Annotated in this window: 203 protein-coding genes and 6 pseudogenes (2 of these 209 only partly in view); 106 read left to right on the top strand and 103 right to left on the bottom strand. The window is 72.0% G+C overall.

The genetic code is table 11. The features are described from left to right. Together ACZ5VD_RS10405 and ACZ5VD_RS10400 are read left to right on the top strand one after the other, a co-directional pair. A protein-coding gene (locus tag ACZ5VD_RS10405; RefSeq protein WP_468551861.1) for a glutamate racemase crosses the window boundary here: on the top strand, positions 1-256 show its final stretch. 530 nt of this gene lie to the left of the window's left edge; the window shows 256 of its 786 coding nt (coding positions 531-786); the start codon falls outside the window, past its left edge; it ends in the stop codon at positions 254-256. Positions 257-394: 138 nt separating this feature from the next. Beyond that, on the top strand, positions 395-934 hold the full coding sequence (locus ACZ5VD_RS10400; RefSeq protein WP_468551862.1) for a hypothetical protein: 540 nt from the start codon (positions 395-397) through the stop codon (positions 932-934). 39 nt (positions 935-973) lie between these two features. On the opposite strand, the gene ACZ5VD_RS10395 is transcribed toward ACZ5VD_RS10400, so the two are convergent. Beyond that, positions 974-2,041: an O-antigen ligase family protein gene (locus ACZ5VD_RS10395; RefSeq protein WP_468551863.1), complete on the bottom strand. Its 1,068-nt coding sequence runs from the start codon at positions 2,039-2,041 to the stop codon at positions 974-976. 244 nt (positions 2,042-2,285) lie between these two features. Here ACZ5VD_RS10395 and lnt point away from each other — a divergent pair, with 244 nt between their 5' ends. From lnt to ACZ5VD_RS10375, 4 genes are all read left to right on the top strand, one after another. Then, positions 2,286-3,899 carry an apolipoprotein N-acyltransferase gene (gene lnt, locus ACZ5VD_RS10390; protein WP_468551864.1) on the top strand — a complete coding sequence of 538 codons (1,614 nt, stop codon included), beginning with the start codon at positions 2,286-2,288 and terminating at the stop codon, positions 3,897-3,899. Positions 3,900-3,966: 67 nt separating this feature from the next. Continuing rightward, complete coding sequence (locus ACZ5VD_RS10385) at positions 3,967-4,446, top strand: NUDIX hydrolase (protein ID WP_468551865.1); 480 nt, start codon at positions 3,967-3,969, stop codon at positions 4,444-4,446. Positions 4,447-4,500: 54 nt separating this feature from the next. Then, the gene (locus ACZ5VD_RS10380; protein WP_468551866.1) at positions 4,501-5,301 is read left to right on the top strand and encodes a 3-hydroxybutyrate dehydrogenase; all 801 of its coding nucleotides are present in this window, start codon (positions 4,501-4,503) and stop codon (positions 5,299-5,301) included. Between the two features lie 76 nt (positions 5,302-5,377). Next, positions 5,378-7,315, top strand: coding sequence for a helix-turn-helix domain-containing protein (locus tag ACZ5VD_RS10375; protein WP_468681881.1), 1,938 nt, complete (start codon positions 5,378-5,380; stop codon positions 7,313-7,315). 40 nt (positions 7,316-7,355) lie between these two features. Here the strand turns inward: ACZ5VD_RS10375 and ACZ5VD_RS10370 are convergent, their stop codons facing one another. Beyond that, positions 7,356-8,741, bottom strand: coding sequence for an MFS transporter (locus tag ACZ5VD_RS10370; RefSeq protein WP_468551868.1), 1,386 nt, complete (start codon positions 8,739-8,741; stop codon positions 7,356-7,358). 373 nt (positions 8,742-9,114) lie between these two features. Between ACZ5VD_RS10370 and ACZ5VD_RS10365 the strand changes: the two genes are divergently transcribed. The 4 genes from ACZ5VD_RS10365 (at position 9,115) to ACZ5VD_RS10350 (ending at position 17,950) form a co-directional block, all read left to right on the top strand. Then, entirely contained in the window at positions 9,115-9,978 is an 864-nt protein-coding gene (locus tag ACZ5VD_RS10365; RefSeq protein ID WP_468551869.1) for a DUF4132 domain-containing protein, read from the top strand. Then, complete coding sequence (locus ACZ5VD_RS10360) at positions 9,975-15,116, top strand: hypothetical protein (protein ID WP_468681879.1); 5,142 nt, start codon at positions 9,975-9,977, stop codon at positions 15,114-15,116. Before ACZ5VD_RS10365 ends, ACZ5VD_RS10360 begins: the two co-directional genes overlap by 4 nt. A gap of 339 nt (positions 15,117-15,455) precedes the next feature. Beyond that, on the top strand, positions 15,456-16,553 hold the full coding sequence (locus ACZ5VD_RS10355; protein ID WP_468551871.1) for an LLM class flavin-dependent oxidoreductase: 1,098 nt from the start codon (positions 15,456-15,458) through the stop codon (positions 16,551-16,553). Further along, on the top strand, positions 16,550-17,950 hold the full coding sequence (locus ACZ5VD_RS10350; protein ID WP_468681877.1) for an NtaA/DmoA family FMN-dependent monooxygenase: 1,401 nt from the start codon (positions 16,550-16,552) through the stop codon (positions 17,948-17,950). The genes ACZ5VD_RS10355 and ACZ5VD_RS10350 overlap by 4 nt, the downstream gene beginning before the upstream one ends. 316 nt (positions 17,951-18,266) lie before the next feature. Here the strand turns inward: ACZ5VD_RS10350 and ACZ5VD_RS10345 are convergent, their stop codons facing one another. Together ACZ5VD_RS10345 and ACZ5VD_RS10340 are read right to left on the bottom strand one after the other, a co-directional pair. Next, a complete protein-coding gene (locus ACZ5VD_RS10345) occupies positions 18,267-19,271 on the bottom strand; it encodes an NADP-dependent oxidoreductase (RefSeq protein WP_468551873.1) in 1,005 nt (334 codons plus the stop codon). Between the two features lie 104 nt (positions 19,272-19,375). Then, a complete protein-coding gene (locus ACZ5VD_RS10340) occupies positions 19,376-20,011 on the bottom strand; it encodes a TetR/AcrR family transcriptional regulator (RefSeq protein WP_468681876.1) in 636 nt (211 codons plus the stop codon). A gap of 459 nt (positions 20,012-20,470) precedes the next feature. Between ACZ5VD_RS10340 and ACZ5VD_RS10335 the strand changes: the two genes are divergently transcribed. Next, complete coding sequence (locus tag ACZ5VD_RS10335) at positions 20,471-21,337, top strand: alpha/beta fold hydrolase (RefSeq protein WP_468681874.1); 867 nt, start codon at positions 20,471-20,473, stop codon at positions 21,335-21,337. Positions 21,338-21,355: 18 nt separating this feature from the next. On the opposite strand, the gene ACZ5VD_RS10330 is transcribed toward ACZ5VD_RS10335, so the two are convergent. Together ACZ5VD_RS10330 and ACZ5VD_RS10325 are read right to left on the bottom strand one after the other, a co-directional pair. Next, on the bottom strand, positions 21,356-21,928 hold the full coding sequence (locus ACZ5VD_RS10330; RefSeq protein WP_468551876.1) for a TetR/AcrR family transcriptional regulator: 573 nt from the start codon (positions 21,926-21,928) through the stop codon (positions 21,356-21,358). A gap of 99 nt (positions 21,929-22,027) precedes the next feature. Then, positions 22,028-22,495, bottom strand: coding sequence for a winged helix-turn-helix transcriptional regulator (locus ACZ5VD_RS10325; RefSeq protein ID WP_468681871.1), 468 nt, complete (start codon positions 22,493-22,495; stop codon positions 22,028-22,030). Positions 22,496-22,587: 92 nt separating this feature from the next. Here ACZ5VD_RS10325 and ACZ5VD_RS10320 point away from each other — a divergent pair, with 92 nt between their 5' ends. Continuing rightward, positions 22,588-23,088, top strand: coding sequence for a PaaI family thioesterase (locus ACZ5VD_RS10320; protein WP_468551878.1), 501 nt, complete (start codon positions 22,588-22,590; stop codon positions 23,086-23,088). 275 nt (positions 23,089-23,363) lie between these two features. Beyond that, a pseudogene (locus tag ACZ5VD_RS10315) lies at positions 23,364-24,068 on the top strand (FAD-dependent oxidoreductase); the annotation flags it as partial. Between the two features lie 66 nt (positions 24,069-24,134). Here ACZ5VD_RS10315 and ACZ5VD_RS10310 read toward each other — a convergent pair. The 4 genes from ACZ5VD_RS10310 to ACZ5VD_RS10295 form a co-directional block, all read right to left on the bottom strand. Continuing rightward, a complete protein-coding gene (locus ACZ5VD_RS10310; protein WP_468551879.1) occupies positions 24,135-24,842 on the bottom strand; it encodes an AAA family ATPase in 708 nt (235 codons plus the stop codon). A 195-nt stretch (positions 24,843-25,037) separates the two neighbouring features. Further along, positions 25,038-26,966, bottom strand: coding sequence for a glycoside hydrolase family 9 protein (locus tag ACZ5VD_RS10305; RefSeq protein WP_468681869.1), 1,929 nt, complete (start codon positions 26,964-26,966; stop codon positions 25,038-25,040). Positions 26,967-27,297: 331 nt separating this feature from the next. Continuing rightward, positions 27,298-30,516, bottom strand: a complete 3,219-nt coding sequence (locus ACZ5VD_RS10300; RefSeq protein WP_468681867.1) for a glycoside hydrolase — start codon at positions 30,514-30,516, stop codon at positions 27,298-27,300. 167 nt (positions 30,517-30,683) lie between these two features. Beyond that, positions 30,684-31,010 carry an antibiotic biosynthesis monooxygenase family protein gene (locus ACZ5VD_RS10295; RefSeq protein ID WP_468551882.1) on the bottom strand — a complete coding sequence of 109 codons (327 nt, stop codon included), beginning with the start codon at positions 31,008-31,010 and terminating at the stop codon, positions 30,684-30,686. 220 nt (positions 31,011-31,230) lie between these two features. On the opposite strand from ACZ5VD_RS10295, the gene ACZ5VD_RS10290 reads away from it, so the two are divergent. Then, a complete protein-coding gene (locus tag ACZ5VD_RS10290) occupies positions 31,231-31,710 on the top strand; it encodes a hypothetical protein (RefSeq protein WP_468681865.1) in 480 nt (159 codons plus the stop codon). Between the two features lie 150 nt (positions 31,711-31,860). Here ACZ5VD_RS10290 and ACZ5VD_RS10285 read toward each other — a convergent pair whose 3' ends face one another. After that, entirely contained in the window at positions 31,861-32,328 is a 468-nt protein-coding gene (locus tag ACZ5VD_RS10285; RefSeq protein WP_468551884.1) for a MarR family transcriptional regulator, read from the bottom strand. Positions 32,329-32,664: 336 nt separating this feature from the next. Here ACZ5VD_RS10285 and ACZ5VD_RS10280 point away from each other — a divergent pair, with 336 nt between their 5' ends. Further along, positions 32,665-34,656, top strand: a complete 1,992-nt coding sequence (locus ACZ5VD_RS10280; RefSeq protein WP_468551885.1) for a hypothetical protein — start codon at positions 32,665-32,667, stop codon at positions 34,654-34,656. Positions 34,657-34,716: 60 nt separating this feature from the next. On the opposite strand, the gene ACZ5VD_RS10275 is transcribed toward ACZ5VD_RS10280, so the two are convergent. After that, positions 34,717-35,838, bottom strand: coding sequence for a glycoside hydrolase family 53 protein (locus ACZ5VD_RS10275; protein ID WP_468551886.1), 1,122 nt, complete (start codon positions 35,836-35,838; stop codon positions 34,717-34,719). A gap of 322 nt (positions 35,839-36,160) precedes the next feature. Between ACZ5VD_RS10275 and ACZ5VD_RS10270 the strand changes: the two genes are divergently transcribed. Next, positions 36,161-37,762, top strand: a complete 1,602-nt coding sequence (locus tag ACZ5VD_RS10270) for an alpha/beta hydrolase (RefSeq protein WP_468551887.1) — start codon at positions 36,161-36,163, stop codon at positions 37,760-37,762. A 14-nt stretch (positions 37,763-37,776) separates the two neighbouring features. On the opposite strand, the gene ACZ5VD_RS10265 is transcribed toward ACZ5VD_RS10270, so the two are convergent. After that, a complete protein-coding gene (locus ACZ5VD_RS10265; protein WP_468551888.1) occupies positions 37,777-38,022 on the bottom strand; it encodes a hypothetical protein in 246 nt (81 codons plus the stop codon). A 167-nt stretch (positions 38,023-38,189) separates the two neighbouring features. On the opposite strand from ACZ5VD_RS10265, the gene ACZ5VD_RS10260 reads away from it, so the two are divergent. The 6 genes from ACZ5VD_RS10260 (at position 38,190) to ACZ5VD_RS10235 (ending at position 44,699) form a co-directional block, all read left to right on the top strand. Continuing rightward, positions 38,190-39,863 carry a cellulase family glycosylhydrolase gene (locus ACZ5VD_RS10260; RefSeq protein ID WP_468551889.1) on the top strand — a complete coding sequence of 558 codons (1,674 nt, stop codon included), beginning with the start codon at positions 38,190-38,192 and terminating at the stop codon, positions 39,861-39,863. Between the two features lie 291 nt (positions 39,864-40,154). Further along, positions 40,155-40,637, top strand: a complete 483-nt coding sequence (locus ACZ5VD_RS10255) for a hypothetical protein (protein ID WP_468551890.1) — start codon at positions 40,155-40,157, stop codon at positions 40,635-40,637. Between the two features lie 92 nt (positions 40,638-40,729). Beyond that, the gene (locus tag ACZ5VD_RS10250; RefSeq protein WP_468551891.1) at positions 40,730-42,250 is read left to right on the top strand and encodes a purine-cytosine permease family protein; all 1,521 of its coding nucleotides are present in this window, start codon (positions 40,730-40,732) and stop codon (positions 42,248-42,250) included. Continuing rightward, complete coding sequence (locus ACZ5VD_RS10245) at positions 42,247-42,789, top strand: cysteine hydrolase family protein (protein ID WP_468551892.1); 543 nt, start codon at positions 42,247-42,249, stop codon at positions 42,787-42,789. The genes ACZ5VD_RS10250 and ACZ5VD_RS10245 overlap by 4 nt, the downstream gene beginning before the upstream one ends. A 137-nt stretch (positions 42,790-42,926) precedes the next feature. After that, complete coding sequence (locus ACZ5VD_RS10240; protein WP_468551893.1) at positions 42,927-44,168, top strand: acyl-CoA dehydrogenase family protein; 1,242 nt, start codon at positions 42,927-42,929, stop codon at positions 44,166-44,168. A gap of 129 nt (positions 44,169-44,297) precedes the next feature. Continuing rightward, a complete protein-coding gene (locus ACZ5VD_RS10235) occupies positions 44,298-44,699 on the top strand; it encodes an SseB family protein (protein WP_468551894.1) in 402 nt (133 codons plus the stop codon). A gap of 87 nt (positions 44,700-44,786) precedes the next feature. Here ACZ5VD_RS10235 and ACZ5VD_RS10230 read toward each other — a convergent pair whose 3' ends face one another. Genes ACZ5VD_RS10230 through ACZ5VD_RS10190 form a run of 9 tightly spaced genes read right to left on the bottom strand, consistent with a single transcriptional unit; the run spans position 44,787 to position 53,531 of the window. Then, positions 44,787-46,163, bottom strand: a complete 1,377-nt coding sequence (locus tag ACZ5VD_RS10230; protein WP_468551895.1) for an FAD-binding oxidoreductase — start codon at positions 46,161-46,163, stop codon at positions 44,787-44,789. Then, positions 46,160-47,287, bottom strand: a complete 1,128-nt coding sequence (locus ACZ5VD_RS10225) for an acyl-CoA dehydrogenase family protein (RefSeq protein WP_468551896.1) — start codon at positions 47,285-47,287, stop codon at positions 46,160-46,162. Before ACZ5VD_RS10225 ends, ACZ5VD_RS10230 begins: the two co-directional genes overlap by 4 nt. Next, the gene (locus ACZ5VD_RS10220) at positions 47,284-48,291 is read right to left on the bottom strand and encodes an ABC transporter substrate-binding protein (RefSeq protein WP_468551897.1); all 1,008 of its coding nucleotides are present in this window, start codon (positions 48,289-48,291) and stop codon (positions 47,284-47,286) included. Before ACZ5VD_RS10220 ends, ACZ5VD_RS10225 begins: the two co-directional genes overlap by 4 nt. A 10-nt stretch (positions 48,292-48,301) precedes the next feature. Continuing rightward, the gene (locus ACZ5VD_RS10215; protein WP_468551898.1) at positions 48,302-49,399 is read right to left on the bottom strand and encodes an LLM class flavin-dependent oxidoreductase; all 1,098 of its coding nucleotides are present in this window, start codon (positions 49,397-49,399) and stop codon (positions 48,302-48,304) included. Between the two features lie 23 nt (positions 49,400-49,422). Further along, positions 49,423-50,391 carry an ABC transporter substrate-binding protein gene (locus ACZ5VD_RS10210; RefSeq protein ID WP_468551899.1) on the bottom strand — a complete coding sequence of 323 codons (969 nt, stop codon included), beginning with the start codon at positions 50,389-50,391 and terminating at the stop codon, positions 49,423-49,425. Continuing rightward, positions 50,388-51,104 carry an ABC transporter ATP-binding protein gene (locus ACZ5VD_RS10205; protein ID WP_468551900.1) on the bottom strand — a complete coding sequence of 239 codons (717 nt, stop codon included), beginning with the start codon at positions 51,102-51,104 and terminating at the stop codon, positions 50,388-50,390. Before ACZ5VD_RS10205 ends, ACZ5VD_RS10210 begins: the two co-directional genes overlap by 4 nt. Positions 51,105-51,109: 5 nt before the next feature. Further along, positions 51,110-51,991 carry an ABC transporter permease gene (locus ACZ5VD_RS10200; RefSeq protein ID WP_468551901.1) on the bottom strand — a complete coding sequence of 294 codons (882 nt, stop codon included), beginning with the start codon at positions 51,989-51,991 and terminating at the stop codon, positions 51,110-51,112. Beyond that, positions 51,988-52,827 carry a sulfurtransferase gene (locus ACZ5VD_RS10195; RefSeq protein WP_468551902.1) on the bottom strand — a complete coding sequence of 280 codons (840 nt, stop codon included), beginning with the start codon at positions 52,825-52,827 and terminating at the stop codon, positions 51,988-51,990. Before ACZ5VD_RS10195 ends, ACZ5VD_RS10200 begins: the two co-directional genes overlap by 4 nt. Further along, positions 52,824-53,531 (bottom strand): alpha/beta hydrolase, encoded by a 708-nt coding sequence (locus ACZ5VD_RS10190; RefSeq protein ID WP_468551903.1) that lies wholly within the window; start codon positions 53,529-53,531, stop codon positions 52,824-52,826. The genes ACZ5VD_RS10195 and ACZ5VD_RS10190 overlap by 4 nt, the downstream gene beginning before the upstream one ends. A 326-nt stretch (positions 53,532-53,857) precedes the next feature. On the opposite strand from ACZ5VD_RS10190, the gene ACZ5VD_RS10185 reads away from it, so the two are divergent. Next, positions 53,858-54,706 carry a LysR family transcriptional regulator gene (locus tag ACZ5VD_RS10185; protein WP_468551904.1) on the top strand — a complete coding sequence of 283 codons (849 nt, stop codon included), beginning with the start codon at positions 53,858-53,860 and terminating at the stop codon, positions 54,704-54,706. 18 nt (positions 54,707-54,724) lie between these two features. On the opposite strand, the gene ACZ5VD_RS10180 is transcribed toward ACZ5VD_RS10185, so the two are convergent. The 3 genes from ACZ5VD_RS10180 to ACZ5VD_RS10170 all read right to left on the bottom strand — a co-directional run bounded on the left by ACZ5VD_RS10180 (position 54,725) and on the right by ACZ5VD_RS10170 (position 56,844). After that, a complete protein-coding gene (locus ACZ5VD_RS10180) occupies positions 54,725-55,111 on the bottom strand; it encodes a MarR family winged helix-turn-helix transcriptional regulator (protein WP_468551905.1) in 387 nt (128 codons plus the stop codon). Between the two features lie 51 nt (positions 55,112-55,162). Then, on the bottom strand, positions 55,163-55,507 hold the full coding sequence (locus ACZ5VD_RS10175; RefSeq protein WP_468551906.1) for a VOC family protein: 345 nt from the start codon (positions 55,505-55,507) through the stop codon (positions 55,163-55,165). 305 nt (positions 55,508-55,812) lie between these two features. Then, positions 55,813-56,844 carry a LacI family DNA-binding transcriptional regulator gene (locus ACZ5VD_RS10170; RefSeq protein ID WP_468551907.1) on the bottom strand — a complete coding sequence of 344 codons (1,032 nt, stop codon included), beginning with the start codon at positions 56,842-56,844 and terminating at the stop codon, positions 55,813-55,815. Between the two features lie 198 nt (positions 56,845-57,042). Between ACZ5VD_RS10170 and ACZ5VD_RS10165 the strand changes: the two genes are divergently transcribed. Beyond that, entirely contained in the window at positions 57,043-59,064 is a 2,022-nt protein-coding gene (locus ACZ5VD_RS10165) for a beta-galactosidase (protein ID WP_468681863.1), read from the top strand. Between the two features lie 214 nt (positions 59,065-59,278). Beyond that, positions 59,279-59,566 (top strand): ArsR family transcriptional regulator, encoded by a 288-nt coding sequence (locus tag ACZ5VD_RS10160; RefSeq protein ID WP_468551909.1) that lies wholly within the window; start codon positions 59,279-59,281, stop codon positions 59,564-59,566. Between the two features lie 229 nt (positions 59,567-59,795). Here the strand turns inward: ACZ5VD_RS10160 and ACZ5VD_RS10155 are convergent, their stop codons facing one another. Both ACZ5VD_RS10155 and ACZ5VD_RS10150 read right to left on the bottom strand, forming a co-directional pair. Beyond that, on the bottom strand, positions 59,796-62,015 hold the full coding sequence (locus tag ACZ5VD_RS10155; RefSeq protein WP_468551910.1) for an RICIN domain-containing protein: 2,220 nt from the start codon (positions 62,013-62,015) through the stop codon (positions 59,796-59,798). Between the two features lie 80 nt (positions 62,016-62,095). Beyond that, positions 62,096-63,481 carry a ricin-type beta-trefoil lectin domain protein gene (locus ACZ5VD_RS10150; protein WP_468551911.1) on the bottom strand — a complete coding sequence of 462 codons (1,386 nt, stop codon included), beginning with the start codon at positions 63,479-63,481 and terminating at the stop codon, positions 62,096-62,098. A 361-nt stretch (positions 63,482-63,842) separates the two neighbouring features. Between ACZ5VD_RS10150 and ACZ5VD_RS10145 the strand changes: the two genes are divergently transcribed. Next, positions 63,843-65,810 (top strand): right-handed parallel beta-helix repeat-containing protein, encoded by a 1,968-nt coding sequence (locus ACZ5VD_RS10145; protein ID WP_468551912.1) that lies wholly within the window; start codon positions 63,843-63,845, stop codon positions 65,808-65,810. A 19-nt stretch (positions 65,811-65,829) separates the two neighbouring features. Here ACZ5VD_RS10145 and ACZ5VD_RS10140 read toward each other — a convergent pair whose 3' ends face one another. Beyond that, positions 65,830-66,342 carry a hypothetical protein gene (locus ACZ5VD_RS10140; RefSeq protein WP_468551913.1) on the bottom strand — a complete coding sequence of 171 codons (513 nt, stop codon included), beginning with the start codon at positions 66,340-66,342 and terminating at the stop codon, positions 65,830-65,832. Between the two features lie 337 nt (positions 66,343-66,679). Here ACZ5VD_RS10140 and crcB point away from each other — a divergent pair, with 337 nt between their 5' ends. The 10 genes from crcB to ACZ5VD_RS10090 all read left to right on the top strand — a co-directional run bounded on the left by crcB (position 66,680) and on the right by ACZ5VD_RS10090 (position 78,070). Beyond that, positions 66,680-67,135, top strand: coding sequence for a fluoride efflux transporter CrcB (gene crcB / locus ACZ5VD_RS10135; protein WP_468551914.1), 456 nt, complete (start codon positions 66,680-66,682; stop codon positions 67,133-67,135). Positions 67,136-67,181: 46 nt separating this feature from the next. Continuing rightward, positions 67,182-67,580 carry a fluoride efflux transporter FluC gene (locus ACZ5VD_RS10130; protein WP_468551915.1) on the top strand — a complete coding sequence of 133 codons (399 nt, stop codon included), beginning with the start codon at positions 67,182-67,184 and terminating at the stop codon, positions 67,578-67,580. Positions 67,581-67,675: 95 nt separating this feature from the next. Beyond that, positions 67,676-68,512, top strand: a complete 837-nt coding sequence (locus ACZ5VD_RS10125) for an undecaprenyl-diphosphate phosphatase (protein WP_468551916.1) — start codon at positions 67,676-67,678, stop codon at positions 68,510-68,512. A gap of 211 nt (positions 68,513-68,723) precedes the next feature. Beyond that, positions 68,724-69,401: a FadR/GntR family transcriptional regulator gene (locus ACZ5VD_RS10120; protein WP_468552011.1), complete on the top strand. Its 678-nt coding sequence runs from the start codon at positions 68,724-68,726 to the stop codon at positions 69,399-69,401. Beyond that, on the top strand, positions 69,398-70,840 hold the full coding sequence (locus ACZ5VD_RS10115; RefSeq protein ID WP_468551917.1) for an amino acid permease: 1,443 nt from the start codon (positions 69,398-69,400) through the stop codon (positions 70,838-70,840). Before ACZ5VD_RS10120 ends, ACZ5VD_RS10115 begins: the two co-directional genes overlap by 4 nt. A 32-nt stretch (positions 70,841-70,872) precedes the next feature. Beyond that, the gene (locus tag ACZ5VD_RS10110) at positions 70,873-71,889 is read left to right on the top strand and encodes an asparaginase (protein WP_468552012.1); all 1,017 of its coding nucleotides are present in this window, start codon (positions 70,873-70,875) and stop codon (positions 71,887-71,889) included. 809 nt (positions 71,890-72,698) lie between these two features. Next, a complete protein-coding gene (aspA, locus tag ACZ5VD_RS10105; RefSeq protein ID WP_468551918.1) occupies positions 72,699-74,114 on the top strand; it encodes an aspartate ammonia-lyase in 1,416 nt (471 codons plus the stop codon). A 36-nt stretch (positions 74,115-74,150) separates the two neighbouring features. Next, positions 74,151-75,092 carry a glutaminase gene (locus ACZ5VD_RS10100; protein WP_468551919.1) on the top strand — a complete coding sequence of 314 codons (942 nt, stop codon included), beginning with the start codon at positions 74,151-74,153 and terminating at the stop codon, positions 75,090-75,092. 177 nt (positions 75,093-75,269) lie between these two features. Further along, on the top strand, positions 75,270-76,682 hold the full coding sequence (gene mptB / locus ACZ5VD_RS10095) for a polyprenol phosphomannose-dependent alpha 1,6 mannosyltransferase MptB (RefSeq protein ID WP_468551920.1): 1,413 nt from the start codon (positions 75,270-75,272) through the stop codon (positions 76,680-76,682). Positions 76,683-76,693: 11 nt separating this feature from the next. Continuing rightward, positions 76,694-78,070, top strand: a complete 1,377-nt coding sequence (locus tag ACZ5VD_RS10090) for a glycosyltransferase 87 family protein (protein ID WP_468551921.1) — start codon at positions 76,694-76,696, stop codon at positions 78,068-78,070. Positions 78,071-78,081: 11 nt separating this feature from the next. Here the strand turns inward: ACZ5VD_RS10090 and ACZ5VD_RS10085 are convergent. The 3 genes and pseudogenes from ACZ5VD_RS10085 to ACZ5VD_RS10075 form a co-directional block, all read right to left on the bottom strand. Further along, a pseudogene (locus ACZ5VD_RS10085) lies at positions 78,082-78,966 on the bottom strand (D-alanyl-D-alanine carboxypeptidase family protein); the annotation flags it as partial. A gap of 100 nt (positions 78,967-79,066) precedes the next feature. Next, positions 79,067-80,209, bottom strand: coding sequence for a transcription termination factor Rho (rho, locus tag ACZ5VD_RS10080; RefSeq protein ID WP_468551922.1), 1,143 nt, complete (start codon positions 80,207-80,209; stop codon positions 79,067-79,069). 280 nt (positions 80,210-80,489) lie between these two features. Continuing rightward, positions 80,490-81,317 carry a class I SAM-dependent methyltransferase gene (locus ACZ5VD_RS10075; RefSeq protein ID WP_468681861.1) on the bottom strand — a complete coding sequence of 276 codons (828 nt, stop codon included), beginning with the start codon at positions 81,315-81,317 and terminating at the stop codon, positions 80,490-80,492. 234 nt (positions 81,318-81,551) lie between these two features. Here ACZ5VD_RS10075 and ACZ5VD_RS10070 point away from each other — a divergent pair, with 234 nt between their 5' ends. Then, positions 81,552-81,713, top strand: a complete 162-nt coding sequence (locus ACZ5VD_RS10070; protein WP_468551924.1) for a hypothetical protein — start codon at positions 81,552-81,554, stop codon at positions 81,711-81,713. A 197-nt stretch (positions 81,714-81,910) separates the two neighbouring features. Continuing rightward, the gene (locus ACZ5VD_RS10065; protein WP_468551925.1) at positions 81,911-82,051 is read left to right on the top strand and encodes a hypothetical protein; all 141 of its coding nucleotides are present in this window, start codon (positions 81,911-81,913) and stop codon (positions 82,049-82,051) included. Positions 82,052-82,146: 95 nt separating this feature from the next. Here the strand turns inward: ACZ5VD_RS10065 and ACZ5VD_RS10060 are convergent, their stop codons facing one another. Beyond that, on the bottom strand, positions 82,147-82,545 hold the full coding sequence (locus ACZ5VD_RS10060) for a nuclear transport factor 2 family protein (protein WP_468551926.1): 399 nt from the start codon (positions 82,543-82,545) through the stop codon (positions 82,147-82,149). Positions 82,546-82,689: 144 nt separating this feature from the next. Here ACZ5VD_RS10060 and ACZ5VD_RS10055 point away from each other — a divergent pair, with 144 nt between their 5' ends. Together ACZ5VD_RS10055 and ACZ5VD_RS10050 are read left to right on the top strand one after the other, a co-directional pair. Continuing rightward, the gene (locus ACZ5VD_RS10055; RefSeq protein ID WP_468551927.1) at positions 82,690-83,253 is read left to right on the top strand and encodes a PadR family transcriptional regulator; all 564 of its coding nucleotides are present in this window, start codon (positions 82,690-82,692) and stop codon (positions 83,251-83,253) included. Between the two features lie 5 nt (positions 83,254-83,258). After that, positions 83,259-83,984: a class I SAM-dependent methyltransferase gene (locus tag ACZ5VD_RS10050; RefSeq protein ID WP_468681859.1), complete on the top strand. Its 726-nt coding sequence runs from the start codon at positions 83,259-83,261 to the stop codon at positions 83,982-83,984. Between the two features lie 235 nt (positions 83,985-84,219). Here ACZ5VD_RS10050 and ACZ5VD_RS10045 read toward each other — a convergent pair whose 3' ends face one another. The 5 genes from ACZ5VD_RS10045 to ACZ5VD_RS10025 all read right to left on the bottom strand — a co-directional run bounded on the left by ACZ5VD_RS10045 (position 84,220) and on the right by ACZ5VD_RS10025 (position 89,160). Further along, positions 84,220-85,404 carry a serine hydrolase domain-containing protein gene (locus ACZ5VD_RS10045; RefSeq protein WP_468681857.1) on the bottom strand — a complete coding sequence of 395 codons (1,185 nt, stop codon included), beginning with the start codon at positions 85,402-85,404 and terminating at the stop codon, positions 84,220-84,222. A gap of 110 nt (positions 85,405-85,514) precedes the next feature. Further along, positions 85,515-86,483, bottom strand: coding sequence for an acetylxylan esterase (locus ACZ5VD_RS10040; protein ID WP_468551930.1), 969 nt, complete (start codon positions 86,481-86,483; stop codon positions 85,515-85,517). Positions 86,484-87,070: 587 nt separating this feature from the next. Beyond that, positions 87,071-87,655 carry an Rv1733c family protein gene (locus ACZ5VD_RS10035; protein ID WP_468681855.1) on the bottom strand — a complete coding sequence of 195 codons (585 nt, stop codon included), beginning with the start codon at positions 87,653-87,655 and terminating at the stop codon, positions 87,071-87,073. 136 nt (positions 87,656-87,791) lie between these two features. Further along, positions 87,792-88,562, bottom strand: a complete 771-nt coding sequence (locus ACZ5VD_RS10030; protein WP_468551932.1) for a ferredoxin reductase — start codon at positions 88,560-88,562, stop codon at positions 87,792-87,794. Next, positions 88,555-89,160, bottom strand: a complete 606-nt coding sequence (locus tag ACZ5VD_RS10025) for a sulfite oxidase-like oxidoreductase (RefSeq protein ID WP_468551933.1) — start codon at positions 89,158-89,160, stop codon at positions 88,555-88,557. Before ACZ5VD_RS10025 ends, ACZ5VD_RS10030 begins: the two co-directional genes overlap by 8 nt. Before the next feature lie 216 nt (positions 89,161-89,376). Here ACZ5VD_RS10025 and ACZ5VD_RS10020 point away from each other — a divergent pair, with 216 nt between their 5' ends. Both ACZ5VD_RS10020 and ACZ5VD_RS10015 read left to right on the top strand, forming a co-directional pair. After that, positions 89,377-90,300: an NADP-dependent oxidoreductase gene (locus ACZ5VD_RS10020; RefSeq protein ID WP_468551934.1), complete on the top strand. Its 924-nt coding sequence runs from the start codon at positions 89,377-89,379 to the stop codon at positions 90,298-90,300. Then, the gene (locus tag ACZ5VD_RS10015; RefSeq protein ID WP_468551935.1) at positions 90,297-91,022 is read left to right on the top strand and encodes a GNAT family N-acetyltransferase; all 726 of its coding nucleotides are present in this window, start codon (positions 90,297-90,299) and stop codon (positions 91,020-91,022) included. The genes ACZ5VD_RS10020 and ACZ5VD_RS10015 overlap by 4 nt, the downstream gene beginning before the upstream one ends. Positions 91,023-91,059: 37 nt before the next feature. On the opposite strand, the gene ACZ5VD_RS10010 is transcribed toward ACZ5VD_RS10015, so the two are convergent. Continuing rightward, positions 91,060-91,461 (bottom strand): MarR family winged helix-turn-helix transcriptional regulator, encoded by a 402-nt coding sequence (locus ACZ5VD_RS10010; protein WP_468552013.1) that lies wholly within the window; start codon positions 91,459-91,461, stop codon positions 91,060-91,062. A gap of 268 nt (positions 91,462-91,729) precedes the next feature. On the opposite strand from ACZ5VD_RS10010, the gene ACZ5VD_RS10005 reads away from it, so the two are divergent. After that, the gene (locus ACZ5VD_RS10005) at positions 91,730-92,560 is read left to right on the top strand and encodes a putative protein N(5)-glutamine methyltransferase (RefSeq protein WP_468681853.1); all 831 of its coding nucleotides are present in this window, start codon (positions 91,730-91,732) and stop codon (positions 92,558-92,560) included. 169 nt (positions 92,561-92,729) lie between these two features. On the opposite strand, the gene ACZ5VD_RS10000 is transcribed toward ACZ5VD_RS10005, so the two are convergent. After that, on the bottom strand, positions 92,730-94,718 hold the full coding sequence (locus ACZ5VD_RS10000) for a SpoIIE family protein phosphatase (RefSeq protein WP_468682193.1): 1,989 nt from the start codon (positions 94,716-94,718) through the stop codon (positions 92,730-92,732). A gap of 375 nt (positions 94,719-95,093) precedes the next feature. On the opposite strand from ACZ5VD_RS10000, the gene ACZ5VD_RS09995 reads away from it, so the two are divergent. The 3 genes from ACZ5VD_RS09995 (at position 95,094) to ACZ5VD_RS09985 (ending at position 98,908) form a co-directional block, all read left to right on the top strand. Next, entirely contained in the window at positions 95,094-95,966 is an 873-nt protein-coding gene (locus tag ACZ5VD_RS09995) for a hypothetical protein (protein ID WP_468681851.1), read from the top strand. A 334-nt stretch (positions 95,967-96,300) separates the two neighbouring features. Then, a complete protein-coding gene (locus ACZ5VD_RS09990; protein WP_468551938.1) occupies positions 96,301-98,316 on the top strand; it encodes an NADPH-dependent 2,4-dienoyl-CoA reductase in 2,016 nt (671 codons plus the stop codon). A gap of 31 nt (positions 98,317-98,347) precedes the next feature. Beyond that, positions 98,348-98,908, top strand: a complete 561-nt coding sequence (locus tag ACZ5VD_RS09985) for a PadR family transcriptional regulator (protein ID WP_468551939.1) — start codon at positions 98,348-98,350, stop codon at positions 98,906-98,908. Here ACZ5VD_RS09985 and ACZ5VD_RS09980 read toward each other — a convergent pair. Beyond that, complete coding sequence (locus ACZ5VD_RS09980) at positions 98,905-99,438, bottom strand: hypothetical protein (protein WP_468681848.1); 534 nt, start codon at positions 99,436-99,438, stop codon at positions 98,905-98,907. The genes ACZ5VD_RS09985 and ACZ5VD_RS09980 overlap by 4 nt on opposite strands. Before the next feature lie 240 nt (positions 99,439-99,678). Then, positions 99,679-100,635, bottom strand: a complete 957-nt coding sequence (locus tag ACZ5VD_RS09975; RefSeq protein ID WP_468552015.1) for a fibronectin type III domain-containing protein — start codon at positions 100,633-100,635, stop codon at positions 99,679-99,681. A 484-nt stretch (positions 100,636-101,119) separates the two neighbouring features. On the opposite strand from ACZ5VD_RS09975, the gene ACZ5VD_RS09970 reads away from it, so the two are divergent. Beyond that, positions 101,120-101,842: a glycoside hydrolase family 75 protein gene (locus ACZ5VD_RS09970; protein WP_468551941.1), complete on the top strand. Its 723-nt coding sequence runs from the start codon at positions 101,120-101,122 to the stop codon at positions 101,840-101,842. A gap of 60 nt (positions 101,843-101,902) precedes the next feature. Here ACZ5VD_RS09970 and ACZ5VD_RS09965 read toward each other — a convergent pair whose 3' ends face one another. After that, positions 101,903-102,664: an SDR family NAD(P)-dependent oxidoreductase gene (locus ACZ5VD_RS09965; RefSeq protein ID WP_468681846.1), complete on the bottom strand. Its 762-nt coding sequence runs from the start codon at positions 102,662-102,664 to the stop codon at positions 101,903-101,905. A gap of 133 nt (positions 102,665-102,797) precedes the next feature. On the opposite strand from ACZ5VD_RS09965, the gene ACZ5VD_RS09960 reads away from it, so the two are divergent. Then, positions 102,798-103,436 carry a TetR/AcrR family transcriptional regulator gene (locus ACZ5VD_RS09960; protein WP_468551943.1) on the top strand — a complete coding sequence of 213 codons (639 nt, stop codon included), beginning with the start codon at positions 102,798-102,800 and terminating at the stop codon, positions 103,434-103,436. 64 nt (positions 103,437-103,500) lie between these two features. Here ACZ5VD_RS09960 and ACZ5VD_RS09955 read toward each other — a convergent pair whose 3' ends face one another. The 3 genes from ACZ5VD_RS09955 to dhaK form a co-directional block, all read right to left on the bottom strand. After that, positions 103,501-103,911 (bottom strand): PTS-dependent dihydroxyacetone kinase phosphotransferase subunit DhaM, encoded by a 411-nt coding sequence (locus ACZ5VD_RS09955; RefSeq protein ID WP_468681844.1) that lies wholly within the window; start codon positions 103,909-103,911, stop codon positions 103,501-103,503. Beyond that, positions 103,904-104,503: a dihydroxyacetone kinase subunit DhaL gene (dhaL, locus tag ACZ5VD_RS09950; protein WP_468551945.1), complete on the bottom strand. Its 600-nt coding sequence runs from the start codon at positions 104,501-104,503 to the stop codon at positions 103,904-103,906. The genes ACZ5VD_RS09955 and dhaL overlap by 8 nt, the downstream gene beginning before the upstream one ends. A gap of 64 nt (positions 104,504-104,567) precedes the next feature. Continuing rightward, the gene (gene dhaK, locus ACZ5VD_RS09945) at positions 104,568-105,560 is read right to left on the bottom strand and encodes a dihydroxyacetone kinase subunit DhaK (RefSeq protein ID WP_468551946.1); all 993 of its coding nucleotides are present in this window, start codon (positions 105,558-105,560) and stop codon (positions 104,568-104,570) included. A 501-nt stretch (positions 105,561-106,061) separates the two neighbouring features. Between dhaK and ACZ5VD_RS09940 the strand changes: the two genes are divergently transcribed. Together ACZ5VD_RS09940 and ACZ5VD_RS09935 are read left to right on the top strand one after the other, a co-directional pair. Beyond that, positions 106,062-107,219 carry an ATP-binding protein gene (locus ACZ5VD_RS09940; RefSeq protein ID WP_468681841.1) on the top strand — a complete coding sequence of 386 codons (1,158 nt, stop codon included), beginning with the start codon at positions 106,062-106,064 and terminating at the stop codon, positions 107,217-107,219. A 127-nt stretch (positions 107,220-107,346) separates the two neighbouring features. Then, entirely contained in the window at positions 107,347-107,799 is a 453-nt protein-coding gene (locus ACZ5VD_RS09935) for an SRPBCC family protein (protein WP_468681839.1), read from the top strand. Positions 107,800-108,258: 459 nt separating this feature from the next. On the opposite strand, the gene ACZ5VD_RS09930 is transcribed toward ACZ5VD_RS09935, so the two are convergent. The 3 genes from ACZ5VD_RS09930 to ACZ5VD_RS09920 all read right to left on the bottom strand — a co-directional run bounded on the left by ACZ5VD_RS09930 (position 108,259) and on the right by ACZ5VD_RS09920 (position 111,470). Further along, positions 108,259-109,521 carry a YhgE/Pip domain-containing protein gene (locus tag ACZ5VD_RS09930; protein ID WP_468681837.1) on the bottom strand — a complete coding sequence of 421 codons (1,263 nt, stop codon included), beginning with the start codon at positions 109,519-109,521 and terminating at the stop codon, positions 108,259-108,261. Between the two features lie 159 nt (positions 109,522-109,680). Continuing rightward, positions 109,681-110,799, bottom strand: coding sequence for a sensor histidine kinase (locus tag ACZ5VD_RS09925; protein ID WP_468681836.1), 1,119 nt, complete (start codon positions 110,797-110,799; stop codon positions 109,681-109,683). Further along, positions 110,796-111,470 carry a response regulator gene (locus ACZ5VD_RS09920; protein WP_468551951.1) on the bottom strand — a complete coding sequence of 225 codons (675 nt, stop codon included), beginning with the start codon at positions 111,468-111,470 and terminating at the stop codon, positions 110,796-110,798. Before ACZ5VD_RS09920 ends, ACZ5VD_RS09925 begins: the two co-directional genes overlap by 4 nt. Positions 111,471-111,651: 181 nt before the next feature. Here ACZ5VD_RS09920 and ACZ5VD_RS09915 point away from each other — a divergent pair, with 181 nt between their 5' ends. Further along, positions 111,652-112,872 carry a DUF418 domain-containing protein gene (locus ACZ5VD_RS09915; RefSeq protein ID WP_468681833.1) on the top strand — a complete coding sequence of 407 codons (1,221 nt, stop codon included), beginning with the start codon at positions 111,652-111,654 and terminating at the stop codon, positions 112,870-112,872. Positions 112,873-112,876: 4 nt separating this feature from the next. Here ACZ5VD_RS09915 and ACZ5VD_RS09910 read toward each other — a convergent pair whose 3' ends face one another. Next, a complete protein-coding gene (locus ACZ5VD_RS09910; protein ID WP_468681832.1) occupies positions 112,877-113,218 on the bottom strand; it encodes a VOC family protein in 342 nt (113 codons plus the stop codon). A gap of 101 nt (positions 113,219-113,319) precedes the next feature. Between ACZ5VD_RS09910 and ACZ5VD_RS09905 the strand changes: the two genes are divergently transcribed. After that, positions 113,320-114,015: a type 1 glutamine amidotransferase domain-containing protein gene (locus tag ACZ5VD_RS09905; RefSeq protein WP_468551954.1), complete on the top strand. Its 696-nt coding sequence runs from the start codon at positions 113,320-113,322 to the stop codon at positions 114,013-114,015. A 129-nt stretch (positions 114,016-114,144) separates the two neighbouring features. Here the strand turns inward: ACZ5VD_RS09905 and ACZ5VD_RS09900 are convergent, their stop codons facing one another. Beyond that, positions 114,145-114,510, bottom strand: coding sequence for a DUF6479 family protein (locus ACZ5VD_RS09900; protein WP_468551955.1), 366 nt, complete (start codon positions 114,508-114,510; stop codon positions 114,145-114,147). 152 nt (positions 114,511-114,662) lie between these two features. Between ACZ5VD_RS09900 and ACZ5VD_RS09895 the strand changes: the two genes are divergently transcribed. Further along, the gene (locus ACZ5VD_RS09895; protein WP_468551956.1) at positions 114,663-115,064 is read left to right on the top strand and encodes a four-helix bundle copper-binding protein; all 402 of its coding nucleotides are present in this window, start codon (positions 114,663-114,665) and stop codon (positions 115,062-115,064) included. Positions 115,065-115,222: 158 nt separating this feature from the next. After that, complete coding sequence (locus tag ACZ5VD_RS09890) at positions 115,223-116,401, top strand: acyl-CoA dehydrogenase family protein (protein ID WP_468551957.1); 1,179 nt, start codon at positions 115,223-115,225, stop codon at positions 116,399-116,401. Between the two features lie 67 nt (positions 116,402-116,468). Here the strand turns inward: ACZ5VD_RS09890 and ACZ5VD_RS09885 are convergent, their stop codons facing one another. The 4 genes from ACZ5VD_RS09885 to ACZ5VD_RS09870 form a co-directional block, all read right to left on the bottom strand. Further along, positions 116,469-116,783, bottom strand: a complete 315-nt coding sequence (locus ACZ5VD_RS09885) for a hypothetical protein (protein WP_468551958.1) — start codon at positions 116,781-116,783, stop codon at positions 116,469-116,471. 69 nt (positions 116,784-116,852) lie between these two features. Further along, a complete protein-coding gene (locus ACZ5VD_RS09880; RefSeq protein WP_468551959.1) occupies positions 116,853-117,491 on the bottom strand; it encodes a TetR/AcrR family transcriptional regulator in 639 nt (212 codons plus the stop codon). A 4-nt stretch (positions 117,492-117,495) separates the two neighbouring features. Beyond that, complete coding sequence (locus tag ACZ5VD_RS09875) at positions 117,496-118,623, bottom strand: hypothetical protein (protein WP_468551960.1); 1,128 nt, start codon at positions 118,621-118,623, stop codon at positions 117,496-117,498. A gap of 15 nt (positions 118,624-118,638) precedes the next feature. Next, the gene (locus ACZ5VD_RS09870) at positions 118,639-120,147 is read right to left on the bottom strand and encodes an FAD-dependent oxidoreductase (RefSeq protein ID WP_468681830.1); all 1,509 of its coding nucleotides are present in this window, start codon (positions 120,145-120,147) and stop codon (positions 118,639-118,641) included. Between the two features lie 252 nt (positions 120,148-120,399). Here ACZ5VD_RS09870 and ACZ5VD_RS09865 point away from each other — a divergent pair. From ACZ5VD_RS09865 to ACZ5VD_RS09855, 3 genes and pseudogenes are all read left to right on the top strand, one after another. Beyond that, a pseudogene (locus tag ACZ5VD_RS09865) lies at positions 120,400-121,124 on the top strand (transposase); the annotation flags it as partial. Between the two features lie 694 nt (positions 121,125-121,818). Beyond that, positions 121,819-124,059, top strand: a complete 2,241-nt coding sequence (locus tag ACZ5VD_RS09860; RefSeq protein ID WP_468681828.1) for a serine/threonine-protein kinase — start codon at positions 121,819-121,821, stop codon at positions 124,057-124,059. A 54-nt stretch (positions 124,060-124,113) separates the two neighbouring features. After that, positions 124,114-125,679 carry a phytoene desaturase family protein gene (locus tag ACZ5VD_RS09855; RefSeq protein WP_468681826.1) on the top strand — a complete coding sequence of 522 codons (1,566 nt, stop codon included), beginning with the start codon at positions 124,114-124,116 and terminating at the stop codon, positions 125,677-125,679. Between the two features lie 7 nt (positions 125,680-125,686). Here the strand turns inward: ACZ5VD_RS09855 and ACZ5VD_RS09850 are convergent, their stop codons facing one another. Further along, on the bottom strand, positions 125,687-126,478 hold the full coding sequence (locus ACZ5VD_RS09850; protein WP_468681823.1) for an SDR family NAD(P)-dependent oxidoreductase: 792 nt from the start codon (positions 126,476-126,478) through the stop codon (positions 125,687-125,689). Positions 126,479-126,564: 86 nt separating this feature from the next. Here ACZ5VD_RS09850 and ACZ5VD_RS09845 point away from each other — a divergent pair, with 86 nt between their 5' ends. Further along, positions 126,565-127,416, top strand: a complete 852-nt coding sequence (locus ACZ5VD_RS09845) for a helix-turn-helix transcriptional regulator (RefSeq protein ID WP_468551965.1) — start codon at positions 126,565-126,567, stop codon at positions 127,414-127,416. Between the two features lie 4 nt (positions 127,417-127,420). On the opposite strand, the gene ACZ5VD_RS09840 is transcribed toward ACZ5VD_RS09845, so the two are convergent. Then, on the bottom strand, positions 127,421-129,193 hold the full coding sequence (locus ACZ5VD_RS09840; RefSeq protein WP_468681821.1) for a serine hydrolase domain-containing protein: 1,773 nt from the start codon (positions 129,191-129,193) through the stop codon (positions 127,421-127,423). Between the two features lie 169 nt (positions 129,194-129,362). Here ACZ5VD_RS09840 and ACZ5VD_RS09835 point away from each other — a divergent pair, with 169 nt between their 5' ends. The 3 genes from ACZ5VD_RS09835 (at position 129,363) to sigJ (ending at position 133,125) form a co-directional block, all read left to right on the top strand. Then, entirely contained in the window at positions 129,363-130,487 is a 1,125-nt protein-coding gene (locus ACZ5VD_RS09835) for an NAD(P)H-dependent flavin oxidoreductase (RefSeq protein WP_468551967.1), read from the top strand. Further along, positions 130,484-132,037 (top strand): acyl-CoA synthetase, encoded by a 1,554-nt coding sequence (locus ACZ5VD_RS09830; RefSeq protein WP_468551968.1) that lies wholly within the window; start codon positions 130,484-130,486, stop codon positions 132,035-132,037. The genes ACZ5VD_RS09835 and ACZ5VD_RS09830 overlap by 4 nt, the downstream gene beginning before the upstream one ends. Before the next feature lie 221 nt (positions 132,038-132,258). Then, positions 132,259-133,125, top strand: a complete 867-nt coding sequence (gene sigJ, locus ACZ5VD_RS09825; RefSeq protein WP_468551969.1) for an RNA polymerase sigma factor SigJ — start codon at positions 132,259-132,261, stop codon at positions 133,123-133,125. Between the two features lie 42 nt (positions 133,126-133,167). Here the strand turns inward: sigJ and ACZ5VD_RS09820 are convergent, their stop codons facing one another. Then, the gene (locus ACZ5VD_RS09820) at positions 133,168-135,588 is read right to left on the bottom strand and encodes a penicillin acylase family protein (protein ID WP_468681819.1); all 2,421 of its coding nucleotides are present in this window, start codon (positions 135,586-135,588) and stop codon (positions 133,168-133,170) included. A 109-nt stretch (positions 135,589-135,697) separates the two neighbouring features. On the opposite strand from ACZ5VD_RS09820, the gene ACZ5VD_RS09815 reads away from it, so the two are divergent. Further along, positions 135,698-137,197: an acyl-CoA synthetase gene (locus tag ACZ5VD_RS09815; RefSeq protein ID WP_468681817.1), complete on the top strand. Its 1,500-nt coding sequence runs from the start codon at positions 135,698-135,700 to the stop codon at positions 137,195-137,197. Positions 137,198-137,322: 125 nt separating this feature from the next. Here the strand turns inward: ACZ5VD_RS09815 and ACZ5VD_RS09810 are convergent, their stop codons facing one another. From ACZ5VD_RS09810 to ACZ5VD_RS09800, 3 genes are all read right to left on the bottom strand, one after another. After that, a complete protein-coding gene (locus tag ACZ5VD_RS09810) occupies positions 137,323-137,658 on the bottom strand; it encodes a protein-tyrosine phosphatase family protein (protein ID WP_468681814.1) in 336 nt (111 codons plus the stop codon). Between the two features lie 315 nt (positions 137,659-137,973). Further along, on the bottom strand, positions 137,974-139,284 hold the full coding sequence (gene paaK, locus ACZ5VD_RS09805; RefSeq protein ID WP_468681811.1) for a phenylacetate--CoA ligase PaaK: 1,311 nt from the start codon (positions 139,282-139,284) through the stop codon (positions 137,974-137,976). Between the two features lie 179 nt (positions 139,285-139,463). Beyond that, entirely contained in the window at positions 139,464-141,125 is a 1,662-nt protein-coding gene (locus ACZ5VD_RS09800) for an acyl-CoA synthetase (protein WP_468681809.1), read from the bottom strand. Between the two features lie 203 nt (positions 141,126-141,328). On the opposite strand from ACZ5VD_RS09800, the gene ACZ5VD_RS09795 reads away from it, so the two are divergent. The 7 genes from ACZ5VD_RS09795 (at position 141,329) to ACZ5VD_RS09765 (ending at position 146,895) form a co-directional block, all read left to right on the top strand. Then, on the top strand, positions 141,329-142,129 hold the full coding sequence (locus ACZ5VD_RS09795) for a crotonase/enoyl-CoA hydratase family protein (RefSeq protein ID WP_468551975.1): 801 nt from the start codon (positions 141,329-141,331) through the stop codon (positions 142,127-142,129). 70 nt (positions 142,130-142,199) lie between these two features. Next, entirely contained in the window at positions 142,200-143,147 is a 948-nt protein-coding gene (locus ACZ5VD_RS09790; RefSeq protein WP_468551976.1) for a Zn-ribbon domain-containing OB-fold protein, read from the top strand. Further along, positions 143,148-144,188 (top strand): thiolase domain-containing protein, encoded by a 1,041-nt coding sequence (locus tag ACZ5VD_RS09785; protein ID WP_468681806.1) that lies wholly within the window; start codon positions 143,148-143,150, stop codon positions 144,186-144,188. Then, positions 144,185-145,351: a thiolase domain-containing protein gene (locus tag ACZ5VD_RS09780; RefSeq protein ID WP_468551978.1), complete on the top strand. Its 1,167-nt coding sequence runs from the start codon at positions 144,185-144,187 to the stop codon at positions 145,349-145,351. Before ACZ5VD_RS09785 ends, ACZ5VD_RS09780 begins: the two co-directional genes overlap by 4 nt. Before the next feature lie 83 nt (positions 145,352-145,434). Continuing rightward, the gene (locus ACZ5VD_RS09775) at positions 145,435-145,677 is read left to right on the top strand and encodes a DUF397 domain-containing protein (protein WP_468681804.1); all 243 of its coding nucleotides are present in this window, start codon (positions 145,435-145,437) and stop codon (positions 145,675-145,677) included. 278 nt (positions 145,678-145,955) lie between these two features. Continuing rightward, the gene (locus ACZ5VD_RS09770) at positions 145,956-146,420 is read left to right on the top strand and encodes a CGNR zinc finger domain-containing protein (protein ID WP_468681802.1); all 465 of its coding nucleotides are present in this window, start codon (positions 145,956-145,958) and stop codon (positions 146,418-146,420) included. Continuing rightward, positions 146,398-146,895, top strand: a complete 498-nt coding sequence (locus ACZ5VD_RS09765; RefSeq protein WP_468551981.1) for a hypothetical protein — start codon at positions 146,398-146,400, stop codon at positions 146,893-146,895. Before ACZ5VD_RS09770 ends, ACZ5VD_RS09765 begins: the two co-directional genes overlap by 23 nt. A gap of 11 nt (positions 146,896-146,906) precedes the next feature. Here ACZ5VD_RS09765 and ACZ5VD_RS09760 read toward each other — a convergent pair whose 3' ends face one another. Beyond that, positions 146,907-148,874, bottom strand: a complete 1,968-nt coding sequence (locus tag ACZ5VD_RS09760; RefSeq protein ID WP_468551982.1) for an N-acetylmuramoyl-L-alanine amidase — start codon at positions 148,872-148,874, stop codon at positions 146,907-146,909. Between the two features lie 198 nt (positions 148,875-149,072). Beyond that, on the bottom strand, positions 149,073-150,212 hold the full coding sequence (locus ACZ5VD_RS09755; protein WP_468551983.1) for an aminoglycoside phosphotransferase family protein: 1,140 nt from the start codon (positions 150,210-150,212) through the stop codon (positions 149,073-149,075). Between the two features lie 243 nt (positions 150,213-150,455). Between ACZ5VD_RS09755 and ACZ5VD_RS09750 the strand changes: the two genes are divergently transcribed. After that, positions 150,456-151,946, top strand: a complete 1,491-nt coding sequence (locus tag ACZ5VD_RS09750) for a DNA-binding protein NsdB (RefSeq protein WP_468551984.1) — start codon at positions 150,456-150,458, stop codon at positions 151,944-151,946. A gap of 51 nt (positions 151,947-151,997) precedes the next feature. Here ACZ5VD_RS09750 and ACZ5VD_RS09745 read toward each other — a convergent pair whose 3' ends face one another. Beyond that, positions 151,998-153,431, bottom strand: a complete 1,434-nt coding sequence (locus ACZ5VD_RS09745) for a PP2C family protein-serine/threonine phosphatase (RefSeq protein WP_468551985.1) — start codon at positions 153,429-153,431, stop codon at positions 151,998-152,000. 382 nt (positions 153,432-153,813) lie between these two features. Here ACZ5VD_RS09745 and ACZ5VD_RS09740 point away from each other — a divergent pair, with 382 nt between their 5' ends. Further along, positions 153,814-154,227 (top strand): SsgA family sporulation/cell division regulator, encoded by a 414-nt coding sequence (locus tag ACZ5VD_RS09740; protein ID WP_468551986.1) that lies wholly within the window; start codon positions 153,814-153,816, stop codon positions 154,225-154,227. 29 nt (positions 154,228-154,256) lie between these two features. Here ACZ5VD_RS09740 and ACZ5VD_RS09735 read toward each other — a convergent pair whose 3' ends face one another. Beyond that, positions 154,257-155,354, bottom strand: a complete 1,098-nt coding sequence (locus tag ACZ5VD_RS09735; RefSeq protein ID WP_468551987.1) for a baeRF3 domain-containing protein — start codon at positions 155,352-155,354, stop codon at positions 154,257-154,259. A 78-nt stretch (positions 155,355-155,432) separates the two neighbouring features. Here ACZ5VD_RS09735 and ACZ5VD_RS09730 point away from each other — a divergent pair. Then, positions 155,433-155,651, top strand: a pseudogene (locus tag ACZ5VD_RS09730) (arginine deiminase family protein); the annotation flags it as partial. A 36-nt stretch (positions 155,652-155,687) separates the two neighbouring features. Here ACZ5VD_RS09730 and ACZ5VD_RS09725 read toward each other — a convergent pair. Beyond that, a complete protein-coding gene (locus ACZ5VD_RS09725; RefSeq protein WP_468681799.1) occupies positions 155,688-157,313 on the bottom strand; it encodes an alpha/beta hydrolase in 1,626 nt (541 codons plus the stop codon). A gap of 346 nt (positions 157,314-157,659) precedes the next feature. On the opposite strand from ACZ5VD_RS09725, the gene ACZ5VD_RS09720 reads away from it, so the two are divergent. Next, complete coding sequence (locus ACZ5VD_RS09720; RefSeq protein WP_468551989.1) at positions 157,660-158,358, top strand: chaplin; 699 nt, start codon at positions 157,660-157,662, stop codon at positions 158,356-158,358. A gap of 47 nt (positions 158,359-158,405) precedes the next feature. Here the strand turns inward: ACZ5VD_RS09720 and ACZ5VD_RS09715 are convergent, their stop codons facing one another. Together ACZ5VD_RS09715 and ACZ5VD_RS09710 are read right to left on the bottom strand one after the other, a co-directional pair. Continuing rightward, a complete protein-coding gene (locus ACZ5VD_RS09715) occupies positions 158,406-158,891 on the bottom strand; it encodes a nucleoside deaminase (RefSeq protein ID WP_468551990.1) in 486 nt (161 codons plus the stop codon). Positions 158,892-158,933: 42 nt separating this feature from the next. Further along, a complete protein-coding gene (locus ACZ5VD_RS09710) occupies positions 158,934-160,133 on the bottom strand; it encodes an MFS transporter (protein WP_468681797.1) in 1,200 nt (399 codons plus the stop codon). Between the two features lie 98 nt (positions 160,134-160,231). Between ACZ5VD_RS09710 and ACZ5VD_RS09705 the strand changes: the two genes are divergently transcribed. Both ACZ5VD_RS09705 and ACZ5VD_RS09700 read left to right on the top strand, forming a co-directional pair. Next, complete coding sequence (locus ACZ5VD_RS09705) at positions 160,232-160,633, top strand: MerR family transcriptional regulator (protein WP_468551992.1); 402 nt, start codon at positions 160,232-160,234, stop codon at positions 160,631-160,633. 40 nt (positions 160,634-160,673) lie between these two features. Next, complete coding sequence (locus tag ACZ5VD_RS09700; RefSeq protein WP_468551993.1) at positions 160,674-161,450, top strand: GNAT family N-acetyltransferase; 777 nt, start codon at positions 160,674-160,676, stop codon at positions 161,448-161,450. 58 nt (positions 161,451-161,508) lie between these two features. Here ACZ5VD_RS09700 and ACZ5VD_RS09695 read toward each other — a convergent pair. After that, a pseudogene (locus ACZ5VD_RS09695) lies at positions 161,509-161,670 on the bottom strand (TetR-like C-terminal domain-containing protein); the annotation flags it as partial. Between the two features lie 16 nt (positions 161,671-161,686). Here ACZ5VD_RS09695 and ACZ5VD_RS09690 point away from each other — a divergent pair. Beyond that, positions 161,687-161,890 (top strand): hypothetical protein, encoded by a 204-nt coding sequence (locus tag ACZ5VD_RS09690; RefSeq protein ID WP_468551994.1) that lies wholly within the window; start codon positions 161,687-161,689, stop codon positions 161,888-161,890. 604 nt (positions 161,891-162,494) lie between these two features. On the opposite strand, the gene ACZ5VD_RS09685 is transcribed toward ACZ5VD_RS09690, so the two are convergent. Next, positions 162,495-162,758 (bottom strand): GlsB/YeaQ/YmgE family stress response membrane protein, encoded by a 264-nt coding sequence (locus tag ACZ5VD_RS09685; RefSeq protein WP_468551995.1) that lies wholly within the window; start codon positions 162,756-162,758, stop codon positions 162,495-162,497. 193 nt (positions 162,759-162,951) lie between these two features. Here ACZ5VD_RS09685 and ACZ5VD_RS09680 point away from each other — a divergent pair, with 193 nt between their 5' ends. Next, positions 162,952-163,680 (top strand): phosphotransferase, encoded by a 729-nt coding sequence (locus ACZ5VD_RS09680; protein WP_468681795.1) that lies wholly within the window; start codon positions 162,952-162,954, stop codon positions 163,678-163,680. Between the two features lie 105 nt (positions 163,681-163,785). Here ACZ5VD_RS09680 and ACZ5VD_RS09675 read toward each other — a convergent pair whose 3' ends face one another. From ACZ5VD_RS09675 to ACZ5VD_RS09665, 3 genes are all read right to left on the bottom strand, one after another. Beyond that, positions 163,786-164,226 carry an SPW repeat protein gene (locus ACZ5VD_RS09675; protein WP_468681794.1) on the bottom strand — a complete coding sequence of 147 codons (441 nt, stop codon included), beginning with the start codon at positions 164,224-164,226 and terminating at the stop codon, positions 163,786-163,788. Between the two features lie 144 nt (positions 164,227-164,370). After that, a complete protein-coding gene (locus ACZ5VD_RS09670) occupies positions 164,371-165,111 on the bottom strand; it encodes an anti-sigma factor (RefSeq protein WP_468681792.1) in 741 nt (246 codons plus the stop codon). Between the two features lie 171 nt (positions 165,112-165,282). Next, on the bottom strand, positions 165,283-165,855 hold the full coding sequence (locus ACZ5VD_RS09665; protein ID WP_468681790.1) for a sigma-70 family RNA polymerase sigma factor: 573 nt from the start codon (positions 165,853-165,855) through the stop codon (positions 165,283-165,285). Positions 165,856-165,946: 91 nt separating this feature from the next. Between ACZ5VD_RS09665 and ACZ5VD_RS09660 the strand changes: the two genes are divergently transcribed. Then, positions 165,947-166,939, top strand: a complete 993-nt coding sequence (locus tag ACZ5VD_RS09660; RefSeq protein ID WP_468552000.1) for a MerR family transcriptional regulator — start codon at positions 165,947-165,949, stop codon at positions 166,937-166,939. A 14-nt stretch (positions 166,940-166,953) separates the two neighbouring features. On the opposite strand, the gene ACZ5VD_RS09655 is transcribed toward ACZ5VD_RS09660, so the two are convergent. The 3 genes from ACZ5VD_RS09655 to ACZ5VD_RS09645 all read right to left on the bottom strand — a co-directional run bounded on the left by ACZ5VD_RS09655 (position 166,954) and on the right by ACZ5VD_RS09645 (position 171,301). Beyond that, positions 166,954-168,327: a cryptochrome/photolyase family protein gene (locus tag ACZ5VD_RS09655; RefSeq protein WP_468552001.1), complete on the bottom strand. Its 1,374-nt coding sequence runs from the start codon at positions 168,325-168,327 to the stop codon at positions 166,954-166,956. Positions 168,328-168,432: 105 nt separating this feature from the next. Beyond that, the gene (locus tag ACZ5VD_RS09650) at positions 168,433-169,974 is read right to left on the bottom strand and encodes an SDR family oxidoreductase (protein WP_468552002.1); all 1,542 of its coding nucleotides are present in this window, start codon (positions 169,972-169,974) and stop codon (positions 168,433-168,435) included. Between the two features lie 319 nt (positions 169,975-170,293). After that, entirely contained in the window at positions 170,294-171,301 is a 1,008-nt protein-coding gene (locus ACZ5VD_RS09645) for a LysR family transcriptional regulator (RefSeq protein WP_468681788.1), read from the bottom strand. A gap of 137 nt (positions 171,302-171,438) precedes the next feature. Between ACZ5VD_RS09645 and ACZ5VD_RS09640 the strand changes: the two genes are divergently transcribed. The 9 genes from ACZ5VD_RS09640 (at position 171,439) to ACZ5VD_RS09600 (ending at position 180,896) form a co-directional block, all read left to right on the top strand. Then, complete coding sequence (locus tag ACZ5VD_RS09640; protein ID WP_468552016.1) at positions 171,439-171,522, top strand: putative leader peptide; 84 nt, start codon at positions 171,439-171,441, stop codon at positions 171,520-171,522. 156 nt (positions 171,523-171,678) lie between these two features. After that, the gene (gene sfnG / locus ACZ5VD_RS09635) at positions 171,679-172,800 is read left to right on the top strand and encodes a dimethylsulfone monooxygenase SfnG (RefSeq protein ID WP_468681786.1); all 1,122 of its coding nucleotides are present in this window, start codon (positions 171,679-171,681) and stop codon (positions 172,798-172,800) included. Between the two features lie 47 nt (positions 172,801-172,847). Beyond that, a complete protein-coding gene (locus tag ACZ5VD_RS09630) occupies positions 172,848-174,065 on the top strand; it encodes an acyl-CoA dehydrogenase family protein (RefSeq protein WP_468552005.1) in 1,218 nt (405 codons plus the stop codon). Positions 174,066-174,124: 59 nt separating this feature from the next. Then, positions 174,125-174,679 (top strand): NADPH-dependent FMN reductase, encoded by a 555-nt coding sequence (ssuE, locus tag ACZ5VD_RS09625; RefSeq protein ID WP_468552006.1) that lies wholly within the window; start codon positions 174,125-174,127, stop codon positions 174,677-174,679. 5 nt (positions 174,680-174,684) lie between these two features. Beyond that, positions 174,685-175,869, top strand: a complete 1,185-nt coding sequence (locus tag ACZ5VD_RS09620; RefSeq protein WP_468681784.1) for an SfnB family sulfur acquisition oxidoreductase — start codon at positions 174,685-174,687, stop codon at positions 175,867-175,869. Positions 175,870-175,941: 72 nt separating this feature from the next. Then, the gene (locus tag ACZ5VD_RS09615) at positions 175,942-177,087 is read left to right on the top strand and encodes an LLM class flavin-dependent oxidoreductase (RefSeq protein ID WP_468681782.1); all 1,146 of its coding nucleotides are present in this window, start codon (positions 175,942-175,944) and stop codon (positions 177,085-177,087) included. Between the two features lie 268 nt (positions 177,088-177,355). Further along, positions 177,356-178,723, top strand: coding sequence for an aldehyde dehydrogenase family protein (locus ACZ5VD_RS09610; protein ID WP_468681780.1), 1,368 nt, complete (start codon positions 177,356-177,358; stop codon positions 178,721-178,723). 302 nt (positions 178,724-179,025) lie between these two features. Then, the gene (locus ACZ5VD_RS09605) at positions 179,026-179,913 is read left to right on the top strand and encodes a glycoside hydrolase family 19 protein (protein ID WP_468553561.1); all 888 of its coding nucleotides are present in this window, start codon (positions 179,026-179,028) and stop codon (positions 179,911-179,913) included. Positions 179,914-179,990: 77 nt separating this feature from the next. Next, the gene (locus tag ACZ5VD_RS09600; protein ID WP_468553562.1) at positions 179,991-180,896 is read left to right on the top strand and encodes an aldo/keto reductase; all 906 of its coding nucleotides are present in this window, start codon (positions 179,991-179,993) and stop codon (positions 180,894-180,896) included. Positions 180,897-180,912: 16 nt separating this feature from the next. Here ACZ5VD_RS09600 and ACZ5VD_RS09595 read toward each other — a convergent pair whose 3' ends face one another. Then, positions 180,913-181,371, bottom strand: coding sequence for a pyridoxamine 5'-phosphate oxidase family protein (locus ACZ5VD_RS09595; RefSeq protein WP_468553563.1), 459 nt, complete (start codon positions 181,369-181,371; stop codon positions 180,913-180,915). A gap of 118 nt (positions 181,372-181,489) precedes the next feature. Here ACZ5VD_RS09595 and ACZ5VD_RS09590 point away from each other — a divergent pair, with 118 nt between their 5' ends. Beyond that, positions 181,490-182,146 (top strand): maltokinase N-terminal cap-like domain-containing protein, encoded by a 657-nt coding sequence (locus ACZ5VD_RS09590; protein ID WP_468553564.1) that lies wholly within the window; start codon positions 181,490-181,492, stop codon positions 182,144-182,146. Here the strand turns inward: ACZ5VD_RS09590 and ACZ5VD_RS09585 are convergent. After that, the gene (locus ACZ5VD_RS09585; protein WP_468681778.1) at positions 182,143-182,850 is read right to left on the bottom strand and encodes a dienelactone hydrolase family protein; all 708 of its coding nucleotides are present in this window, start codon (positions 182,848-182,850) and stop codon (positions 182,143-182,145) included. The genes ACZ5VD_RS09590 and ACZ5VD_RS09585 overlap by 4 nt on opposite strands. Positions 182,851-183,040: 190 nt before the next feature. On the opposite strand from ACZ5VD_RS09585, the gene ACZ5VD_RS09580 reads away from it, so the two are divergent. Then, entirely contained in the window at positions 183,041-183,439 is a 399-nt protein-coding gene (locus ACZ5VD_RS09580) for a VOC family protein (RefSeq protein WP_468681776.1), read from the top strand. Between the two features lie 21 nt (positions 183,440-183,460). Continuing rightward, a complete protein-coding gene (locus tag ACZ5VD_RS09575; RefSeq protein WP_468553567.1) occupies positions 183,461-184,531 on the top strand; it encodes an adenosine deaminase in 1,071 nt (356 codons plus the stop codon). Here ACZ5VD_RS09575 and ACZ5VD_RS09570 read toward each other — a convergent pair. Further along, positions 184,513-185,028, bottom strand: coding sequence for a mycothiol transferase (locus ACZ5VD_RS09570; RefSeq protein ID WP_468553568.1), 516 nt, complete (start codon positions 185,026-185,028; stop codon positions 184,513-184,515). The two genes, ACZ5VD_RS09575 and ACZ5VD_RS09570, sit on opposite strands and share 19 nt — an antisense overlap. 54 nt (positions 185,029-185,082) lie before the next feature. Continuing rightward, complete coding sequence (locus ACZ5VD_RS09565) at positions 185,083-185,967, bottom strand: LysR family transcriptional regulator (protein WP_468553569.1); 885 nt, start codon at positions 185,965-185,967, stop codon at positions 185,083-185,085. A 133-nt stretch (positions 185,968-186,100) separates the two neighbouring features. Here ACZ5VD_RS09565 and mgrA point away from each other — a divergent pair, with 133 nt between their 5' ends. Continuing rightward, positions 186,101-187,093, top strand: a complete 993-nt coding sequence (mgrA, locus tag ACZ5VD_RS09560) for an L-glyceraldehyde 3-phosphate reductase (RefSeq protein WP_468553570.1) — start codon at positions 186,101-186,103, stop codon at positions 187,091-187,093. 245 nt (positions 187,094-187,338) lie between these two features. On the opposite strand, the gene ACZ5VD_RS09555 is transcribed toward mgrA, so the two are convergent. Next, positions 187,339-187,623, bottom strand: a complete 285-nt coding sequence (locus ACZ5VD_RS09555; protein WP_468553571.1) for a DUF1905 domain-containing protein — start codon at positions 187,621-187,623, stop codon at positions 187,339-187,341. Between the two features lie 281 nt (positions 187,624-187,904). Here ACZ5VD_RS09555 and ACZ5VD_RS09550 point away from each other — a divergent pair, with 281 nt between their 5' ends. From ACZ5VD_RS09550 to ACZ5VD_RS09535, 4 genes are read left to right on the top strand one after another with little or no spacing between them, the layout of a single operon-like run. Then, complete coding sequence (locus ACZ5VD_RS09550; RefSeq protein ID WP_468553572.1) at positions 187,905-188,315, top strand: hypothetical protein; 411 nt, start codon at positions 187,905-187,907, stop codon at positions 188,313-188,315. A 46-nt stretch (positions 188,316-188,361) separates the two neighbouring features. Continuing rightward, the gene (locus tag ACZ5VD_RS09545; RefSeq protein WP_468681774.1) at positions 188,362-190,701 is read left to right on the top strand and encodes an ABC transporter ATP-binding protein/permease; all 2,340 of its coding nucleotides are present in this window, start codon (positions 188,362-188,364) and stop codon (positions 190,699-190,701) included. 6 nt (positions 190,702-190,707) lie between these two features. Continuing rightward, positions 190,708-191,256, top strand: coding sequence for a hypothetical protein (locus ACZ5VD_RS09540; protein WP_468553574.1), 549 nt, complete (start codon positions 190,708-190,710; stop codon positions 191,254-191,256). Next, on the top strand, positions 191,246-192,238 hold the full coding sequence (locus tag ACZ5VD_RS09535; RefSeq protein ID WP_468553575.1) for a serine/threonine-protein kinase: 993 nt from the start codon (positions 191,246-191,248) through the stop codon (positions 192,236-192,238). Before ACZ5VD_RS09540 ends, ACZ5VD_RS09535 begins: the two co-directional genes overlap by 11 nt. Before the next feature lie 46 nt (positions 192,239-192,284). On the opposite strand, the gene ACZ5VD_RS09530 is transcribed toward ACZ5VD_RS09535, so the two are convergent. Then, complete coding sequence (locus tag ACZ5VD_RS09530; RefSeq protein ID WP_468553576.1) at positions 192,285-193,562, bottom strand: streptophobe family protein; 1,278 nt, start codon at positions 193,560-193,562, stop codon at positions 192,285-192,287. A gap of 160 nt (positions 193,563-193,722) precedes the next feature. Between ACZ5VD_RS09530 and ACZ5VD_RS09525 the strand changes: the two genes are divergently transcribed. After that, entirely contained in the window at positions 193,723-194,976 is a 1,254-nt protein-coding gene (locus ACZ5VD_RS09525; RefSeq protein ID WP_468681772.1) for a DUF6777 domain-containing protein, read from the top strand. Positions 194,977-195,101: 125 nt separating this feature from the next. Beyond that, on the top strand, positions 195,102-195,551 hold the full coding sequence (locus ACZ5VD_RS09520) for an ATP-binding protein (RefSeq protein ID WP_468553578.1): 450 nt from the start codon (positions 195,102-195,104) through the stop codon (positions 195,549-195,551). A gap of 101 nt (positions 195,552-195,652) precedes the next feature. On the opposite strand, the gene ACZ5VD_RS09515 is transcribed toward ACZ5VD_RS09520, so the two are convergent. Further along, entirely contained in the window at positions 195,653-196,543 is an 891-nt protein-coding gene (locus ACZ5VD_RS09515) for an RNA polymerase sigma factor SigF (protein ID WP_468553579.1), read from the bottom strand. A 241-nt stretch (positions 196,544-196,784) separates the two neighbouring features. Further along, positions 196,785-197,558: a class I SAM-dependent methyltransferase gene (locus ACZ5VD_RS09510; protein WP_468682192.1), complete on the bottom strand. Its 774-nt coding sequence runs from the start codon at positions 197,556-197,558 to the stop codon at positions 196,785-196,787. Between the two features lie 88 nt (positions 197,559-197,646). On the opposite strand from ACZ5VD_RS09510, the gene ACZ5VD_RS09505 reads away from it, so the two are divergent. After that, on the top strand, positions 197,647-198,081 hold the full coding sequence (locus ACZ5VD_RS09505; protein ID WP_468553580.1) for a helix-turn-helix domain-containing protein: 435 nt from the start codon (positions 197,647-197,649) through the stop codon (positions 198,079-198,081). Positions 198,082-198,099: 18 nt separating this feature from the next. Here ACZ5VD_RS09505 and ACZ5VD_RS09500 read toward each other — a convergent pair whose 3' ends face one another. The 3 genes from ACZ5VD_RS09500 to ACZ5VD_RS09490 form a co-directional block, all read right to left on the bottom strand. Further along, entirely contained in the window at positions 198,100-198,702 is a 603-nt protein-coding gene (locus tag ACZ5VD_RS09500) for a ClpP family protease (protein ID WP_468553581.1), read from the bottom strand. 2 nt (positions 198,703-198,704) lie between these two features. Further along, a complete protein-coding gene (locus ACZ5VD_RS09495) occupies positions 198,705-199,343 on the bottom strand; it encodes an ATP-dependent Clp protease proteolytic subunit (protein WP_468553582.1) in 639 nt (212 codons plus the stop codon). Between the two features lie 128 nt (positions 199,344-199,471). Further along, complete coding sequence (locus ACZ5VD_RS09490) at positions 199,472-200,677, bottom strand: epoxide hydrolase family protein (RefSeq protein ID WP_468681770.1); 1,206 nt, start codon at positions 200,675-200,677, stop codon at positions 199,472-199,474. A 138-nt stretch (positions 200,678-200,815) separates the two neighbouring features. Here ACZ5VD_RS09490 and ACZ5VD_RS09485 point away from each other — a divergent pair, with 138 nt between their 5' ends. Beyond that, on the top strand, positions 200,816-201,295 hold the full coding sequence (locus tag ACZ5VD_RS09485) for a VOC family protein (RefSeq protein ID WP_468553584.1): 480 nt from the start codon (positions 200,816-200,818) through the stop codon (positions 201,293-201,295). A gap of 18 nt (positions 201,296-201,313) precedes the next feature. On the opposite strand, the gene ACZ5VD_RS09480 is transcribed toward ACZ5VD_RS09485, so the two are convergent. Together ACZ5VD_RS09480 and ACZ5VD_RS09475 are read right to left on the bottom strand one after the other, a co-directional pair. Then, entirely contained in the window at positions 201,314-202,234 is a 921-nt protein-coding gene (locus tag ACZ5VD_RS09480; protein WP_468553585.1) for an SGNH/GDSL hydrolase family protein, read from the bottom strand. Positions 202,235-202,332: 98 nt separating this feature from the next. After that, positions 202,333-202,676 (bottom strand): annotated as a pseudogene (locus ACZ5VD_RS09475) (SAM-dependent methyltransferase); the annotation flags it as partial. A gap of 163 nt (positions 202,677-202,839) precedes the next feature. Here ACZ5VD_RS09475 and ACZ5VD_RS09470 point away from each other — a divergent pair. Next, positions 202,840-203,640, top strand: a complete 801-nt coding sequence (locus tag ACZ5VD_RS09470; RefSeq protein ID WP_468681768.1) for a VOC family protein — start codon at positions 202,840-202,842, stop codon at positions 203,638-203,640. 31 nt (positions 203,641-203,671) lie between these two features. After that, complete coding sequence (locus tag ACZ5VD_RS09465; RefSeq protein WP_468681765.1) at positions 203,672-204,370, top strand: ribonuclease H family protein; 699 nt, start codon at positions 203,672-203,674, stop codon at positions 204,368-204,370. Between the two features lie 91 nt (positions 204,371-204,461). On the opposite strand, the gene ACZ5VD_RS09460 is transcribed toward ACZ5VD_RS09465, so the two are convergent. The 3 genes from ACZ5VD_RS09460 to melC1 form a co-directional block, all read right to left on the bottom strand. Beyond that, positions 204,462-204,914, bottom strand: a complete 453-nt coding sequence (locus ACZ5VD_RS09460) for an SRPBCC family protein (RefSeq protein ID WP_468553588.1) — start codon at positions 204,912-204,914, stop codon at positions 204,462-204,464. A gap of 121 nt (positions 204,915-205,035) precedes the next feature. Beyond that, positions 205,036-205,860 (bottom strand): tyrosinase MelC2, encoded by an 825-nt coding sequence (gene melC2, locus ACZ5VD_RS09455; protein ID WP_468681763.1) that lies wholly within the window; start codon positions 205,858-205,860, stop codon positions 205,036-205,038. Positions 205,861-205,892: 32 nt separating this feature from the next. Next, positions 205,893-206,267, bottom strand: a complete 375-nt coding sequence (gene melC1 / locus ACZ5VD_RS09450; protein ID WP_468553590.1) for an apotyrosinase chaperone MelC1 — start codon at positions 206,265-206,267, stop codon at positions 205,893-205,895. A gap of 379 nt (positions 206,268-206,646) precedes the next feature. Here melC1 and ACZ5VD_RS09445 point away from each other — a divergent pair, with 379 nt between their 5' ends. Next, positions 206,647-207,864 carry an FAD-dependent monooxygenase gene (locus tag ACZ5VD_RS09445; RefSeq protein ID WP_468681760.1) on the top strand — a complete coding sequence of 406 codons (1,218 nt, stop codon included), beginning with the start codon at positions 206,647-206,649 and terminating at the stop codon, positions 207,862-207,864. An 18-nt stretch (positions 207,865-207,882) separates the two neighbouring features. On the opposite strand, the gene ACZ5VD_RS09440 is transcribed toward ACZ5VD_RS09445, so the two are convergent. Further along, a complete protein-coding gene (locus ACZ5VD_RS09440; RefSeq protein ID WP_468553653.1) occupies positions 207,883-209,526 on the bottom strand; it encodes a cholesterol oxidase substrate-binding domain-containing protein in 1,644 nt (547 codons plus the stop codon). A gap of 217 nt (positions 209,527-209,743) precedes the next feature. On the opposite strand from ACZ5VD_RS09440, the gene ACZ5VD_RS09435 reads away from it, so the two are divergent. Then, complete coding sequence (locus tag ACZ5VD_RS09435) at positions 209,744-210,727, top strand: aldo/keto reductase (protein WP_468553592.1); 984 nt, start codon at positions 209,744-209,746, stop codon at positions 210,725-210,727. A gap of 63 nt (positions 210,728-210,790) precedes the next feature. On the opposite strand, the gene ACZ5VD_RS09430 is transcribed toward ACZ5VD_RS09435, so the two are convergent. After that, entirely contained in the window at positions 210,791-211,132 is a 342-nt protein-coding gene (locus tag ACZ5VD_RS09430; RefSeq protein WP_468553593.1) for a hypothetical protein, read from the bottom strand. A 173-nt stretch (positions 211,133-211,305) separates the two neighbouring features. Beyond that, on the bottom strand, positions 211,306-211,713 hold the full coding sequence (locus tag ACZ5VD_RS09425) for a hypothetical protein (RefSeq protein ID WP_468681759.1): 408 nt from the start codon (positions 211,711-211,713) through the stop codon (positions 211,306-211,308). A gap of 154 nt (positions 211,714-211,867) precedes the next feature. On the opposite strand from ACZ5VD_RS09425, the gene ACZ5VD_RS09420 reads away from it, so the two are divergent. Continuing rightward, positions 211,868-212,371, top strand: a complete 504-nt coding sequence (locus tag ACZ5VD_RS09420; protein ID WP_468553595.1) for a DUF6328 family protein — start codon at positions 211,868-211,870, stop codon at positions 212,369-212,371. Positions 212,372-212,390: 19 nt separating this feature from the next. Here the strand turns inward: ACZ5VD_RS09420 and ACZ5VD_RS09415 are convergent, their stop codons facing one another. The 3 genes from ACZ5VD_RS09415 to ACZ5VD_RS09405 form a co-directional block, all read right to left on the bottom strand. Continuing rightward, positions 212,391-212,816: an SsgA family sporulation/cell division regulator gene (locus tag ACZ5VD_RS09415; RefSeq protein ID WP_468553596.1), complete on the bottom strand. Its 426-nt coding sequence runs from the start codon at positions 212,814-212,816 to the stop codon at positions 212,391-212,393. A gap of 62 nt (positions 212,817-212,878) precedes the next feature. Further along, positions 212,879-213,910, bottom strand: a complete 1,032-nt coding sequence (locus tag ACZ5VD_RS09410; protein WP_468553597.1) for a hypothetical protein — start codon at positions 213,908-213,910, stop codon at positions 212,879-212,881. Positions 213,911-214,004: 94 nt separating this feature from the next. Further along, positions 214,005-214,976 carry an LLM class F420-dependent oxidoreductase gene (locus ACZ5VD_RS09405; protein ID WP_468553598.1) on the bottom strand — a complete coding sequence of 324 codons (972 nt, stop codon included), beginning with the start codon at positions 214,974-214,976 and terminating at the stop codon, positions 214,005-214,007. Between the two features lie 87 nt (positions 214,977-215,063). Here ACZ5VD_RS09405 and ACZ5VD_RS09400 point away from each other — a divergent pair, with 87 nt between their 5' ends. Continuing rightward, positions 215,064-216,509 carry a serine hydrolase domain-containing protein gene (locus ACZ5VD_RS09400; RefSeq protein WP_468681757.1) on the top strand — a complete coding sequence of 482 codons (1,446 nt, stop codon included), beginning with the start codon at positions 215,064-215,066 and terminating at the stop codon, positions 216,507-216,509. Between the two features lie 31 nt (positions 216,510-216,540). On the opposite strand, the gene ACZ5VD_RS09395 is transcribed toward ACZ5VD_RS09400, so the two are convergent. From ACZ5VD_RS09395 to ACZ5VD_RS09370, 6 genes are all read right to left on the bottom strand, one after another. Next, on the bottom strand, positions 216,541-218,169 hold the full coding sequence (locus ACZ5VD_RS09395; protein ID WP_468681754.1) for a serine/threonine protein kinase: 1,629 nt from the start codon (positions 218,167-218,169) through the stop codon (positions 216,541-216,543). Between the two features lie 172 nt (positions 218,170-218,341). After that, positions 218,342-219,367: a polyprenyl synthetase family protein gene (locus tag ACZ5VD_RS09390; RefSeq protein WP_468553601.1), complete on the bottom strand. Its 1,026-nt coding sequence runs from the start codon at positions 219,365-219,367 to the stop codon at positions 218,342-218,344. Then, positions 219,364-220,404 carry a tetratricopeptide repeat protein gene (locus ACZ5VD_RS09385; RefSeq protein WP_468553602.1) on the bottom strand — a complete coding sequence of 347 codons (1,041 nt, stop codon included), beginning with the start codon at positions 220,402-220,404 and terminating at the stop codon, positions 219,364-219,366. The genes ACZ5VD_RS09390 and ACZ5VD_RS09385 overlap by 4 nt, the downstream gene beginning before the upstream one ends. Before the next feature lie 202 nt (positions 220,405-220,606). Further along, the gene (locus ACZ5VD_RS09380; RefSeq protein WP_468553603.1) at positions 220,607-221,284 is read right to left on the bottom strand and encodes an AIM24 family protein; all 678 of its coding nucleotides are present in this window, start codon (positions 221,282-221,284) and stop codon (positions 220,607-220,609) included. Positions 221,285-221,322: 38 nt separating this feature from the next. Beyond that, positions 221,323-222,723 (bottom strand): CAP domain-containing protein, encoded by a 1,401-nt coding sequence (locus tag ACZ5VD_RS09375; RefSeq protein WP_468681752.1) that lies wholly within the window; start codon positions 222,721-222,723, stop codon positions 221,323-221,325. 182 nt (positions 222,724-222,905) lie between these two features. Further along, positions 222,906-224,153, bottom strand: coding sequence for a serine hydrolase domain-containing protein (locus tag ACZ5VD_RS09370; protein ID WP_468681750.1), 1,248 nt, complete (start codon positions 224,151-224,153; stop codon positions 222,906-222,908). A 162-nt stretch (positions 224,154-224,315) separates the two neighbouring features. Between ACZ5VD_RS09370 and ACZ5VD_RS09365 the strand changes: the two genes are divergently transcribed. Beyond that, positions 224,316-224,997 carry the 5' portion of an ROK family transcriptional regulator gene (locus ACZ5VD_RS09365; protein ID WP_468681748.1) on the top strand. 491 nt of this gene lie beyond the right edge of the window, so 682 of the gene's 1,173 nt are visible here — the first part of the coding sequence; its start codon is at positions 224,316-224,318; the stop codon falls past the right edge of the window.

Below are 224,997 nucleotides of genomic sequence, written 5' to 3'. Positions count from 1 at the left end.
CACCCACTACGAGCTGGTCTCCGAGCGTATCCGTGCCGCGGTGCAGCGCCCTGGCTTCCCGCCGCTCGTCCTGCACGGCTCCGCGGGAGCGGTCGCCGCCCAGGCCCTGCGCCGACTGGGCGAGCAGCCCGCCCCCCGGGCGGCGGCCGACGGGACCCTGACGGTGCTGCTGAGCGGACGCGAGGGAAGCCTGCCCGAGCCCGCGCTGGCCTACGAGGAAGGCCGGCTCCTCACGGCGGTCAGCCCGGCCCAGTAGCCCGGCGGGCGTTCTTCGCACCGGGCGCACGCGCCGGGTGCGGACAAGACGGACGCCCCGCCTCCGCCGCCTCCACCCGGAGCAGTCGCTCTCCGCCACGCGTTACCCGCGCAGCGAAACCTGAGTAGTCTCGTCACCATGAGGGACCACCCCCGCGGCGACCACTCCCCGCACCCCGACGTCTGGACCGGCCGGGCCTCCAACCGGATCCAGTGGCTGCTGGCGCCCGTCGGCGCCGCCTGTGTGGCGCTCGGCGTCGAACTGGCCGTCGACTCGGCGTGGACGACCGGCGTGGCCCCGCTCGCGATGTCCGTGGTCGGCTGCATCGCGGCCGGGCTGCTGGTCCTCTTCGGCACCCTCGCCTTCGTGCACGTCGGCCTCAAGGTCGACAAGGAATCCCTGGAGGTGCGCTGCGGCCACATGGGCCTGCCGCGCCGCCGCATCCCGCTGGCGCACGTCGCCGGCGCCGAGTTCGACCCGCTCGTCACCCCGCGGCACTGGGGCGGCTGGGGCTACCGCTGGCGCCCGGAGAAGGGCACCGCGGTCGTCGTACGGCGGGGCGAGGGCGTGGTGCTCCAGTTGTGGGACGGCCACACGTTCACCGTCACCGTGGACGACGCCGAGGCGGCCGTACGGGTCATCCGGGACCGGCTGCGGTCGGGCACCGTCGCCCGCTGAGACGATCCGGCCGAGCACACGCGCCGACATCCCCGCCCCTCAGGGAGCGAGCCGGTCACTACGCGCGCGTACGTCCCTCTCCTGCCCCGGTGACTCCTCGGCGAAGGGGTGGGCCGTCGCCAGGCCGGCCAGCAGCCCCGCCCCCGCCGACACCGTGGTGAAGCTCAGCGCGTTGCCCACACAGGCGATCGCCGCCAGCGCGGTGAGGGCCGCGCCCGCGGTCAGGGCGACCGGCGTCGGCCGCCCCGTACGCCAGAGCGCGTAGAGCACCCAGCAGAAGGCCGTCGCCAGCAGCGCGAGGCCGACGACCCCCTGTTCGGCCGCCTGCTGGAGCGGCGCCGAGTGGGGCTTGCCGTCGGACAGCAGGGTTCCGGTCGCCGTCGTACTGAGTTCCCCGAACCGCCCCGGGCCGACGCCGAACGCCGTGTCCCCGCGCGCCAGGTGCAGGGCGTCGTGCCACAGCTCGATCCGTTGTCGGGTCAGCTGCCCTTCGAGGGACACCTCCAGCCCGTCCGGCACCGCGTTGCCGGCGACCGCCCAGGTCAGGCCCGTGGCCAGCCCCGCGGACAGGGCCAGCGCCGCCAGGGCCGGGCCACGGTGGCGGATCCGGCCCGCGGCGAGCGAGCACAGCAAGACCGCCGTACAGGCGAGGGCCCCGCCGACCGAACCGAGAACGGCCGCGGTCACCGTGATCCCGACGGCCAGCGCGCGCAGGGCGAACCGCAGGGCCGGTGCCCCGGCCGACCAGGCCGCACAGCACGCGGCGCCCGCCGAGAGGGTCAGCAGGGCGGCGGTGGCGCCGGCATGCCCCAGCGGCGCGATGATCTCCGGGCCGGGCGTGAGATGGGGCAGCCCCACCGAGAGACCGAGCCCGGCCAGCGCACCGGCACAGGGCGCGGCGACCGGCAGGAGCGCTCCGCAGATCCGCCCCGCGGCATAACCGGCGCCCACGGCGAGGACCGCGAGCAGCACGCCCTCGGGGCGCCCGCCCTGCGCGGCGGCCGTGACCAGGGACCAGACGGCACAGGCCCCGAGCACCACGACACCCACCGCGTCGGAAACGTTTCGTCTGTCGCCGTCCTCGTCCGAACCGGCCACAGACGTCATTCCTGTGGAACCCACCCCGCCCCCCGAACCCCGGTCGCCCCCGACCTGAGACGGTCCCGCCGCCCGTGGCGACGTCGGCCCGTACGACGAAGACTCCGGCACACCGTAACGGCTGATGGCCGCTTTGTGGACGAGTTGGACGGAGTTGCGCAGGAACGATGCGCCCGCCGTGGGGCAGGACGTCCGCCGTGACCGTGACGGACCGCATTGCCGGGGCCCGAGCATGCCGCCGTACACTCCCACCGTGACCGTCACCGCAACTTCCGTGGACGAGTCGGACCAGGTGAAGCCCCCGACCGCGCCCGCATCACGCGGGGCGCGGCTCCTGCGTCGTCTCGCCCCGGCCGCCGCAGCCGCGCTCTCCGGAGTGCTGCTGTACGTCAGTTTCCCGCCGCGCACCCTGTGGTGGCTGGCCCTGCCCGCCTTCGCCGTCTTCGGCTGGGTGCTGCGCGGCCGGAGCTGGAAGGCGGGGCTCGGTCTCGGCTATCTCTTCGGCCTGGGCTTCCTGCTGCCGCTGCTGGTGTGGACCGGCGTGGAGGTCGGCCCCGGCCCCTGGATCGCCCTCGTCGTGATCGAGGCGATCTTCGTCGCCCTGGTCGGCGCGGGCATCGCCGCCGTGTCGAAGCTGCCGGGCCGGCCGGTGTGGGCCGCCGCCCTCTGGATCGCCGGCGAGGCGGCACGCGCGCGTGTGCCCTTCAGCGGCTTCCCTTGGGGGAAGATCGCGTTCGGCCAGGCCGACGGCGTGTTCCTGCCGCTCGCCGCGCTGGGCGGCACCCCGGTCCTCGGCTTCGCGGTCGTCCTGTGCGGCTTCGGTCTTTACGAGGTGGTGAGACTGGTCGTCGAGGGACGGCGCACGCGCGCGGTGCGGTGGTCGGCCGCGGCCGTCGCCCTGCTGAGTGTCGTCCTGCCCGTGGTGGCCGCGCTGGCCGCCCGGTCGCTGGTGAGCGACAAGGCCCAGGTCGGCACCGCGACCGTCGCGGTCATCCAGGGCAACGTGCCGCGCGCGGGGCTGGAGTTCAACGCCCAGCGGCGCGCCGTGCTCGACTACCACGCGCGCGAGACCGAGCGACTGGCCGCCGAGGTCAAGGCCGGCAAGGTCGCGAAGCCGGACTTCGTGCTGTGGCCGGAGAACTCCTCCGACATCGACCCGTTCGCCAACGCCGACGCACGCGCCGTCATCGACGAGGCGGCCAGGTCGATCGGCGTGCCGATCTCCGTCGGCGGTGTGGTCGAGCGGGACGGCAAGCTCTACAACGAGCAGATCCTGTGGGACCCGGTCAAGGGGCCCACCGACACCTACGACAAGCGGCAGATCCAGCCCTTCGGCGAGTACCTGCCGCTGCGCTCGCTCATCGGCGCGATCAACGACAACTGGACCTCGATGGTCCGCCAGGACTTCAGCCGGGGCAGCAAGCCGGGCGTGTTCGACATGGCGGGCGCCAAGGTCGGCCTGGTCACCTGCTACGAGGCGGCCTTCGACTGGGCGGTGCGCTCCGAGGTCACCGACGGAGCGCAGCTGATCTCCGTACCGAGCAACAACGCGACCTTCGACCACAGCGAGATGACCTACCAGCAGCTCGCCATGTCCCGGGTGCGGGCCGTCGAGCACAGCCGGACCGTCACCGTGCCGGTGACCAGCGGCGTCAGCGCGATCATCATGCCGGACGGGAGGATCACACAGAAGACCGGCATGTTCGTGGCCGACTCCCTGGTCCAGAAGGTGCCGCTGCGTTCCTCGCAGACGCCCGCCACCCGGCTGGGCGTCCTGCCGGAGATCGCCCTGGTGCTGGTCGCCGCGGGCGGACTGGGCTGGGCCGTCGCCGCAGGGATGCGCGGGCGACGCGCCGGTGGCGTGTAGCCGTACGCCCGCCGGGCGCCCGGGAAAGATCAACGGAGCAATGGATCAGGCCCGTTAGGGTCGGGGCATGGCTACTCCTGACTTCATCCGCACCCTCCGTACCTCCATCGGCCATGAGCTGCTGTGGCTGCCCGGCGTCAGCGCCGTGGTCTTCGACGACGAGGGCAGGGTGCTGCTCAACCGCCGTTCGGACAACGGCAAATGGTCGCTGATCGGTGGCATCCCGGAGCCGGGGGAGCAGCCCGCGGCCTGCGCGGTGCGGGAGGTCGAGGAGGAGACCGGGGTCCACTGCGAGGTGGAGCGGGTGATCGTCGTCCAGTCGCTCAAGGCCGTCGCGTACGACAACGGCGACGTGTGCCAGTACATGGACATCTCGTTCCGCTGCCGGGCCCTCGGCGGCGAGGCCCGGGTGAACGACGACGAGTCGCTGGAGGTGGGCTGGTTCGCCGTGGACGCCCTGCCCCAGCTCAACGAGTTCGCGCATCTGAGGATCAAGCAGGCAATGTCGGACGCACCCACATGGTTCGAACCCATGACTTCCGAATGAAGTGTGGGTGGTGACCATATGGGGCGGGGCTCGGGTGCTGCCTAGGGTCGGGACATGACCGCCAGCACCGCCCTCCCGGGCTCCCATGCCAGCTCGCTCGACCTCGGCGGGCGCACCGCCCTCGTCACCGGCGCCGCGGGTGGCATCGGCCGCGCCTGCGCGCTGCGCCTGGCGGCCGCCGGCGCCAAGGTGCGAGCGGTCGACCGGGACGCCGAGGGCCTGGAGGCGCTCACCGAACGGGCCCTGGGCCTCGCTGGCACCCTCGAACCGCACGTCCTCGACCTCACCGACCTGGACGCCGCCGAACTCGCGGCCGCGGGGACCGACGTCCTCGTCAACAACGCCGGGCTGCAACTGGTGCGCCCCATCGAGGAGTTCCCGCCCGACGTCTTCCACACGGTGCTCACCGTGATGCTGGAGGCACCGTTCCGGCTCATCCGGGGCGCGCTGCCCCACATGTACGGCCAGGGCTGGGGCCGCATCGTCAACATCTCCTCCGTCCACGGTCTGCGCGCCTCGGCCTACAAGTCGGCCTATGTGGCCGCCAAACACGGCCTGGAGGGACTCTCCAAGACGGCCGCCCTCGAAGGCGCGCCCCATGGCGTCACGTCGAACTGTGTGAACCCCGCCTATGTGCGCACCCCACTGGTCGAGAAGCAGCTCGCCGACCAGGCCCGGGCGCACGGCATCCCCGAGGAGCGTGTGCTGTCGGAGGTGCTGTTGCAGGACAGCGCCGTCAAGCGGCTGATCGAGCCTGAGGAGGTCGCGGAGGCCGTGGCCTATCTGTGCGGCCCGCAGGCGTCCTTCGTGACCGGCACCTCGCTCCTCCTCGACGGCGGCTGGACCGCCCATTGAGCCGGGCGGCGCCTGTCGGCCGTGGAGTTTTCCACAGGCCTGACGGCGCGGTCGGGAGATGGTGAATCCTGTGAGCATGTCCAGCGATCACGTGCAGTCCGCCGACCGCTCCGACGCTGCCGCGCCGACCGGCGCCGAGGCGCCGTTCCTGGAGCTGCTCGCCCGCGGCGCGTCCGCCGACGCCTACGAGCAGCCGGTACTGCTCGCCCGTGCCGAGGGCCGGCCGGCCGAGCGGATCGTCGCGCTGGAACAGGCCAAGCGGCTCGCGCTGCGGGTCCGCTCGGAGCTGGAGGGGCGGCGCCGGCGGGAGGCCGAGCTGTCCGCGCTCTTCGAGACCGCCCACGACCTGGCCGGGCTGCGCGACCTGGACGCCGTGCTCCAGGCGATCGTGCAGCGCGCCCGCTCCCTGCTCGGCACCGACATCGCCTATCTCAGCCTGAACGACCCGGCACGCGGCGACACCTACATGCGGGTCACCGAGGGCTCGGTGGCGGCCCGCTTCCAGCAGCTGCGGCTCGGCATGGGGGAGGGACTCGGCGGGCTCGTCGCCCAGACGGCCCGCCCGTACGTCACCGACGACTACTTCAAGGACGACCGCTTCCGGCACACCCTCGCCATCGACGCGGGCGTGCGCGACGAAGGCCTGGTCGCCATCCTGGGCGTGCCGCTCATGCTGGGGCATCACGTCATCGGGGTGCTCTTCGCGGCGGACCGCAGAGCACGCGTCTTCGAGCGCGAACAGATCGCGCTGCTCGGTTCGTTCGCCGCGCTGGCCGCGGCCGCCATCGACACCACGAACCTCCTCACCGAGACCCGCTCGGCCCTCACCGACCTGGAGCGGGCCCACGAGATCATCCAGGACCGCAGCGGGGTCATCGAACGTGCCTCCGACGTCCACGACCGGCTCGCCGAACTCGTGCTGCGCGGCGGCGGGGTCCACGACGTGGCCGCCGCGGTCTCCGAAGTCCTCGACGGCACGGTCGAGTTCACCGAGGCCGCCGACGCACCCGGCGAAGCCCTGGAGGAGTCCCGCGCCGAGGGGCACGCGGTGCGGCACACGGACGACTGGATCGCCGCGGTGGCCGCGGGCGGCGAGCTGCTCGGCGCGCTCGTGCTGCGCGGCCACCCGGGCCTGGACCCCGTCGACCAGCGCACTCTGGAGCGCGCCGCCATGGTCACCTCGCTGCTGCTGCTCGCCCGGCGCTCCGCGGCCGAGGCCGAACAACGCGTGCGCGGTGAGCTGTTGGACGACCTCCTCGACGCCCGTGACCGCGATCCGCGCCTCCTGCGCGAGCGTGCGTCCCGGCTGCACGCCGACCTCGACGCCACCCATGTCGTACTCGCCGCCCGTCTGGACGGCGCCGCGACCGACGCCGATCAGGAGGCGGCCGCCCGCCGACGCCTGTGGTCCGCCGCGTCCCACCTGGCCGGCACCCGACGCGGACTGGCCGCCGCCCGCGACGGCGGCACCGTCCTGCTGCTGCCCCTGGAACCCGGCGACACCGCCGCGGAGTCGGCCCGCCGCACCGCCCGGCACCTGGGCGGTGCCGTGCACGAGGCGGTCACCGTCGGCGCCTCCGCTCCGGTCGAGAACCTCGTCGCCCACCCCGAGGCCGTGGCCGCGGCCTACGAGGAGGGCCGGCGCTGCCTCGACGCGCTGCGTCTGCTGGGCCGCTCCGGCGACGGAGCCGCCGCCGAGGACTTCGGCTTCCTCGGACTGCTGCTCGCCGGAGACCGGGACATCGCGGGCTTCGTCGACCGCACGATCGGCCGGGTCGTCGGGTACGACGGGCGACGCGGCACCGACCTCCTGCACACCCTCGACGCGTACTTCACCTGCGGGATGAGTCCGGCTCGCACGAAGGACGAGCTCCACGTCCATGTGAACACGGTCGCCCAGCGGCTGGAACGGATCGGCCGCCTCCTGGGTGACGACTGGCAGAGCCCGGCGCGCGCCCTGGAGATCCAACTGGCCCTGCGGCTGCACCGGTTGTCGGGACCGGCACAGCGCTGACCCCCGTACGCGGCACGCACGGGGGCCGGATCGGAAAAGGTCAGACGGCGCGGGCATCCGCGGGGTGGGCCGGCGCGGGCTCGGCGTCGGACGGGGACTCGACCTCGGACAGATCCCTGTGCCGGGTCTCCTTGGCCACCCCCACGGCGATCACCGTCAGGACGACCGCGCCGATGACGTACAGCGCGATGGGCGTGGAACTCCCGTAGTCGGCCAGCAGTGCCGTGGCGATCAGGGGTGCGGGCGCGCCCGCCGCGACCGAGGCGAACTGGGCGCCGATGGAGGCGCCGGAGTAGCGCATCCGGGTCGCGAACATCTCGGAGAAGAAGGCGGCCTGGGGCGCGTACATCGCACCGTGCAGCACCAGGCCCACCGTCACCGCGAGGACCAGGTTGCCGAAGCCGCCGGTGTCGATCAGGGAGAAGAACGGGAACATCCACACGCCGACGCCCACGGCGCCCAGCAGATACACGGGGCGGCGGCCGATCCGGTCCGACAGCGCGCCCCAGCCCGGGATCACCGCGAAGTGCACGGCCGACGCGATCAGCACGGCGTTGAGCGCGGTCTGCTTCGAGACGCCGGCCGAGGTGGTGGCGTAGACGAGGATGAACGCGGTGATCACGTAGTAGCTGATGTTCTCCGCCATGCGTGCGCCCATCGCCACCAGGACGTCCCGCCAGTGGTGACGCAGGACGGAGACGACCGGGAGTTTCTCGGCCCCTTCGTCGTGTCCCGCCTTGCGGGCCTCCGCCTGCGCCAACGCCTGCTTGAAGACCGGAGATTCATCGACAGAGAGACGAATCCACAGACCGACCATCACCAGTACACCCGAGAGCAGGAACGGGATCCGCCAGCCCCAGCTGCCGAACGCGGCGTCCGACAGGACGGCGGTCAGCAGCGACAGCACGCCGGTCGCCAGGAGTTGCCCCGCCGGCGCCCCGGTCTGTGGCCAGGACGCCCAGAAGCCGCGCCGGCGGGCGTCCCCGTGCTCGGACACCAGCAGCACCGCTCCGCCCCACTCGCCGCCGAGCGCGAAGCCCTGCACCAGACGCAGCACGGTCAGCAGCACCGGAGCGGCCGAACCGATGGTCGCGTGTGTGGGCAGCAGACCGATCGCGAAGGTCGCCCCGCCCATCAGCAACAGACTCAGCACCAGCAGCTTCTTGCGCCCGAGCCGGTCGCCGTAGTGCCCGAAGACGAGCGCGCCCAACGGCCGCGCCGCGAACCCGACGGCGTACGTCAGAAAGGACAGCAGCGTGCCGACCAGGGGGTCGGAGTCCGGGAAGAACAGCTTGTTGAAGACGAGCGCGGCGGCGGATCCGTAGAGGAAGAAGTCGTACCACTCGATGGTGGTGCCGATGAGGCTGGCGGCGACGATGCGCTTGAGGCTGGCGGGGGGTGGGGGAGCGGTCGCGGGGGAGGTCATCGGTACCACTTCCTGGCGGTCGGCGGGGACGTGTGCGTGTTGCCACACCGTAGGAAGGAGCAGGTCAGAGGCACATGTGGTGGGACACCATAGTTCTGGGTGGGGGAGTGCGTGTGGTCACCATGAGGGCGCTGACGGAACCTGCGTGAGGGGCTCGGCGGGTCATCAAGGAACCACCACAGACGCGAGGAAGAAGCCATGACGGGGGCAGTCCGTTGCCCAAGTCGCTGTGGAGGTCGGCGTCTCCTCGGCTTGTCAGTGGCCGCCCCTACAGTCTTCGCAAGTGATCGCGACGGTGATGCGAACCGGGACCACACATCCGGAACCGGGTCCGTCGGTCGTGCATCTGACGTGGATGATGGGGAGACAGCACATGGGGTGGGTTCCGGCGGGCGACTACGAAGTCGCCCTCGACGGGGGAAGGATCGTCTGCCGCAACGCGGCCGGACGTCTGCTGAAGTCGTTACCGGGGAAGCTGAGGGACGACCCGGCGGTGGTGGGGCTGCGGCAGCTGGTGCAGTGGCAGGAGCAGCACGAGCAGCAGGTTCTGGCCGACGTCGAACGCTGGGTGGTGCGCTCGCTGCCGGTGCCCGTCGCGGTTCTCGTCCAGGTGTGGCCCGACCCGGCCTGGCGGTCCGCGCTCCGCGACCTGGTCGTCACCGATGACGCCGGCAAGGTGGCCGGCTTCCTGCGCGACGCCGACGGCGCCCGCGGCCTGGGGCTGATCGACCTCGACGGCGACACCGTGCGGATGTCCCCCGAACTCGTCCGTGTCCCGCATCCGGTGCTCCTCGACGGCCTGGACGACCTGCGGCAGTTCGCCGTCGAGCTGAGCGTCGAGCAGAAGGCCGGTCAGCTCTTCCGCGAGGTGTGGCACCGGCCCGCCGACCTCGACGCCGAAGGAGAGCAGGTCGACACCTACGCCGGTGCGCGCTTCGACAGCCGCCAGTCCCTGCACGGCAGGGCCGCCTCGCTCGGGTTCCGGATCCGCGGCGGCCAGTCGGTCTGCCCGGTCTTCGAGGACGCCCGGACCGTCGAGGCCCGTATCTGGATCGGCGACTTCGACGCCTACGACGACGGCGGCGACACCGAGACCGGACCGCTGACCTGGACCGACACGGCAGGGCGGACCGTCAGGTTCGGGCAGGTCGGGCCGGTCGCCTGGTCCGAGGGGATGCGCATGGCGGCGGCACTGCACGCGGGACGCGTCATCGAGCACGAGGAGCAGGCCGCATGACCACAGACCACTCCGGCACGGCGGCGCTCCTCGACGCCGGGGCGATCCTGCTGTCCGGCAGCACGGACCGCGAGGACGCGGACGTCCTGACCGCCCGCACGTACACCCATCCGGCACTCGACGGCCGGCCCGTGGTCCGCCTCGTACCCGGCACCCTCGGCGAGGCCGAGGACCTCGCCCTGGAGTTCCTCGGCCTCGACCGTCGGGACAGCGCCCCCGAGGTCGGCCAGGTCCGCCGCGAGACGCTCGGCTTCCCCGCCTGGGCGCTGGTCAACGACCCCGCCAACGGGCACCACGCGCTCGCCCTGGTCAAGGACATCGAACGGCTCGCCAGGATGGCGGGGCCCCGCACCGGCGCCGCGAAGGAGGGCTTCGAGTCCCTCGCCGACCGTCTGGGCCGTGCCGTCCCACACTTCCTGCCGACGTACTACGAGCAGGTCGCCCGGATCTGGCTCCAGCACGACAACCCCACGTGGGCGGCGATGTTCTTCGGCAAGGCGCGGGCCGCCGAGCGCGCCCACGGGCTGGCCGTGGACGAGGAGCGGCAGCGCGCGGTCTTCCTGGAGTTCGCCTTCGCCGGGGCCCTGACCGTCAAGGCCCTCAAGGAGTACGCCCGTGACCTCGCGGGACGGCTGGACCCGGCGGAGGCCTGGGCGCAGTTCCGCCGGCTCATCGTCGAGCGCTGCGGGGCCGGACTGCCGCCCCACGCCTCCCTGCCCAAGGACGCCCGGGCCCTGCTCAAGGCCACCGGACTCGACCGCGCGGAGGAGGAACGGTCCCTCGTCACGGACCTGATCGCCTCGCCGGCCGTGGTCCGGGCACCCGCCTCGTTCTGGACCGACTACCGCGCCACCCTCGTCGAACTCGGCCGCCGCGACGCGGCGGTCCGGGCCCGGCTGCTGGAGATCCTGCCCGCCGACGTCGGACGGGACGTCGCCACCGGTGAGAGCTGGCTGACACTCCTCGCCGACAGCGGAGCCGAAGCCCTGCTGACCGGCGCCCCGACGGGTGCCGCGGCCGGCGCCCCGACCGGCGCCCCGTCCGGTGCACCGGACGGTGCCCCGACCGCTGCCCCGCTCGGGGCCCCCTCCGGCCCCCGGCCCTCCGGTGGCATCACGCCCGCGGACTGGCTGAGCCGCTGGGAGCGGCACCGTCACCACGGCGAGGCCCCCGACGACTCTTCGGCCACCCTCGCCCTGGCCGCACGCATGGTGCCCCGGCTGCTCGCCGACGCCCGGCCCGTCAGCCCGTTCACCGGCGACCGGCAGGTCGGCGTCCATCTCGACCTGCTCGACCTCTGCCTGGCCGCAGGCGTCCCGCTGACCGTCCGGAGCGGCGACACCAACGCCCCGCTGCCACTGTCCCGCTGGTTGAAGGAACCGCGCACCGGCGTCCGTGACCTGGCCGCGGTCGCGGCCGACCAGCGGTTCCGGCCGCTGCTGCACAGCGCCCTCGGATCGCTGCGCTCCCACCACCTCACGCCGTCGACCCTGGACACCCTCGCCGACCACCCGGTGCTGCGGTCGGTGCTGCACGACTGGCTCGCCGACCGGGCCACGGAGTTCGCCGAGGCCGTCGGGCTGCCCGGCTCCCGTGCCGTCCTGGACACGCTGCGGCCGTTCCGCAGGGTCGCCGCCCGGGTCAACCCGGACGCCGTCACGGCAGTGGCCGCCCACGATCTCGCCCCGCTGCTCCTGCGCACCCTGCGCACCGGAATCCTCGACGAACTCGGCTGGCCCGCCCTGGAAGAGGCCATGGAGCGGATCGGCGAGACGAACGAGAACAAGAGCTGGTTCGTCGTCACCGAGGCATGGCCCGATCTGATCCTGGCCCGCAAGGGCAGGGCGATCGTGGTCGGGCCCGACCGGATCCTGCTGGAGCACGAACTGCGGATCCCGGAGAAGCCCAATTCGGGGCGTCCGGGATTCCGGTGGGCGGACGGCCAACTCCTCGTCAACTGGGGCGACTACGGTGTGAACGCCTACTGGTCCGGCGACCCGGACCAGCCCTTCTGGCTCCGGGGCGAGACGCCGTACGGGTGGAGACACCGGTACGACGAGGAGGACCCGTCGCTGCCCCTGTCCGGCGGCGGCCGGGCCACCGGGGTCGGTACGCTGCGCGCCGGTGACACCGAACTGATCGCCGGCCGACGGCTGTTGGGCGACGGCACCGGTCACTGGGCACTGGTCCAGGGCGACGACCAGCCGTTCTGGGTGGAGCACGATCCGCTCACCGGTGCCGACGGCCCGGCCTCACTGCCGGCGTTCCTCCACCCCGGAACCGGCGACGGAACCGGCGACGGAACCGGCGACGGAACCGGCCAGGAGACAGGCACCGGGACGAGCACGGGCGTGACCCTGGCCCCCGAGCTCTGCGAGTTGCTGCCGCTGCAACCCGGCCTGGAGAACACCCCGTTCGGCACCGACGGCAGCGTCCTCGGCCGCTGGGTCCGCAGGTCCGGCGAGGGCCCGCAGGGCCTCACCACCGCCGGCACCCCGGACGGCCGTATCGCCTCGCTGCCGTCCGTCACCGACCATGGCCGGCGCCCGGTGGCACTGGGCGCCCTGCGGCTGCCGGGGGGTTCCGGGCCCGTGGTGGCCAGGGAGTTCCGCTCGGTCACCCTCTACCCGGCGGACGGTGGCGGGTCGACCGGCGTGCTGGGGACCGTCGACCCCGAGCGACCGGGCGGCGAGTTCGCCGCCGGCACTCCCTTCGTGCCGCCGGTGGCGTTCTGGCATGCGCTGGTTCCCCGCGACGAGCGCGGGTCGCTGGCGCTGCGCACCCTGACCCCGGAGCGTGCCGCGTCCCTGTTGAGCGCGAGCACCGAGGTGCTGACCGCCCAGCGGGCCGAGGTGGTCTCCGCCCAGGGCCGGTCCCCGCAGCACACCGTGGCGGATACGGGCGCCTCTCCCGACGAGGCCGGGCGGGACGCCGTTTCCCGCACCCTGCCCGAGCTCACTCACCCTTCGCTGCTCGCGGGAGTGACCTCGATCGTGCGTGGCGTGGCCGCCCACGCGGTGGACACCGCGGAGTTCGCCTCCACGGAGCAGGCACCGGAGGCGCCGCCGCAGCGGGACTGGGGCATGTTCCCCGACTACACACCCGAGCACGCCTTCGACCGAGCGGTCGGCCACGCTGTCATCGGCATCGCGGATCCCGAGTACCCGTGGCACGGAAGCGACAGCGAATGGACCGTCCTGCGGCAGATCCGCGCGGTCAACCACGTCCTGTCCGCACGGCCCGCCGACGGTCTCGCGCTGCCGGAACCCGAGCTGCTCGGGAAGCTCACCGGCGGGTGGACCAGCGACGCCCGGACCGTTCCCGAGACCTTCTCCAAGTGGGTCTGCTGCCTCGACGTAACGGCGGCGCTGGCCTGGCGCGCCACCTCCGTGGGCAGCAGCGCCGCGAAGCGGGAGGCGCTGCTGCTGCTCCTCGACGCGATCGCCGAAGGGCCGCTGGCCGACCCGGGGAGCCCGCTGCGCGAGGTCGTGCTGGGCGAGCCCAGGATCGAGGGGGAGCGGGCCGGCCAGGTCCTGCGCCACGGCGACCGCACGGTGGTGATCCTGCGCCGGGAGAGGGAAGACGCCTACGAGAAGCGGTGGTTCGCCCTCGACCACGACCCCTCCGGCGAGTTCGGCGCGGTCGCGCACTTCACCCTGACCAAGGAGCGGCACCACGTCCCGGGCCTGTCCGCGGACCGGATCACCGCGCTGACCGGCCTCGTCCGTGAGAGGGGCGCGGCTCCCTGGCGGCCCGCGGCCGTCGACGAACTCGTCGCCGCCACCGGCTCAGGACTCGGCCCGCTCCAGGCCGCGCTGCTGCTGGGCGGTCTGCCGTCGGAGCCCTTCCAGCGAACCGCGTTCGCGGCGCAGGTGGCGGCCATCGGTCTGAACGTCGGCCAGGCGGAGCGCGGCACACAGCTGCTCCGCGCCCTCGGCCAGGACACCCGGGTGGCGCTGCTCGCCGCCCTGCTGCCCGAGGACACCGAACGGCTGTGGACGGACGGCGGCCCCGACATCGCCGCCGCCGGCCACATCTGGTCCGACACCTTCGGCGACTTCATCCGCCTCCCGGAGGAGATCGGGGGCGGGTTCGACAGCGGGTTCATCGAAGAGCTGCTCAACCCGTCCCGCACCGCCTGGCTGAGCCGCACCACCACCATGCGACTGGAGGGCGACGAGCTCGTCGCCGCCGATCCCGACGCGATACCCGGCGCCCGTGCCTTCGCCGGCGCGGCATCCGGGCTGGCCGTCCTCGGCTACGGCCTGCCCTACGGCCATCCGCTGCGGGCGGTGATGGCCGCCGGTCTGGACGCGGTGCGCCGCCGTCTGTCCGACCCCGACCTCCTGCTGGACCTGGGGGTGTCCCGGACGGACTCCTACAGCACACGCACCGCCCCGCTGATCCGCGAGGCCCTGGGCATGCCCGCCACCGGCGGCGCCGGGCCCGACGGTCTGACCCGGGCCGGCGAGGCGATCGTGTTCCATCCCCAGCCCTACGACACCGAGATGACACTCGTCCGCCCCGCCGGCCTCACCGGCGCCGACGACCCGGTCTTCGCCCTGCTCAAGGCGCTCAGCAACCAGGAGCGCCTTCCGGCACTGGACGGGGTGCGGACCGTGCTCGGCGACGACCTGACGGGTCTCGTCGCGGTCGGCCATGGACCGGGCACACCGCACGGCTGGGCCCAGGACCCCACCCTGTCCGTCCCGGACCTGGTCACCGAGGTCGCCTCGGCTCTCGGACTCGGGGCCGACGCGGCCGCCCACTACCTCCAGTTGCTCGCCCTTCCCGATCCGACCGACCGCAACTGTCTCCACTGGACCGGCTGGAAGCCGCCCCGGATGAAGAAGGCGCGTGCCGAACTCGCCGCCACCGACCTGGTGATCGAGGCCAGGCGCCCACGGGCCGGACGCAAGCTCTTCCTGCCCGGCGGCTGGATCGACTTCAAGGGAGGGGCCCTGCCCGTGGAGAGCTGGAAGGAGCGGTTCTACCCGATCGAGGAGTACCGGCACCCCGTCCCCGGGATGTCCGTGGCGGAACTCTTCACCCGCGCCTGGGCCCGGGTCCGTGACGGGGACGGGCCCGCGTTCGAGGAGCTGACCACCAGCGCCACCCGGAAGGGCGGTCGGCGCTAGCCACCGCGCCGCCCGGACCGCGCCCCACCCGGACTCCCGCCTCGACGCGGCGGTCCGGGTGGGTGCGGTGCGAGCCGTCGGCACATGCACACACATCTAATGTCCTTGACAACTTCCCGTGCCGACGGCATAGGTTGAGACGATCAGTCCCGGACGGCTGGAGGCCCCGATGCGCGTACGCCGCAGGGCGCCGCACGCTGTCGGTAGGGGAACGCGGCTGATCACCCGACGGCACGTGGACTACTGCCGCACCGCCTCCGCCGTCTGTCCTTCCGCACGGATCCGACCCCTGCCGGCCCGTCGGGCCGGAGGTCTCCTCGTGCCCTCGGAAGGAACCCCATGTCCGGCCCCGCCCTGCGGCTCGCCGTCGAACTCGACGGCGACGGCACCCACCCCGCGGCCTGGCGCCGCGCCGCCCACCCGCCCGACCAGCTGCTGACCCCGCGCCGGACGGCCCGCGTCGCCGCCGCCGCGGAGAACGCCGGGTTCACCCTGCTCACCCTGGAGGACGGCGCGACCCCGCCCGGCGCCACGCCCGACGCCGTCGGCCGCATCGGCGCGGTCGAGCGAGCCGCGTTCCTCGCGGCCTCCACGAGCGTCATCGGGATCGCGCCGGTCGTCCCGCTGACCTACGCCGAACCCTTCCACGTCTCCAGCCAGTTGGCGTCCCTGGACCACATCTCGATCGGGCGCGCGGGCTGGGTGGTGAGCGAGGAGGCCCGTCCCGAGGCGGCCCGCGTCTGGGGACGTCCGCTCGTCGACGGTGCCGACGCCCGCGCCCGCGAGTCCCGCGACGGCGTCGAGGTGGTCCGTGCCCTGTGGGACTCCTGGGAGGACGACGCCGTCATCCGGTCCGTCGCCACCAGCCGCTACCTCGACCGCGACCGGCTCCACTACATCGACTTCACCGGTGACACCTACGCCGTGAAGGGCCCGGCGATCGTGCCGCGCCCGCCACAGGGCCGGCTCGTCGTGCTCGGCCGGCCCGATCGCGTGCCCGCCGGGCACCTCGACGTCGCCCTCGTCGCGGGCCGCGACCTCCCCGCGCTCACCACAGCCGCGGCCGCCGCCCGGACCCCGCGCACCTTCGCCGAGGTCGAGGTCGCCCTCGACACCCCGGACGCCACGGCCGACGAGCGCGTCGCCGACCTCGAACGACACGCGCCCTGGACCGACCGCGGACGGCTGCGCCACATCGGCTCCGCCGCGCAACTCGCCGCACTTCTCGCGCAGTTGAGGGGCATCGTGGACGGCGTACGCCTGCATCCGCTCGTCCTCGACGAGGACCTGCCCGTCCTGTCCCGGCTCGTCCTGCCCCACCTCTTCGAGCAGCGCCACGCCGTCCGCCCGCTGCCCGGCGCGTCCCTGCGCACCCACCTGGGCCTGGAGCGCCCCGCCAACCGGTACGCAGCCCGCGCCTTCGAGGAGACCCGATGACCCGCACCGACCCCCTCGACGTCCCCCGGCCCGATGCCCGGCTTCACCTCGGTGTCTTCTTCCAGGGTGTCAACCACTGGACCATCTGGTCCGACCAGTCCAGCGGCTCCCAGATCGACCCCGCCAGCTACCGGCGGGTCGCCCAGAGCGCCGAGCGGGGCCTGTTCGACGCGTTCTTCCTGGGGGAGGGGCTGCGGCTGCGCGAGGTCGACGGCCGCATCCACGACCTCGACATCGCCGGACGGCCGGACGCCATCACCCAACTCGCCGCCCTGGCCGCCGTCACCGACCGGATCGGCCTGGTCTCCACCTCCAACACCACCTTCAACGAGCCCGCCGACCTCGCCCGCCGCCTCTCCGGACTCGACCTGCTCTCCGCGGGCCGGGCCGGCTGGAACGTGGTGACCACCGACAACGCCTGGACCGGCGCCAACTTCCGCCGCGGCGGCTACCTCGACCACGCCGACCGCTACCGGCGCGCCGAGGAGTTCCTCACCGTGGCCCGTGCGCTCTGGGACGGCTGGCAGGACGGGGCCGTCTCCGGATCCCCGGGCGCCCCGGCCTGGTCGGCGCCCGGCGCCGTACGCCAAGTCCGCCACCAGGGACCGCAGTTCGACGTCGATCTCGCGCCCACCCTGCCGCGCAGCGCCCAGGGACACCCGGTGATCTTCCAGGCCGGGGACTCCGGCGAGGGGCGCGACTTCGCCGCCCGCAACGCCGACGTCATCTTCTCCGCGCACGGCAACGACTTCGACGACGCACTCGCCTTCGCCGACGACCTCCGGCGCCGACTGCGCGCCGTCGGCCGACCCGACGACGACCTGCGTATCCTGCCGGGCACGGAGATCATCATCGGGGCCACGGAGCAGGAGGCCCTGGAGAAGAAGCGCTGGATCCGCCTCGAACAGGTCACCCCGGCAACCGCGTTGGGCATCGCCGGACTCCTGTGGGGCCTGGACCTCTCCGATCGCGACGCCGACGGGCCGCTGCCCAAGGAGGACCCGGTCGTCGCGGAGAACGACGGCTCCTTCGGCGCCCGGCGGATCGCCGATCCCCGCGAGGTGGTCGCCGAGTGGCGGGAGAAGGCGGAGGCGCACCGCTGGTCGCTGCGGGAAACCGTCATCGCCCTCGGTCCCCAGCGCGGTCACGTCGGAACTCCGGCCGGTCTGGCCGACAAGTTCGCCCACTTCGTCCGGCACGGCGCCGTCGACGGCTTCAACGTCACGCCGTACCTGATCCCCGACGGCCTCGACGACATCGTCGACCTGCTCGTCCCCGCCCTCCAGGAACGCGGCGTCTACCGCACCGAGTACACGGGCACCACGCTGCGCGAACACCTGGCCCTTCGAGAACCCCTCACCCACCGTGCCACGACCGAACGGCGGCAGGCCGTATGACCATCGGAGCGGCACTCTCTCTGCAGCACCGGATCGACGACACGGTGCGGCTCGCGCGGGAGGCCCACGACGCCGGGCGGCGAGTCCGTCGACGACGCGCGGGTCCCCGTTGTCCAGGACGCCCGCCAGGAGGATCAGCGGTACGCCGTCCTCGGGACCGAGGTCCCGGTGGGCGAAGGCATCGCCGCCGACGGACACGGTGCGGGTCGGCGCGTTCTCCTACGACGACGTCGAGGAGGGTGTATTCCGTGCCGTGCTCATGCCCGGGTCCTTCTGTGGCGGGAGTGCGGCGCCGTGCCGGACGGGGACTGTCGCCTCACGTCATCCTGACGACGACCTTGCCGGCCTTCGCGCGCCCCGCTTCGACGTACTCCAGCGCTTCCCGCGTCGACGCGAACGGGAACACGGTGTCGACGACGGGACGGATCCTGCCGGTCTCGATGAGCGGGGTGAGCTCGCGCAGCTGATCGCCGCTGGCCTTCATGAACAGGAACGAGTACGTCACGTCACGGCGCCGGGCGGCTCGCCGGATCCGGAAGCTCAGCGCGGACATCGCCAGCCGGATCACCGGGTTCGCTCCCAGCTCCCTGCCGAAGGCGGCGTCGGGCGGGCCCGCGACACTGATGACCTTCCCGCCGGGCCTGAGCACGTCCAGGGACTTCTTGAGCGTCTCGCCGCCGAGGGAGTCCAGGACGAGGTCGTAGTCGTGCAGCACCGTCTCGAACGCCTGCTTCTTGTAGTCGACGACGACGTCCGCGCCCAGCCGTTTCACCAGGTCGACGTTGGCCGTGCTCGCGGTGGTCGCGACGTGCGCACCCAACTCCTTCGCCAGCTGGATGGCGATGGTGCCCAGGCCGCCGGAACCCGCGTGGACGAGGACCTTCTGACCCGGCCGGATGTGCGCCCGTTCGACCAGCACCTGCCACGAGGTCAGGGCGACCAGGGGAAGGGACGCGGCCTCCTCCATGGTCAGCGTGGCCGGTTTGATCGCCACGTCGTCCTGATGCACCGCGATGAGTTCGGCGAACGTGCCGATCCGGTCCTTGGCGGGCCGCGCGAACACCTCGTCGCCCACCGAGAACCGCGTGACGGCCGCACCCACGTCGACCACCACCCCGGCCAGGTCGTTGCCCAGCACGAACGGGACCTTGTACGGCAGGACCGTCTTCATCTCCCCGTCCCGGATCATGCGGTCGAGCGGGTTGATGCTCGCGGCCCTGACCCGGACCAGCACGTCGTCCGCGCCCACCTCGGGGTCCGGCACCTCGCCGGCGCGCAGGCCGTCCTTGTCGCCGTAGCGCTCGACCGTGAAGGCCCTCATCGTCGTCTCCGGTGGTTCGTGTCGATATGCGGGATGGTGAGCCTGGGGGTCTCATGGGAGGCGGTGCTCCGGACCCCGGACCTCATTAAAGTATGAGCGTAATGCTATTCGGTGCCCCGGCGGCCCGCAAGTGGACCGGTCGCCCTCGGGGTCGCGTGCCCGTCCCCGACACCCAGCAGGGCGAGGGTGTTGTGGACGCCCTGGTCGAGGAGGTCGTCGGAGAGGCGCTCGTCGGCGAGGGCCCGGGCGAGCTGCAGCGTGCCGGCCATCATGGCGTAGGCGCTGAGCGCCCTGGTGCGGACCGAGGGCGGGTCCTCGGGCGACAGGCGGGCGGCGATGCCGTCGATGACCATCAGTACGCCGGCGGTGTAGGCCCGCTTGACCGGGTCCGGGCACCGTCGTATCTCGTCGAGCAGGGCAGCGGAGGGGCAACCGTCGTCGGGGCTGTCACGGTGCCGGGCGGACAGATACCACCGCACGATCTGTTCGAGCCCGGCGCGGCCGGGTGCCGCCTGCGCGACGATGCTCGCGTTCTGTGCCCGGAGTTCGTCGGCGACCGCGGTCGCCACGAGATCGTCCTTCGATGTGAAGTGGGTGTAGAACGCCCCGTTGGTGAGCCCCGCGTCCTTCATGAGCGCCGAGACGCCCGAGCCGTCGATGCCGTCCCGCTTGAACCGGCGCCCGGCCGCCTCGACGATCCGCTGCCTGGTCGCCTGCTTGTGTTCTTTCCCGTATCGCACGCCCTGCTCCTTCCTTCGTCGACGCCATCACATTGTGAGCGTAATTCAATGGGCTTCGACGGGTTCTCGGGTGTGGCGTGTGGGCGGGTCTCCGGGGTGTGGCGCACGCCTGTCGGCGAGGGAGGGGTCCGGATGGGTGGCGCGGAGACGCTCTCGACGGTGAGGTCCTCGCCGGTCGGGCGCCTCGGCGCACTGCGCCACATCGTTCCCGCCCAGGCCCTCGGCGGGTGGATCCGTGAGTTCGACAAGCTGGGCGGCCGGCGTGAGAGTCGATTCGCGATTCCGACATCAGGGGCATCTCGCGGGAAGGGCCCTCTTGCGGACTCTTAAAAGTACGTTCATAATGTAAAGGTCGATGTGATGCCGGAGTCGACCGCCCAAGGTTCGCCCCCCCATGGCGCTCCCTGGTCGGGAAAGGCCGGTACGCGCTCGCGGACCCCCGCACCGAAAGGCAAGACCGTGAATGACGCACAGGATGTACGAGGCGACGTGGTGACGTCGTACAAGAACGCGCCGACCCGCACCGTCACCGCCGGGGGAGTGACCTTCGCCTATCGCGAGCTGGGTCCCCGGTCCGGCGTTCCGGTGGTCTTTCTCACCCATCTCGCCGCCGTCCTCGACAACTGGGACCCCCGGGTCGTCGACGGCGTCGCGGCCAGGCGCCATGTCGTCACGTTCGACAACAGAGGTGTCGGCGCCTCCAGCGGTACGACGCCGCGCACCATCCAGGCGATGGCGAAGGACGCCGTCACCTTCATCCGGGCGCTCGGACTGACGCGCGTGGACCTCCACGGCTTCTCGATGGGCGGCATGATCGCCCAGGTGATCGCGCAGACCGACCCGGACCTCGTCCGCAGGCTGATCCTCACGGGTACCGGTCCCGCGGGTGGCGAGGGCATCAAGAACGTGACCCGGCTGTCCCATCTCGACACCGTCCGGGGATTGTTCACCCTTCAGGACCCGAAGCAGTTCCTCTTCTTCACGCGCACCGCGGGCGGACGCCGGGCCGGGAAGGAGTTCCTGGGCCGGCTGAAGGAGCGCACCCAGGACCGGGACAAGTCGATCTCCCCCCTCTCGTACAGCAACCAGCTCAAGGCCATTCACCGCTGGGGGCTGGAGCGGCCGCACGATCTCTCCGTCATCCGGCAGCCTGCGCTCGTCGCGAACGGGGAGAGCGACAGGATGGTTCCGTCGCAGAACTCGACGGACCTGGCGCGGCGGCTGCCCAACGGTGAGCTGGTGCTCTACCCCGACGCCGGCCACGGCGGCATCTTCCAGTTCCACGGGCCGTTCGTGGAGACGGCCGTCGAGTTCCTCGAACGGTAGGCCCGTGCGCCGGCCCCCTCAGCCCATGAGGGTGAGGGCGTTCTCGATTCCCCGCTCGAGGACCTCGTCGGCGAACTTTCGGTCGGAGAGGGCGCGGGAGAGTTGCAGCGTCCCGACCAGCATGGTGAAGAGGCCGATGGCCGTACCGCGGGCGGACCCCGGATTCTCGGGGGTCAGCCGGGTGGCGATCTCCTCGACGATGTCCCGCGTGCCGTCGGTGTAGGCCTGCTTGGTCTCGTCCCCGCAGCGGCCGATCTCGTCGAGCAGGGCGGCGGAGGGGCATCCGAGGCCGGGGTTGTCGCGGTGCTGCGGTGACAGGTACTCGCGGACGAGGTCCTCAAGGCCCGCGCGGCCGGGCCGCAGGGTGTCGTACTTCGTGACCTGTGTGCGCAGTTCGTCGGCCACGACATGGGCGACGAGGTCGTCCTTGGAGGCGAAGTGGGCGTAGAAGGCGCCGTTGGTGAGCCCCGCGTCCGACATCAGGGTGGAGATGCCCGAGCCGTCCAGGCCGTCCTGCTTGAACCGGTGGCCGGCCTTCTCGATGATCCGTTGCCGGGTCACCTGCTTGTGCTCCTTGGCGTAGCGCACCACGAGCTTCCTCCATTCGTTCCGTCGGACCGTTGCCTCGCGCCCAGCCTAATCCATGGCCTGACGCGCGTAATATCATGGGCGCGGGCGAGGCCGGACGGCTCATGATCGAAGGCGGGCGCCAGGTCCGAGTCGTGCGGTGACTTCCCCGGGGGTGAGGGTCGAGTGCTCCGCGGAGCACTCGACGACGACGCGGACCGGAGCGTCGCAGTCGGTGTGGCGGATGTCCAGCACCGGGCCCTCGGGGCCGAGGGCGTACGCCTCGCCCCACTGGCTCAGCGCCATCAGGACGGGCCACAGGTCCCAGCCCTTGCGGGTCAGGCGGTACTCGTTGCGGGCCCGGCTGCCCGGTTCCCGGTACGGGACGGTCTTCAGGACGCCGGCCGAGATCAGCTTCCGGAGACGGTCGCTGAGGACGGCCTCCGAGAGGCCGATATGCCGGTGGAAGTCGTCGAAGCGGCGGACGCCGTTGACGGCGTCACGCAGGATCAGCAACGTCCACTTCTCTCCGACCACGTCGAGCGTGCGCTGGACGGGGCAGTTCTCCGTGCTCGCCTCAAGCCACTCCATCCCGCCATCGTAGAGGCCTGGCTTCGCCGTTGACAGTCAGGTGACCTCACGGCTAGCTTCATTTGAAAAAGTCAGAGGGAAGGTGCCCGGTCGTGGGACGAACACGTACGTATCAATGGGAAGATCCCGCGATCCTGGCGGAGACCGCCGGACGTATGTCCGGCATCGACTTCCTGCGCGAGCTGCAGGCGGGGCGACTGCCGGGGCCGCCCATCAACCACGCCATCGACTTCACCCTGGAAGAGGTGGAGCCTGGCAGGGCGGTCTTCGCCCTGACACCGGGGGAGGAGCACTACAACCCGATCGGCAGCGTGCACGGCGGCATCTTCGCCACCCTGCTCGACTCGGCGGCGGGCTGCGCCGTCCAGTCCACCCTCCCGCAAGGCATGGCGTACACCTCGCTCGACCTGACGGTGAAGTTCCTGCGGCGGATCACCGTGGACACGGGCACCGTGCGCGCGATCGGCACACTTGTCAGCCGAGGTCGTCAAACCGCCCTCGCGCAAGCGCAGTTGGTCGACGCGAACGACCGTCTGCTCGCCCACGCCACCAGCAGCTGCCTGCTCTTCCCCGTGTCGTCCCCGCAAGGGTGACCCTCGGCGGCGACCGGTGAAGCGGACCCTCGCCCTCGCGCCGGAAGTCGTCGACCGCCGCGGCGACCTCCTCGGTGGACCTTCGGCACCGCGCGCCAACTGGCTCAGGGGGCAGTTGAGTTGACGGAAGGGGGCGTCGGAGCCCCCTTCCGTCGTGCCTTTACACTCCCGCCCATGATCTCTCTGGACGACCCGCGCTGGCCCGCTCTCGACCACCGGGGCTGGTCCAGGGGGCAGGGTGTGTCCGACGCCCCCTTCGTCCCGGACGAGCTGCGTCATCGACCCGCGTCGAGTCGATCGACGAGTCCGGACCGCAGGTCCGGGTCACCGTCACCGGCAAGGACGGCACCCAGCAGGTCCTGGAAGCCGACAAGGTCCTCCAGGCGATCGGCTTCGCCCCGAACGTCACCGGCTACGGCCTGGAGAAGACAGGCGTGAGGGTCACCGAGCGCGGCGCGATCGACGTGGACGGCCGCTGCCGCACCTCGGTTCCGCACATCTACGCCATCGGCGACGTCACCGCGAAGCTGATGCTCGCGCACGCCGCCGAGGCGATGGGCGTCATCGCCGCCGAGACCCTCGCGGACGCCGAGACCATGGAGCTGGACTACGCGATGATCCCGCGCGCCACCTACTGCCAGCCGCAGATCGCCAGCTTCGGCTACACCGAGACACAGGCGAGGGAGAAGGGGTTCGACGTCCAGGTCGCCAAGTTCCCGTTCACCGCGAACGCCAAGGCCCACGGCCTGGGCGACGCGACCGGCTTCGTGAAGCTGATCAGCGACGCCAGGTACGGGGAACTCCTCGGGGCCCATCTCATCGGCCTCGACGTCACCGAACTGCTTCCCGAACTGACCCTGGCCCAGCAGTGGGACCTCACCGTCCACGAGGTCGCCCGCAACGTGCACGCCCACCCCACCCTGGGTGAGGCGGTCAAGGAGGCCCTGCACGGCCTCGCGGGTCACATGATCAACATGTAGCGAGGGGAACGCCCGGGGCGGCGAACACCCGGCGGGCACCGGCTTGGGGGCGGCGGGACTTCGCCCTCACTCCAGGACGTGCCGCAGGTAGGACTGCGGGTCGGCGAGATAGCGGCGCCAGTGGTCGACCAGGGCCAGTTCACTCCAGGGCACCCGGCGCATACCGTGTTCGCCGACCTCGACGATGTCCGCACCGGGGAGCGCGGTCAGCAGCGGAGAGTGCGTGGCGCAGATGACCTGGCCGCCGAGCTTCACCAACTGGTCGATATGGCCGAGGAGTTCCAGGCAGGAGGTGAACGAGAGCGCCGCCTCCGGCTCGTCCATCACATACAGGCCGGGTTGGAGGAACTTGCCCCGGAACGCCGCCAGGAAGCCCTCCCCGTGACTGACCGACTCCGGTCTGAACCCTTCCCGCTGGAGCGCGTCCATCGCTGTCTCCGCACGCAGGAAGAAGCCCTTGCGGGCCGACCAACTGCCCAGCATGCCCCGCCCGCTCGGCGCCGAGTCGAAGCGGATCCGCGCGCCCAGCACCGACTTGGGGCGGTGACTGGCATAACGCCAGTCGTGCGAGCCGCCCCAGGAGTCCAGGCCGAAGCCTTCGGCGAGGGCTTCGACCAGGGTCGACTTGCCCGAGCCGTTCTCGCCGACCAGGTAGGTCACCGGTGCGGTGAAGCGCAGACCGTCCGCCAAGAGCCCACGCACGCAGGGCACGGACCAGGGCCATTCCTCCTCGTCGGGCGAGGCGATATGCGCGTACGCGCGTTCGACGATCACGCTTCGAGTTTCCCACGAGGGACGAGGAGCGGGCGGGGAGCCGGCCGCCGTGGCGCGTGTGCTGTGCCGATGGGGGTGCGAACTCCGCAGGGTGGGTGCCGGGCTCCCGGGAGCGCCACTCCTGAGAGAGTCGGGGCCCGGTCGGACACACCCCCCGCGCTCGGCCCGCGGCGGCGGTGAGCACTCCGTCCCGGGTCAGTCGGCCTGTGCCGTCAGGGCGAAGGCCAGCAGTGCCGTCGTCGTGAAGTCCAGCGCGGGTTCCACGGTCTGCCAGGCGCCCACGTCGTCCACGTACCGTGCGCCCTTGCCGTCGAAGTCGGTCCAGGCTCCTTCCGGCGGGGCTGCCGTGCACTTCTTCATGGTCGAAAAGCCGTTCAACTCCTCCAGTTGTGAAGCCTCGTTGGGGCCGTTCACCACAGCGCCCCGCAGGATGGCGCCCTTTCCGTCGCGGCTGCCCCTGAGGTTGGCCACCTGGTGTTCCGGGCAGTGCGGGAAGACCTCACCCGCGCCGATCACGAAGCTGCTTCCCCAGGGGTTGGCGCCGAGGGCCCAGCCTCGCTGCCGGCCGGCGAAGGCCGCGTAGCGGGTGGTGTCCCCGGTGGCCCTCGCGTAGAGGCGGGCGGTGGCCACCAACCCGAAGGTGTGCGGTACGGCGTCGAAGTCGTCGTAGACGGCACCTGCCCCGAACGGGTCGTGCCCGGCGCGGGCGGCGCCGTCGTCCAACTGGCGGCGCAGGTCCTCGTACAGTTCCTCGGCCCCGACACCGTTCGTCCGGGCGCCGTCCAGGACGGTGGCCAGGTCGACGTGGGCCAGGGCGCTGACGTCGGCGACGTTGAGCGTGCCTTTGACGTCGGAGTCCAGATAGGCGCCGGCCCATCCGGTCGCCGCATCCGCCCAGTCGCTCTCCCGGTCGTCCCCGAGTTCCCGTGCGGCCAGGGCCAGTTCGGCGCCGCCGAACTCCATGTCGTCCTGCCAGGAGTCCTCGGGATAGAAGGTGTCGGGGAACGCGGTGACGAGCGGCTCGTCGGGGGAGGGATCCGGGTCGGTGTCGGCCAGGTCGTAGACGGCGGCGCCCTTTTCCAGCCAGCCCTGGGCCTCCTCCGGGTCCGTGCCGGCCGCGCGCTGTGCGGCGAGGGCGAAGACCGCGGCGACCCGCCCGGCCAGGTTGGGGCTGATCTGCTCGCCCGGGTCGGCGGCCCGGAAGACGGGACGGTGCTTGATCGTGTAGTCGGGGTCACCGGGGGACACGTCGAGCCGGTCGTCGGCCTCCGGCAGCCGCCACACGTCGTGGTCCGTGCGTACGTCCTCGTTGCCCGCGCCGATGCCGACCTGTGCGTAGAGGGTCTCGCGGTCCTCGTCCCACATCTTGTCCAGCCAGGCCAGCCCGTGCGAGGCCTCGGCCGACAGCTCCGTCATGCCCGGCAAGTCGCGCTGGGCGAGCAGGAGTTCGGCGACCGAGTAGGAGGTCGTGCCGGTGAACTTGAGGAAGTCGCCCGCGTCGAACCAGCCACCCGAGACGTCGACCTGGTCACCGGTCGGGGTCAACCGCTCGTCGAGCAGCTCGGTCCCCTCCTCGTCGTAGTCCGGCTCGGCGTAGACGGCCGCGCTCTCATCGGCCAGATGTGAGGGCCCGTGCCGCAGGGCGCCGGGAAGGACATCGGCTCCGTCCCGCTGGGCCTGGAGGAAACGGACGTTGTCCCGGACGAGCGGGGTCATCAGCTCGTCGGCGTCGGCGATCCGGAAGGCGGGGGAGCGGCCCGCCGCGGTGCCGGTCAGGACGATGCGATAGGTGCCGGGGGTGTTCAGCGCGGAGAGGTCGACGGTGCGCACCGAGGGGTACTTGGCGTTCCAGCGGCCGGTGGAGGATCCGAGCCGCCCGCTCGCGACCACCTCGTCCCTGGCGTCGACGACCTTGAAGCGGGCTCCCGCAAGAGCCGCCGACGACCCCATGACATAGGCCCGCTTCGCCTCGCCGCGCACATAACCGACCTGGTCGACCCGGACGGCCGGCTCGACCGAGGTGTCGTCGCCGGAGGGAGAGCCGTGCAGGGTCGCCGCGAGGAGCAGGGTGCCGAGGCCCGCGGCGGTGCCGACCAGCAGCCGGGGGGTGAGCGATGCGTTCATGCGCTCACGGTGCCCAAGACCAATATGTGCATGGCCCGGAGCTTAGACGGTGCGGGCGCCGGGCCCCGCCGCCCCGTCGGACAGCTGACGCGACCGGCTTCGGACGGCCCCGTGCGCCACCGTCTTCGAGACGCCGAGGGGGTATGGCCGCAGAGCCGAAGCAGGCGCGGGCGGCCGAGCGCGCGGGAGCCCGGCCTGCCCCTGGCCACTGCCCGCCATCTGCTGCGGACGCTGGTCCACGACGGCTCCCCCCGGCGTCCCGGCGACCGAGGCCGGGTGACCCCGGTCGCCGGTGGGCCGACTCCCGCCGCCGCAGCCGGTGACACCGCCCTCAGCGTCGTACGAGACTGATCCGGTACGTCCTCGTCCGTGTCCCGTCCTCACCGGTCACGGAGACGACGGCGACGGTCCGGCCGGACTCCCGGGTGCGCTCGACCGTGACGGCCGCGTAGGGGTCGCGGGGCGTCGCGGTGACCACCGCCCGGGCCGGATCGGCGGTCGCGACCCGGTACTCGGCCCTCTCGGGGTCGAAGGACGGGACCGGAACGCCGGCCACCTCGATCGACGCGGCGGTCGCGTCCGAGGAGGCGCCGGGAGTCCTGGCGTACACCTCGATCTCGCTCATCGTGAGGTAGCCGCCCGGACGTGCGGTCATGACCACCCGGACCGCGGTCGCGGGACCCGCTTCCAGGGGTACGTCGACCACCGGCGTGCCCTCGGTGCCGACCGGGACGTCCCCGCTCGCGTCGGCCCATGTGCCGTCGGCGCCTTCGCGCACCTGCACCTTCAGGCTCGCCGGGAAGGAGGCGGTGCTGCCGTCCCGGTGGAAGTGCGCCACCACGCGGTCGAGGTCGCGGGCCGTCGGCAGCGTGAAGGTGATCGTGTCGGAGGGGTTCTTGGTGTTCCCCGGCTTCCAGTTGGACCAGGCCTTCTCGGCGGTGTTGCCGTTGCGCAGGCGCTCGGCGGAGTAGCCGCTCTCGGTGAACGTGGCCGCCACCGAGACGTCGGGGTCCGGCGCGATGTTGGCCCGGGCCGGTTCGGTGACCTGCACGCGCACGGTCGCGTCGACCGCGCTGCCGTCGACGACCCGCGCGGTGCCCCGCAGCGTCACCACACCTGCCGTGGCGAACGCGCCCTCGGGCGCCGGTCCCCAGGTCACGGGGAGGTCGGTCCGGCCGCCGTTCCGGCCGACCCCGACGACCGTGGCCGGCAGCCGCGGGCTGCCGCCGACATAGGTCTTGGCGCGGCCGGGCAGGGTCGAGGCGATCGTGTCGACGGTGACGACGGCCCGCGCCCGGAACGCGCGACCGAGGGGATCGGTCGCCCGGCCCGTGACGCGTACCGTTCCGGGAGCACGCCACTTCCGGTCCGGCGGCAGGCTCCACACCACGGGCAGGGAGCCGCGGGCACCGTCCCGGTAGAGGGGTGTCACCGTGGCCGGGAGCCGCGGCGGCAGACCGGGCACCGTGAACGCCTCGGCCGACTCGGTGCGCAGCACGGTCTCGTCGGTCACGGTCCAGCGCTGGTTCGCCGCCGAGGTCGGGGTGTACGTGGCCACCTCGGCGCCGTCCGCCGAGGACTGGCCGGTGACGTCGAGCAGGCGGCCGGTGGCGGCGTTGACGAACGTCCAGGTGCCGTCACCGGTCGTCGACATGATCCACTGGGCCGCGGTGCCGGGCCTGCCGGTCGCCGGATCCTCCAGGACGGCCTCGTCGCCGCGCACCGCGAGCCGCTTGCCGGTGCTCGCGCCCGTGAGGGTGTAGCGCGCCCGGTGGTCGGTACCGGATGTCAACTGCCGTACGGTCCACAGCTGTTCGGCGTTGCCCGCGTCGGTCGTGCGGATGGCGACACCGTCCCCGTCGGCCGACGGGGCGAGGGACTTCCCGCTCTGCGCGCCCTGGAGGCGGTAGACATGGCCGCGCTGCACGAGGGCGGCGTCCTTCGCCACGCCGCTCACTCCCTCGACGAGGAAGGAGGTGACCGACTTGGCGGGGACGGTGAGCGTGGCCGAACCGTCGGTGACCCGGACCGGAGCGCCCCGCACGAGAGCCCCGTCGGCGCTCGTCACCACCGGGGTGACCGAGGCCCGCGGCGCCACCTTGCCGAAGCGTGAGAGGTCGAGGGTCACCGGGTGCGCGGCCGTACCGCTGTTGACGTGGACCACGGTCGCCGCCCGGCCGGACCGCCGCACCGCGGCGACGCTGGACGGGTCGTCGGTCTTCACGAAGTGGTCGCCCGGGCGGATGTAGTGGGTGAAGTTCCGGATGGTGTGGAACTTCGAGTTGGCGCGGACCGGGCAGGTCTCCAGGGTGTCGTCGGCCGTGCAGTCGAACGGGACGTGGATGCTGCCCCAGTTCTTGCCGGCGGCGGCCTGCGGGATCGCGTCCTCGACCGGCTGCCAGAACACCCAGGCGGCGGGCTCCAGTTCACGCATGTCGTCGACCATGCGGGTGGCGATGCCCAGCCCCGGTTCCATGCTCGTGAAGTCGGTGCCGGTTCCCCAGGTGCCCTCGACCTCGCTCATCCACAGCTTCTTGTCCGCGCCCTTGGCGATGTCCCGGGCGCTGGTGCGCATGCCCGTGCCGTAGGTGTGCACGTTGAGCTGGTCGACGGCCTCCCGCGCGGCGGTGTCGTAGGCGTTCCAGTTCTGGGTGAAGAGGCCGGGGTTGGTCTCGTCCATCGCGGAGATCCCGGCGTTCGTCCGCGCTTCGTCCAGTGCCTTGTCGAGGGCGAGGAGCACCTTCTGCTGGAGCGCCGGTCCGGCGTGCGCGCCTTCCTGGCGCCCGCCCGTGGGCTGTCCGTCGGCCCCCAACTGGGTTCCCCAGTAGGACGTGTTGGGCTCGTTGAGCGGGTCGATGGTGTCGAAGTCGATGCCGTGCTCCCGCTCCAGCCGGTCGGTCACCCGCACCAGGTAGGAGGCGAAGTCGTCGACGCGGTCGGCGCGGATCTGGTCGGCGCCGGAGTCGAAGCCCCCGGAGACGTATCCGCTGACCGTCTGGAACCAGGGCGGGGAGTTGCTGAACGCCTCCCAGCGGGTGACCTTGTCCTTGACCTGGTCGAGCCACCAGCGCTGGCCCGCGTCGGCGTTCCAGTCCCAGTGGTCCGGGTTGTTCGGGTCCCACCAGTCCATGTCGTCGCGTGTGGTCCCCTCGGGGGCCTTCCAGAAGCCGTCCATGGTCGCGCCCGCCTTCATGTAGTCCCGGCGGACATCGGGGGCGTTGCCGCCGCCGATGTTGTAGCGCGCGATGTTGAGGGCCAGCCCGTCCTCGCCGAACAGCATGTCGGCCAGCCGTCTTCGGATCGGCTCCGGGTAGCCGCCCGTGGCGTTGGCGAACCAGACGAGGCTCGTCCCCCATCCCTCGAACTCCTGCTGCCGGTACGACGGATCGACCCGCACCGTGACCGCGCCGGGGGGCGGGGCGTCCGTGACGGGGGCAGCGGCGGTGGCGGGGGCGGGGCCCACGACGAGGCTCGCGCCGAGGACGAGGGGGACGGTTGGCGCCAGCGCCCGGGCGATGCGATGCCGACTGGACACGGAACTCCCATTCATGACACGGAGAGAAACAGAACCGACCAGAAGCAATCGAACTCAAGGCATGCTTGACGACAGAAATGAACACGTCAAGACACTGTGCAGGCAACAAAAAAGCACACCCCGGGGCCGACAGAGAGCGCTTGCGCCCGTTTGTCGGCCCCAGGGCGTGCCCGGGGTCGGTCTCAGCCCTGCGGCGGCGCGGTCTGTTGCACCACCTCGAAGGACCACAGCGTCGCGTCACTCGCCGCGGGCTTCGGACGCTCGCCCCCCGCGGAACCGCCGCCGTGCGCGCCCTGTCCGCGTCCGGACATCCACTTCTGGAAGTCCTCCTCGGTACGCCAGCGCGTGTATACGAGGTAGGTGTCGGTGCCCTCCACCGGGCGGAGGAGCTCGAACCACTCGAATCCGTCCGAGCCCTCCACGGCGCTCGCGCGAGCGGCGAACCGCTTCTCCAGCGTCTCGCGCTGGTCCTCCGGAACCGTGAGTACGTTGATCTTGACGATGCTCATGCCGTCCATTCTGTAACAGCGGCCCGGGGTATCCCGCGGCGGAGGCCCCGGGCACCTCGCGTCGAGGTGCCCGCTCGGGCCGCGCAGCCGCGCGGGGCGGTCGGCGGCCGGTCGCGTGTCCCGGAAGGGCGGAGCTGAACGTCCGCCGGGACCCGTCCGTACTCCGGGGCGTACACCTGGCTGCTCGTACGGGCAGCGCGGCGCGGATACGGAGAGGCACGTGCTTCAGCAGTCACCACGAGGTCGCAGCGGACCCACCCTGATCGTCGGCAGTCTCCTGCTGCTCCCCCTGCTCGTGGCGTGCGGAGGAGGCGACGACGCCGCCGCGAAGGCCGACGCCGAGGGCGGGCAGGCGACGGCATCGGTGACGGTCGCTCCCTCGGCCGGAGTGGTGGCACCCGCGAAGATCGAGGTGATCGCCGGTCTGACCGGCTGCAAGGTCGAGATCCGCACCGAGGCGGACGAACTGCGCGAGGGACTGTGCCGCACCAAGGAGGCCGACTACCGCATCACCACCTTTCCCGAGGAGCAGTACAAGCTGACCTGGCTGGACGCGGCCGGCGTCTACGGCGGCAAGTACCTCGTGGGGCCGCGCTGGGTGGTCAGCGCGAAACCGAAGGTGCTGGAGAAACTGCGCTCCACGCTCGGCGGGACCATCCAGGAACTGACCGGCATCGGCCCGTCGGCGAACGGGTCGTAGCGGCTTCTGCCGACGCCGGTCCAGGTGCCGGTGCCCGGACCTCGTCGCACGCCGCCCACGGGTGGGGCGTTCCAGGAACGGCGACCGCGGTGGCGCCCGACGAAGTGGGGCAACAGCCTGTTCCACGCGGTCGGTTGCTCCCGGCGCGGACTACGGCCGGGTGCCGCCGGTGTTCCGGATCATCTGCTGGAGCACCTTGAGAGCGGTGACATAGTCGGCGTCGTCGATGCCTTCGTGGATGCGGTCGCGGATTTCCGGGGAGTGCCGCCCGAAGTCGGCCCGGGCCTCTTCCCCCGACGCGGTGATCCACAGTCGTCCCACGTCGTCACGGCTGAGCCGGCCGCGCTCCAGCAGCGTCTCCGCCTCGGCTCGGAGGTCGTCCTCGGGCCTGAGGTAGGCGCTCATGGCCTGCTGGAGTTCGGGGATCGTCATACCGTGGCCGTCGGGTGAGATGTCGTTCTTCGACAGGTTGCGCAGCAGCCAGTACTGAGGCTGGGTGAAGCCGAGTTCGGCCTGCCGTGCCCGGGTGAACGCGATGAGGGCTTCGTAGGCCACTCCGGTCCAGTACGCGGCCGGCTGTGCGGCGAACTCGGCGTCGGAGAGGTGCTGTGTCGTCATCTGTGGTGCCTCCCGATCAGTGAATCGCCGATAGACGCACCGTAAAACCTGAAGTGAAGTTGGGGTCAAGAGCCGGGGAGCCGACCACGACAGGCCCGAACCTGCGTGTCTCTCCTGCGCGCACACGCCAGACCTCGCCCGGCTGATCCCCCCGGAGGCAGCGGCCGATGCCGCCGTACAGATACCTGCCCGGCGGCATCGCGCGTCCGGAGTCAGATCTCCGAAGTCGTCTGCCCGCAGTTGTACAACCTTTCACCCCCTGTTCACGTCCAACCGGCCGACAACGCGACGGCCCACCGTCGCCGCCGCAAGCAATTCCGGGGGGAATCCTTGCCCATGATGATCCGTTGGCTGTGCGCTGCCCTGCGTGTGCGGGGGAAGACCGACCTGCTGCTGGTGGCCCTGTTCGGAGCCGGGTTCGCCGCGCTGCCGGTCTTCGCGCTGATGCCCTCCCTGTGGGGCTTCGCCGTGGCGTCGGCGGTGAGCTATCTCGCGGACGAGGCACTGCACGCCAGGGCACCGGGCTTCGTCCGCCGACTGGCGAGCCTGCAGTTCGACCGCACCATGCGGTTCGCCGTCCGGACGGTCATGCTGCTGGCGCTGGCCGATCGGATGAACGCGCCGGACGTGTGGCTGGGTACCGGGCTGGCCGTCTTCGGTGCCCACCTGGCACTGGTGATGCTGTACTCGGCGCTGCACCGCTCCATCACCCTGCGGCGGACCCTGCCGTTGGTCGTACGCAACCTGGACATGAGCGAGGCGGGCATTCCGCAGAGCCCGCCCGCCTTCCTCTACCGGCGCTTCCTGCGCAAGCTGCTCCATCTCGACCTGCCCGCCCACGCGGGGCTGCTGATCGCGCTCGCGGCCGGGACGTCGTACGCGGCGGGCGTCGGCTACGCGCTGACGAGCGGGCTGACCGTGGCGGCCGTGGTGGCACTGGTGGGACAGTTCCGCAGGGCCCGCCGGACGCCCCGGCGCGATGACGTCATCCACGAGGTGAACCGCCAACTCGCCGGATACCGGCCCGAGGTGGTGCTCTACTTCAGCTTCGCCGCGGTGTCCCGGGACTTCATGTACCAGGTCAACATGTGGATAGAGACGCTGGAACAGCTGGACCGGCGCCCGCTGATCGTCCTGCGCGAGCGGGCCTCGTTCCGGCATCTGAGCCGCACCTGGATCCCGGTGGTCTGTGTGCCCAAGGCCGACGACCTGGCCGAACTCGACCTGCCCGACGTCCGAGTGGTCCTCTATCCCGGCAACGCCGGAAAGAACGTGCACATGCTGCGCGTGGCCGAGGCCAAGCACGTCTTCATCGGCCACGGAGACAGCGACAAACTCGCCAGCAGCAACCGGGTCAGCAAGGTGTACGACGAGATCTGGGTGGCCGGCCGGGCCGGCCGGGACCGCTACCAGCGGGTGCGGCACGCCATCAGCGACGAGGCGATCGTCGAGGTGGGCCGCCCGCAGCTGTCGTCGATCCGGCTGCACGCCGACCACATACCCGGACCCCTGCCCGTCGTCCTGTACGCACCCACCTGGGAGGGCTGGAGCGACGACGACTGTCACACCTCCCTGACCCCGATGGGCGTCCCCATGGTGGAGAAGCTCCTCGCCGAGAACGTGCGGGTCATCTACAAACCGCATCCGCTCACCGGCAAGCGCTCACCCGAGGCGGCCGCCGCGGACCTGGCCGTACGGGCGCTGCTGCGGGCGGACAACGAGCGGCGCGACGCCGCGCGGACCCCCGCGGCGCTCGCCGTGGCCGCGCCGCGGCTGCGGGAGATCGAGGACCGGCTCGACGAGCTGGCCGGGCGGCAGGGGAGCGACTTCACCCAGCAGACCCGCGACGCGCGCGTCCCCGACCGCGCGGGTGCGGACGAGTGGCACGCGCTGCGCGCCGAGTGGCACCACATCTTCTGGGCGAGCCACGGCCCGGACCTGCACCACGTGATCCTGGGCCAACTGCCCACGCTCTACGACTGCTTCAACCAGGCGGACATGCTCATCAGCGATGTCTCCTCCGTGGTCGCCGACTTCGTGGCCGGACTGAAGCCGTATGTCCTGACCAACGCACAGGATCTGCCCGACGAGGAGTTCCGGGCCGCCTACACCACGGCCGGCGGCGCCTATCTGCTCGACCGCGAGTGCACCCGGCTCCCGGAGATCCTGCGGTCGGTCCGCGAGCCGCGCCACGACCCGATGGGCCCCGACCGCCGCACACTCAAGGAGTACGTCCTGGGCCCCGACCACCCCACCTCGATGGAACGGTTCAACGGGGCCGTCAACGCCCTGGCGAAGAAGGCCGAATGGGAGACGGCCGGGGTGTGACCGGCACGCCGTGAACGGCACCGCCCGAAGGCGGTGCCGTTTCTCGCGCGAACACCGTTGCTACGGAGTCCACTTGACGTTCGGGTTCACCTGGCCGGTCCAGTTGAAGACGGCCATGTTGTCCCAGCCGTTGCCGCTGTTGTTGATGTCGGCCGGGTCCCAGCCGTTGCCGGTGACCGCGTACCAGGTCGGCTCCCAGTAGAAGACGCCGATCGCGCCCGCGCTGCGGGCGGTGTTCTGCACGGCCGTGAAGTTGTCGGCCTGGCCCTTCCAGGTCAGCGGATAGCCCGAGCAGCCCGACGTGATCGAGTTGCCGGTGCTGTCCGCGTTGGCCGAGGTGAACGGGTACGCCGTCTCGGCGATGACCACGTCCTTGCCGTACCGGGACCTCATGTCGGACACGACACTGCCCATGTTGGCGATCGTGCCGTGCCAGGGGCAGTAGTACGACAGCCCGGTGATGTCCCAGTTGACGCCCTTGGCGGTGATGCCGTCGTAGAACCAGCGTGCGTGGGCGTCACTGTCCGAGTTGGCGGTGTGGATGATCACCTTGGTGCCGCCGTTGCAGGCCTTGGTCGCGTTGTACCCCGACTTGAGGAGGAGGCTGAGGTTGGTGAAGTCGTTGTTGACGACCTTGCCCTCGTTCCACAGCATGCCGACGTTGATCTCGTTGCCGATCTGCACGCTGTCCGGGGTGGTGCCCTGTGACTTGAGGCTGTTGCAGACGTCGTAGGTGTAGTTGTAGACGTCCGTCTGCAGCTGGCCGATGGTGTGGCTCGACCAGGCCGCGGGCTTGTACTGCTTGCCCGGGTCCGCCCAGGTGTCGGAGTAGTGGAAGTCGACCAGGAGCTTGAGCCCCTTGGCCTTGACCTGCTGGGCGTACGCCAGCACCTTGGCCTTGTTGTTGTAGCCGCTGGCCGGGTTGTTCCATACGCGCAGCCGGACGTAGTTCACGCCGGCGCCCTTGAGGATGTCGAGCGGATCCCTGGCGGTGCCGTTCGCGTCGTAGTACTTCGCGCCGAGGTCGATCGCGCGCTGCGCGGTCGAGACGTCGGCGCCGAGCATGGTGAGCGTGCCCGCGGCGAAGGCGGTCGTGGGCGTGGTGAGCAGGGACGCGGGCAGGGCGACGGCTGCCATGAGCAGGGCGGCCTTCACGAGGCGGCCTGGACCGTTCACGGTCATCCCGAACTCCTTTGATCGAGACGTGCGCAGTCGAAGTGGGTGGGCTTGACATGCGCATGTAGCTGGTTCCGTGCACGTTCACAGTAGGAGAGGTTACGAACGCTGTAAATATCTGTGTCGCTGACATTTCCACCTGGTAGTGGGCTTGATGTTGAGGTCAGGTGCTTGGGTACGTGCACAGATCACAGAGTCATCGTGACGCGCAGGGGAGGGCCGTCCGGTGGCTGATTGATCATCAGTTTCCTTGTCCCGCAAGGTGGTTCAGGACATGCTGTGATCCCCCTGTGCGGTCTGCGCAGTCCTGAGACGTGGAGGAACACCCATGCCGTCCAACCCCCCACCGAACCCACGCCCGAAGGGTCGCCGAAGACTGGCCGTCGGAGCTCTGGTCGCCGCGCTCTTCGGCCAGTTGCTCACCGGTACCGCGGTCGCCGCGCCCGCGCCCGCCGCCGGGAAACCGTCGCCCGGACCCATAGCCTGGGAACCCTGTGAACGGCCCTCGGGCGAGGGCACCTTCGAATGCGCCACCCTCACGGTCCCCGTCGACTGGAAGCGCCCGCGCGGTGCCACCGTCGACCTGGCCCTCGCCCGCCACCTCGCCACCGACCCCGCCCGCCGCATCGGCTCACTGCTGATCAACCCCGGTGGCCCGGGCGGCTCCGGAGTCGACTTCGCGCTCGGCGCCGCCGACTCCTTCTCCCCCGACCTGCTGGAGCGCTTCGACATCGTGGGCTTCGACCCGCGCGGTGTCGCCCGCAGCAACCCGGTCCGGTGCGACGTGGACCTGGTGGTCGAGCAGGGCGTGCGCCTCTACCCGGACAGTGCCGCCTCCTTCGCCGAACTCCGCGAGGCGAACCGGGCGCTCGGCGAGAACTGCCGCGACCTCACCGGATCACTCGTCGACCACATGGACACCGCGAGCGTCGTCCGCGACATGGACGCCATCCGGGCCGGCCTCGGCGAGCGGCGGATCAGCTACTACGGCGTCTCCTACGGCACCGGAATCGGCCAGCAGTACGCCGAGCGCTACCCGCACCGCGTCCGCGCGATGACACTCGACTCCAACATGGACCACAGCCTCGGCCCGTGGGCCTACCAGAAGACCGAGACCGTCGCGATGGAGGAGTCGTACGGCCAGTTCGCCGACTGGTGCGCCCGTACGGCGTCCTGCGCGCTCCACGACCAGGACCCCCGCGCCCTGTTCGACTCCCTCTACAAGCGCGCCGACGCCGGCGAACTCGTGCTGCCGGGCGACCCGCCGTACACCTTCACCACCCAGGACCTCCAGGGCCTCGCCTTCGGCTACATGTACGACCCGGCCTCCTGGTTCCAGTTCGCCGAGGACCTCGTCTATCTGGACGCCCCCACCGCCGCGGCGGCCCGCTCCTTCGGGAAGCGCGGCGAGCCGACGGAGTTCGGGTACCTCCCGGTGATGTGCCAGGACTACGACTTCGACCTGCCGTCGTACCGCACGCTCGCCGGCTTCGAACGCGAACTCGCCCGCATCGCCCCCGTCACCCGGCTCAGCTCCCTCGCCTGGACGGACCTGACCGGCTGCCAGAACTGGCCCACCGAGGTGACCAACCCGCCGCACCGCCTCCGGGTCGACGGCACCCCGCCGATCCTGGTGACCAACAGCCGCTACGACGTGGCCACCCCCTACGCCTGGGGCTCCAACGCCGCCCGCCAGATCGGCCGCGAGGCCGCGTTCCTCACCTACGACGGTGTCGGCCACGGCGACTACTGGCTGAGCCCGTGCGCGCGGGACGCCATCGACACCTACCTCCTCACCCTCAAGACACCCCGCAAGGGCACGCACTGCCCCGCGGTCTGGCCGACCGGCCCCTCCGCCCAGCGCCAGTCGCCGAGCGGAGATCTCGTCAACCCGCTGCCCGCACTGCTGGGCACCGGAACGAGCCGGTGAGCCGCCTGCCGCGGTCAGCTGCGACGCGGCCGTGAGGGAGGGGGCGTGACCCGGACCGGGCCACGCCCCCTCACCCGGCCGCCGCTCCGCCACCGGGCTTGCTCCTCCGGCTGCAGGGCCGCCGCGGCGCTGTGCGGGTTCTGCGCCGCCAGGGCGAGCCCCTCCGTCCGGGAGCAGGCCGCGTCCTCGTGCTCGATGTTCACGGCCATGTCCGGGTCGATCTCGGCGAGGGCGCGCAGGAACTCGGTCCAGTACGGCACGTCGCCGACAGTGGGCCACCGGCCGCCGCGGACCTGCCGGCGGTGCGGTGTTGCGTGACGATGCCTGCGCGATGTCTTGACGTGTACGCGCCTCAATGGCTTCATGGGAGCGCTCCCATGACCCTTCTGATGCCAGAGTTCCTCGGCGCCCACCCCCTGGAGTCGCAGTGAGAACAGCAAGAAGTACGACACGAAAGGACCCGTTGAGCCGCCTGCTGGCCGGCCTCGCCACGCTGGTCGGACTCGTCGTCCTCGGTGTCCTCTGCCCGGCCGTCGCGCTGGCCCAGGCCGAACCCGGGGCCCCCGGGGCGCAGGCCACCGGCCTTCACATCAGCGACGGCCGCCTGCTCGAAGGCAACGGCAACGACTTCGTGATGCGCGGCGTCAACCACGCCCACACCTGGTATCCGGGCCAGACGCAGTCGCTGGCCGACATCAAGGCGCTGGGCGCCAACTCGGTCCGCGTCGTCCTCTCCGACGGTCACCGCTGGACCGAGAACAGCGCCGCCGACGTGGCGAACATCGTCGCCCAGTGCAAGGCCAACCGGCTGATCTGCGTACTGGAGGTGCACGACACCACCGGCTACGGCGAGGACACCGCGGCCGGCACGCTCGACCACGCCGCCGACTACTGGATCGGCCTCAAGGACGTGCTGGCCGGCGAAGAGAACTACGTCATCGTCAACATCGGCAACGAGCCCTGGGGCAACACCAGTCCGGAAGGCTGGACCGCCCCCACGATCGCCGCGATCAAGAAACTGCGCACCGCCGGATTCGAGCACACGATCATGGTGGACGCGCCCAACTGGGGCCAGGACTGGCAGAACGTCATGCGTACCAACGCCCAGGCCGTCTACGACGCCGACACCACCGGCAACCTGATCTTCTCGATCCACATGTACAGCGTCTACGACACCGCTGCGGAGATCACCGACTATCTCAACGCCTTCGTCAATGCCGGACTGCCCATCCTCATCGGCGAGTTCGGCGGGCCCGCCGACCAGTGGGGCGACCCCGACGAGGACACCATGATGGCCACCGCCGAGCAGCTCGACCTCGGCTATCTGGCCTGGTCCTGGAGCGGGAACACCGACCCGGTCCTCGACCTGACGATCGGCTTCGATCCGAGCCGGCTCAGCTCCTGGGGCCAGCGCATCTTCAACGGCGTCAACGGCATCGCCCAGACGTCGAAGGAAGCCACCGTCTTCGGTGGCGGGAACCCGGGGGACACCCAGGCCCCGACCGCTCCCGGCACCCCGGCCGCCTCCTCGGTGACGTCCACCTCGGCGGCCCTCACCTGGCCCGCGTCCACCGACAACGTTGGCATCGCCGGCTATGACGTCGTCCGTGTCAGCGGCGGTGCGGAGACGAAGGTCGCGGCCTCCACCGCCAGCTCCGTCACGGTGACCGGCCTCAGCGCCGCCACCGCGTACACCTTCGCCGTGTACGCCCGTGACGTGGCCGGCAACCGCTCGACCCGCTCGGCCACGGTCGACGTCACCACCGGCAGCGCCCCGAGCGGCACCTGCTCAGTGAACTACCGCGCCACCAACGAGTGGTCGGGCGGCTTCCAGGGCGAGATCGTCATCCGCAACACCGGCACGGCCGCGATCAGCGGCTGGACGCTCGCCTTCGCCTTCGCCAACGGCCAGACCGTGGCCAACATGTGGGGCGGAACCCCCACCCAGACCGGCGGCACGGTGAGCGTGACGCCCGCCTCCTACACGTCCACCATCCCGGCCGCAGGCTCGGTCACCCTCGGCTTCATCGGCAGCAAGGGCGCCACCAACACCGCGCCGACCGCGTTCACGCTCAACGGGTCGGCCTGCACCACCGGTTGACCCCACGCCGGGCCGCTGTCCGCGAGGCGGTCGTCACGGACGTACGCAGCACGCGTCCATGACGACCGCCGCGCGCATCCGTCGCGACGTCGGAGCGCGGCCGGACGGCGGCGAGGACGGCGGGCGGGGCGCCGGTGACCGGAGGTACCGGACGTCGCCCCCACCAACCCCCATCCGGACGTCGAGCACCCGGCGACCGCGCCGGTCGAGGGAGCGACGAAGGGCCGGGCTCGGATCCGCGGCGTCGCGGCCACGCCGTGACCGCCGGCCGGAACGGTCGTTCTGGCTTGCATGATCCACATCAAGCGCGGACTGGCCACGGCCGCCGCCACCTTCGCCGTCCTCTCGGGTCTGGTCGCCCCCGCTGCCCACGCCACCGACAACGTCCCCTGCCACAGCACCACCAAGAGGGACCTGACCGACCCCGGCACCGGGCGGGTGTGGCCGGGCACGAACGTCATGTACTGCAACCTCACCCAGGGCCATGTGCCGGTCTACGCGACCCGCTCGCCGGGTGCCCCCGTCGTCGGGCACCTCGAACAGGGCGGCGCCGCCAACTGGTTCGTGACCGAGATGAAGGGCCAGACCTTCCGGGCGGGCTCCGCCGAGAACTACTGGTGGGGCAGCACCATGGCGGACAACGGCAGGTGGGGCTGGGTCCCCGAGGTCTACTTCGCGGGCGGCGACAACAACGAGGACGACGCCGGTCTGCTGATGCCCGGCGGCTACACCTGCGCCAACACCTGCCCGCCCCTGCCGTTCTGGGCCCGCTGACCACCTGTCCGGGCGGACGGCCGCGTCGCACTTGACGCCCCGCTCCGCCCGAACCTACTGTCCGCCCGACACGTCCCGACAGGCAGGCGGCGATGGCAGACTCCCCGGACACGACGGATTCCACGGACCCCGCCCGCGGTAGACCCGGCAGCCGACAGCTCCAGGTCGAGACGCACGGACTGGACGTGATCGGCGACGCCGAACGCAAAGGCACTCCGCGCACCCTGTTCTGGCCCTGGTTCGGGGCCAACGTCTCCATTCTGGGCCTGAGTTACGGCGCCTTCGCGCTCGGCTTCGGGATCTCCTTCCAACAGGCGCTGATCGCCGGCGTGATCGGCATCGTCTTCTCCTTCCTGCTGTGCGGCTTCGTCTCCGTCGCCGGCAAACGCGGCTCCGCGCCGACGATGGTTCTCAGCCGTGCCGCCTTCGGAGTGCGCGGCAACCGCCTGCCGTCCGTCGTCTCCTGGATGCTCACCGTCGGCTGGGAGACGGTGCTCTGCTCCCTCGCCACCATGGCCACCGCGACCGTCTTCGAGCGGCTCGGCCGGGGCGGCGGCACCGAGACCGAGGTCGTCGCCCTCATCCTGGTCGGCGCGCTCACCGTCGTCGGCGGCGTGATGGGCTTCGACCTGATCATGCGGCTGCAGACCGTCGTCACCGTGGTCACCGCCGTCCTCACCGTCGTCTACGTCGTGCTCGTCGCCGACCACATCCACTGGAGCACCGTGAGCGCCGTCCCGGCGGGCTCCGCACAGGAGTTCATCGGTGCGCTGGTGTTCATGACGACCGGCTTCGGCCTCGGCTGGGTCAACGCCGCCGCCGACTACTCCCGCTATCTGCCCCGCACCTCGTCGAGCCGGGGCGTGGTCGGGTGGACCACCTTCGGCGCCTCGGTGGCGCCCCTGCTCCTGCTGGTCTTCGGCCTGCTGCTGGCCGGCTCCTCCACCGACCTCGCCACGGCCGTCGCCGCCGACCCGATCGGCGCCCTCACCACGATCCTGCCCACCTGGTTCCTCGTGCCCTTCGCCGTGGTCGCGGTGCTCGGCCTGGTCGGCGGCGCGGTCCTCGACATCTACTCCTCCGGCCTCGCCCTGCTCTCCGCGGGCCTGCGCGTGCCCCGCTATCAGGCCGCCCTCGTCGACGGCGTCCTGATGATCGCGGGCTCGGTCTACATCGTGTTCGTCGCCGACGACTTCCTCGGCCAGTTCATGGGCTTCCTCACCACGCTCGGCGTCCCCATCGCCGCCTGGTGCGGCATCATGCTCGCCGATCTGCTGCTGCGCCGCCGCGACTACGACGAGGGCGACCTCTACCGGCCGCGGGGCCGCTACGGCGACGTACCGCCCGCCCCGCTCCTGCTCACCCTCGCCGCCACCGCCCTCGGCTGGGGCCTGGTGACCAACGCGGCCGCGAACTGGCTGGACTGGCAGGGCTATCTGCTCGCCCCGCTGGGCCTGGGCGGCAGGTCCGGCTCCTGGGCCTACGCCAACCTCGGTGTCCTCGCCGCCCTCGCCCTCGGCTTCCTCGGCACCCTGGCCCTGGCGCGCGGGCGGGTGCGGGAACAGGAGGCGACGGCGCCGAGCCCGACGCCCGACGGGGGAGCGGTCGTATGACCGCCGGGCTGCTCACCGTCATCGACATGCAGCGCGTCTTCGCCGACCCCGACAGCCCCTGGGCCGCCCCCCGCTACCCGGAGGCCGCCGACGGCGTACGACGTCTGCTGCCGGCGTTCGGGGACCGCGTCACCTTCACCCGTTTCCTGGCGCCCGAGCGGCCCACCGGTGCCTGGCGGGCGTACTACGAGCGGTGGCCCTTCGCCCGGCAGCCGCCGCACGCCCCGCTCTGGCAGCTCACGGACGAGTTCGCCGCCCGGGCCGAACACGTGCTGGACGCCCCCACCTTCGGCAAGTGGACACCCGAACTCGCCGCCCGCCTCGGCCCGCAGGGGCGCCTGGTGCTGGCCGGTGTCAGCACCGACTGCTGTGTCCTGTCCACCGCCCTCGCCGCCGCCGACACGGGAGCGGAGGTCCTGGTGGTGTCCGACGCGTGCGCGGGCGCGGACGACGCCTCGCACGCCAAGGCCCTTGAGGTGATGGACCTGTACCGGCCGCTGATCAGGGTCGTCACGGTCGAGGAGATCATCCGGGGCTGAACACCGGGCCCGGCTCCGCCCGCGGTGGCCCGAGCCGATCGCACTTGGCGATATCCGGTCGGTACCGCACGGCGTTCCCCGTGTTGAATCACTTCTGTCGCGTCACGAACGGACGGCCCCACACGTCAGGAGGCATCGTGATCGCCGCTCCCGAGCCCGCACTGACCGAAGAGGACGTCGTGCGCAGGGCCATCGCCCTCAGGCCCGCACTCCTCGAACGCCAGCCGGAGACCGAACGGCTCACGCACTACCCCAAGGACACCCACGACGACTTCCTGCGGGCGGGCTTCTACCGCATGCTCCAGCCGCGCCGGTACGGCGGCTACGAGTTCGGCCTGCCCGCCTTCTACCGGGTGGTCGTCGAGATAGCCCGCGGCTGCCCCTCCACCGGCTGGGCGCTGTCCCTGACCGCCGCCCACGTCCTCCAGGTCGCCGCCGTCTTCGAGGAGCGGGCCCAGGACGAGATCTTCGGCACCGACGGCGACTTCCGGGCCGCGTCCACGGCCGCGCCCGTCGGCGTCGCCACACCCGACGGCGACGGCCGGATCGTCCTCGACGGCACCTGGCCGTACTCCTCCGGCGCCCCCTACTCCACGCACTACGTCGGCCAGACCCTGCGCGCCCCCGACCGGCCCGGCGACCCGCCCGGACCGCCGGTGCTGTTCGTCGCCCCGCGAACGCAGTGGACGGTCCTGGACGACTGGCACGGCGTCCTCGGACTGCGCGGCAGCGGCTCCAACAGCATCCACATGGAGAACGCCCGCATCCCGGCGTACCTGACCGTCGAGGCGAGCCTGCTCGACCTCCCCGTGCGGGGCGGCAGCGTCGGCTCACGACTGCACGGCAACCCGATGTACGCCGGACGCGCGCCCAGCTTCTACCACGGCGAACTCGCCGCCATCATGATCGGCACCGCGTACGCCGCCGCCGACGAGTACGCCCGGATCCTCGCCGCCCGCCCCCTGCTCCTGGAGCCCGACCGCACCCGCGCCGACCTGCACGACTACCAACGCCACCTCGGCGAGGCGCTCGGCCTGATCCACACCGCCGAGGCCGCGCTCCGGCAGACCGCGCAGGACTGGATGGACACCTGCCACCGCAACACGAGCGGCGAGGCCCCGTTCGGCACCGCGGAGGACAACCGTCTGGCCCTGATGTTCCTGAACGCCGGACGCATGGCCTGGGACGTGCTGCAGGGCACCCTCTTCCGCACGGCGGGCTCCCGGCACGCCCGCGACGGCGAGCGGATGCAGCGCTACTTCCGGGACGCGGCGACCTACTGGACCCATGTGGGCGCGAGCATGGCCGAACCGCTGACCTGCCGGGTCGGCCGCGACCGGCTGGGCCTGCCCTCCGACGACGTCCCGCTGATTCCCTGAGCCCCCTCCCATCCGTCGCGGCCCACAGGATTGCGCCGGACACGGTCGGGTACGCGAGCAGGACCGCACCCGGGGCGATCAAGCCCGGGGCGGGCCGTACGACCGCCGACAGCAGGGAAAGATTCAGTCATGGGAACACCCGCGTACGACAACACCGTCACACCCGCCCGGCGGGCGCTGGACGCGCTGGCCGAGAACACCGAGGACACGACGGCGCTGGCCACGCTCGCGAGCAGCGAGGTACTGGTGCCGGTGCCCGACGACGCAGGTCAGGACGAGACCGCCGACCCCGCCATGGTCGCGCTGCCGGTCCTGGAGCAGTCCGACGGCGCCCCGGTGGTGCCCGTGTTCACCTCCGAGCCGGAGATGGCCGAGCTGCTGCCGTACGTCTCCCGCTACCGTCTGGTCCCGCTGGGCGCACTCGCCGCGCAGTGGCCGGCCGACGACCTGTCGCTGACCATCGACGCGAACTCGGCGCATCCGCTGACGCTCACTTCCGAGGGTGTCCGCACGCTGCTGGCCAGGGCGTAGCAGAGAGCGGAGTGGGCCCGGCCACCTGAGTGGGCGGGCAAGGGGAGCGGCCGGGCCCGACGGGCCCGGCCTCCACCACGCCATCCCCTACAGGCACTTGCCGGGGTTGAGGATCCCCCGGGGGTCGAAGACGTCCTTGATCCTGCGCTGCAACGCGTGGGCGGCGGGGCCGAGTTCCTCGGCGACCCACTGCCGCTTCAACAGCCCCACACCGTGTTCGCCGGTCAGTGTCCCGCCCAGCCGCAGGGCCAGCGCGAAGATCTCGCCGGCCGCCTCCCAGGCGGCCTCCGGCAGCCGGTCCAGCGACGGGTCCACGACGACGATCGGATGCAGATTGCCGTCCGCCGCGTGCGCGAGGGTGAACACCGGCACCTCGTGCCGGGCGGAGATCGCCCGGATCTCCCGCACCGCCTCGGCCAGCCGGGACCGCGGGACCGCGATGTCCTCGATGAGCGGCCGGCCGAGCCGCTCCAGGGCCGGCAGCGCGAGCCGGCGGGCGGCCAGCAGGGCCTCGGCCTCGACGGGATCCTCGGTGCTCTCCACGGTCGTGGCCAGCGGAGCGATCAGCCGGGCGACCGTCGCGGCCTCGACCGCCGCGCCCGCGCCGTCGCACTGCACCACCAGCAGCGCCGCGCCCCGCTCCCGCAGCGCCGGGTCGATGGCGTGCAGCACGGGCCCGTCCACCAGCTCGGCCAGCGCGGGTTCCACCCCGGCCCGGGTGATCGCGTACGAGGCCTCGGCGGCCTTCTCGAAGGAGGAGAAGTACGCGGCGAGGGTGGCCGTCGCCACCGGGACCGGCCGCAGCCGCAGGGTCGCCGAGGTGATCACCGCGAGGGTGCCCTCCGAGCCGGTGAGCAGGGCCGTCAGGTCGTAACCGGTGACGCCCTTGACGGTACGGCGGCCGGTCCTGACCACCGTTCCGTCGGCGAGGACCGCCTCCAGCCCCAGCACGCTGTCCCGGGTGACCCCGTACTTCGCACACCGCAGACCGCCCGCGTTGGTCGCGATGTTCCCGCCGATGGTGGACAGGGCGGCGCTCGCCGGGTCGGGCGCGTAGCGCAGACCGTGCGCACCCGCCGCCCGGTCCAACTCGGCCGTGATCACACCGGGTTCGACGACGGCGAGCTGGTCGTCGGCGGACAGTTCGAGGATCCGGCCCATCCCGGACAGGTCGAGGACCAACGCGCCCTCGCCCGCGGTGGCCCCGCCCGACAGACCGGTGCCGGCGCCGCGCGGCACCACCGGCACGCGCAGCTCGTGCGCGTGCCGCAGGGCCACCGTCACGTCCTGCGTCCGCCGGGCGTGCACCACGGCCAGCGCCTCGCCGTCGGGCCGGCTGCCCGAGCGGTCCGTGGCGTGCGCGGCGAGCACGACCGGGTCGGTGGTCAGCCGGTCGGGCGGCAGATCACGGGCGAGCAGCCCGAGAAGCCTGGCGGAGGCGGTCCGTTCCGGGGCGACGGTCACTGGTCCAACACCTTCGTTCCGATCGTGAGCAGGGAGATGTCCTCCTGGGGCGCGTGCACGGGCGCGCACTGGATGTCCCGGAAGTGCCGCTCCAACGGGTTGCCGCGGGCCAGTCCCGGATTGCCCAGCAGCCGTACCGCCAGCCCCACCGCCCGCACCCCGTGCCGGTCCGCCAACACCCGTGCGCCCAGCGCCTGTTCAGGCCGGTACGCGCTGTCGCCCGCGCCGATCCTGGCGGCCCCGTCGAACACCAGTTGCTCGGCGGCGGCGAGCAGCACCTCGATCTCCCCGGCGGTGCGCCGGAAGCGCTCGGTGCGGGCCACCGGGTGCCCCAGGTTGGCGGGCACACGCGTGCGGGCGAAGGAGTGGAAGGAGTCCTGAGCGGCGCGGGCCACGCCCAGGTAGAGGGCGGCGAGGGGAAGATGCAGTGCGGCGCCCGCCCGGTTGTCCTGTTCGGCGGCCGGACCGTGCGGGCCGATCCCGATGACGTTCCCGGTCGGGACCTCCACGTCCCGGAACGTGACGTCGTGGCTGCCGCTGGCCCGCAGCCCCAGCTGGTCCCACCGGCCCGTGATCTCGATACCGGGCGCGTCGCCGGGCACCAGGAAGGTACCCACCCGCGGCTCGGGCTCGTCGGTGCTCGCCCACACCAGGAACCAGTCCAGTCCCTCGGCACCGGTCACGAACCGCTTGGTGCCGCAGAGGGACCAGCCGTCGGCGGTGCGGCGCGCGAGGGTGGCGGGCAGCCCGCCCCGCGCGGGGGAGCCCAACTCCGGCTCCACCCGCGCGTGGTTGATCAGGACGGGACGTGCGAGGGACTCCTTGACCACCCGTGCGTACAGCTCCTCCGGCCAGTGCGGCTCGGCGGCCTGCCGGGCATGGGTGGTCAGCGTCATCGCCGCGATCAGGGCGACCGACGGGTCGGCCCTGCCCAGCGTGTGCAGGATCCGGGCGGTCTCCTCGACGTCCGCGCCCCGGCCGCCGTACCGCTCGCCGATCGTCGCGGTGAGCAGTCCCGCCGCGTGGGCGATCCGGAGGGACTCGGCGGGGAAGGCGGCCGAACGGTCGTACCCGGCGGCCAGTTCGGAGATCTCGGCGGCGAGTTCGGCGATGCGGTCGGTCACAGGGCCTTCTTCAGGTCGGCGTTGAGCCCGGTGGACCAGAACGCCCTCACGTCCAGGTGCTTCTTGAGGGCACCGAGTTCGGTGAAGGCGTCGGCGACCTTCTGCTGCGAGGCGATGGTGTCGTCGCCGACCGTGCGGGCCCGGGTCGGGCGTTGGGCCTGGGCGTCGACGAGGTCCTTCCGCGCCTGGGCGAGGGGCTGATGGGTGGCGTCGGCGGTGATCTCGGCGAAGCCGTCCTCGTGGCCGTCGCGGACATAGGCGTACGCCCGGGTGATCCGGGCGATCAGATCGGCCGCGGCCGCCTTCTGCGGGGCGCTCTTGAGCACGCTGTCCCGCGCCGACCACAGGAAGTTGCCCGACAGGATGTCCTTGCCCGAGCCGACCGTCGTGGCACCTTGCCGGTGCGCGGTGATGATCGAGGTGCCGTAGGAGGCGAAGGCATCGATGCCGCCACCGTTGAGAGCGGCCAGGCCGTCGTTGGGCAGGAGCGGCTTGGCGTCGACGTCGGACCACTTCAGGCCCGCCCGCTTCAGCAGCTCGTAGAGGAAGTAGTGGGCGGTGGTGTTCTGGACGTAGCCGACCTTCCTGCCCTTGAGGCCGGCGATGTCGGTCACCTTCGAGCCCTGGGGGACGACGACCTCCTGGTTGAGCGTGGAGCCGCGCTGTACGGCGACGACCTTGAAGTCGGGTTCGCCGTCGGCGGCGGCGAAGACCGGTGGGATCTCGCTGGAGGAGGCGAGGTCGAGGGCTCCGGCGCGGATCGCCTGGAGCTGCTGGTCACCGCCCTGGAACTGGCTCCACTTCACCTTGTAGGGGGTGTCGTCGAGTCCGGCGTACTTCAGGACGGCCTCCTCGACCTTCCAGCCGGTGGCGCCGACCCGGAGGGTGACGGAGGACACCGAGGACGGGGATCCGGCCTGGGCCTCACTGCCGCAGGCCGCCGTGAGGGGCAGGAGCAGGGCGAGGGCGGCGGCGGACGGGCGGAGGGTGCGGCGGAACAACACGGGGTCTCCATCAGGCGGCTTGGGCGTTGGCGCGGTGGGCGAGTTCCTGACGCACCAGCGGCAGGACGTGACGGGCGTAGTCGATCGCGTCGTTCAGCGGGTCGTAGCCCCGGATGGACAGCAGGTCGCAGCCGATGTCGACGTAGTCGAGGAGGGCCTTCGCCACCGTCTCGGGGGAGCCGACCAGGGCCGTGGAGGCGCCGGCCGCGTTGGTGGCGACGGCCGGGGCGGTCCACAGGCAGCGGTCGTGGACCTCGCCGCGCTCGGCGATGTCGAGGAGGCGCTGGGAACCGACGTTGGCCGGACGCCCGTCGGTGCGGTAGTGGCGCAGCAGTTCGGTGTTGCGGGCCTGGTCCTTGAGCACACCGAGGGTGCGGTGCGCCTTCTCCCAGGCCAGCTCGTCGGTGGGCGCGATGATCGGGCGGAACGACACCCAGATACGGGGGTTCGGTCGCCCCGCCGCCGAGGCGACCGCGTTGACGGCGGCGATCTGCTCGGCCGTCTCCTTCAGCGGCTCGCCCCACAGTCCGAAGATGTCGCCCTGCTGCCCGCCGACCCGGTAGGCGTCCTGGGACGAGCCGCCCACCGAGATCGGCACCAGCCCGTTCACGGGTTTCACGTCGGAGTGGTAGCCCTCGAACCGGAAGTGCCTGCCCTCATGGGAGACGGGCCCCTCGGCCTGCCAGACCTTCCGCAGGATCTGGATGTACTCGTCCGCACGCTCGTACCGCTGCGCCTTGTCGAGGTAGTCGCCCTCCCGGCGCTGCTCCTCGTCGCTGCCGCCGGAGATGATGTGCACGGTCAGCCGGCCGTTGCTGATCCGGTCCAGCGTGGCCAGGGCCCGGGCCGCGTGCGTCGGGAAGATCACGCCCGGCCGGTGGGCCAGGATCGGGCGGATCCGCTCGGTGTGGGTGGCGACGAACTGGGCGATCTGGAAGGCGTCCGGCGACGCCGAGTGGTAGGCGACCAGGGTGTGGTCGAAACCGCCGTCGTCCAGGGTGCGGGCGTACGTGCGCAGATGGTCGACGTCGAGGCCGGTACGGCTCGACGCGGCCGGGCCCGAGGCCCCGGCGTCGGTGTGGACGGCGCTGATGAACTCGACGGGCATGGTCAACTCCTCGTTCGGAAGGGTCACTTGAGAAGGGACGTGTCGGCCGATTTCGCCACGTCGACGTTCGGGTCGAGGACGCCGATGCCGTTCATGAGGTCGGCCACACCCTGGACGGTGGTGTTCACGTCGTCCGTGACCGGCAGGACCCGGTTGTACGCGGCGGAGGCCAGCGTCTTCGCGACGGAGGGGTCGGCGCCGTTGCGGGTCTCGATGGCCTGGGCGTACGCGTCCTGGTGGGTGCTGGTCCACTTCAGCGCGGTACCGAGGCGCTTGAGGAAGTCGGCGAGCGCGGCCTTCTTCGACGGGTCGGCCAGCGCCTTGTCGGAGGCGTTGATGAAGCCGAGGCCGCTGACCCGGCCGTCCGCGCCGTCGACGAGGAGCTTGCCGCCCTGCTCCAGGGCGACGGCCTGGTAGACGCCGAAGATCGCCCAGACCTTGATCTTCCCGGAGGCGAACGCGGCCTGCGCGTCCGTCGGCAGCAGGTACTGGACCTTGACGTCCTGGTAGCTGAGGCCGTTCTGCTTCAGCACGTTGGCGAGCAGGTACTCCGAGATGCTGCCCTTCGCCGAGGACACCACGACCTTCTGGCCCTTGAGGTCCTTGACGCTGTCGATGCCGGAGTCCTTGCCGGCGACGAGGCCGACATGCCTGCCGTCGTTCTGGAGGGCGGCGACGTTCTTGACCTTCACCCCACCGCTCAGGGCCTGGAGGGCCGGCAGGTCGGCGGAGTACCCGGTGTCGGCGGCGCCCGCCTGGACGGCCTGGTAGAGCGGGGCGGCGCCCTCGAACTCCGCCCACTTCACCTTGTACCGGGCGCCCTTCAGGGCGTCCGACGCGGCGACGATGGTCTGGAGGGTCTTGGCCTGGTCGCCGATGGTCAGCGTGACCTGGCCCTTTCCCGAGGCGTCCGCCGAGGAGTCCGCACCGCAGGCGGTCAGCGCCAGCAGGGCGGTGAGGCTCAGCGCGGCGGTGGCGAGTCTGCGAGTCACGAGGGGGTTCCTTCCAAGGTACGGGTCACGCCGAGCCAGTTGAGGAGGCGGGCGCGCAGGGTCACGAACTCGGGGGCGGTCAGGTCGCGGGCGCGGGGCAGGTCGACGGTCAGCTCGTGGGCGATGCGGCCCTCGTCCATCACCAGCACGCGGTCGGCGAGCAGCAGCGCCTCCTCCACGTCATGGGTGACCAGGAGGATCGCGCAGCCGTGCCGCTGCCACAGCTCGGCCACCAACTGCTGCACCCGGCCCCGGGTGAGCGCGTCGAGGGCGCCGAACGGCTCGTCCAGGAGCAGCAGTTCGGGCTCGCGCACCAGGGCGCGGGCCAGCGAGACCCGCTGGGCCTGGCCGCCGGAGAGCGTCTTGGGCCAGAGGGTCGCGCGCTCCGCGATACCGACCTCGTCGAGCGCCTTCTCGGCGAGGGCCCGGTCGGGGCGGCCGGGCAGCCCCAGGACGACATTGCGCCACACCTTCAGCCAGGGCAGCAGCCGAGGCGACTGGAAGGCGGCACTGCGGCGGGCCGGCACGGTCACCTCGCCGCCGATCTCGTCGTCCAGTCCGGCGAGGATCCGCAACAGCGTCGACTTGCCGCAGCCGCTGTGACCCAGCAGGGCGACGAACTCGCCCTCACGGATGTCGAGATCGAGTTCGTGCAGGACGGTGTGGCCGTCGAAGGCCCGCGAAAGCCCCCGTATTTCCACGCTGTTGGCCATGAAGCTCACGCCTCGCCCTCGAAGTTGGCCCGCCAGGTCAGCAGGCGGCGGGACAGGATCCGGACGGCGAAGTCGCAGGCCAGCCCGAGCAGCGCGTACACGACGAGGCACAGCACGATGACGTCCGTGCGGAAGTACTGCTGGGCGTTGCTCATCAGGTAGCCGAGGCCCGCGTCCGCGTTGATCTGCTCGGCGAACACCAGGGCCAGCCATGCCGTCGACAACGCGTACCGGAGGCCCACGAGAGCCCCGGGCAGCGCGCTCGGCAGGATCACGTAGGCGATCAGTCCGAGCCTGCCCAGGCCCATCATCCGGGCGGCCTCGACGAGTTGGGAGTCGGTGGAGCGGATGCCGCCGTAGATGTTGAAGTACAGCGGGTAGGTCACCCCGAGGGCGACCAGCGCGATCTTGGGGGTCTCCTCGATGCCGAACCAGACGATGAACAGGGGGATCAGGCCCACCCAGGGGATCGCCCGGAACATGCCCATCGAGGAGTCGATGACGTCCTCGCCGAGCCGGAACAGGCCGGCCAGCAGCGAGAGGCTCAGCGCGACGGTCGCGCCGATCAGGAAGCCGACGGCCGCCCGGCGCCCCGACGCGGCGATGGCGCCGGGGAGTTCGCCGTTGCGGGTGAGTTCCACGGCCTGGCGTACGACGTCCACGGGGGAGGCCAGCACGGATTCCGGGAGCACACCGGTGGCGGAGGTCAGGAACCACAGCAGGACGAGTCCCACCGGGCCCGCGGACCGGCGTACGGAACGGGGGACGGTGAAGCGGCGCGTGTTCTTCGCGCCGCCCCGGATGGTGACGCGACCGGACGGCGTGGCCGCCTCCGGCGGTGCCGCCTCCTGCGTAGGCGCCGCCGCGTCCAGGGATTTCGTGGTCACGGCCGGTCTCCCTTCGTGGCCGGACGGCCGGGGTCGGCCGACCAGGCGGACCAGGAGCCGGGGAAGAGCACGGCGTCGAACCCGGCCAGCTCCAGTGCGGCGATCTGGTGCGCGGCGGTGACGCCGGAGCCGCAGTACACCCCGATGCGCGAGGCCCCGCCCGCGCCCTTCTCCTCGAAGCGCCTGCGCAGTTCCTCGGGCGGCAGGAAGGTGCCGTCCGCCGCGAGGTTCTCCCCGGTGGGGGCGGAGACCGCGCCCGGGATGTGGCCCGCCCGCGGGTCCACCGGCTCCACCTCACCGCGGTACCGCTCGGCGGCCCGCGCGTCCAACAGCAGCCCGGACGCGGCGAGTTCGGCGGCACCTTCGGCATCGGTCACCGCCAGGGCGCCCGGGTTCAGCACGATGTCGCCGGGCGGCGGATCGGCCGGGACCCCGGACTCCAGCGGCAGCCCGGCCGAGCGCCAGGCGCCGAGCGCCCCGTCCAGGAGAGTGACCCGCGTGAGGCCCGCGTGGCGCAGCAGCCACCAGGCGCGGGCCGCTGCCGTGTTGCCCAGGTCGTCGTGGACCACGACGGGTCGGCCCTCGCTGATGCCCCACCTGCGGGCCGCTGCCTGCAGATCCGCGACGGCGGGCAGCGGGTGCCGCCCGCTCTCCGGGCTCGGCGGCGCGGCCAGTTCGGTGTCGAGGTCGACGTAGACCGCGCCCGGGATGTGCCCCTCGGTGTAGTGGTCGCGGCCGTGCGGATCGCCCAGGGCCCAGCGGACGTCGAGGACGACCGGAGGAGCGTCGGAGGCGAGCAGCGCGCGCAGCTCGGAGACGGTCGTGGTCACGGTCATGCCGGGACCTCCGCGATCACGGGCAGCTCGGGGGAGAGGCGCAGCCGTTCCAGGAAGAGCACGACGGTCGCGGCGGCCGTGCGGTGCAGCGCGTCGTTGAGGATGTCGTGCCGGCCGCCGTTGAAGACCACGCTCTGAATCCCCGGGTGCCCCGCGTACACGTCGAGTGCCCCGGAGAGGGGGCTCACCTCGTCGTCCCGGCCGTGCAGGGCCAGGACGGGCACCCGCACCAGGCCGAGGCGCGGTTCGGGCAGGTCGGGCCGCTCGTCGAGGGCGCCGCGCCGGAACTCCGTGTCGTGTGCGAGGCGCGCCTGGTGGGTCGGGCAGGCGGTGCGGGCCTCGGCCTCGGACTCCCAATCCGTCGCGCTCCAGGTCGTGGTGGGCAGACCGGCCAGGATCAGCGCGTCCAGGCCGGGGACCTGCTCGGCGGCCAGATGGGCGGCGTGCCGGGCGCCCGTGTCCGAGCCGACCAGCACCTTCGGGCCGGGCAGCGACTCGTCGGCCAGCAGCTTCGCCGCCCGGTCGAGCACGGACGGATCGGCGGTGGGGTCGCCGAGGGCGCGGACCCGGTAGGCGTCGAAGGCGAGCCGGCGGCCGAACCGCTCGTAGACACCGCCGTGTTCACCCCGGCCGGCCAGCACGATCAATGTGCCGCGCGGGGCGAGACCTTCGGGTTCGTCCCAGGAGGAGAAGGATGAGGGCATGAGGGGGCAGCTCCCGTTTCAGGGCAGGGGGCATCCGACGGAAAGGCAGCCGAAGACGGCTGTCCCGTGTCAGAGAGAGGAGAGGGCGCGATCGAGCGGACCGCTCAGGGACGCGGAGCGGAACCGCGTCGGGAGGTCAACGACAGCGCGCGCTGCACGCCACGCCGAAGTCGATGACTCGGCGCTGCGTCAGAAGGGCAGCGGAAGCGGTCGCGTGCAACATGCGCCCATCATGACCGCGATCGGTGGACCACGTCCAACGACGATTCCGCATCGAAACCGATCAGCCATCGCGATCGGTCGCCGAGGGCGGCTACTGTCACGGCATGCCCCAACCCGTCCTCGACATCGTGGCCCTGCGCAGCCTGACCGCGATCGCCGACTGCGGCGGCTTCCACCGTGCCGCCCGGGCCCTGTCCCTGAGCCAGTCGGCGGTCAGCCAGCACGTCCGCAAACTGGAGAAGACCCTGGGCGGCCCCGTGGTGGAGCGCGAGGGGCGCGGCATGCGGTTCACCCCGGACGGCCGCCGGCTGCTGGAGCAGGCCCGCCGGATCCTCGCCGTCCACGACGAGGCCGTCCGCACGCTGCTCGAAGCCGACGGCGACACCGTCACCATCGGCTCCACCGAGCACGCCGCCGACCAGTTCCTGCCGAGGCTCACCGCCGCCGTCCAGGAGGTGCGGCCCGGGTGCCGGGTCCGCTTCCGCATAGACCGCTCCGCCCGGCTCGTCGAGGCCGTGGAGCGCGGCAGCGTCGACGTGGCGGTGTACGTCACCGAGGCCGCCGCCACCGAGGGCACGCCCGTCGGCGGTCTCCCGCTCACCTGGCACGCCGTCCCCGGCTGGCAGCCGCCGCCCGCGCCGGGAGCCGTTCCGCTGGTCGCCGTCGAGGACCCCTGCGCCATCCGCCGCCGGGCCATCTCCACCCTCGCCGCGCAGGGGGTGCCGGCCACGGTCGTCGGCGACGCCGGCTATCTCGCGGGCGTCCTCGACATCGCCCGCACCGGCCAGGGCGTCGCCCTCCTAGCCGCCGTGGGCCCCGCGCCCGACGGCCTCGCCCCCTGCACGGGGCTCCCGGCCGTCACCCCGATCCCGATGAGCGCGCTGGCCCGCCCCGGGGCGGACCCGGCCACGGTGGAGGCGGCCTTCGCGGCGGTACGGGAGCTGCTGCGCTGACCCGCGGACAGGGGCGCCTCAGCCCAGCATCCGGTCCAGCACCGACCGCTGCAGCGGCAGCACCTCGGCGTGCAGGTCGCGTCCCTTGCGGGTCAGGGCGACCCACACGCCCCGCCGGTCCTCGACGCAGACGGAGCGCTCCACCAGGCCGTCCTTCTCCAGGCGGCCGATGAGGCGGGACAGGGCGCTCTGGCTGAGGTGCACCCGTCCGACCAGGTTCTGCACCCGGCACAGGTCGCCCTCCTCCGGCGCCTCCGAGGCGAGGACGTCGAGCACCTCGAAGTCGCTCGCGCCCAGCCCGTGGGGGTGCAGCGCGCGGTCGATCTCGCACATCGTGCGCGCGTGCACCGACAGGATGTCCCGCCACTGGTCTTCGAGCCGGACACCGGCCGCGTTCACTGCCATACACCGAATGTTAATGCGTGTGCATCGACATCCGGGCAGGGGCGGAGCTTCTCACGCGTCCTGGACGAGCCCGACGAGATTCCCGTCCGCGTCCTTCACCGAGGCGATCAGCCGACCACCGCCGACGTCCTGGACGTCCTGGAGCAGTTCGGCACCCGCGTCGGTCAGCGCGGCCAGCCGCGTACGGATGTCGGAGACGTGCCAGTAGGGGACCGGGCCGGTCATGCCCTTGGAGTGTCCGTTCGGGTCCAGGCCGACGTCCTGGCCCGCGTCCTTGAAACCGACGTAGTAGGGCTCGTCCGCATAGGGCTCGATCTCCAGCAGGGCGCTGAACAGGGCCTTCGCCCGGGCGAGGTCCTTGACGGGGTAGACGATCGTCTTGAGGCCGGCGGTCATGGCGTACTCCTCGATGCTGCGCGGATCCGACGGATTTCGTCGTGGGTCCCACGCTAGGCCGGGGGAGCGGCAGTCCGCTTCTCCGATCCTGACCGACTGCCCCGCACCCGCCCGCGCGGCTCCTCCTCCGAGGATCCGGGCGGCGCCGGCCCACTCGCGGACGCGGGCGGACCGGCGAGACGGCGGCCGGACACCGACCTCCGCCCGACGGGGGCGCACCGGCCCTCGTCGCCCCACCACTCGACACGGGCCGGCGCGCCGACCGCGCCGAGCGGCCGCAGCGCGCCGGGAAGCGCCCCGACGCCCTACGTGGACTCCCGCTTCACCAGCTCCGTGGGAAGGATCACCGCCGCCGGATCCTCGCCGCCGATCTGGGCCAGCAGTACCCGGACCATCTCGGCGCTGATGCGGTCCCAGGGCTGCCGGATCGTCGTGAGCTCGGGCCGGGCGGCCACCGCCGCGGGGGAGTCGTCGAAGCCGCCCACCGCCACGTCCTGCGGCACCCGCCGCCCCGCCCGCCGCAGGGCCGTCAGCACGCCCTGTGCCATCAGGTCGGAGGCGACGAACACGGCGTCCAGGTCCGGGGTCTGCGCGAGCAGCCGCTCGGCGCCCGCCTCGCCGCTGGCCCGGGTGTAGTCGCCGGACACGACGAGCCGCTCGTCGACCGGGAGGCCCGCGTCGCCGAGCACCTCCCGGTAGCCGGCCAGGCGCTCGACCCCGCCCGGTGTGTCCAGCGGGCCGGTGACCACGCCGATGCGGCGGCGGCCGAGGGAGAGGAGGTGGCGCACCATGTCCCGGGCGCCGTCCCGGTCGTCCGCCGCCACATAGCTGACCCGGGAACCGAGCCCGATCGGCTTGCCGCACGCCACCAGCGGTACGCCCGCCTCGCGCAGCTCCTCGGCGACGGGGTTCCCGGAGTGGCTGGAGACCAGCAGCACCCCGTCGACGTGCCCGGCGGTGATGTACCGGGTGATGCGCCGCCGCTCGTCCTCGGTGCCGGCCAGCATCAGCAGCAGCGGGATGTCGTGCGCGGCGAGCGCCTGGGTGCAGCCGCGCAACAGGACGTTGAAGTTGGGGTCCTCGAAGAACCGCTCCTGTGGCTCGGTCAGCAGGAAACCCACCGAGTCGGACCGCCCGGTGATCAGCGAACGCGCATGCCGGTTCACGACGTAACCGGTCTTGCGGATCGCGGCGTTCACCGCCTCGTGCGCGGCGGGACTGACGTAGTGCCCGCCGTTGAGCACACGGGAGACGGTGCCGCGCGACACCCCGGCCTCCCGCGCCACGTCATGGATCGTGGGCGGTTTGCGCCGGCCCCCCGCATTGTTCATGGTCATGACTCTAAGGCCCCGGAGGACGGTTGGCGGCGGCCCGCGTCACGGGATGGGGCCCGGGGCCGGCGACTGTGTGTGATCGTGCACAGCACGCAACGCATACGCGTACTTGGCAAGCCTCACCCTCGTACGGTTATCTTGGGCCGCGCGCTGCTCAAGTCGTATGTGCACGTTCCCAACCATCAGAAACGGGAGAGACCCATGCCGGAGACCACCCCCAGGGGCCTCACCAGGCTGGCCTTCGGCGGGGACTACAACCCGGAACAGTGGCCCGAGAGTGTCTGGGAAGAGGACGTACGGCTGATGCGGGAGGCCGGCGTCACCATGGTGAGCGTCGGGATCTTCTCCTGGGCCCTCCTGGAGCCCGCACCCGGCCACTACGACTTCGGCTGGCTGGACCGGATCCTCGACCTGCTGCACGCAGGCGGTGTCCGGGTCGACCTCGGCACCCCCACGGTCGTACCCCCGGCCTGGTTCTACCGCGACCACCCGGGCGCACTGCCGGTGACGGCCGACGGCACCCGTCTGGCGTTCGGCTCGCGCGGCGCCATCTGCCACAGCGACGCCGACTACCGCGTGGCCGCCGCGAACATCACCACCAGGCTCGCCGAGCGCTACGCGGACCACCCGGCCCTCGCGATGTGGCACGTGCACAACGAGTACGGCGTCCCGGTCTCGGCCTGCTACTGCGACGGGTGCGCCGCCCACTTCCGCCGCTGGCTGACCACGACGTACGGCACGGTCGAGGCCGTCAACGAGGCCTGGGGCACCGCCTTCTGGGGCCAGCGCTACGCCGGCCTCGACCAGATCGACCCGCCGCGCACGGCGGCCACGGTCGGCAACCCGGGCCAGGCGCTGGACTACAAGCGGTTCGCCGACGCGACCATGCGCGAGAACTTCGTCATGGAGCGGGACATCCTGCACCGCCTCTCGCCCGGCATCCCGGTCACCACCAACTTCATGACCGCGCTCAGCCAGTGCGACTCCGTCGACTACTGGGCCTGGGGCCGCGAGGTCGACCTCGTCACCAACGACCACTACCTGATCACCGACGGCCGCCGCACCCACGTCAATCTCGCGATGGCCGCCGACCTCACCCGCTCGGTCGCGGGCGGCGCCCCCTGGCTGCTGCTCGAACACTCCACGTCGGGCGTCAACTGGCAGTCGCGCAACCCGGCGAAGGGGCCCGGCCAGATGGCCCGCAACTCCCTGGCCCACGTGGCGCGCGGCTCCGAGGGCGCGATGTTCTTCCAGTGGCGGCAGTCGCGGCGCGGCGCCGAGAAGTTCCACTCGGCGATGGTCCCGCACGGCGGCACGGACACCCGGGTCTGGCGCGAGGTCGTCGAACTGGGCGCCTCCCTCGACGCGTTGAGCGGCATCCGGGGCACCCGTACCACCGCCGACGTGGCCGTCCTGTGGGACTGGCACTCCTGGTGGGCGCAGAACCTCCAGTGGCGCCCCAGCGAGGCCCATGACGCCCGCGAGCGCGCCGACGCCTTCTACGAGGCCCTCTACGACCGTCACCTCACCGTCGACTTCGCCCACCCGGAAGCCGACTTGTCGAGGTATCCCCTGGTCGTCGTGCCCGCGCTGTACCTCATGACGGAGGCGGCGGGACGCAACCTCACGGAGTACGTCGAGAACGGCGGGACGCTCGTCGTGTCGTACTTCTCCGGCATCGTCGACGAGCACGACGCCGTGCACGAGGGCGCCTGCCCCGGACCGCTGCGGGATGTGCTCGGCCTGACCGTCGAGGAGTTCTCGCCGCTGCTGAAGGACCAACTGGTGCGCGTCACCGGGCCCGACGGCTCGGAACTCACCGCGGACGTGTGGACCGAGTTCGTGGTGCCGCGCGGCGCCGAGACCGTGTGGACGTACGCCGACGGGCTGGCCGCCGGCCACCCGGCCGTCACCCGGAACCGCCTGGGTGAGGGCACTGCCTGGTACGTCTCCACCCGCCTGACCGCCCAGGGCCTGGACGCGCTGCTGGGCTGGGCCGTCGAGGACGCGGACATCAGCACCCCGGCCCACTTGCCCCACGACGTCGAGGTGGTGCGCCGCACCGGCGACTCCGGCACCTATCTGTTCGCCGTCAACCACACCGCCACGGACGTCAAGGTGCCCCTGGAGGCGGACGGCACCGAGCTGCTCACCGGCGAGCGGTCCGCGGGCCGCCTGGAGGTCCCGGCCGGCGCGGTCCGGGTCGTCCGGCTCGACGGCTGAACCGACTCCCCTCCGCCCGTGCGAGCGCACGAGCCGCGGGCGGAGGGGGTCTCCGTCCCGCCGACCGGACCCGTGTACCGAACAACCTTGTGTCGTAAGGAAGTTCGGTGGCGGAGTCCGGTACCGAACAACGTCGCGGAGTGCCGTGCGTGAGGGCTTCCACTGCGCCACAGTGGGAAGACGCGGTACGAGGAGCCCGGACGGAGGGGACGCGATGCTCAGGACTCCCACCGGTGAGAGGCGCCTGCACATCCTGGAATGGCTGAAGGACCCGGCGGCGCACTTCCCGCCGCAGCGGTACGGCGACCCTGTCACGGACGGAATCACCGCCGACGCCGTCGCCACGAAACTCGGGGTGTGTCGCACGCTCGCCGAGACCCATCTAGACCTGCTCGTGGGGATCGGCCTGCTGCGCACCAGACGGATCCGGCGCCGCACCCACTACCGGCGCGACGAGGTGCGGATCGCCGAGGTGGCGCGCATGTTCGAGAAGGGCTGGTAGCCGGCCGGCCCCGCGGACGTGCTCGCTCGCGGGGCCGGAGCGGTTCAGGGCTGGGCGGTCGGACGGAAACGCCGGGCCGCCGAGCCGTCGCAGGCGCGCTGTACCGACTGCACGCTGTTCTCGGTACTGTCCGAAGGCGGGTGCCTGCGGGGCGGCGGAGGCGGTGGGCCCGGGGCGGTCGGCCCCAGCGCCGGCGCCGGCAGGACCAGCAGTCGCGCCGCGAGCCGCCTCAGGGGTAGCTCACCAGGTTGGCCACGTTGGTGGTGGAATTGGACGGCCCGCCACGGTCGTTGACGACGTGCCGGATGGTCCCGGTGCCGCCGAGCGATACGGTCACCATGTTCTGGAAGCGCACGTTCGGGTTGTTCGGGGCCTCGATGGCGTGCTCGGCGGTGACGCTCGGGTTGACGTTGAAGTAGCAGTAGCTGCCGAGCCCGTACGCCTGATGGCTGGTGACCGAGTCGGCGACCTTGTAGGCGGCGTAGCCCTGCGTGGAGCCGTTCATCCAGGCGGCCTGGTTCGGCGGGTCGTAGGGCATCTCGTTCTGGTAGAAGTACGTCCGGCCGCCGTTGCCGTTCCAGATGGTCTGGTGTTTCTGGTAGTGCTCGACGAACAGGCCGTACATGGTGACGTCGTCGCCGTTGACGACGAGCCCGGTGTCCGCGGTGTTGGAGTTCCAACCGATGCCGCTGCCGTGGTCGCCGCGCCAGATCCACATGTGGTCGCCGATGACGTCGTCGCTGTTGACGACGAGGCTGGTGGTCGCCCTGCCCACGGCGGCGCCGCCGACCCGGAAGTACACGTCGTGCAGGGAGGTCGGGTTCGCGGAGTGGTCCGTGGCGGCGCCGGTCGGGCCGATCTCCATCAGGGTCCGGGAGTCGGTGGTTCCGGCGTCGAAGAGGACACCGGCGATCTTCACGCCGTCGACGTCGGCGACCGTCATGGCCGTGACGCCGTTGTCCGGGACGAACGTCGCTAGGCCCAGACCCAGGACGACGGTGTCGGGGCGGGTCACCCGCAAGGTCTGGTTCAGGTGGTAGACGCCCGGTGTGACCAGCAGGTTCTTGCCCTCGGCGAGCGCCGCGTTGATCTGGGCGGCGGTCGCGCCCGGCTTGACGACGAAGAACTGGTCGATGCCGAGCGAGCTGCCCGCCGCGTTCCCGTTCGCCCAGCTCGTGGCCGAGGAGTTGGTCCGCAGGGAGGGCACGAACACCCGGTAGGCGCCCGTGCCGTCGACGTACAGGAAGGGCTTCTCCCGGACCGTGGGCGTTTGACCGACCGTGGTGTAGGGCGGGTTCGGGAAGCTGTTGCCGGGGACGCCCTGGCTGCCGACGAAGACCATGTTCCAGTTGGAGCCGGTCCAGCTGCCGAGCTGGGAGTTGCGGGTCAGCCACTGCTGCTGGGTGCCGGACCGCACCTGGCCGTCGATCTTGCTGTCGGCCATGAACCCGCCGCTGGACCAGCCGCCGTCACTCAGCTCCAGGTTGCCCCGGACATGCATACGCCGGTACCCGGAGGCCTGCGACACCGCCCACCGGTCCGTGCCGCCCGTGGGGTTCACCGACAGGTTCTCGGCACCGCGCCAGAAGTTCTGGGTGGCGTTCTGCGGCGGGAACCAGTCGGCCTCCACGTGGACGGCACCGTTGATCGTGACCGAGTCGGGTGACTGGCCCAGGCCCAGGACCTGTGTGTAGAAGCCGACGTTGACGTCGTTGTCGTAGGTGCCGGGCTTGAACATCACCGCGTAGCGCTGGGAGCCGAACTGGTTCGTCTCCTGCTGCTGGAAGATCGAGTTCAGCCGGCTCTGGATCGTGGACGACGGCATCGACGGGTCGAAGACGACCACGTTGGGGCCCAGGTCGACATCCCCGGGCGCGGTGTTCACGGGCGCGACCTGGAAGCGCTGGGCGGCCGAGCCGTTGCAGGAGTACTGCACCAGCTGGACGCTGTCGGCCGTCGAGGCGGACGGCACGTCCAGGCACTTGCCGCTGTTCCGGTTGACGAAGTGGTAGGCGCCGCCGCCCTCGTCGACGGCCTGCCACTGCTGGTTGGCGCCACCGCCGTACGACCACAGGTGCACGGCCGCGTTGTCGGCCGTCGACACGTCACTCACGTCCACGACCTGCTGGGCGTCGTTGCGGTTGCCGATCCGTACGAAGCCGTCGCCGGTCGTGGTGAAACTCCACTGCTGGGCGGTGCTGTTGTTGCAGGCGTACTGCTGTACGGCGGTGCCGTTCACGGTCGCGGCGGCCCGGGCGTCCAGGCATTTGCCGCTGCCGCTGTTCACGACCGTGGACCAGCCGGTGGGCAGGGCGGCGACCGCCGTGGCGCCCGCCTTCGGGGCGGCCTGGGCGGGTGGGAGGCCGGTGAGGAAAGAGGCGGCGGTGGCCACGGCCGCGCAGGCAGTGATCCAGGGGGCGGTGAGGGATGGTCTCGGGAGTCGGAGCACGTCTTCTCCTGTGCCGACGGGCGGCGTGAGTGGGGGTGGGGGAGGGGCGGCGGGCTGAGGGGCCGTTGTCCGGTTCGGGATCAGCCGGTGTACGGGGCGAGGACCCGGGTGAAGTCCCAGGGTTGCTGGGAGACACCGGAGCAGGTGTCGGCCCCGCCGCCCGTGCAGGGGCGGTCGCGGTTGACGGACCAGAAGGTCAGCCGGGCCAGGTGGCGCTGCCGGGCGTAACCGAGGATGGTGCGGAAGTCGTCGACGGTCACCGTCTCGCCGTTGTCGGTGACGCCGTTCATCGAGGAGATGCCGGTGTGCCGGTAGGCCTGGTCGTCCGTGTAGCCGTACGCGTTCTTGACCGCGGTCTTGAGTCCTTCCGCGGCGCGCACGGTGAGCCGGCCCATGTTCTGGCCGGCGCCGCCGAAGTTGAACGGCATGATCGTCCAGCTGTCCACGCTGAGTCCGGAGGCGGCGGCCCTGCCGATGAGGCTGCTGTCGGGGCCGTCCTGGCCGGTGCCGAAGGTGATGTACACCTTGATCCCCGGGTTGTCGGCCTTGACGGTCCTGAGCGCGTCGACCGTGCGCTGTTGCACGACCGCACTGTCGTAGGCCGCGGCCTCGATGTCGATGTCGATCGCCTTGAGACCGTAGGCGTTGATCACCTTCTGGTACGCGGCGGCCAACTCGCCGGCGCTGCCGCAGGAACTCTCCAGCTTGTTGCCGCTCCAGCCGCCGAAGGACGGGATGACATCGCCGCCGGCACCCCGGACGGTGTTGACGGTCCCCTGGTCGACACCGCCGGTCAGCGGCCGGCTCCCGTCCCACTGCGGGTTGCAGTAGCCGTTGCTCAGGACGAAGGCGAGCGTGAACCACTTGACGCCGGTCGCGTTCATCACGGTGGTCGGATTCGGCGGACTGCCCCAGCCGTTGTAGAGGTACGGCGCGACGGCCATGGACCCGACCGGTGCCGGATCCTCCCCGCCGCTCGGGACCGTCCACTTCTGGTTGGCGGCTCCGGTGCAGCTCCATATCTGCAACCGGGTGCCGTTGGCGGAGCTGTTGCCGGCCGCGTCCAGGCACTTGTCCGCCTGCGGGTTGACGAGGTCGCGGGCGGCGGTGACCGTCCACCGCTGAGCGGCGCTGCCGTTGCAGTCCCACAGCCGGGTCTGCGTCCCGTCGGCCGTACCGCCCGACGCCACGTCCAGGCACTTGCCGAGCGCGCGGATCGTGCTGTCGCTTCCCACGGTCCACTGCTGCGCGGCCGTGCCGTTGCAGTCGTAGAGCTGTACGGCCGTGCCGTTGGCCGTGGCGCCGCCCGCCACGTCCACGCACTTGCCGCCGACACCGGTCAGATGTCCGGTGGCCGCGGCGGCGCCGCTCGCGGGCGTGCCGCAGAGGCCGGTGAGGAGGGCGGCGGCAGCCGCGGTCCCCAGGGCGCCGCGTACGGCGGGTCTGTGCAGAAACCTCGTGGTCATCGCGTCGGCGTCCCTTGCTGGTGGGGGGTTTGGGGTGGGGGGTGCGCAGCGAACTTCAGGTGCATGACAGGGCTTAGTTCACTACGTGATTTAAGAAGTGAAGGATCGACCTGTCAAGGGTTTGGTATGGACCAGTTGGTGAGGGTGGAAACCGGCCCCTCGGCAGCCGGGACGGCCCGCTGAATCCGACTTTGGTCGGGCATCGCCCGGTCGACCCCGACTTTGGTCGACGACTGCGCCACCCGAGGATGGCGACGCCGGGCACGATCGGCCGATGCCCGCCACCGCATGGCTCGCCCAGAGTGAAGGGGACCAACAAGGAGGCGGCATGGCGACCTTGCGTACCCGACCCCGACCCCGAATGAGCGTGGCGACAGTGGCGGCCTGGATCATCGGGCTGTCGGTGGCGGCCGTACCGTCCCCGGCGTCGGCCGTACCGTCCCCCGAGACCACTCCGACCCGGCTGTACGTCGCTCCGTGGGGGAGGGACTCCTGGCCGGGCAGCCTGGACCGGCCCTTCGCCACACCGGCACGGGCCCAACAGGCCGTACGCGACCGGGTTCCGCGGATGACGTCGGACCTGGAGGTGAACCTGCGCGGCGGGACGTACACCCTGAAGGCACCGCTGCGTCTGTCGGAGGCCGCAGGGGACTCCGGCCGCGGCGGCCACCGGGTGGTCTACCAGGCGTACGGCTACGGCACCCCACGTCAGGAACGGGTCACTCTCAGCGGCGGCCGACGGATCGCCGGCTGGCGCCCGGACCCGGCGCTGAAGGGGTTCCGGCGCGCGGACGTGGGCGTGCTCGACACCCGCCAGCTCTACGTCGACGGCCGACGCGCCACCCGCCCGGCCCGCGAGGGAGCGGGATTCCCCGGCTCGCTGAAGGTGACCAAGGCCGGCTACGTCACCACCAGCACCGTCCCCCGCACCTGGCGCAACCCCGAGGACGTCGAGTTCGTCTACCGATCCGGCTATGTGGAGGGCCGCTGCGGAGTCGCCGGCGTCTCCGGCTCCGCGCGCCGGACCACCATCACCATGGACCAGCCGTGTTGGAACCTGGCACCGGCCCTCTACGAAGGCCCGGAACTGCTCAAAGAGCCGAGCCGCGTGGAGAACTCCACCAGTTTCGCGTCCACGCCGGGCAGTTGGTATCTCGACCGCTCCCGGCCCGGACACCACCGACTGCTCTACCGCCCGCGCCCCACGGAGGACATGCGCAGCGCCCGGGTGGTCGCGCCGGTCCTGGAGTCACTGGTCACCGGCACCGGCCGACCCGGCCGCCCCCTGCACGACATCGGCCTGCGCGGCCTGACCTTCGCGTACGCCACCTGGCTGGCACCCAACGAGCCCGCGGGGTTCCCCGCCGCGTGGAGCATGTACCTGCGGCCCGGGAACGGCGACGAGGGGAGGCTGCTGACGGTTCCGGGAGCGGTCGCCTTCCGCACCGCGGAGCGGATCACCCTGGAGGGCAACCGCTTCACCCATCTCGGCGCGCAGGCCCTGGAGTTGTCCGGGAGCAGCTCGCACAACGTGGTCGACGGCAACGTCATCAGTGACGTCTCCGACGGCGGGATCCTGATGGGCGTGGTCCCGCCCGACCAGACGGGCACCAACCGCCGCAACCGGATCACCAACAACTGGATCCACCGCATCGGCAGGGAGTACCACGCGGCCTCCGGCATCTGGGACACCGCCACCCAGGAGACCACGATCGCGCACAACCAGGTCAACGACGTGCCCTACAGCGGCATCCTGTCCGGCCCCGCCGACGACCTGCGGGGTGTCATGCACGGCAACCGCATCCTCGACAACCGCGTGTTCGCCACCAACCGGCTCCTGGCCGACGGAGGCGGCATCTACCTCCGCGGCGAACAGGGCACCTCGTACGCCGACGGTGCCGTCATCAGCGGCAACGCGGTCACCGACAGCAAGTACGGCGTCTGGAACGTCGGTATCTACACCGACGACAGCACCGACCGGGTCACCGTGGACGGCAACGTGGTCCACGACTACGTCGCCTCCATCGGCGGGTGCAGCGAGGAGTGGGGCGACCGCCCCGTCCGGAACGTGCGGTACCGCGGCAACTTCTGGGACGACACGGTGCCCGAATGGCTCGCCCGGCGCGACTTCCCCGGCGCCTGGCCACCGGCCGACGAGCAACACCCGGAGGAAGGCTGCGGAGACCCTCAGGCCCTCGAATTCACCGACAACACCCTGCTGCCCGCGAAGAGCCCCGGCACCGCCTGCGCCGCCGACACCGCCTGTGCGGCCGTCATGGCGAACGCCGGACCCCTGCCGGCCTACCGGCAGCGCCTGGGCATGCCATGACGCGGGGTCGGCTGCAGTCTCACGGCTTGCCGAAAACCACGCCACGCCAGGTCCAGCCCGCCTTGAGGACGGCGTTCCGCAGGGGGTCGCGCAGCTCACCGGCGTCGAAGCGGAAGGTCTCCGTCGCCTCAAGGCCGCCGGTGTCGCCCCGCCGGACCGCGTACCGGCGGGAGACCCTCCTGTCCGGCCCGCGCGAGTACGCCCCCGAGATCTTGAACGTCGGCGGGTTCCCGACCCGGGTGACCTCCCACCCTTCCTCAAGGACCCGCACCTCATGGTCCCCCTGGACCAGACGCATCCGGATCCGGACAGCGCGAGACAACTGCGACTCGACGAAGACGGCCTGCCAGGCGGGCTCCGCCAGCCGCCACTCCGCGACCAGATCGGCGCCTTCCGGCGCACCGTCACGAACGACGTACGGCACCGCGGGCCCGTTGACGGAGAGCAGAGCCGCCCGCACCTCCTCGACCGGGCGCGGCACAACCCCGTCGGCCGGGTACGTCGTTCCGGTCAGCTTGTCGAAGAGCCCCATGAACACAACCTATGAAGTGCCGGATCGCCGGAGCAAGATCCACCGCCCGCCCGCCCGCCCGCCCGCCCGCCCGCCCGCCCGCCGGGCCGAGGACCATGAACCGGTTGACGAGGGCGCCACGCGGCCACCGCGCGCCGGGTGCGGTCTCGCGCCAGGCGTCCGGCGCGAAGTGACCCCGGCTCGCCGCGGGGTTAACCTGTTGACCAGCCGCGATCACCTCGTGGCGCGGCGGTGGGGCCCGCCGTACCCGAACCGTGGCACAGGTGCCGCCAACGGTCCCTACTTGCGATGGAGCGTGCCCGGATGCCGGGCCCCGGCAGGTAGGAGACGTACGACGATGACAGCCCAGGAGACCGGCGGTAGACGAGGAGCCGTTGCCCAGGAGCCGTTCTGGCGAGGTCAGGGGCCGGTGGTCGCGGTGGTCGCGCTCGGTGGTGCGCTCGGCGCCGTCGCCCGGTATGCCGTCTCGCTCCGGTGGCCCGTCCAGCAGGGCGGGTTCCCCTGGGCGACCTTCTGGACCAACGTCGTCGGCTGTGCCGTGATCGGCGTGTTCATGGTGGTCGTCACCGAGGCGTGGGCCGCCCACCGGCTCGTCCGCCCCTTCTTCGGCACCGGTGTGCTCGGCGGCTTCACGACCTTCTCGACGTACGCCGTCGACTTCCGGAAGCTGATCGGCTCCGGGCATCCCCGCACCGGTCTGGTGTACCTCTTCGGGACTCTTCTCGCCGCACTCGCGGCGGTGTGGCTCGCGGTCGTGGTCACGCGGCGCGGCCTGCGGTGGAGGAGACCATGACGGGGAGCGAAACGGGCAATCGGGACGTGAAGGGTAAGAGGTCGTTGTGAACTGGCTGCTGGTCGTCGCGGGGGCCGCGGTGGGTGCCCCGCTCCGCTATCTGACCGACCGGGCGGTGCGGTCCCGGTACGGCTCCGCCTTCCCCTGGGGCACCTTCACGGTGAACGTCACCGGGTGTCTGGTCCTCGGCCTGCTGACCGGCGCGGCGATGTCGGGGGCTGCCGGTTCCCCCTTGCAACTGCTGGTGGGAACCGGCCTGTGCGGGGCGCTGACGACGTACTCGACCTTCTCGTACGAGACGCTTCTGCTGGCCGAGGCCGGGTCAGGACCGGAGTCAGGGCCGGGGTCGGGGGGCCTCGCCGTCCTCAACGCGGTCGGCGGTGTGGCCGCGGGCCTGGGGGCCGCCTTTGCGGGAGTGGCGGTGGCGCAGGCGGTGTGGGCGTAGGCGCTCGGTCGTGGACCGCCCACGGCCCGGCTCTCGTCCGCGTGTAGTAAGACAGAGCCCGCCGCACCCAACTCCCTTGAGCAGAACTGGATCCCATGAGCGTCATCAGCGTCGGTCAGGCCGTCGTCCTCGGAGCCGTCGAGGGGGTGACCGAGTTCCTGCCGGTGTCTTCCACGGGCCATCTGAAGATCGTCGAGGGGCTGATGAGCATCCCCGTCGACGACGACTCCGTCGTCGGGTTCTCGGCCGTGATCCAGGTCGGGGCGATCGCCGCCGTGCTCGTCTACTTCTTCAGAGACATCGTGCGCATCGTCTCCGCCTGGTTCCGGGGGCTGGCCCACCGCGAGGAGCGCCACCACCACGACTACAGGTTCGCCTGGTGGGTGATCTGCGCGACGATCCCGATCGTGATCGTCGGTCTGGCGGCCAAGCCGCTCATCGAGGGGCCGCTCGCCTCGCTGTGGGTGGTGGCGGGCTCGCTGATCGTCGGCAGCGGGGTGATGTGGGCGGCGGACCAGATGGGCCGGCACAAGCGAGGGGAGGACGACACCACGTTCAAGGACGCCATGCTGGTGGGCGGTTCACAGATCCTCGCCCTGCTCTTCCCCGGCTTCTCGCGTTCCGGCGCCACCATGTCCACGGCGCTCGTCCTGGACCTGGACCGGGTCGCCGCCACCCGGCTCTCCTTCTTTCTCGGCATCCCCGCCCTGACCGGCGCCGGGCTCTACGAACTGAAGGACGCCCTCGGGGCGGGCGTGGGCGTCGCCCCGCTCGCCGTCGGGACCGTCGTCTCCTTCGGCGTGGCCTACGCCTCCATCGCCTGGCTGCTGAAGTTCGTCGCCAAGCACTCCTTCAACGCGTTCGTGGTCTACCGGATCGTCGTGGGCACGCTGCTGTTCGGACTGCTGGCCACGGGCGTGCTCGGCGGCTGACCGTGGTCCGGCCGCGGGTACGCCCGGGGAGGTCCCTCGCACGGGGTGTGAAGCTTCCCCACGTCTTCCTCACGTCTTCCTCAGGCCTTCGCGCCCCGTGCATTCCTTCCTTCGGCGACCCTTGACAGGGGCCCCACACCCCCGGAGTATCACTCCCGTGAACCTGTCAGACAGCCAGACAGCCAGTCAGGGCCCGCGGCGTGTGAGCGCCATGGAAGCGGTGCTCGGACATCTGCGCGCCGCCATCGAACGAGGCGACTACGCGATCGGCGACAAGCTCCCTTCCGAGGCCGAGCTGTGCCGCACGCTGGAGGTCTCCCGCCCCGTGCTGCGCGAGGCCCTCAGGGCCCTGCAGACCATGGGGCTGACCGTGTCCAAGACGGGCAAGGGCACCTTCGTCGTCGCCAGCGCCGTCGAGGACCCCACCTTCGGCGACTACGCCGCCAGCGACCTGCTGGAGGTGCGCCGGCATGTCGAGATCCCGGTCGCCGGGTACGCGGCCAGGCGCCGCACCCCGGAGAACCTGGACCACCTGGCCCATCTCCTGGACCGGATGGAGCGGGAGACCGACACCACCGCGTGGGTCGCGATGGACACGCTGTTCCACCTCGGCGTGGCCGAGGCCGCCCAGAACCCGGTCTTCCGCCGGGTCATCGAGGAGATCCGCGACGCGCTGGCCCGCCAGTCGGCGTTCCTCAACGAACTGGGCGGCCGGCGCGAGCAGTCCAACCGCGAGCACCGGGCGATCGTCGAGGCGCTGATGGACGGTTCCGAGACCGACGCCGTGGAAGCCATGGCCCACCACCTCGACCGCGTCGAGACCACCCTCACCGACATCGTGCGCCCCCAGCGCGCGGACACCCCCCTGGAAGGCGGACCCGAGGCGTGAGCGAGCAGCACCTCCAAGAGGAGACCCGCAAACAGTCCCCGCACGTCGACGCCGGAGACGCGGGCTACAGCAAGTCCCTGAAGTCCCGGCACGTCAACATGATCGCCATCGGCGGCGCCATCGGCACCGGCCTCTTCCTGGGCGCCGGAGGCCGCCTCGCCGACGCCGGACCCTCCCTCTTCATCGCCTACGCGGTCTGCGGGATCTTCGCCTTCCTCGTCGTCCGCGCCCTCGGCGAACTGGTCCTGTACCGGCCCTCGTCCGGCGCCTTCGTGTCGTACGCCCGGGAGTTCCTCGGCGAGAAGGGCGCCTACGTCGCGGGCTGGATGTACTTCCTGAACTGGGCCACCACCGGTATCGCCGACATCACCGCGGTCGCCCTCTACACCCACTACTGGGGCATGTTCTCCGACATCCCGCAGTGGGTGATCGCGCTCATCGCACTCGCCGTCGTCCTCACCGTGAACCTCATCTCGGTGAAGATGTTCGGCGAGCTGGAGTTCTGGTTCGCCATCATCAAGGTGGGCGCGCTCGTGGCGTTCATGCTGATCGGCATCTTCCTGCTGGTCACCCAGCACCCGGTGGGCGACACCACCCCCGGCCCCTCCCTGATCACCGACAGCGGCGGCGTCTTCCCCAACGGCCTGCTGCCCATGCTGCTGATCATCCAGGGCGTCGTCTTCGCCTACGCCTCCGTCGAGCTGGTGGGCGTCGCCGCCGGCGAGACCGAGAACCCCGAGAAGATCATGCCGAAGGCGATCAACTCGATCATGTGGCGCGTGGGCATCTTCTACGTCGGCTCGGTCCTCCTGCTGTCGATGCTGCTGCCCTGGAACAAGTACACGTCCGGCGAGAGCCCCTTCGTGACCGTGCTGTCCAACATCGGCATCCCGGCCGCGGGCGGCGTGATGAACCTGGTCGTCCTCACCGCGGCGATGTCCTCGCTCAACTCCGGCCTGTACTCCACCGGCCGCATCCTGCGCTCCATGGCGATGTCCGGCTCCGCACCGAAGTTCACCGGCGTGATGAGCCGCAGCCAGGTCCCCTACGGCGGCATCCTGCTCACCAGCGCCGTCTGCGTCCTCGGTGTAGGCCTCAACTTCGTCGTCCCCGCCGACGCGTTCGAGATCGTGCTCAACTTCGCCGCGATCGGCATCCTCTCCACCTGGGGCATGATCATGATCTGTCACCTGGTGTTCTGGCAGAAGACCCAGAAGGGCGAACTCGACCGCCCCGGCTACAGGTTGCCGGGCTCCCCCTGGACCGAACTGGTGACGCTGGTCTTCCTCGCCTCCGTCCTGGTCCTCATGTACGCCGACGGCGGCGCCGGCCGCACCACCGTGCTGTGCCTCCCGCTGATCGTCGGGGCGCTGGTCGCCGGATGGTTCGCCGTCCGCGGCCGTACCGCGCGCAAGTCCACCACCGGAGCCGACGCGTGAGCCACGCGCCGGCCGACCACACCCAGGCAGTGATGTACAACAGCTTCGTCGCGGACGCACCCCTGATCCGCGAGCCCCTCCACACGCCCGTCGCCCACCTCGTCCGCGGCGGGGTCGTCGAGGGCATCCACCACGGCTCCGTCGTCGTCCTCGACGCCGACGGCGGGGTCCGCTTCCAACTCGGTGACATCGAGGCCGCCTTCTACCCCCGCTCGGCCCTCAAGCCCGTCCAGGCCGTCGCCATGGTCCGGGCGGGACTCCCGCTCGACGGCGAACTGCTCTCGCTCGCCGCGGCCAGCCACTCCGGCGAGGAACGCCACCTCGCCGGGGCCCGCCGCATCCTGGAACTCGCCTCCCTCACCGAGAACCACCTGCGCAACATCCCCGACCTGCCCTTCGCCCCTGCCGTCCGGGACGACTGGATCCGCGAGGGCAGGAGCCCCTCCCGGCTCGCCCAGAACTGCTCCGGCAAGCACGCGGCCATGCTGTACGTCTGCGTGCTCAACGGCTGGTCCCTGGACGACTACCTCGACCCCGGGCACCCCCTCCAGCAGGCCGTCGCGGAGATCGTCGAGGACCTCACCGGTCAGCGCATCGCCCGGGTGACCGTCGACGGCTGCGGCGCGCCCCTGTTCTCCGTGTCCCTGCACGGCCTGGCCCGGGCCGGCGCCCGGGTCACCGCCGCCGCCCCCGGCACCCCGGAGGCCCGGGTCGCCGACGCGATGCGCGAGCACCCCGAGATGGCGTCCGGTTCCGGCCGGGACGTCGCCGCGCTGATGCGGGCCGTGCCCGGGCTGCTCGCCAAGGACGGCTTCGAGGGCGTACAGGTCGCCGCCCTCCCGGACGGCCGGGCCATCGCCGTCAAGATCGCCGACGGCGCGAACCGGGCCCGTGTCCCGGTCGCCGCGGCCGCCCTGGCCCGGGCCGGTGTCGACCCGGCCCTGCTCACCGACTTCGCGGGCGAGCCGCTGCTCGGAGGCGGCGAACCGGTCGGCCGCGTACGCCCGGCACGCGCGCTCGACCCGGTGTCCCTGTCGGCCTGCGCCTGACGGGATGGCCGCCGCCACCTTGTCGCTCGCCCCGGCGAGCGGGCCGGTCGCCGGCTCCGGGCGGGTGTCGCGCCGGTGCGAGATCGCCCTCGGCGATGGGCACAGCGGCCGGGGTCCGGCCGGGACGCTCGGGACGACCTGTACCGGTACCGCGGTCGGGCGGTTCGGATGCCGAGTGGCGTGCTGTCCGGCAGATCGGGTGCCGGTGGCCGACCGAGCGGCTCGGGTGGCCGTCACCGGGCCGATGCGAGGTCGGCCCGTGTGTCGCTCGGTTGTCGACGGGCCGGCCGGGGTGGCTCGTCGTTCGGGCGTCGTCTGCCCGGGCCCGGTCGGTCGGCGTGGGCCGGGTGTCGCACTCCGCGCAGGCGGTCGCGACGTCGGTCGGTTGTCGGCCGACCGACTCAGGCGGCCACCACCGGTCCGTCACGCGGCCGACGCCCGGTCGATCCGCGCAGTCCGGCCGACCCTTCCGCCCAGCGGTCACCGCATCCCGCGGGGCCCGGTGGTCCTGCGTGGCGGTCCCGCTCGGTCGGCCGTCCGCCGCTGACCCCGGCCGCGGACAACCGGCTGCGGTGGCGCCGCCCCTCGACGGGCCGCCGCCGTCGGCGCCCCTGTACTGCCGATCCGGTCACCCAACGGGTCGGTGCCCGGCCGGCCCGCCGGGTCGCACCCCGAACCGCCGGGCCGGCCGACCTCGCCTCGCTCACGCCCCTCGGCGCCGCCTGCTCCTCCTCACCACCGCCCACTGACCACCTCGTACCGCCACCGCTCACCCTCACCACCCCGCCCCAGAAAGAGGCCGCACGCTCATGACCGCAGTCGTCCCCCTTCGCAGCGAGCACGACCTGCTCGGTGACCGCGATGTCCCCGCCGAGGCGTACTGGGGCATCCACACCCTCCGTGCCACGGAGAACTTCCCCATCACCGGCACCCCGATCTCCGCCTACCCGCACCTGATCGACGCCCTCGCGGCCGTCAAGGAGGCCGCCGCGCTCGCCAACGAGGAGCTCGGCCTGCTGGAGCCGGCGAAGGCCGCCGCGATCGTCGAGGCCTGCCGTGAGATCCGTGACGGCAAACTGCACGACCAGTTCGTGGTCGACGTCATCCAGGGCGGGGCCGGCACCTCGACGAACATGAACGCCAACGAGGTCATCGCCAACCGGGCGTTGGAACTGCTCGGGCACGCCAAGGGGGAGTACCGGCACCTGCACCCCAACGAGGACGTCAACCTCGGCCAGTCCACCAACGACGTCTACCCGACCGCCGTCAAGATCGCGACGGTCTTCGCGGTGCAGGGGCTGCTCCGGGCGATGTCCGTCCTGCAGGACGCCTTCGCGCGCAAGGCGGTCGAGTTCCGTGACGTGCTCAAGATGGGCCGTACCCAGTTGCAGGACGCGGTGCCGATGACGCTCGGTCAGGAGTTCTCCGCGTATGCCGTCATGATCGACGAGGACCGCAGCCGGCTCGGCGAGGCCGTCCGGTTGATCCATGAGATCAACCTGGGCGCCACGGCCATCGGCACCGGCCTCAACGCCCCCGCCGGATACGCCGAGTCGGCCCGTCGCCACCTCGCCGAGATCACCGGGCTGCCGCTCGTCACCGCCGCCAACCTGGTCGAAGCCACCCAGGACTGCGGGGCGTTCGTCCAGATGTCCGGTGTGCTCAAGCGGATCGCCGTGAAGTTGTCGAAGAGCTGCAACGACCTGCGCCTGCTGTCGTCCGGGCCGCGCGCGGGCCTCGGCGAGATCAACCTGCCGCCGGTACAGGCCGGTTCGAGCATCATGCCCGGCAAGGTCAACCCGGTGATCCCCGAGGTCGTCAACCAGGTCGCCTTCGAGGTGATCGGCAACGACGTGACCATCACCATGGCCGCCGAGGCCGGACAGCTCCAGCTCAACGCCTTCGAGCCGATCATCCTGCACTCCCTGTCGGAGTCCCTCACCCACCTGCGCGCCGCCTGCCTCACCCTCGCCGAACGCTGCGTCGACGGCATCACCGCCAACACCGAGGCCCTGCGCGCGAGCGTCGAGAACTCCATCGGCCTGGTCACCGCCCTCAACCCGTACATCGGATACACGGCCGCCACCGACATCGCCAAGGAAGCCCTGGTCACCGGTAGGGGGGTGGCGGAACTCGTCCTGGAGAAGGGCCTGCTGCCGGCCGAGACGCTCGCCGACCTGCTGCGGCCCGAGATCCTCGCGGGCTCCGGCTCCCCGCCGGCCTGAGCGGCGGAGGCGCACCAGGACCGGACCGGAGGCACAATGGCGATCATGGCAGTGTCCCCCTCGTCCTTCACCTTTCAGCCGGTCCTGGAGCGCATCGCCGACGAGATCGGCCGCACCCCGGGCCGTGGCCGGCCCGCCGACTACATCCCGGCGCTCGCGGCCTGCGACCCGCGCAGCTTCGGCATGGCCGTCGCGGAGCTGGACGGCACGGTCTACGGGGTGGGGGACTGGCGCGCGCCGTTCTCCACGCAGTCCATCACCAAGGTGTTCACCCTCGCGCTCGACCTGGCCCGTGAGGGCGACGAACTCTGGGAGCACGTGGGCCGTGAGCCCTCCGGCAATCCCTTCAACTCCCTGGTCCAGCTGGAGTACGAGAACGGCATCCCGCGCAACCCGTTCATCAACGCGGGCGCGCTCGTCGTCACCGACCGGCTCCAGACCCGTACCGCGGACGCGTCCGGTGAACTGCTCGCCTTCCTGCGCACCGAGTCGGGCAACCCCGGCCTGGACTTCGACAAGGAGGTCGCCGCCTCCGAGGCGGCGAACGGGGACCGCAACGCCGCCCTGGGCCACTTCATGGCCTCCTACGGCAACATCGACAACCCGATCCCGGTCCTGCTCGACCAGTACTTCCGCCAGTGCTCGATCAGGGCGTCCTGCGCCGACCTGGCCCTGGCGACCACGTTCCTGGCCCGGCACGGCATCCGCGCCGACGGCAGCCGGCTGCTCTCCCAGAGCCAGGCCAAGCAGGTCAACGCGGTGCTGCTGACCTGCGGCACGTACGACGCGGCGGGGGAGTTCGCGTACCGCGTGGGTCTGCCCGGCAAGAGCGGGGTGGGCGGCGGGATCATCGCGGTGGTGCCGGGGCGGTGCACGCTGTGCGTGTGGAGCCCGGGACTGGACGAGCGGGGCAACTCGGTGGCGGGGGTGGCGGCCCTCGACAGGTTCACCACACTCACCGGCGTCTCGGTGTTCTGAGAGTCCTGTTCCGGGGGCGGGGCACGCGGCCGTGACCTGCACGGCACCGCCGCGCGGCCACGCCCCGTCGTCACCTGTCCGCGGCCGCATCGCTCCACACCGACCGGTCACATCGCGGCCCCCGCCAAGAGGGCGAGCCGTCGCCTCCCCGCCACCCCGCGTTGCGACGCTTCCCCGGTGTCGGCCACGGCTTTCCCCCTCGACCTCCGCCGCTGCCAGGTCCTCGGCCTGGCCGGAACCGCCGTTCTCGCGGCAGGAGGTGAGACCGCCGGTGCCCTGCCCATGAGGGAGCTCCTCGCCCCCTCCTCCGACCGGGCCGCGCACGCCGCCCTCGGCCTGGTCGGGGTGTACTTCGGCCTCGTCCTGCTGATCGCGGCCTGGGTTCTGCTGGGCCGGCTGGTCCGCGGCCCCGAGCCGCCCGGCCCGCGCGCCCTGCTGGTCGTGCTCGCGGTCTGGGCCGCCCCGCTCCTGCTCGCGCCCCCGTTGTTCAGCCGTGACGTCTACAGCTACCTGGCCCAGGGCGCCATGGTCGACGCGCACATCGACGTCTACGCGCACGGCCCCGCCCAGCTCGGCGGCCCGCTCGCCGGCGAGGTCTCCCCGTTGTGGCAGCACACCGGGGCGCCGTACGGCCCGGTCTTCATGGGGCTGGCCTCCGCGCTGTCCGGTGTGACCCGGGGCGAGCTTCCCGCCGGTCTCCTCGGCATGCGTCTGGTCGCGCTGCTCGGTGTCGGCCTGATGGCGGCGGCGCTGCCCCGTCTCGCCCGGCACAGCGGGGCCGATCCGTCGGCCGCGCTCTGGCTCGGTGCGCTCAACCCGCTCGTCCTGCTCCACCTGGTCGCGGGCGCCCACAACGACGCCCTCATGCTGGGCCTCCTCGGCCTCGGCCTGGTCGCGGCACTGGGCCGGCGGCCGGTTCTGGGCGCCGTGCTCGTCACCCTCGCCGCGCTGGTCAAGGCGCCCGCCCTGCTCGGGCTCGCCGCGGTGGTCGTCCTCCAGGTCCGGGCGGGCCGCCACCCCGCACGGGCCGTCGCCACGACCGTCGTCGCGGCCACGGGCACCACCGTCGCCGCGACGACGGTCGCCGGAACGGGCTACGGCTGGATAGGCGCCCTCGACACCCCCGTCTCCCCGCAGAACTGGGCCCTCACCAGCCTCCTCGGCCGCGCCACGCGCGCCCTGCTGGAACGGCTCGGCAGCGATCTGGCACCCCTGGCGATACCGGCCTGGCACACCCTGGGCATCGCCCTGGCCGTGGCCGCCGTCCTCGCCATCTGGCTGCGGCTGCGCCTGCGACCGGTGTACGCGCTGGGCCTGAGCCTGACCGCGGTGGCCGCGCTCGGCCCGGCGATCCGGCCCTGGTACGCCCTGTGGGGACTGTTCCTCATCGCCGCCGCAGCGCCCAGCACCTCGGTACGGCACCGGGTCGCCGCCGCGACGGGCGTACTCGCGCTCGCCACCCTGCCGAGCGGCGGCCCCGCGGACGCCGGACAGCTGGCCCTGGCGGTCTCGGGCGGTGCGCTCGCCGCGGTCGTGCTGTGGCAGGCCCACCAGGCGGAACTGGCCCCCGCGTGGGGACGTACGGCATGAGGACGTACGGCATGAGAGCGCCCCGCACCGACCGCGGACGCCTGCTGTTCGTGCTCGCCCTCGCCTCCGGCACCGCCGTGTTCACGGCGACCGTGCCACTGCTGCGGGACTGGTTCGACCTGCGCGTCTACCACGGGGCCCTGGACAGCTGGGTCCACCACGGCGGACGGCTCTACGACTACCGGGTGCCCGGGACGACGTACGGCTTCACCTATCCGCCGTTCGCGGCCCTCGCCATGGTGCCGATGGCGTTCCTCGGGGTGCGTGCCGCGGTGGCCGTCGCCCTGCTGCTCGACCTGGCGGCTTTGGCCGTGGTGGTGCGCTTCCTCGCCGGGCCGGGCCTCAGGCGCCACGGCTGGTACGGCTGTGCGCTGGGCGTTTGCGCGCTCGCGCTGTTCGAACCGCTGCGCGACACCGTCAGCTTCGGCCAGGTGAACCTTCTGCTGCTGGCCCTCGTCCTCGCCGACGCCCGGCTGCTCGCCACCGGGCGGGGCCGCCGGGCGGGGGTCGGGATCGGGCTCGCCGCCGCGGTGAAGCTCACGCCGGCGATCTTCATCGGTCTGCTGCTGCTCGCCCGGCGGTGGCGGGCCGCGGCGGTCGCGACGGCCGTCACCGCGGCGGCCACGCTGTTCGCGGCCTGTGTGGCGCCCGACGCCTCCCGCTTCTACTGGACCGTGGCGCTGTGGGACACCAGCCGCGTGGGTCGCCTCGACTACGTCTCCAACCAGTCGCTGCAGGGGATTCTGGCCCGGCTCGGCACGACGGACCGGGCGACCTGGGCCGTGGCGGTCCTGCTCGTCCTCGGGGTGTGGGCGGTCCGGACCCGCCGGGCGGTCGCCGCGGGGGAGTGGGCGACGGCGTTCGCCCTCACCGGCCTGACCGCATGCCTCGTCAGCCCGATCACCTGGGTGCACCATCTGGTGTGGCTGCTCCCCGCGTTCGCCGTACTGCTGCGTACCGGGCACCCGCGCGTCGCGGGCGCCCTGTACGCGGTGCTGTGCACCAGTGTGGTGTGGCTGTGGTTCGACGACGCGTCCGGCGTCGACGGGTTCCTCGGCAGCAACACCTACACCTGGATCACGCTCGGCCTGCTGCTGTGGCTCCCCGTCGGTCAACTCCGGGTCGCACGGCCGCCCTTGAACCGCAGTGCCAGGGCGACGGCACCGGCCCCCAGTGCGGCGGCGCCCGCGATCACCCCCGTCCGCGACCAGCCGCCCTCGGCCTTGGCGGTGGGCGGCGCGGCGGCGGGCAGCGCGGCGGGCCCCGCCTGCGGTACGACCCGCAACGCGTCGAGCGAGCCGACCGGTTCGACCCGGCCGTCCGCGTCGAACCCCCAGTCGAGCAGTCGACGGGCCTCCTCGTACACGGCGAAGCCGCCGCCCTCCTGAGGGTTCATCACCGTCACGACGAGCGTGCGGTCCCCCCGGCGGGCGGCGGCCACGAGCGTGTGGCCCGCGTTGCTGGTGTAGCCGTTCTTGATGCCGACGAGCCCCCGATACGGCTCCACGCCGTCCGCGCCCGACAGCAGCCGGTTGGTGTTGCGGATCGGGTACGACCAGCCGCCCTTGCCGGGGAACCTCGCCTCGACCGTGCCGCAGTACCGCGCGAAGTCCGCACTGCGCAGCCCCGCCCGGCCGAACACCGCGAGGTCGTACGCCGACGACACCTGGCCCGGTGTGTCGTAGCCGTCCGGCGACAGCACGCGGGTGTCGCGGGCGCCCAGTGAACGGGCCTTGGCCTGCATGCGCGCGGCCGTGGAACGCCAGCCGCCGCTCAGCGCGGCCAGCACGTGCACGGCGTCGTTGCCGGAGTTGAGGAACACCCCGCGCCACAGGTCGGCGACCCGGTAGGTGTGCCCCTCGGCGACCCCGACCAGGCTGCTGCCGGATCCGATGCCGGCCAGTTCCTCGTCGCGGACCGTGTGACGGATGCCGCTGGGGAGGACCGGCAGCACGGTGAGCGCGAACAGGGTCTTGAGGGTGCTGGCGGGCGGCAGCCTGCGGTGCGCGTGGTGCGCGGCGAGCACCTCACCGCTGTCGGCGTCGGCGACCAGCCACGACAGCGCCGAGAGGTCGGGCACCTCGGGAGCGCCGGCCCGAGGCCGGACCTGTGTCCCCGGGCCGTACAGCGCAGCGGGCTGCGGCGCGGACACCCGCGGACCGCCGGGTGCACCGGGGTCCGTCCCGGTGCGGGCCGCCGCGGCGGCCGGCGCGAGCGCGAGCAGCCCTGCCGCACAGAGTGCACAGGTGGAGACGGCAGCCCGGGAAGTCAATCCGATCGTCATACCGCAAACGTAGGAACGGAGCCGTCGAACAGCGTGCTGCCCGGGCCGAGCGGCGACCGCGAGCACCCGTATGCCACATGCCGGGCGGTCTCACGGGGTGTCAGCCGGCCTGCAGCGTCGGCTGGATGCGCCGCAGGAACGTCGCGTTGTCCGGGGTCTCGCGCATCCGGTCGAGGAGGGTTTCCAGATGGGTCTGTCCGTCGCGGGTCTGGAGCGCCCGGCGCAGGCCGTACACGGCACTCAACTCTGCCTGGGGCAGCAGGAGTTCTTCGCGACGAGTGCCGGACGGGTTGATGTCGACGGCCGGGAAGACCCGGCGGGAGGCGAGTTCGCGGCTCAGGCGCAGTTCCATGTTGCCGGTGCTCTTGAGCTCCTCGAAGAAGAAGTCGTCGGCCCGGGAGCCGGTCTCGACCAGCGCGGTGGCGAGGATGGTGAGCGAGCCGCCCTCCTCGGCCGACCGGGCGGCGCCGAAGAACCGCTTGGGGCCGATCAGGGCGGTCGCGTCGACGCCGCCGCTGAGGGTACGGCCACCGGAGGCGGCCGCGTTGTTGTGGGCCCGGCACAGCCGGGTCAGGGAGTCGAGCAGGATGACGACGTCCTCGCCCGCCTCGACGAGCCGCTTGGCCCGCTCGATGACGAGTTCGGCGAGGGCGATGTGCTGCTTGGGCGCCTTGTCGAAGGTCGAGGCGTACACCTCGCCGCGCACCGAGCGCCGCATGTCGGTGACCTCCTCGGGGCGTTCGTCGAGCAGTACCACCATCAGGTGGGCCTCGGGGTGGTTGCCGGCGACGGCGGCCGCGATCTGCTGGAGCAGGACGGTCTTGCCGGTCTTGGGCGGCGCCACGATGAGCCCGCGCTGCCCCTTGCCGACGGGGGCGATCAGATCGGCGACCCGGCCGGTGATCCCGGCGGCCGGGTGTTCCAGACGCAGCCGCTCCCGGGGGTGCAGCGGTGTCAGGTCATGGAAGTGACGACGGGTCCGCTGCTCCTCGGGGGTGCGTCCGTTCACCCGGGCCACCTCGGTGAGGGTGCGCTGGGTGCCGCGGACGCCGTCCACGAGGTCGCCCTTGCGCAGGCCGTAGCGGCGGATCAGCTGGGGAGGGACCTGGAGGTCGGAGGGGGAGGGCAGGAGGTCCAGGGGGCGCAGATGCCCCTTCCCGTGCGCGTCGACGTCGAGGACGCCGGTGGCGACCCGGGCCGGGGGCTGCTCCTGGACGGGAGGGTGTTCGAGTGTGGTGGTCATGATGGTCGGTCCTTTCGAGGACGGAAGAAATGGGACATGCGGAGGAAAGGGGAGTCGCGAGAGGAGGCGGCGAGAGCGCGCCTCGGCGACGGGAAACAGCACCTCGGACAGAGCGAGAGAAGTTCTCGACGAGGTGGTGCTGTGAAGCCGACATACCGACCCTGGAACGGGTGGGTGTCACGGGCTGAAGAGATACTGGCACCGGCGCCCAGAAGGGGGCGTACACAAGTGCTGACCGGAATATAGCACGAGCCGCACGGTCCGGTCTGTGAGGTAGGACTCAGCGGCCGGCGAGAAGACCGTACAGGAGGGGGATCCGCGGCTTCGGCAGTCGCCACCAGCCGGACGGGGTGCGGACCATCTGCGGCCACCGCTGCCAGGGCAGTTCGTCGCTCTCGCGCAGCCGCCGGACGGTCAGTCCCGCACTCGTCAACGCGCCGACGACCTCTCCCATTCCGTGCATCCACTCGTAGCTGTCGGTGGCGCCCTCGACGGCGGGTCCGTCGGTGTAGGTGTGGGTCGCGTCCCGGCGCACGGGACCGTCGCCGCCCAGGTAGTCGTGGCGCAGCAGCAGCTCGGGTCCCTCGCCGGGGCCGGGCTTGGGGCCCAGCGCGTTGAGCAGCGGGTGGAACTCCACGACGTACAACCGGCCGCCGGGGCGCAGCAGTCGGGCCACGACGTCCGCCCACCGCTCCAGATCCGGCAGGTAGCACAGGGCGCCCTTGCCGGTGTACACGACGTCGAACCGGCGCCCCTCCAGCGCCTCCACGGCGTCGTACACGTTCGCGCACACATAGCCGACGTCGAGCCCCGCCTTGGCGGCGATGTCCCGGGCCGCCGCCACGGACGCCTCGGAGAAGTCGAGGCCGACCGCCCGGGCGCCGCGCCGGGCGAAGGCGAGGGTCTCGGTACCCAGGTGGCACTGGAGGTGGAGCACGTCACGGTCGGCCAGTTCACCGAGGTCGTCCCACTCGAAGGCACCGAACCAGCGCTCGGGGTCGAGGTCCTGGTCGAGGCCGTAGAACCGGCTGGCGAGGTGGACCGGCGTGCGGGCGTCCCAGTTGGCCCGGTTGACCCGCATCAACCGTGCGTGCTCGTCCGTGGTCATGACGGCATCCAACCGTGAACGGTCCCGGAACACCAGCAGTACGAACCCCCGATGACCCTTTGGTGACCCCTTTCCTGTTCTCGCGAAAGGCCCTCCCTGTGCGCTGCCACCACCGCCCTGCGACGGAGCGGGAGAACGGACTCGGCAGTCAGGTTTCGACCGGCCGGGAAATCGCCTGCGTCAGCGGAAGACGCCACCGCGGGCTGAGCGCCCGCGACCCTGCGACTCGACCGCGTGGGCGTCGACGTATGCGATCTGCCCGCGCAAAAAGCTTGGAACCAGGGCGCGTTCGGGCTGAGGACCGTCTTCGGGTTCCGCCTCGACGAGCCCGGGCCGCGACCGCCGGACCCGCTGACCGCCAGCCTCACCGAGGGCTACGGACCCTTCGCCGCATAGAGAAGAACGCGGAGTGAGGGTACGCACGGCAAAGGGTTCGATCTCCTTGAAAGGACTGGACCGCGGAACTCTCACAGCGCGCCATCCCGCCGCGGTGGCCGCCCGGTTGTGCATTACCGTTCCCCCGCCCGTCAATGGGGAGATCCAGGTCGCCTTCGCCTTCGTTCTCCCCGCGGCGATTCCGGAGCTGGATCTCGGTGGGGTGGGCGACTACGGCGATCAACAGCCACGTCGGGAACACGGGCACGCACGGCTACGGCGACTACGCCCCCGGCGACGCCACCGTCCGTGTCCTCGGCTCCGGCTGCGACGCCGACGGCTGTGCCACCAACTCCTGAGCGTCGACGGGCCGGGACGGCGATCGATCCCGGCCGCACCTGCACCGGGGCGATCACCGTCGCCGTGGCCCGACCGTCCGCGGAGGCGCGGACACTCAACCGAGCCGCGCCTCCGCGTCCTTGGCGATCTGCTCGAACCGTGCGCCCATCGCCTCGGCCAGCGCCTGCGCCCCCGACAGCGGCCGGACCATGACCGTGAAGTCGTCGATCAGTCCGTTCTCGTCGAGGTGGAGGAAGTCGCAGCCGTCGATCGCGCGCTCGCCCACCCGGGCCGTGAAGACCAGCGCGTGGTCGCGGCCGTCCGGCCCGCTGTACTCACGCACATAGCGGAAGTCCTCGAAGACCTGGGCGACCGTGCGCAGGATGGACGCCGTGATGGCCTTGCCGGCGTACGGCTTGAACACCACCGGACTGGTGAAGACGACGTTCTCGGCCAGCAACGCCTCGGCGGCGTCCAGATCCTGTGCCTCGATCGCCTCGCGGAACGCGCGCATCGGACCCTCCACAGTCGATTGGGTACATCCGAACGCATCTCGTATGCATCCCACCTGCATTTCGGATACCGGATACACCGCAGGATTACTCAATTATGTGAGTAGGTGCGGAGTAGATTAGTCACCTGCTGCTAGCGTGTCCACATGTCACTGAAGTACGCCGTCCTGGCCGCCCTGCGGGAGGGTGAGGCCTCGGGCTATGAGCTGTCCAAACTGTTCGACGTGTCGCTCGCGAACTTCTGGCCCGCCACCCCGCAGCAGCTCTACCGCGAACTGGAGCGGCTGGCGCAGGACGGGCTGGTGGAAGCCCGGGTGGTCCAGCAGGAACGGCGGCCCAACAAGAGGATGTTCACGCTCACCGGGGCCGGCCGAGAGCAACTCGACGCCTTCGCCGTCGAACCGACCCGACGGCCCACCGCGATCCGTGACGAATTCCTGATCAAGATCCAGGCCATGGACGGCACCGACCCGCGGGCCACCCGGGCCCTGGTCGAGGAGCGCCTGTCGTGGGCGCGCGGAAAGCTGGGCCGCTACGAGCGGGTCCGCGAACGGCTGCTCGCCGGCCGGACCGAGGAGGAGTACCTGCGGGAGGCCGGCCGGATCGGCCCCTACCTCACGCTCATGGGAGGAATCGGCTTCGAGACGGAGAACGTGCGCTGGTGCGAGCGCGTTCTCACGGTCCTCGGGCAACGGGCTCCCCTAAGCTGACCCGGATGTTCAGCCCCCAAGGTCCCAGTCTCCGCGAACTCGCCGTCCAGGCGCTGTCGTCCGTCGAGCACGGCTACGACCTCCTCGCCCCGAAGTTCGACCACACCCCCTTCCGCACCCCCGGTCCGCTGCTGGACTCCGTCGCCGCCGCGCTCGCACGCATGGGTCCCTTCGACGACGGGCTCGACCTGTGCTGCGGTACCGGCGCCGGCGTCGCGGTGCTGGCCCGGGTGTGCCGGCACCGCGTCACCGGCGTCGACTTCAGCGCGGGCATGCTCGACGTGGCACGGAAGCGCGCCACACCCTCCGGACCGCAGGTCTCCTGGGTGCGCGCCGACGCCCGGGAGCTGCCGTTCGGCGCCGCCTTCGACCTCGTCGTGAGCTTCGGGGCGTTCGGGCACTTCCTGCCCCGCGAACTGCCGGGCCTGTTCGACCAGGTCCACATCGCGCTGCGCCCCGGCGGGTGCTTCGCCTTCCCGGTGCTCGCCCCGCCGCGCCCCGCGTCCCGCGCCTACTGGATGCTGCTGGGTTTCGACGCGGTGATGCGGGTGCGCAACGCGGTGTGGCGGCCCCCGTTCGTCATGTACTACCGGGCCTTCCGGCTCTCGGACGTACGGCGGGATTTGGAGCGGGCCGGCTTCGCGGTGGACCTCCAGACCCTGCCCGAGTTCGGTCACCGGCAGGACGGCAGCCCGCGGGTGCGGATGATCGTGGCCCGCAGGGTGGCGTAGCCGCGCCCCGCGCCCGGACTCGGGCATCAGGCGAAGCGACGTACGAACTCCAGGGCGGTTCCCGCGTTTTCCCGCCGACCGTGGTCGATGGGCAGAGACCCCGAACTCGCCCCGCGTGCCCGGGATCCGGGACATCCTCCTCCCGAGCCGCATGTCGCGAACGGCCGCGGGAGGCGGCCGCCACGGCAGTCGAGCGATCCGACCCTCGACCGCCACCCTCGGTTGTGCCGGCGGATCACAGCGTCCGGTACACGGCGTCGACCAGCGCCGTCTTCCGCGGATCGTCGGCGATGTGCGGCCCCATGCGGTTCATCACGTACCCCAGTGACACGCCCGCCTCCGGGTCGGCCAGTCCGCACGAGCCGCCGAACCCGTCGTGCCCGAAGGCCCGGGCGTTGGGCCCGTACGAGCCGTTCGGTCCACTGAGCCACAGGCCGAGCCCGATCTCCGTCTCGCTCGGGAAACCGGCGCCCAGCACCAGGTCGCGGCAGCTGCCCTGGCCCTCCCGCGCCCGCTCGGCGGCCTCGGGGGACAGGACGCGGTGGCCGCCGCAGGAGCCCCGGCCGGCGAAGACGCCGTAGAGCGCGGCGACGGCCCGCGCGGTGCCGTGGCCGTTCGCGGCGGGGATCTCGGCGGCCCGCCATTCCGGCGTGTTGGCGTCGGACGCGCCCATGGCGGGGTTGGTCAGCGCGGCGAGGGCGGCGGGCGCCAACTGGCTGAAGATCGCGGCCTGTTCGCTGCTGGAGGCGGTCGACGGGTGCACCAGCTCGGCCAGCCGCCCGGCGTCCTTCTCCGGCAGCCCGATGCTGAAGTCGATGCCGAGCGGACCGGTCACCTCCCGCTCCAGGAACGCCCCGGGCCGCAGCCCCGACACCCGCCGCACGACCTCCCCGACGAGGAAGCCGTACGTCACCGCGTGATACCCGGACCGGGTCCCCGGCTCCCACCAGGGCTCCGTCGCGGCGAGCCGCTCCACGGTCAGCTCCCAGTCGTAGAGCTGGGCCAGGGTGTGCGGTTCGCGCAGGCCCGACAGGCCGGCCCGGTGGGACAGCAGATGCCGGACGAGGACCTTCTCCTTGCCGGCCGCGGCGAACTCCGGCCAGTACGTCGCCACCGGCGCGTCGAAGTCGAGCAGCCCCCGGTCGGCGAGGATGTGCGCACACAGCGCGACCGGGCCCTTGGTCGTCGACCACACGTTGACCAGTGTGTCGCGCTCCCAGGGCCGGGTGCCCGCCGCGTCGGACGAGCCTCCCCACAGGTCCACCACGGTCTCGCCCTCGACCACGACGGTCACCGCGGCGCCCAGCTCCCCGCGGTCCCGGAAGTTCTCCTCGAAGGCCGCGCGCACCGCGCCGAACCGCTCGTCGCAGTGGCCGTGGACCGCCGCCTCGGTCCCGGAGCCGCGGGAGTTCTGGGACATGGCCCCTCCGTCGTCTTGCCCGAAGCCCGGGCTGCCACGCCGCGACCCGGATCCCACGAACATACCGACTGGTCGGACAGGGCGGAAGGTGTCGTACGCCGGTGAAGGCGTCAGGCGTACGTCCGCAGCCAGCGCACCTTGGCCGCGTCGTGGTAAGGCCCGCCGCCCTCATGGTCGTTGAAGTCGTAGACCTCGATCGTCTTCTCGTCGTGCGCCCAGCCGTTGAAGGCCGCGAAGACGGTGGACGGCGGGCAGGTCTGGTCCTCCAGAGCCACCGAGAACAGGGCCGGCGTGCGCCCGCGGGCAGCGAAGTGCACCCCGTCGAAGTAGGAGAGCGTGCGCAGGACGTCCTCGGTGCGACCGCGGTGCGTCTTGAGGAAGAGGCCGATCTCGCGGTACGGGTGCCGGTCCGTGAGGGTGGCCGCGCGCGGGTAGTCGCACAGGAACGGCACGTCCGGCGCCACCGCCGCCAGGTCCGGGACCAGGCCGCCCACCGCGATCGTGATCCCGCCGCCCTGGCTGGCGCCGATCGCCACCGTGCGCGCCGGATCGGCCAGCGGATGCGAGCGGGCGGCCTCCACGGCACGCACCGCGTCCGTGAACACCCGGCGGTAGTAGTAGTTCTCCGGGGCGTCGATGCCCCGCGTCATGAAACCGGGGTAGGCGGGGGCTCCCCCCACCGGGTCCCCGGTCCCGCCCCCGCCGCCCCAGGCGCTGCCCTGGCCGCGGGTGTCCATCACGAAGTGCGCCCGGCCCGTCGACGCCCACAGCAGATGTTCGTGCGGCAGCCCGCGCCCGCCGCCGTACCCCACGAACTCCACGACCAGCGGGATCGGCGCGGCGACCTCGGCGGGGATCGTGAACCAGCCCTTGACCGGATGACCGCCGAACCCGGCGAACGTCACGTCGTACACCTTCACCGTGGACAGACCCGTGTCGACGAGTTCGAAGCGGGCGTCCAGATCGTGCTCGCGGGCCTCCTGAAGCGTCTTGGACCAGAATGCGTCGAAGTCCTCGGGCTCGCTCGACGCGCTGCGGTACTCGCGGAGTTCGTCGAGCGGAAGGTCGAACAGGGCCATCGGGGACCGCCTTTGTGAAGGGGGCGTGCGGGTGATCACACCGTACGTGGATGGTCGGACGAATCGCCAGGTACTTGTCCCGGTACGTACCTACGATGACGCCGGGACGTCTGTCGCCGGCGCGCCGGTCGACGTCACGGAACCCCTGGTCAGGGGCGCCGAACTGCTCGTCGTGGACGAGCGGCGGGAGATCCCCGGCGACTGGGTGGCACTCACCGGTGGTCGGGTCACCGCGGTCGGCCCTCCCGGATCCGGCCCGCTGCCCCGGCCGCGCCCGCGAACGGTGCTTTCTGCGGCCGGGGGCCTGGGCCGGCCGGTCGTCCGGGGCCTGCCACCCGGTTGCCCTCGCGGGTGCGTTGAGCGACCCCGTGGAGGCGTGGCCGCGCTCCGGTCCCGCCCGGGCGGACGACCGTGGTGGCCGGAAGGATGCTGGTCGACCGGGGCGAACCCGTGCTGCCGGGTCCGGCCGACACGCCGCGCACGCACGGCGGGATCGCACGCAGGACGCAGCACCTCTGGAGCGGAGCGCGCAGAGCCTCCCCAGCCGTGTGGTGTGCGGCCGGTCGGATCTGTTGGTCGCCGGCCGGTCAGGCCCGGCGGCGGGTCCACTGCGGTTCGGTGAGGGCCCAGTCGCGTTCCCACTCGGCCATCCGGTGCCGGTCGGCGGTACGGCGTACGACGGTGTGGCCGAGCAGCACCACCACGACCGCACCGGCCGCCGCGCACGCGCCCAAGGCGACGGTGTGCTGCCAGACCGCGGTCTCGCCGGGCGGCGGGGGCACGCTGCGGCCCCCGGTGTCGAACCACACGCCCACCACGTCACCCTCGCGGGTGCCGGCCGGAACCAGGGCGGTGGCCGTCCGCCGGGCCGCACCCGGCTCCGTCCAGCGCACGGTCGCCCGGTACGCGCGCTCCCGGCCGCCCTCCACCGTGGGCAGGGAACCGGGCGGTCTGCCGACCACTTCGGCCCGGACGCGATGACGCTCGGCACGCTGCTCCGCCGCGACCGCACGGGCCTCGGCGTGCGCCCACGAGGCCGCGAACGCGCCGGCCAGAGGAGCACCCACACAGATCAGCACCGCGACGGCCAGCACCGTCCACGCCGCCACGACGTCGGACCGGCGCCGCAGCGGACTGCGCCGCCAACGCCAGCCCCGCACCCGGGTTCGCATGTCGACCTCCGCACCGCGCACGCCTGCGAGTGCCCCACGGATCCAGTATCCGTTCCCTGGGCATCGTTCACCCACGGCCCGCGGAAAGGGCCGTCGAACAGGAGTGCCCGGGAGGATCGGGGCGAAACGCCGCCCGTCAGCCGAAGCGTTCGATCCGGATACGCTCCACCGGCTGACCGGCCTCGACCAGCAGCCGCGAGGCGTGCTCGGCGAAGGCGTTGGACCCGCACACATAGGCCTCCCACCCACCGGCGGGCCGTTCGGCCAGGAGCGGCGCCACATGTGCGGCGGCCATACGTCCCACCCGCACCCCCTCCGGCGCGCTCCGGGTGAACACGGGTGTCGTCTCCGCGCCCAACTCCCGCGCGTAGATCAGCTCTTCGGGGCCGCGCGCGGACACCAGCATCCGCAGTGGCACGGACAGCGCCCGCGCCCGGTGGTGGCGGACCATCGACATCAGCGGTACGACACCGGAGCCGGCGCCGATCAGCAGCGCGGGCCGGTCGCCGGGCCAGGCGAAGAAACCGCTCAGCGGACCACGCACCTCGACCTCGTCCCCGGGCTCCGCCACCGTGTGGAACCAGCCCGAGACCTCACCGCCCTCGACATGGTCCAGGGTCAGTTCGAGGTGCCCCGAGTCGTCCGGCGCGGACGCGATCGAATAGTGGCGCTGGGCCGCGTAACCGTCCTCGGCGGTCAGCCGCAGCATCAGGTGCTGGCCCGGCAGATGCCCCGCCCAGGCGGGCACCGCGAACCGGTACGTCGTCACGCGCGGTGTCTCACGGCGGATCTCGGTGAGCGTGGCGGTCTGCCACACCGCGGCGGCCCGGTTGCTGACGGCGATCCGCCCGGGCACGGCGAACCGCGTCGAGGGAGTGAAACCGGGGGGAGGAGAGGTCTCAGTCACCGGAGTACCGCTGTTCCTCCCAGGGGTTGCCCCGGCCGTGGTAGCCGTTCTGCTCCCAGAAACCCGGCTCGTCGTGGTCGAGGAGCCGCAGGCCCGCGATCCACTTGGCGCTCTTCCAGAAGTACAGGTGCGGCACCAGCAGCCGGGCCGGCCCGCCGTGCTCGGCGGCCAGCGGCCGCCCGTCGTACTCCCAGGCGATCCAGGCCCGGCCGCCGGTCAGGTCGGCGAGCGGCAGGTTCGTGGTGTAGCCGGTGTGCGCGTACGCGACGGCATGGGTGGCGGACGCGTGGGGCCGCACCACGTCCAGGAACGCGTCCAGCGACACACCGCCGAACCGCACCCCGAACTTCGACCAGCTCGTCACGCAGTGGATGTCGCCCTCGTAGGCGGACGCGGGCAGTTCGTGCGCCTCGGCCCAGTCCCAGCTGCGGGGCGCCTCGACGAGCCCGTCGACACGGAAGGTCCAGTCGGCGGGTGTCAGGTCGGGCGTGACCTCCGCGGACAGGACGGGCCAGTCGTCGCCCGCGTCGTACTGGCCGGGCGGCAGCCCCGGGTTGTGGACGCGGGCGCGTCCGGTGAAGCCTCGGGTGACGTTCATGTGGGTCCAGCGTGCAGTGCCGACAGATGCTTGTGCTGACCACCGTACGCGCACGTCAGGGGTGCCCGGAGCCGGGGCGGCCCGCGATCGTGACGGCCGTATGAACTCTCCCGGGCACCGGGAATAGCCGACCGCCGATGCTCCTTGCCGACTGATGTCGCAATCGGTGCCCCATGCAATCGCCTGATCCGGCGACAGCGAAGGAGAGTGGGAACAGTGCCCAAGGCGTATGTCTTCACGCGGGACGGCGGTCCGGAGACCCAGGCCCTCGTCGAGCTGGACCGGCCCGACCCGGGCCCGGGCCAGCTGCTGGTCGCGGTGCGCGCCGCCGGGGTCAACCCCGTCGACTGGAAGCTGCGCACCGGGTACCGCCGGCCCGGCGACGGTGAACGTGTGTTCCCCGCCGTCCTCGGCAGCGAGGTCTCCGGCGTGGTCGAGCGGGTCGGCGAAGGCGTCACGGGATTCGCCGTGGGGGACGAGGTCTTCGGCAACACGGCGACCGGAGGCTACGCCGAGTACACCCTGCTGCCCGCCGACCTGACCGCGCACAAGCCGGCCGAACTGTCCTTCGCCGATGCCTCGACCCTGCCCGTCGCCGCCGCGACCGCCTACGACGGGATCCGCCAGCTCGGCCTGCCCTCCGGCGCGACCCTGCTGGTCACCGGTGCCGGCGGCGGGGTCGGCGCGGCGGCCCTGCAGACGGCCCGGGCCTTCGGACTGCGGGCGGTCGGCGTCGCGAGCGAGGGGAAGAAGGACTTCGTCGAGTCGCTCGGCGCCGTCCACGTCCCGTCCGGCCCGGACTGGGCCGAGCGGGCCCGGGCATCCGCCCCCGAGGGCATCGACGCGGTCTACGACCTGATCGGCGGCGAGGTGCTGGCCGAGGCCGCCGAACTGCTCGCCGACCGGAGGAAGCTGATCACCGCCGGCGCCTCTGCCGAGGAGGTCGAGCGACTCGGCGGCGCCCGGGTGGCGCGGGCCCGCACCGCGGACGTCCTGGAGGCGGTGGCCCGCCTCGTCGTGGACGGCGAGCTGAACCCGCACGTCACCGAGGTGTTCCCGCTCGACCGGGCCGGTGAGGCCCTGCGCACGGTCGAGGACGGCCACGCCCGAGGCAAGGTCGTGATCGAGGTCGCCCGATGAGCGACGCCGCCCCGCACCTCCTCGACAACCCGGCCCTCGCCTCCCTGACCGGCCCGCACGCCCACTTCGCCGAGCGGCGCGGCCGGGTGCTGCGCTACCCCGTCGACGTGTCCCCGTGGCTGGCCCTGCCCGAGACGCCCGACGCCGACGACTGGGCGGACCTCGCGGCACTCGTGGGTCCCGGCGCCGAAGTTCCGCTGCCGGGCTTCCGGGGCCGCCTCCCCGACGGCTGGGAGATCACCTTCCAGATCGACGGCGTCCAACTCGTGGACGACGGCATGGACACCGCCCCCGAACCCGAGGCGGTCCTCCTCGGCCCCGACGACGTGCCCGAGATGCTCGACCTCGTCGCCCGGACCCGGCCCGGCCCCTTCCTGCCCCGGACCGTCGAACTCGGCACCTACCTCGGCATCCGGCGGGCGGGCGCCCTCGTCGCCATGGCGGGGGAGCGACTGCACCCACCCGGCTGGACCGAGATCAGCGCGGTCTGCACGGACCCCGACTTCCGCGGCGAGGGCCTGGCGACCCGGCTGATCCGCGCCGTCGCCCACGGCATCCGGGAACGTGGCGAGACGCCGTTCCTGCACACGGGCGCCGGCAACACCGACGCCATCCGGCTCTACGAGTCCCTGGGCTTCCGGCTGCGCCGCACCACCGCCTTCCTGGCGGCCCGGGCACCGGAGCGGCTGGCGGAGGGACGTCCCGCCGTAGCGGTGTCGTAGCGGAAGCCGGGGTCGGGTCAGAGGGGGAGGGCGGCGGTCAGTCCTCTCCCGCGGCGGGCGCCGACCAGGCGTTGTAGCGCACGAGATACCGGGCGAACCGCTCCAGGTCCTCGGCGGGCCAGTCCGCGAGCCGCTCCCGGAAGGCCGCGCGGCGGCTCTCGGTGACCTGGGCGAGGATGCGCCGCCCCGCCGCGGTCAGATCCAGGACCTGCACGCGGTGGTCCTCCGGGTCCTGCCGCCGCTCGACGAGCCCGGCACGCTCCAGGGCGGTCACCTGGCGGCTGACCGTGGACTTGTCGAGGGCGTAGTGCGCGGCCAGGTCGGTGGCACGGCGGCCGCCGCTCTCCTCCAGGTGGCCGAGCAGGGTGTACGACACCAGCGACAGCTCGGGGTGCATGCGCCCGGCCGAGGCCCGGGCCCGGCGGGCGAACGCCGTCATCTCGCGCTGAATGGTCTCGACGGCCGGAGTGGTCGCTGTCACGGGGCCTCCCTGTTCCTGCTGGTTGCATAATACAACTTGAGTCGGGGGCGGTCGGCGGCGGACCGTTGGGGTAGTGTGTCCGCGCCGTGTCCGTCGTGAACGACCGAGGAGGTGGGACCCATTACCGCTGTGTCAGGTCGGGTGCTCGCTCCTCGAACCGGCGCGGATCACCGCCAGTAGGTGGCCGCGAGAGCGCCCTTCGGCTCCCGAAAGGCCCTCGGCTTCCATGCCTCCCTCTCCCGCACCCTCATCAGCTTCCTCACCCCCGTTCCCCTCCGCGCCGCGGCCCGTGTCCCCTGACTCCGTGGTGGCCGCGCTGCGCGCCGCCGGCTGCGTCTTCGCCGAGGACGAGGCGGAGTTGATCCTCGCCGCTGCCCGCACCCCGGACGAACTGACCGCCATGATCGACGCCCGCGTCGGCGGCCGGCCCCTCGAACTCGTCCTGGGCTGGGCCGAGTTCCGCGGACTGCGCGTCACCGTGGAACCCGGCGTCTTCGTGCCCCGCCGCCGTACCGAGTTCCTCGTCGACCAGGCGCTCGCCCAACTCCCCGGCGCGTCCGTCGTCGTGGACCTGTGCTGCGGCTCGGGTGCCGTCGGCGCAGCCCTCGCCGCCGCCCTCGGCCGCGTCGAACTGCACGCCGCCGACATCGAGCCGGCCGCGGTGCGCTGCGCCCGCCGCAACGTCGCGGCCGTCGGCGGTCACGTCCACGCGGGCGACCTCTTCGACGCCCTGCCCGGCGGGCTCCTCGGCCGCGTCGACATCCTCGCGGCCAACGTGCCCTACGTTCCCACCGACGAGGTCGCCCTGCTGCCCGCCGAGGCGCGCGACCACGAACCGCTGGTCGCCCTCGACGGCGGCCGGGACGGTCTGGACGTGCTGCGCCGGGTCGCGGCCGACGCGTCCCGCTGGCTCGCCCCCGGCGGCTGCCTCCTGGTCGAGACCAGCGAACGCCAGGCGGCGGCAGCCGTCGAGGTCTTCTGCCGCGGCGGTCTCGAAACACGCCTGGCCGTCGCCGAGGAGGGGTACGCCCACGTGGTGATCGGCACCCGGCCGTAGCGGTGCGGCTCCCTGCCGCCGGGCGCCCCGTGGCGCGGTCGGAGCGTGGCGCCGCCCGTGGCCGGTACACCGGTCGGGCCGGCGTCCACGATCCGGCCGGCCGTGACGGGGACGCGGTCTCGGCGCGCGGTCCGCCGGACCAGGCCGCCCCCGCCACCGCCCGGGCCGGTCAGTCGGGCGTCTGCACCCGCGCGATCAGCAGCGCCACGTCGTCCGAGTTGTCGGGCTGGTGCAGGGTGCGCAGGAGCAGGTCGCAGACCTCTTCCAGGGGGCGGTCGGGGCCGTCGAGGAGTTCCAGCAGGGCGTCGAGACGCTCGTCGAGCGGGTGCTGCCGGGTCTCGACGAGGCCGTCGGTGTAGAGGACCAGCCGGTCACCCGGTTCGAGATCCACGGTGGTGGTGGAGAAGGCGACGCCGCCCACGCCCAGCGGCGCTCCGGTGGGCAGGTCGAGCAGCTCCGGCGGACGGCCCGGACGCAGCCGGGCGGGCGGCAGATGCCCGGCGTTGGCGATCCGGCACTGCCGCCGCGCCGGGTCGTGGACGACGTACACACAGGTCGCGATCGAGTGGTCCAGGCCCTCGGTGATCCGGTCCAGGTGTTCGAGGAGCCGTGCCGGATCGAGGTCGAGGGAGGCCAGGGTGTTCGTCGCCGTGCGCAGTCGGCCCATGGTCGCCGCCGCGTTCAGGCCGCTGCCCATCACGTCGCCCACCACCAGCGCGGTCTTGCCGCCGTCCAGCGGGATGACGTCGAACCAGTCGCCGCCCACCTCGGTGATGGCGCCCGCGGGCTGGTAGCGGGAGGCGACCTCCAGGCCGCCGGTGACCGGCGGATGGCTGGGCAGGAGGCTGCGCTGGAGGGTCAGGGCGGTGTCGCGCGCGTTCTGGTACCAGCGCGCGTTGTCGATCTGCACGGCCGCGCGGGACGCCAGCTCACGGGCGAGCAGCAGGTCGTCGTCGGTGAACGGCAGCGGGTTGCGGGTGCGTTTGAGGTCGAGGGCGCCGAGCACCTCGCCGCGCGCGATCAGCGGCACCGCCAGATAGGAGTGCACTCCCTCCCGGGCCAGCAGCTCGGCGGCCTCGGGGGAGCGGGCGATGCGGGGCAGGTCGGCGGGCTCGACCCGGTCCACCCGCACCGGCTGTCCGCTGCGGACGCACTCGGTGACCAGGCGGTCGGAGGCGTACTGGGCGACCTGTCCGGGCGGGTCGGCGGCCCGCAGCGCGTCCGGGGCGCGGTCGGCCTCGACGGCCAGGGCGCGGATGACGGCCGGCTGGGTGGGGCCGAGGGTGCTGGGCCGGCCCTGCACCACCGCCTCCAGCAGGTCCACGGCCGCGATGTCGGCCAGGTCGGGCACGGCGACCTCGGCCAGCTCCCGGGCCGTGCGGTCCAGGTCGAGGGTGGTGCCGATCCGGGCGGAGGCGTCGGCGACGAGGGTCAGCCGGCGCCGCGCGGCCTCGGTCTCGATGGCCGCCCGGTGCTGCTCGGTGACGTCGACGACCGAGGCGGCCACGCCCAGCACGCTGCCGAGCGCGTCCTCCAGCCGGTAGAGGGAGATCGACCAGGCGTGCTCCTCGTCCGGATCGGCCGGGGTGCGGCCCACGGTCCGTTCGTCGGCCAGCGGTTGCCCGGTGTCCAGCACCCGGCGCGCGGCGGCCTCGACGGCGGCGTCCACGTCCGGCAGCACCTCGCCCATCGTGCGTCCGACGTGCTCCTCGGCCGGGACGCCGTTGATCCGCTCCAGCGCCGGGTTGACGGAGACGTACCGCAGGTCGGTGTCGAAGACGGCGAGCCCGATCGGGGACTGCGTGACCATCCGGGTGGACAGTGCCACGTCCCGCTCCAGCCGCCGTACGGTCGACTGGTCGGCGGCGAGACCCAGGGCGTAGATGTCGCCGCGGTCGTCCATCAGCCGCATGTTGCGGAACTCGACCAGCTTCGTGCCGCCGTCCCGGTGCCGGACGGGAAACGCGCCGGCCCAGCTCTGGCCGGTCTCCATGACGTCGGCGAACAGTTTGACCACCAGGTCGGCATGCTGTTCGTGGATCATCAGATGGGCCGCGTACTGTCCGAGCGCCTCCCGGGCCGGGTAGCCGAACAGCTCCTCGGCCTGCGGGCTCCACAGGACGATGCGCCCCTCGGTGTCCAGGACGATCGAGGCCACTCCGAGTACGTCGAGGAGCCCGCTCGGCTGCGCCGGCCCGCGCGCCGGTGCTCCGGCGGGGCCGTTCGGCTCGACCTCGTCGCTCTCGGTCACCGGACTCTCCCGGCTGCACTCATGGCACGCACCGCCTTCGACCGTTCCGGCGGCACGTCGTTCCCCCGTGCCGACCCCCCTGTTCTACCGTGCGCGGGCGTGTTCGTGATGCCGCCCGCGCGTTCTTCCACCATCTCTCGACACCGGGAGGTCCGTCCGGTGATGCCCGGGTGCGGCATTGTGACCGAGCCGACGCTCCCTGTTGTCGAATTGGTCTGTACATGACCATCGTGAGAGGCCACACTGTCCGCCGAGTACGCCCACCCCCGAGGAGTCGCTTCCATGCCCCTGCGTGCCCGGCAACGTTGTCACACGGTCCTCGCCGCCGTCGCCCTCACCGCCGCCACCCTGCTGGCCACCGCCCCGCCCGCGTCCGCCGCCGACACCTGGACCGAGGTGGGGTCCGACCGTGCCGACCCGCTGACCGAGAGCCAGGGCCTCGCCTCCGTCGAGGTCCCCGCCGGAGCGGCCAACCGGTACACGGGGATCGGCGCCATCCCCGTCGGCCTCTCCAGTCGCGGCTGGAACCACATCGGCGACCCCGACGCCTCCTACGACGGCCACTACATCGAGCCCTACCAGCGGGACTCCGGCACCACCAAGATGTTCCGCGTGCAGTCACCGGCCGGGACCTGGTCGGAGTACGTGCACACCCTGAGCCCGGGCGAGGCGCTCAACAACTCCTGGGCGGCGGTCTCGCCCGGCGGCCAGTGGATGCTGTCGGGGGAGTACGGCACCATGAGCCGGCTGCTGGTCTTCCCCACCCCGGGCGTCAACGCGAGCACCTCGCCCTCGGCGAACCTCCCGCAGGTGTCCACCGTCCGGCTCGACCACGCCGTCCGGGACGTACAGGGCTGCGACTTCCTCAGCGCCACCCGGCTGCTGTGCTCCTCCGACGACCCCGCCGGCACGCTCTTCGGCATCACCAAGCCGCTGCTGCAGATCGACCTGTCGGCCGAGCCGAACGGCACGTCGGACGTCACCGGCCATGTCACCGCGCTGCGCCAGCTGCCCCTGCGCAGCTCCTGCTCGGGCACGTTCGAGGCCGAGGGCATCGACTACGACCGTCGCACCGGCACGCTGCGTGTGATCGTCGTGTCGCCGGGGTTCTGTGTGCTGACGGACAGCAGGACGTACCGGTTCACGCGGGGCTGAGGGCAGGTGGCCGCCGAGCGGTGCGCGGGTGCCGCCCTCGGTGGTGCCCGGAGCCGGAAGCGGGCCCCCGCCCGGCCGGCTCTCGTCCTCCGTCGAGGCCGACGCGCAAGGCGGCTGTCGGGTGATCGAGAAGTCGCGCGCCACCTTGGACTCGATGTTCGTGGCGCGCGACCTCTCCTCGGCCTCCGGGGGGGGCAGGAGCGGGAGCCGCACGTCCTGCTGGAAAGCCGGTGACCTGCGGCACATCACCCCGGTGCTTCTTGTGCAACTAGTTGCATAATCCGGGTGCGGTCCTCTAGAACAGTGGGGACGACACCGCGCACGGAGGCCTGCCATGAGCCGTTACCCCCACCTGCTCACCCCGCTCGACCTGGGCTTCACCACGCTGCCCAACCGCGTCCTCATGGGCTCGATGCATGTCGGCCTGGAGGAGGCCGAGCGCGGCTTCGAGCGCATGGCGGAGTTCTACGCCGCCCGGGCGCGCGGGGGAGTGGGGCTGATCGTCACCGGCGGGATCGCCCCCAACGACGAGGGTCGGCCGTACGAGGGCGGTGCCAAGCTCACCACCGACGCGGAGGCCGACCAGCACCGGGCCGTCACCGAGGCCGTGCACCGCGAGGGCGGCCGGATCGCGATGCAGATCCTGCACTTCGGCCGGTACGCCTACCACAAGGACCTGGTCGCCCCCAGCCCGATCCAGGCGCCGATCAGTCCCTTCCCGCCGCGCGAACTCACCGACGCCGACGTCGAGCGGACCATCGACGACTACACCAGGGCCGCCCGCCTCGCCCGGCGGGCCGGGTACGACGGCGTCGAGATCATGGGCTCCGAGGGCTACCTCGTCAACGAGTTCATCGCCGCGCAGACCAACCACCGCACCGACCGCTGGGGCGGCGCGTACGAGAACCGGATGCGGCTGCCCGTCGAGATCGTCCGGCGGGTGCGCGAGGCCGTCGGCGAGGACTTCATCATCGTCTACCGGCTGTCCATGCTCGACCTGGTCCCGGGCGGCTCCACCCTCGACGAGGTGATCACACTCGCCAAGGCCGTCGAGGCCGCCGGGGCGACCATCATCAACACCGGCATCGGCTGGCACGAGGCCCGCATCCCGACCATCGCCACCTCGGTGCCGCGCGGCGCCTACACCTGGGTGACCCAGCGGCTCATGGGCGAGGTGTCCGTCCCGCTGGTGACCACCAACCGCATCAACACCCCGGAACTCGCCGAGGAGTTGCTCGCCTCCGGCTGCGCGGACATGGTGTCGATGGCCCGCCCGATGCTCGCCGACCCCGACTTCGTCGCCAAGGCCGCCGCCGGGAAGCCGGAGGCCATCAACACCTGCATCGGCTGCAACCAGGCCTGCCTCGACCACACCTTCAGCGGCAAGATCACCTCCTGCCTGGTCAACCCGCGCGCCTGCCACGAGACCGAGCTGGTCCTCGCCCCGACCCGGCTGCGCAAACGCGTCGCCGTCGTCGGCGCCGGTCCGGCGGGTCTGGCCTGCGCCGTCAGCACCGCCGAACGCGGCCACGACGTCACCCTGTTCGACGCCGCGAGCGAGGTCGGCGGCCAGCTCAACGTCGCCCGCAAGGTCCCCGGCAAGCAGGAGTTCGACGAGACGCTCCGCTACTTCCGCCACCAACTCGACGCGCACGGCGTCGACATACGGCTGAACACCCGGGTCACCGCGACCGACCTCACCGACTACGACGAGGTGGTCGTCGCCACCGGCGTCACCCCGCGCACCCCCGACATCCCCGGCGTCGACCACCCGAGCGTCGTCGGCTATCTCGACGTCCTGCGCGACGGCGTCCCCGTCGGCGACCGCGTCGCGATCCTCGGCGCCGGCGGCATCGGCTTCGACGTCGCCGAGTTCCTCACCGACGGCGGCGACAAGGCGAGCGAGAACCCTCGCACGTACTTCCGCCAGTGGGGCGTCGACATGGACTACACGGCCCCCGGCGGACTCACCGCCCCCGAGCGCACCGCCCCGCCCCGCACGGTCCACCTCCTCCAGCGCAAGACCACCAAGGTCGGCGCCGGTCTCGGCAAGACCACCGGCTGGATCCACCGCGCCGAACTCAAGCACCGCGGCGTCACCATGGTCCCGGGCGTGAGCTACGACCGGATCGACGACGCCGGCCTGCACGTCACCGTCGGTGACACGAGCACGGTCCTGGAGGTCGACACCGTCGTGCTGTGCACGGGACAGGACCCGCGCCGCGAACTGTACGAGGCGCTCCTCGCCGCGGGCGGCAGCGTGCACCTCATCGGGGGTGCCGACGTCGCCGCCGAACTGGACGCCAAGCGTGCCATCAAGCAGGGCACCGAGCTGGCGGCGACGCTGTAGGGCTCTCGAACAGTCTCCCTAGGATGACTCCATGTCACTCCCGCACGCGATCCTCACCGCCCTGCTGGAAAAGCCGTCGTCGGGCCTCGACCTGACCCGCCGCTTCGACCGGTCGATCGGCTACTTCTGGTCGGCGACGCATCAGCAGATCTATCGCGAGCTGGGAAAACTGGAGGCCGGGGGACACATCCGCGCGCTGCCCGCCGAACAGCCCACCCGCGGGCAGAAGAAGCGCTACGAGGTGCTGCCCGCGGGCCGCGCCGAACTCCGGCGCTGGACCTCCGCGGCACAGGACCCGAGGCCGCACCGCGACGCGCTGCTGCTGCGCCTGCGCGCCGCGGCGGTGGTCGGCACCGAGGGTCTGGCGGCCGACCTGAGCCGCCATCTCGACCTGCACCGGCTCCAGTTGGCCGAGTACGCGGAGATCGAGAAGCGGGACTTCCCGCCCGGTGACGACAGCGCGCAGGCCAGGCTTCAGCACCTGGTCCTGCGCGCGGGGATCGAACTGGAGACCTTCTGGACCCGGTGGCTCGCCGAGGCACTGGAGGAGTTGGCGGTCCTGGACGAGGGGACCGGCCAGGGGTTGTCCTAGAGGCGGTACGGCTTCTGACGGCGGCGCAGGAACCAGGCCGTGGCCAGGGCGCCCGCCGCCACCAGGGTTCCGCCGGCCGCGAGGGTGAGGGTGCCGTAGTCCTTCGTGGTGCCGCCCAGCCCGCCCATGACACCGCGCGAGGGCGAGGCTGTGGCGGAGATCGTGGGGGTGGACGCGGGGGTGACGATGACCGACTGGGTGCCCGCCGAACTGCCGTTCGTGCACTGGACGATGACGGTGTAGGTACCGGCGCTCACGCTCGACCAGGCCGCCGACTGCAGGGCGCTCGTCCCCGACAGTGCCGCCTGGCGGCCCTGCGAGAAGTTCGCCTGGCTGCTGTTGAGGAGCGAGGCGGTGCCCCAACTGCCGTTGACCTGAGTGCAGGCGCTCGTCGTGACGGAGACCGTCGACCCGGTGGTGCTCACGGAGATGCCCGAAGCGGCGGCGGCCGGCGTGGCGGTCAGGGCGAGCGGCAGCGCGGCGGCGGCCACGGTCAGGCCGGAGCGGAGGAGTAGCTGAGTTGTGTGCATGGACCTTGTCCTCCGGCGGCACGGTCGGCGGAACATCCGTGGCGCCGCCGAGGATCGGGGGAGGCCCGTGCTGCCCTCAGGGGAAGCCAACGTGCCCTCGGCCCGGTCCGCACGCGGACGGCCGCCGGGCAGGTGACGGATTCCGCCGTCCGGCGGAAGCGGACGGCTCCACGGGTGGCGTCACTCGCCCTCCGTCCCTATGGCGGCGGGGCGGTGCCCCCAGGCCTGAGGGGTGCGCCCCTACGGCTGCGGCGTGGCGCCCGTCGTCACCGTCCGCTCGGCCGAGAACCCGCCCCAGGTGCCGTCCGGCAGCTTCGCCCGGATCCGCACCCGGTGCCCGACCCCGGCCTCCCGGCCCAGGTAGAAGCTGTACGTCGCGCGGTCGCGGGGCGCGGACCCGCCGAACACCAGCGAGGTGGCCGCCCGGCCGTCCAGATGGACCTGGTACTCCGTGATCACTCCGTCGGTGCGCGGCGGGATCCAGACCAGGTCGAGCTGGTAGGCCCCGTCGGCGCGGCGGGTCCTCGCCTCGAAGCCGGTGGGTGCCGTGTCGCGCCCGTCGTCGCTGCCCGCAGTGGTGAGGCGGACGGGTCCGGCGGCGGGCGAGAGGTTGTCGGCCGCGTCCCTGGCCCGCACCGTGAAGGAGTAGCGGGTGCCCGGACGCAGCCCCGTGACCACGGCCGCCGTCTGGCTTCCGCCCACACTGTGGATCTTCGTGGCGCCCTGGTAGATGTCGTACGACACCACATCGAGGTCGTCCGTCGAGGCGGCCCAGGACAGCTGGACCGCCCGGCTGCCGGCCGTCCGCCCGTGCGGCTTGCCCGGGGGTGTCGGGGCCGAGTCGTCCGCCGCCGGGGTCGCCGGTGTCGTCGCCCGCACCGCCTCGCTGGACGGTCCGAGGCGACCCTCGGTGTCACGGGCGCGCACGGTGAAGGCGTACAGGGTGGACGGCCGGAGCCTGGTGACGTCCACCATGTGCTGCGCACCCGGCACTTCCTTGACCTTGGTGGTGCCGCGATACACCTCGTAGAGGTCGATCCCGACGCCCGCGGACACCGCGTTCCACATGACGTGCACGCTCGTGGCGCTGCCCGCGGTGGCGGTGACGCCCATCGGGGCCGCGGGCGGCCCGCCGCTCCCGCCGTCGGCCGTGCCGCCCCAGCCGCAGGAGGCGACCAGGGCGAGTGCCGCGCACAGTGCGAGGCGGCAAGGCAGGGACGTCGGCGCGAGGGCGGGTCGCACGGCTGCCTCCCGGAGGTGCGGCCAGAATTGGTCCGGACCAATATGACCCGACTGGCGTGACCGCATCAAGAGGGCGGGCCGTGCTCACTGCCCGGTGAAGGGAGCGGGTGGCGTGGGGCGGGGCGTTCGGCGGGGTGCCGGTGGCGGGGTGTGACGTGGGTCGCTGACCGTTCGTCGGAGATTTGTATGCTGAATCCCGGCGTCCGAACTCTCGCCAGGTGAGGGGGAGTTCGCGCTGTCGCGCGGGCCGCTGTCATCGCTGATACCGCGCCGGTGCGGGCGGCCGGGAGGTCGGAGCCCCTCACAGGGCCCGGCTCCCGGCCCTCGTCGACGGATCCGGGGCGTGCACCGTCCGGCCCTCCAGTGGTGGCCGCTTCACCGACGGGGCGTCAGATTGGGCTGAGTGTCCGTCAATGCGCCCAGGAGAGGGTCCCTTATCGTGCGTGCCCAGTCACTGACGCTGGCCGCGGCAGGCGCCGCCCTGCTCGCCCCGACGGCACCGCCCGCCATCCCGCAGGTTCCGGCGCCCGCCGCGGGCCCCGGTGTCGCCCAGGAGGAGCCGGTGCTGCGACGCGCCGCCGACGTCGGCGCCGCCGACCTGCTGGCCAAGGTGCGCGACTGCGTCCCGGTGTCCCGCGGTCGCTACCGCAGCGACGACGACACACCCGCGAGCACCGCGGTCTGCGGCGCCCGGGACGCCGTGTACTGGAAGGCCGACCTCGACGTCGACTGCGACGGCCGGCCCGGCCGCCGCTGCAACGACCGCAACGACCCGCTGTTCTCCGACGCCACCGCCTACCAGCAGTCCGACGGTCGCCAGCTGGACGCCGAACGGCTCCCCTACATCGTCGTGCCCGGCCCCAGCCGTATCTGGAACCACCGCGAGGACGGCGTCGGCGACGGCTCGCTCGCCGCCGTCGTGTACCGCGACCGTGTGCAGTACGCGGTCGTCGGTGACATCGGCCCGCGCGACATCATCGGTGAGGCGTCCTACGCCACCGCCGAAGCCCTCGGCATCCGCCCCGACCCGCGCGGCGGCGGCACCGACTCCGGCGTCACCTACATCGTGTTCAAGGACACGCGGGTGACGCCCATCGAGAACCGCGAGGCCGCGGTGATGATCGGGGAACGGCTGGCCAGACGGTTCGTGCGCAGCCCCTGAGCCCTCCGGAGCGGACCGCCCGGTCCGGGGGAGGCCCGGCGGCGGGTGCCCGGCGGGACGTCAGACCGCCGACCAGCCGTCGTCGACCGGCAGGATCACGCCGTTGATGTTGCTCGCCGCGTCCGAGGCGAGGAACACGATGGCGGCGGCCTGCTCCTCGGGCCGCGCCAGCCGGCCGGCGTTGACGAAGTGCGGGCCGAGTGCGGTCGGGCCGTGGGCGCCCTGCTCCGTCTCCACGACGATGTTCGTCGCGGTGCCGCCCGGGGCGATGGCGTTGGCCCGGATGCCCTGCTTGCGGTACATCACCGCGAGGTTCCTCGTCAGGCCCACGATCCCGTGCTTCGACGCCGTGTACGCGGCCCCCGCCGCACTGCCGCGCAGGCCCGCCTCCGAGGCGGTGTTCACGATCGCGCCCCGGCCGGCCGCCAGCATGTGCGGCAGCACCGCCCGCGTCAGCAGGAAGGGAGCGGTCAGGTTGACCCGGATGACCCGCTCCCACTCCGCGTCGCTCACGTCCGCCGCCGCCGACATACGGTCCATGATCCCGGCGTTGTTCACCAGGACGTCCACCCCGCCGAAACGCTCCACGGCGGTCGCGGTCACCTGGTCGACGACGGCCTGCTCGCTCAGGTCGCCGGTGACGGCGACCGCGGTCCCGCCCGCCTGCTCGATGTCCTCGACCGCCGCCCGAGCGCCCTCGGCGTCGAGGTCGGCCACCACCACGCGGGCGCCCTCCGCGGCGAAGGCCAGCGCGGTGGCCCGCCCGATGCCCGAGCCCGCCCCGGTGACGATGACACTGCGTCCGTCGAGTCCGTCGGCCATGAGGTACTCCCATCGTGTGCCCTGACAGGCGAGGTGCCTGACGCGACCACACCCTACGACTTAATGTCTGTCAGTGACATAAACTTCTCCTGGAGCATCCCGAAGGAGCGATCGCCACCAGCCGGAGGAACCGATGACCGCATCCCGCGGACGCACGGGACGACCGCCCCTGACCGAGGAGCGCAAGGCCGAGACCCGGCTGGAGATCGCCCGGGCCGCGGTGGACCTCTTCGCCCGGCAGGGCGTCACGGCGACCACCGGCGAGCAGATCGGCCAGGCGGTCGGCGTCTCGGCACGGACCGTGTGGCGCTACTTCCCCAGCAAGGAGAGCTGCGTACGGCCGTTCTTCTCGGAGGGCATCGACGTGATCGCCGCCTGTCTGCGGGAGTGGCCCCCCGGCCGGCCCCTGGAACACGTCCTGGACCGGACCCTCACCCGGAAGCTGAACCTCGTGGGCGGCCCCGACGGGGCCTCCGTCGGCGCCCTGGTCCGCCTGACCCGCACCGAGCCGGCCCTGCGCGCCGTCTGGCTCCAGACCTACGACGAGGCCGAGCCGGCGTTCGCCGGAGCCCTGGCGGAGCGGGCCGGGCTGCCCGCCGACGACCTGCGGCCCACCATCCGCGCGGCGATGTTCAACGCGGCCCTGCGCGCGGCGGTCGAGCACTACGCCTGGCACACCGCGGGCGGTCCGTCCGACCGCGCGACGGCGGAGGCCGAGCTGGTCGCCACCCTGCGCTCGGCCCTCGCCGTCGCGGCCGAAGGGCTCACCTAGGACGGGTCCCAGGTTCTTCGACGAGCCGCCCGAAGAGCGGCTCGAAGAGGGACCTGGAGAGCCGTCACACCTTTCGGTACGTGTACGCCTCCGCTGCCGCCGCCTCCACCGCCGCGAGATCGGCCCCGGTGGCAGCCGTCACGACCGCGGCCACCGCGCCCTCCACGAACGGGGCGTCCACCAGGCGTGTGTGGTCCGGGAGTTCGTCGCCCTCGGCGAGCAGCGCCTTCACGGTGAGGACCGAACTGCCGAGGTCGGTGAGGACGGCGACACCGGCGCCCCGGTCCACGGCGGCGGCCGCGGCGACGATCAGTTCCGCACTGGTACCCAGCCCGCCGTCCTCGGTCCCGCCCGCCGGGGCGACGGGCACCTCGACACCGCCGCCCGCCAGCCCCTTGGCCAGTTCGGCCACGGACGCGGCGACCTCCGCGCTGTGCGACACCAGCACGATCCCGACCAGCTCCGTGTCACTCACCGGCCGCCTCCACCAGTGCCGCGACGAGCAGCGCCGCCGACGTGGCACCCGGATCCTGGTGCCCGACGCTGCGCTCCCCGAGGTAACTCGCCCGGCCCTTGCGGGCCTGCAACGGCGTGGTCGCCAGGGCGCCCTCCTCGGCGGCGGCCCGGGCCGCGGCGAAACCGCCGCCGAGCGCGTCGAGAGCCGGCACCAGGGCGTCGATCATGGTCTTGTCGCCGGGCGCGGCCCCGCCCAGCGTCATCACCGCGTCGACGCCCTCGCGGAACGCCTCGGTGAACTGTTCCTCGCTCACCTCGGCGGCATCCCCGAGCGCCTTGCCGGTACGGCGCAGCAGCGTGCCGTACAGCGGCCCCGAGGCGCCCCCGACGGTCGAGATGAGCCGGCGCCCGGCGAGTGTGAGGACCGCCCCGGGCGTGTCGGGCGCCTCCTTCTCCAGGGTGGCGGTCACCGCGGTGAACCCGCGCCGCAGACCGCTGCCGTGATCGGCGTCCCCGATGGGCGAGTCGAGATCGGTGAGCCGGTCCGCCTCACGGTCGACGGACGCGGCGGTCGCCGTCATCCAACGGCGGAAGAATTCGGCGTCGAGCACTGGATCTCCTTGCGTGGTCGGTACGTGGTGTGTGCCTAGGGCGTCTTCACCGCCCCCCACCCGCTCACACTCCCCAGCGCAGCCCCGCCGTCTTCACCGGCGCGTCCCACAGACGCAGCAGCTCCTCGTCGATCTGGCACAGGGTGACCGAGACACCGGCCATGTCGAGGGATGTGACGTAGTTGCCGACGAGGGTGCGGGCGACGGCGACACCCCGCTCGGTGAGCACCCGCTGCACCTCGGCATTGAAGCCGTACAGCTCCAGCAGCGGCGTCGCGCCCAGGCCGTTGACCAGGACGAGGACCGGATTGCGCGGGGTCATGTCGTCCAGGATCGCGCCGACCGCGAAGTCGGCGATCTCCCGCGAGGTCATCATCTGCCGCCGCTCCCGGCCGGGCTCGCCGTGAATGCCGATGCCCAACTCCAGCTCGCCGGGCGGCAGATCGAAGGTCGGGCTGCCCTTGGCTGGGGTGCTGCACGCGCTGAGCGCGACCCCGAAGCTGCGCGCGTTCTCGTTGACCTGCCGGGCAACGGACTGCACCCGCTCCAGGGGCTGCCCCTCGTCGGCCGCGGCCCCGGCGATCTTCTCCACGAACAGGGTCGCGCCGGTGCCGCGCCGCCCGGCCGTGTAGAGACTGTCGGTGACCGCCACGTCGTCGTCGACCAGCACCTTGGCGATCTGGATGCCCTCGTCCTCGGCGAGCTCGGCCGCCATGTCGAAGTTGAGCACGTCACCCGTGTAGTTCTTCACGATGAACAGCACACCGGCCCCGCTGTCCACGGCCGCCGCGGCCCGCACCATCTGGTCCGGCACCGGCGACGTGAACACCTCACCGGGGCAGGCCGCCGACAGCATCCCCGGCCCCACGAAACCGCCGTGCAGAGGCTCGTGCCCTGAGCCTCCACCGGACACCAGGGCGACCTTCCCGGCCACGGGAGCGTCCCGCCGGACGATCACCCGGTTCTCGATGTCCACGGTCAACTCGGGATGAGCGGCCGCCAGGCCACGCAGCGCGTCGGTGACCACGGTCTCCGGGACGTTGATGAGCATCTTCACGGGTACCTCCTGGTGGGGCTAAAGGTTGGGCGTCAGGCCTGTCGGAAGTATCGACCTTGGGGCAGCGAAGGTCACGTGCGTGGACGCTCGTGGGCGCGCCCGGCTCTCCGGGACCGACACCCCGGACGGGGAGTGGAGCCGCGTCCCGCCCTTCCGCTCGGGCCCTGAGGGCCGCTCCACGACGTCGGCGCCACCACGGCCGGCCGAGAGACACAGCCCTGCGCGGGGTGAGCGATCCGCTCTCCCCGGACGACCTTGCCGTGTAAGGGAATTGAGGGCCCGAGGGGCGCCGGGAACGGGGGCCTGCGCGGCCTCTGTGGGCCCTCGGAGGCGTTGTGGGCGCGCTGTGCGGCTCTCGGGTCGACCGCTTCCCGACATGCCCTCACCCGCGCCTCAGTGACCTTGACGAAAAGGCTCTGACCTGGTGTTTTACTGGATTTCCCCTAACCTGGGGAGGTCTGCAGGACGCCAAGGGAGGGGTCTTTCGTGGGGAGAACAGGCATGGAGTACGACACTGCCCGGATCGAGGTGCTGGAGGGGCGGGAAGCCGTTCGGAAGCGGCCTGGGATGTGGGTCGGCTCGACCGGCGAACGTGGTCTGCAGCAGATGGTGTTCGCGGTCGTCGGCCGAGCGGTGAACCAGGTCCGGGCCGCGGGCACCGGCTCCGTGGACGTCACACTCACGCTCGACGGCGGAGTGCGGGTCACCGAGGACGGGGCGGGGGTTCCCGCCGAGGCCCGAGCCGTCGGCGACACCGCCGGCGCGGGCCTCGAAGCGCTGCTGACCCGTATGGATACCCGACCCCAGCCCGGGCGCCGGTACATCGCGGACGTGGGCCAGTTCGGTGTGGGGCTCTTCGTGGCCAACGCCCTGTCGAGCCGGCTGACGGCCGAGGAGCGGTACGAGGGCGGTCGGCGGGTCCAGGAGTACGCACGCGGTGTCGCGGTCGCCCCGACCGCCGTCGTGGAGCCCACGACCGGAAGCGGGACGACCGTCACCTTCTGGCCCGATGCCGAGATCTTCGAGGAGACGCGGTGCTCGTTCCACGTGCTGGCGGAGCGTTTCCGGGAGGTGGCCTTCCTCAACCGGGGCCTGGGAATCTCGCTGACCGAGCAACGCCCGGAGGGCGAGGACAGGGCGGTGCTGTTCCGGTTCCCGGACGGGGCGCGGGACTTCGTGGCCGCTCTCGAAGCGGAGGGAGGCGGGGCCCCTCGTCGGGACGTCGTCGGCTTCGAACGGGAGGACCCGCGGTTGGCGGGGACGATGGAGGTGGCGTTCCTGTGGACCGGCTCCCGCGAGGAACGGATGCGCAGCTTCGCCAACAGCCGGGCCACCCTTGAGGGCGGCGCACACGTGGACGGCTTCCACGACGGCGTGACCGCCGCGGTCATCACGTACGCGCGGACACAGGGGCTGCTGGCGGCGGCGGACCCCGATCCCCGTACCGACCGGATCGTCGGGGGCTTCACGGCAGTCGTGTCGGTGAAGCTCGACCATCCCGAATTCCTCGGCGCCACGCAGCGGTTGCTGGGCAACACCGACGTGCGGGTCTGTGTCGGGGAGGCTGTCCAGGAGTATCTCGGCACCTGGTTCGCGCATCACCCGGAGCGTGCCTCGGCGGTCGTCGACCACATCGTCCGGGGCATCCACGAGGACTGAGCCTTGGCGGACGGGCTGCCGTTTCGCGGAGTCGTCCCGTCCGCCGCGCGGGCGGCACGGTGGTCCCGTAGGGTCGCGGTGCCGCCACGGCCGGACGGCGTCGCGGCTCCACCCGACAGGAGTGCCCATGTCAGGACAGTTCGAAGCGGTGGTCGAGGTCGACCGACCTGTCGAGGCGGTGTTCGCCTATCTCGCCGACGGGCGCAACGATCCGCAGTTCAGCCCGCGGGTGCTCAGGATCGAGCGGGTCCCCGACGCCCCGACCGCCGTGGGCACCGTCTTCAGGAGCACGGTCAAGGACGCCGGGATGAAGAGCGCCCGGGAGTTCCGCATCACCGCCCTGGAAGCCCCGGCGACGATCCGCTGGGCCGAGGTCTCCAAGAACAGCGTGACCGTGAGCGAAGGCGGCTACGACCTGGAGTCGTCGGCCGACGGCAGGACCCGCGTCCGTATCTTCAACGTCCTGGAAGGCCACGGAGTGGGCAAGCTCCTCGTCGGTCTGGCGCTCGCCGCCGCCCGCAAGGACGCCGCCGCCTTCGGCGCCCGCATCAAGGCGGCGGCCGAGGCCGCGATCGACTGATCCCCCCGGCGTCTTCGCGGTCGGGGCGTCGTCGTCACAGAGCGGAGACGCCCCTGTGGCGATGGGGAGGCACGCGGCGCGCGGTCGGCGGGGGACGCCACCGGCGCAGGGTCACCCGCTGTCAGACCCGTCCCACCGGCCACAGCACCCGCACCCGCAGACCGTCCGAATCCGTGAACGCCTGGACCAGGCGCTGGAATCGGGGATCCGTCGGCACGGCGGCGGGTCGTGCGGGGCATGGGTGTGGGCCGTCGGGTCGGCGTCCCACGCCGGAAGGGCCGAGGCGATCAGCTGCCGAGCCTTCGTGTCGTAGGTGTCCGCTCCCGCCGCGGACAGGGCGAGGGGCCGACCGGACGGCCGCGGTGGCGCAGGCCCCGTCAGGGCGCGCTCCAACGTCGTCGACGGGATCAGCTGAGCTGCCCGTCGAGGCCGCACTCGCCCGACCGGCTCCGGGGTCCCTCACACCGGCTGCGGGGTGAGGCGTCGGTGCCCCTTGCGGTCGTAGTAGCGGGTCATCGCGAAACCGAAGAGCAGGCCGATCGCGGTGCCGATCGCGATCATGACCCAGGAGCGGGTCAGACCGGCGTCGCCGCGGGCGTCGAAGAACAGGATGGCGCGTACCCCGTCGCTGAGCTGACGCATCGGCTCGAAGTGGGACAGGAAGCGGTAGAAGCCGGGGACCGCCTGGAGCGGGACGGTGGCGCCCGAGGAAGGCAGGCCCAGCACGATGAACACGAACATGGACACCAGCTGGCCCATCCCGCCGAACGCGGCGTTGATGGCCTGCACCCCCAGACCGACCGCGAGGGCCGCACAGTAGGAGTAGATCCACAGCAGCGGGATGTGGGTGGCGTCCATGCCGAGGACGACCACGCAGGCGAGCAGGATCAGGGAGACGCTGATGAGTGTGATGCCCGCGGTCATGGCCATCTTCAGCAGCAGCGTCTGGGTGCGGTCGATCGGCACGGTGGGGCGCCGGGTGTGCCAGGGGCCGATCTCGTTGTCGGCGTAGCCGAGGGCGGTGTCGACGCCGTTGCTGATGACGTTGCCGCCCATGAAACCGGCCAGCACCAGCAGGAGCGTGTAGTAGAAGGCGGTCAGACCCAGACCGCTGTGGTCGCCGATGGGGTGGCCGACCTGGGTGCTCACCGTCACCGGGTCGGCGAGCAGCAGCCTGGTGGTGGAGTCGGCGTCCGAGGCAGCGGCCGTGAGCTGCTTGCCGAGGGACTGGGAGGCCTGGCGGGCCGCCTGGGTGGTGATCTGGGTGGCGAGGGAGGAACCGAGACTGCCCTTGCCGGGGTTGGTGAGCACCGTGAGGGCCGGACGTTCCGTCGCCCCGGTGGTGGTGAGCGCGGTGACCGAATCCGTGAAGTCCGCGGGGATGACCAGGGCGCCGTAGACCTTGCCCGACTCCAGCTCGTCCTGGGCCGCGGCGCGGGTGAGGGTGTGCCACTCGGCCTTGCCGTCGGCGGAGCCGGAGGTGATGGCCTCGGTGATCTGCGTGCCGAGATTCTGCTTCTGTCCGGCGGGGGGTTCGCCGGTGTCGGCGTTGACCAGGGCGATCGGCAGGTCGTGCAGCTCGCGCTGCGGACTGACGATGCCACCCATGTAGAGGAGCGACAGCAACAGGGCGAGCATGCCGGTCAGGACCGTGGGGATCAGCCACAGCTTGGGGCGGCGCAGCAACGCGGTGGCGCGGGCCTGGGGGCTGGCGTCGGCCATGGTTCTCCGTACGTGGGGGAGGGGAGCGGGCGGTTGCTGGCGATCATCCGGGTGTCGCACGGCGTCCGCGGCGAACGACACGGAGGCGGGCGGGGGACGGCCGTACGACTACTCGTTCAGGGGCATGGCGGGGCGGGGTGTGGCCGGTGGGTCCGGCGGTCAGTCCGTGCGGGTGGGGATCCGCAGCCGTACCCGGTAGCCGCCCCCGTCGGTGGGGCCGGACTCGAAGGTGCCGTCGAGCAGTTCGGCCCGCTCCCTGAGGCCGACGAGACCGTGGTGCGCGCCGGGCAGGGGAAGGGAGGGCCGGGTGGTCGCGGTGTTGGTGACGGTCACGCCGTAGCCGTGGTCGTCGTGCCACAGCCGTACCGTCGCGGTGGCGCCCGGCGCGTGTTTGCGCACGTTGGTGAGCGCCTCCTGCACCGTGCGGTACAGGGCGCGCTGCGCCGGAGTGCCGATGTCCGGCGGGAGTTCGCCGGTGAGCCGGGTGTCGATACCGCTGGTCGACACGAGCTGGTGGAGATCGGCCAGCGTGGGCTGCGGGGTGAGCTCGGTGGCGTGGCCGCCCGACGCGCGCAACAGGCTGACCATGTGCCGTAGTTCGTCGAGGGTGTCCACACTGAGCGCGCGAATGGTGCGGGCTCCCTCCCTGCAGTCCGGGTCCGTGGCACCGACCTGCAGGGCTCCGGCCTGGACGGCGATCAGGCTGACCTGATGGGAGACGACGTCGTGCATCTCGCGTGCCAACTGCGCGCGCTCCCGGGCCAGCACGGCCTGGGAGTGCAGCAGCCTCTCGTGCTCCCGCGCCTCCTCGATCTCGACCAGTCGCTGCGCCACGTCCCCTCTGGCCTGCACGAGTTGGCCGAGCAGGACGGGCGCGGCGGCCGTGGCCAGGGTGTAGAAGAAGGAGATCAGCGTCCAGGTGCGTTCGTGGACGGTGAGGTCGTCGAGCGGCCAGGGGGTGGCCGAGGCGGCGGCGAACAGCACGGCGCCCACGACGAGCAGCCGACGGTTGCGGGACCGCTCGGCCAGCGTGAACAACGCGGCGAACGGCGCGAAGACGACGTCCAGCATCAGGCTGGCCGGGAGCGTCAGCAGGAACACCGTCAGCGGGAAGAGCCGGCGGACCGCGAGGGCGAGGCAGGCGACCGCCGCCATCACCTTGGCGACCGGGGACGCGTCCCACAGGTTCAGGCAGACGTCCGTCACCGCGACCGCCACCACCGTGGCGTCGACGACCGGGTCCGGGACCCGCGACCACCACGGGCGGCGCGAGCTCATCGTCCGGACCCCCCGCGCGGTGTCCCGTCCAGCAGCCCGGCCCGCTGGGCGAGCAGTGCGGCCTGGACCCGGCTGCCCACCCGCAACTTGGTGAGGATCGCGCTGACATGGTCCTTGACGGTGCCCGCGCTGAGATGGACACGGGCGCCGATGTCGGCGTTGGACAGCCCCTCCGCGATCAGCACGAGAACCTCGCGTTCGCGCCCGCTGAGCTGTCCGACGCGAGCGGCCCCGGCGTCCTCGACGGCCGTCGCTGCTCCCGGGTGACTCTGCCACACGGCACGGGACGCCTTCGGTGACATGACGACCCCGCCCGCGGCCAACGTCCTTACCAGTTGGGCGAGATGCTCGGGCTCGGTGTCCTTCAGCAGGAAGCCGGCCGCTCCAGAGCGCAGCGCCGTCAGGATGTACTCGTCGGCGTCGAACGTGGTCAGCATCGCCACCACCGGCGCCTCGGGAAGCGCCCGCAGCTGCCGCAGCACGGTGAGGCCGTCGACGTCCGGCATCCGGATGTCCAGCAGGACGACGTGCGGGCGCTCCCGCCGCACCGCCTCGACCGCCTCGCCGCCCGCCGTGGTCGCGACGACCTCGATGTCGTCGGCGGCGCCGAGGATGAGCCGGAAACCGGACCGCACCAGGGCCTCGTCGTCCACCACCACTACCCGGATCACGCGCGTTCCGCCCCGTCGCCGTCGTGCCTGCGTCCCGGGCCACCGTAGAGCGAGTCACACCCCCCGCGGGGGCTCGCCGGGACAGTCCCGCCACCCGGGGGAACGGTTCTGGCCGTTCGGGGGGTGCGGACCGGTCGGTCGCCGGATGTCCCGCCGCCGGCGGGCTCCCCAGCCTGGAGGAATGACCCAGAACGCAGACGACACCCCGGGCACGGAGACCCTCGCACCGCCCGCGGCCGACGCGAACCCTGCGTCCTCGGCGGGGCGCCTGGTCGGCGTGGACCTCGCCCGGGGCCTCGCCGTCTACGGGATGTACGCGGCGCACGTCGGCCCCGACCCGTCCGAGGGTGGAGCGACCGGCTTCCTCATGGAGCTGTCGCACGGCCGTGCCTCCGCGCTGTTCGCCTTCCTGGCGGGCTTCTCGATCGTCCTGATCACCGGCCGTCGCACCCCGAAGACCGGCCGGGCGGGCCGCCAGGCGGTGGCCAAGGTGGTGATCCGGGCCCTCGTCCTGCTGGCCCTGGGCACCGCGCTCACTCTGACCGGCACCCCGGTCGAGGTGATCCTCGCCTTCTACGGCCTCTACTTCCTGCTCGTCCTGCCGCTGTACCGGCTCGGCCCGCGCCCGCTGGCCGTCATCGCCGCGGCCGGCGCGCTGCTCCTGCCCCAGCTCCTCTACGTCGTTCAGGACAGACTCCCCGAAGACGGCGCCGGCGCCGGCGGCGTCCGGGCCTGGCCCGCGGGCGGCGACGGCCTCGACTCGCTGCTGTTCACCGGCAGTTACCCGGCCCTGGCCTGGGTCCCGTTCGTGATCGCCGGCATGGCGGTGGCCCGTCTCGACCTGGCCTCCACCGTCGTACGGACCCGTCTCGCACTCACCGGCGTCGGCCTGGCCGTACTCGGCCACGGCGGCTCCTGGCTGGCCCTGAACCTGTTCCCGGGTGCCCTGCCGGTGCTGAGCGACAGCGACGAGAGCGAGGGCGGTCCGGTCGCGTCCGCCTGGTGGTCCGACACCTGGGGCTACCCCGACGGCGACTCCCCGGTCGGCCTCCTGGTGGCCTCGCCGCACAGCGAGACGACCCTGTCGGTCGTGGCCAACACCGGGGTGGCCGTCACGGTCCTCGTCGCCTGCCTGGCGGCTGCCGACGCCCTCCCGCGCTTCCGCCGCCTCGCCCGCCCGGTGATCGCGGTCGGCGCGATGTCCCTGACCGCGTACGTCCTGCACGTCGTCGGGATCGGTCTCCTCGGCATCGAGGACCTCCCCGGCTCATCGGCGCACGTGCTGCTCGGCTTCCTCGTCGTGGTCACCGTCTTCGCGACGGTGTGGTCCCGGTTCTTCCACCGAGGGCCTCTGGAGTGGCTGCTCGGCAGGACCACGAAGGTGGCGGCGCTGGTGCGGTGAACGTTCAGAGAGGGGCACCGCCGAAGCTGATCTCGTTCCCCTCCGGATCGCGGTACGTCACCTTGCGCACGCCGTTCGCATAGGTCTCGCGGACGGCGGGTGTGAGCCCCCGCTCGGTGATCCCGGCGATCAGATCGTCCAGATCGTCGACGAAGACGGTGTGCAGGGCGTGACCGGCGTGCTCGGGCCGGTGCTCGATGAACACCGACCGGTGTTCCGCCAGCTCCCACACGGCTTCCGTCCCGCTCACGACGAACGCCGGCGGCGAGCCGAGCAGCCGTTCGTACCAGGAGAGCGCCGCGGGGTAGTCGTTGACGGAGATGCCTGCGAAGAGAACGACGGCCATGCCGCCATGCTAGGCCGGGTGGCGGCGGCAGGGGCGGGTGGCGATGATGCACCAGGAGAGCCGTAGAGCCACAGTGCCGTGCAGTGCCCGAGGAGATGAAGATGGCGAAGATCCTGTTCGTGATGACCGGCGCCGACCGGTGGACCCTGGCCGACGGCAGCACCCACCCCACCGGTTTCTGGGCCGAGGAGGCCGTCGTCCCGTACGAGGCGTTCAAGGACGCCGGACACGAGGTCACCGTCGCCACCCCCGGTGCCGTGGTCCCGCCGGTCGACGAGGGGAGCCTGGCCGCCGAACTCAACGGCGGCCCCGAACGCGCCGCGAAGATCCGCGCGGTCGTGGAGACGGCCCCCGAGTTCCAGGCCCCGATCGCGCTGAGCGACGTACGCCTCGACGACTATGACGCGGTCTACGTCCCCGGCGGCCACGGCCCCATGGAGGACCTGGCCGTGAACGCCGACTCCGGCCGCATCCTCACCCGGGCACTGGAGAGCGGGATGCCGCTCGGTGTCGTCTGCCACGGCCCCGCCGCGCTGCTCGCGGCGGTGAAGGACGACGGCACCAACGCCTTCGCCGGCTACCGCGTCGCCGCCTTCACCAACACCGAGGAGCAGCTCGCCGGCAACGCCGAGCGTGCCAAGTGGCTGCTCCAGGACCGGCTGACCGAGGCGGGCGTCGAGGTCGAGGTCGGCGAGCCCTGGGCGCCGTTCATCCAGACCGACCGCAACGTCGTCACCGGTCAGAACCCGGCGTCGTCCGGGCCACTCGCGGACGAACTGCTCAAGAGGCTCGTCTGAGCCCGTACCCAGGGCCGGGCCCGGCCGGGGCACCAGCAGCCGCGGCCCGCGCGCGACCCTGACCGTCCTCGACGGGACACGGGTCTCGACGGGACAGGGGCACCACCCGGGCCGGGTACGGCTCGGTGCTCAGTGGCCGCCCGAGCCACCGCTCCCGAAGGAACCGCTGTTGCCCTCGTCCCAGCGGGGCCGGTCCGTGGACGGGCTGGGACGGGTCCCGGAGGTGCCGTTGCCGGACAGCTCGTGCGGGCTCAGCCGGTGGTCGCTCCGCGGTACCTCATTGGGCTCGCGGTTCTCCTGGACCTCGCGGACCGGACCGCCCGCGGGCGGTCGGGGCTGCTCCTCGGGTGTCGGGGGCGGCGGCTCCCGGCGCTTGACGCGGGATCCCAGCACGAAGGAGCCGATCAGCACCGCCACGACCAGCACGCCCACCACGATCAGACCGATACCGAGAGCGCCCCGGCCTGCGGCGATGTCCATCCATGAGGTATCCATGGCACGCGAGTACCCCTGGCGCCGTCGGTGAACCGGAGCCCCGCCCGGCGGCCGGCAGGCAGGCCCCCGGTCGGTCCGGAGACACCCCGGATGAGACCCGGAGGCCGGGAAACGCCGGGTTTGGCGCGTACGGCGGCGGCTACCCGCCCGGTGTGACCACGACGACATCCCAGGCAACCCCGGCAACCCAGACGTCCCAGCAGGAGCTCTTCCGGTTCCTGGAGGACCGGTTCGCCTGCGCCCAGGCCTGCACCGAGTGCGCCCGGGCGTGTACCCTGCGCGCCAGCCTGATGGACCCGGAGGGTGGCGAGGAGCAGGAACTCGTACGACGCAAGGGCATCATGTGCGCGGAGGTCTGCGACGCGACCTGCCGGGTGCTCTCGGAGCAGAACGACCTGGACGAGGCGGGCATCCGCGTCCAGCTGGAGTGGTGCCGGTCCGTGTGCCTGGAGAGCGCGCATGCCTTCGACCGGTATCCGGGCGCGGAGGACAGCGCGAAGGTCTGCCGGGAGTGTGCCCAGGCGTGCTCGGACTTCATGGCCACGCTGACCTGAGGACCTGAGGACCTGAGGACCTGAGGACCTGAGGACCTGAGGCGCGGGGGTGCGGGCCCGGCCCGGTCGCCCGAGGGCCCGCGCAAAGCCATTCCCAATTTCTGGAACACGTTCTACCGTGTGCGCCGTCAGGACCGGTCCCGGAGCCTGGAGGCGCCGTGCATCTCGATCACACGCCCGAGCAGCAGCGACTGCGCATCGAACTGCGCTCCTACTTCGCTGAGTTGGTGCCGGACAACGCGCACGCCCGCTTCACCGACCGGGTGGCCCAGAAGCGCTTCTACCGTGCCACCATCCGCCGCCTGGGTGCGGACGGCTGGCTCGGCGTGGGCTGGCCGAAGGAGTTCGGCGGGCGGGGCCTGACGGCGATGGAACAGTTCATCTTCTTCGACGAGGCCGCCCAGGCCGGCGTACCGCTGCCGCTGATGGCCCTGAACACCGTGGGCCCGACGATCATGCGGTACGGCACACAGGAGCAGAAGGAGTCGTTCCTCCCGAGGATCCTCGCCGGTGAGATCGACTTCGCGATCGGCTACAGCGAGCCCGCCGCGGGCACCGACCTGGCGGCCCTGAAGACCCGCGCGGTACGGGACGGCGACGAGTACGTCGTCAACGGCCACAAGATCTGGACCACCAACGGCGACACCGCCGACTGGGTCTGGCTCGCGGTCCGCACCGACCCCGACGCCCCGCCGCACAAGGGCATCACCATGCTCCTGATGCCGACCACCGACCCCGGGTACTCCTGCACCGTCATCAACACCCTGGCCTCGCACGACACCACGGCCAGCTACTACGAGAACGTCCGTGTCCCCGTCTCCCACCGGGTCGGCGAGGAGAACCAGGGCTGGCGGCTGATCACCAACCAGCTCAACCACGAACGCGTCACCCTCGCCGCCCACGGCACCATGGCGATCCGCGCCCTGCACGACGTCCAGCGCTGGGCCATGGAGACCAAGCTCGCCGACGGCCGCCGTGTCGTCGACCTGCCCTGGGTGCGCCGCCTCCTCGCCCGCACCCACACCCGCCTCGACGCGCTCAAGCTCCTCAACTGGCGGATGGTGAACGCCGTCCAGGACGGCACGCTCACCCCACAGGACGCCTCCGCGGTCAAGGTCTACGGCTCCGAGGCCCGCCGCGACGCCTACGCCTGGCTGATGGAGATCGTCGCGGCCGCCGGCGCGCTGAAGGAGGGCTCGGCGGGCGCGGTGCTCCACGGCGAACTGGAGCGCGGCTACCGCTCGGCGGTCATCTTCACCTTCGGCGGCGGCAACAACGAGATCCAGCGGGAGATCATCTCGTGGATAGGGCTGGGGATGCCGAGGGTCCGGCGTTAGCCCGTGTGACGAGGATTTTTAGTTGGCACAAAAGAGGGATAGTTGGTATCAAGATCACCGCCATTTCTCAGAGGTGACGGCGCATCATCTCGATGCACGTGGCTCGGGCCGTATTCGATCGGTCCCGGGGGTACGGGATTCCGAGGTTCATGCCGCTGTCGGTGGTGATCGGTGGCTGCTGCCAGGCGAGGCTCATCTGCGCGCCGGACTCGGCTCGCGCCGTTGCCACGAGGGCCGCACAGGGGCCTGCGACGGTTGTGGCCTCGATCTGGAGCCATGCCTGGTGGAGGGCCATGCGAGCGAGCAGGCCGCTGACCTCGTCGGTCAGTTGTTGTCGTACGGCGGAGGAGGACTCGGGTCGGCGCCGTATGCGGTACGGCATTTCCAGGTACTCCTCAACCGCCGTCAGGGCCTCTGCGCAGGTCTTGGCCCGGCGTTCCTGCCTCTTACGTCACCGGGTGAGTGTTGAAGAACGTGGGTGCGCGGATGCCGATGTCCGGGACAGCGCCGGGGCCAGCCAGCGGTTGAGGAAGGTGCGGAGCCGGGTTTCGTCCTGCAGTGGCTCGCTGGGGTGCTGCAGCAGCGAGGTGAGGAGTCGCATGATGATCTCGGCGAGGCCGTTGAGGCCGTCCTCGTCGATGTCGGCGGCGGCCCAGTCGACGGGGAAGCGCTGCAGCATCTTGGCGCCGTAGGCGATGGTTTCCCTGGTGGTGGTGGTGCGGCCGAAGGCGGCGGTGTCTCCGAGTTGCAGCAGAAGGCTCAGGCGTGGCTCGGTGGGGATGGTCCGTACGCAGAAGACCATGCCTTCGACCACGGCTTCGGCCGGGTCGGTGGTCCCTTGCAGGTGCGCGATCATCAGGTCGACGAACGACTCGGCGCCCTGGGCCGCCACCTCGCCGATGATGTCGCTGATGCGGCCGAAGTGGCGGTAGACGGTCTGGCGGGTGACGCCGAGCTCGCCGGCGACGTCGGACAGGGTCGTCTTCGTGACGCCGTGCCTGTCGATGCAGCGGGCGGTCGCGTCGATGATGCGCTGCCGGGCCTCCGCGTCCGATGCGGGAGGCCGGCCTCCCCAGCCGTGATGCCCCATGGGCTTAGGATTGCACAGGCTCTGTGGTCTGCCGGGACATGGTCGCGCGGAGTACGGCCACGATGAGCCCGGTTGCGGCTACGGTGCACAGCACGGTGTACCACAGGCTGCCGGTCGGTGTGCCCTGCTCGGTGATGCCATTGGCCGCCGCGAAGTAGGCCGGCAACGCGGCCAGCCAGAGGACGATGTGGACGCCGAGGTACAGCGCCGGATAGATCCGCGCGAAGAGCGGCGACGCCACCGGAGCCAGATCTGTTCGCCGCGCGCGCCAGGCGTCCGCGAAAAGATAGAGGCCGACGATCCAGACCAGGGCGAGCTCGGCACCGAGGATGGCCTGCTGGATCCCCAGGTGGTCCCCACCGCGGAAGATGTTGCTGGGGACGCCGGCGACCGCCATCGCCAACGGTGTCAGGGCGCCGGCGGCCACGGTGCGCAGGCTGATCTGCCGGCCGGTGAGCGTGCCTCGGCCGTCCTTCGCGCCGACCAGCCGGACGACCAGGTAGGTCATCGCGCCGAAGGACACGGAGGCGAACAGGAACATGCTGTTCATCGGGACCGAGGCGAGCGCCGGCTTGTTGATCATTTCGTTGCCGGGGTTCCAGGCCCACCACTTCAGCTGAGGTCCGAGCTGATCGAAGATCTCGTAGAACGCCTGGCAGGCGAACGCGACCGCCAGCGAACCGAGAAGGAGCCCCCGTCGCGCGAAGACGCCGAGAACACGGACCACCTCGTAGGCGAGCTGCGACAGCGCCGGGTAGAAGGCCACTATGTAGAGCGGCAGCCGGTCGTACATGAACTGCACGGTGAACACGTTGTGGGAGAAAATGAACCCGACGTGCTCCTCCAGGCCGAACCAGCCCGGGAAATAGAGCGGCGGCTCGATCACCGCCAGGTAGACGAGCGAGGCGAACCACAGGGAGATGTTGACCGGGTCGCCGTCGCGCCGCCACCGCCGCCACGCATGGACGAGGGCGAAGACCGCACCGCCGATGATGAGCAGTTCGAGGAACGGCATGGTGCCGTTCTCGAGACCGAACGGGTTGCGGAAGTCCACGACGGGATCGGCGTCATGGCAGGAGAACCCGAGCCTTCCAGCGAGGCGCTCGGCCGCCGAGTCGCATGAATAGCTCATTCCTCGCTCCTCGGGTCAGTCATTGACGAGGTCGGTCTCGGCGTACGGCGAGCTGCCGGCGCGGGTCAGGCCGGTGAAGTCGGTGCCGGGCGGATCCTGCTGATCATCGAATCCGCCGGGCACGACCGTGCGTCCGAGCCGCTGACGCACCTTGTAGCGCGCGATGCCGAACCAGAACCGCACATCGGTGGTCATCTCCCTGAGTGACATGTCGAGGTTGAAGACCTGGGCGAACGTCCGCTCGACGTAGGCGTCCTCGCGGCTCGTGGCGTTGATGGCGTTGAAGACCGGCCAGCTGAGGCGTGCTGCCAGCTTGCGGCGCCAGGGAGCGACGACCTCACTCCCGGTCGCGAAGTCATATGCCTGGTCACGGGCCATCGCGAGCATCCAGGGAACGTCGAGTGACTTCTGCTGCCGGGTGAGGAACTCGCGGAAGAAGGCGAGGTCGAGGACGTCGTGGCCGTGCAGCATCTCGGCGAGAATGAGAGCGGAGCGGGCCGCCGAGCTCATCCCCTGGGCGTAGAACGGGTTGAACGCGCAGATCGAGTCACCGACGCAGACCAGCCCGAGCGGGGGCTGGTCGAGCAGGTCGAAACGGCGCCACTTGTTGCCGGTCGAACGAGTGAGGTGCACCCCGGAGGTCGGAGTGCAGGCACGCGTCGCCCGCCCGAAGGAGCTGGCCCGCACGCGGTCCACCGCGGCCTCGAAGGTGTCGACCTCGCGCGGCATCCGGATGCCCCACGCCCCCATGCACACGATGGCGCGGTCCCCCTCGATCGGGAAGAAGTTGCTGAGGAACTCGTGTTCCTCGGGATGGTCGCCGGTGTCCTGGGTCGGAGTGACGACCAGGTGCTTCCACCACCACGCCGGTGGACGCCGGTCGGCGGGCGGCAGGTCGTACCACCGCGACGTGTAGGTGACCTTGGCGTCAAGGGTCTTCTCCGGCGGCGCCGGCCATCCGGCCGCGCTCAGCCAGTCGGCGACGGAGGAACCGCGCCCCAGCGCATCGACGACCAGGTCGGCGGACAGGTGACCCGAGACGTCGCCCGCGCGGTACTCAACTCCTTCCACGCGCCCGCGCGCGGTGCCGCCCCCGGTGGAACGAAGTCCGGTGACGGTCACGCCCTCGCGGATCTCGATGGCCGGGAGCTCACGGACCTTGTCGCGCAGGACCCGCTCGATGAGCACACGCGAGCTGTAGATCATCGTCATCGAACCGACCTTGCGCGGGGCCCAGCCGGCGTTCTCGCAGTACGCCGCGTCCATCGCCGGCATCAGGCGCATCCCGCCCGCGGCGATCAGTGCCTCCTCGAACCCAGGAAAGATCTCGCCGATCGCGCGACGCCCGGAGTTGAGGAGGAAGTGCGGGTGCTTGCTCTGTGGCACGCCCCGCCGATGCTGCGCGTCCGGCGGGAGCCGGTCCCGCTCCAGGACGATCACCTCGTCGAAATGCCTCGCGAGCACTCCTGCGGCGCACAGCCCCGCCACGCTACCGCCGAGCACCACAGCCGTCTTTCCCCGCATAGTGCCTCCATTCATACATGTCATGACTGAATGTATGAGCGGGGGAAGCTAACAGGTACGGCCTGAACATGCCACCCTTCCCGCGAGACGTCGGGTCCGGCGGAGTGACCTCCCACGGTCCAGCCGGGGCGACGGCCGGCTGGGACGCCCACGTGGCCTTCGGCGTAGGGAGGACCGCCGCTCCGCTTCCGGTCGATGCCCATGACCGGTGTCAGTTCTCATCGAGCGTGTTTCAACCTGAAGTTGCGCTTACTGATCTCTTCGGGGTGTTGTCGGGTGACGCGTGGTGATCCCTGCGAGCGGATCCGGTATGAGGCGGGTGAGCGGTTCGCTCGTGGCGAGAAGAACCCGGTGATCGCGAAGGATCTGCGGGTCAGGTAGCGGTCGGCGGAGCGCTGGCGGCGGGCCTGGCGGCAGGGCGAGATGGATGCCCTGGCCTCCGCGGGGCCGCCGAAACGGCCGAAGCTGTCGGATGGCCAGTACGCCGAACTGGAGAAGGAGTTGGCGCTCGGGCCGGCCAAGCATGGCTGGGAAGACCAGCGGTGTACCGTGGCGCGGATCAGAGCGGTGACCGCCTGGCAGTTCCAGGTCGACTTCTCGATGGCGGCGGTGTGGCGGTTGCTGCACCGCCATGACTGGTGGCAGGCTGTGCCGCGGCTGATCCACCGGCTCCGCCGGCACCGCAAGTGCCGGGGTGAGGGGCGCAACAGCTTCGCTTGGAGCGACTACCGCGACCTGGTCGTGCGTGCTCACATACAGCTCGAGGCCCCCATCGTCCTCGTCCGGGACAACTCTCAACACCCACCGGGCCGCCGGGATACGCGAGTATGCGGACGAGCATGACGGGATTACCACCGTGGGACTGCCTTCTTATGCACCGGACGTGAACCCGGTTGAGGGCATCTGGTCGCTGTTACGCCGCGGGCCCGCTGGCCAATGTCGCCTTCACCGACGACGACCGATGGTTGCGGCATGGACCAGGAGTTGGAGCGTGCCGCGCTCGTCGCAGCCGAGGGGGCCAGTTGGATTGGATGTCCAAGTGCGGCGGCACCCCTTGTGACCTGCGCTGTACTGAAGTGCCAACTATCTCTCTGATTCCTGGCCTCCGGTTGCTGAAGCTGGTTGGCATCAGCGCAGGTTGCGAACGTGGCCTAGTGTCAACTACCGATCCTGGTCACACCGCGGGTACGGGTGATCCCGGGCGGATCACGCCGCAGCCGGTGACCCGCCCGGCTGCTTCGAGGAGATCCGCCCCCGCCTCGCGGCCACGACCGAGGCGCGCGCGGTGGACGACTTCCTCCTCCGCCCTCGGCGCGCCCCCTCCTCCGCTCTCCGGCGCGCCCCCTCCTCGTCCCGGCGCGCGAGAGGCCGTCGCGGTTCGTGGCGCTGTACGGCGTACGCCGTACAGCCGCCGTACGTCCGGGAGTTGTACGGCAGACCGGCCCCGAACCCTCCACCGTCACTCACCAGTCGCGTCCCACTGGCACCCTGCCGCGCCGCGTTTCCGCACGGCTGTGCCGGCCACTCCCGCCCCCCCCCACATCCTGCGCGCCATGGCCAGCCTCGGCCCGGCCTCCCGCCCGGCACCGTACAAACTCGGACGACGGCTCGCCATACTGGACGAGCCAGGGGAGGGCGGAACGCGTTGACGACGGGGGCGGTCGCAGGAGTATGGGGGACAGCAGGCTTATCCAGGGCCGGTACCGACTGCTCGATCTGATCGGGCGCGGCGGTATGGGCGAGGTGTGGCGGGCGCGCGACGAGTCGCTGGGCCGACATGTCGCCGTGAAGTGCCTCAAGCCGCTCGGCTCGGGCCACGACCAGGCCTTCACCGGGGTCCTGAGAGAGCGGTTCCGGCGCGAGGCCCGGGTGGCCGCCGCTCTCCAGCACCGCGGGGTGACCGTCGTCCACGACTTCGGCGAGTACGACGGCGTCCTCTACCTGGTCATGGAACTACTCGACGGCCGCAACCTCAGCCAGCTCCTGGAGGACAACAAGCAGCACCCGCTGCCCGTGGCCGACGTCGTCGAGATCGCCGACCAGGTCGCCGCCGCCCTCGCGTACACGCACCGGCAGGGCATCGTGCACCGCGACCTGAAACCCGCGAACATCGTGCGGCTCACCGACGGCACGGTGAAGATCTGCGACTTCGGCATAGCCCGCCTCGGCGCCGACATCGGCTTCACCTCCCGGCTGACCGGTACCGGCATCGCGATGGGCACCCCGCACTACATGTCGCCGGAGCAGATCGGCGGCTCCGAGGTCGACCAGCGCAGCGACCTGTACTCGCTGGGCTGCGTGCTCTACGAGATCGCCACCGGGGCACCGCCGTTCGACCTCGAAGACGCCTGGGCGATCCTCATCGGCCACCGGGACACGCCACCCCGGCCGCCGCGCAGCCACCGCGCCGAGCTGCCCGTGTACCTGGACCGGGTCATCCTGGACCTGTTGGCCAAGCAGCCCGGGGAACGCCCGCCCGACGCACGGGAGTTGGGCCGTCGGATCAGCGTCGGCCGGACCAGTCCGACGTACGTGCCGACCGTCATCACCCCGCAGCCGGACCTGCGGCCGCCCGAGTCCCTGCGGCCCCGCGAGGTGCGCCTGCCGTCCTGGACCCAGGGCATGACCACCGGACACAAGGCCACCGGCGCCGGTCTGGGCACCTCGCCCCCGGACGCCGGAGCGGGTCTCACCGGCGAGTGGATCCCGCGAGCGCTCACCGGCCGGGCCGAGGATCCGGTGCCGCAGGAGCCGCCCGCCCCCTCCGCGGAGACGGTCGCCGCCCTCGCCGGACGGCACAACGCCGGGCTCAGCCTGGGGCGGCTGGGGCGTTGGGCCGAGGCCGGCGAGGTGCACCGCGCGGTCGCCGCGGAACGCGAGCACGTCCTGGGACCCGAGCACCCCGACACACTCGCCAGCCGCTACGAGGTCGCCTTCACCCTCAGCCGCACCGGCCGCGCCGCCGACGCCCTGCGCGAGTACAAGCATGTCACCCGCGCCCGCAGTATCGCGCTGGGCCCCGACCACCCCGACACCCTCGCCGCCCGCCAGGAAATGGCGTACGTACTGGGCCAGTTGGGTCGTCACTTCGACGCCCACCAGGTCTACAACTCGGTCCTCGCCGCCCGCGAGAGCGCCATGGGACCCGATCACCCCGACACCCTGCGCTGCCGCCACAACCTCGCCTTCAACCTCAGCAGGCTCGGCCGCCTGGAGGACTCGTACCGGATGGCCTGCGAGGTGGCCGACGCCCGCGCCCGCGTACTGGGCCCGCACCACCCCGACACCCTGGTCACCCGGTACGAGGTCGCCTACGCGCTCGGCCAGTTGGGCCGCTGGCCGGAGGCCCTGACGGCCTATGGCGAGGTCGCCGAGGCCCGCGCCCAGGCTCTTGGCCCCGACCACGTCGACACCCTCGCCGCCCGCTACGAGATCGGCATCAGCCTCGGCCGCCTCGGCCGCAGCACCGAAGCCCTCCAGCTCTACCGGGACCTGATCGACGACCGCGCCCGCGTCCACGGCCCCGCCCACCCCGAGACCCTCCGCGCCCGCCACGGACTCGGCGTCAACCTCGGCCGCCTCGGCCGCTGGGAGGAGGCGCTCGCCGAGTCCCGCGACGTGTGCGCCCTCCGCGAGCGTGTCCTCGGCCCCGACCACCCCGACACCCTGGTCAGCCGTCGCGAGGTGGCCGTCGGCCTCGGCTGGCTGGGCCGCTGGCCCGACGCGCTGACCGAGTACCGGCGCGTCGCCGCCACCCGCGAACACATCCTGGGCGCCGACCACCCCGACACCCTCGCCAGCCGCAACGACGAGGCCCACTGCCTGGAACAGCTCGGCCGGGGCGCGGAGGCCGTGGAGCTCTACCGGAGGGTGGCGGTGCTGCGGCAGCAGCGGGCGACCGGTGGCGGCTAGTCTCCACGCGGCCCATCTCTGGCCGATGTGGATCACCCCGTGTTACCAAGAACCATGCCTGCACACGAGGGACACCGGACCTACGACGCCGTCGTGATCGGCGGCGGCCACAACGGCCTCGTCGCCGCCGCCTACCTGGCCCGGGCCGGACGGTCCGTGCTGGTGCTGGAGCGGCTGGACCACACCGGCGGCGCCGCCGTCTCCACACGGCCCTTCACCGGCGTGGACGCCCGGCTGTCGCGCTACTCCTACCTGGTCAGCCTGCTGCCGAAGAAGATCGTCCGGGACCTCGGCCTGGACTTCCGCGTCCGCACCCGCACCATCTCGTCGTACACCCCGGTGGAACGGGGCGGCCGTCCGACCGGGCTCCTTGTCGGCGGCGGCGATCGGCGCACCCGGGAGGCGTTCGCACGGCTCACCGGCGGGGAGCGCGAGTACGAGGCCTGGCAGCGCTTCTACGGCATGACCGCGCACGTGGCCGGGCGGGTCTTCCCGACCCTCACCGAACCGCTGCCGACCCGCGACGAGCTGCGCGCCCGCATCGACGACGAGGACGCCTGGCGGGCCCTCTTCGAGGAACCCATCGGGACGACCATCGAGGAGCGTTTCGACGACGACCTGGTGCGGGGTGTGGTCCTCACCGACGCCCTCATCGGGACCTTCGCCGACGCCCACGACCCCGCACTCCCGCAGAACCGCTGCTTCCTCTACCACGTCATCGGTGGCGGCACCGGCGGCTGGGACGTGCCCGTCGGCGGTATGGGCGCCCTCACCGACGCCCTCGCCGACGCGGCACGTCAGTCGGGCGCCGTCCTCGCCACCGGGCACGAGGCCCTGCGGATCGACACGGACGGCCGCGCCGCCGAGATCACCTACCGCACCGCCGACGGCGAGAACACCGTCACCGCCCGGCACGTCCTCGTCAACGCCTCCCCGCGGGAACTGGCCACGCTCACCGGCGACCGGCCGCCCGCCGCCGCCGAGGGCGCCCAGCTCAAGGTGAACATGCTCCTCACCCGGCTGCCCCGGCTGCGGGACGAGGCCGTCGACCCCCGTGAGGCGTTCGCCGGCACCTTCCACATCGCCGAGGGCTACACACAGCTGGCCACCGCCCACGCCCAGGCCGCCGCGGGCCGGCTGCCCGCCGCCCCGCCCTCCGAGATCTACTGCCACTCGCTCACCGACCCGACGATCCTCGGCCCGGACCTCGTCGAACAGGGCTACCAGACACTGACGTTGTTCGGTCTGCACACCCCGGCCCGGCTCTTCGACCGGGACAACGACGCGGTCCGCGAGGAACTCCTCAAGTCGACGCTCGCCCAACTGGACGGCCATCTCGCCGAGCCCCTCGCGGACTGCCTGGCCACCGACGCCGACGGCCGGCCCTGCATCGAGGCGAGGACTCCCCTGGACCTGGAGCGGGACCTGCGCCTCCCCGGCGGCAACATCTTCCACCGCGAGCTCACCTGGCCGTACACCCAGGAGGACACCGGCCGCTGGGGAGTGGAGACCCCGCACGCCAACGTCCTGCTGTGCGGGGCGGGCGCGGTGCGCGGGGGAGGGGTCAGCGGGGTGCCGGGTCACAACGCGGCGATGGCCGTGCTGGAGCAGACCGACTGACGATCCCTCAGGCCCGCATCCCCCCGTCGACCCGCAGCACCGTCCCCGTGACGTAGGACGCGCGGTCGCTCAGCAGCCAGGCCGCGGCCTGGGCGACCTCGTCGGGGTCGGCGGCCCGGCCCAGCGGGGTCTGGGCGTTGAGGTGGTCGATGATGCCGGGCGTGTTCGCCTCCCACGCGTCGATCATCGCGGTCAGTGTGGTGCCGGGCGCTATGGCGTTGACGCGGATACCTTCCGGGCCGTAGGTGGCGGCCGCCGACACGGTCAGGCTGTTGAGCGCCCGCTTCGCCGCACCGTAGGCGGGCAGCAGCGGGTTGGCCCGCAGGCTGCCGACGCTGGAGGTGTTGACGATCGCCCCGGTCCGCGCGGTGGCCCGGATGGCGGCGATCTCCGCGTTCATGGCCACCCAGGGCCCCTTGAGGTTGATCTCCAGCACGTGGTCGAAGTCGGCCTGCGGCAACTGGTCCATCGGGCCGGGCTGCTGGAGCGTCGCGGCGTTGTTGAAGGCCACGTCGAGTCGGCCGTACAGCTCTACGGCCCGGTCGACGGCGGCGTGGATGCTCGCCGGGTCGGCGAGGTCGCACCGCACGTGGTCCGCGGTGCCGCCCGCGGCCCGGATCTCCTCGGTCACCGCCTTGAGTTCGGTCTCGGTGCGGGCCGCGAGGAGCACCCGCGCGCCCTCCCGGGCGAACAGCCGGGCGGCCGCGGCACCGATGCCGCGCCCGGCGCCGGTGACGAAGGCGACCTTGTCGGCGAGCAGGCCGGTGTACGTGGGGGGAGTGATCGTGGTGTCGGTCATGGAGCCGAGCCTGCACCGGGCCGCGCCGCTCATCCAGGCACCGGCGGTACCTGGATGAGCGTCCGGCCGCCGCGCACACTGGAGGAATGGACCGACGAGAACTGGCCGGCTTCCTGCGCGGCAGGCGCGAGCGCATCACCCCCTCCGACGTGGGGCTGCCCGCCGGGTCGCGCCGCCGCACCCCGGGGCTGCGCCGGGAGGAGGTGGCGCAGCTGGCGTACATCTCCACCGAGTACTACACCCGCCTGGAGCAGGCCCGCGGACCGCACCCGTCCCGCGAGGTACTGGCCCGACTCGCCCGCGCCCTGCGCCTGTCGGACGCCGAACGCGACCACCTCCACCACCTCGCCGGCACTCCGCCGGGTCCGCCGCCCGGTCCCTCCCGCGAGGTGCGGCAGAGCATCGTCGACCTGCTGCAGCGGCTGCCGCAGGCGGCGGCGCTCGTCCTGTCGGCGACCTTCGAGGTCATCGCCTGGAACGACCTGGCCGCCGCCCTCCTGGAGGACTTCTCCGCGCTGCCCCGCCGCGACCGCAACCTGGTCCGGCGGGCCTTCCTGGAGCCCTACCGGCAGTCCCGGCGGCTGTACAGCGTCTCCGACGCCGACGAGTTCGCCCGGACCGCGGCCCAACAGCTGCGGGCCGCCGCCGCCCGCTACCCCGACGATCCGGAGGTCACCGGACTCATCGACGAACTCCTGACGGGCAGTGCGGAGTTCGCGCGTCTGTGGGCCGCCCACGACGTGACCGCACGCCCCACCCTCTGCAAGACCATCGACCACCCGGTCGTCGGCCCCGTCACCGTCGACTGCGATGTCCTGGACATCACCGACCGGGACCAGCGGGTCGTCATCTACACCGCGACCCCGGGCACCCCGGCCGAGGAGGCGCTACGGCTGCTGTCGGTGATCGGCACCCAGCGCCTGGACGTACCCGGCTGAGCCGTCAGTCGGCCGACACGGTCCAGCCCCGCGCCTCGATCCGGGCCGCGTCCGCCGGACGCGCCCCGTCGAAGAGGACCCCGTCGGCCGCGCGGACCCGCAGTCCGTCGACGTACGCCCCGCGCCCGACGTACATCCGGTCGGTCGTGTACCGCCAGCGCAGGCCCAGCCGCCGGGCGGCCGGAAGCTCGGCCGTGAGGTGGTGCCAGAGGTGGCCGGACCAGCCGGTGACGGTGCCCGCGGGGTGCTCCTGCGGCTGCTCCCCGTGGCGGGTGGTGGTGAACGGGACGGGCCGCCAGGTCGTGCCGTCGTCGGAGGTGGCTTCCAGGGCGAGCACATCGGCGGTCGGCTCGGTGTCCCACCACAGCGCGCAGCGCAGCCGTGCGGCGCCCGAGGCGGTGTCGAGCGGGGGCAGCGCGAGCGTGGCGGTCGTGGCGCTCGCCATTCCGGAGAACCATGCGGTACGCCCCTCGGCGGGACGGACCCGCACCGCGCGGGCCAGGTGGTTCCCGGCGGCCACCCGGGGCGCCGATCCGGACCGCCAACCGCGCACCGGGTGCACCGAGTTGCCGAGGACGACCAGGAACGAGTCGGTCGTCGGGTCCAGCACCAGCGAGGTGCCGGTGAAGCCGGTGTGCCCCGCTGTGCGCGGGGTGGCCAGGGCGCCCATGTACCAGTGCTGGTAGAGCTCGAAGCCGAGCCCGTGCTCGTCACCGGGGAACGCGGTGTTGAAGTCGGTGAACATCAGCTCCACCGACTCCGGCCGCAGGATCCGGGTCCGGCCGTAGGACCCGCCGTTGAGCAGCGTCCGGCCCAGGACAGCCAGGTCCCACGCGGTGGAGAACACGCCCGCGTGGCCCGCGACCCCGCCGAGGCTGAAGGCGTTCTCGTCGTGCACCTCGCCCCACACGAGCCCTCGATCCAGCCCCGACCAGGGCTTTCGCGCATCCTCCGTGGCGGCGATCCGCGGTTTCCAGGAGGCGGGCGGGTTGTAGCGGGTGTGACGCAGCCCGAGCGGGGCGGTGACCTCGTCGTGCAGCAGGGTGTCGAGTGCGCGGCCCGTGATCCGCTCCAGTACCAGCTGGAGCGAGATCAGGTTCAGGTCCGAGTAGAGGTAGGCGGAGCCGGGCGGGGTGATCGGCGCCTCCTGCCAGATGAGCCGGAGCTTGTCCTCGTGGGTCGGCGCGTTGTAGAGCGGGATCCAGGCGCGGAACCCCGAGGTGTGGGTGAGGAGTTGACGGATCGTGATGTCCTGTTTGCCCGCCGCGCCGAACTCCGGGAGGTGGGCGGCGACCCTCCCTTCCAGCTCCAGCGCGCCCCGCTCGATCTGCTGCACGGCGAGGAGGGAGGTGAACAGTTTCGACACCGAGGCGAGGTCGAAGACGGTGTCCTCGGCCATGGGGATCTGCTGGTCGGCGGGGAACTCGACGCCGGTGTCGGTCTTCTCGTCGTACGCCCGGTAGCGCACCGCCGTGCCGATGGGCTGGTGCAGGGCCACCGTGCCGCCGCGCCCCGCGAGCAGCACGGCTCCCGCGTACCAGGGGTGCCGGGGAGAGGGGCCGAGGAACGCCTCGGCGTCGGTGACGAGTTGACGCAGCGGGCCGGGGAGCAGACCGGCGCGCTCGGGGGAGCCGTGCCGCAAAGTCCGGTGCGCGGTCCGCGGGGCGGGGGTCGCCGGGCCCGCCGGGAAGGGCGCGATGGCGAGCGCGCCGCCCAACGCCAGGGCGCGTCTGCCCAGTTGACGCCGGGTCGGTCCACCGGGCGTGCCTTCGGTCATCGGGGCCTCCCACGACACCGTACGGAACCCGTCTGCCGGGGTCACCGTGTGCGGTGGAACTTTCGTGTCGGGCGGGGCTCCTGTCAACGTGCCACGCGTGGACCCATTTATCTGACGGAGCATCAGAAAACCTCTTCCGTCGTCCGGAGGACTGCGGCATCCTGCGCCCATGCAGACGGAGCTGAGCAGGACACTGGGAATCGAGCACGCCGTCTTCGGCTTCACGCCGTTCCCCGCCGTCGCCGCGGCCATCAGCCGGGCCGGCGGCCTCGGCGTGCTCGGCGCGGTCCGCTACACCGCGCCCGACGACCTCAAACGCGACCTCGACTGGATCGAGGCGCATGTCGACGGCAGGCCGTACGGCCTGGACGTCGTCATGCCCGCTAAGAAGGTGGAGGCCCCGGACCACCAGACGCTGACGGAAGCCGATGTCGAGGCGATGATCCCCGAGGCGCACCGGCAGTTCGTCCGGGACACCCTCGCCAAGTACGGCGTCCCCGAACTCGCCGAGGGCGAGGCCTCCGGCTGGCGCATCACCGGCTGGATGGAGCAGGTCGCCCGCAACCAGCTCGACGTGGCCTTCGACTATCCGATCCGGCTGCTCGCCAACGCCCTGGGCTCCCCGCCGGCCGACGTGGTGGCCCGCGCCCACGAGCAGGACGTGCTCGTCGCCGCCCTCGCGGGCAGCGCCCGGCACGCCCGCAAGCACCAGGAGGGGGGCATCGACATCGTCGTCGCCCAGGGCTACGAGGCCGGCGGCCACACCGGCGAGATCGCCTCCATGGTGCTCACCCCCGAGGTCGTCGAGGCCGTCGACCCGCTGCCCGTACTGGCCGCAGGGGGGATCGGGAGCGGGCAACAGGTGGCGGCCGCACTGGCCCTCGGCGCCCAGGGTGTGTGGCTGGGCTCCCTGTGGCTGACCACCACAGAGGCTGACATGCACTCGCCCGCCGTGACCCGGAAACTGCTCGCCGCCGGCTCCGGGGACACCGTCCGCTCCCGCGCCCTCACCGGAAAACCGGCCCGCCAGCTGCGCACCGAGTGGACCGACGCCTGGGACGACCCCGACGGCCCCGGAACCCTGCCCATGCCCCTGCAGGGCCTGCTGGTCGCCGATGCCGTCTCCCGCATCCAGAAGTACGAGATCGACCCGCTGCTCGGTACGCCCGTCGGCCAGATCGTCGGCCGGATGAACAGCGAACGCAGTGTCCAGGCCGTCTTCGACGACCTCACCCGCGGCTTCGAGAAGGCCGTCGACCGTGTCAACCGCATCGCCGGAAGGAGCGGCACATGACGACCACACCTCCCGCAGGCTTCTGGGCCCAGGCCATGGCCGACCCCGACCGCACGGTTCTCATCGCCCCCGACGGGGAGCGGTGGAGCGCCGGGCGGCTGCACGCCGCCGTCAACCGGCTCGTCCACGGCCTGCGCGCCGCCGGGCTGGAGCGCGGCGACGCCTTCGCCGTCGTGCTGCCCAACGGACCCGAGTTCTTCACCGCCTACCTCGCCGCCAGCCAGGCCGGCTTCTATCTGGTCCCCGTCAACCACCACCTCGTCGGCCCCGAGATCGCCTGGATCGTCGCCGACTCCGGATCCAAGGTGCTCCTCACCCACGAACGGTTCGCCGGCCCCGCCCGCCACGCCGCCGACGAGGCCAGCCTCCCGGCCACCCACCGGTACGCCGTCGGCACGGTCGAGGGCTTCCGGCCCTACGCCGAACTCCTCGACGGACAACCGGAGTCGCCGCCCGCCGACCGCACCCTCGGCTGGGTCATGAACTACACCTCGGGCACCACCGGCCGACCGCGCGGCATCCGGCGCCCACTGCCCGGCAAGCTCCCCGAGGAGGCCTACCTCGGCGGCTTCCTCGGCATCTTCGGCATCCTCCCCTTCGGCGACAACGTGCACCTCGTCTGCTCGCCGCTCTACCACACGGCCGTGCTCCAGTTCGCCGGCGCGTCCCTGCACATCGGCCACCGGCTGGTCCTGATGGACAAGTGGACGCCCGAGGAGATGCTCCACCTCATCGACGCCCACGGTTGCACGCACACCCATATGGTCCCGACCCAGTTCCACCGGCTGCTGGCCGTGCCGGACGACGTGAAGGCGCGCTACGACGTCTCGTCCATGCGGCACGCCATCCACGGTGCCGCCCCGTGCCCCGACCACGTCAAGCGCGCGATGCTCGACTGGTGGGGGCCCTGTGTGGAGGAGTACTACGCCGCCAGCGAGGGCGGTGGCGCCTTCGCGACCGCGGAGGACTGGCTGAAGAAGCCCGGCACGGTCGGCAAGGCCTGGCCGATCAGCGAACTCGCGATCTTCGACGACGACGGCAACCGGCTGCCGCCCGGCGAACTCGGCACGGTCTACCTGAAGATGAACACCGGCGGCTTCTCCTACCACAAGGACGAGGACAAGACGCGGAAGAACCGCATCGGCGACTTCTTCACCGTCGGCGACCTCGGTCTCCTCGACGAGGACGGCTATCTCTTCCTCCGCGACCGCAAGATCGACATGATCATCTCGGGCGGCGTCAACATCTACCCCGCCGAGATCGAGTCCGCCCTGCTCGCCCACCCCGCCGTCGCCGACGCCGCCGCCTTCGGCATCCCGCACGACGACTGGGGCGAGGAGGTCAAGGCCGTCGTCGAGGCCGCCCCCGGCCGGCAGCCCGGGCCCGACCTGGCCGCCGAACTCCTCGACCACTGCGCCGAGCGGCTCGCCGGCTACAAGCGGCCCAAGAGCGTCGACTTCATCGACGAGATGCCGCGGGACCCCAACGGCAAGCTGTACAAGCGGCGGCTGCGGGACCCGTACTGGGAGGGACGTACGCGACCCGTGTGACCGCCGTGAAGCTCCCGAGTCGATCCGGGTCTTCGACGGATCCTTCGGGCGGCAGGTCGCCATCATGAACGGCGTGCGCGGGCGGACGACGCGCACGCCGTCCCTACCGCCTCCCGGCGTACCTGTCACGCCGGGTGGCGCGACTGGGACACAGCGGAGTTGACTGGGGCATCCGCACTGATGGCGACCACCGCACCGAACGACTGGGAAGGACACGGAAATTGGAAACCCCGGAGCCGGCGACCGAGCAGTTCGAGACAAATCGCCCCCTGCTGCTCGGGCTCGCCTACCGGCTGCTCGGCAGCATGTGGGACGCCGAGGACGTCGTCCAGGACGTCCACCTGCGGTGGACCGGCACCGAGCGCGCCGGGATCCCCGAACCCCGGGCATTCCTCGTCACCCTCATCGCGCGGCGCGCCGTCGACCGGCTCAAGGCCGCCCAGGTGACCCGTGCCGCCTACACCGGGCCCTGGCTGCCCGAACCGGTGGCCACCGACGCGCTCGGCCCACTGGGCTCGACCGCGCTGCGGGACACCGTCGCCTTCGCCACCGTCCACTTGATGGAGCGCCTGTCACCCTCGGAGCGCGCGGTTTTCGTCCTGCGCGAGACCTTCGAACTCCCTTACGGCGAGATCGCGCGGATCCTCGACGCCACCGAGACGAACTGCCGGCAGATGCATCTGCGCGCCGGGCGCCGACTCGCCGCGCGACGCGACCGGTTCGCCCTCTCCGAGGACGATCACGCGAAGCTGCTGGCGCGGTTCCTGGAGGCTTCGCAGAGCGGCGACCGGACCCGGCTGATCCCCCTGCTGAGCGAGGACGTCGTCGCCTGGAGCGACGGCGGCGGCAAGGTCCGGGCCGCCCTGTGGCCCGTCGAGGGCCGCGAGCAGGTCATCGCCTTCGCCGCGGACCTGGTCGCCCGCTACTCCTTCGGCGCGCCGCGCCGCGTGGACGTCAACGCCCGCCCCGCCCTCGCCATCACGGTCGACGGCATCGACCAGCTCGTCACGATCGACGTCCGGGACGGCCGTATCGACGGCCTCTACGCCGTCCTCAACCCCGACAAGCTCGGCCACATCGTCACCTGACCGGGAGTGTGGTCCCGCCCCGTGTGGGACGGGACCACAGGTTCAGCGCTCCCGTACGAAGACGATCTTCAGCGCCGGCGAGGACAGGATGTCCCGCTCACAGAACCGGGACGTCACCCACCTCTCACCGGAGAACAACCGGGTCTGGTCGCTGAAGTGCGACGAGTGCGGATTCGAGGACTGGGAGTACGTCAGCAGCGTCCGGGCCACCGGGCAGCGGCCGCCGTCCCAGCCCACGGCCTGGATGTAGCTGGAGCCCGTCGTCACCTCCGTGTAGCCGCCGCCCGCCGGATTCCACACCGGCTCGACCTTGTTCCACACCCCCAGCGACTCCGTGCCGCCGGGAACGGGGATGCGCCGCCCGTCCCGTACGACGAACTGGTGCTCCCCGAGCCGGGAGCCGAGCGCGATGCCCGCCGCCCGCAACTCGCCGACCGCGTCCGCGAGGGCGGTGGCGAAGCCCGGCGCGGCCGTGTTGAGCGTGTTCGGCGTCCGGACCGGGTCCGCCGCGGAGAACGGCACCTTCCACAGCTGCGCGGCCGGCACGAGGGCCGTGAGCCGGCGCCAGAACCGGTCGAAGAGCAGCGCCCCCCGGCTCCCGGTGTCCGTCGTCCGGTCCCACGCGGCGATCACCGCGCAGGCCTCCGTGACATCGACGGCCTTGCCGTCAGTGCCCGTCGCGGTGGAGCCCGGCAGCGCGGCGCACGCCTTCGCCGCGTCGTCGGCGGTCAGGTCACCGGCGGGCACCCGGTTGGCGAACTGCTGCGCCTGCAGATCCCGAACGGTCAGGCCGCCTTCCCCGGCCAGCGCCGCCACGTCCTCGACAGCGCCCCGTGTCCGCATCGACCGCTGGGTGCCGACCGTGCCGAAGACCCGCTCGTACCCGGTCAGCGGCCGGTCCGCGTTGGCCAGCCAGGCACTGTCGTTGGAGTTCTCCGCGTACGGGGCGTCCTTGAGGGTCGGCATCCGCGCCGGGCCGAAGGTTCCCGGCTGCACGGCGTCCTCGTCGTTGCCGAGCGCGCAGTCGCCGCGCGAACCGTCGAGGATCGCGAGCCCGGACGAGGGGTAGGTGACCCGGCCGAGACCGGTGGAGCAGCGCTGGGCCAGTTCGTCGGTGATCCGCGGAAGCACCTGCGACTGCGTGAACAGCGTGTGCCCGCCGGAGTCGGCGGCGACCGTGTTCACCCAGGGCAGCCCCTGTGTGCGCGTCAGCGAGCCGAGGACCTGGGCCGTGCTGCGGGCCTTGCCGAAGCCCAGCGCGGTGTCGGAGGCGCGCAGGTTCGCGGCGTTCGGATCGTTGAGCGCGTACGCCGTCGTGGCCGTCCACGGCAGCGGCAGCGCGGCACCGAGCGAGGTGACGACCGGGCCGTACCGCGTCCACCACTGGGTCCGCGACACCGCGGTGCCGTCCTTGACCGCCACGGTGACCGTGCGTTTCGTCATCCGCTCCGACCTGCCGTCGACGAGATACGCCGTCGGGTCGGCCGGGTCCAGCGTCAGCTGGTGGAGGTTGAGGGGGACGCCCGTCGCGACGGTGTGGCTCCACGCCACATGTGCGTTGTGCCCGATGGACACGGTCGCCGAGCCGAGCAGGGAGCCACCGGAGACGTTGAGCTCACCGGGAATGGTCTGCTGCGCCTGCCAGAAGCGCCGCCCGCCCTGCCACGGGTAGTGCGGGTTGCCCAGCAGCAGGCCGCGGCCGTTCGCCGTCGTGGCGCCGCCGAACGCGACCGCGTTGGACCCCATGTCGGCGGTGTCGGCGAGGAGCTCACGCGCCGCACGGGCGGTGTCCTGGGCGTCCGGAGCGGCAGGCGTGACCCGCGAGGCCGTCGTGGTGCCGGTCGGCGGCTGCGCCGCCGTGATCCCGTCCACGCCACGGCCCTGCCCGCCGAGCACGGACAGGGCGAAGCCGCGCGCCGCCACGTCCAGGGCCGTCACCGGTCGCACCCAGTCGGCACCCCGGCACGCCGGGTCGGTGACCCGGTTCTGCTTCAGCCAGGCGTTGTAGCCCGCCGCGAAGCCCCGCATCAGGTCCTTCGACTGCCGGCTCGGTCCGCGCGGCGCCGGCTCGGCGAGCAGCTTCTCCACCGTGCCCGCCTCCCGCACCCCGCGGAAGTAGAGGTCGCTGGAGAGGTTCTTCGCGGCCGAGGAGAGCGAGAGGTCCGGCGCCGCGTCGGGCCCGAAGAAACGCGAGCGGTCGCCGCGTACGGTCAGGAAGCCGTCGGCGAGCGTGCACACCTGGTCGGCGGCCTGCGCCCACCCGGTACCGAAGCCGAGGTTCGCGTAATCCTTCGCGACGATGTGCGGAATGCCGTACTCGGTGTAGCGGACGACGGCGGACAGGCCGCCGCGGGACGGGTGTTCGGATCGCTCTCGGCTCTGTGCGGCGGCCTCCGGCAGGGCGGTGGCGGCGGTGAGCAGGGCGACGGCCGCGACGACGGTTCGTCTGAGGCGGGTGCGCATCGTGCCTCCCAACGTCATTGAGGGAAGGGATGGTTGAGCGTACCGGCAGGTAGGTGTCCGGCACCCCGGTGCTTGACCTCCTTCTGCCGTGGAACGAGGATCATGTGTCATGACGCCAGGACACGGCAGCACGGTTGACGGGGTGCTGCGACGCAGCGCCCGACGCACCCCGGCACGGGTCGCCGTGGAGTACGGCGACCGCGCCTGGACCTACCAGGAGCTCGACGAGGCCGTGTCCCGCGCGGCGAGTCTCCTGCTCGACCAAGGCCTCGCCCCCGGCGACCGGGTCGGCTCCTACGGCCACAACTCCGACGCCTACCTCATCGGCTTCCTCGCCTGCGCCCGCGCGGGCCTCGTCCATGTGCCGGTCAACCAGAACCTGACCGGCGACGACCTCGCCTACCTCGTCGGCCAGTCCGGCAGCTCCCTGGTCCTCACCGACCCGGACCTCGCCGGCCGGCTCCCCGCCGGTGTCCGCACCCTGCCCCTGCGCGACGCCGAGGACTCCCTGCTGGCCCGGCTGCCCTCGACGCCCGCCTACGACGGCCCCGAACCGCGCGGCGACGAACTGGTGCAACTGCTGTACACCTCCGGGACGACGGCCCTGCCCAAGGGCGCGATGATGACGCACCGCGCCCTGGTGCACGAGTACCTGAGCGCGATCACCGCCCTCGACCTCAGCGCGGGCGACCGGCCGGTGCACTCGCTGCCGCTCTACCACTCGGCCCAGCTGCACGTGTTCCTGCTGCCCTACCTCGCCGTCGGGGCGACCAACGTCATCCTCGACGCGCCGGACGGCGACCGTCTCTTCGACCTGATCGAGGCCGGCCGCGCGGACAGCCTGTTCGCCCCGCCCACGGTCTGGATCGGCCTGGCGAACCGCGCGGACTTCTCCTCCCGTGACCTGAGCGGTCTGCGCAAGGCCTACTACGGCGCCTCGATCATGCCGGTGCCCGTCCTGGAGCGGCTGCGTGAACGCCTCCCCAAACTCGCCTTCTACAACTGCTTCGGCCAGAGCGAGATCGGCCCGCTGGCCACCGTCCTGGCCCCCGAGGAGCACAAGCGCCGCATGGACTCCTGCGGCCGGACCGTCCTCTTCGTGGACGCCCGGGTGGTCGACGAGGACGGCAAGGACGTGCCCGACGGCACGCCCGGCGAGATCGTCTACCGGTCCCCGCAGCTCTGCGAGGGCTACTGGGACAAGCCCGAGGAGACGGCCGCGGCCTTCCGAGACGGCTGGTTCCGCTCCGGCGACCTCGCGGTGCGCGACGCCCAGGGCTTCTTCACGATCGTCGACCGGGTGAAGGACGTCATCAACTCCGGTGGCGTGCTGATCGCCTCACGCCAGGTCGAGGACGTGCTCTACACGCACGACGCCGTCGCCGAGGTCGCCGTGATCGGCCTCCCCGACGAACGGTGGATCGAGGCCGTCACGGCCGTCGTCGTGCCACGCGGCGAGGTCACGGAGGAGGACCTCATCGCCCACGCCCGCGAGGAACTCGCCCACTTCAAGGCCCCGAAGCGGGTGGTGTTCGTGGAGGAACTGCCGCGCAACGCGAGCGGCAAGATCCTCAAGCGGGAACTCAGGGAACGGTTCTCCGGCGCCTAGCGGCCCTGTCGCCCCCGGCGTACCCGGCACTCCGCGGTGGCGGCGTACCCCGGAGGCGCGCCCTCGGACCGCGCGACAGAGGGAGGGCTTTGGCCTCCGGTCCGGTCTCCTGGGGGTCAACAGGGCTATGACCGCCGTGAGTCGGGTGCGTCGGTGGTGAAGACCCGGCGGATGAACCGCCGTTGCCAGGGCATCTCGACCGCCCGGGAGTGGTAGGTGTGCCGTGTCCAGACGACGGCCTCCTCGGGATCCATGCCCTCGAAGACGCACATCGCGGACAGTGCCGTACCGGTCCGCCCGACCCCGCCCCCGCAACAGACCTCGACACGTTCGGTCCTCGCGCGGTCGTAGGCGAGGCGGAGCTGACGCATCGCGTCATCGGGGTCGGTGGGCAGCCAGAAGTCCCGCCAAGGCACCCAGAGGGACTCCCAGGGCGGCTCGGGCGGCCGGCGACCCGTCAAGTGCACGGCGAGCGTGGGTTTCTGACCCTCCGGCAGGTCATACCTCAGACCCCGCCCCCGCATCAGCCGTCCCGAAGGAAGCCGGATCACTCCCGGAGTATCGGTACTCCACAGTTCGGTCATCATGACTCCCGTCTCGATCGGACACGGAGAACACCGATCGACCAGGAGCCCCCGCACCACACGAGGTTACGCAAGCACGTCTCACGGGGAGAGCGCGCGCCGCTCCGTCTCTCCGTGAGGAGCCCGGCGGCGGACGCGATGTCGGCGTCAGGGCCGGGCCGGGGCTGAGGTCGTGGTCGAGGCGAGGGTGGGCTATCCCCGGCCCATGTCCTCACGCGTCCGCAGGTCCACGATCCGGCGGATCTTGCCCACGGACCGCTCCAGCGACTCCGGTTCGACGATCTCGACGGCGACCGACACCCCGATGCCGTCCTTCACGGCCGCCGTGATGGTCCGGGCGGCGGCGTCCCGGTCCTCGGGCGTGGCGCCGGGGCGGGCCTCCGCCCGTATGGTGAGGGCGTCGAGGCGGCCCTCGCGGGTGAGCCGGAGCTGGAAGTGGGGCGCGACAGCCGGGGTGCGCAGCACGATCTCCTCGATCTGGGTGGGGAAGAGGTTCACCCCGCGCAGGATCACCATGTCGTCGCTGCGGCCGGTGACCTTCTCCATCCGCCGGAAGACGCGGGCCGTGCCCGGCAGCAGCCGCGTCAGGTCCCGGGTCCGGTACCGGACGACCGGCATCGCCTCCTTGGTCAGCGAGGTGAAGACCAACTCGCCCCGCTCACCGTCCGGCAGCACCTCACCGGTGATCGGGTCGACGATCTCCGGCAGGAAATGGTCCTCCCACACATGCAGACCGTCCTTGGTCTCCACACACTCCTGCGCGACCCCCGGACCGATCACCTCCGACAGCCCGTATATGTCGACCGCGTCGATCGCGAACCGCTCCTCGATCTCCGTCCGCATCGCCTCGGTCCAGGGCTCCGCCCCGAACACGCCCACCCGCAGGGACGTGCCGCGCGGGTCGACGCCCTGGCGCTCGAACTCGTCGAGGAGCGTCAGCATGTACGACGGGGTCACCATGATGACCTCGGGCCCCAGGTCCTGGATCAGCCGGACCTGGCGGGCCGTCATCCCGCCGGACGCGGGAATGACCGTACAGCCAAGCCGTTCGGCCCCGTAGTGCGCGCCGAGCCCGCCGGTGAAGAGGCCATAGCCGTAGGCCACATGCACCTTGTCCCCGGCCCGCGCGCCGGCCGCGCGGAGGGAACGTGCCACCATGTCGGCCCACAGGGAGAGGTCGCCCTCGGTGTATCCGACGACGGTCGGCCGTCCGGTGGTGCCGCTCGACGCGTGGATGCGCCGGACGCGGTCCTGGGGGACGGCGAACATCCCGTACGGATAGTTCTCGCGCAGGTCCGCCTTGGTGGTGAAGGGGAAACGGGCCAGGTCGGCGAGGGAGCGGCAGTCCTCCGGACGCACGCCGGCCTTGTCGAAGGACTCCCGGTAGAACGGCACGTTGTCGTACGCGTGCCGCAGCGACTTTCTCAGCCGCTCGCACTGCAGCACCCGCAACGCCGCTTCGTCGAGCCGTTCCCCCGAGTCCAACAGGTCCGCACCGGCCACCCTCGGCACCTCGCCCTCACCCAGCACGACAATCCAGGCGACCGATCATTCGGTCGTGGTGTTCGGGATCAGTAATCCAGGCCGTCCCGGCACGGGCAAGAGGTGGGTCCTGACTTTCTCGCGTGTCGTCGTCGCGTTCCCGTGTGGTGGGACCACACATGGGGGGCGTCGGCGGCGGCTCACCGGTCCTCGGTCACCGCCACCTCCCGCGCCCACCGATAGTCCGCCTTGCCGCTGGGCGAGCGCCGCACGGCGTCCGCGAGGACCAGTTGGCGGGGGATCTTGTACCCGGCGAGGCGGGTGCGGCAGTGTCCCTGGATGTCCTCCAGAGAGGGGTGGGCCGCTCCGGCGCGCAGCTGCACCACGGCCGCGACATGGTGGCCCCACTTCGCGTCCGGCACCCCGGCGACCAGCGCGTCGTACACGTCGGGGTGGGACTTGAGTGCCTGCTCGACCTCCTCCGGGTACACCTTCTCGCCGCCCGTGTTGATGCACTGCGAGCCGCGGCCGAGGACGGTGACCACGCCCTCCTCGTCGACCGTGGCCATGTCGCCGAGCAGGACCCAGCGCCGGCCGTCCTTCTCGAAGAAGGTCTCGGCGGTCTTGCGGGGGTCGTTGTAGTAGCCGAGCGGGACATGGCCGCACTGGGCGACCCGGCCCACCTCGCCGACCGCCACCGGTTCGTGGGTGGCCGGATCGACCACCTGTGTACGGGAGTTGACCCGGACACGGAAGCCCCGCTCGGGGCCGGAGTCCTCCGTCGCCGTGCCGTTGAAGCCGGACTCGGAGGAGCCGAAGTTGTTGAGCAGCATCACGTTCGGCACGAGCGCCTGGAACTGCCTGCGCACGGTGTCCGACATGATCGCCCCGGACGAGGACACGCTGAACATCGACGACAGGTCGGCGCCCTTCAGCGGGCCTTCGAGCGCGTCGATCAACGGGCGCAGCATCGCGTCGCCCACCAGCGACATGCTGGTGACCTTCTCCTTCTCGATCGTCCGCAGGACTTCCTCGGGCACGAACTTGCGGTGCAGCACGACGCGTTGGCCGAAGTGGAACCCGATGAACGCCGTGAGCGTGGACGTGCCGTGCATGAGCGGGGGAGCCGGGAAGAAGGTGATCCCCGCGCCGCCGGCCGCCACCCGCTCGGCGAGCTCCTCCGGTTTGCCGACCGGCTCCCCGGTCGGCGCGCCACCGCCGAGCCCCGAGAAGAACAGGTCCTCCTGGCGCCACATCACACCCTTGGGCATCCCGGTGGTGCCGCCGGTGTAGATGATGAACTGGTCGTCGCCCGACCGGGGCGGGAACCCGCGCTCGGGCGATCCGGAGGCCTCGGCGTCCGCGAAGGCCACGACGGGCACCGCACCCGCACCCGGGGCCGAACCCTCGCGCGGGTCCGCGTCCGAGGCCGCCCGTCGTCCGGCATCCCCCACCCGCACCAGATGCCGCAACGCCTCCGCCTGCGGCAGCGCCGCCGTCACCCGGTCGGTGAACTCGGCCTCGAAGACCAGACCCACCAGGTCGGCGTCCCGGTAGAGGTAGACCAACTCATCTTCCACGTACCGGTAGTTGACGTTCACCGGGACGATCCGCGCCTTCAGGCAGCCGAGCACGGTCTGCAGGTACTCGATGCCGTTGTAGAGGTGGAGCCCGACATGCTCGCCGGGGCGCACCCCGCTGTCGAGGAGATGATGGCCGACGCGGTTGGCGGCGGCGTCCAGTTCGGCGTACGTCAGACGGCGTTCCGCACCCGTACCGGGATGGTCGATGTACACAAGCGCCTCGCGGTCCGGGACCACGTCGACGACCGACTCGAACAGGTCGGCAAGGTTGTACTCCACCGCTCCTCCTGACCTCGGACGGGCCCAGGGCCGTCCGGCGGAACATGCCCTGGCACTCCGACGGTTCGCCGGTCATCAGAGCAAAGGGCGCGGCAACTGTGAAGGGTCCGCGCCGAAGAAATCTGACTATGTGTCAGAAAACCCTTGAAGTGCCCGGTCGCCTCCTGCAACCTGTTCTCGTTCTTTGAGAGGGGAGATGGGCAATGGGTGGGACGGAACACCTCACCGTGCGGCGCCACGGCGCCACACTGGTGCTCACGCTCAACAGGCCCGACGCCAAAAACGCACTCTCGCTGTCCATGCTCGTCGGTCTGTACGACGGCTGGATCGAGGCGGACGAGGACGACGAGGTCCGCTCGGTCGTGCTGACCGGCGCGGGCGGCGCGTTCTGCGCCGGCATGGACCTCAAGGCCCTGGCGGGGAAGGGCATGGAAGGGGAGCGGCACCGGGACCGCCTCAAGGCGGATCCGGACCTCCACTGGAAGGCGATGCTGCGTCACCACCGCCCCCGCAAGCCGGTGATCGCCGCCGTCGAGGGGTACTGCGTCGCCGGCGGCACGGAGATCCTCCAGGGCACCGACATCCGGGTCGCGGGCGAGTCGGCGACCTTCGGGCTGTTCGAGGTCAAACGCGGGCTGTTCCCGATCGGCGGCTCCACCGTCCGGCTGCAACGGCAGATCCCCCGCACCCACGCCCTGGAGATGCTGCTCACCGGCCGCGCCTACACCGCCCGCGAGGCCGCCGGCATCGGTCTGGTCGGCCATGTCGTCCCCGACGGCACGGCACTCGACAAGGCCCTGGAGATCGCGGACCAGATCAACGCCTGCGGCCCGCTCGCCGTCGAGGCCGTCAAGGCGTCCGTCTACGAGACGGCCGAGATGACAGAGGCCGACGGGCTCGCCGCCGAACTCAAGCGCGGATGGCCGATCTTCGACACCGCCGACGCCAAGGAGGGCGCCCGCGCCTTCACGGAGAAACGACCGCCCGAGTACAAGCGCGCCTGACCACCCCCACCAGCGCGTCCGACCTCTCGTGCCCAGCGCGTCCGACCTCCCGCAGAAGGAGACACCCGGGATGCCCGAAGTCCTCACAGCGCCGCTCGTCGTCGAGTTCCCCTTCACCCGCTCCCTGGGCCCCGTCCAGAGCGCCTTCCTCACCGGCCTGCGCGAACGCGTCGTCCTCGGGGTGCGGACCGGGGGCGACCGTGGCCGCGTACTCGTCCCGCCCGTCGAGTACGACCCCGTCACCGCCGAGGAGATCCGCGACCTCGTCGAGGTCGCCCCCACCGGCACGGTCACCACCTGGGCCTGGAACCACGCCCCGCGCCGCGGCCAGCCCCTGTCCACCCCCTTCGCCTGGGTCCTGGTCCGCCTCGACGGCGCCGACACCGCCCTCCTGCACGCCCTCGACGCCCCCGGCCCGGACGCCGTGCACACCGGCATGCGCGTCCGCATCCGCTGGGCCGGCGAACGCACGGGCGCCATCACGGACATCGCCTGCTTCGAGCCGTACGACGGAGCCCCCGCCCAACCGACCGGCCACACCGGCGAGTTCGACAACCCGGTCACCGGCATCGTCGCCCCCGCCCGCCTCGACTACACCTACTCACCCGGCCGGGCCCAGTCCGCCTACCTCCACGCCCTCGTCGACCGGCGCCTCGTCGGCGAACGCTGCCCGTCCTGCCGCAAGGTGTACGTACCGCCGAGGGGTGCGTGCCCCACATGTGGGGTGGCCACATCGGAACAGGTGGAAGTGGGTCCCCGCGGCACGGTCACCACCTTCTGCATCGTCAACATCAAGGCGAAGAACCTCGACATCGAAGTGCCGTACGTCTACGCGCACATCGCCCTCGACGGCGCCGACCTCGCCCTGCACGGCCGCATCGGAGGCATCCCCTACGACCAGGTCCGCATGGGCCTGCGCGTCGAACCCGTGTGGACGGACGGGGCCCGCCACCCCGACCACTACCGGCCGACCGGCGAGCCCGACGCGGACTACGAGACGTACAAGGAGTTGTTGTAGATGCCACCGCTCAGGGATGTCGCCGTCGTCGCCTTCGCGCACACCGACCACCGGCGGATCGCCGACGAGCTCTCCGAGGTGGAGATGCTCATGCCCGTCCTGCACGAGGTGCTCGACCAGACCGGCCTGAAGACCGCGGACATCGACTTCACCTGCTCCGGATCCTGCGACTACCTCGCCGGCCGAGCCTTCTCCTTCACCCTCGCCCTCGACGGCGTCGGCGCCTGGCCGCCGATCTCCGAGTCCCATGTGGAGATGGACGGCGCGTGGGCGCTGTACGAGGCGTGGACCAAGCTGCTGACCGGCGACGCCGACACCGCACTCGTGTACTCCTACGGCAAGTCGACCCCCGGCTCCGTCCGTGACGTCCTCACCCGCCAGCTCGATCCGTACTACGTGGCCCCCCTGTGGCCCGACTCGGTCGCCCTCGCCGCCCTCCAGGCCCAGGCGCTGATCGACGCGGGCGAGACGGACGAACCCGCGCTCGCCGCGGTGGCGGCGCGCAGCCGCGACGCCGGGGCCGATGCGACGTCCCGTCGGATCCAGGGGGAGTACGTCGTACGCCCCCTGCGCACCGGCGACTGTCCGCCCGTCGGCGACGGCGCCGCCGCCGTGGTCCTCGCGGCGGGGGACCGGGCCCGGGAACTGTGCGAGCGGCCCGCCTGGATCCGTGGCATCGACCACCGCATCGAGGCCCACGGCCTGGGTGTCCGTGACCTCACCGACTCACCCTCCACCCGCCTGGCCGCCGAGCGGGCGGGCGCCTTCGAACGGCCCGTCGACACCGCGGAACTGCACGCGCCCTTCAGCTCGCAGGAGGTCGTGCTGCGCAAGGCCCTCGCACTCGGCGACGACGTGCGGGTCAACCCCTCCGGCGGCGCCCTCGCCGCCAACCCGGTCATGGCCGCCGGACTCCTCCGCATCGGCGAGGCCGCGGCCCGCATCCACCGGGGCGAGTCCGACCGGGCCCTCGCCCACGCCACGTCCGGCCCCTGTCTCCAGCAGAACCTGGTCGCCGTACTCGAAGGGGATCCGCGATGAGCAAGGAGCCCGTGGCCGTCGTAGGCATCGGCCAGACCAAGCACGTGGCGGCACGCCGGGACGTGTCCATCGCCGGACTCGTGCGCGAGGCCGCGCGCAGGGCGCTGGACGACGCCGAACTGGACTGGGCGGACATCGACGCCGTCGTCATCGGCAAGGCGCCCGACTTCTTCGAGGGCGTCATGATGCCCGAGCTCTACCTCGCCGACGCGCTGGGCGCCGTCGGCAAGCCCATGCTGCGGGTACACACGGCCGGCTCGGTCGGCGGGTCGACGGCACTGGTCGCCGCGGGCCTGGTAGCCGCCCGTGTCCACGGCACGGTGCTCACCCTCGCCTTCGAAAAGCAGTCCGAGTCCAACGCCATGTGGGGGCTCTCCCTGCCCATCCCCTTCCAGCAGCCGCTGCTGGCCGGGGCCGGCGGATTCTTCGCCCCGCACGTGCGCGCGTACATGCGGCGCACCGGAGCGCCCGACACCGTCGGCTCCCTGGTCGCCTACAAGGACCGGCGCAACGCGCTGAAGAACCCCTACGCCCACCTCCACGAGCACGACATCACCCTGGAGAAGGTCCAGGCCTCGCCCATGCTCTGGGACCCGATCCGCTACTCGGAGACCTGCCCCTCCTCCGACGGCGCCTGCGCGATGGTCCTCAGCGACCGCGCCGGAGCCGCCCGCTCGCCCCGGCCGCCCGCCTGGCTGCACGGCGGCGCGATGCGCAGCGAACCCACCCTCTTCGCCGGCAAGGACGCCGTGTCGCCGCAGGCCGGCAAGGACTGCGCGGCCGACGTGTACCGACAGGCCGGCATCGCCGACCCGCGCCGGGACATCGACGCCGTCGAGATGTACGTGCCGTTCTCCTGGTACGAGCCCATGTGGCTGGAAAACCTCGGCTTCGCCGCCGAGGGCGAGGGCTGGAAGCTCACCGAGGCCGGGGTCACCGAGCTCGACGGGGACCTGCCCGTCAACATGTCGGGTGGCGTCCTGTCGACCAATCCCATCGGCGCCTCCGGCATGATCCGCTTCGCGGAGGCGGCCCTCCAGGTGCGCGGACTGGCCGGAGAACACCAGGTGGAGGGGGCTCGACGGGTGCTCGGGCACGCTTACGGAGGCGGATCGCAGTTCTTCTCGATGTGGCTCGTGGGGGCCGAGCCCCCCGCCTCCTGAAAGGTCCCCCTCACGTGGCCTGTTGAGGTCAGGGGCCGATCGCTAGGCTGGCCGCGGACGACGCAATCGGGAGGAGCACGGACGTGGCCGAGACCACCATCCAGCAGCAGTCGCTCATGGGCTGGGAGAAGCCCGAGCTGGACCTCAGCACCGCCGACTGGCACTCCAGCAGCCGTGGCCTGGGAGATGTCCAGATCGCCTTTGTCGAGGGATTCATCGCGATGCGCAACAGCGGCCGGCCCGAGAGCCCTTCCCTGATCTTCACACCCGCGGAGTGGGGCGCGTTCGTGTCGGGCGCGAGGGAAGGGGAGTTCGACCTGACCTGAGCCGTGGGCCCGCGGCCGGCATCCGGGCCGACGGGCCGACGGGCCGATCCGGCGGTGTTCCGACCGTTTTCCGGACACGCGACCTTGAGCGCTCTCCTGGGACCGACGCCTGAACAAGGCTGACCCCCCAGGAAGCGGAAGGACGTACTCCGGAGACGAGGAGTGCATGAGCACACTGCCGGCGGTCGTGGCGGTCGACGGTTCGGACGACAGTCTGCGCGCCCTGACCGGGCCCTCGACGCCGCCCGCCGGCGCGAGGCCCGCTGCGGGTGGCCCATGTGCGGCAGTACGCCGCCTGGACCCAGCCCGAAGTCCTGGCCGCCGGGCCGCCCGATCCGGACGTCGACCCGGCACGCGGCCGTCTGGAGCGTCGGGAGGTGGCCGCCCGCACGCCCACCGTCCCCCTGCCGCACGGGGCGCAGGACGCCGAACCCGTCGTACGGCACGAGCCCGCGGACGGCGGGGGCGCACTCGTCGCGACGCTCGCGCGGGACGTGATCGGCTTTCCCGCCGACTCCGGACGACAGCGGCTGCGGGCCTGCCACGCGCCGCGCCGCGTGCGGTACTTCCTCAGGGAGCACCCGCGTCAGGAGTGGTGCGAGCCGTCCTGCGGCCACCGCGCCCGCGTCACCCGCCACCCCGCACGGCACCGCGCGGGCGGACAGGGGAGAAGAGCCGCCCGCAGGTCATGCAGCGGGCTCGGGCACGTACCATTGCGTCATGTCGTTCCTCCGCCGCCGTAGCGCCACGCCCGCCGGGCCCGACTTCGACGTACTGGCCATGGACCCGGGCGACTGGCCCGGCAATCTGGGTGCCGGCCTGCTGCCCGCCCCGGACGGCAGCTGCCAGGGTGTCTACCTGCGGTACGACCTCTTCGGCGGTCGCGGCCCGGCGATGATCATCGGCAATCTGCCGGAGGGCTCCCCGGCCCGCGAGGTCACCGAGGGCGAGATCCCCTTCGAGGTCGGACAGCTGCTGCTGGCGCTGGAGAACGACGAGGAGGTCACCGTCGTCGGCGCCGAGGACGTACCGGTGATGCAGGGCGACAACCTTCTGATCGTGCGTCGCCTCAAGCTGTCGGAGAGCCGGATCTCCTGCGTGCAGTTCGACCGCAGCGACAACGTCCTGGTGACCATCGCCGCCTGGGACCGCCCCATCACCGACGACCTGTACACCCTGCTGAAACCACTCCCCGCGGAGCTGTTCCAGCAGGGCTGAGAGAGCCGGTCCTACCCGGCCGACCGCTCCACACGCACGTCCGCGGCCCGCACGAACGCGACCCGGTGGCCGAACTGGATCTCGTAGTACAGATCCTTGCCGACGACGACCCGGTGCGAGGCCTCGTCGAAGGTCACCGCGTAGTAGTACTCACCGGGCACCTTGTCGCCGACCACGTACTTCTGTCCCGCGGACAGGAGATACGGCAGCGGCGACACCGCCTGCGCGGGCACTCCCGCCGGATACGCGGACGCCTCCGGATAGGCGCGCCCGTAGACCGGCACACTCTCCAGACCGCGCTTCGGCGTCACCACCTTCCCGGTGGCGTTCACCGCCGTCGGATCCTTCGCCGGATTCCTGAACCAGGCCTTCTGGCCCAGGTACCAGATCGCCGTCCAGTCGCCGTCGCGGCCCGCGACCGCGTACTGCTGGCCCGTGGAGACCCGTGACGACAGGTCGTTCACCCCGGTCGTCGGGGTGGTGCCCAGACCGACGTCCTTGATCAGCGGGTAGGTCTCACCGGGTCCCGAGTAGAGCCGGACGGCGCTCGAACCGTGCGACGCGCACACCTCGCCCTGCTTCACACAGCCCGTGTACTGCGGCCGGTTCGCGGTGTAGTCGGGGCGGACGGTCACCAGACCGCCGTGCTTGCCGGCCGTGGGTTCGAAGGGCCGGCCCAGCAGGGCGAAGTAGTGACGCCAGTCCCAGTACGGGCCCGGGTCGGTGTGCATGCCGCCGATGGTCGACGTGGTCGGACCGGGCACGTTGTCGTGGCCGAGGATGTGCTGCCGGTCCAGCGGGATGTCGTACTTCTTGGACAGGTACTTCACCAGCCGCGCCGAGGAGCGGTACATCGCCTCCGTGTACCAGGCGTCCGGGTTCGCCAGGAAGCCCTCGTGCTCCAGGCCGATCGACTTCGCGTTGACGTACCAGTTGCCCGCGTGCCAGGCCACGTCCTTCGCCTTCACATGCTGGGCGATATGGCCGTCCGTGGAGCGCAGCGAGTAGTTCCACGACACATAGATCGGGTCCTGCACCAGGTCGAGGACCCCCTCCCAGGCGCCCTCCGTGTCATGGATGACGATGTAGTCGATGCTCTGCGACGCCGGACGGTCCCCCAGGTCGTGGTTGCCGTAGTCGCCCTCGCCGAACTCCTCGTAGGGAGCCGGGATCCACTCGCAGGACACCGTCCTCGGACACTGGGTGCCGGCCGCGTCGAGCGTGCGCAGACCCGTCCGCGCGAGCTGCGCGGTGTCGGGGACGAGGCCCGGCTGCGCGGCCAGCGCGATCTGCTGGCCGGCGTCGGTGCCGCGCTCCTCGCCGGTGCGCAGCACGTCGTACACGTCGTTCGCGTACGCCGCCCCGGTCGCGCTGTCGTCCGCGCCGGAGAAGCGGGCCACCGCCCCGTACCAGTCGGCGGGGTCCTTGCTGAGCGGCTCGCCCAGGTCCTGCTGGGCGGCGGCCAGGAGCGCGGCGCCCCCGGCCACGTTCGCGGCGGCGTCGGTCCGGAGCCGCTCGGCGGTGAGACCGGTCAGCTCGGCCGCCTTCGGCAGGGTCCGCAGCCGGGCCGGCAGCTCGGAGCTCCGCGGCACTTTCGCCTCGGGGAGCAGCGGGGTGCGGGCGCTGTCGCCGCGCGCGTCCTCCGTGCCCTCGCTGTGGTGCGGCGGTGCCTCGGCGAGTGCGGTGCGGGCGTCGGTGAGGTGCATCGGGCCGTACCCGCCGCTCACGCTGGGCGCACCGGCATGCGCGTCCCAGCGGGACTGCAGGTAGGAGACGCCGAGGAGCACGCTCTGCGGTACGTGGTATTCGGCGGCGGCGGAGGCGAACGCCTGTTGCAGCTCGGCCGCCGAGACATGGGTGTCGGGCGGCGCCGCACCGAGCAACGGCAGCAGCAGGGCGGCGGAGCCCATGGCGCCCGCGGTCCTTCGGACGTGTCTGTGTCCGGCGGCTCGGTCGGTGGCGGTGGCGGATTTTCGCAAGGCAGCCTCCTGGGACGGTCGGACGAGATGCGCCGTGCGGGGCCGGGCGTGCGTCTGTGGTACCGGCTTGCCGACGATCCGTCAATCATGCCCAGGAGCAGGTCGTTTCCCCTGTCAGCCGAGGTGGGCGGGGAGTTTCGTGGGATACGACGGTCCGCGGTGCGCCTGCGAAGGGCGCACCGCGGACCGTCGTCCCCGTCAGCGAGTGCCGACCGCCGCGCGCACGGCCCGGCGGGCCATCTGGCAGTCGTCGTGCAGCCGCCTGAGCAGCAGCCGTTGTTCCTCGCCGGACGGCGCAGCACCCGGGTGGGCCGTACCCGGTGCCGCCGGGGTCGTGTCGTGCATCGAGCGCTGCACGGCCGTTTCGTAGGTGCGGATCTCCCGGGTCAGGACGAGCATCAGGTTCACCAGGAAGGCGTCCCGCGAGGCGGGGCCCGCCGTCTGGGCGATCTGGCTGATCTGCCGCCGGGCCACCGGCGCGTCGCCGAGGATCGACCACAGCGTCGCCAGGTCGTAGCCCGGCAGGTACCAGCCCGCGTGTTCCCAGTCCACCAGCACTGGACCGGCCGGTGACAGGAGGATGTTCGACAGCAGGGCGTCGCCGTGGCAGAACTGGCCCATGCCGTGCCGGCCCGTGCTCGCCGCGATGCCGTGCAGCAGTTTCTGCAGGTCGCCCAGGTCCCGGTCGGTGAGCAGGCCCAGTTCGTGGTAGCGGTTGATGCGGGTCGCGTAGTCCAGCGGGGCGTCGAAGGTGCCCACCGGTGGCCGCCAGGCGTTGAGCCGGCAGATCGCGCCGAGTGCGGCCCTGATGTCCGCGCGGGGCGGGGCCTCCGCCGGGTGCCGTTGCAGTGCCGCCACCCGGCCCGGCATCCGCTCGATCACCAGGGTGCAGTTGTCCGGGTCCGCCGCGATCAGTCGTGGTACCCGCACCGGAGGGCGGTGCCGGACGAACGAGCGGTATGCGGCTATCTCGTGGCGGATCCTCTCGGCCCACACAGGGGAGTGGTCCAGTAAGCACTTGGCGACGGCGGTGCTGCGTCCTGTGGTGCCGACCAGGAGCACGGACCGTCCGCTGCGGCGCAGTACCTGCACCGGGGCGAACTCCGGGCAGATCCGGTGCACCGACGCGATCGCCGTGCGCAGTTGGGCGCCCTGAGGGCCGGACAAGTCGAGTCTCCCGCTGAGCGGTTGGGTGCCGAGCCCCGGCACCCGCCGCGTCCTGCCCGTGCCGAGCACGGGGCCCGCCGGACGCGCGGGGTCGAGGTAGGGGCCGCCACCCGCCGGACGGGGGTGAAGCGACCGGGGCGGGGCGGACACGGAGGACGACGCTGCGTACATGGGGGAAACAGATCCCTTCGTGTGCCTGCGACGAGTGCGCTGCCCGGCCCGGTCACCCGGGTGCACCCTGGGGAGTGCACCCGCCGTTTCAGGATGGTGACCGGGTCGGGGTGGCGCGTTCCTACCTGACACCAGATGCGCAGTGGCACACCATCTGGCGTGCCCTGGCGAACCCTGGCGAATAGTCGCCCGGCAACTCTCCCGGGTCTACTGTCAACTCAGCCGAGAACCTGGGGGCTTGACGTGAGCGGACAACCCAACACCCGTCTGTCGGACCTGTTCGGCCTCGCCGGCTGGTCCAAGGGCGAACTCGCGAGGCTGGTCAACCGGCAGGCGGCGGCCATGGGCCACCCCCAGCTCTCGACCGACACCTCCCGGGTGCGGCGTTGGATCGACACGGGAGAGATCCCGCGCGATCCGGTACCGCGGGTGCTGGCGGTCCTGTTCACCGAGCGTCTCGGCCGTGTCGTGACCATAGAGGACCTCGGTCTGGTCCGGCACGGGCGTGCGGGGAAACGGCAGGGCGCCGGGAGTGCGGAACATCCCGACGGAATGCCGTGGGCGCCCGACCGGACTGCTGCGGTCCTCACCGAATTCACGGGAATGGACCTCATGCTCAACCGACGCGGCTTGGTGGGCGCGGGTGCCGCGCTCACCGCGGGATCAGCACTCAGCAGCGCCATGTACGACTGGCTGCACACCGATCCGTCCCTGACCGCCGATGCTCCCCGGTTCGACGATCCCCTGCACGCCGACCCCGCCGGGTTCGACCGCTACGAGGCCGCCCCCATCGGGTCGCAGGAGATCGAGGAACTGGAGCGCTCCGTCGAGGTGTTCCGGGCCTGGGACGCGGCCCGCGGCGGCGGACTGCAACGCAAGGCGGTCGTGGGACAACTCAACGAAGTGGGCGGCATGCTCGCCTACCGACACCCCGAGCATCTCCAGCGGCGCCTGTGGGGCGTCGCCGCCAACCTCGCCGTCCTCGCGGGCTGGATGTCGCACGACGTCGGTCTGGAGCCCACGGCCCAGAAGTACTTCGTCATCGCCGCCCACGCGGCCCGGGAGGGCGGCGACCGGCCGCGCGCCGGGGAGGCGCTCTCCCGAGCGGCTCGCCAGATGGTGCACCTGGGCCGGCCCGACGACGCACTCGACCTGATGAAGCTCGCCCGGTCCGGTTCGGGTGAGGAGGTGCTGCCCCGCACCAGGGCGATGCTCTACACCATCGAGGCCTGGGCGCAGGCGTCCATGGGCAAGGGTCAGGCCATGCGCCGGACCCTGGGCCAGGCGGAGGACCTCTTCGTCTCCGACCGGGGCGACGTGCCGCCACCGAGCTGGATGCAGACCTTCAAGGAGGAGGACCTGTACGGCATGCAGGCCCTGGCCTACCGCACCCTGGCCGAGCACGAGCCGGGCGCGGCCGTGCACGCCCAGCACTACGCGGAGAAGGCCCTGGCGCTGCGCAACGACGGACGGGAGCGGTCGAAGATCTTCGACCATCTGTCCATGGCCTCCGCCTGCTTCATCGCGGACGATCCCGAACAGGCGGACCGGTACGCACGCCTGGCCCTGATGGCGATGGGTTCGAACTCCTCGCGCCGCACCTGGGACCGGCTGGGCCAGATGTACCGGCTCACCGCGCAGTTCTCGAACTACCCGAAGATCCACGAGCTGCGGGAGGAGATCAGGCTGGCCCTGCCGAAGATGAGGAGGGGCGGCACCAGCACCCAGGCGTGAACCCGGACCGCGCGCTGTCCCCGGCCGTCTCTCACGACGTCGCTTCGACGACTATGACGTCACTCTGGCGACGAGCACGCAGGCGTCGTCCGCCCGCTCGGCCTCGCCGAACTCCTCCACGACCACCCGTACACAGTCCTGGGCGGTCCGTGCCTCGCCGAACCGCGGGGCGAGGTCGAGGAGACGGTTCACGGCCGCCGTACCTCCCGCCGCCGCGGGCACCAGTCCGTCGGTGTGGAGGAAGAGCAGATCACCCGGTCGGAGGGTCTCTTCGGCCTGCTCGTACACGGCTCCCGAGGTCGCGCCGAGGAGGACGCCGGCCGGTGCGTGCAGTCGGCGCCCCGTCCCGTCGCGGAAGAGCAGCGGGGCAGGGTGTCCGGCCTGCGCCCACACCAGGGTGCGGGTCTTCGGGCGGTAACGGCAGCAGACCGCCCCGCCGAGGGCCGGCTGCACGGTGGCGTCGAGCAACTGGTTGAGCCAGCCCATGAGTTGGCCCGGCTGGGTGCCGGCCATCGCCATCCCGCGGACGGCACCCAGCAGGGTCGCCATGCCGGAGGTCACGGCGGCTCCGTGGCCGGTGAGGTCGCCGACGCTGAGCAGGGTCTCGCCGTCGGCGAGTTCCAGCGCGTCGTACCAGTCGCCGCCGATCAGCGCGCTCGTGGCCGAGGGAAGGTAGTGGGCCGCGAGGTCGAGGGTCTCGGGTCCCTGGTGCGGGAGCCGCAGGGAGCCGCGCCACGGCGGCAGCACCGCCTCCTGCAGCTCGACCGCGAGCCGGTGCTCCGTCTGCGCACGGTGCCGGTGACGCTGTAACGAGTCACGGGTCTCGCTCACCGCCCGCTGGCTGCGCCGCAGTTCACTGACGTCCCGCAGCACCGCCCACATGGACGCGGTGCTGCCGTCGGTGTGGAGTACGGGCTCGCCCATCATGTGCACGGTGCGGACGTCGCCCTGAGCGCGCACCACGCGGAACTCGCCGTCGATGGGTTTGGCGTCGACGAGACAGTCGGTGACCATCGCCGTCAGTCTCCGCCGGTCCTCGTCGAACACCACCGAGGGCAGCTCGTCGAGGGTGAGCGGGGGAGCGGCGGGGTCGCGGCCCAGGATCTGGTACAGCTCTCCGGACCAACTGGCCTCGTCCGTCAGCAGGTTCCACTCCGCGCTGCCGACCCGACTGAGCAGCGAGCCGCGCCGGGGAGCGGGCGGTACGGCTCGGACGGCGGGTGCCGCCTCGGCGGACGCGGGCACGGGCGGTGGACCGTCCCGCAGCTGCGCCAAGTGCTCGTCCAGGTCGTCCAGTTGGTGCAGTGCGAGGTCGCACAGCGCCCGCTGCCACCGGTCCTGCGGGTCCGTTCCGTCGCTGTGCGTGTCCCGGCGTACGGCGTCCACGTCACCCTTGAGTCGTCGCGCCTGCGAGATGAGTGCGTCGACCGAGCCGCGTCCTGGCGGCTGGGCGGCCGGGCGGTCCGCAGAGAGATGGGACGACATGACGCACTCCGATGCGGGATGGTACGACCAAGGCGGAGGGAAGGACCGTTACGACTGTGGCACAGCCCGCGACGCCCTGTAAGGGATTCGGCAACACCCGGTTCGGGGGTGCCTCTGGCATATGCCACAGTCTTCACGGGGTGAGGTCGGTGTACGTCCGACGCGGCTGGCCGGGTGGGTCAAGTCGTAGGTGAGGTACGCGACTTGGGGGTCCGGCGGGGTGGCCGACGCCATGTTCGGCAACGTGTTCGGCGACAGTGTGTTCTAGGGAGTGTGGCATATGGGGATCGAACCGGACCGTTCCGTGCACGTGTGACGCAGGTCACAACAATTCACCAGGGGTCCGGCGTAATGCGAACGGCACTTGCGGGCTCGTATAGACATGGACATCACGATCGAGCAGCCCGCCCGCGCCCGCCTGATCACCGCGGAGGACCAGGAACTGCCCGTACCCGCCACGCTCCGCTACGCCGCCGCGGATCCGCTGGCGGTGCACCTCGACTTCCCGCCCGAAGTCGCCCTGGACGGCGAAAGGGTCACCTGGATCTTCGCCCGCGCCCTCCTGGAGGAGGGCCTGGCAGGTCCGGCGGGGAGCGGCGACGTGCACCTCTGGCCGTGCGGCAACGACCGTACGGTCGTGGAACTCCACTCGCCCTACGGCATGGCCCTGCTCCAGTTCGACACCCCTGCGCTGCGCCGCTTCCTGCTGCGGACGTACGCCGTGGTGGGCGTCGGCCGGGAGGACCTCGGCGCCGCCGTAGAGGAGGGCCTGGCCTCGCTCTTCGGCGGCGTGTGAGACCCCCGCGCGGTACGGCGCGACGGACCTCAGTACCGCAGGACCCCGGCGATCCCGTCCACGTCGCCCAGCGTGCCGTCGGGCACGAAGCGCACGTCGGCGCCCGTCTCCAGGCACTGTTCGACGATCTCGTCCACGATGTCCTCGCGGGCGTCGAAGTCCCCGGTGACGGCCGGGACCAGGTGGTCGCCGCCGTCGTCGCGGACCGTCACCCGGTAGTTCTCCTCGACGGCCAGCAGGCGTACCCGCCCGTCGCGGGCGCTCTGCCACAGCTCGTCGACCCCGGCCGCGAACGCCCGGTGGCCGCGGGCCGATGCGAGCTCCCGGGTCACGGAGTCGGTGCTTCTGCGCGCCTCGGCGGCGACCAGCGGCCGGACCGCCTGCCACACCGCGTCGGGCGTGCCGTGCGCCAGTCCGCCGTGCGGCACGTGGACGGCGTGCCTGGTGACGTTGCCGACGTCGTCCAGCAGCGCGAGCGCGGCCGTGTCGCCGGTGACGTACAACGGCCGCTCCGCCTCACGCAGGACCGCGCCCACCACGGTGTCCGCCTCGCGCAGGAACTGACGGGTGCCCTCGTCCCGGAAGGTGCTCGGCAGGTCCCCGATCCGCTCCTGGCGTTCGGCGTCGAAGTTCTCGCGGCTCCTGGTCAGCGGAAAGCCGCCGGTGTGGTCCTCGGTGACACGGTCCGCGCCGCCGCTCCACAGCGTGGCACGGTCGGCGGAGACCGACAGCACCCAGAACGGCCGCTCGGCGGCCCGCGCGGAGACCAGGTTGCGGGTGAGGAAGGTGTCCGAGAGCACCACACGTTCGGGCACCGGGCGGGCCACCGACCACACCTGGTGCTCGCCCGGAGCGGCGAAGATCACCAGGCCGTCCTCGGCGTGCGTCAGATCCACCTCGGCGAGGGCCTGGTCGAGCTGCCGGGCGACGTCCAGACGGCGGTCGCGGGGGACCGCGGGGTCGGCCTCCAGCCGCTTCTTCGCCTCGGCCACCACATTGCGCAGCCGGACCGGATCCTGGGCCTTCTCGGGCTCCCGACGATGGGTCGGCGTCAGCACGGACACCGCCGGATAGGGGCGCGGGCGCCGCAGCTCGGTGAGGGTCGTGGGACTGAGTGCGTGCTCCATAAGAGCACGATAGGGCGGAATCACCGATCGGGCACCAGGGCCGACCAAGCCGGTCAATCCGGGCAACTCGCTGCTGGTGTCGCATGGGTCGCCAAGGCGCTCTTCGACAACGGAGCCGCCGAGCACGTGATCGTCGCCGGCCTGCCCGGGCTGCGCTCCGCGATGCACCTCGACACCGCCTTCACCTTCGCCGACCGCGACCTGGTCACCCTCTGTCCGGCGATCATGGACACCGTGCACACCTTCTCCCCGCGGCCCGCCGACAGGTCGCCCGGCAACCCGGTAGCCGGGTTCGGGGAGGCGCGCCGGGAGGCGTCGGCCCGGGGGTGTACCTCAGTGGCCGTCGTCCTCCGGGCCGCACGAGCTGCCGTCGGGCGGCAGGGAGCCGTACAGCAGGAACGTGTCGACCTTGCGGTGCACGCACTTGGAGGACGCGTACCCCGTGTGTCCCTCGCCCCTGTTGTCGAGCACCACCGCCGAGTCGCCCAGACGTTCGGCCGTCTCCACGGTCCAGCGGTACGGTGTCGCCGGGTCGCCCCGGGTGCCCACCAGGAGCATCTTCGGCGCGCGGACGTCACGGACGTCGTCGCGGATGAAGTCGGTACCCCTGGGTCGGCCGTAGCACATCAGGACCTCGGTGAGCCGGTAGCGGCCGAACACCGGGGAGGCCCGCTCGTACTCGGCACGCAGCCTGCCGAGTTCCCTGGTGATCCGGCGGGCGTCCGGACGGTCGGGATCGTCGGCGCAGTTGATCGCCATCAGCGCGGCCGGAAGATTGTCGAGGGGAACGTCGTCCTGGTCGACCAGGCCGCCGTCCGACCCGCCGTCGGCGCGGCGGTCCGCCCCGCGCTCGGCGCGGTGGGCGACACCGGCACCGGCCTTCGGTCCCGAGCCGCCGCCGGAGAACCAGAGGAGCGGCCGGGTGTCGCCGTCCTCGACCAGCGAGGCGACCGCCCGCTCCAGGGAGGGCCACAACTCCTTGCTGTAGAGGGCCTGGCCTATCGCGGCCACCAGATCCTGCCCGGTGAAGTCCTCGCCGAAGTCGGTCGGCACCGGGTCCTGGTCGAGCGAGGCGACGAGGCGTACTACCTCCTCGCGGGCCGTGCGCGCGTCCGTGCCGAACGGGCAGGCGATGTCCTTCACGCACCAGTCGACGAAGTCCTCCAGCGCGGTCTGCTGACCCGCGGCACCCGCCACGCCCTGCTCGGTCAGCGGCTCGGTGAGGGTGTCCACGCCGTCGAGCACCATCCGGCCCACCTTCTTCGGGAACCGGGCCGCGTACACCGCGCCGAGCCGGGTCCCGTAGGAGAAACCGAGGTAGTTGAGCTTCTTGTCGCCGACCGCCTGGCGCATCACATCGAGGTCGCGCGCGGCGTTCACCGTGCCGATGTGGGGCAGGACGGCGCCGGAGTGCTCGGCGCACGCGGCGGCGGCCTTCCTCAACTGCCGCAGGACGGCCCGCGGATCGTCGTCGAGGTCGGCGGCCTCGTCCGTCACTGTGGCCTCGTCGGAGCCGTCGCCGCACGTGATGGGGGAGGACCGGCCCACCCCGCGGGGGTCGAAGGACACCACGTCGTAGCCGTTCGTCAGGCTCATGAACTCCTTGCCTCCGGCGGCGAGTTCACTGACGCCCGCGCCACCTGGGCCACCGAAGTTCAGCAGCACCGAGCCGCGTGTCCTGCCCGTCGCGCGGTAGCGGGCGAGGGCCAGGTCGAGGGTGCCGGCCCGCGGTCGGGCGTAGTCGAGGGGCACGGTGACCTTCCCGCACTGGAGGTCCTCGGGCATCTCCACGCCGTCGCACTTCGCCCACGCGACCTTCTGGCGGTAGAAGCGGGACAGGTCGGGCTCCGAGCCGTCCGCGGCCGTCGCGGGCAGACCCGCCCCGAGCAGGGCCAGCCCGACCCCTCCGGCGACCGCACAGCGCCGGAGCGTGGGCAGGGTCGTCAGCTTGGCCGGCATGGATGCCTCCAGGGACGCCTGTCGCGGACCGGGACCGGCGCTCGGTCCGAGCGCCCTCGCCGATCATGATAGGCGCACCTCGAAGGGCACGCCTCCGGACGAGCGGGCTCGCTACGGGTGCCTTATTCTCCGCATTCTCCGCACCCGCGATACCCGCGATAGGCATACGAGGTATGAGATGCCTATTCACCGCTTATTCGACGTCCCTGGGCCGGTTTTGCCGCCAGTTCGACCATCCTAACGCTCGATGGAGTGAAAGGCCGATAAGCCATAACTCGGATGGTTCGCCCGCGTTCTCTCCGGTGTGGGCGAGTGCCCGCGACCATGTCTGGAAGGCAGGGAACCTATGAGAAGGGTTACCCGAAACGGTGTGATCGCCGTCGCCGCCGCGTCCGGCGCGATGGCCGTGACGATGCCGGCGTACGCCTCGTCCGGTGCGGACGGCGCCGCCGTGGGCTCGCCCGGAGTGATCTCCGGCAACACCGTCCAGCTTCCCGTGCACGTCCCGGTGAACGTGTGCGGGAACACCGTGAACGTGGTGGGGCTGCTCAACCCGGCGGCGGGCAACAGCTGCGCCGACGAGGGCGACGGCGGTGGCACGGCCGGGACCCCCCGGACGCCTGGCGCGCCAGGAGGGCCCGCTGCGGCCGGGGCGCCCGGCGGGGCCGCCGCCGACGGAGGAGGAGAGGATGCACCGGGCGTGCTCTCCGGCAATGGTGTGCGGCTGCCGGTGCATGTTCCGCTCAACATCAGCGGAAACAGCGTGAGCGTGGTCGGTGTCGGCAACGCGGCCGTCGGCAACGAGTCCGTGAACACCTCGGGCGGCCGTCCGCAGCGACCCGAGGAGCCGGCACCGGAGCCGACTCCGCCGCCGAAGGCGAACCCGGGTCCCGAGGCGGCCCCGCCCGCCCCGCGCCCGCACTTCACCGCCGAGCTCGCCCACACGGGAGCGGACCAGACCCTGCCCGCCGTTCTGGGCAGCGCGGCGCTGGTCCTCGGCGGGGCGGCCGTCCACCGGCGCTTCCGCCCCCGCGCGACGCGCTGACCGCGGACGGAGGGCCCCGCCGGGCACGACCGGTGGGGTCCGGGCCGTCAGCGCTCGCCGTGCTGGAAGCGGCGGTGCAACGCGTGTACGGCTTCGGTCAGTTCGGGCACCGGACCCTCCACCGTCACACCGGGCGCGACCTCGTTGACGGACAGGGGCCGCACGGGTGCCGCGGGCACGCCCCACTCGCCGAGCCAGCGGGTCAGTTGCTCCGACGAGGCGACGTACACGATCCGCCCGAGGCCCACCCAGGCATGCGCGGCCGCACACATCGGGCAGTGTTCCCCGGACGTGTACACGGTCGCCGCCGCCCGCTCCGGCGGTGTCAGACGGGCCGCCGCCCAGCGCGCCAGCTCGAACTCGGGGTGGCGGGTGCGGTCGCCGGAGGCCACCCGGTTGTGGTCCTCGGCGAGCACCGTGCCGTCCGCGCCCACCAGGACCGAGCCGAACGGCTCGTCCCCCACTTCCAGAGCCCGGGCCGCCAGCTCCACACAGCGACGCAGGTACGGCAGCTCCGTGTCCTTCACGACCATGGGCGAGCAGTCCTTCTCGTGAGGTGATCTCTCCGGTGCAGCCTAGGCTCGGCGGCGCGCGGCCGGAAAGGCGTGCCGGCGGCCGAGCGCCACGGTCACCAGGGCCACGACGACCAACGGGAGCGCGGTCCAGGGCAGCGCCCCGGCACCCAGGTTCTCCAGGACGACACCGCCGGTGAGCGAACCCGCCGCGATGCCCGCGTTGTACACGGTGGTCTGGAGCGCCGTGGCCACGTCCCCGTGTGCCGGCCCCGAGGAGTCGACCAGTGCCGTCTGGATCAGGGTCGGCGCGCCGCCGAAGGCCATGCCCCACAGGGCCACCGAGACCAGCAGCACGGCGGGCACGTCGGCCGACAGGCCGAGCGCGAGCATGACCGCGGCGCACAGCGCGAGCGCGGCGAGCAGGGACGGCCGCAGCCGCCGGTCGACCAGCACCCCGGCGATGCCGACCCCGGCCACCGTGGCCGCCCCGAACACCAGCAGTACCAGGCCCGTACGGCCGAAGCCGGCCCGCGCCGCGAACGGGGCGACGTACGTGTACATCACCTGATGCCCGAGCAGCAGGAACAGCGTGACAGTGAGGACGGCCGGGATCCCCGGCAGCACCGCCACCCGGGCCAGGGGCAGGCGGGCGCCCGCCGCCTCACCGGGAAGACCGGGCACCGAACGCCGGATCCACACCACCAGCAGCACGGCGGTCACGGACAGTGCGCCGAAGGCCGTCCGCCAGCCGAACGCCTCGGCCAGCGCGGTTCCGGCGGGTACGCCCAGGGACAGGGCGAGGGTGATCCCGGCGAGTACGACCGCTATCGCCCGGCCGCGCCGCTCGGCCGGCACCATCCGGGCCGCGTAGCCGACGAGCATCGCCCACAGTGTGCCGCCCATCCCGCCGGCGACGAGCCGGGCCGCGAAGGTGAGCCCGTACGACGACGACAGCGCGACCACCGCGTTGGCGACCGCGAAGCCCAGCAGCGTGCCCACCAGGACCGGCCGCCGCGGCAGCCCGCGCAGCAGCGCGGTGAGCGGGATCGCGGCCACGAAGGAGGCGAGGGCGTACCCGGTGACCAGGAACCCGACGCGGGCCTCGGAGACCTCCAGTCCGGTCGCCATGCGGGGGAGCAGTCCCGCCGGCAGCAGTTCGGTCACGACGGCGGTGAAGGCGGCGGCGGACAGGGCCAGCAGGCCCGGCCACGGCAGCGCGGTGGGCAGGACGGCGCCCTTGGCCATGGATGCGGTGGACATGGGACCATGCTGAAACCCTCACATCAGTGTGAAGGCAAGGCCCACTTCCCGGAGGCGGCCATGGCGATCGTAGACCCCCATGAGGATCGGCGGCGTTCGTGAGGATCGGTGAACTGTCCCGTCGCACCGGCGTGCCCACCCGGCTGCTGCGCTACTACGAGGAGCAGGCCCTGCTCCGTCCCGACCGGGCCGACAACGGCTATCGGGCCTACGGGGAGACGGCCGTCCGGGACGTCCAACAGATCCGCGGGCTGCTCGACTCCGGGCTGACCACGGAGATGATCCGGGCGATCCTGCCGTATCTGTCCGGCCCCGACGAGATCCACCTGCCTCCGCAGTGCCTGACCCCGGAGACCGCCGCCCTGCTGCGGGGCGAGATCGAACGCATCCAGGCACGCATCGACTGCCTGGCCCGCAACCGCGACCGGCTCAGCGCCTATCTCTCCGTGGTCCAGCCGAACGGGGAGGATCTCGTCCGGCCGAACGGAGAGGACCGGTAAAGCTGTTGCCCTGGCGGGATCCGGGTGCTGGAGTGGGCGCATGGATCATGCCGCGGTACTCGCCCTGTACGACCGGGACATGCGCGAAGGCGCCCAGCCGGACGGTCCCGGTGCCCGGGTCGAACGGGTGGGGCGCGTGGTCCGCCAGGTCGCGGACGCGCACGGCTGGAACGGCGTCGTGTGGTCGGACCTGGACGAGGCGAGCGCCGACGCGGCGATCGCCGAGCAGGTCGCCCACTACACGGGACTCGGCCTCGACTTCGAGTGGAAGCTCTACGGACACGACCTGCCCATGGACCTCGGGCCGCGGCTCGGGGCCGCCGGGTTCGCGCCCGAGCCCGAGGAGACGCTGATGATCGCCGAGGTCGCCGATCTGACGCTGGACGTCGAGCCGCCCGAGGGCATCCGCTTCCTTCCGGCCACCGACCGGGCGGGCGTGGACCTGGTGGCCGAGGTCCACGAGAAGGCCTTCGGTACCGACAGCTCCCGGCTGCACCACCAGCTGCTGGCCCGGCTGGCGGACGATCCGGACACCGTGGTCGCCGTCGTGGCGCTCGCCGGTGACACACCGGTCAGCGCGGCCCGGATGGAACTGGTGCCCGGCACCCGCTTCGCCGGTCTGTGGGGCGGCGGCACCGTCGAGGCCTGGCGTGGTCGCGGCATCTACCGCGCCCTGGTCGCCCAGCGGGCCCGCGCCGCCGTCGACCGCGGCTACCGCTACCTCCAGGTCGACGCGTCCAGCCAGAGCAGGCCCATCCTGGAACGCCTCGGCTTCCAGCCGCTGACCACGACGCAGCCGTACACCTATGTGGCGTAGGACGTAGGCGCCGCCTTCCGGGTAGGTCTTCCCGGCACGCCCCCGCCACCCCCGCCGCTCAGTCGAGGCCGAACGCGTCGGCCAGCGCGTCGATCTGGGCCATGAGCAGGGTGCCCGGGTCATGGCCCATGCCCCGGAACTGTCCGGACACCTCCAGGCCGATCGCCCCGTGCACCTGCGCCCAGGCGAGCACGGTTCCGGCCAGTGCGGGCCCCTCGGTCCCGACGGCCGTACGGGTGTGGGCCCAGGCCGCGACCGTCGGGTCGTCGTCCGCCCAGGCCTTCGTCGCCGAGTACGCGGAGACGTTCTACCAGCACACCGAGCCCCAGATCGTGGACTCCTCCGCCTTCGAGCAGGCCTTCGGCGTGACACCGGCCGCGCTCACCGACACGGTCGACGCCACCGTGACCTGGTACGAGGAGTGGCTGGCGCAGCAGTGATCCGTGACGTGCGGTGGCCCGGGACGTGTGCGGAAGCGGGGCGCGCGGGCCGAGGCCGCCCTACAGGTCGAGCCGATACCGCACCACCCGATGTGGGGGCCGGTAACCGGGCGGGTGGTTCACCGCGCGCATCGACGCGTTGCCGTCCGCGGTGTCTTGTGCGGAGTCCGGCGAGTGGGGCGCGTCCACCGCGGCCACGAGGTGTGGCAGGCCCTCGCCACTTCGTCACCGCCTCGGCGGCCTTCAGTGGCCGCGTGCCGACGCCTCGGCGCCGTTCCGTGCCGTTCGGTGTGTCGCGATATCCAGCTCGGCGAGGTGCTCCGGGCCCTTCCTCGTGAACGGCCGGAGGGACACCTGGCCGAGCGGGATTCCTTCAACTCCGGCGGCGGGCAAGGCCGGACGCGGGCTCGCGGCACCGGCCTCCGGAGCGGTGAGTGGTGTGATGCGCGGGGGTGGCGCGGTCGGCGGGGTCAACTGGGCTCCGACGTGGTCGGGTCGGCCGCGAGCGGTCGAACGTCGCCGTCAAGTCGTCCCGTGCGCAACGCGGTTCACGCACGCGAGGGGCGCCCCGCACGTGTGGGGCGCCCCTCGTCTCCGCCAAGTCTCAGCGCCGTGCCTTCGACCGGTCCAGTGCGGCCACGCCGAGTGCGGCGAGACCGATCTGTATCAGCCACTCGATCCAGTCCGGGCCATTGGTGTCGGCCACGTCGAACGCGCCGGCGATCGCGGAACCGATCAGCGCGGCAATGATGCCGACAGCGATCGTCCACAGGATGCCGATGCGCTGGCGTCCGGGGACCACGAGCCGGCCCAGGACACCGATGACGATGCCGATCACGATGGCACTGATGATGCCGTCGATCTCCATCTCCGCCCCTTCTCGTCAACACCCCCGCACCAGTGCGTGTGCCCTCTGAGAACACGGACAGTCCGCCCACGCTTCAACCTCTGGCCAAGGCCCGGTCAATGTCTGGCCGGGTCGCCTCCGCGCGGCCTGCCACTCGGCCGGCCTCGACCGCCGGATACATTCGGGGAGTCGAGCGGTGGCAGGGAGGTTTCCGGTGGAGGAGAGGGCCCTCGACGGCGGTGCCGTCAACGAGGTCGTACGGATCGGTGCGACCGTGCGGCGCACGCCGGCGGCCCGGTCGCCGTATGTGCGGGACCTGCTCGCGCTGTTCGAGCGGCGGGCGTGGGCGGGGGCGCCGCGGTTCCTGGGGACGGACGAGTGGGGCCGGGAGATGTTCGGGTACATCGAGGGCCGGGCGGCCCTCACCCCGGAGGAACGGGCCGCCGCCCGTACCGACGCCAACCTGGTCCGCGTCGCGCGACTGGTCCGCGCCTTCCACGACCTGACCCACGGCACGCGGCTCGCCGGTGACCGGGACGTCGTCTGTCACAACGACCTGGCCCCGAAGAACACGGTGTACGCCGGTGACTGGCGGCCCCTGGCCTTCGTCGACTGGGATCTCGCCGCACCCGGCGAACGCGTCCACGACGTCGCCCATCTGTGCTGGCAGTACCTCGACCTCGGTCCGGCGGTGACCGACGTACCGGAAGCGGCCCGCCGGATCCGCGTCGTTTGCGACGCCTACGGTCTCGACGGGCGCGCCGATCTCGTCGACACGGTCCTGTGGTGGCAGGACCGCTGCCGTCGGGGCATCGACGCCGCCGCGGGGCGCGGTGACCCGGCCATGGTCGCGCTGCGCGAGGCCGGAGCGGTCGAGGAGGTACGGGCCGCGTGGGAGTGGGTGGCCGATCACCGGAGTGAACTGGGTGCCCTGTTGTGCTGAAGCGGGCCGGAGGCCGAGCCGGGGGGTGGGGCCGGCCGCACGGGTGCGGGCCGGGTCCGCATGCCCGCGGACTCGGCCCGCACGTCCGTCCTTCCTCGCGGGTGCCTACGACTTGGGGGCGCTCCTGGCCGCCGTGCCGATGCACATCAGCCCCAGGACCATCGCCAGGGCGCCGATGATGATGTTGTTCCACACGACTCCGGCGTCCGGGCTGTCGCCGACGATCCACGGCGAGACGATCATCCACACGCCCAGCGCGCACATGGCCCAGCTCAGGCCGTACATGCGCTCGGGGGCCCGGGTGAAGCCGAGGGCCAGCAGGGCGATCGCGATGCCCATGATCAGGTTGTGGGTGACCAGGTCGGGCTGGCTCGTCGTGTAGTGGAGGATCCACGGGGATGCGGCGCAGTACAGACCGAGCAGGAACACCGGTCCGTCCACGAGTGCCACATCGCGACCTCCGAGCATGCGGGCGTAGCGATCCCGCATTTCGGTCACATCGGGGTGACTGGTGATGTCTCCTCTGGTGGGCGAGACGTTGGCCATGACTCGTCTCCTTCGACTGGCAGGCCTGACCGCGTCCGGTGCGGTGTGCGGTAAGCGCCGCATACGACCATTCTGCTCTTATTTATCCCTTATGTGTAGAGGGGGAGAGGGATCCCGTATCCGATCCCCGCACCTGCGGCGATGTCAGGCCGGCAGGTCCAGTACGGCGACCGGATCCGACGTCGGCCGGTCCGAGCCGCCCGCGGGCTCGACGGTGATGCCCAGCCCGGTGGCCCCGTCGACGGCACCCCGCAACAGCACGGACCCGCTCGCCCGGTGCGGGTCCATCAGCCCGGCCGGGCGCATCCGGTCCCCGTCGACGAACCACAGTTGGTAGACCCGGCCCGACGGCGGCTCGGCCATCCCGGACGCCACGAACACCGCCTCGTCCAGCTCGGCCGAGACCACCACGGTGCCCTGCGCGCCGTCCGCCAGGGCGAGCGTCCGGGCCTGCGCGTCGGGAGCCGCGAGTACGGCGGCCACCGCGTCCGCGCTCCGCTCGGCCCGCTGCGCCTGCTCCCGGGCGTCCTCGGCACGGTCGTACTGCCACGCGGCGGTCCCGCCGAGCCCGGCCGCCACGGCCAGACACGCGGCCAGCGCCCAGTGCGACGGCCGGCGGTGGCCCCGCCGTGCGGCGGCAGCCGCGTGGGGTGGCGATTCCTGCCGCACGGACGTGATGCGGCGCAGTACCTCCGCGCGGACCGCGGGGCCGGCCGGAGCGGAGACGGCGAGCCCCAGCCGGGCGGCGGTCGCGGCGAACTCCGCCACCTCCACGCCACAGGCCCGGCAGTCCGCCAGGTGCCGTTCGAACACCTCGCGCTCCCGGGCGTCGAGGGCGTGCAGGGCGTAGGCGCCGGTCAGCGTGTGCACGTCCACGGCGCTCACGCGGTCACCGCCGGGCGGCCGCGCCGCACGTCACCCGAGAGCTCCTGCACGTCCGGTTCCGTCGACGGGTGTCCGCCGATGTGTACGGCTTCTCTCACGGGGGTCCTCACGACGGTGCGACATGTCCGTTCGTAATCCGGTGCCGAACGCCGTGCGGATTGGTCGGACGCCCTAGAAATCCGCAGGTTGCCCCCGGAGAGTGCCGCGCAGCCGGAGCAGTCCGCGTCGCGCATGGCTCTTCACCGTGCCCAGCGGCCACCCGGTGCGCTCCGCGATCTGCGTCTGGCTGAGATCCTCGTAGAACGTCAGGCGCAGCACCCGCTGCTGAGGCGGCGGGAGCACGGCGAGCGCCTGGCGGACGACCACACGGTCGACGGCGGACTCGGGGTGTTCGCCCTCGGCCGGGGGCGGCAGGAGGGCCGATCCGGCCGACACGACGAGCTCCCTGCGACGGGAGCGGGCGTCCAGCGCGTCGGCGATCCGGTGCCGGGTGATGCCGACGATCCACCCGGCGGGCGTGCCGCGCTCGGGCCGGTACCCCGCCCGTCCGCGCCAGACTCCGAGGAACACCTGCTGTGTGACGTCCTCGGCCTCCTTCGTGTCGCCCAGGGACCGGCGGGCCAGGTGGTGCACCAGCGGCGCCCAGCGGCGAAAGGCGGCTTCATGGCACGCTTCGTCGCCCGAGGCCAGCCCACGGGCCAGTTCCTCGTCGGTGACCGACTCCCAGAGCGGCTGCGGGCTCATGACGACGACTCCTCGGATCGGGTGCCGTCATCGTGCGAGCCGTGGGGCAAACGCCTCAACTCGCATCGATTCTGCGTCGTATAGTCGACGCATGGGCAAGTCCGAGGCGGAGCGGCGACCGGAGGCGGGGCTCACCACGGGGACCCTCGCCCGCAGACTCGGGGTCTCTCCCACCACCCTCCGGTCCTGGGACCGCAGATACGGCATCGGCCCGCAGGTGCGGGCCGAGGGCAGGCACCGCCGCTGGTCGCCGCGCGATGTGCTGATGCTGGAGACGATGTGCCGGCTCACCTCGTCGGGGGTGCCGCCGGCCGAGGCGGCCCGTGCCGCCCGGGAGGGCGACGGCGCGTCCGCCGACGTCACCGCAGCGCTCGCGCGAGGGACGGCCGGCTCCTCCCGCGCGGCCGGTGCCCTCCCGCTGGGTGATGTCCGCCAGGAGTGCCGCGGGCTGGCCCGTGCCGCCGTGCGACTCGACGCGGCGGCGGTCGAGGAGCAGTTGGCGGCCGCCGTCGAGCAGCACGGACTCGCCGTCGCCTGGCAGGAGGTGATGGCGCCGACCCTGCACGCGGTGGGGCGTAAATGGGCGTCGTCCGGCGACCGGTACGTGGAGGTGGAGCACCTGCTGTCCTGGCATGTCTCCACCACCCTTCGCCGGGCCACCCGGCCCGTCGCACCGGACCCGCCGGCCGTCGCCGGACCCGTCGTGCTGGCCTGCGTACCCGGCGAACAGCACACCCTGCCGGTCGAGGCCCTGAACGCCGCACTGAGCGAACTGCGGATGCCCACCCGCATGTTCGGTGCCGCCGTACCGGCCGAGGCGCTGATCGCCGCGGTCCGGCGGCTGGGCCCGTCGGCCGTGGTCCTGTGGGCGCAGGCCCGCTCCCTGGCCTGCCTGACGCTCGCCCGGCAGGTCGCCGACACCCGCTGGGGCGTGAAGGGCGCGCGCGGCCGGCCCCTGGTCCTGCTGGCCGGACCCGGCTGGGCCGGCCACTCCGCGCCCGGGATGCCGAGACCGACGAGCCTGGAGGACGCGCTCGCCACACTGACGAGCGGCTACGCCACCCCGCCACGGGACCTCGGCTGACCGGCGCCGCGTCCTCAGTCGCGCTCGCGGGCCTGCCGGAAACGGGCCAGGCCGTCGGGCAGTTCGATGATCGGGTCCGGGTAGTCGAGCGCCGCCCGGTCCAGGCCCTGGAGCTTCCAGGGCTCGTGCACCGACCGACCGTCCAGGCCCGCCAGTTCGGGTACCCAACGCCGTACGTACGCCCCGTCGGGGTCGTGCCGTTTGGCCTGGGTGACCGGGTTGAGCACCCGGCCCGGGCGGGTGTCCGTGCCGGTCCCCGCCACCCACTGCCAGTTGAGCTGGTTGTTGGCGACGTCGCCGTCGACGAGCAGGTCGAGGAAGTGCCGGGCGCCGACCCGCCAGTCGACGTAGAGCGTCTTGGCGAGGAAGCAGGCGGTCAGCAGGCGCGCGCGGTTGTGCATCCAGCCCTCGTGCCGCAGTTGGCGCATCGCCGCGTCGATCACCGGATAGCCGGTGCGGCCCTCCTTCCAGGCCTCGATGTCCTCGCGGGCCGCCCGTTCGGAGCGCCAACGGTCGTGCTTCGTACGGTAGTCGGCGGTCGCGGCCCGCGGCCGGGCGGCGAGGACCTGCCGGTGGAAGTCGCGCCAGGCCAGCTGCCGTACGAAGGCCTCGGCCCCGGGACCGCCCACCCGGAGTGCCCGATGGACCAGCTCGACGGGGGAGAGGGTGCCGAAATGCAGATGCGGGGAGAGCCGCGAGGTGGCGTCACCGGCGAGGTCGTCGTGCCGGTCCTCGTAGGCTTCGACCCCGTCGCGCAGCCAGCGCGACAGCCGTTTCCTGCCCTCCTGTTCACCACCTCGCGCCAGCCCTTCCGACAGCCCCTGGAGGCCGTCGCGGGAGGGGAGCGCCTCGGAGCCGATGCCGTCCGGGACGCGCACGGACCGCGGTGCGGCGAGGAGGTCGCGCAGCCCTTGCCCGGACCACTGGCGGAAGTAGGGCGTGAAGACGGCGAAGTGGTCGGAGGACGAGGGGGTGACCGCCCCCGGTGCGACGGCCGTGGTCACCGTGTCGTGGACGTGCAGCCGGCGCCCCGCCGCCTCCAGGGCGCGCCGCAGACGTTCCTCGCGCCGGTGCGCGAACCCGCTGACGTCCGCCGCCATGTGGACCTCGTCGGCGTCCGCCTCGGCGGCCACCTTGCACACCTCGTCCACGACGTCTCCGGAGCGGACCACGAGCCGGCCGCCGCGCCCGCGCAGTCCGGCGTCGAGGTCCGCCAGGGAGTCGGCCAGGAACGCCAGCCGGTTGGCCGCGGCGAAACCCGCCCGGTCCACGGCCGGGTCCCGCACGAACAGCGGTACCACCTGACGGGGCCCGTCGCCGGCCGCCCGCAGCGGCGGATGGTCGTGCAGCCGCAGGTCGGAGGTGAACAGGACGACCGAGACGTTCATGACGCGTGCTCCGGTGACGAGAGGGAGAGGGGCAGGGGGAGGCGGGTGACAAGGGTCGGATGACGGGACCTGCTTCCGTGGCGGCGGCCCCGCCGGATGCAGGGGTCAGCCCGCGGACGTCCGTTCACTCGTGGGGCTGACCGGCGCCCGCGTCGCCGCCTTCGCGATGTTGCGGGCCATGCCGCCGAACACCAGGGCGTGGAAGGGCGAGACGCTCCACCAGTAGAGGTGGCCGAGCAGACCGCGCGGATGGAACAGCGCGCGCTGCCGGTAGCGCGTACGGCCCGCACCGCCGGGCGAGTCGTCGGTCTCGGCGTACATCTCCAGCCAGGCCAGACCCGGCAGTCGCATCTCGGCCCGCAGCCTCAGCAGCCGCCCGGGCTCGATCTCCTCGACCCGCCAGAAGTCCAGCGAGTCACCCACCCGCAGCCGTGCCGCGTCCCGGCGCCCCCGGCGCAGACCGACCCCGCCGACCAGCCGGTCCAGCCAGCCCCGCACCGCCCAGGCGAGCGGGAAGGAGTACCAGCCGTTGTCCCCGCCGATCCCCTCGATCACCCGCCACAGGGCCTCGCGGGGAGCGTCCACGGTCAGTTCCCGACGGTCCGTGTACAGGCTGCCGCCCGCCCAGTCGGGGTCGGTGGGCAGCGGATCGCTGGGCGCGCCGGGGACGGAGGCGGACGACCAGCGGGTGACCACCTCGGCGTCCTGGACGCGCCGCAGCGCCAGCCGGACCGCCTCGTCGAAGCCGACGGGATGCCCGGGAGGGTCGGGCACATACCGTGCGATGTCGTGCTCACGGCACACCACTTCGTGCCGCAGCGACTCGGCGAGCGGCCGGGCGATGCCCCGCGGCACCGGGGTCACCAGCCCGACCCAGTGACTGGACAGCCCCGGGGTGAGCAGCGGCACGGGGACGATCACCCGGCGCGGAAGTCCGGCGACCTCGGCGTACCTGGTCATCATGTCCCGGTAGGTCAGCACGTCGGGACCGCCGATGTCGAACGCCCGGCTCACCTCGTCCGGCATCCGCGCACTGCCGACGAGCGCCCGCAGCACGTCCCGTACGGCCACCGGCTGGATCCGGGTGCGCACCCAGCTCGGGGTGACCATCACGGGCAGCCGCTCGGTGAGATACCGGAGCATCTCGAAGGACGCCGAACCCGAACCGATGACCACCGCCGCCCGCAGCACGGTCGTCGGGACGCCCGAGGCCAGCAGGACCCGGCCCACCTCGGCCCGGGAACGCAGATGCGGCGACAGTTCCCGCTCCGGCACCTTCTCGGGGGTGAGGCCGCCGAGGTAGACGATCCGACGCACCCCGGCGGCCCGGGCCCGCTCGCCGAAGATCCGCGCCGCGGCCCGGTCGGTCTCCTCGAAGTCGCGGCCGGTGCCCAGGGCGTGCACCAGGTAGTAGGCCACGTCGATGTCCCGCAGGGCACCGGCGACCGACCCGGCGTCCGTGACGTCCCCGGCCACCACCTCCACCTCGCCCGCCCAGGGATGGTCGCGCAGCTTCCCAGGGGAGCGGGCCAGACAGCGCACCCGGTGCCCCGCGGCGAGCAGTTCCGGCACGAGCCGGCCGCCGATGTACCCCGTGGCACCGGTCACCAGGCAACGCAGCCCCGGTCCGGAGTCGTCCGTGCTCATCAGGTCTCGCTCCCTCGACGTCGGTGTCCTCCCGGGATCCCTTCCACCGAAGGGACCGGACCGGATGCGGAGATCCGCACGATGTGCGGATATTCGCCCGTTCGCCCGAGCCGGTCGCGGAAAGCGGAACATGACCGCGCGGTTCGCGGGCAGTCGAGTCATGAACGAGGTCACGGTGAACGCCGGAAGGCGAGCTGGAGGTGTGCCGCGATGGGCGCAAGGGTGTTGCAGCGGTTTGCCGCGGGGGCTCCGCGCGGATCATGGCCGGCGGAGGAGTACGCGGCGGCGCGGCGCGCCGAGGGCGAGCCGGCGCAGGTGGTCATGGACCTGAAGTCGGACGCGTTCCTCGTGGTGGTTCCGGCACGGGACGAGGACTAGGACCCGCCCGGCGAGTGTGACCCGCCCGGCCGGGCTCGGACCTCAGCGTCCCGCCCAGTTCCCGGGACCGGGACACGAACACCTCGTACAGGTCCCGGGCCGCCTGGGGCACCGACTCGGCCTTGCGGCGCTGGAGCATCAGCAGCACCTGGGTCGTGTCGCCCTCGATCGGCCGGTAGGTGATGGTGCCGAGCCGCTCCAGGGGATCCCCGACGACGCTGAAGTCCGGCAGGACCGTCGCCCCGAGCCCCTCGGCGACCATCAGCTTTCCCATCTCGGCGCCGTCGGTGGAGTACGAGAAGGACGGGGCACGGCCGTCCAGGAGCCGGTGCACGAAGCGGTGCATGACATAGCCGGAGCGCATCGCGATCAGCGGCTCGGCGAGCAGGTCGTCCACCGTCACCGTCGGCCGGGCGGCGAGCGGACTGTCGGGGCGCACACACACCACCGGACGGCCGCACAGCAGCCGAGTGGACTCGAAACCGGCGGGCACGTCGTCGCCGTCGAGGTGGTTGACCAGACCGAGGTCGAACCCGCCCTCGGACAGCGCCCGGTGGATCTCCGTCTGCTGTGCCCCGACCACTTCCACCTGCGTGAGCGGATGCGCGGCCCGGAAGTCGCGGAGCACCGGCACGAGCAGCGGCACGGTCGCCGCGTTCACCGTCCCCACCCGCACCATCCGGCTGATCCGGTGCTGCTCGCCCGCCGCGACCCGCAGCCGGTCCACCGCCTCCAGCACATGGACGATGTACGGCAGCAGCTCCCGGCCCTCCGCGCTCATCGTCGCCCCGGACCGTTTGCGCTCCAGGAGGTCGACCCCCAGCTCCCGTTCCAGGTTTCTGACGGTCTCGCTCAACCCGGGCTGCGAAAGCCGCAGTTCCTCCGCCGCACGGCGCAGCGAACCCAGCCGGGTCACCGCCGCTATGTATTCCAGCTGTTCGGTACGCACCCCAGCAGAATGTGCGCGATTCACCGGCCCGTTCAAGGGTTTCCCTGTCACACGTTCGTGAAATCCAATGGTCCGCGATACGAGACCGGTCGGGTTTTCCTTGACGCCCGTCGCGGCCGACTGCAACCATCGACGACATGAAGAAGCGACTGGACCTCACGCGGCGACGCCACGTCGACCTCGCGCGCGTCTCCAGCGCCTCCTGTTGCCACGCGGCCTGATCCCTCTCCGATCCGCCGCCGTTCCCCTTTCCACGCCGCACCTGTCGCCCCACACCTGTGTGCCGCGTTCTCACCGCACCCCCTGAAGTCTGAATTCGGCGATCACGCACGCCTTTCGGACTTCCGTGCGCCCCCATTCCGCAACAGGAGTTCCGCATGCCCGCAGCGCCCCTCAAATTCGCCTACTGGGTCCCCAATGTCAGTGGCGGTCTCGTCACCAGCAAGATCGAGCAGCGCACCGACTGGGGATACGAATACAACCGCGAACTCGCCGTCCTCGCCGAGAACAACGGCTTCGAATACGCCCTCAGCCAGGTCCGCTACATGGCCAGCTACGGCGCCGAGTACCAGCACGAGTCGACCAGCTTCAGCCTCGCCCTGCTGCTCGCCACCGAGCGCCTGAAGGTCATCGCCGCCGTCCACCCCGGCCTGTGGCACCCCGGCGTCCTCGCCAAGCTCGGCGCCACCAACGACCATCTGTCGAACGGCCGTTTCGCGGTCAACGTCGTCTCCGGTTGGTTCAAGGGCGAGTTCACCGCCCTCGGCGAGCCCTGGCTGGAGCACGACGAACGCTACCGCCGCTCCGAGGAGTTCATCCGCGCCCTGCGCCAGATCTGGACCGAGGACCACACCGAACTCGCCGGTGACTTCTACCGGTTGCGCGACTTCTCCCTCAAGCCCAAGCCGCTCAACACCCCCGAGCGCCCGCATCCGGAGATCTTCCAGGGCGGCAACTCCACCGCCGCCCGTGCCATGGCCGGCCGGGTCTCCGACTGGTACTTCTCCAACGGCAAGGACTTCGACGGGGTCGTCGAGCAGATCGAGGACGTCCGCAAGTCCGCCGCCGAAGTCGGCCGTACGCCTCCCAAGTTCGGCCTCAACGGCTTCCTCATCGCCCGTGACACCGAGGCCGAGGCCCGCGAGACCCTCCGGGAGATCGTCGCGAAGGCCGACACCGAGGCCGTCGAGGGCTTCGGCGCGGCCGTCAAGCAGGCCGGCCAGTCCACCGGCGACCACAAGGGCATGTGGCAGGACTCCTCCTTCGAGGACCTCGTGCAGTACAACGACGGCTTCCGCACCGGCCTCATCGGTACCCCGGAGCAGATCGCCGAGCGGATCGTCGCCTACAAGAAGCTCGGCGTCGACCTCCTCCTGCTGGGCTTCCTGCACTACCACGAGGAGGTCGAGTACTTCGGCAAGCGCGTGCTCCCCCTGGTCCGCGAGCTGGAGGCCCAACTCCCCGACCACGAGCCCGAGTCGGCCCCCTACCACGTCTGACCATCCCCCACGCCTTCCGCACCGCACTGCGAAAGAGGTCACTCCGCATGAGCACCGTCACCCCCACCACCTGGCAGCAGAGCCCCGCCCCGCGCACCGCCGAGGACTGGATCGCCCGCGCGGGCGAGGTCGCCGCCGTCCTCGCCACCGACGCCGCCGCCCGCGACCGGGCCGGCGCCACCCCCCACGCCGAGGTCCAGCTCCTCAAGGACGCCGGCCTGGTCACCCTGCTCGGCCCCACGGAGCACGGCGGCGCGGGCCAGGACTGGCCGACCGCCTACCGGGTGGTCCGCGAGGTCGCCAGGGCCGACGGCTCCATCGGCCAGCTCCTCGGCTACCACTACCTGTGGAACTGGGCCGCCCGCCTGGTAGGCACCCGCGAACAGTGGGAGCACGTGGAGGCCGAGGCCGCGAAGAACCGCTGGTTCTTCGGCGGGGCCGTCAACCCCCGCGACAACGACGTGACCGTCACCGAGGACGGCGACGACCTCCTCTTCACCGGCCGCAAGTCCTTCTCCACCGGCAGCAGGGTCTCCGACGTCACCGTCCTCGAAGGCGTCCTGGAAGGCACCGACCAGCACGTCTTCGCCATCGTGCCCTCCGACTCCGAGGGCCTGACCTTCCACGACGACTGGGACAACATCGGCCAGCGCCTCACCGAGAGCGGCGGCGTCACCCTCGACGGCGTACGCACCCCCTGGGCCTCGGCGGCCGGATACGTCGACAAGGTCTTCCAGCCCCGCACCTACAACACCCTCAACGTCCCCACCATCCAGCTGGTCTTCGTCAACTTCTACCTCGGCATCGCCGCTGGCGCACTGGAGACGGCCGCCACCTACACCCGCGAGAAGACCCGCTCCTGGCTGCACGGCGGCCACGAGCGCGCGGTCGACGAGCCGTACGTCATCGACACCTACGGCGACCTCACCGCCAAGCTCTGGGCGGTCGAGGCACTCGCCGACGCCGTCGCCGCCGAGGGACAGAAGCTGCACGAGGACCCCGACGCGGTCACCGAACAGTCCCGCGGCGACTTCGAGGTCCGGGTGGCCGCCGTCAAGGCCCGCGCCACCGACGTCTCCCTGGAGATCGCGAGCCGCGTCTTCGAGGTGACCGGCGCCCGCTCCACGACGAGCGCCGAGGGCCTCGACCGGTTCTGGCGCAACGTCCGCACCCACACCCTCCACGACCCCGTCGCCTACAAGCGCCGCGAGGTCGGCCGCTGGGTCCTCGAAGGCGAACTGCCCGAACCCACCTGGTACTCCTGACCACTTCCCCGGGGCGCCTCCCGTCACCGGAGGCGCCCCTCCTCCCCGAAAGAGGACCCATGGCCACCATCCTGTCCGTCTCCGGCAGCCCCTCCGCCTCCTCCCGCACCGGCAGGCTCCTGCGCCACCTCGACGCCCGCCTCGCCGCCCAGGGCCACGAGGTGATCCCGCTCGATGTCCGCACCATCCCGGCCGAGGCCCTGCTCGGCGCCGACTTCCGGCACCCCGCGATCATCGAGGCCACCGAGCTCTTCGAACGCGCCGACGGCGTCGTCATCGGCACCCCCGTCTACAAGGCGGCCTACTCCGGTGTCCTCAAGGCCCTCCTCGACCTGCTCCCGCAGTACGCCCTCACCGGCAAGACCGTCCTCCCGCTCGCCACCGGCGGCACCACCGCCCATGTGCTGGCCATCGACTACGCGCTGCGCCCGGTCCTCAGCTCCATGGGCGCGGCACACATCGTGCAGGGCTGGTTCACCCTCGACAAGGACATCACCGCCCACGAGGACGGCACCCTCACCGTCGCCCCCACCGCGATCGAGGCCCTCACCCAGGTCCTCGACCAGTTCTCGACCGCCCTCGGCCGTACGCCGCTGCTGGCCGCGGCGAGCTGAGCGACATGACCGCGAAAGTCATCGCCGACGACGTCGAGGCCCTGGGCGTGGCCCGCTACCTCGCCGACGAGTTCCGCGCCGGCGCCAGCGAACGCGACGCCGAACGCAGGCTGCCCCGCGAGGAGTTGGACAGGCTCTCCGCCTCCGGGCTGCTCGCGGTCACCGTGCCCGCCGAGTACGGGGGAGCGGACGTACGGCAGGAGACCCTCGCCGAGATCTTCCGGCTGCTCGCCTCGGCCGACGCCAGCCTGGCCCAGATCCCGCAGAGTCACTTCGTGTACGTCAATGTGATCCGCCGTCAGGGAACTCCGGAACAGCGGGAGTTCCTCTTCGGCGAGATCCTCGCCGGGCGCCGTCTCGGCAACGCCCAGTCGGAGGCGGGCACGAAACACGTCCAGGACATCCGCACCCGCCTGGAGCCCCGCCCCGACGGCTCGTACACGCTGACCGGCGTCAAGCAGTACTCCACCGGCGCCCTGTTCGCCGACTGGATCCCGGTGCTCGCCCGCGCGCAGCACGACACCCTCCAGGTGGCGTACGTGCCGCGGGACGCCCCCGGCCTCACGGTGATCGACGACTGGGAGGGCATGGGGCAGCGCACGACCGCCAGCGGCACCGTACGTCTGGACGGCGTCCCGGTTCCGGCCGACCGGGTCCTCCCGCACCACCTCACTTTCCACGGTCCCCAACTCCACGGTGCCGTAGCTCAGTTGCTGCACGCGGCGATCGACGCGGGTATCGCCGCGGGAGCGCTGGCCGAGGCCGCCGCGTTCGTCCGCACCAAGAGCCGCCCGTGGTTCGAGAGCGGGGTGGAGACAGCCGCCGAGGACCCCTTGCTCATCCAGAGGTTCGGTGAACTCGCCGTCCAGGTGCGGGCGTCGCAGGCGCTGCTGCGGGAAGCCGCCCGTGCGGTCGACGCGGCCCGCGGGGACCTGACCGACGACACGGCGGCCGAGGCGTCCATCGCGGTGGCCGCCGCGAAGGCGCACGCCGCGCAGAGCGCCGTGGAGGTCACGAGCGCCCTGTTCGAGGTGTCCGGCACCCGCTCGGCGCTCGACTCCCTGAACCTGCACCGGCATTGGCGTGACGCCCGCACCCACACCCTGCACGACCCGGCCCGCTGGAAGGTCCAGCACATCGGCAGGTACGTACTGAACGGCACGCGGCCACCGCGCCACGGCCTTCTCTAGACGACCTCCGGGTCACCTCCAGACGGCCTCCGGACCACCTCCGAGGCGACCTTCTCAGAACGGAGACCTCACGTGTCCCTCACCTTCCACTGGTTCCTCCCCACCAATGGCGACAGCCGCCATGTCGTCGGCGGCGGACACGGCACCCCGGCCACCTCCTCCGGACGGGACCGGCCCCCGACGGTCGCCTACCTGAGCCAGATCGCCCGCGCCGCCGAGGACCTGGGCTTCGAGGGCGCGCTCACCCCCACCGGCGCCTGGTGCGAGGACGCGTGGCTGACCACCGCGATGGTCGCCCAGCAGAGCGAACGCCTGAAGTTCCTGGTCGCCTTCCGGCCCGGCTTCGTCTCGCCGACGCTCGCCGCGCAGATGGCCTCCACATTCCAGCGGCAGACCGGCGGACGGCTCCTGTTGAACGTCGTCACCGGTGGCGAGAGCCACGAGCAGCGGGCCTACGGGGACTTCCTCGACAAGGACGCCCGCTACCGCCGCACCGGCGAGTTCCTGGAGATCGTCCGGGGGCTGTGGGAGGGCAAGACCGTCGACCTGCGGGGCGAACACCTCCAGGTCGAGGACGCGAAGCTGGCGCGGGTGCCGGACCCGGTGCCCGAGGTGTACTTCGGCGGGTCCTCGCCGATCGCCGGTGAGATCGCCGCCAAGTACGTCGACGTGTACCTCACCTGGGGCGAGCCGCCGGCCCAGGTCGCCGAGAAGATCGCCTGGATCAGGGGGCTCGCGGCGGAACAGGGACGCACCCTGCGGTTCGGCATCCGGCTGCACGTCATCACCCGCGACACCTCCGCACAGGCCTGGGCCGAGGCCGATCGCCTGCTCGCGGGCTTCGACCCGGAGACCGTGCGGTCCGTACAGGCCGGGCTGGCCCGCAGCGAGTCCGAGGGCCAGCAGCGGATGCTCGCGCTGCACGGGGGCGGCGGCCGGGACGGGCTGGAGATCCACCCCAATCTGTGGGCCGGGATCGGCCTGGTGCGCGGCGGCGCGGGGACGGCCCTGGTCGGCAGCCACGAGGAGGTAGCCGAGCGGATCAAGGAGTACCACGCGCTGGGCATCGACGAGTTCGTCTTCTCCGGATACCCGCACCTTGAGGAGGCGTACTGGTTCGGGGAGGGCGTGCTGCCCCGGCTGGCCGCGGAGGGCCTGTGGCGGCATCCGAACGGTGACCAGGTCACCCCGTCGGCACAGGTGCCGTTCGCCGGCTGACGGAGTGGACTCCGCCGTCCGGCGCGCGCGGGTCGACCGCGGCTCCGCCGCGCCCACGCGGCGGAGCCGCGGGACGACACAATCCCGCGCCCTGCGGGACCGGCTCGTCGACACGCTCGAAGGAACCTCGACCTCGAAGGAACCTCGACGGAGTCCGCCCGCCGACCGTCGCCTCCGCCACGAGGTCCGCCCACCGATCGTCCACCCGTAGCGGCGTGGCTACGGACGGTGTTTCCCGCCTGCTGGAATCATTTCCCCATCCGAATGGTTGGCGTATACACCTGATACGCACACGTCCCACCAGCGAGGCACCGTGAACCAGCACACCCCCGAGCAGCCCGCCGACGTCGTGGCCCGCCTGCGCGCCACCTTCCGCGCCGGCCGCACCAAGTCCGTCGCCTGGCGCACGACCCAGCTGGGCCGCCTGCGCGAGATGCTCACGGAGAACGGTGCCGACCTGGCCGCCGCGCTCCACGCCGACCTCGGCAAGAGCTCCGCCGAGGCCCACCGCACCGAGATCGACTTCACCGTCCGGGAGATCGACCACACCCTGGAGCACCTCGCCGACTGGCTGGACCCGGAGTCGGCCCCGGTCCCGGCCCACCTCGGCGCCGACGCGACCGCCTGGACCCAGTACGACCCCCTCGGCGTGGTCCTCGTCATCGCCCCCTGGAACTACCCGGCCCAACTCCTGCTCGCCCCCGTCGTCGGCGCCCTGGCCTCCGGCAACGCGGTCGTCGCCAAGCCGAGCGAGATGGCCCCCGCCACCTCCGCCGCGCTGGCCCGGCTGCTGCCCGCCTACCTCGACACCGACGCGGTCGCCGTCGTCGAGGGCGGTATCCCCGAGACCACCGCTCTGCTGGCCGAGCGCTTCGACCACATCTTCTACACCGGCAACGGCGCGGTCGGCCGTATCGTCCTGCGGGCCGCCGCCGAGCATCTCACTCCGGTCACCCTCGAACTCGGCGGCAAGTCACCTGCGTTCGTCGACGCCGACGCCGACCTCGATGTCGTCGCCGACCGGCTGGCGCGCGGCAAGTTCCTCAACGCCGGCCAGACCTGTGTGGCCCCCGACTACGTGCTGACCGACCCGGCCACCGCCGCAGCCCTGGAGCCGGCCCTCGTCCGGGCCGTCGAGGCACTGTTCGGCGCCGACCCGAAGGACTCCGGCGAGTACGGCCGGATCGTCAACGAACGCCACTTCGACCGCCTGTCGGGCCTGCTCGACTCGGGCCGTACGGTCGTCGGCGGGGTCGGCGACCGGACGACGAAGTACCTCGCCCCGACCGTCCTCGCCGACGTCGACCCCAAGTCGCCCGTCATGCGGGAGGAGATCTTCGGCCCGATCCTGCCGATCGTCACCGTCGCCGGACTCGACGACGCGATCGACTTCATCAACGACCGCGACAAGCCCCTCGCGCTGTACGTCTTCTCGGAGTCCGACACCACCCGGCGGCGGATCGCCGACGAGACCTCCTCGGGCGGCGTCGGCTACGGGCTGCCGCTCGCCCATCTCACCGTCTCCGACCTGCCGTTCGGCGGCGTGGGGGAGAGCGGCATGGGCAACTACCACGGCCGCTACTCGATCGAGACGTTCAGCCACCGCAAGGCGGTGCTGAGCAAGCCGCTGAGCTAGGACCCGCTGCCGAACGGGGCGGGGCGGGACGAAGGCAGGGCGGCGAGGCGGGGCGGGTCCGGGAGGGCCCCCCCCGCCTCGTTCCGTGCGGGTCCGAGCCGTTTCACACGGTTTCACGCTGACACGAGTGAACTGGTCTACACCCTTGACTGGTACAGACCAAAGGAGTTGAGTGTGGCTCCACACCCCCCACCACGGCCGCCCCCACGCCGTGGCCGGCCCGGCCGGCCCGTGCGCACCAGGGTCCGCCTCGCGCTGCCCTTGTCAGGGGAGCGGCCGTGCTCCGCAGAGGAGTTGACCCCGTGTCGAGACGCCGCATCGCCGCAGTTGTGACCGCACTCGTCCTCGGAAGCACCGTACCGATCGTGCTGCCCGCCACCAGCGCGTCCGCCGCCGCCTGCTCCAGCTATCCGAGCTGGGTGGCCGGACGGTCGTACGCGGCCGGTGACATCGTCCGCTACACCGACGGCAAGGCGTACAGGGCCGAACACGCCAACCCGGGCTACGACCCGCTCATCAGCACCTGGTACTGGGAGCCCTATGCCTGTAGCGGCACCGGGACGCCGGTCGGCACCTTCGTGGTGACCGAGGCGCAGTTCAACCAGATGTTCCCGAGCCGGAACTCGTTCTACACGTACAGCGGCCTCACCGCCGCCCTGAGCGCCTACCCCGGCTTCGCCAACACCGGCAGCGACACGGTGAAGAAGCAGGAGGCGGCGGCCTTCCTCGCCAACGTCAGCCACGAGACCGGCGGCCTGGTGCACGTGGTCGAGCAGAACACCGCCAACTACCCGCACTACTGCGACTGGAGCCAGCCGTACGGCTGCCCGGCCGGCCAGGCCGCCTACTACGGGCGCGGCCCGATCCAGCTCAGCTGGAACTTCAACTACAAGGCGGCCGGCGACGCCCTCGGCCTCGACCTCCTCAACAACCCCTGGCTGGTGCAGAACGACGCGGCCGTCGCCTGGAAGACGGGCCTGTGGTACTGGAACACGCAGAACGGTCCCGGCACCATGACCCCGCACAACGCCATGGTCAACAGCGCGGGCTTCGGCCAGACGATCCGCAGCATCAACGGATCCCTGGAGTGCGACGGCAGGAACCCGGCGCAGGTGCAGAGCCGGGTGACCAAGTACCAGCAGTTCGCGCAGATCCTCGGCGTCGCACCGGGCGCCAACCTGTACTGCTGAGGCGGCACGAGGGGACGCCGGGCAGAGGTCCGCACAGCGCGTACGGAGGCCCGTCCGACGTATGTCAGACTCCGCCGATGACCTCCGAAACGATCACCGCGGATGCCGCGGGCACCTGGAAGCTCGGCGACCTCACCGTCAGCCGCGTCGGCTTCGGCGCGATGCGGCTGACGGGCAGCGCGGCCTTCCACCAGGGGACGCCGAGCGACCGGCGGCGTGCGATCGCCGTGCTGCGCGCGGCCGTCGAGCTCGGCGTGAACCACATCGACACGGCCGCCTTCTACTTCTCCGCCCTGCGCTCCGCCAACGAACTCATCAACAGCGCGCTCGCGCCCTATCCGGACGAGCTGGTCGTCGCCGCGAAGGTCGGCCCGTTCCGCGACTGGTCGGGGGAGTGGGGGACGTCGGCCCGTCCCGAGGACCTGCGCGGGCACGTCGAGGAGAACCTGCGCGAGCTCGGCCGGGACCACCTGGACGTCGTCTACCTCCGCCGGATGCGGCAGGACTCGATCGCCGAGCACTTCGGTGCCCTCGCCGAACTGCGTGCGGCGGGCCTGGTCCGGCACCTCGGCATCTCCGGCGTCGAACCCCGCCACCTCGCCGAGGCGCAGGCCATCGCGCCCGTGGTGTCCGTGCAGAACCGCTTCGGGCTCGACCTCCACGATCCGGCCACCGACGAACTCCTGCGCCTGTGCGGCGAACAGGGCATCGCCTTCGTGCCGTTCTTCGCCGTCGCGGGCGACGCGGGCTCCGGGGGCGCGACCACCGACCACGACGACGCGGTCCTCGCCGTGGCCCGGGCCCACGGCGTCAGCCCCGCCCAGGTGAGGATCGCCTGGACTCTGCACCAGGGCCCGCACGTCCTGGCCATCCCGGGCACGGGCAACCCGGACCACCTGGTCGAGAACGTGGCCGCGGGCGCCCTCCGGCTCACCGACGAGGAACTCTCCACACTCGACGCGCTGCACCACAGGGCCGGTTGACCGACCCGGGGCGACCTCAGACGACCCAAGCCCCGTCCCGCATGAGATGCCGTCCACGCATCTCGTGCACCCCGTGCCACGCCTGCACGGCGTCCGGCCGGACCTGGACGAACGCGTACGACGCTCGCTCCGTGCGCGGATCCCAGCCGGTCTTCCCCACGAAGGCGCCGACGGCCGGGTCCGGCACGTCGAGCCCCCCGAACATCCGCGCCTCACCGTCGAGAAGGACGACGTCCTGGGTGTGCCCGAACGCCAGCCGGGCCCGGCCGCCGCCGCTCAGATTGCGGCCGGTGGGGTTCGTCGGGCGCGTGGCCATCCACACGGAGTCCCCGTCCCACACGAACCACAGCGGAACCAGACACGGCAGTCCGTCGGCGTCGGCGGTGGCCACCCAGATGTCCGACTCCCGTTCCAGACGGGTCAGTACGTCACGCTTGCGCTGCTCGGCGGTACGGGGCGGCCCGGTGATCTCCATAGCGGGAACGCTACCCGCCCGGCGCCGGTGCGACAGTGTGTACGCCCGGACCGGCTCGACGAAGAACGACGAGACGCGAACAGACCCGACCGCATCCGACGAAGAGGGAACTTTCCGCATGGCCGTCATCCACCGCACCACGCTCACGCCCACCAAGCTCGAACTGCTCACCGCCTGGCTGCCCACCCGCCCCTGGTACTCCGGCGGCCCGGGAGCACCCCAGCTCGCCAAGGCCGGCGGCTTCCGGCTGGACGACCCCGAGGGCGAGGTCGGCATCGAGTTCATGGTGGTCACCGACACCGCGGGCACGGACCCCGCCGCCTACCTGGTGCCGCTCACCTACCGCGGTGCCCCGCTCGCCGGGGCGGAGCACGCCCTCGTCGGCACCATGGAGCACGGCGTGCTGGGTCCCCGCTGGGCCTACGACGGCTCCCACGACCCGGTGCTGGTGGACCGGCTGCTCGCCCTGGTCGAGGGCGGCGCCGAGGCACAGGCGCAGAGCGTCGACAACACCCCGGACCCGGACATCGTCCGCTCCTACGCGGGTGACGACCCGCTTCCGACCACCGCCGTGAAGGTCGAAGAGGGCGAGGAGAGCACCGAGTTGACCCTCCCGCAGGGCGGAACGCTCCGCCTGCACCGGGCCCTGCGCCCCGTCCCGGACGGGGTGCCGACCCTGCCGGAGGGTGCGCTCGGCCATGTCGCCGGACCGTGGGACGCGGCGGACGGCACCCGAGCGGCAGGACTCTTCGCCGTTCTCCTCCCCGCGGTCTAGCCCAACTGCTTCCGCAGGAACGACACCGTGCTCTCCCAGGCGCGGGCCGCCGACTCGGCGTGGTAGACCGGGCGGCCGTCGTTGAAGAAGGCGTGGTCGGCCGGGTAGCGGCGGAAGTCGGGGGTCACCCCCGACTCCTGCTCGATGGCGCCGGCCAGCCGGTCGACGGTCTCGGCCGGGATGCTCCGGTCGAGTTCGCCGAAGTGCCCGAGGACCTGCGCCCCGAGCCCCGAGAAGTCGGGCATCTCGCCCTGGATGAGGCCGTAGAACGGCACGGCGGCGCTCACCCGCGGGTCGGCCGCGGCCAGGTACAGCAAGAAGCCGCCGCCCATGCGGAAGCCGACCGCGCCGGCCGTGTCCGAGGTGGCCTCGGGCCGGGACAGCAGATGGTCGACGGCGCCGGACAGCAGCTCGACACCGCGGGCGACCGGGAGGTCCTGCATCATCCGCAGGGCCTCCTGGCTCTCGTGGGCCACATGGCCGCCGTAGAGGTCGGGAGCGAGGGCGACGAAACCCTCCCGGGCGAGCCGGTCGGCCACGTCGGTGATGTGGTCGGGCAGGCCCCACCACTCCTGGATGACGATGACACCCGGTCCGTGACCGGAGGGCGGCAGCGCCAGATAGCCGTGCGCGGTGCTTTCGCCGCTGGGGAAGGTGACGTTCTGGTGGGCCGAGGCACCGGTCGGCTTCGGCAGTTCGCTCATGACGCGAGACTCCTGTGCGGCAGTGCGGGCGGGGCACAGCCCGCGGACGTGATCTCCAGCCTGTCACGCACGCGAGGGCCGCCTTGAGCGGCCTCCGCCGGGCTGTGGGGAGCGGCCTCCACCGCTGACTGGCGCGGCCGAGGTTTTACGTATAACCTCTCCCGTCAATCGCCCGCTCCGAAAGGCCCCGATGCGACACATCGCCCTGGTCACCCTCGTCGTCGACGACTACGACGAGGCGATCCGCTTCTACACCGAGGCCCTCGGCTTCCACCTCGTCGAGGACACCCCGCGCCCGGACGGCTCCCGCTGGGTCACCGTCCGACCGGGCACCGGCGAGGGCGGCACCGATCTGCTGCTGGCCCGCGCCAAGGACGAGGACCAGCGCGCCCGGGTCGGTGACCAGACCGGCGGACGGGTCGGCTTCTTCCTGCACACCCACGACTTCGCCGGCGATCACGCCCGCATGCTCGCCGCCGGCGTGACCTTCCTGGAGGAGCCGCGCCACGAGCCGTACGGCTCGGTCGCCGTCTTCCAGGACCTGTACGGAAACCGCTGGGACCTCCTCCAGCCCGCCACCACCGCCTGACCCGAGAAAGACACCACGCACATGACCGCGCCCCGCATCGACACCGACACCCTCCGCCGGCTCCCCAAGGCGGTGCTCCACGACCACCTCGACGGCGGTCTGCGCCCCGCCACCGTGGTGGAACTCGCGGACGCGGTCGGGCACACCCTGCCGACCACCGACCCGGACGAGCTCGCCGCCTGGTACTTCGAGGCCGCCAACTCCGGCGACCTGGTCCGCTACATAGCCACCTTCGAGCACACCCTCGCCGTGATGCAGTCCCGCGAGGGCCTGCTGCGCACCGCCGAGGAGTACGTCCTCGACCTCGCCGCGGACGGTGTCGTCTACGGCGAGGTGCGCTACGCCCCCGAGCTGAACACCGACGGCGGGCTGGCCCTCGCCGAGGTCGTCGAGACCGTCCAGGAGGGCCTCGCCGCGGGGATGGCGAAGGCGGCCGCCGCGGGCACCCCGGTCCGGGTCGGCACCCTGCTGTGCGGGATGCGGATGTTCGACCGGGTCCGCGAGGCCGCCGACCTGGCCGTCGCCTTCCGTGACGCGGGCGTCGTCGGCTTCGACATCGCCGGCGCCGAGGACGGCTTCCCGCCCGCCGACCACCTGGCCGCGTTCGAGCACCTGCGCCGGGAGAACGTGCCGTTCACCATCCATGCCGGTGAGGCGCACGGCCTGCCCAGCATCCACCAGGCCCTCCAGGTGTGCGGAGCCCAGCGCATCGGGCACGGCGTCCGCCTCACCGACGACATCGTCGACGGCAAGCTCGGCCGCCTCGCCGGCTGGGTCCGCGACCGCCGGATCGCCCTGGAGATGTGCCCCACGTCCAACCTCCAGACGGGCGCCGCCACCTCGATCGCCGAGCACCCGATCACCGCCCTGAAGGACCTCGGCTTCCGCGTCACCCTCAACACCGACAACCGCCTGGTGTCGGGCACGACGATGACCCGTGAGATGTCCCTGCTGGTCGAGGAGGCCGGCTGGAGCGTCGAGGACCTGCGCACGGTCACGGTCAACGCCCTCAAGAGCGCCTTCGTCCCGTTCGACGAGCGCAGGGCCCTGATCGAGGACGTCGTCCTGCCGGGCTACGCGGACGCGCTCTGAAGCAGCCCCCGTACATAGGCGGCCTGTCCGACGTGCTGAAGATCGTCGGACAGGACGCTGACCAGCCGTACCGCGAGCGTGACCGGTGGATCCCAGCGCTCGTCCACGATCCGCTCGAAGTCCCCGGCGGTCAGCCCGCGCAGATACCCGAGGCTCTGTTCGTGCACGGCGTCGTAGTACCCGGTCAGCAGGTCACCGGAGTCGACCCGCACCTTGCCGACCTTCGCCGCGGTGTGTCCGTAGCCGGTGTCCCGGGGCGGAAGGTCGAGCCCGAAGCGCTTCTCCCAGCCCTGTGACAGCCACACCTGGTCGAACCCGGCGGCGTCGGCCACATGGTCGTCCTGAACCCGGGTGAGGTGCCAGACCAGCCAGGCGACGGAGTTGGCGTCGGCGGCGGGACGGGCGGCGAGGTCGTCCGGGCCGAGGCCCTCGACGACGGCGTGGACCTCTTCCCGGATGCGGCCGTACGCCTCGATGAGGATGTCCTTGGCATGCATGGGACCCACCCTCCCGCATCCGCGTCCGTCACGCGTGCGCCGTTCCGGGATCCGTCACGCGTCCGCCCTCTCCAGAAGCGTCATCAGCGCCCGGGCCGCGGGACTCGCCGCCTGCGGGGGCGGCAGCAGTGCGACCGTCTCGTACGCCGTCTCGTCGGTCCCCTTCAGCGGCAGGGAGGCGAGGAACTCCCGCTTGTGCCGGAAGTGCCGCGGCACGACCGCGATGCCGAGGTTCTCGTCCACCAGGTCCAGGAGGCTGTGCACGTCGTTCACCTCCAGCGCGACCGTCCGCCGTACGCCCGCTCCGGCGAACGCGGCGTCGGTGATCCGGCGCGGCCCCCAGTCGGGATGGAAGTCGACGAAGACCTCGCCGCCGATCTCCTCCGGCGTCACCGCCGCCCCGGCGGTCGCCAGCCGGTGACTGGGATGACACAGCACGGTCATCGGCTCACTGGTCAGCGGCACCGAGCGCAGCTGGTCGGTGTCCGCCTGGGTGCGGACCGCGAACGCGAGGTCGAGCCGCCCGGCGGCGACCTCCTCGGCGAGCGCGCCCGCCCCCGCCTGCCGCAGCCGGATCTCCACGTCCGGATGCAGCCGCCGGAACGCGGCCAGCAGTCTGGCCACGTGCACGCCCGCGATGCACTGCTCGGTGCCCAGCGCGAGCGTGCCCCGCAGCACTCCCTGCACGGCGGCGACGGCCTCGTGGGCCGACCGCACCTGGGCCAGGATCCGCTCGGCCTCGCCGAGCAGCGCCCGGCCGGCCTCCGTGAGCGTCACCCGGCGGGTCGTCCGCACGAACAGCGGGGTCTGCAGCTCCCGCTCCAGCGCGCGGATGGAGGCCGACAGCCCTGACTGGGACACCATCAGCCGTTCGGCGGCCCGGGTGAAGTGCTGGTCCTCGGCGACCGCCACGAAGTGCTGGAGATGGCGCAGTTCCATGATTGAGAAGCGTACGCGCTGAATTCCATCGGATTCTCCTGTTGGACGAATGCACCCAGGTCGCGCGAGAGTGGACAACGGTTTTCAGGAAACCTGGTTCCACCGTGCTCACGCCCACCCCCCTGGAGTCGCGTTGTACACCGCACACCCCGACCGTTACGCGGACATGCCCTACCGGCGCACCGGACGCAGCGGCCTGAAGCTTCCCGCGTTGTCGTTGGGCCTGTGGCACAACTTCGGCCCCGACCGCCCGGTCGACACACAGCGCGCCATCCTGCGCCGCGCCTTCGACCTCGGCATCACCCACTTCGACCTGGCCAACAACTACGGCCCGCCGCCCGGCGCCGCCGAGTCCGCCTTCGGCGAGGCCCTCCGGGCCGACTTCGCGCCCTACCGCGACGAGCTGGTCATCTCCACCAAGGCCGGCTATCTGATGTGGCCCGGCCCGTACGGCGAGTGGGGTTCGCGCAAGTACGTGCTGTCGTCCCTCGACCAGAGCCTGAAGCGGATGGGCCTGGACTACGTCGACATCTTCTACTCGCACCGCCCCGACCCGGAGACTCCCCTGGAGGAGACGATGGGCGCCCTGCACACCGCGGTCCAGCAGGGCAAGGCGCTCTACGTCGGCCTCTCCAACTACTCGGCGGAGCAGACCCGGGAGGCCGCCCGCATCCTGGGCGAGCTGGGCACCCCGCTCCTCATCCACCAGCCGCGCTACTCGATGCTGGACCGGCGCCCCGAGAACGAGGGCGTGCTGGACGCGCTGGACGAGCTCCAGGTCGGCTCCATCGTCTTCTCCCCGCTGGAGCAGGGGCTGCTGACCGGCCGCTACCTCGACGGCATCCCCGAGGGCTCCCGCGCGGCGAGCGACAGCCCGTTCCTGAACTCCGACGCGGTCACCGAGGACCTGGTGCGGCAGCTGCGCGAGCTGAACGACATCGCCAAGTCCCGCGGCCAGACCCTGGCCCAGCTGGCGCTGGCCTGGGTGCTGCGGGGCGGCCGGGTGACCTCGGCCCTGGTCGGCGCGAGCAGCGCGCGGCAGGTGGAGGACAGTGTCGGCGCCATCCGCAACCTGGACTTCGACCAGGAGGAGCTGGCCCGCATCGACGCCGTCCTCAGGGGCTGAACCGGGCTGAACCCCCTCGTCAGGGGATCCGGGCGTGACCCGCGGGACCTCCCACGCGGGTCATCGCCACCTGCGGTCGAGCACGCCGGGCACCGTACTCCAGGCCGGTGCCGGGCAGTGGCCGCACACCGCCGAACGGACAGGTATCCCCCCAGGAGCCTCACCCCGGACGTCTGCGGTTGGGCCGCGCCGTGGCCGGTGACCGTGGCCTCGCCCCCCTCATGAGCGAACCCCGCGGTGGCGGCTCAGCTCAGCCGCTCCTGAAGACGCACGGTCACCGTGTCCCCCGCCTCCTTGCCGATCGCCCGGCGCACCTCGGCCTTGACGGGCAGCATGTGGGTGCCGTCCCCGAGGGCCATGAAGGAACTCCGGAAGGGGTGTCCGTCGATCGTCCCGCGGACCTTGACCAGGCCCCGGGTGCCGAAGAAGGCCACGGAGGCGGGCCAGCGGACACAGGTCCAGCTGCCCTTCTCCGGGTTTCTGCCGAGTTCGGCGGTGAATTCCGTGTCCAGTTCTCCGGTCGTGGGCATGATGTCCTCCGTTTTCGCCGGTCTTCACCTCTGAAGACCCGTGGAACGGGGAAAACTCATCGCCGACCCGGTCCCGCGGCCCTCGCCGTCGGCTTTCGGCCAGTAATGGCGCTGAATATGCCAGGAGACTGGCCGGAAAGTTGTGGTGACACTGTTTCAGTAGTGAACATACTCGACAGCTAGGGCTTCACATCCAGCGAAGATCCAGTCACGCACAGCACATGAGCCGCACGAGAGCGAGGCCCTGCCGACAGGCTAGCGAAGCAGCGGGGGAGTGGATCGTGCACGACGAATTCCTGTGCCATGTCACGGGGTACGGCACCTGCGGAGGTCGGCGCATCGGCGTACCCCTCGGAACCTACCGCGCCCCCACGCTCGCGCTGGCCCTGTGGTGGCTGCGGGACCGTGCGGCCTGGATCGCCGATCGATTAGACCCCCAGCCCGAGGCCGAACACTTCCCCTCCGGTGCGCTCGTACCGGTCGGGGGCACCGTGGCCGACGTGCCGGCCGTGCTGCGCGGCTGGAGCGGGGACGTGATCCAACAGGGACTGGTCGCCGACGAGTTGGCCGCGGGACGGCTGGTGCGGATCGCCGCCTGTGACGACACCACCGAATACGAACTGCTGGCGGAGTCCGTGGACGCCCTGCGTATGCAGCGCACCACGGCGGCACTGTTCACGCCCGTGGCCTGACGGGCGACACCAGGCGGGAATCATGATGAATCGGTAGAATTCTGGCATGGCGGAGCGGCCGGACGCACCGACGGCGCCCGAACTCGTCCTGGAGACCGAGACCGGCTCCACGGTGATGAGTCCGGGCCACGACTACCACGTCGGTCGCGATCCGTTGAGCGACATCGTCATCGACGATGCCCGGGTCTCGTGGCACCACGCGGTGCTGCGGCCCGAGGCCGGCCACTGGACGCTGGCGGACGAGCACAGCACCAACGGCACCTTCGCCGACGGCCGCCGCGTCCAGGAATGGGGCGTCGGACCCGGCAGCGTGATCCGCTTCGGCAGCCCCGCCGACGGCCCGTGCGCCACCCTCACCAGCCTCCCGCCGCCCGTTCCGGAACGTCCCTCCGCGGTCTCGATGCCCGCGCTGACCGGCACCTTCCGACAGCCCACGACCGTCCGTCCGCTGCCCGCGCGCACCGTCCGCATCGGCCGCGCCGACGACAACGACCTGGTCATCGACGACCTGATCGTCTCCCGCCGGCACGCCGAACTGCGCGCCCTGCCGGACGGGACGTACGAGATCGTCGACCTCGGCAGCCACAACGGCACCTTCCTCAACGGTCTGCCCGTCACCCGTGCCCCCCTCGGCCCCGGCGACATCGTCGGCATCGGCCACTCGGCGTTCAGCCTGGTCGGCGACCAGTTGCAGGAGTACGTCGACACCGGCGAGGTCTCCCTCGACGTGCAGGACCTCACCGTCGCCGTCGACCACGGCCGCAAGACCCTCCTCGACCAGGTGTCGTTCCCGGTGGGGGAGAAGTGTCTGCTGGCGGTCGTCGGCCCGAGCGGCGCCGGCAAGTCCACGCTCCTCAACGCCCTCACCGGACAGCGCCCCGCCGACCACGGCACCGTCCTCTACGACGGCCGCGACCTCTACCGGGACTACGCCGAACTGCGTCAGCGCATCGGCCTGGTCCCCCAGGACGACATCCTGCACGCCCAGCTGACCGTCCGCAGCGCCCTGTCCTACGCCGCCGAACTCCGCTTCCCGCAGGACACCGCCAAGGCCGAGCGCCGGGCCAGGGTCGACGAGGTGATCCGGGAACTCGGCCTGGAGGAGCGCGCCCGCCAGCCCGTGCACAGCCTCTCCGGCGGCCAGCGCAAGCGCGTCAGCGTGGCCCTGGAACTGCTGACCAAGCCGTCCCTGCTGTTCCTCGACGAACCGACCTCGGGCCTGGACCCTGGCATGGACCGCTCGGTGATGCACATGCTGCGCGACCTCGCCGACGACGGCCGCACGGTCATCGTGGTCACCCACAGCGTCCTCAGCCTCGACGTCTGCGACCGCCTCCTCGTCCTCGCCCCCGGCGGGCGGATCGCCTACTACGGGCCGCCCGAGGACGCCCTCGCCTACTTCGGCTTCACCGAGTGGCCGGAGGCCTTCGAGGCCTTCGAACGGGACCGCGACCGCGACTGGGCCGGAGAGTTCCGCACCTCCGCCTGCCGGCGCCGGTACGTCCAGGACGCGACCGCACAGCCCCGACGACAGCGCGAGGGCCCCGTCGTCATCGCACCCCCGCCCCGCCCCCGCAGCCGGGGCGCCCAACTCGGCACCCTCGTCCGCCGGTACACGGCGGCCCTCGGCGCCGACCGCACCTTCCTCGTCATCATGATCGCGCTGCCGTTCGTGATGGGCGCCATGGCCCGGGCCCTCGCGGGCAGCAGACTCACGCAGGAGACGGCGATGAACGCCCTGCTGATCCTGTGCGTCGGCGGAGTCCTCACCGGCGCCGCCAACGCCGTGCGCGAACTCGTCAAGGAACGGGTGATCTACCGGCGTGAACGGGCCGTCGGCCTGTCCAGATCGGCGTACCTGATGTCCAAGGTCGTCGTCCTCGGCACCGTCACCGTGCTGCAGGCCGTCGTGCTGACCCTGGTCGGGCTGTTCGGCGTCGACCTCAACGCACCGGGCGGAGAAGGCGTGTTGATGCCACCCCTTGTCGAAGTCACCGTCGCCGTCGCCCTGCTGGCGTTCACCGCGATGATGCTCGGCCTGCTGGTCTCCGCGCTGGTGCGCAAGGAGGAGGTGACGATGCCGCTGCTCGTGCTGCTCGCCATCGTCCAGGTGGTCTTCTGCGGCGCCCTGTTGAAACTCGACGGCGTGCCCGGCCTGGAACAACTGTCGTGGCTGGTGCCCTCGCGATGGGCGCTCGGTGCGATGGCCGGCACGGTCGGCCTCTCCCGGATCGTGCCCGGCGAACTGACCGGCGACCCGCTGTTCCGTCACTCGGCCGGAGTGTGGCTCCTGAACGTGGCCATGCTGGTCGTGCTGTCGGCGCTCTTCGGATACGTCGTCGCCCGGCTGCTGCGCCGCCACGAACCCGCCGTGATGCGGAAGTAGGGCCCGATGGCGACTCCCCCCGGCTTCCGCCCCAGCCACGTCGTGCCCCAGAACGGCATGCCCGCCTGGGAGGCCCCCGACCCCGCCCGCCCCACCGTGCCCCTCGACGCCCTGCTGCCGGTCCAGCTCGTCGAGCGACGCGGCGACTGGGGGCATGTCCTGTGCGCCAACGGCTGGTCCGCCTGGGTCGACGGCCGCCACCTGGTCGCCGTGCCCGAGGACCCGCCGCTCGCCGGCGGCCCCCTCACCCGCACCGCCGACCCCCGCCCCCTGCTCACCCGCGCCGAACAGACCCTGGCCCGCTACCGGGCCGCGGTCGAGGACCTCGCGGCCGGCGCTCTGGAGGGCGAGGCCTTCCACGGCCGTACCCAGGGGTTGCGGCTCGGGGTCGTCGTCGACGGGGAGTCGATGTGGGTGTACGACACCGAACAGGGCCGGTGGGCCTACGCGGACGGCGCACGGCTGAGCACCTACGCCACGGACGAGGGTCCCCGTGCCGTCGCGGCCGACGTCGGACACGCCCCCACCCAGGTCGTGACGCCCGATGGCACGTGAATCGAGCCTCTTCTCGGGACGGCCCTCCGAGCTGATCGGCAAGCAGGTCGCGAGCTACCGCATCGAGCGCGAGATCGGCCGCGGCGGCATGGCCGTCGTCTACCGTGCCCGGGACCTGCGCCTGGACCGGACCGTCGCCCTCAAGCTGCTGGCCCCCGAACTCGCCCGCAACGACACCTTCCGCCGCCGCTTCACCCACGAGTCCCGGGTGGCCGCCGCGATCGACCACCCGCACATCGTGCCGGTCTTCGAGGCGGGCGAGACCGACGGTGTGCTCTACATCGCCATGCGCTACGTCTCCGGCAGCGACCTGCGCCACCTCCTCGACCGCGACGGACCTCTGCCGCTCGCGACCGCGGTGCGCATCGCCGCCCAGGTCGCCTCCGCGCTGGACGCGGCCCACGAGCACGGCCTGGTCCACCGGGACGTGAAGCCCGGCAACATCCTGGTGGCCCGCGGCACCGACAGCGACCACCCCGAACACGTCTACCTCACCGACTTCGGCCTGACGAAGAAATCCCTGTCCCTGACCGGCTTCACGACCGTCGGCCAGTTCGTCGGCACCCTCGACTACGTGGCCCCCGAGCAGATCTCCGGTCGGCCCGTCGACGGCCGCTGCGACGTCTACGGCTTCGCCTGCGTCGTCTACGAGACCCTCGCGGGCCGGCCGCCGTTCCGCCGCGACGACGACATGGCCCTGCTGTGGGCCCACCAGTACGACGAACCGGCCCCGCTGACGGAGTCCCGGCCCGACCTCGACGCCCACCTCGACACCGTCTTCGCCAAGGCCCTCGCCAAGAGCCCCGACGACCGCCACGACTCCTGCCTCGCCTTCGTCGCGGCCCTGCGCTCCGCCGCGACCGGCGACGATCCGACGACCGGCCACCCGCCCACGGCGGTCGACCTGCGGGCCGTGCCGACGGGGGAGGAGCGGCCCCGGCAGCCTCCGGGCTGGGCCGCACCGGTCTTCGGGCGACGGTAGGGCGCCTCACCGGCGCCTTCGCCGGTGCCCCATCGGGGTCGGTACCTCAGCGGGTCACCGGGCGGGCCGCACCCCGTCGCCGTACCGGCTTCGCCAGCAGACCGCCCAGGAACCCGGTGACCAGCCCCCACAACAGGGCCAGACCGATCGCCGACCACAGCTCGGGCCTCAGGAACAGATCGCCGCCCAACCTGCCCCCCAGGTCCCCGATCCCGAGGACCGACAGCCCGTAGTGCGCGGAGATCCGGCCGACGAGGCAGATCATCAGGACCGTCAGCGCGAAGGCCACCGCCATGTGCACGGCGTGCTGCCACAGGCGCATCCGGGCCGGTGAACGCGCGGCCATGACGAAGGCGGCGCCCAGCAGCAGCACCGCGTCCACGACCACCAGCCACCACACCCTGCCGTCGTGCGCGGCGAGCGTGCCCAGGTTCAGCGTGGCGGTGTCCGAGGAGCGCAGCACCTCGTCCAGGACATGCGGCATCGGCAGCCCGAACGGTCCCTCCACCCGGCCGTTCCAGGTCGCGCCGAGACCGATCGTGAGGGTGAGCCACATCAGGTTCGGCATGCCGAGCAGGATCACGGCGAGGGTCTCCACGGCATGCCCCCGGGTCGCCGCGACCACCACGGCGACGAGGACGCCGAGGACGACGTACGCGAGCAGCAGCACGACCATGGCGTACGCGGCGGGCCGTACCGACTCCTGGAGGCGCAGCACCCGGGCCGGCAGCGGCGCCCCGCGTGAGACCAGCACGGCCAGCACCAGCACCCCGGCCAGCCACAGCAGCCCGAAGAACAGGGTGGGCGGCACGTCCGTGGTGAAGCCGACCTTCGGCGACACGTCGAACAGGTCGCCGATGCCGCTCAGTGTGCCGTCGCCCAGCGACAGCGCGAACGACTGGCGTGCCGCCAGGGCCAGACCGAGCAGCGCGAGCAGCCACAGCACGGCGATCCGGGCGGCCCATCCGGCCAGCTCGGCGGCTCCCGCGACGGCCCGGTGGCGGAGCGGCCGCAGAAAGCCCGCGCCGAGGACCAGCGCGCCGACGAGTGTGACCGAGAGAGGGATCACGGTGAGTCCGGCGTTCGTGTCGGCGAGCCCTCCGGCGTCCCCGGACAGTTCGATCGTGCCGCCGACGGCGGTGACGACGGTCGCCGCGACGATCCGGGGGAACGCGTCGTCCGGGAGGTCCGAGGCACCCGCCGCCCACAGCCCCAGCGCGGCGACCACGCCCATGGCGATCACCGCGGCCAGCACCGTGGCCACCGCCCGCACCCAGCCGTGGCGGGCGAGGACTGCCTGGTCGGAACGGGTGGGGACACTCACCCCGCCACGCTAAGCAGCACCCGGGCGGCGCGCCCGTCGGGAGGGCCGTCCGCGTCGGCTTGCGGGCAGCACCCATGCGGAGCACACAATGGGGATGTCGTGGAAATAAGCGGCGAAGCGCCACAAAGCCGCCATAATCCCTCGTCGGGAAGAGGAGCTCGTGAGCGTCGAACCGCCGTCCTCCGGCCGCCCCACAGGACCCCCCTCCGGCCCCCTGTCGGGCCCCTCCCAGCCGCCCTCGGGCCCGCCCTCCGAACCCCCGGGCAGCGGCGGAGCCCACGCGCCGGAACCCGGCCGCCCCTGGTGGCGGTCCGCCCCGCGCGTCGCGGTCCTCGCCACCCTGGTCGTGGCCGCGGTCGTCCTCGCGGTCGTCTTCACCCGGCCCGACGGCGGCTCGGGCAGCGCCCAGGGCGGCGAGGTCTTCCTCCAGGCCGCCGGCAAGAGCGGCCCCGACCCCTTCACCGAAAGCACCGCGACGGACAGCTCCGCCCCACCGATCTCGGTCTCCCCGTCCACCCCGTCGTCCGGGTCCGCCCCCGCCAACGCGGTGCGTGGCGTCGACGGCGCCGCCCCCGGCCTCTACGGCGGCACCCGCAACGTCGCCAGCTGCGACGTGGAGAAACAGATCACCGCGCTCCGGGCGACCCCGGCCAAGAACAGCGCGTTCGCCTCCGTCGCCGGCGTCGAGCCGTCCCAGGTCCCCGCCTACCTGCGCTCGCTCACGCCGGTCCAGCTGCGCATGGACACCCGCGTCACCAACCACGGTTACCGCGACGGCGCCGCCACGAGCTACCAGGCGGTCCTGCAGTCCGGCACGGCCGTCCTCGTCGACTCCCACGGAGTGCCGCGCGTCCGCTGCGCCTGCGGCAACCCGCTCACCCCGCCGGTCGCCCAGCAGACCCCGCCCCGGCACACCGGCGACTCCTGGTCCTCGTACCACCCCTCGAACGTGGTCGTGGTGGCCCCCGCGGCCCAGGTCGTCAACATCTTCGTGATCTACGACCCCGACCGCGGCGACTGGTTCTCCCGGCACCACGGCGACACCGGGAAGAAGGACCACCAGGCCGACCCGCCCAAGCACCCGCCCACGCCCTCGGTGAGCGTGTCCACCCCCACGTCGCCCTCCTCGCCGTCGCCCTGCGTCTCCCTGACCGGCGACGACAGCCCCGGGCCGTCTACCGGTCAACCGCCCAGCGGCTCGGCGAGCCCGTGCCCGTCCACGTCGACCGCGCCGTCCTCACCGTCCCCGAAGTCCGTGCCGCCCTCCTCGGAGCCGCCGGCCCCCGAGCCGGACACGAGCGAGCCCCCGTCGCCCGACCTCTCGTCCCCGCAGGCCCCACTGGCCTCCGACACCACCGCTACGACGACCCGATCGGCGTCCACCGGAACGCCCGCCACCTCCGCTGCCCTGTGAGCCGCCCGGGGTGTTCGATCACGGCGTAAACCTGTCACGAGGACTCGGGGACTGTGACGCGCGGCTCGGGGTACGAGCACTGGTGCAGCAGCGTCCGGCCAGTCCGGCTTCCGAGAGAGAAACGCATGATCGAGCACCTGGACGGGGTAGTGATACCGACTGGTTTCGACGTACCCGTGGAACCGCTACGGCGGGCGGCGCACTACACGGGCGAGCCGGGATGCATCGCCGAGGCGAGGTCCTTCGCCGCGGCCTTCCTGCAGCAGCTCAGGACCGAGTGGTGCGCCGACGTCGAGGACCGGGCCGAGGACGCGGTACTCCTCGTGGTGAGCGAACTGGTCACCAACGCCGACCGGCACAGCAACGGGCCGTACATCCTGGAGCTGGAGGGCACGGACATCGCGGTGGCGGTGATCGTCTACGACAGCAGCGCGGCCCTGCCCCGGCGCTTTCCGAAGGATCCCGAGCGCATCGGCCGGCACGGTCTGGAGATCGTGCACGTCCTGGCGGCCGACCTCGCCGTCGAACGGGTGCCGGTCGGCAAGCGGGTGCGCGCGGTCGTGCACCTGGGCTGAGGCGCAGAGAGAGCGACGCACCGACCACAGGCCGAGAGCGGGTGCCGTCTCCCGCCCGTTCTACCGGGACAGGGGTGGCACCCGCTCTCGCGATGTTCGGGTCAGGCGCAGCCCAGCTCGCCCAGCATGCCCTGGCGCAGCCGCATGATGATCCGCTTGATCAGCCGCGACACATGCATCTGCGAGCAGCCGAGCTCCTCGCCGATCTCGGCCTGGGTGGCCTCCTCGACGAAACGCATGTGGATGATCCGGCGGTCGCGTTCGCTGAGTTCGGCCATCAGCGGCGCGAGCGACTGGAAGTCCTCGACGAGCCGCAGGCCGTTCTCCTCCACACCGATGAAGTCGGCGAGGACCGCCTCGCCGCCCTCGGCGCCGTCACCGGTGAGCGCGGCGTCCAGGGAGGAGGAGTTGTAGCCGTTCGAGGCGATCTGCGCCTCAACGACCTCCTTCTCGGGGATGTTCATCAGGGTGGCCAGTTCGGCGACGGTCGGCTCGCGGTCCAGCCTGCTGGCGAGTTCCTCACGCGCCTTGGCCAGTTCCACCCGCAGTTCCTGAAGCCGGCGCGGTACGTGCACCGCCCAGGTGGTGTCACGGAAGAACCGCTTGATCTCGCCCACGATGTAGGGCAGCGCGAACGAGGTGAACTCGACCTCGCGCGCCAGTTCGAAGCGGTCGATGGCCTTGATCAGGCCGATCATCCCGGTCTGGACGATGTCCTCCATGTCGTCCCCGCGACCGCGGAACCGGCCGGCCGCGAAACGCACGAGGGACATGTTCATCTCGATGAGGGTGTTGCGCGCGTACTGGTACTCGTGCGTGCCCTCCTCGACTTCGGCCAGACGCCGGAAGAACTGTCGGGACAGCTCTCGCGCGTCGCGCGGTGCCACGGTCCGCGGGTTCTCGACTCCAGGCAGCGGTCCCTCGCCCGTCGTCCTGGTCCTGGCGGTCTCCTCGACGACCTGTGCCTCCGACCGGATCACGGCGGTGTCCATTACCTCTCCCAGTAAAGTCGCGGCCTGACGTCTGCCTCTTCGGCCTCGGTTGCGGCGGATCCTGCTTCGGCTGTGCGGACTGCGAGTACCCGGTCGGCGGCGATGTATGCACACCACTCTCGAACATTTCCTGTCTGACGTAGCGCGTACCCGGACTGTCACGGCGCATGCGTGTTCTGTGTGCGTACGGCGAAAATTCGGTGACGGTGCCGCGATCGGGTGCCCCGCATCGGGCCGCCACTCAGGTCCGGGTCGCGACGATCAGCTCGTGCAGATAGCGCTTGGTGACGCTGCCGCCGTGGTGGCGCTCGATCAGCTCCCGCAGGCAGGTCAGCAGGCCCTCCCGGCGGGGTGCGTCCAGCGCGCGGTGGCCGGAATAGGTGAGCAGCAGGTCGAGGTACCCGTCCGCGGAGTACGTGACGTCCTGGAGGTGGCGGCTCGTCACGATGTCCCCGAAGCGTGAGCCCCGCTCCAGCTCGCCGGCGTCCGAGGCGATCTCGGACTCGTCCCGGAGCCGCAGCCCGGGCTCGGTGGCCGGGTCCCAGCGTTCGTAGCAGCGCTGGGCCCGGGCGAAGAACTCCGTGCTGCCGCCCGCCACATGCTCGGTGGTGACGATCGCGAGGTGTCCGCCGGGGCGCAGCGCGTCCGCCGTTCTCCGGACCCGCACCTCCGGGTCGAGCCAGTGGAAGGCGGTGGCGCAGGCGACGAGGTCGTACGGCTCCCGTGGCAGCGGCCAGTGTTCGAAGTCCGCCACCCGCACGTCCACCCGGGGAAAGTCCCGCAGTCGCCGCCGGGCCACGCCCGCCAGGGCGGGACCGAGTTCCACCGCCGTGACACGGCAGCCGAACTCCGCCAGCGGAAGCGTGAGTTGGCCGGTCCCGGGGGCCACCTCCAGGACCCGGCGGTCCGGCCCGAGGTCCGCGACCCGCGCCAACTCGTCCACCAGGGCACGGGGGTAGCGGGGCCGCACCCGGTCGTACAACTCCGCGACCTCGTCGAACGTCTCCCGCAGCACTCGTCCCACGCCCTCTCGCCGCCACGATTCCACCCAGGGCGGAATGCCGACCCCTTCCGCCGAGGGCCAGGGAATCTAGTCTGAAGCGGTGAGCAGCCAAGCGCCGAACCAAGCCCGCGTGATCCCCCTGCGCCCGCCCTCCGCGCGCCCGGCGTCGGAACGCCCCGCCGCGGCCCCACCCCGCCAGGCACCCGCCCCCGCTCCCCAGGCACCCGGCCGGTCGAGGGAGCCCCTCTGGCGCGACCTGGTCGGCGATGTCCTGCGGCGTGAGCGGCTCGCCCAGGAACGCACGCTCAAGGAGGTCGCCGACACGGCCCGGATCTCCATGCCGTATCTCTCCGAGGTGGAGCGCGGCCGCAAGGAGGCTTCTTCGGAGGTCCTCGCGGCCGCCGCGCACGCCCTGGGCCTCGGTCTGGGCGACCTGCTGTCGCTGGCGCAGGGCGAGCTGACCCGGCTCACGACCCCGGCCCGGACCCGCGGCCGGTCCACGGCGCCGTACAACGGGCTCTGCCTGGCCGCCTGACGTCCCGCCGCCGGCGCCTCAGGCCCTCACGAGGCGCCGGCTCACCACCTCGTCGGCCAGGCCGTACGCCACCGCCTCCTCGGCGGTGAACACCTTGTCGCGGTCCATGTCCGCGCGCAGGGTCGTGATGTCGTGGTCCGTGTGCCGGGCCAGGACCTCCTCCACCTGGGAGCGGATCCGCACCATCTCCTTGGCCTGGAGGGCGAGATCGGACACCGTGCCCTGGCGTCCGCCGCTGGCCGGCTGCCCCAGCAGCACGCGCGCGTGCTCCAGCACGAACCGCCGCCCCGGATCCCCTCCGGCCAGCAGGACGGCCGCCGTGGAGGCCGCCTGGCCGACGCAGAACGTCGAGATCGGAGCCTGCACGTACGTCATCGTGTCGTAGATCGCCATCAGCGAGGTGAACGATCCGCCGGGCGAGTTGATGTAGATCGCGATCTCGCTCTCCGGGGACGACGACTCCAGATGGAGGAGTTGCGCGATGACGACGTTGGCGACGCCGTCGTCGATCTCGGTGCCGAGGAAGATGATCCGCTCCGACAGCAGCCGGCTGAACACGTCGTAGGACCGCTCGCCCTGCGGGGTCCGCTCGACGACGTTCGGAATCGTGTAGGTCCCCATGGTCACAGCCCCATCCGTCGCTTCGAGGCGCCCGGGCGGACGTCCGCGAGGGACTCCACGACCCGGTCCACCATGCCGTACTCCCGGGCCTGTTCGGCCGTGAACCAGCGGTCGCGGTCACCGTCCCGGGAGATGGTCTCCGGGCTCTGGCCGGTGTGCTCCGCGGTGATCCGCTCGATGGTCCGTTTGGTGTGCTCCAGGTTCTCCGCCTGGATCTCGATGTCCGCGGTGGTGCCGCCGATGCCCGCCGACGGCTGGTGCATCATGATCCGCGCGTGGGGGAGCGCGTAGCGCTTGCCGGGGGTGCCGACGCTCAGCAGGAACTGGCCCATGCTGGCGGCGAAGCCCATGGCGAGCGTGGAGACGTCGTTCGGGATCAGCCGCATGGTGTCGTAGACGGCCAGGCCCGCGTGTACCGAACCGCCCGGGCTGTTCACGTACAGGCCGATGTCGGTGCGCGGGTCCTCCGCCGACAGGATCAGCAGCTGGGCGCAGACCCGGTTCGCGGAGACCTCGTCGACCTGTGTGCCCAGGAGGACGATCCGCTGGGCGAGCAGCTGGGCGGCCAGGTGGTCGTCGAAGCGGGTGGGCGAGGTGTCGCCCTCCTCGGCCCGGGGAGCGAGCGTGGTGTGTGGAGTCATCGGTTCTCCTCGTGGTGGCGGGGATGCCGTCGACTCCACTGTCGGCCGGGGACGGTGGCGGGGTGTGGATTCTCTGCCCGCGGCAGATTCGCCGAGAGCAGAGGGGGCAGAGGAGGGTGGAGCGGGCGTCAGTCCTTCTCGCGCAGCTGCCGGAAGAAGGCGCGCACGTCGTCCACCAGCAGGTCGGGCTCCTCCATCGCCGCGAAGTGGCCGCCCCGGTCGAACTCCGTCCAGCGCACGATGTTCTCCGTCCGTTCCGCCTTGTGGCGCAGCGGGATCTGCGGGTCGCCCGGGAAGGCCGCCACCGCGGTCGGGGCGGTCGAGGGCTCGTTCGGCGCGGCGATCCGGTCCCCGGTGGCGTGGGCGCGCTCGTAGTAGACCCGCGCGGAGGAACCCGCCGTCCCCGTCAGCCAGTACAGCATCACGTTCGTCAGCATCCGATCCCGGTCGACGGCCTCCTCGGGCAGCTCGTCGGAGTCCGTCCACTCCTGGAACTTCTCGACGATCCAGGCGAGTTGACCGACCGGTGAGTCGGTGAGCGCGTACGAGAGGGTCTGCGGCCGGGTGGACTGCACATGGAAGTAGCCCGTCCCTTCCCGGAACCACTTCTCCCACCGGCGCCAGGAGGTGAGGGTGCGCTCCCGCTCCTCGGGGGTCAGCGCCGCCAGCTCCTCGGCGGTCGGCTCGGTGGCCGCCTGTCCGCCGGGCAGCAGGTTGAGGTGGATGCCGATGGCCCGGTCCGGGTGGACGCGTCCCAGCTCGCGGGAGATCCCGGCGCCCCAGTCGCCGCCCTGCGCGCCGAACCGCTCGTAGCCCAGGCGGGTCATCAGCTCGACCCACGCGTCGGCGATCCGGCGCGCCTCCCAGCCGGTCTCCCGGGTCGGCCCGGAGAAGCCGAAGCCGGGAATGCTCGGCAGGACGACGTGGAAGGCGTCGGCGGGGTCACCGCCGTGCGCGGCCGGGTCCGTCAACGGGCCGACGATGTCGAGGAATTCGACGATCGACCCCGGCCAGCCGTGCGTGATGATCAGTGGGGTGGCGTCGCGCTCGGGGGAGCGGATGTGTGCGAAGTGCACGTGCGCGCCGTCGATCTCGGTCGTGAACTGCGGCCACTCGTTGAGCCGCGCCTCGGCCGCCCGCCAGTCGTAGGTGTTCCGCCAGTGCCCCACCAGCTCGCGCAGATAGCCCGACGGAACGCCGTAGGCCCAGCCCACCCCCGGCAGTTCGTCCGGCCACCGGGCCCGGCCGAGGCGGTCGTGCAGGTCGTCGAGGTCGCTCTGCGGGATGTCGATACGGAAGGGCCGGATGCCGGTGTCGGCGGGCGATGACGTCATGGTCGCGATGCTAGTTCCGAACCATGTAGAGGCCATCTGGATTAATCGGCCCCGCGACCGATGAGTTCCGGGGCGTGGACCGGTCGATACAGGTGACCGTGTTCCACACACCCGGTTCCACCCGCCCAGGAGGTATGCATGACCACCGACGGATTCACCACGTGTCTCTGGTTCGACGGCCAGGCCGAGGAGGCCGCCGACTTCTACGTCTCGGTCTTCAAGAACTCCAGCATCGGCCAACTCGCGCGCTACCCCGAGGGAGCCCTCCAGGCCGCCGGTTCCGTGATGACCGTCGAGTTCACGGCCAACGGCCACAGGTTCCTCGGGCTCAACGGCGGCCCGCAGTTCAAGTTCAACGAGGCGATCTCCTTCATGATCGCCTGCCAGGACCAGGAAGAGGTCGACTACTACTGGACCAAGCTCACCGAGGGCGGCGAGCCCGGCCCCTGCGGCTGGCTGAAGGACAAGTACGGCCTGTCCTGGCAGGTCGTCCCCGACCGCCTCATCGAACTGACCACCGACCCGGACCCGGCGACGGCGGCCCGCGCGACCCAGGCCATGATGGGGATGGGCAAGATCGACATCGCCGCGCTGGAGAAGGCGGCCGCGGGCGAGTGACCCTCGGGGAAGGTGCCCTCACCCGCCGAGGCTGTCGCCCACCACGCGGGTGATCTCCCGGGCGATGCGCAGGATGCCGGGGGAGCGGACCGGGCAGGGCTTCGGCTCGGGTGTTGTGGGCGCCAGACAGAAGTGCAGGTAGTCCTTGTCGAGGTGGAGGGCCGTGCGGTCCCGGTCCGGCTGGGTGCAGTAGTTCCGATGGTCGCGTTCGTAGGCGGTGCACGGCAGGTACTGGACCCAGCTCTGACGGGCACCGGCGGGGCTGACCGTCCTGCCCGCGTCGGCGACGAGGTCGCCCGAGGCGGCGGCCCGCTCCTCGTAGAGTTCGTTCACCCGCCGGACCCGGTCGGGCGTCATCGCGTCCGGGCCCTGGAGCACCCACACGATCCGCGGGCGCTGCGCCCCGCCGGCCGTGGTGATCTGCTCGGTGAGACGCTTCGCGTCGGCGGCGTACCGCTTGAAGTACGTGGCGGGCGCGTCGTTGTGGGTGATCCCGTCCATGCACCAGGTGTAACCCCAGGCGTTGCCCCAGAACTGCAGGACCACGACGTCCGGGTGCAGCGACCGCACCAGGGCCGCCGCCTTGTCCCGGTCCGGCACGAGCGACCGCGCGCCCGTGCCCTCCAGGTAGTCGCACAGCGTGGTCCCCGAATAGGGCGCGCTCGTGTAGTCCGCGCGCAGATCCCGGCCCAGCTCCTGACCGAGCACCCGCTGGTTCTCCATGGCGAGGGAGTCGCCCAGGTACAGCACGGTCGGTGGCGTGGCCGTGGCCGGGGCGCGCGGGGAGGCGGCCGGCCGCCGGTGCTCGGTGGCGGCGGACGAGACCGGCACGTCCGGGGCGGGCGGTGCCCCCTGCGCACCGGACGACGGATCCGTGCACGCGCCGAGCAGCAGCCCGGCCAGCAGCACCCCCACGACCACGACCCACGCCCTGCGCATGCGACCACTCCCGCACCGGCCCCGGTGAAACGGCCCCCAGGCAAGCACAGCCGGGCACCGGGCGGAAGGGCTACGACCGGCCGGCGCCCGGCGGCGACTCACACGCGGTCGGCCGCGATCCGCAGGTGCGGGAAACGGCCGTTGCGGTAGGCGGTGAGGAAGGTGTCCTCGATCCCCGTCGCCAGATGGCCGGCCTGCCTGCGCAGTTCCCGGTACGGGACGGTCGCCTCCGCCAGGTCCTCCACGGGGACGACCACCGGCCGGTGCCTGGCCGGCGCGCGGAAGCACTCCGAGCGGTGGTGGATGTCGCAGAGGTGCAGAGGTAGGGGGCGTTGATGAGGGAGACCTCGCGAGAGGCCTGACCGCAGGTGTCGTTGCAGCAGCCGGTGATCACCACAGAACGCCCGCCGCGGCGCAGCGGCCGGGCGCGCTCGGCGAACAGCGGGCCCCGCCGTACGTCCGGTCGGATACTGCCGGAATCCGCCCGCTTCGGTCCGGTCCGAAACGGACCGGACCGTTCGGCGCGCGGTCCGGCGAACCGATGACTAGCGTGAGGAAACGGACCGCCGGAAACGGACCACCACCGAGTCGGAGAGGCCGCAGCCATGGCCGTACAACCTGAGGGAACCCCCTGTTGGGCCGATGCGATGTTCAGCGACGTCGAGGGAGCCAAGAGCTTCTACGGCGACGTCCTCGGCTGGACGTTCGGCGAGTCGTCGTCGGAGTACGGCAACTACACGCAGGCCTACGCGAACGGCAAGGCGGTGGCCGCCGTCGTACCGCCGATGCCCGGCCAGGAGGGGCAGTCGCAGTGGTGCCTCTACTTCGCGTCCCCGGACGCCGCCGCCACCGCCACCAGGATCCGTGACAACGGCGGAGAAGTGGTGATGGAACCCATGCGGGTCGGCGACTTCGGCACCATGTGCCTGGGCCGGGACCCCAGTGGTGTCGTCTTCGGCGTGTGGCAGGCGGGTGTCCACGAGGGGTTCGAGGCACCGCCCGAGCAGCCCGGCGCGTTCTGCTGGGCCGAGGTCTTCACCCGCGAGCCAGAGAAGTCCGACGCGTTCCTCCCGGCCGTCTTCCCGTACACCGCGAAGCAGATGCAGGACGACCAGATGGACTTCCGCCTCTTCGAGGTCGACGGCGAGACGGTCCTCGGCCGCATGAGGATGACGGAGGAGTTCCCGCCCGAGGTGCCGCCGTACATCAACGTCTACTTCACCGTCGCGGACTGCGACGACGCCGTGGCCCGCGCCACCAAGCTCGGTGGCATCCTGCGGTTCGGCCCGATGGACACCCCCTTCGGCCGGTTCGCCGCCCTCACCGACCCGCAGGGCGCGAGCTTCTCCGTCATCGACGTCACGACGACCTCGGGAGAGATGCCGCAGGTCACCGACGTCCCCTGAGCGGAGTCGGAACGCCCCGCGCGGCCATGGCATGATCGGGCGCATGCGTGAACGTGTGGTGGCCGCGTGCGACGGGGCTTCGAAGGGAAACCCGGGACCTGCGGCCTGGGCCTGGGTGGTTGCGGACGAGGCGGAGGCTCCCACCCGCTGGGAGGCGGGGCCGCTCGGCAAGGCCACCAACAACGTCGCCGAACTGACGGCGCTGGAACGCCTGTTGGCGTCGGTCGACGCCGATGTGCCGCTTGAGATCCGAATGGACTCGCAGTACGCCATGAAGGCCGTGACGACCTGGCTGCCGGGCTGGAAGCGCAACGGCTGGAAGACGTCCGCCGGCAAGCCGGTCGCCAACCAGGACCTGGTCGTCCGTATCGACGAACTGCTCGACGGCCGCTCGGTCGAGTTCCGTTACGTGCCCGCCCACCAGGTCGACGGAGACCCGCTCAACGACTTCGCGGACCGGGCCGCGAGCCAGGCGGCGGTCGTCCAGCAGGCCGCGGGCAGCGAACTCGGTTCGCCCGAGCCGCCGCCCGCCCCGGACGCCCCGCCCGCGCGTGCCCCGCGCAAGCGGGCGGGCGGCGGCTCCAAGACCTCTGGTGCCACCGCCCGCACGATCAAGGCGAAGTTCCCCGGACGATGCCTCTGCGGACGCTCGTACGCGGCGGGCGAGCCCATCACGAAGAACGATCAGGGCTGGGGCCACCCGGAGTGCCGCACGGCGGCGGCCGGTTAGAACCGGCCCGGCCGGGCCGGAACCCGCTCTGCCGACGGGCGTCGGCCGGGGCCGGGAGCTGACCCGCCGGACAGGGTTCGGCGCGCGCCGGTCACTGGACCGAGCCGCGCCACCCGCCGGTCTCCTGGCCACGCTCCTCGATGAACTTCTTGAAGCGCTCCAGGTCGCCCTTGGTCTGCCGCTTCACGAACCCCAGCTTGTCCCCGACCTTCTCGGTGACGCTGTCCGGATGGAAGTCCATCTGGAGCATCACCTTGGTGTGGCCGTCGTCGAGCCGGTGGAAGGTGACCGCACCGGCCTGCCGGGCCTCGCCGCCGACCGTGGTCCACGCGACGCGCTCGTCCGGGATCTGCTCCGTGATCTCCGCGTCGAACTCCTTGTGCACTCCGTTCACACTCGTCACCCAGTGGGTGAGGGTGTCGGTGCGCTGTTCGATGCGGTCCACCCCGCTCATGAACTCGGGGAAGGTCTCGAACTGCGTCCACTGGTTGTACGCGGTGTGCACCGGGACGCCGACCTCGATGGATTCCTCGACCTTCGACAAGGGGTGTCCCCTCCTTCGTCCTCTTCGGATTCATCGGGTGTTGCCCGGCGCGGGTACCCGCGCCTCGGGGAGCAAACCGGCCGTCGGCGTCCGTCGGCCCGTATCCACCAGCGGCTATCCGTCAGCCGGCGTCGAAGGTGTAGTGGGCGGTGTGGTCCAACAGGTCCTCGGGGCGGGTGTCGTGCCACGGCTTCATGGTCTCGGTGAGATCGACCACGTCCGGTGTGCCGGCCGCCGGCAGGTACCCGGACCCGGGATGCCGGCGCCGCCACCGCGCCCACAGCTTGTCGACGTAGGCGTGGTGCAGCCAGAACACCGGGTCGTTCGGGGAGACGCCGGTGGCCATCTGCCCGCCGACCCACACATGGACCCTGTTGTGGAGGTTGACGCCCCGCCAGCCCTCCAGGTGGTTACGGAAGCCGTCCGAGGCGCTGTTCCACGGGGCCATGTCGTACGTCGGCATGGACAGCACGGAGTCCACCTCGGCCGCGGTCGGCAGCTCCCGCACCGCGGTGCCGAGGGAGCGCCGGAGATACGTACGCCCGTCGATGCGCACGTCGATCGGCCAGTTCCCGGTGTCGGCGGCGAACGGTCCGTCGGTCACCCGGCCGTCCCGGGAGCGTCCGGTGCCGCCGAGGAAGTCGGGAGCCCACAGCGAGGACCGTGTCGAACGGTCGCCGCTCCAGTCCCAGTACGGCAGCGCGACCGACGCGTCCACGCTCTGCAGAGCGCGTTCGAACTCCAGGAGGAATCTGCGGTGCCAGGGCAGGAAGGACGGTGAGCGGTGGCCGGTGCGTTCGCCGTTGTCGGTGTCGCCGACGATGAAGGCGTTGTGCGTGGTGACGAAGGCGTCATAGCGGCCGTTGCGCTTCAACTCCAGTACGGCGGCGACGAAGCGGCGCTTCTCGTCGGCGGTGAGGGTCGCCTGGTTCTTGCGGACGGTCATGTGTGGGTCTCCCAACAGGCGGGCGGGACAGGTCAGTTGGCGGGGAAGGGGAGGAGCGGGGAGCCCTGTAGTTCGTCCACCGCGGCGCGGGCGGCGGCGCGCGGGGTGCCTACCGGGGCGTAGTGGCTGACGACGCTGATCCAGGTGCCGTCGGCGTTGCGCATCACGTGCAGCTCCACGCCGTCGACGAACACGGTGTATCCGGTGCCGTGGTGGTGGCCGCCCTCGGAGGCCGCCCGCCCCTGTATCCGGCGGCCCCGGTAGACCTCGTCGAAGGGGGCGGGGGAGGGGGAGTCGGGGTGGTGCTCGGCGGCGGACGCGTCCGGCGCGGTGCCGGTCCGGGTTCCGGCTGCCGCGGCGAGGGCTGCCGCGGCGGTGAGCGCACGTCGACGGCTGAGTTCGGGCATGCGGGACCTCCTGGGATGCGGACCCGGATTCCCGATGTGGCTCGGGATCCGGGTGTGTTCGATTGACGACTCCGCATACCTACCGGCCCGGCCGAGAGCGGGAGAAATCCCCCCTGACCGGTTGGCCGCGATCAGGACAAGTGCCAACATGTCGTGCAGGATTGAACGAAGTTGATCTTGTCGTGGAGAGGCTCGTCGCGCCCCGGAAGGGGGAATTCCTTCTCGCGGTGGCCGTGTTGTCGGTGGATCCTCGCGCCCGCGCGCCCTTTCTGTGGCCCGCCTCACCTGCGCAAAGTGGCGCGATCCCGAAGACCGCCGGAGTCCGCGACGGGCCTGCTACTCTGCGTTGCCAATCGACCGCTTTGGGTAATTTCCAGGAGTGCGTGTGAAGGTCGCCTGTGTCGGCGGCGGGCCTGCCGGCCTGTATCTCTCGATCCTGCTGAAACGACGGGACCCGTCCCACGACATCACCGTCCACGAACGCAACCCGGAGGGCTCGACCTACGGCTGGGGCGTGACGTACTGGCGTGGACTGCTGGACAAACTCCACGAGTACGACGCCGAGTCGGCCCTCGCCCTGGAGGAGCACTCGGTCCGCTGGAGCGAGGGCGTCGCCCACGTGCGGGACCAGGCGACCCGGCAGAAGGGCGACGAGGCCTTCGGGATCGGCCGCCACCGCCTGCTGGAGATCCTCGCCTCCCGCGCCCGCTCCCTCGGCGTACGGCTGGAGTTCGACCACGACATCACGGACGGGAACCTCCCCGAGGCCGACCTCGTCGTGGCCGCCGACGGCGTGCACAGCACCCTGCGCACGCAGCACGCGTACCACTTCGGCACGGACGTCAGAAGCGGCCGCAACCAGTACATCTGGCTCGGTACCACCAAGGTCTTCGACGCCTTCACCTTCGCGTTCGTCGAGACCGACCACGGCTGGATCTGGTGCTACGGCTACGCCTTCGGCCCCGACCGCAGCACCTGCGTCGTCGAGTGCGCGCCGGAGACCTGGACCGGCCTCGGCCTCGACGAGGCCAACGAGCCCGACGGACTGGCCCTCCTGGAGAAACTCTTCGCCGACATCCTGGACGGCCACCCCCTGATCGGGCGCTCCTCGGCCCAGGCCGGCGCCCAGTGGCTGACCTTCCGCACCCTCACCAACCGCACCTGGCACCGCGACAACCTCGTCCTGCTCGGCGACGCGGCCCACACCACCCACTACTCCGTCGGCGCCGGCACCACCCTCGCCCTGGAGGACGCCGTCGCCCTGGCCGACGCCCTCGGCGAGCACGCCGCCCTCCCCGACGCCCTCGCCCACTACGAGCGGCGGCGCAGGTCCGAACTCCTGTCGATCCAGAGCGCGGCCCGCTACAGCGCCCAGTGGTACGAGAACCTGCCGCGCTACATGAACCTCCCCCCGGACCGGATGTTCGCCCTGCTCGGCCAGCGCCACTCGCCCCTGCTGCCCTACGTCCCGCCGCAGCTGTACTACCGCATCGACAGGGCGGCCGGGCAGTTGGAGGCGCTGCGCCGGTTCAAGCGCTGGCTCGGACCGAAGGTGGCGCGGACGGTGCACGCGCGGGCGCTGGCCTCCCGCAAGTAGGCCGCACGTACCTTCCCGCTACCGGAACAACCGGTCCAGGAAGGCGTTCCCGAAGACGCGGTGCGGGTCCAGGCGGTCGAGGGTGCCGGCCGCCTGCCCCCACACACTCTCGCCGAACGAGGCGGGCACGACCGTCCCCAGCACCTCCTCCTCGCTCCACACGGCGTCGTCCGTGTACGCCCACCCCTTCGACCACTCGACCCGGGTGAGAGCGTGCCCGCCGTCGTAGGTGTCCAGCAGGAAGCGTTCGATCTCGCGCAGGAACATCTCCGCGTACGGAGTACCGGGCAGTGTCAGCACGTCCAGCCACACGGCCGTGTCCCACTCGGGGTGTCCCGTGCTCGGCCGCAGCGCCGACAGCAGCGGGGCCCTGGCCCCCTCCAGGCCGACGTCGGCGGGCTCGTCCAGACCGGTCACCCGGATCTCGACCGTGCCGTTGACCGGGAATCGGCCCCGGGCCGCGTACGCCGTGAGCCGCTCCCGGTAGTGGGAGGTGAATTCGGCGACGACACGCTGTACCCGGTCCCGGGTGGTGAGCACCGCGTACCCGTTGGCCGTGACCCGGAGGGTGGTGGGCCTGACGTAGAGCAGCGTGTTCTTGGAAGGCCCCCAGATGTCGGCGGACAGCGTGGTCAGGAGGCCCAGCGCCGCCGCGTCGTACTGTGCGTTGCCCAGCACCGGAGCCAGATACCAGGCCGCGTCCGACACCATCCGCCCGGCCAGGTCCGCCACGAGCCCCGGCACGTTGTCGGAGAAGGGGTAGTTGTACGGCTGCGTCACGCGCCGTGAGGTCAGCGGCTTGGTGGGGGAGACGCTCCACACCTTCAGCCACGGGCACTCCGTGAAGGCGAACCAGATCGCCTCGACCCGCCCGGACTCCTCCAGGAAGCTCGCGAACGTCCGACCGTCCTCCCCGGGGGCCGCGAACAACTCGCCCGCCGGAATGTCCATCCGGCTCACACACCGCAGATCGCTGTTCGCCCCCACCCGCAGCACCACCTCGGTGACCAGGGCCCGCCCGAGGTGCGTGAGGAGCGCGGCACAGTCCGCCTCGTCCCTGTGGAACGTCCGCAGGACATAGCTGCCGCCGTCCTCGTCCCACACCACCGCCGTCAGCGACAGCACCAGATTGCTGAGCGAGCCGTACGTGTGCCCGGGCGCCCGGGACTCCCCGGCGGCCGGTACGGCGGTGCCGTGCGCGTCCACGGCCAGCGCGCCGCCGAGCGTGAGGTCGCCGGGGGCGGGCGCGGCCGTGACGCCGAGGCCGTGTGCTTCCAGGTGGGTGAGCAGGGCCTCCAGCGTGACGCCGGTGCCGGCGCGGACCGACGAGGCGGACTCCACCGCCAGGCCGGTGAGATGGGCGGCGGTGTCGACGAGGAGGACCGGGGCGTCCGTCTCTGTTCCCTCGGTGAGCGTCAGCGGCGACCAGCCGTGCGAGGAACCCCGCGGCCGTACCGTCCAGCCGTGCCGCCAGGCCCAGTTGACGACGGCGACCGCCTGCTCACCGTCCCGCGGCGCGCAGGCCCACAGGCCGTCGGCGGTGATCTCGCCGACCCAGTTCCGGTACGCCGAGTGGTAGAGGGCGACACCGGCCGGGAAGTCCGGCACCTCCTCGGCCGCGACGGCCGGATCGGCGGCCGACAGAACGGGCGCGGCGGCCATCGCGGTGGCGGTGCGGAGGAAGCCCCGGCGGCTCCAGGTCGAGTCAGCCGAGGGGACGTTGCTTACGGAACGATCGGTCACGAGCACACGCTAGGCGTCTGTTGACACGTGCATGTCTTATGTCGATCTCTGTCACCCATGTGAGTGAACGACTCCCAGGTGGCGCCCCGGAGCAGTCGGTTCCGCGCGGGACGATCGTGGATGACAGACTGGCGCCATGGACGAGCGCACATTCGACAGGTCGCGACAGCACGCCTCCGCCATCGGTCTCGGCACCTGGCAACTGGGAGCCGACTGGGGAGACGTCGACGACAAGGAAGCACTCACGGTGCTGGAGGCGGCGGCCGAGTCCGGCGTCACCTTCTTCGACACGGCCGACGTGTACGGCGACGGACGCAGCGAGCAGACCATCGCCACCTTCCTGCGTGGCCGGCCCGACCTGCACGTGCTGGTCGCGACGAAGATGGGCCGCCGGGTCGACCAGATCCCGGAGAACTACGTCCTGGACAACTTCCGCGCGTGGAACGACCGTTCCCGGCGCAACCTCGGTGTCGACCGCCTCGACCTGGTCCAGCTGCACTGCCCGCCCACGCCCGTGTACTCCACGGACGAGGTGTTCGACGCCCTGGACACCCTGGTCGCGGAGGAGCGGATCGCCGCCTACGGCGTCAGCGTGGAGACCTGCGAGGAGGCGCTCACCGCGATCGCCCGCCCGGGTGTGGCCAGCGTCCAGATCATCCTCAACCCGTTCCGGATGAAGCCCCTGCAAGAGGTGCTCCCGGCGGCCCGGGAGGCGGGCGTCGGCATCATCGCCCGGGTCCCGCTCGCCTCCGGCCTGCTGTCCGGCAAGTACACCAAGGACACCGTCTTCCCGGAGAACGACCACCGCACCTACAACCGGCACGGCGAGGCCTTCGACCAGGGCGAGACCTTCTCCGGCGTGGACTACGCGACGGGCGTCGAGGCCGCCGCCGAGTTCAGCGGACTCACCCCGGAGGGCTACACCCCGGCCCAGCTGGCGCTGCGCTGGATCGTCCAGCAGCCCGGCGTGACCAGCGTGATCCCCGGCGCCCGCTCGCCCGAGCAGGCCCGCGCCAACGCGGCCGCCGCCAAGCTGCCCGAGCTGTCCGAGGCGACCCTCACCGCGATCCGCGACCTGTACGACCGGCGGATCAAGGAGCAGGTCGAAGCCCGCTGGTAGGTCCCCGGACCGCCTAGGGGCTCGGTTCCGCCGGCGGACGGGCCCTCGGGGTCCTGGGCAGGGTCAGGGCGTCAGCAGCAGCTGACGTTCCTGCTCCTGGTCGCCCGACGACGTGCCCTGGTCCTGCGTGGAGAAGGCGTCGGCCAGGGTGTCGCGGGCCTTGCCGACGGCCTCGGGCGTGCCCTGCACGGTGACCGTGACCGGCGCGGACAGGCGGCCGGCGCTCCCCCGAGGGGACCCGGCCGCACCGGCGGCGAAGGTGGCCGTGTGGACGGTGGCGTTCTCGTCGGTCGGCAGCTCGTCGGGTGCGCCGAAGGCGGGCTCAAGGGCCCTGACGACCTTCTGCGCGTCGGCGGCGCTGCCGCCGGAGAGGGTGACGGTGAGTTCGGTGCCGGGCGTGGTCAACGGGACTCCTCGGGTCGGCGGCGGCTGAGGGCGGGACGGGGGCCGGGGCGGCGGGTGCGGGTGCACCGTGTGCTCCCGGGCCGCCGATGCTCCCGGCCGTCCATGCTCCGTGGTCCGTGTAACCGTCCGGTGATCGCCCAAACAGCCGCCTGCCGGTCAGTCGCGGCCCGTCCTCAGAGGCGGCCGCCGGTCAGCCGGGTGACCGGCCCGTACGTGTGGCGCTCCACCCGGCGGCCCGCCGCGAACGACGCCGCTCCCAGCACGGTCAGGCCCGCCCCGACGCCCGCGGCGACGAGCTTGCGCTGACCGATCGCCGTCCACGCCGTCTTCGCGCCGGCCGCGACCTGGCCCGAGGCCGAGACGATCGCCTGACGGCTCACCTCGACGCTCCTGGCCGCCGTGTGCGCTGCGGTGCCCGTCGCGTCGGCGGTCCGCTGTGCGGCGGTGCCCGTCGCGTCGGCCGCCCGCTGCGCGCCGTCCTTCGCGGCTGACGCCGCCTCGTCGGTCTTCGTGGCCGCGGCCTCCGCGATCCGGGTCTCCGGGGCCGTTGTCTTGGTCATGTCCTCGTTCGCATCAGTCATGGGGTCCGGTTTGCCCATCGGCTCCGTCGCAAACACGTTCCGTCACGTCCCTTTCCCGCCGCTGTCACGACCGGTCAGAAACGACGAAAAGAGGGAACCCGATGCCCCAGGGACGACGCGAGGTCGGACCGTTGAGGGAGGAAGCTTGTCAGTCATGGGCAGCGCAGCGGACCGGGACAAGGCGGACCCGGACAAGGTGGGGCGCGACGAGACCGAGGAGGAGAGAGCCGACCGCAAGTGGGTTGAACTGATCCAGGAGGTCAGGGTCGCCCAGACGGGCGTGCAGATCCTCTTCGGCTTCCTGCTCACTGTCGTGTTCACGCCGAAGTACGGCAACCTGGCGGACACGGACAAGGCGATCTACCTGGTGACGGTCGTCCTGGGAGCCGCCGCCACCGGCGCGCTGATCGGACCGGTGTCCCTGCACCGCCTGGTGTCGGGACGCAAGGTCAAGTCGCACGCGGTCGTGTGGGCCTCCCGGCTGACCTTCGTCGGCCTGGTACTGCTCCTCGCGACCATGACGTCCGCGCTGCTGCTCGTCCTGCGGGTCGCGACCCATGACGGCTACGTGCCCTGGCTGGTCGCCGGAGTGGTCACCTGGTACCTGCTGTGCTGGTACGTCATACCCCTGGTGATCCGGCACCGTCACGCCGACTGACCTCGCCCGGCCGGCGGCGTCAGCCGCCGGCGATGACCTCTTGGAGGAAGTCGTCGATCCGGACCTCCTCCCGCCCCGGCGCCACGACCTCGCGGGTCTCCCGCAGGAAGGTCATGACCGCCGGGGCCCAGGCGAAGACCACCGCGCGCTGCCGGCCGCCGTCGGGCCGGGCGTCACCGAGGAACTCGATGCGCAGTTCCTCCCACACCCCGGTCGAGACGGGGCCCATGCGAACGTCACCCACCCCGACCGGGCGGCGCAGACCGTCGCCCAGCATCTCCCGGTCCAGCCGCCACCGTGCCAGCACCCGGCCGTCATGGCTGAACACCGCGGTGACGGCGAACGGGTCCGCCGCGTCGTAGCTCAGGTGGGCGAGCACCGGGAAGCGCTCCGTCGACCCCGCCTGGAGTTGTACGACGAGGGACTTGTGCACGAGGGAGTTCACGAGAGGGCCTCCGGAAAGAACAGTCGTAGTGCCCTCTAGTACCCCCGTCATGCACAAGATGCTCAGCCCTCCGGGTGAATTCCGCGTGCGCCGCGCAGCGCCGTGATGCACGTGGAGATGGCGTTCTGCAGATCCTCCAGGCGCTGGACCATGTCGTCCTCGTAGAAGTCCTGGGCGTCGTCGAAGGTGAGTTCCTCGAACACCTTCGTGGCCCGCTGCAGACTGCTGTAGAACTTCGTCCGGCGTTCCTGGACGCGCAGTTCGGGATCGGCCTCCACGGCCTCCACGACGAGCGACTTCATGGTGTCGTACGCCTCCGTCGCCCACTCGCCGGTGTCCTCGTCCTCCTCCAGCTCGTCGAGGAGGGACAGGTGCCGCTCGGCCTCCTGGCGGAGATCGACGGGAGCGTCGATCGTCTGCCCGGCGGGGGTCTTGACCTGGCCGGACTCGGCGATCTGGCGCACATAGCCGATCCGGTCGGCCGCCCGGCTCTCGGTGGCGACGGCCTTCTTCAGGTCGTCGGTGCGTACGACGTCCCGCGCCAGCTCCGCCTGGAGCTCCGGGTCCTCCTTCAGCCGGTCCAGGAGGGCGCTGCGGGCCGCGCGGGCGGTGGAGGGGTCGGCGAGGATCGCGGCGCGCAGCGCGGTCGGGTTCTCGGCGACCTCCAGCGCCTTGGTCGGGCGGATGCCCTCCGCCTCGGCGGCCTCCGTGATGGCGGTGCCGCGCTCCGACGTCGCGCTGTTGCGGGAGACGTAGTAGGCGAGCCACACCTCGGCGTCCGGCAGCTCCACCTCCTGGCCCGGCGCCAGCGCCTCGAAGTGCGGCACGAGACCGTCGTCGGCGGCCCGGTCCCACGCCTTGTAGTAGCGCATCACGCGCTCGGGCGAGCAGCCCGCCAGCTCGGCGAACTCCTTCGCCGACACCTTCGGTGTCTCGTCCGCGCCCTGGCCGCCGGGCCGCACGCTGCGCGCCACCATCAGGCCGAAGGTCCACCCTCCGGTCCGCGCGTAGACGCCGAACTCGCGGGCGTCCCGCGCCACGAGGTCGGACAGGGGCACGGGGGACGTCTCGGAGGGGACGATCGCAAGGGTCACGGGTGATTCTCCTGGTCAGGCCGGTCGGACCGCACAAGGTGCGGCTCGGAAGCCTATGGCACCCGCGCGCGTCACCTCGGCAGCCCGGGCCCGGTCAGTCGAACGCGTCGTGCAGCGCCGGCAGCAGGGTCTTCTCGGCCCAGTCGAGATACGCCGGCTGTGAGTCCCCGCCGATCTGCACCAGCGCGATCTCGGTGAAGCCGGCCTCCGCGTACGGGCGTACCGCCTCGACGAAGTCCTCCGGGTCGTCGCCGCACGGGATCGAGTCGGCGACATCGTCGGGTGTGACGAACTGGGTGGCCGCGTCGAAGGAGTCGGGGTGGGGCAGCTCGGAGTTGACCTTCCAGCCGCTGCCGAACCAGCGGAACTGCGCGTGGGCACGCCGGACGGCGGCGTCCCGGTCCGGGTCGTGGCAGACCGGCAGCTGACCGACGCGCGGCTTGCCCGCGCCGCCGTGCCGGTCGAAGGCGTCGAGGAGTTCCGCCTTGGGCTCGGTGGCGATGACCAGGTCGGCCAGCCGGCCCGCGAGGGAGCAGGACCGTTCGCCGGAGACGGCGATGCCGATGGGCGGCGGCTCGTCCGGCAGGTCCCACAACCGGGCCGACTCGACGTCGAAGTGCGTGCCGCGGTGGTTCACATGGCCGCCCTCGAAGAGTGCCCGGATGATCTCCACGGCCTCTTCCAGCATCTCGTGCCGGACGTCGACGGACGGCCAACCGCCGCCCACCACGTGTTCGTTGAGGTTCTCGCCCGAGCCGAGACCCAGCCGGAACCGACCCTCCGCCAGCAGCTGCATCGTCGCGGCCTTCTGCGCCACGACCGCCGGGTGATAGCGGACGGTGGGACACGTGACGTACGTCATCAGCGGGATGCGCGAGGTGGCCTGGGCGGCGGCGCCCAGCACACTCCACGCGTACGGGGAGTGCCCCTGCGCGCGCAGCCAGGGGAAGTAGTGGTCCGAGGTCACCGAGAAGTCGTAGCCCGCCGCCTCGGCCCGGACCACATGGTCGACGAGCTCACGGGGGCCAGCCTGTTCGGTCATCATCGTGTATCCGATTTGCACCATAAGGGGCGGGTCCCCGTTCGGCGGCGGGGAAAACGGGCCGATCGTGGCCCTCTGGATCACGGCGGGGCCGCGCGAGAGGATGCCCGTATGACTACCGGCCGTCCTCCCCTGCGTTCCCTGCCCACGAGCACCCCCGCCGCACAGGGCGTCGACGCGTCGGGTGTCCAGGCCTTCCTGGACGCCGTCGAGGCCGCGCCGGGCATCGAGCCGCACGGGCTGGTGATCCTGCGGCACGACCACGTGGTGGCGTCCGGCTGGTGGGCGCCGTACACCCCGGACCGTCTCCATCTCCTCTACTCCCTGAGCAAGAGCTTCACCTCGACGGCCGCGGGGTTCGCCCTCGCCGAGGGACTCATCGGGCTGGACGATCCGGTGCTCTCGTACTTCCCGGAGTTCGAGGCCGACATCACCGACCCGCGCAGCCGCGCGATGCTCGTGCGGCATGTGGCGTCCATGGCCAGCGGCCACGAGGACGAGACCCTGGAGCGGGCCCGCGCACTGGACCCGGACGAGCTGGTCCGCGGCTTTCTGCTGCTGCCGCCGGACCGGGATCCGGGGACCGTGTTCGCGTACAACCAGCCGGCCACGTACACGCTCGGCGCGATTCTCCAGCGGGTGACCGGCCAGTCGCTGAGCGCGTATCTGCGGCCCCGGCTGCTGGATCCGCTGGGCATCGGCGAGGTGGCGTGGACCAGGGACCGGGCGGGCCGCGAGCTGGGATTCAGCGGCCTGCACGCCACCACCGAGGCCATCGCCCGGTTCGGGCTGCTGTACCTGCGCGACGGGGTGTGGGAGGGCGGACGGCTGCTGCCCGAGGGCTGGGCGGCCGAGGCGACCCGCGTGCACATCGAGACCACCGACACGAACACGGCGGACTGGCGGCGGGGCTACGGCTTCCAGTTCTGGCGCTCCCGGCACGGCTACCGCGGCGACGGGGCGTACGGGCAGTACTGCCTGGTGCTGCCCGAGCACGACATGGTGGTCGCGATGACCTCGGCGAGCGAGGACATGCAGAAGGTGCTGGATCTGGCCTGGGAGCATCTGCCGGCCGCCTGCGGGTCCGGACCGCTGGCCGGCCGGGAGGCGGCGGACACGGCCCTGGCCGAGCGGCTGGCCCGGCTGACGCTGCCGCACGCCCCGGGCAAGCCGGCGCCACCGGAGCGGGCGGAGGCCTGGTCGGGTGCCGTATTCGTCCAGGACGACGCCGAGGGCGGGGCGCTGCGTGCCGGGAGCACCGTCGAGGTCGCGTCGGCGGGGGAGGGCTGGCGTCTGACGCTCGTCGAGGACGGCGATCGGCTGGATCTGCCGCTCGGGAACGGCGGTTGGACGGTCGAGGAGGGGGCGGTCCCGGTCGCCGTCAGCGGGGGCTGGACCGACGCGGACACCCTGGTCGCCGACGTGGTCTTCCTGGAGACCCCGCACCGCCTGGTGGTGAGGTGCTCGCTCCCGGACCGGACCTGCACGGCCCGTTGGCGTACGGAGCCCCTGCACGGACGGCGGCTCCGGTCGATGCGGGCGCCGAGTTCAGGATGAGGGCGCCGAGTTCAGGATGAGGGCGCCGAGTTCACTCCGAGGGCTGCCGGAACGTCTCGAAGAACGTGTCCAGGGCCTCCTTGTTCGCGGTGTCGTTCCAGTCCGCGGCCGGGGTCGTCCACCGCAGTGAGTAGCCACGCCCTTCGCCGATGAGGAAGCCGCGGCCGAACGTGCGCACGCGGGTCCCCTCGGAGTCGTCGATGAGCCACTCCATGTCGGCGGCCTTCTTCCCCCGGTACGTCGTCGCGCGGATCTCACCGATCCGCCGGAAGTCTCCGGAGGAGCTCTTGAGGCCCGGCTCGACGTCGTCACGCCAGACCGCGACGGGGTCGTCGCCGACCCGCTCGCTGTAGGTGATGGCGAGCGTGCGCGGGTCGTCCTTCGCGCCGAGGGTCACCCGGTACGCGAGGTCGGACATACGCGTGGTGTTCAGCGCCTTCCAGCCCTTGGGAAGGGCCACGGAGAAGCCCTCGGGGGAGCGGTAGACGCGGAATCCGGCAGGCAGCCCGTCGCCCGGCGGGCTCGTCGACGGCGTCGAGGAGGGAGTGGCCGCCGGTGTGGTCGGCGCTGTGGGGCTCGGCGTGGCCTGCGGCGGGGAGGTCTGTCCTCCGGGGCGGCCACCCGGCGCGACGGCCGAGGCGGAGGGGGACGGAGTGGGCGCCGTGTCGCTCGCGGAGGTGTTGGTGCCGGGCAGCTGACGGGTCACGGCGAGGACGGAGACGGCGACCGCGACGACGGCCAGCGCCGTTCCCCCGACCATGGTGCGCCTGCTCCAGCCGGGGCCCGCCGCGTACCTCCCGCGCAGCCGCGGCCGGCCCGTCTCGCTCATGGCCGTGTCGGCGTCGTCCTTCAGGACGCGGACGAGCGCCTCGCGCACCACCGGGCGGGTCAGGCGTTCCCGGCTGTTCTTGCGCAGCAGTCCCTGGATGGTCGGGGCGAGCGGCCCGGCCCGCACCGGCGTCCGCAGGGGCAGCCGGTCCACGCCCTTCAGGGTCGCCTCGGGCCGGTCCCGGTCACGGTAGGGCGGACGGCCCTCGACCATCATGTAGAGGATCGCGCCCAGGGCCCACAGGTCGGCGGCCGGCCCGATGCGTTCGTCGCGGGCCTGCTCGGGGGAGGCGTACGACGGCACCGTGATCCGGGGTGCGAGGGTGGCGCCGGCCAGGCCGAAACCGGTGACGACGACCGAGCCCCCCTCCCGTACGAACACCTGTCCCGGACTGAGTTCACCGTGCGTGATGCCCTCGCCGTGCGCGGCCTCCAGTATGTCGAGCAGCTGCAGGCCGATCCGTGCCGCCCGTACATAGGTGAACGTGCCCTGCCTGCCGACGAGTTCACCGAGGGGGATGCCGTCGATGCAGTCGGTGACCGTCCACAGCGTGTCGTCCTCCACCCCGGCGTCGACGACCGGCGCGACCCGGCCGGGGGAGAGCATGCCCATGGTCTCCGACATACGGATGACCCGAGCGGTGGCCCGCAGGACGCTCTCCCCGTCCGGGTCGGACGGCAGCCCGATCTGGGTGAGCAGGCAGGGCCGTTCCGCCTGGGTGTCCTCGCCGTACCAGCAGATGCGGTTCGTCTCGCGGTGGAGGACCTCCAGGAGCCGGTACCGTCCGGCAACCAACTCGTGTGTGGTGACGTGCGCCTTGACCATGGTCATCCCTCGCTGAACCCCTGGCTCTCACCTTTCCCAGAGGTACGGCGCTTGCGGCGGTAAGTGTTCAACGAATTCCCGACTGAACCACGTCTCTTTTCTTTTGTTCATCCGCTGTACGACTGGTCAGTAAGAACTGCCCTGTGAATGACCGGAGTTGCGCGGAGCAGCCGTTTTCTCAGACTTCGCGCCGCATCTGGTGGTCCAGCAGCGACCGCAGCTCGGCCGCGGCTCCCGCCGCCAGCGGCACGCCGGTGAGCGCCGTCTCCACGGCGGTGAGATGGCGGCGTGCCTCGGCCAGCGCCGCCGCCCGGCCGCCCGCCGCGTCGATCAGCGCGGCCGCCTCCGCGGGCTCCCCGGCGGATTCCAGGAGGGCGGCGAGCCGCCCGGCCACCGGGGTGGGCGCGTCGAGCGCCGCGAGCACCGGGAACGTCTTCTTGCCCTCCCGCAGATCGCCGTGGACGGGCTTGCCGGTGACCGCCGGGTCGCCCCAGATCCCCAGCATGTCGTCGACCGTCTGGAACGCGATCCCGAGATGCCGTCCGGCGCGGTCGAGGGCGGCGACCGTGGCCGGCGGCGCTCCGCCGAGCAGGGCGCCCAGCGCGGCGGCGCAGCCCAGCAGCGCGCCGGTCTTGTGCTCGGCCATCGTGCGGTACTCACCGGGCCGGACCCGGCCCGGCCCGGTCCACGGACGGTGGGCGAAGAGCAGGTCGTCGGCCTGTCCGTGCACCAGGTCGCCCAGCGCGGCGGACAGCAGGCGCAGGGCGCCGGGGCCCGTCGCGGTCGCGGCGAGCGTCTCGACGGCCAGCGCGAACAGGCCGTCGCCCGCGAGGACCGCCGGGCCGGTGCCGTACGCCTTCCACACGGCCGGGCGGCGGCGCCGGTCCGCGTCGCCGTCCATGATGTCGTCGTGCAGCAGGGAGAAGGTGTGCACCAGCTCCACCGCGACCGCCGCGGGCACCCCGGCCTCTCCGGGGGCACCGGCCGCCTCCGCGCCCAGCACCGCGAGGGCCTGCCGCAGTCCCTTGCCGCCGGACGCGACGGCGGGCGTGCCACCGACCTCGCACCAGCCGAAGGAGTACGCGGCCATCTCGCCGACCCACGGATGCATCCGCCCCACGGCCTCCCGCAGCGCGGGCCGCACCAGCGCGCGGCAACGGTCGAGGACTTCGGGCGCGGCGATCGCCGACGTCAGAGTCGTCACCGTACGACCTCCGCCCGCAGCCCGAACTCCTCCTGGGCCCGCGCCACCATGGCCCGGGCGTGGCGCAGGCCGATCCGCTCCAACACGCCGGCCAGGTCGGACAGTTCGGCGGCCGTCTCGGACGGATCGCGGCCCAGACGCGCCAGTGCCTTCGCCAGGCCGAGGCGGGCCAGCGCCTCGCCGCGTGGCTCGCTCATCTCACGGAACTCCGCCAGCGCCTGTTCGTACATGTCCCGGGCCTCGGCGTAGCGCCCGGCACGGTAGAAGACGTTGCCGCGCATCTTGTGGTTGTACGCCAGCGCGCTGGACAGCTTCATCGCCCGGCAGGTCGTCTCCGCCTCGGACAGCAGGGAGAGCGCCCGCCCGGTGTCGCCGTCGCGCACCGAGACGACGTCGGCGAGCCCGCGCAGCGCCCAGGCGTGTCCGCGCCGGTCCTCGGCGCGGGCGGCGATACCGGCCGCCTCCTCGAACATCTCGTACGCCGTGTCGTAGGAGCCCGTGTTGCGGTGCATCTGCGCTATGCCCTCCAGCGCCCACACCGTGTGCCGCGCCTCGCCGCGGCGGCGGGCCTCGGCGAGGAGCTGTTCGTGCAGCCGGCCCACGGCCTCGTAGTCACCCTGGATACGGCCGGTCTCGGCCAGGCCGGCCAAGGAGTAGCCGCGGACGACGACATCGCCGCCGCGGTCGCCCAGTTCGGCCGCGAGTTCCAGCAGCCGCCGGGCCAGTGCGAGGGAGCCGCGCTGCCGGGCCAGGGTGCCGCCGCTCCACAGGGCCCAGGCCATCGCCGCGGTGTCCCCGGCCGCGCGGGCCGCACGGTAACTCGCCTTCCAGGCCCGGTCCGCCTCCCCGATCCGGCCCAGCCTGCGGTGCGCCTCGGCGACCGCGAGTCCGGAACGTGCCGCCTCCCCGTGCTGCCCGGCCCGCTCGGCGGCCCTCAACTGCTCGGTGCCGGCGGCCAGGACGTCGGTGAGCGAGGAGTTCACGGACAGGGTCGTGAGGGCGCCCTGGTACTCGGGGGCGAATGCCTTGCCGTACATGCATGCCTTTCGTCCATATGCACACGATCTCTACACGGCATCTATGCATGACGTGTATACGCTGCGTGTATAGCGCGTCGAAAACCAGCCCCGGCCCAAAGGTCGGGGCGTGGTCTGTTGCCGATCAAGACGTTGACGGAGGCGAACGGGTTGCTCGTGAGGCGCAGATCACTTCAAGAGGCTCGGTGACCGCTGCACGGGCTCAGTGCTGCTGGGTCTTCTGAGGCGTCGCCTCGCTCGGCCGCACCACGACAAAGCCCTCGCCCTGGAGCATCAACTGCACGGCCTCGCCGGACCCGCCGCGCAGCATCGACCCGATGGACTGCGAACGGTGCAGCGAGGTGTTGAGCCCCGCCGTCCAGCCGACCACCGCGTCCGTGTCGACGTACACCGGGTACTGCGGCCCGACCGGAATGACCAGCGGAGTGCCGTCGCACACCAGGCCCAGCTTGCCGTGCCCGGTGAACACGCTGTTGAACAGGCCGGCACCGGTCATGCCGGCGCCCTTCATGGTGGCGATGCGGTACGTCAACGAGGCGTCGAAACACAGGACGTTGCGGCCGTTGACGGTGAACTCGTCGCCGGGGTCGATCTCGACGACGAAACAGTTCTGTGCCTCGTGCGCGAACCAGGCCTCCCCCTGCCCGCGCACCGCCATGAGGGGCAGCCCCTCCCCGGTGACCGCGCGCTTGAGCATGCCGCCCACGCCCTGGCCCTTGCGTTCGAACTGGAGATTGCCGCGGTAGGCGACCATCGCCCCCTGCCGGGCGAGCATCTCGTCGTGCACCGTGTACCGGATGCACTTGGAGTTCTCGACCGTCATGCCCGGCGCGGTGGCCGGCTGGACCATGTGCTCACTGGAAAAGAGGTCACCCTTCATGCGGGCATCCTTTCCCGGAGGAAGGCGTTCCGCCAAGATCAGGCGCCGAAGAGCTGTGTCCAGTAGGTGCCCGACGGGCCGCCGCCCGCGAATCCGACGCCGAGGTGGGTGAAGGACGGCTTGAGGATGTTGGCGCGGTGCCCCGGGCTGTTCATCCAGCCCTCCACGACCTCGGTGGGGGAGCGCTGGCCGCAGGCGATGTTCTCGCCGATGGAGCGCCGGGTGGAGCCCGCGGCGGCGGCCCGGTCCCAGGGCTGGGTGCCCTCGGGGGAGGTGTGGGAGTAGAAGGCGCGGGCCGCCATGTCGGTGCTGTACGCCTGTGCCGCGGTGCCGAGCAGCGGATCCACCGCGAGCGGCGCCAGCCCCGCGCGGGCCCGCTCCCGGTTGGTCAGCTCGACGACCTCGGCCTGCGCCCGCGCCAGCTCGGCGGGCGTGAGCGGCCTCGCCCAGAGCGCGGTCCAGTAGGTGTCGCCCGAGCGGGAGTCGGTGACATACCCGAGGCCCGCGTGGGTGAAGGCCGGGTCGTGCAGCGTGCGCCGGGGCTGTTCGCTCCGCAGGCAGTACGCCACGAACTCGGCGGGTGTGCGCGGGCCGGAGACCAGGTGCTCGCCGACCGTCACGTACGTGTATCCGGCGGCGGTGACGCGCTGGTGCACGGAGACGCCGTCCGCGCCCTCGGCGCCGAGCCGCCCGGCCGAGGCCATCGCGGACGCGTGGGCGCCCGCCGCGTCGGTGAGACGGGCGTCGAGGGTGACCGGTGGCGAACCGGCGGCGGCCCGCGCCGAGTTGACCAGGCCGAGGAAGCCGCCGGGGTCGGGGGAGAGGGCGGCGGGGGTGGGCACGGGTGGGTGAGGTGCGGGGCGGGCGGGCGAGAAGGTACGCGGTGCCGAGGGGGCGATCGGTGAGGGAGCGTGCGATGCCTGCCGGGTCGCGGCGGAGACGGCGGTCGGCGCCGGTGTGTCGTCGGTGACGGCGACCCCGAAGTCGCGGGCCAGGCCCGCCAGGCCGTCGGCGTACCCCTGCCCCAGGGCGCGCAGCTTCCAGCCGTCGCCGTGGCGGTAGATCTCCGCGAGCAGCAGCACGGACTCCTGGCGCGGGCGCGGTGGTGCGAACCGGGCGAGGGGGAGGCCGCCCGGGCCGGTGACCTGGAGCGTGGGGGCGGGCAGCCGGCCCAGCGAAGTGGTGGTGTCCGAGGGGCTGACGACCACCGTGACCCGCCGGGCCCCGGCCCGCAGCCTCGCCGGGTCGACGGTCAGCGTGTCGCCGTCGAGGCGCGCGCCGGGAGCGGTCGGCTGGTTGTAGAAGACGAAGTCGCCGTCGCCCCGGACCTTGCCGCTCTCGTCCGTGATGAGCGCCGACACGTCGAAGGGGCCGGGAACCCGGACGGTCAAGGCACCGCCCGGGAGGGGCAGGTTGCCCCCGGGGATCAACTCGCTCATCGTGCCGCCCTGATGTCGTCGTCCGGTACCCCTGAGGGGTCGTCCGGACAACGTGCGTCACCGCGCGAGGGTTCCCCGCGCGCCCCGGTGTACCACCGGCCGCACAGTTCGTACCACCGGCCGCACGACGCCGTACTCGCCGAGCGCCCGACCGCCCGGCCGGTTCGCCCCGCCGACCTGGCTCATCGTCGGTCCAGGGTGATCCCCGGAGCCATGTCCTCGTGCCGCTCCACCGGTGCGACCGCACCGCGCGCCACCCCCGTCGCCTTCGTCCGCTTGCCGCAGAACGCCGACTCCAGGGTGCCCAGCATCGTGTTGAGGACCGTGCCGTTGTTGGAGGTGTTGGCGACCGCGCTGAGACTGCGCCGCCCGCTCTTCGAGGCGAAGGCGTACGTGTAGTAGCCCTGGACGGCGCCGGTGTGGCCGTACACCGACACTCCGCACGACAGAGTGCGGCGTCGCAGGCCGAGCCCGTAGGACTGGTTGCCGCCCGCCGGCACCCACCGCTGCATCTGCGCCAGTTGCGCGGCCGAGGTCAGCCGGCCGTCGAGCAGGGCGGTGAGGAAGGTGTTGAGGTCCCGGGTGCTGGAGATGAGCGCGCCGGCTCCCTGGGCCCAGGACGCCGTCTGCCGGGTGGCGTCGACCAGCGCGGCGCCCGGCTGGTCCGGGGTGAGATAGCCGCGGACGTGACGGCCGGGGATCTTCGTGCCCGGGTGGACGTAGAAGGTGTCGCGCAGCTTCAGCGGCTCGATGATCCGGTCCTGGTAGGCGGTCCGCACGGACCGGCCGGTCAACTTCTCGACCAGCATCCCCGCGATGACGAAGTTGGTGTTGGAGTACGAGTAGGCGGCGCCCGGCGTGCCGGTCCGCGGCCGGCGCAGCGACCGGTCGACCAACTGGCGGGGCGTGAAGACCTTGGTGCGGACCGCCTCGAACCCGGGGACCGTCCTGGCGAACATGTCGTTGGTGTAGTCGTAGAGCCCGCTGCGATGGCTGAGCACGTGCCGCACCGTGATCCGGCCGTCGGGCAACAGCCCCGGCAGGTAGCGGTTGACCGGCGCGTCGAGCTTGAGCTTCTTCTCGTCGACCAGTTGCAGCAGCACCGTCGCGGTGAAGACCTTGGTGACACTGCCGATGCGGAAGCGGTCGGCCTTGCCGATGGCCCGCCGGGTCTTCCGGTCGGCGACTCCCGCGCCGGCCAGCCGGACCGTGCCGCCGTCGTCGATCCGCGCCATCGCGCCGGGCGCGCCCTGCTTCAGTGCCGTGCGCAGGACCTCGCGCAGGCCGGTGAGGTCGGGTGCGGGCAGCGTGCCGACGCCGGTGGTCCCGGCGGCCGTCGATTCCCGGGGTGCGGCATGCGCGGGCACCGCCAGCAGTGACAGCAGAACCGTCCCCACCACCGTGCCCCTGCGCACCGTTGCTGATGCCATGCGCGTGCTCTCCTGTTTCTGTCGGTGCGTCATATCCGGGCAGTATTACTGCTTAATGCTCAAAAACCGGCCATTTCGCTCCGAGGGGTCGGGGGATCGTCGGTGGATCGAATCCTGCTTCTTTTATTGACGTCGGAAAAGAACCCCCCTAAGTTCCCGGCCATGCGCCTGACCCATCGCGCCGAGACGTTCCCCGTCAACACCCCGGCCGCCGCACAGATCTTCACCACCGTGCTGTCCCAAGGCCCCCTCACGCGCCTGGAGGTGGCCCGGCGGGCCGGTCTGTCGCCGGCCGCCGTCACCAAGGTGGTCCGGCCCCTGATCGAGGCCGGATACCTGGTGGAGGACGCCGACGAGGAGGCCCGCCCCGCACTCGGCCGGCCCGCGAACCTGGTGCGGGTCGACGGCGGTCGGGCGCTGTTCCTCGGGATCAAGGTGACCGGCGACGAGATCATCGGCGTGCTCACCGACCTGTGCTGCCGGATCCGCGCCGCCCGCCACCTGCCGCTGACGGACCGTGACCTCAAGGTGGTGCTGACCGCGACCGGCGACGTCGTCCAGGAGCTGCTGGCCGAGGCGGACGGCCTCGGCGCGGGCGTCCTGGGGCTCGGGATCGCCGTGTCCGGCGACGTCGACCGGGGCACAGGTGTCGTCCGCTACTCGCCCTTCCTGGAGTGGCGCGACGTCCCGCTCGCCGAACTCGCCGCCACCACCACGGGGTTGCCGGTCACCGTCGACAACGACGTCCGCGCGCTCACCGTGGCCGAGCAGTGGTTCGGCGCGGGCGCGGGCCTGTCCGACTTCGCCGTGGTGACCGTCGGCGCCGGCATCGGCTGCGGCCTCG

The sequence above is a fragment of the Streptomyces sp. NPDC032822 genome (assembly GCF_055578825.1).
The sequence above is the reverse complement of the archived record's forward strand: the minus strand, read 5'-3'. Positions and strand labels throughout refer to the sequence as shown.

Coding starts and splice junctions, on each gene's coding strand:
- ACZ5VD_RS10400 (WP_468551862.1), top strand. CDS start 395: ATGAGGGACCACCCCCGCGGCGACCACTCCCCGCACCCCGACGTCTGG.
- ACZ5VD_RS10395 (WP_468551863.1), bottom strand. CDS start 2,041: ATGACGTCTGTGGCCGGTTCGGACGAGGACGGCGACAGACGAAACGTT.
- ACZ5VD_RS10385 (WP_468551865.1), top strand. CDS start 3,967: ATGGCTACTCCTGACTTCATCCGCACCCTCCGTACCTCCATCGGCCAT.
- ACZ5VD_RS10380 (WP_468551866.1), top strand. CDS start 4,501: ATGACCGCCAGCACCGCCCTCCCGGGCTCCCATGCCAGCTCGCTCGAC.
- ACZ5VD_RS10375 (WP_468681881.1), top strand. CDS start 5,378: ATGTCCAGCGATCACGTGCAGTCCGCCGACCGCTCCGACGCTGCCGCG.
- ACZ5VD_RS10370 (WP_468551868.1), bottom strand. CDS start 8,741: ATGACCTCCCCCGCGACCGCTCCCCCACCCCCCGCCAGCCTCAAGCGC.
- ACZ5VD_RS10365 (WP_468551869.1), top strand. CDS start 9,115: ATGGGGTGGGTTCCGGCGGGCGACTACGAAGTCGCCCTCGACGGGGGA.
- ACZ5VD_RS10360 (WP_468681879.1), top strand. CDS start 9,975: ATGACCACAGACCACTCCGGCACGGCGGCGCTCCTCGACGCCGGGGCG.
- ACZ5VD_RS10355 (WP_468551871.1), top strand. CDS start 15,456: ATGTCCGGCCCCGCCCTGCGGCTCGCCGTCGAACTCGACGGCGACGGC.
- ACZ5VD_RS10350 (WP_468681877.1), top strand. CDS start 16,550: ATGACCCGCACCGACCCCCTCGACGTCCCCCGGCCCGATGCCCGGCTT.
- ACZ5VD_RS10345 (WP_468551873.1), bottom strand. CDS start 19,271: ATGAGGGCCTTCACGGTCGAGCGCTACGGCGACAAGGACGGCCTGCGC.
- ACZ5VD_RS10325 (WP_468681871.1), bottom strand. CDS start 22,495: ATGGAGTGGCTTGAGGCGAGCACGGAGAACTGCCCCGTCCAGCGCACG.
- ACZ5VD_RS10305 (WP_468681869.1), bottom strand. CDS start 26,966: ATGAACGCATCGCTCACCCCCCGGCTGCTGGTCGGCACCGCCGCGGGC.
- ACZ5VD_RS10300 (WP_468681867.1), bottom strand. CDS start 30,516: ATGAATGGGAGTTCCGTGTCCAGTCGGCATCGCATCGCCCGGGCGCTG.
- ACZ5VD_RS10295 (WP_468551882.1), bottom strand. CDS start 31,010: ATGAGCATCGTCAAGATCAACGTACTCACGGTTCCGGAGGACCAGCGC.
- ACZ5VD_RS10285 (WP_468551884.1), bottom strand. CDS start 32,328: ATGACGACACAGCACCTCTCCGACGCCGAGTTCGCCGCACAGCCGGCC.
- ACZ5VD_RS10280 (WP_468551885.1), top strand. CDS start 32,665: ATGATGATCCGTTGGCTGTGCGCTGCCCTGCGTGTGCGGGGGAAGACC.
- ACZ5VD_RS10275 (WP_468551886.1), bottom strand. CDS start 35,838: ATGACCGTGAACGGTCCAGGCCGCCTCGTGAAGGCCGCCCTGCTCATG.
- ACZ5VD_RS10270 (WP_468551887.1), top strand. CDS start 36,161: ATGCCGTCCAACCCCCCACCGAACCCACGCCCGAAGGGTCGCCGAAGA.
- ACZ5VD_RS10255 (WP_468551890.1), top strand. CDS start 40,155: ATGATCCACATCAAGCGCGGACTGGCCACGGCCGCCGCCACCTTCGCC.
- ACZ5VD_RS10250 (WP_468551891.1), top strand. CDS start 40,730: ATGGCAGACTCCCCGGACACGACGGATTCCACGGACCCCGCCCGCGGT.
- ACZ5VD_RS10245 (WP_468551892.1), top strand. CDS start 42,247: ATGACCGCCGGGCTGCTCACCGTCATCGACATGCAGCGCGTCTTCGCC.
- ACZ5VD_RS10235 (WP_468551894.1), top strand. CDS start 44,298: ATGGGAACACCCGCGTACGACAACACCGTCACACCCGCCCGGCGGGCG.
- ACZ5VD_RS10215 (WP_468551898.1), bottom strand. CDS start 49,399: ATGCCCGTCGAGTTCATCAGCGCCGTCCACACCGACGCCGGGGCCTCG.
- ACZ5VD_RS10205 (WP_468551900.1), bottom strand. CDS start 51,104: ATGGCCAACAGCGTGGAAATACGGGGGCTTTCGCGGGCCTTCGACGGC.
- ACZ5VD_RS10195 (WP_468551902.1), bottom strand. CDS start 52,827: ATGACCGTGACCACGACCGTCTCCGAGCTGCGCGCGCTGCTCGCCTCC.
- ACZ5VD_RS10190 (WP_468551903.1), bottom strand. CDS start 53,531: ATGCCCTCATCCTTCTCCTCCTGGGACGAACCCGAAGGTCTCGCCCCG.
- ACZ5VD_RS10185 (WP_468551904.1), top strand. CDS start 53,858: ATGCCCCAACCCGTCCTCGACATCGTGGCCCTGCGCAGCCTGACCGCG.
- ACZ5VD_RS10180 (WP_468551905.1), bottom strand. CDS start 55,111: ATGGCAGTGAACGCGGCCGGTGTCCGGCTCGAAGACCAGTGGCGGGAC.
- ACZ5VD_RS10175 (WP_468551906.1), bottom strand. CDS start 55,507: ATGACCGCCGGCCTCAAGACGATCGTCTACCCCGTCAAGGACCTCGCC.
- ACZ5VD_RS10170 (WP_468551907.1), bottom strand. CDS start 56,844: ATGACCATGAACAATGCGGGGGGCCGGCGCAAACCGCCCACGATCCAT.
- ACZ5VD_RS10165 (WP_468681863.1), top strand. CDS start 57,043: ATGCCGGAGACCACCCCCAGGGGCCTCACCAGGCTGGCCTTCGGCGGG.
- ACZ5VD_RS10160 (WP_468551909.1), top strand. CDS start 59,279: ATGCTCAGGACTCCCACCGGTGAGAGGCGCCTGCACATCCTGGAATGG.
- ACZ5VD_RS10150 (WP_468551911.1), bottom strand. CDS start 63,481: ATGACCACGAGGTTTCTGCACAGACCCGCCGTACGCGGCGCCCTGGGG.
- ACZ5VD_RS10145 (WP_468551912.1), top strand. CDS start 63,843: ATGAGCGTGGCGACAGTGGCGGCCTGGATCATCGGGCTGTCGGTGGCG.
- ACZ5VD_RS10140 (WP_468551913.1), bottom strand. CDS start 66,342: ATGGGGCTCTTCGACAAGCTGACCGGAACGACGTACCCGGCCGACGGG.
- crcB (WP_468551914.1), top strand. CDS start 66,680: ATGACAGCCCAGGAGACCGGCGGTAGACGAGGAGCCGTTGCCCAGGAG.
- ACZ5VD_RS10125 (WP_468551916.1), top strand. CDS start 67,676: ATGAGCGTCATCAGCGTCGGTCAGGCCGTCGTCCTCGGAGCCGTCGAG.
- ACZ5VD_RS10120 (WP_468552011.1), top strand. CDS start 68,724: ATGGAAGCGGTGCTCGGACATCTGCGCGCCGCCATCGAACGAGGCGAC.
- ACZ5VD_RS10110 (WP_468552012.1), top strand. CDS start 70,873: ATGTACAACAGCTTCGTCGCGGACGCACCCCTGATCCGCGAGCCCCTC.
- aspA (WP_468551918.1), top strand. CDS start 72,699: ATGACCGCAGTCGTCCCCCTTCGCAGCGAGCACGACCTGCTCGGTGAC.
- ACZ5VD_RS10100 (WP_468551919.1), top strand. CDS start 74,151: ATGGCGATCATGGCAGTGTCCCCCTCGTCCTTCACCTTTCAGCCGGTC.
- ACZ5VD_RS10090 (WP_468551921.1), top strand. CDS start 76,694: ATGAGAGCGCCCCGCACCGACCGCGGACGCCTGCTGTTCGTGCTCGCC.
- rho (WP_468551922.1), bottom strand. CDS start 80,209: ATGACCACCACACTCGAACACCCTCCCGTCCAGGAGCAGCCCCCGGCC.
- ACZ5VD_RS10075 (WP_468681861.1), bottom strand. CDS start 81,317: ATGACCACGGACGAGCACGCACGGTTGATGCGGGTCAACCGGGCCAAC.
- ACZ5VD_RS10060 (WP_468551926.1), bottom strand. CDS start 82,545: ATGCGCGCGTTCCGCGAGGCGATCGAGGCACAGGATCTGGACGCCGCC.
- ACZ5VD_RS10055 (WP_468551927.1), top strand. CDS start 82,690: ATGTCACTGAAGTACGCCGTCCTGGCCGCCCTGCGGGAGGGTGAGGCC.
- ACZ5VD_RS10050 (WP_468681859.1), top strand. CDS start 83,259: ATGTTCAGCCCCCAAGGTCCCAGTCTCCGCGAACTCGCCGTCCAGGCG.
- ACZ5VD_RS10045 (WP_468681857.1), bottom strand. CDS start 85,404: ATGTCCCAGAACTCCCGCGGCTCCGGGACCGAGGCGGCGGTCCACGGC.
- ACZ5VD_RS10040 (WP_468551930.1), bottom strand. CDS start 86,483: ATGGCCCTGTTCGACCTTCCGCTCGACGAACTCCGCGAGTACCGCAGC.
- ACZ5VD_RS10035 (WP_468681855.1), bottom strand. CDS start 87,655: ATGCGAACCCGGGTGCGGGGCTGGCGTTGGCGGCGCAGTCCGCTGCGG.
- ACZ5VD_RS10025 (WP_468551933.1), bottom strand. CDS start 89,160: ATGAACGTCACCCGAGGCTTCACCGGACGCGCCCGCGTCCACAACCCG.
- ACZ5VD_RS10015 (WP_468551935.1), top strand. CDS start 90,297: ATGAGCGACGCCGCCCCGCACCTCCTCGACAACCCGGCCCTCGCCTCC.
- ACZ5VD_RS10010 (WP_468552013.1), bottom strand. CDS start 91,461: ATGACGGCGTTCGCCCGCCGGGCCCGGGCCTCGGCCGGGCGCATGCAC.
- ACZ5VD_RS10005 (WP_468681853.1), top strand. CDS start 91,730: ATGCCTCCCTCTCCCGCACCCTCATCAGCTTCCTCACCCCCGTTCCCC.
- ACZ5VD_RS09995 (WP_468681851.1), top strand. CDS start 95,094: ATGCCCCTGCGTGCCCGGCAACGTTGTCACACGGTCCTCGCCGCCGTC.
- ACZ5VD_RS09990 (WP_468551938.1), top strand. CDS start 96,301: ATGAGCCGTTACCCCCACCTGCTCACCCCGCTCGACCTGGGCTTCACC.
- ACZ5VD_RS09985 (WP_468551939.1), top strand. CDS start 98,348: ATGTCACTCCCGCACGCGATCCTCACCGCCCTGCTGGAAAAGCCGTCG.
- ACZ5VD_RS09980 (WP_468681848.1), bottom strand. CDS start 99,438: ATGCACACAACTCAGCTACTCCTCCGCTCCGGCCTGACCGTGGCCGCC.
- ACZ5VD_RS09965 (WP_468681846.1), bottom strand. CDS start 102,664: ATGGCCGACGGACTCGACGGACGCAGTGTCATCGTCACCGGGGCGGGC.
- ACZ5VD_RS09960 (WP_468551943.1), top strand. CDS start 102,798: ATGACCGCATCCCGCGGACGCACGGGACGACCGCCCCTGACCGAGGAG.
- ACZ5VD_RS09940 (WP_468681841.1), top strand. CDS start 106,062: ATGGAGTACGACACTGCCCGGATCGAGGTGCTGGAGGGGCGGGAAGCC.
- ACZ5VD_RS09935 (WP_468681839.1), top strand. CDS start 107,347: ATGTCAGGACAGTTCGAAGCGGTGGTCGAGGTCGACCGACCTGTCGAG.
- ACZ5VD_RS09930 (WP_468681837.1), bottom strand. CDS start 109,521: ATGGCCGACGCCAGCCCCCAGGCCCGCGCCACCGCGTTGCTGCGCCGC.
- ACZ5VD_RS09925 (WP_468681836.1), bottom strand. CDS start 110,799: ATGAGCTCGCGCCGCCCGTGGTGGTCGCGGGTCCCGGACCCGGTCGTC.
- ACZ5VD_RS09915 (WP_468681833.1), top strand. CDS start 111,652: ATGACCCAGAACGCAGACGACACCCCGGGCACGGAGACCCTCGCACCG.
- ACZ5VD_RS09910 (WP_468681832.1), bottom strand. CDS start 113,218: ATGGCCGTCGTTCTCTTCGCAGGCATCTCCGTCAACGACTACCCCGCG.
- ACZ5VD_RS09905 (WP_468551954.1), top strand. CDS start 113,320: ATGGCGAAGATCCTGTTCGTGATGACCGGCGCCGACCGGTGGACCCTG.
- ACZ5VD_RS09900 (WP_468551955.1), bottom strand. CDS start 114,510: ATGGATACCTCATGGATGGACATCGCCGCAGGCCGGGGCGCTCTCGGT.
- ACZ5VD_RS09885 (WP_468551958.1), bottom strand. CDS start 116,783: ATGCCGTACCGCATACGGCGCCGACCCGAGTCCTCCTCCGCCGTACGA.
- ACZ5VD_RS09880 (WP_468551959.1), bottom strand. CDS start 117,491: ATGGGGCATCACGGCTGGGGAGGCCGGCCTCCCGCATCGGACGCGGAG.
- ACZ5VD_RS09875 (WP_468551960.1), bottom strand. CDS start 118,623: ATGAGCTATTCATGCGACTCGGCGGCCGAGCGCCTCGCTGGAAGGCTC.
- ACZ5VD_RS09870 (WP_468681830.1), bottom strand. CDS start 120,147: ATGCGGGGAAAGACGGCTGTGGTGCTCGGCGGTAGCGTGGCGGGGCTG.
- ACZ5VD_RS09860 (WP_468681828.1), top strand. CDS start 121,819: ATGGGGGACAGCAGGCTTATCCAGGGCCGGTACCGACTGCTCGATCTG.
- ACZ5VD_RS09855 (WP_468681826.1), top strand. CDS start 124,114: ATGCCTGCACACGAGGGACACCGGACCTACGACGCCGTCGTGATCGGC.
- ACZ5VD_RS09850 (WP_468681823.1), bottom strand. CDS start 126,478: ATGACCGACACCACGATCACTCCCCCCACGTACACCGGCCTGCTCGCC.
- ACZ5VD_RS09845 (WP_468551965.1), top strand. CDS start 126,565: ATGGACCGACGAGAACTGGCCGGCTTCCTGCGCGGCAGGCGCGAGCGC.
- ACZ5VD_RS09840 (WP_468681821.1), bottom strand. CDS start 129,193: ATGACCGAAGGCACGCCCGGTGGACCGACCCGGCGTCAACTGGGCAGA.
- ACZ5VD_RS09835 (WP_468551967.1), top strand. CDS start 129,363: ATGCAGACGGAGCTGAGCAGGACACTGGGAATCGAGCACGCCGTCTTC.
- ACZ5VD_RS09830 (WP_468551968.1), top strand. CDS start 130,484: ATGACGACCACACCTCCCGCAGGCTTCTGGGCCCAGGCCATGGCCGAC.
- ACZ5VD_RS09820 (WP_468681819.1), bottom strand. CDS start 135,588: ATGCGCACCCGCCTCAGACGAACCGTCGTCGCGGCCGTCGCCCTGCTC.
- ACZ5VD_RS09815 (WP_468681817.1), top strand. CDS start 135,698: ATGACGCCAGGACACGGCAGCACGGTTGACGGGGTGCTGCGACGCAGC.
- ACZ5VD_RS09795 (WP_468551975.1), top strand. CDS start 141,329: ATGGGTGGGACGGAACACCTCACCGTGCGGCGCCACGGCGCCACACTG.
- ACZ5VD_RS09790 (WP_468551976.1), top strand. CDS start 142,200: ATGCCCGAAGTCCTCACAGCGCCGCTCGTCGTCGAGTTCCCCTTCACC.
- ACZ5VD_RS09785 (WP_468681806.1), top strand. CDS start 143,148: ATGCCACCGCTCAGGGATGTCGCCGTCGTCGCCTTCGCGCACACCGAC.
- ACZ5VD_RS09780 (WP_468551978.1), top strand. CDS start 144,185: ATGAGCAAGGAGCCCGTGGCCGTCGTAGGCATCGGCCAGACCAAGCAC.
- ACZ5VD_RS09765 (WP_468551981.1), top strand. CDS start 146,398: ATGTCGTTCCTCCGCCGCCGTAGCGCCACGCCCGCCGGGCCCGACTTC.
- ACZ5VD_RS09755 (WP_468551983.1), bottom strand. CDS start 150,212: ATGTACGCAGCGTCGTCCTCCGTGTCCGCCCCGCCCCGGTCGCTTCAC.
- ACZ5VD_RS09745 (WP_468551985.1), bottom strand. CDS start 153,431: ATGTCGTCCCATCTCTCTGCGGACCGCCCGGCCGCCCAGCCGCCAGGA.
- ACZ5VD_RS09740 (WP_468551986.1), top strand. CDS start 153,814: ATGGACATCACGATCGAGCAGCCCGCCCGCGCCCGCCTGATCACCGCG.
- ACZ5VD_RS09735 (WP_468551987.1), bottom strand. CDS start 155,354: ATGGAGCACGCACTCAGTCCCACGACCCTCACCGAGCTGCGGCGCCCG.
- ACZ5VD_RS09725 (WP_468681799.1), bottom strand. CDS start 157,313: ATGCCGGCCAAGCTGACGACCCTGCCCACGCTCCGGCGCTGTGCGGTC.
- ACZ5VD_RS09720 (WP_468551989.1), top strand. CDS start 157,660: ATGAGAAGGGTTACCCGAAACGGTGTGATCGCCGTCGCCGCCGCGTCC.
- ACZ5VD_RS09715 (WP_468551990.1), bottom strand. CDS start 158,891: ATGGTCGTGAAGGACACGGAGCTGCCGTACCTGCGTCGCTGTGTGGAG.
- ACZ5VD_RS09710 (WP_468681797.1), bottom strand. CDS start 160,133: ATGTCCACCGCATCCATGGCCAAGGGCGCCGTCCTGCCCACCGCGCTG.
- ACZ5VD_RS09700 (WP_468551993.1), top strand. CDS start 160,674: ATGGATCATGCCGCGGTACTCGCCCTGTACGACCGGGACATGCGCGAA.
- ACZ5VD_RS09685 (WP_468551995.1), bottom strand. CDS start 162,758: ATGGAGATCGACGGCATCATCAGTGCCATCGTGATCGGCATCGTCATC.
- ACZ5VD_RS09675 (WP_468681794.1), bottom strand. CDS start 164,226: ATGGCCAACGTCTCGCCCACCAGAGGAGACATCACCAGTCACCCCGAT.
- ACZ5VD_RS09665 (WP_468681790.1), bottom strand. CDS start 165,855: ATGAGCCCGCAGCCGCTCTGGGAGTCGGTCACCGACGAGGAACTGGCC.
- ACZ5VD_RS09660 (WP_468552000.1), top strand. CDS start 165,947: ATGGGCAAGTCCGAGGCGGAGCGGCGACCGGAGGCGGGGCTCACCACG.
- ACZ5VD_RS09655 (WP_468552001.1), bottom strand. CDS start 168,327: ATGAACGTCTCGGTCGTCCTGTTCACCTCCGACCTGCGGCTGCACGAC.
- ACZ5VD_RS09650 (WP_468552002.1), bottom strand. CDS start 169,974: ATGAGCACGGACGACTCCGGACCGGGGCTGCGTTGCCTGGTGACCGGT.
- ACZ5VD_RS09640 (WP_468552016.1), top strand. CDS start 171,439: ATGAAGAAGCGACTGGACCTCACGCGGCGACGCCACGTCGACCTCGCG.
- sfnG (WP_468681786.1), top strand. CDS start 171,679: ATGCCCGCAGCGCCCCTCAAATTCGCCTACTGGGTCCCCAATGTCAGT.
- ACZ5VD_RS09630 (WP_468552005.1), top strand. CDS start 172,848: ATGAGCACCGTCACCCCCACCACCTGGCAGCAGAGCCCCGCCCCGCGC.
- ssuE (WP_468552006.1), top strand. CDS start 174,125: ATGGCCACCATCCTGTCCGTCTCCGGCAGCCCCTCCGCCTCCTCCCGC.
- ACZ5VD_RS09620 (WP_468681784.1), top strand. CDS start 174,685: ATGACCGCGAAAGTCATCGCCGACGACGTCGAGGCCCTGGGCGTGGCC.
- ACZ5VD_RS09600 (WP_468553562.1), top strand. CDS start 179,991: ATGACCTCCGAAACGATCACCGCGGATGCCGCGGGCACCTGGAAGCTC.
- ACZ5VD_RS09595 (WP_468553563.1), bottom strand. CDS start 181,371: ATGGAGATCACCGGGCCGCCCCGTACCGCCGAGCAGCGCAAGCGTGAC.
- ACZ5VD_RS09590 (WP_468553564.1), top strand. CDS start 181,490: ATGGCCGTCATCCACCGCACCACGCTCACGCCCACCAAGCTCGAACTG.
- ACZ5VD_RS09585 (WP_468681778.1), bottom strand. CDS start 182,850: ATGAGCGAACTGCCGAAGCCGACCGGTGCCTCGGCCCACCAGAACGTC.
- ACZ5VD_RS09580 (WP_468681776.1), top strand. CDS start 183,041: ATGCGACACATCGCCCTGGTCACCCTCGTCGTCGACGACTACGACGAG.
- ACZ5VD_RS09575 (WP_468553567.1), top strand. CDS start 183,461: ATGACCGCGCCCCGCATCGACACCGACACCCTCCGCCGGCTCCCCAAG.
- ACZ5VD_RS09570 (WP_468553568.1), bottom strand. CDS start 185,028: ATGCATGCCAAGGACATCCTCATCGAGGCGTACGGCCGCATCCGGGAA.
- ACZ5VD_RS09565 (WP_468553569.1), bottom strand. CDS start 185,967: ATGGAACTGCGCCATCTCCAGCACTTCGTGGCGGTCGCCGAGGACCAG.
- ACZ5VD_RS09555 (WP_468553571.1), bottom strand. CDS start 187,623: ATGCCCACGACCGGAGAACTGGACACGGAATTCACCGCCGAACTCGGC.
- ACZ5VD_RS09545 (WP_468681774.1), top strand. CDS start 188,362: ATGGCGGAGCGGCCGGACGCACCGACGGCGCCCGAACTCGTCCTGGAG.
- ACZ5VD_RS09540 (WP_468553574.1), top strand. CDS start 190,708: ATGGCGACTCCCCCCGGCTTCCGCCCCAGCCACGTCGTGCCCCAGAAC.
- ACZ5VD_RS09535 (WP_468553575.1), top strand. CDS start 191,246: ATGGCACGTGAATCGAGCCTCTTCTCGGGACGGCCCTCCGAGCTGATC.
- ACZ5VD_RS09520 (WP_468553578.1), top strand. CDS start 195,102: ATGATCGAGCACCTGGACGGGGTAGTGATACCGACTGGTTTCGACGTA.
- ACZ5VD_RS09515 (WP_468553579.1), bottom strand. CDS start 196,543: ATGGACACCGCCGTGATCCGGTCGGAGGCACAGGTCGTCGAGGAGACC.
- ACZ5VD_RS09500 (WP_468553581.1), bottom strand. CDS start 198,702: ATGGGGACCTACACGATTCCGAACGTCGTCGAGCGGACCCCGCAGGGC.
- ACZ5VD_RS09495 (WP_468553582.1), bottom strand. CDS start 199,343: ATGACTCCACACACCACGCTCGCTCCCCGGGCCGAGGAGGGCGACACC.
- ACZ5VD_RS09490 (WP_468681770.1), bottom strand. CDS start 200,677: ATGACGTCATCGCCCGCCGACACCGGCATCCGGCCCTTCCGTATCGAC.
- ACZ5VD_RS09485 (WP_468553584.1), top strand. CDS start 200,816: ATGACCACCGACGGATTCACCACGTGTCTCTGGTTCGACGGCCAGGCC.
- ACZ5VD_RS09480 (WP_468553585.1), bottom strand. CDS start 202,234: ATGCGCAGGGCGTGGGTCGTGGTCGTGGGGGTGCTGCTGGCCGGGCTG.
- ACZ5VD_RS09470 (WP_468681768.1), top strand. CDS start 202,840: ATGGCCGTACAACCTGAGGGAACCCCCTGTTGGGCCGATGCGATGTTC.
- ACZ5VD_RS09465 (WP_468681765.1), top strand. CDS start 203,672: ATGATCGGGCGCATGCGTGAACGTGTGGTGGCCGCGTGCGACGGGGCT.
- melC2 (WP_468681763.1), bottom strand. CDS start 205,860: ATGACCGTCCGCAAGAACCAGGCGACCCTCACCGCCGACGAGAAGCGC.
- melC1 (WP_468553590.1), bottom strand. CDS start 206,267: ATGCCCGAACTCAGCCGTCGACGTGCGCTCACCGCCGCGGCAGCCCTC.
- ACZ5VD_RS09440 (WP_468553653.1), bottom strand. CDS start 209,526: ATGGCCGCCGCGCCCGTTCTGTCGGCCGCCGATCCGGCCGTCGCGGCC.
- ACZ5VD_RS09435 (WP_468553592.1), top strand. CDS start 209,744: ATGGACGAGCGCACATTCGACAGGTCGCGACAGCACGCCTCCGCCATC.
- ACZ5VD_RS09425 (WP_468681759.1), bottom strand. CDS start 211,713: ATGACTGATGCGAACGAGGACATGACCAAGACAACGGCCCCGGAGACC.
- ACZ5VD_RS09420 (WP_468553595.1), top strand. CDS start 211,868: ATGGGCAGCGCAGCGGACCGGGACAAGGCGGACCCGGACAAGGTGGGG.
- ACZ5VD_RS09405 (WP_468553598.1), bottom strand. CDS start 214,976: ATGGTGCAAATCGGATACACGATGATGACCGAACAGGCTGGCCCCCGT.
- ACZ5VD_RS09400 (WP_468681757.1), top strand. CDS start 215,064: ATGACTACCGGCCGTCCTCCCCTGCGTTCCCTGCCCACGAGCACCCCC.
- ACZ5VD_RS09395 (WP_468681754.1), bottom strand. CDS start 218,169: ATGACCATGGTCAAGGCGCACGTCACCACACACGAGTTGGTTGCCGGA.
- ACZ5VD_RS09385 (WP_468553602.1), bottom strand. CDS start 220,404: ATGTACGGCAAGGCATTCGCCCCCGAGTACCAGGGCGCCCTCACGACC.
- ACZ5VD_RS09380 (WP_468553603.1), bottom strand. CDS start 221,284: ATGAAGGGTGACCTCTTTTCCAGTGAGCACATGGTCCAGCCGGCCACC.
- ACZ5VD_RS09375 (WP_468681752.1), bottom strand. CDS start 222,723: ATGAGCGAGTTGATCCCCGGGGGCAACCTGCCCCTCCCGGGCGGTGCC.
- ACZ5VD_RS09370 (WP_468681750.1), bottom strand. CDS start 224,153: ATGGCATCAGCAACGGTGCGCAGGGGCACGGTGGTGGGGACGGTTCTG.